Raw genomic sequence first — 228762 nt, 5'->3', positions numbered from 1 at the left:
ACGAAGCTCCAGGCGTTGACGATCGCCCAGAACAGCAGGGGTTGCCACCAGCGCACCCGGAAGGGGGCGGGCGGTGGCGCGGTGTAGGTGGCGTGGCTCATGCCTCGCGAGATAGCGCGCGGCTTTCAACGGTCAAGTCAGCGCCGTGCCCCGAGTGAAGCCAACTGGAACAACACGCGGGCGCACAGGGTCTCGTCCGGCATGTTGGTGCGCTTGCAGTCGGCCTCGGCATCGACCAGCCGCTCCAGCGCCTGACGGACATGGTTGGGCGACCAGTGGCGGGCATGTTTGACCAGCCGGGTCTTCAACTTGAAGAAGACCGGCGGACGCAGCGACTCGACGGCGGCCTCCGGCGACTTGCCGGCGGCGACCTGGGCGGTGAGCAGTTGCAGGCGCTGGAAATGGCGTTGGGCGCCACGCAGGATCGGCACCGGCGAGGTGCCTTCGGCGAACAGCCGCGCCAACGAACGGTCGAGCGTGGCGAAGTCGCCCTCCGCCGCCGCCCAGACCGGCTCGTCCATCGACAGGGCGGCGCTGTCGCCGATGCAGGCCTGGGCATCCTCCAGCCGCACACGCTTCTCGCCGCCCATATAGAGCGCCAGCTTCTCCGCCTCGCCGCGCGCCACCATGCGGTCGCCGACGAGGTTGGCGGCCAGGAAGCTCAGCACGTCGGGATCGGCGGTCAGCCCATGGCCTTGTAGGATATCAGCGATGACACGGCCGAGCGACGCCTCCTCCTCGACATAGCAGGGGACGGCTGCGGCGGCATCAGTCCCCTCAAACAGGAGCCGCAGCTTGGAGCGGGCCGACAGGTCGCCCGACTCGACGACCACGAGGCTGTCGCCCGGCGGCAGGTTCTCAAGAAATGCGGTGAAGGCGGCAGCGACATTGTCCTCCGCGTCGCGGACGCGGATCAGGCGCCGGCCGCCGGTGAAGGAGATCGCCGCCGCCTCGTCCGCCAGCCGCGCTGGATCGTCGACCAGGGAGCGCCCCAGGAACTCGGCGACGCGGAAGGGATCGGACAGATCCTGCACCACCGTCTTGCCCAGCGTCTGGGCACGGTCACGGACAAGGCCCGAGTCGGGGCCATAAAGCAGCACCGCCCGAACCTTGCGGTCCGGGCTGCGCAGAAAACCGTCGATCGCCTTGGGCTGGAGCTTCACCCGTGCATCCCCGGCCGGTCAGGACCCGCGGCCGAGAAACATGGCGACGCGAGTGGTGATGTCGTTGGAAATGTCCTCAAGCGCCCGGTCATAGGCGCTCTGCACCGTCACGATGGCGGCGTAATGCTGCTCCAGCGTGTTGTAGCTGACCATCGAGCGCGAGCTGGACTGGAACACCACCTGACCGGTCTGGGTGTCGGTCAGCCGGTAGGGGGCGTTGACCAGCAGCTGGGCCCGCACCGCGGTGGCGTCCTTCTGCAAGGCCAGCTTCTGCTCCGACGCCGACAGCGACACATCCAGCCGGTAGCGCGGATTGCTCGGCCGCTCCGACGGATAGAAATTGTCGATCAGCAAGTTGCGGAGCTTCTGCCCTTCCCGGTCGGGAATCGACGCGATGTCGACCTCCATCAGCCGGTCCGCCGCGGCGGCCCCGATGCCCTTGCCGCCATAGAGCGGCTGGAACCCGCAGCCCGACAGGGAAATGGCGGAAAGACCGAGCGCGAGGGCGAAGAGCCCCCGCGCCATGGTCTGACGGAGCGGGCTCCGGCGGAACGATCTGGGATCAGACGACGACATTGATCACCCGGTTCGGGACGACGATGACCTTGCGCGCCGGCTTGCCGTCCATGGCGCGCTGGACGTTGGCATCGGCAAGCGCCGCCTGCTCCGCCGCGTCCTTGTCCATATCACGCGGCAGCTCCAGCGTGGCGCGCAGCTTGCCGTTGACCTGGACCGCCACCTTGACGCTGTCCTCCACCACCAGGGCGGGGTCGGCTTCCGGCCAGGGTTGGTCGGCCAGCAGACTGGCGTGACCCAGCTGTGCCCATAGCTCCTCGCCCAGATGCGGCATCATCGGACCGACGAGGCGGACCAGCGACTCGAAGCCCTCGCGCAGGACCCAGGCCTCACCCTCGCCCTTGCCGTCCAGCTCGCCCAGCGCATTGGACAGCTCGCGGACACGGGCGACCGCCTTGTTGAAGCGGAACTTGTCGAGATCCTCTGACACGCCGGCGATGGTCTTGTGGACCAGACGGCGGGCGGCTTCGGCCTTCGGACCGAACGATTCCGGCTTCGGGATGCCGGCGGCCGGCAGCTCCACCGGCGCCTCGGTTACCATCCGCCACAGGCGGTTGATGTAGCGCCAGGCGCCGTCGATGCCAGCCTCGGTCCATTCCAGATCGCGTTCCGGCGGACTGTCGGACAGCATGAACAGGCGGGCGGCATCGGCGCCGTAGGTGCCGATGATGTGCGCCGGATCCACCACGTTCTTCTTGGACTTCGACATCTTCTCGACGCGGCCGACATTGACCGGTGCGCCGCTGTCGGCCCGGACCCACTCGCCCTTGTCGTTCTTCGTCAGGTCGGTCGGAGCCAGCCAGGCGCCGGTGCCGGCGTCCTTGTAGGTCTCGTGGTTGACCATGCCCTGGGTGAACAGGCCGGTGAACGGCTCATCCAGGTCCAGGTATCCGCAGGTCTTCAGCGCGCGCGTCCAGAAGCGGCTGTAGAGCAGGTGCAGAACCGCGTGCTCGATGCCCCCGATATACTGGTCGACGCCCAGCCAGTAATCGACCGCCTCGCGGGTGAAGGCCGCATCCTCGGACTTCGGTGAGCAGAAGCGGGCGAAATACCAGGACGACTCGATGAAGGTGTCGAAGGTGTCCGTCTCGCGCAGCGCCGGCTTGCCACAGGTCGGGCAGATGGTGTGCTTCCAGGTCGGGTGGTGGTCCAGCGGGTTGCCGGGCTTGTCAAAGGTCACGTCCTCCGGCAGCACGACCGGCAGCTGGTCGTCCGGAACCGGAACGATGCCACACGACTCGCAATGGATGACCGGGATCGGGCAGCCCCAATAGCGCTGGCGCGACACGCCCCAGTCGCGCAGGCGGTACTGGGTGGTGCGTTCGCCCTGACCCATCGCCTCCAACCGCTTGCCGGCCTCATCCTTTGCCGACTCGGTGTCGAGTCCGTCGAGGAAGGCGGAGTTCCGCAGCACGCCGGCGCCGGTGTAGGCCTCGGTCCCGACCTCGAAGGCCGCCGGATCGGCATCGGCGGGGATCACCACCGGACGGACCGGCAGGCCGTACTTGCGGGCGAAATCCAGGTCGCGCTGGTCATGGGCCGGGCAGGCGAAGATCGCGCCCGTACCATATTCCATCAGCACGAAATTGGCGACGTAGACCGGCAGCTCCCATGAGGGATCGAAGGGATGCACGACCTTCAGCCCGGTGTCGAAGCCACGCTTCTCCGCCGTCTCGATCGCTTCCTCGCTGGTGCCCAGCCGGTTGCACTCGGCGATAAACTCAGCCAGTTCCGGGCTGGACGCGGCCAGTTCGGCCGCCAGCGGGTGATGCGGAGAGATCGCGGCGAAGGAGGCGCCGAACAGCGTGTCCGGACGGGTGGTGAAGACCTCCAGCTCGTCGTTGCGCCCCTTGATCTGGAAGCGGAAGCGGACGCCGGTGGACTTGCCGATCCAGTTCTCCTGCATGATGCGGACACGCTCGGGCCAGCGGTCCAGCGTCTCCAGGCCCTTCAGCAGGTCTTCGGCATAGGCGGTGATCTTCAGGAACCACTGCGACAGCTTGCGCTTTTCCACCAGCGCGCCGGTGCGCCAGCCGCGACCGTCGATCACCTGCTCGTTGGCGAGAACGGTGTTGTCCACCGGATCCCAGTTCACCCAGGATTCCTTGCGGTAGGCCAAGCCCGCCTTCAGGAAATCCAGGAACATCTTCTGCTCGTGGCGATAATACTCCACGTCGCAGGTGGCGATCTCGCGGTCCCAATCGATGGACAGGCCCATCGTCTTCAGCTGCCCGCGCATGGTGGCGATGTTCTCGCGCGTCCAGGCTGCGGGATGGACCTTCTTCTCAAGCGCGGCGTTCTCGGCCGGCAGGCCGAAGGCGTCCCAGCCCATCGGGTGGAGGACGTTGAAGCCCTTGGCGCGCTTGAAGCGCGCGATCACGTCGCCGATGGTGTAGTTGCGGACATGGCCCATGTGGATGCGCCCCGACGGATAGGGGAACATCTCAAGCACATAGTATTTGGGCCGGGAGGCGTCCTCGCGCGCGGTGAAACAGCCCTTGCCGTCCCACACGCCCTGCCACTTCGCCTCGGTTTCCTTGACATTGTAACGCGACATGAGCGCGACGCCGTTTTCCGTTGTACCAGATGCTCGAAAGGCCGGGATACCAGCCCCGACCGGCCGCCGCGTTAGCGGGCGGCGGCGTTCTGCGCCACGCGAAGCTGGCGGGCGCGGGTCAGCACCGCATCCTCCAGCGTACCAGCGGTCTCCGGACCGACGGAGACATCGCGCCAGTCGTTGCCGGTCCGCTGCTGCTTGAACACCGACACACGGACGCCGTCGGCCCGCAGCTGGCGGTCCATGATGTAGAGGTTCACCTTGAACCGCTCGCTCGGCGAGTCGGGCGGAGTGTACCAGTCGGTCAGGATCACACCGCCGAACGGATCGGCCGAGGCGATCGGCATGAAGGACAGCGTGTCGAGCGAGGCGCGCCACAGGAAGCTGTTGACACCGATGCCGCCGGCCGCGTCCTGGTCGCCGCCGCGCTTGTTCTTGCCGAACAGGTTCAGGCCGCCGTCCGTGCCGAGCAGGCTGCCGAACTTGTAGTCCTTGTTCTTCATCTGCTCTTCGACGGTTTCGGTCTTGCCGCCCCAGCTTGCGCAGCCGGCGATCGAGACGGAAGCAGCGAGCAGTACAGGGACAAGGCGAAGGGCGGTCGAACGGCGCATGGTCGGGAACCCGAATCAGAAAAGGGGTTGCCGCGCGCGAGTCACGCGCGGAATGCCGGTGAACAGACCATAAGTGGACGGCACCACGCAACAGCGGAAGCATCTTTGCCCCGGCCCCGTTACGACGGGACGACGACAGGCGGGACCTTCCGGCTTCGACTGTGGCGGGCCTGCAAGCCGGCTCTTCTCAGTGTGCTCCGTGCGACACACTGTCCCCCCAATGCAGCAATTCCGGAGATTTGCCGCTTGCTGGCAGGGGCGGGGGTGCGTACGAAAGTCTCAGCCAGGACGTCAACCAGGCTGAAACATCTGCTGCCAGGATGGAGGCAACAATCATGAACCGTTATCTGCTGGCCGGCGCCGCCGCCGCCGCTCTCGCCCTCGGCGCTGGCGCTGCCAACGCCCAGGCCAAGTTCGAAGTCAAGATCGGCGGCGACGCCTACTTCGAAGCCGGCTACGTCGATCAGGATCTGGACTCCGGCCTGCGTTCGACCGAATTCCGCAACCGCATGCGCATCAACATCATCCCGTCCGCCAAGGCCGACAACGGTCTGGAGTACGGTGCGCGCATGCGTCTGCGTGCCAACGCTGGCACCAACAACGCCCGCAACACCGACGCCGACCGCGCCTACATCTTCGCGCAGGGCTCCTTCGGTCAGGTCCGCCTCGGTGTGACCAACTCGTTCAACGACGAGACCTACACCACTGCCCCGCTCGACTATCTGCCGCTGGGCATCTATGACGCCCTGCCGGCCTGGATTGGCACCACCGCCAACGGCATCTCCAGCGGCGCCGCCAACACCGTCACCAACGGCAACACGATCATCACCCAGTCGCTGGTGGCGGAAGCCAACTCGACCAAGATCGTGTACTTCTCGCCGCGCTTCGCCGGCCTGCAGGTTGGCGCCAGCTACACCCCGCGCAACGACAGCTCGGCCACCGACATCAACCGCGTCAAGCCGGTCGGCACGTTCGCTGGCACTGCCAACGGTACCTACACCGACATCGTCGAAGTCGGCGCCAACTACAACAACACCTTCGGCGGCGTGACGCTGAAGGCCAGCGCCGGCTACAACTGGGGCAAGTCGGTCGACGACGTCGCCGGTTCGAACTACAAGGACCTGAATGCCTGGCAGGTCGGCGCCTCGGTCGGCTACGCCGGCTTCAGCCTCGGCGGCGGCTACATCGACTACGGCAAGTCGGGCCAGAACAAGCGTCCGGGCGTCTTCACCGAGAATACCCGCAACTGGGTTGTCGGCGCTCAGTACACCACCGGCCCGATCGTGGTTGGTGCCAACTACAAGAACGGCAAGGACGCCGGTTCGCTCACCACCGTCGGTGACCGCGAGCTGCAGGTGTTCGAAATCGGTGTCGGCTACACCGTCGCTCCGGGCCTGACCGTGCAGGCTCAGTACGACTACTTCAAGGTCGACAACGACGCCTCGCTGCAGGACGACAAGGGCAACGTTGTGCTGGTCCGCTCGATCCTGGCGTTCTAATCGATCTTTCGATCGAACATCCGGAAACGGACGGAAAGGGCGGTGGCTTCGGCCACCGCCTTTTTTTGCGCCCGTCGTTTGGGCATTGCGCCCTGTTTGCAGGCGCGAAACAGGCCAGAAATGGGGCGCTCGCCTTTTTCTTTGCAATTTCAACGGCTTAACTGTGTGGTTTTGCTGCAACTATGTTGCGAATGCGTGAAGAGAACGCAGTTTGCCTCTTGTCCGGAGAAGCCGCGCGCGGTTAAGTCGTAACCATAAGACAACCGCGCGCTCCCAGTTAAACGGGGCGTACGCACAAGGATGGACAATCCATGAAGCGCTCTCTCGTCATCGGCTGCGCAGCCGTTGCCCTCGCCGCCGGCTGCGGCACCGCCTCGGCCCAGTCCAAGTCGAAGTTCGATATCCTGCTGGGCGGCGACGCCTTCTTCCAGGGTGCCTATGTCGACCAGGACAACGACAACGCCCTGCGCAAGACCGAGTTCGCCAACCGCTTCCGTCTGACCGTCACCCCGACGGCCAAGGCCGACAACGGCCTGGAATACGGCGCCCGCCTGCGCCTGCGCGCCTCCAACGGCGCCAGCAACGTCCGCACCACCGACGCCGATCGTGCCTACATCTTCGTGAACGGCTCCTTCGGCTCGGTTCAGGCCGGCGTCATCAACGGCCCGTCGGACGACTCGGGCGTCATCGGCCCGAACGTCGACGGCATCTCGGGCAGCCCGGACGGCTGGGTGTTTAACTATTACGGCGTGACCTCGCTGCCGTACGTCGTCGGCTCGCTGCGCACCCTCGAGTCGGGCGACGCCAGCACGAAGATCGTCTATTCGACCCCGAGCTTCGCCGGCTTCAAGCTGTCCGCCGCCTACACCCCGACCTACGGCAGCAGCAACACCAACATCGAGCGCCGCAAGAACGTCACCTATAACGACATGGGTGAAATCCAGGCCTACTATAAGGGCGCCTTCAGCGGCGTCGGCATTGAAGCCAGCGTTGCCTACCAGTTTGCCCAGGCCCCGACCGGCTTCGAAGACCTGTCGTCGGTGCACACCGGCGCCACCATCACCTACGGCGCCTTTGCCATCGGCGGCAGCTATGCCTTCAGCGGCGACAGCGGCTATGCCAAGGGCCATCGCGGCGTCGACGACAACCAGGTCTGGCTGGTCGGTGCCCAGTACACCATCGGCCCGGTCATCCTGGCCGCCACCTACACCGACGCCAAGGGCGCCAATGTCGGTACCGGTGCCGCCACCGCCGCCGATTACGCCCGTGCCCACGTCTACCAGGGCGGCGTGACCTATGCCGTGGCCCCGGGCCTGACCACGGGTCTGGAGTACAGCTACGTCGACAACAAGTCGGGCGGTCGCAACAACGACGCCAACATCGTTCTGTGGGACACCCGCTTCTCCTTCTAAGGGACGGGTTCCTGGCAGCAAACGTGAAGGCGGCGGAGAAATCCGCCGCCTCTTTTTTTGTCCATCTTCAGCTTGGAAATGCGGCGCTGCGTGGCGCACCGCCGCGCACTCCATTCCACTCCAAAAGGGTAGCTCTTTAGCGCAAAAATTGGGGCAACTGCGCACAAGCACCATCCAATAAAGCGCAAAGTATTTAATATATGAATTTACATCATCCGGGGCTCCGTGTTTTCCCCGCCACTGTTCTTGGAATGAGGTGACTTCCATTCTCGCGGCCACTTGTCCGCATACTGGGGGCGGGACTAAATCAGGGTGCACCAGACACCGCTCGCGCCCCGGCCTGACGGGACGCATGCACCGAGGATGACACCCATGAAGCGTTCTCTCGTCATCGGCTGCGCCGCTGTTGCCCTCGCCGCCGGCTGCGGCACCGCCTCGGCCCAGTCCAAGTTCGACATCCTGCTGGGCGGCGACGCCTATTTCCAGGGCGCCTATGTCGACCAGGACGATAACACCGGCCTGCGCAAGACTGAGTTCGCCAACCGCTTCCGCCTGACCGTCACCCCGACGGCCAAGGCCGACAACGGCCTGGAATATGGCGCCCGCCTGCGCCTGCGTGCCGCCGGCGGCACCAACAACAACCGCAGCACCGACAGCGACCGCGCGTTCATGTTCGTGAACGGCGGCTTCGGCACCATCCAGGCGGGCGTGATCAACGGCCTGTCGGATGAATATGGCATCATCGGCCCGAACGTCGAAGGCATCGAAGGCTCGCCGGATGCGCAGTTCCTGAACTACTACGCGAACGCCAACGGCGCCCCCTATGTGCTGGGCAGCCTGCGCACGCTGGAGTCGGGCGACGCCAGCAGCAAGATCATCTACCTGACGCCGAGCTTCGCCGGCTTCCAGGTCGGTGCCGCTTACACCCCGGTGTATGGCAGCAGCAACACCGACATCAATCGTCGCAAGAACAGCACCGTCTATCGCGACATGGGCGAGGTTCAGGCCACCTACAAGGGCGAGTTCGACGGCTTTGGTCTGGAGGCGAGCGCCGCCTACCAGTTCGCCAAGGCGGCCAGCGGGCTTGAGGATCTGTCCTCGGCCCATGTCGGCGCCAATGTGTCCTATGCCGGCTTCAAGGTCGGCGGCAGCTATGCCTTCAGCGGCGACAGCGGCTATGCCAAGGGAACCCGCGGCGTGGACGACCAGCAGATCTGGATTGTCGGCGCCAACTACACCCTCGATTCGGTGATCCTGGCTGCGACCTACACGGATGCCAAGGGCATCGACAGCAACTTCGCCGGCCTGAACTCCCGCGCCCATGTCTGGCAGGCCGGTGTGACCTACACCGTGGCTCCGGGCCTGACTACGGGTCTGGAATACAGCTATCTCGACAACAAGGTCGGCGGCGTGAACAACGACGCCAACATCGTCCTGTGGGATACCCGCTTCGCCTTCTAAGCGGCAGGCTTCCGGCAGCGGATACGAAAAGGGCGACGGAGAAATCCGTCGCCCTTCTTCGTTTTCCGGGACCGGCCTATTTCTTGGGAGCCGTTTTGGCGTCCTTGTTTGCCGTATCGCACATCATGAACAGCACCGACGACTCCAGCGGTGTCCAGACCAGCAGATAGCGTTCCTTATCGCGGTCGCCGAGGAAGGCGATGGTTTCCGGGTCGGTAACCGACTTGGGGTGGATCTCGCCCAGCAGATAGCCCATGCGGCCGTAGTTCGTCATGGTCCCCTGGAAGATGTAATCCAGCCGCTCCTGGTCGTCCTTCGCGACCTCCCAGCCGAATTGTTCCTGCCGCACGCAGCGGCGGCCATATTCCTCTAGGATCTTGTCCATGAAGCTCCGATAGGTGCCATCGTCGGTCAGCGGGTATGCCGGTTCGCTGAAGCGGACCTTGGTCATTGGCGACCCCAGCATGACCTTGGCCGCCTTCTGCTTGGCACCGGGCTTGGCCTGGGCGGCGGTCTTGGGCGCCTGCTTCGGAGGCTCCTCGGCATGGGCCGGGCCGACGGCGGCGCACCAGCCGGCGGCCAGCGCGGCGGCGAACAGGCCGGCGGGGATGGCCGGCGTCAGGGCGGAGAGCAGGGAACGAAACGGACTCCGCATGCGGAGGTCTCCTCGATATGCAAAACGATGACGATGCCCGCGCTGGGGATCCACCAGCGACTCCGCCAGCGACTTCAGGGACGGCGGGCGTGGTCGCTTGGGGCGCTTGCGTTTCCGCGGACCGTCCGCTAACACGCCGCGGAAGCGCTGTACACCCGCAGCGACCGGATTGGGGGCGGCCATGACGACGACGCAGGGCACTGGCAAAGATACGCAAACCGGGGCCGAACCAAGCGGTTCCGTGATCGCGGACAGCGTGACGGCACGGCTCGACTCGGTGCGGCGCGCCATTGCCGAAACGACGTCGGCCTGCGGACGCGGCGACGGCGCCGTGACTCTGGTCGCGGTGTCGAAGACCCATCCGGCCGAAGCGGTGGAGGAAGCGCTCGCCGCCGGCCAGCGCGTGTTCGGCGAGAACCGCGTGCAGGAAGCCAAGGCCAAGTTCCCGACGCTGAAGGAACGCTTCCCAGACCTGGAGCTGCATCTGATCGGTCCATTGCAGACCAACAAGGTCAAGGACGCTGTCGCCCTGTTCGACGTGATCCAGACCCTGGACCGCCCGAAGCTGGCCGAGGCGCTGGCGGAGGAGATGGCCAGGACCAGCCGCCGTCCACGCTGCCTGATCGAGGTGAACACGGGCGAGGAGCCGCAGAAGGCCGGCATCGCCCCGGCGGAGGTCGAGGCTTTCCTGGCCGACTGCCGCGACCGGCTTGGGCTGCCGGTCACCGGGCTAATGTGCATCCCGCCGGTGGACGACGAGCCGGCGATGCATTTCGCCCTGCTGGAAGGGATGGCGCGCCGGCTTGGGCTGCCGGAGATCAGCATGGGCATGAGCGGCGATTACGAGACCGCCGTACGCTTCGGCGCCACCCATGTGCGGGTCGGCACAGCCATCTTCGGCGCACGCCCCTACCCACCCCAATAACAGGCAGCATCAGGCGGCCGGCTCGGCGACGCTCAGCGTGCTGCCCGGCGCACAGTCCTTCAGCAGGCGCAGCATGTCGCCTAACGCCAGCGCGACGCAGCCGGCGGTCGGCGTCCGGTCGGGACGGACGAGGTGCAGGAACACCGCACTGCCCATCCCTGGGACCACCGGGTCGTCGTTGTGCCCCATCACCACCACGATGTCGTAGACATGGTCGTCCCGCCACATCTCCTCGTGGCTGGCGGGATAGGGGAGGGTGACCGGACGGTTGTAAGCGGAATCCTTCGGCGCATCGCACCAGCCGTCCTGCTCGGCGATCGGGTGGAGCGTCAGAGCGGTTTCCGGCGGCGGCAGCCGGTCGGCCCGCCACAGCACGCGGCGCAGTGGGAAGCGGCCGACGGGGGTGGCGCCGTCGCCCTCGCGCTTGTCGGCACGAACGCCGCCGCGGCCCAGAACGCAGGGGGCCTCCCCGCCTGGCCAGCGCAGACGGCCGGTAGTGACCGGTCCGACGACGCCGGGGCCGGGACGGTCCGCTGTCACGGTGATTTCGATGGTCATCCCGATACCCGCGTGGTGCTGGTGGCCGTCTGCGCCGCCTTGCGCGACTGCTCATACTTGGCAAGGTTGCGCATCATCGTCTCCGACAGCATATCCGGCGTTACCGGAGCCGGACCTGCGGCCGGAGCGGCATCGCCCGGCTGGGCGGCGACCGGCTGTCCTGTGCCGAGCTGTCCTGTGCCGGGCTGGGACTGGCCTCCGTTGGCCGCCGTGGCACCGGCAGAGCGGGCGGTGGCCGTCACTGCTCCCGGAGCCGGCGCCGCATAGCGCGGAGCGGCATGTTTCGCCAGGGCGGAGTTGGCCAGCGGGGTGTCGCGTGCCGGCATCCTGCTGGGGTGTGGGGTGGCGCCGGCCGCAAGCTGCGCAGTCAGGGCCGGCGACGCATCTGCGGATGAGGCGGTTGCTTTGGCAGCGGACGGCGAAGCGGGTGGTGACGCCGCCATAAGCCGGATCGGCTGCCCAGTTGCGGTGGCGGCTGTCGACGGTGCCGAGGCCAAGCCGGCCGGCTTGGCGGCAGCCAGCGCCGCGGCAAGTCCGCCGGTGGGCTGCTGCGGCTCCGCGGGGGAGCCGGACGCCCCCGCCCCCCCCGAGACGTCCGCGACGGCGGTGGTGGTGGCGGGATGGTCACCGCCCCCAAAGCCGAGCGAGGCCATGACCGTATCGCCGACGTCCTTGCCCGTCGCCTGTTCGACCACCGCGTTGGCGATGGAGGCCATGCCCCCGATCACGCCGCCATACAGCATGTCGCCCATGATCCGCATGGATGGCTGGATAGTGTCGCCGGTGATCTCGCGATAGATGGTGCTGACGATCGGGATGTGCTGCAGCGGGTTGATGATGTCCAGGAAGTCCCAGAAGGACATGTCGCCCTGGATTTCCACCGGGCCGCCATTGTGGCCATCGCTGACGACCGGCGACACCTTTTCGCGCGGCACCGGACGCTGAACGGTGCTGCTGTCGATGGTGGTGGCGTCGATGGCCATGGGCGGTCTCCCGGCTCGGTGGTCACCACAGCTATAGCAAGCGGCGTGCCAATCCCCCACGCCCGATCCGGAGCGGAATCCCCCGATTCGGGAGGCTCCTGACAGTCAGCACTCGGAATCCGATTCCCAGCCTGGCATGGCCGGCAAGAACTGCCGGGCCGGCATGGCGTTTCCTGCCCCGCCTGCTTCGGTGGTTCAAGCCGGCCGACGGTTCAGAACATGTGGCCGCTGCGTTCCGCCTTGGTGCGGAGATAGGCCTCGTTGTGGCCGTTGGCGGGGAAGATGTGGGCCACCCGCTCCACCACCGCGATGCCGCAGCGGGCGAGCTGGCGCAGCTTCTCCGGGTTGTTGGTCATCAGACGGACGGACTCGAAGCCGAGCTGCCGCAGCATCTCCGCCGCCGGCAGATAAACGCGCTCGTCAGCCTCGAAGCCGAGGATCTCGTTGGCGTCCACTGTGTCGAAGCCGCGGTCCTGGATGCGGTAGGCGCGCAGCTTGTTGACCAGCCCGATCCCACGTCCCTCCTGTGCCAGATACAGCAGCACACCGCTGCCCTGGCGGGCGATCTCGGCGATGGCGCCGCGCAACTGGTCGCCGCAGTCGCAGCGTAGCGACCCCAGCAGATCACCGGTAAAGCATTCCGAATGCAGGCGGGCCAGCACCGGCTGGGCCGGATCGGGATCGCCGATGACGATGGCCAGATGCTCAGGCCCGCCATCGGCCGGGCGGAAGGCATAGATGCGCGTGTTCTCGGACCCGACCAGCGGCACCCGCGCGTCGGCGACGCGGCGCAGGGTCCGCACCACATGCACACGGTAATCGGCGACATCCGACGCCCGCACCAGCAGCAGGTCATGCTCCGCCGCCCATGCCGCAGCCTTGACTGGGACGCCGCTCGGAACAGACGACGGCAGGTCGGCGGTGATGGCGGCGGGCAGCAGGCGAGCCAGCCGGGCGAGGTCCACCGCGGCGGCCTCGCGGCTGCCGGGGCAGGCCTCGCTGGCGGTCAGGCCGGCCGGCAGCGCATCCTGCGCCTGCGGGTGCTGTTCGGGATCGGCCAGCGCATGGGCCTGGTCGGCAGTCAACCCGCCGGGCCGGTCAAGCGTCATGGCACCGAACGCCTCCGTTGCAGCACCGGGCGCTTGGTCGTAGGCGATGTCGCTCACCGGCTGCGCTGCGTCGGTGGAGGCCAACCCCAGCACGACGGCGCGGCGGCGGGTGACCACCAGCCGCGGGGCGCCGCCGGTCAGCGCCTTCAGCCGCTCCACCGCGTCGAGCGCCACCGATTCCACCGACACCGCAGCGCCGACAGTGCCGTCGGCGGTCTCGATCGCCACCACCTCGCCCCGGCGCAGGGCGGCCAGCGCCCGGTCGACGGCGCGCACGGCGGCCTCGTCGATCGGAGCCGCGGCAGGAGCGGCTTTGGAAGCTGCCGCGGGGGGGGATAGTGTGACCGTAGTGGCAGCGGAGGGGCGTTCGGCTTGCATCGTCAGCGGCTTTGCGTAGCGGGTGCACCGAATCCGGCGCGAAAAACGGGACATGGTGCGTTCGGAGGGCGAAGCAAAGCGCAGGTGGCGCGCCCCTGTCCAGCAATTCCCGCGCGCCACACCGTTGCCGAAGGCGCAACGATCCCGCTAGCCTGTCCGGCCCAAGGACCAACCCGTGCCGCAGTCGGGCCATATCAGGCCAGATGCCAAGCTGGATATCCGGCCGGATTGGAGATGGAGTCGGCACCCCCAACGGGCCGCTCCGCCGCCAGGAGCATCGGCGCTAGGATGGGAACCGCAGCCCTTAAATCGGGAGCATTTTCCCTGTGATCACCCCTTCGACGTCCCCCTCGCCCGCTCAGGACTGGGATTTGCCCGACTCCCTTCACATGGTCATGCCGGCCGATCTGCCAGCCGACGCCTATAGCCGCCGCATGGTCGAAGCACTACGCGCCGCCGGAGCCGGCATCACGCTCCACGCCCTGCCCGGCCCGCATCCGCAGGTCGATCCCTCGGCGATCCTGGCGGCCGACGTAGCGCTGGCACGGTTACCGGACGGCGCCTCGGTCCTGCTGGACGGCAACGCCTTGGCCAATCTCGCCGCCAGCCTGCCGGCCGACAGCCTCCGTCTGCGCTTCACCGCGCTGGTCGAGCGCCTGCATTGGGCGGAGCCGGGACTGCCCGCCGAGGAAGCTGCGGTGCGCCGCAATCTGGAACAGAGGGCTCTGACTCTGGTGCGCCGCGTCGCGGTGCCGGACGACGCGATCGCCGACGCGGTGCGGGAACTGGGCGTCCTGCCCGACCGGATCATCCGTGCCGCCCCGGATACGGAGGGAGCAGTGGCGCTGCTGGCGGTTCTGTAAGGTCCCGGTCGCCACAAGCCATCACGACAATCCACCGGCGCCATGCTACTAAGGCGCGGCCCCGGCCCTGCCACCGGCGGCTTCCGCCTCCCGACTTCGTACCCCTTGCAGCCCATGACCATCGCAAAGCGCATCCTCCTGGTCGACGACGACACCGCCCTGCGCCAGTCGCTGGCGGAGCAGCTCCGGCTGCTGGAAGAGGTCGAGACGGAGGAGGCCGGCGACGGCGCCGGCGCGCTGAAGGCGGTCCGCGCGGCGGCCGAAGCTGGAGCCGGCTTCTCCGCCATCCTGCTCGACGTCGGGCTGCCGGACATGGACGGGCGCGACGTGTGCAAGCTGCTGCGGCGCGAGGGCGTGCGCTGTCCGATCATCATGCTGACCGCCTCGGCCAGCGACGCCGACACCATCCTGGGACTGGAATCCGGCGCCAGCGACTATGTGACCAAGCCCTTCCGCCTGGGGGTGCTGATCGCCCGCCTGCGCGCCCAACTGCGCCAGTTCGAGCAGACGGAGGATGCGGTCTTCGCCCTCGGCCCATACAGCTTCCGCCCCGGCGCCAAGCTGCTGCTGGACGAGGCGGCCAACCGCAGGATCCGTTTGACTGAGAAGGAAACCGCGATCCTGAAGTACCTGTACCGGGCCGGCGATCTGGTGGTCGGGCGCGAAACCCTGCTGGGGGAGGTCTGGGGCTACAACGCCGCGGTCACCACTCACACGCTGGAAACCCATGTCTACCGCTTGCGCCAGAAGATCGAGGCCGACCCGTCCAACGCCCGTATCCTGGTTACGGAGCCCGGCGGCTATCGTCTGGTGCCCTGAGGCCACCAGTCACCGCCCGACGGAGGCCAGTCCCCGCCGGCTTCCCCGCTCGGCAATGGTGACCTCGCCGGCGAAGCCCAGCCAGCGGTGGCGTTCGCGCTCCCTCGACTGGGGTTTGGGTGGATGCTTGCCCAGCCGGGCCGCGCCCAGTCCGCTGGCGGAAGGTCCGCCCCACAAACCGCGGCCACGCGGCACCACTGGCAGCAGCCGCAGCTTGCGCCCGACGATCGCCATCCGTCGGCGCCAATGGGCGACGTCATGCGGCGACACGCCGACGCGGCGCGCGATCTCGCGATCCGACAGCAAGGCGCTGCCGGGATCCTGCAACAGTTCCAGAACGGCACGCCGCTTATCAGTGTCGGCATGACGGGAATGCTTGCGCTCCAACGCCTTGCCCATGTCCCACAGCTTTTCCGCCGTTTCGCGCGCTAGGGTGCGCCAGCGGTCGGCCTCCTCGCGCTGGCGGTCGGCGTCTCCAGTCGCCTTGTCCAGCTGGCGGCGCAATGTGGCGAGTTCCAGCTCCAGATCCTTCACCTGTCGGCGCAGGCCGCGCACCAGCTCGTCCGGCGGCGGCGGCGGTGCCGGCGCAGAGGCGGATTCGGACGGCTGGACGGTGGGCGGCGGTTCGGGTGCAGGCGGCACTGGCGTGCGTGCGCGCTCCGCCAGATCGCGGAAGGACAGGCCGGCGCGGGACAACATGATGCGGGCGGCGCGCAGTGCGGACAGCGCCTCGCCCTGATGCTCCGACTCGGCCATGGCGAGGACTTTGGCGAGCTTGTCAGGATCCATCCGCGTCGGGTTCCGCCGGAGCCGGTCCCCACCCGCGCGGGGACCCTGGAAAGGTCATGCCACGCAATGCGCGACGTGCCCCAACCTACCACATCTTATGGGTTTGGACAGATGCCCTTCGTAAGGTGCCGACTCGCGACACGTCGCGCTCCAACACCTTACCCGATATCCAAGGGAGCCGCCCGAAAGGGAAACGGACGGGAGAGATTTACTAGACTTGGACAGGCTTGGCCGCCACGATAGCGTCGTCATGACTGTTTGTGCCGCCATCGATTCCGTGCGACCGCCCGCTCCTGAAAAGGCCGGGGGGACCCAATTCACCGTACGCTTCTGGGGCGTGCGCGGCAGCATCGCGTCGCCCGGCCCAGCGACCGTGCGCTATGGCGGCAACACTGCCTGCATCGAGGTGCGTTGCGGCGGGGCCCACATCGTCTTCGATTGTGGCACCGGCATCCGCTCGCTGGGCGAAGCGCTGGCGCGCGACGGCGGACCGGTGGACATCGACCTGCTGCTGACCCACAGCCACCTCGACCACATCAGCGGCCTGCCCTTTTTCGCGCCAGCCTTCGATCCGACCAGCCGGCTGCGGCTGTGGGCCGGGCATCTGCCGCCGGAGCGGCCCTTCCGCACCGTGCTGGCCGACATGATGACGGCGCCGCTGTTCCCGGTGCCGGTCGAGATCTTCCGCGCCGACTGCCAGTTCCGCGATTTCCAGGCCGGACAGACGCTGGAGCTGGCCCCTGGAGCGGCGGAGGGCGTAGCCGGGGGAGTTGTGGTGCGCACCTGCCGCCTGAACCATCCCGACGGCGCCACCGGTTATCGGGTGGAGCATGGCGGTCGCAGCCTGTGCATCCTGACCGACACCGAACATCCGGCCAAGGGACGCGACCCGGTGATCCTGGAGCTGCTGCGCGGCGCCGACGTAATGGTGTATGACAGCACCTACACCGACGCCGAATACCCGTCGCATGTCGGTTGGGGCCATTCGACCTGGCAGGAATGCCTGCGACTGGCCGAGGCCGCTGGAGTCGGTCGTGCGGTGATCTTCCACCACGACCCGGCCCGCACCGACGATGCGCTGGACACCATCGCGGCGGAGGCAGAGGCGATGCGCCCCGGCTCGCTGGTCGCCCGCGAAGGGATGGAGCTGTCGCTGTAGGATCGGCATGCTCCGCACCGGTTGAATCCAAAACAATCCGATCTACTGAGCAAAAGCGCTTGTGCGTGCTCAATGCGTCACAGGCTGCTTTGTCGCACTGGCCTCCTGTGACAATCTTGGTATTAGATCGGTGTGCAACCCCGCCACGATTGGGGCGGGCGGGGTCGCTGAAGCGTGCAAAGCTCGGGGGAAAGCGATGCGCATGACCGGTCGTGCCTTGGGGATGCTTGCCGTTCTGACCGTCGCGACGCAGCTTGGCGCCTGCGCCACCACGCCGCCGCTGGAAAGCGCGAAGCAGGACGACGGGCCGCGCAGCGTGGTCCTGCACCACCCCGCCAGCGGCGAGACCACGTCCGTCACCTACTGGCGCCCCGGCGACGGCTATGATCCGGCCGCGATGCGCGAGATCGCCGTCCTTTTCCGCGACCGCCGCAGCGACGAGGTAATCCCGGTCGACGCCGCCCTGGTCGATATGCTGGTGGAACTGCGCCAGCGCGTCGGTGCACCGCCTGAGTCACCGATCCGCATCACCTCGGGCTACCGGTCGAGCGCCACCAACGCCAGCCTTGCCCGGACGAATCCGAACGTCGCCGAGAACTCCTACCACATGCGCGGACAGGCGGCGGACTTCTCCATCGCCGGCATCCCGCCATCGCGTCTGGCGGAGGAAGCGGCGGCGATGCAGCGTGGCGGCTACGCGATGTACGCCCATACGGGCCATGTCCATGTCGACACCGGCCCCTTCCGCACCTGGACGCCGAAGAGCGGTGAGCCGCGCGCTCCGCAGATCCTGGAAGCGCAGGCCCGTGCCCGCGCCAGAGCCCAGGCTCTGGCCCAGAAGAGCGGCAGCGGCAAGGGCCGCGTCCAACTGGCCGATGCCGGCTCCAAAGATGCCGGCTCCAAGGCAGGCAAGTCGCCGGCTAAGCCGGCCAAGGCTCCAGGGAAATCCGCTGCCCTCATGCCGCCGGATCTGTCCCGCGTCCGCGTGGCCCTTGCCCAGGTGAAGGAAATGCCGGTGCAGAAGATGGCGAAGCGCTAAACTCCGGGCGCATCCCCGTCACCCGCGTCTTGGTACCGTCATGACCACCCTGCTGATCCTCCGCCACGGCCCGACCGCCTGGAACGCCGAAGGGCGGATCCAGGGCAGTATCGATGAGCCGCTGTCCGACGCCGGCCGGGCACGGGTCGCCCGCTATCGCCTGCCGCCCGAGTCGGCTGGTCTGCGCTGGGTCGCCAGCCCGAAGCGCCGGGCCTGGGAAACCGCCTTGCTGCTCGGCCTGGACCCCACGCCGGAGCCTCGGATCGTCGAAATGGATTGGGGCGAGTGGGAAGGCCAGCGCACCGAGGATCTGCGCGCCGATGGTCGCATGCCGGCCCGCCACGACCGGCTGGGATTGGATTTCAAGGCGCCCGGCGGCGAAAGTCCGCGCGAGGTGCAGGCCCGCCTGCGCTCCTGGCTTGCCGATCTGGCAGCGGACGGGCGCCCTACTGGCGCCGTCGCCCACAATGGCATCCTGCGTGCACTCTATTCACTCGCCACCGGCTGGAACATGCGCGACGACCCGGCGGAGGAACTGCGTAACGGCTGCGTCCACATCTTCCGCATCGCCAAGGACGGCACGCCGGGGGTGATGCGGATGAACATCGGTATGCTGGAGTAAGGGGGCGCAACGGCCCCCTCATCCCTTAGACATCCAGGTCGACGATCACCGGCACATGGTCCGACGGCTTGGGTTCCCAGCCGCGGGCATCGCGCAGCACCTTGATGCCCGTCAGCGCACCTTCCAACGGCGGCGTCACCCAGATGTGGTCCAGGCGTCGGCCGCGGTTGGAGGCGGCCCAGTCCTTCGCCCGGTAGCTCCACCAGGTGTAGAGCTTCTCCTCCGGCGGAACGAAGCGGCGCATGGCGTCGACCCAGCCGGCCGAGGCCTGCATCGCCGCCAGCTTTTCCACCTCGATGGGCGTGTGGGAGACCACCGACAGCAGTTCCTTGTGGCTCCAGACGTCCTGTTCCAGGGGCGCGATGTTCAGGTCGCCGACCAGCACCATCGGCCGGTCGGACGTCCGCTCCGCGCCCAGCCAGTGGGTCATCTCGTCGAGGAACTGGAGCTTGTGGGCGAACTTGTCGTTCACCGCCGGGTCGGGGATGTCGCCGCCCGCGGGGATGTAGACGCAGTGTAGCTCGATCCCGCCCGGCAGATGGGCGAGCGCGTGGCGGCAGTCCTGCTTGCCGCACCAGTGCTGGACGTCGTGCGAAGAGAAGGGCAGGCGCGACAGGATGGCGACGCCGTTGTAGCTCTTCATCCCGTGGATGTGGGCGTGGACATAGCCGCGCTCCGCCAGCGGGCCGAGCGGGAAGTCGGCGTCGACCACCTTGGTTTCCTGTAGGCAGATCACGTCCGGCTGCTCCTCCTCCATCAGGCGGAGGAGGAGGTCCAGACGCATGCGGACCGAATTGATGTTCCAGGTCGCGATGCGCATCGGCGGCGGCTCAGGCGATGGTCAGGGTCAGGGTGCCGACGCCTTCGACCGCGCCGGTCAACACGTCGCCGGCCACCACCGGGCCGACGCCCTCCGGCGTGCCGGTGTAGATCAGGTCGCCCGGTTGCAGCTCGACCAGCCCGGACAGGTAGGAGATCGTCTCCGCCACCGACCAGATCAGGTCGGACAGGTCGCCCTTCTGCCGCAGTTCGCCATTCACCTGCAGGGTGACGGCGCCCTTGTCCGGATGGCCGATGTCGGCGACGGTGCGGATCGCTGAACACGGAGCCGACTGGTCGAAGCCCTTGCCCATGTCCCAGGGCTTGCCTTCCTTCTTGGCGGCATTCTGCAAATCACGCCGGGTCATGTCGAGCCCGACGGCATAGCCGAACACATGGTCCAATGCCCGGTCGACCGGGATGTCGCGTCCGCCGGTCCCAATCGCCACCACCAGTTCGATCTCATGGTGCAGATTGGCGGTCTTGGGCGGATAGGGAATGGTGGCGCCATCGGCGACAATCGCATCGGCCGGCTTCATGAAGAAGAAGGGCGGCTCGCGGTCGGGATCGGCGCCCATCTCGCGGGCATGGGCGGCATAGTTGCGGCCCACGCAGTAGATACGGCGGACTGGGAATGGGTCGCCGCCCGCGACGGGGACGGCCGGCTGGGACCACAGGGGAATGGCGAAGGCCATGGCATCGGCTCTCAGATTGGGACACTGCCGAACAGCTAACCCGAAAGCCGGCAACGGACCAAGCGCCCAACCATCCGCCCTGCCCTGCAAAGCGGTCCAGCGTTCCGGCCGGCCTGCGGACAAAGAGGCGGGCAAAAAACGAAGACGCCCGGTCTGGGGGGGACCGGGCGTCGGAAGCTCCGATTCGGGAACCCGCGCGCGGCAGGGGAAACCGCAGGGCGGGCGATCGGCGTCGAATCGGCGTCGATCACTTCTTGACTCTTCAAGATGGAATTTGTATGCGCTCCCACCAATACGCATGACGCATATCTGATATGCATATCATGTCGTCCGTGCGGTTCTTGCTGACAAACGAAAGCCTTGCCCGCATTTTATCCGTTCATCCGACAATTCATCCAAAACATGGCATCGACGGTGACTGACAACGAGCGTTCCACCCCCGCCGACCGGCGGTCGCGTCTGCGGCCCGGCAAGAACGGCAAGCTCGCCCTTGGCCCCCTTCCCGACCTCGTGGGCTACAACCTGCGCAAGGCTCAGGTTGCGGTGTTCCAGAGCTTCCAGAACGCGGTCGCCCCGCACGACATCACGCCCGGCCAGTTCGGCGTGCTGATCATGATCCGCGAGAATGAAGGCCTGTCGCAGTCCGACCTGGGCACGGCGGTCGGCATCGACCGGTCGACCATGGTCGCGGTGATCGACCGGCTCGAGTCGCGCGGCCTCGTCGTCCGCGCTCCCTCGCCCAACGACCGCCGCTCCTACGCGCTGCGCCTGTCGCCGGAAGGCCAGACGCTGATGGACGACCTGATCCCGCGCGTCCAGGCTCACGACCAGGGCATGGTCAAGGACCTGTCCCCGGAAGAGCAGGTGCAGTTCATCGACTTCCTGCGCCGCGTGTCACGGTCGAAGTAAGGGTCACTCCCCTTCCGTTCCAGGCACCGGAAACGACTGACAGCCCGCCCCGCACCGGCATCTGCCGATGTAGGGCGGGCTTTTCTATTACGTCAGGGACGGACTCGGAAAGCGTGTCCGCCACGACGAACCGGTTGACCGGAGCAGCCGGGATCCTGCGGCAAGGCTTCGGTCCGCTTTATTGGCAGTCAGAAAGATTGCCTTCGACAGGGTAACAAGGAACTTCTGGTAATACCCCACAACAAAACAGTTATGGCTTCTTGCATTTCATGTGAAACGCAAGAAGCCATAGTCTTATGTCTGGCTATCGGATTCGCGTTTTAAATCGAGTCCGATTTTGCCCGATCCGATTAGTAGCGGTAGTGGTCCGGCTTGTACGGGCCGGCGGTCGGCACGCTGATGTAGGCAGCCTGCTTGTCGGTCAGGGTGGTCAGCTTGGCGCCGATCTTCTCCAGATGCAGGCGGGCCACCTTCTCGTCCAGATGCTTGGGCAGGACGTAGACCTTGTTCTCGTAGTTGGCGGCGTTGGTCCACAGCTCGATCTGGGCCAGCACCTGGTTGGTGAAGCTGGCGCTCATCACGAAGCTGGGGTGGCCGGTGGCGCAGCCCAGGTTGACCAGACGGCCCTGGGCCAGGACGATCAGGCGCTTGCCGTCGGGGAAAACGACCTCGTCGACCTGCGGCTTGACCTCTTCCCAGGTCAGGTTGCGCAGGGCATCGATCTGGATCTCGCTGTCGAAGTGGCCGATGTTGCAGACGATGGCGCGGTCCTTCATGGCCCGCATGTGCTCGATCGTGATGACGTCGACGTTGCCGGTGGCGGTGACGAAGATGTCGCCCTGCGGAGCGGCATCCTCCATGGTCACGACCTGATAGCCTTCCATGGCGGCCTGGAGTGCGTTGATCGGGTCGATCTCCGTCACCAGGACGCGGGCGCCCTGCGAGCGCAGGCTGGCGGCCGAGCCCTTGCCCACATCGCCATAGCCGGCGACCACGGCGACCTTGCCGGCGACCATCACGTCGGTGGCGCGCTTGATGCCGTCGACCAGCGACTCGCGGCAGCCATAGAGGTTGTCGAACTTCGACTTGGTGACGCTGTCATTCACGTTGATGGCCGGGACCTTCAGCGTGCCCTTCTTCATCATCTCATAGAGACGATGCACGCCGGTGGTGGTCTCCTCCGACAGGCCGCGGACGTCCTTCAGCATCTCCGGATACTTGTCGTGCATGATCTGGGTGACGTCGCCGCCATCGTCCAGGATCATGTTCGGGGTCCAGCCATCGGGGCCGCGCAGGGTCTGCTCGATGCACCACCAGAACTCCTCCTCCGTCTCGCCCTTCCAGGCGAAGACCGGGATGCCGGCGGCGGCGATGGCGGCGGCGGCCTGGTCCTGGGTCGAGAAGATGTTGCAGGACGACCAGCGCACGGTGGCGCCGAGCGCCGTCAGCGTCTCGATCAGCACGGCGGTCTGGATGGTCATGTGCAGGCAGCCGACGATGCGGGCGCCGGCCAGCGGCTTGCTGTCACCGAATTCCGACCGCAGGGCCATCAGGCCCGGCATCTCGGTCTCGGCGATGGTGATCTCCTTGCGGCCCCAGTTCGCGAGGCTGATGTCCTTGACCTTGTAGTCCGTGAATTCGGCGGCCATGAGGGATGACTCCTGGTGGGCGGTGACGGTCGGGCAGCGGAATTTCAGGCGCACCGGATCCCCGGCCCTGCCGCTGTGATTGGCCAAGGGTGTACCAGCGGCATCGGAACCATGCAAGCATAAAGATATCTTTATGTTTGCTCGGTAGCGGAAGCAATGACCCGGCCACACCCCGTTTGTTCACTTTACGTTCCCATCAGCCACGGCTAAGCTGCCGGCATGGACGAGATACGGCGATCCCCGATCAAGGGCCGCGGGGCGGTCAGCAACGCCACCGGGCGGTTCGAGCGCGAGACCCGCGTCCTGACCGACGATGGCTGGACGGGCTATGCGGAAAGCGGCAACGAAGCGCTGTCCGATCCGGTCCGCACCATCGTCTCGCCGGCCTCGGCCAAGTCGATCATCACCGGCAACCAGTCGCCCGACATCCCCTTCGACCGCTCGGTGAACCCGTACCAGGGCTGCGAGCATGCCTGCATCTACTGCTTCGCCCGGCCGACCCATGCCTATCTCGGCCTGTCGCCGGGGCTGGATTTCGAGACCAAGCTGTTCGCCAAGCGCAACGCGGCGGAGCTGCTGGCCAAGGAGCTGCGGGCGAAATCCTATGTCTGCCAGCCGCTGGCGCTGGGGGCCAACACCGATCCCTACCAGCCGGTCGAGCGGACGGAAGGCATCACCCGCCGGGTGCTGGAGGTCTGCCGCGACTTCAACCAGCCGGTGAGCATCATCACCAAATCGGCGCTGGTGCTGCGCGACCTCGACATCCTGGCGCCGATGGCGGCGCAGGGGCTGGCTTCGGTGGCGGTCTCCGTCACCACGCTGGACCGCGACCTCGCCCGGGTGATGGAGCCGCGGGCCAGCACGCCGCCGCGCCGGCTGGAGGCGATCCGCACCCTGTCGGAGGCCGGCGTGCCGGTGGCGGTCCTCGCCAGCCCGATGATCCCCGCCCTCAACGACCATGAGCTGGAGGCGATCCTGGCGGCCGCCGCCGGCGCCGGGGCAAGCGAGGCCAACTATATCCTGCTGCGCCTGCCGCTGGAGATCGCCACCCTGTTCGAGGAATGGCTGCGCGTCCATGCCCCCAACCGCGCCGACCGCGTGCTGAGCCTGATGCGGCAGAGCCGTGACGGCGCGCTCTACCGCTCCGGCTTCGGCACACGGATGAAGGGCAGCGGTCCCTATGCCGAACTGCTGCGCCACCGCTTCAAGCTGGCCTGCCGGAGGCACGGGCTGGGCGGCCGGAGCTGGCAGCTCGATTGCAGCCGCTTCCGGGCGCCGCCCGCGGCGGGGGACCAGCTGTCGCTTCTGTGAGCGGAAGGCCTGTCAGCGGGGAAAGATGGAACAGCGTGGAACAGGGGGCCGGGTGATGTTCCATTCTACGCCTATCGGCGCCAGGAGAAGGGACCGGCGGCGCGGCGGCTGACCGGGCCGGGGTTGAGGTTGGGATACTCCTCATACTGGTTGAGGGTGTAGGGGAAGACGCCCTTCGGCCCCTCCGCCTCCGGCTGGGCCAGGACGGCGGCGACCATGGCGGGGTTGGGCATCCTGCGTTCGCGAATGGCGCCGGGGATGTCGTCGTCGTCCAGTTCGGGGACGGTGACGGCGGGCGGGTCTTCCGGTTTCGGGGCCGGCCTGGCGGCCGACGGATCGTCGGGCTGCCGCTCGGGCTGGGAGGCGTCCCGCTTGCCCGCCGGCAGGTCGAGCCCGGCGAACAGGCCGAGCCGCTCGGCCAGCCAGCGCACGGTGGCGGGATCGCCGGAGGTGACCAGCCGCTCGATCTGCTCGGCGACCAGGATGCGCAGAGAGGACAGGCGCAGTTCGGCCTCGCGGTTCAGCGCCTGCCTCTCCCACCACACCCTGTGACGGAAATCCTGGGAGCCGTAATAGGCCCGCCACAGCGTGGTGCGGCTGCACCCCATGGCGCGGGAGACCTGAAGGAAGCTGTTGCCGCGGGCCAGCATGCCGGCGGCCATGATCCACTGTTCCTCATGGAACTGCGAACCGGGGACCAGCGAGCCTTCGGACGGGGTCGGCGGCTCTTCGGCCCAGCGGGGGAAGTTGTCGTTGTTGAAGCTGCGGGGGTCGAGGGGCATGGGGTGGCTCCGCGAATGGGTGGGCATTGCGGAGATGATATAAGAATAATTTCCTTTTTGACGGAGTTTTTGCAACGGTCCCCGGTGGCGAAGCGGTGGCATCCGTGTCGATCCTGCCCGCCCTCTCTACGGCTTCCCGCCCCGTCATTCCCGCAAAGGCGGGAATCCAGCCAATTCAGGCGCTCTGCACGGGAGTTTCCTGGATCCCCGCCTGCGCGGGGATGACGGCCTGCAATAGCCTCCAAAAACTCGTAGCCTCTGACGGACTCCCGTCAGGAGCGGCGGAACATCCTGTTCCACGGCGTCGGCACTTCAGAGAGCTTCGCCTGATCCGGCTTGGACAGGGCCGACAGCGGAAGGCGGCCGGTCGCCAGCATCGCCATCACCAGCGCCGGATGGGCCGCGTTGGACGTGTGCTGGCCGGCGTCGGTGTCGCTGGGCTGGTCGGCCTGACGATCCGTGCCGGGTTCCTCGTTCAGCGCTTCGTTGATGCGGGCGAAGGCTTCGATGTCTTTGATGTGCAGCATGGTCCGTACCCCTCGGCTTCGACATTTGTGCGTCGCAGCAAAAACGAAGGTAACAGCTCTGCCCTCGAATGGTCTCGTGTGCGGCGCTTTGACACAGGCCCTTTTCTAACGGGCCGGTTCGCGAACCGCCAGCATAAGCCCGAAGCCGATGGCGAAGAAAGCCAGAACCGTCGCCATACCGGCACGCTGGCTGGCGAAGGCCTGGGTCGCCAGACCGAACAGCAGCGGCCCGAAGAAGCCGACGAAGCGGCCGGTCAGGCCGTAGAGGCCGAACATCTCTCCCGCCATGCCCGGCGGGGCGAGCCGCGCCATCATCGACCGCCCGGCCGCCTGGGCCGGCCCGAAGAACAGCCCGAGCCCGAGCGCAAAGATCCAGAACCACAGCCGTTCCGTCGCCAGCAGAAGCGGCAGGCCGCAGGCGGTCATGCCGGCCAGCGCGATCAGGATCACCGGCTTGGCCCCCGCCCGGTCGTCCATCCAGGCGAAGCCGATGGCCCCCGCCCCCGCCACCACGTTGAGTGCGATGGCGAAGACCAGGATCTCCTCGAAGCTCATGCCGAAGGTCCCGGCGGCGAAGAGGCCGCCGAAGGCGGTGATGGTGTTGATGCCGTCGCGGTAGAAGGCGCTGGCGATCAGGAAGCGCCCGACCTCGCGGTAGCGCCGGGCCTGCCGCAGCGTGGCGATCAGCGTCGCCACCCCCTCGCGCGCCGCCCGCAGCAGGCCGTGGCCGGTGGCGGGCTCGTCCGGCACCCACAGGAAATAGGGCAGCGCGAACAGCCCGTACCAGACGGCGGCCAGCAGGGCGGTGGCGCGGACATTGGCCTGCGGACCCCAGTCCGCCCATTCCATGCCGAACAGGCCGAACAGCGGAGCCGGCGCCTTGACGAAGCCGACCAGCGCCAGGACGAGGCAGGCCAGCCCGCCGAAATAGCCGATCCCCCAGCCCCAGCCCGACACCCGGCCGAGCAGCCGTGCCGGCACCAGCCCCGGCAGGGTGGCGTTGTAGAAGACGTTGGCCAGTTCGAACGCCACGGTGGCGACCACGACGCAGGCGAGCGCGAAGACAGCATCGGCCGGATCGGGCCGGACCCACCACAGCGCCGCGGTGAAGGCGACGGTGACCAGGGTGAACAAAGCCATCCACGGCTTGCGCCGCCCGGCCCGGTCGGCGATGGCGCCCAGCACCGGGCTGAGCAGCGCGATGGCGACGCCGGCCACGGTCATGGCGGCGCTCCACCGCGCCGTGCCCTCGACCGGGTCGCCGACGACGCCGCGGGCGAAATAGACCGAGAAGACGAAGGTGGTGATGATGGTGTTGTATGCCGAATTCGCCCAGTCGTAGAGGCACCAGGAGGCGATGGCCCGCCGGGAAGGGAAGTCGCCGGAGGGGACGGCGCCGGAGGGGACGGCGCTGGAAGGGACGGCTTCGCTCACGCCCGCTTACCCCCGCCCGCCCCCCGTCAATCCGTCCACCCCGAAGGAAATCTGGTTGTTGTCGTAGCGGGCGACGATGCGCAGGCGGTCGCCGGCCAGCAGCTTGATCGGCTTTTCCAGGAAGGTCATCGCCTGCTTCCAGTGGTTGGTGCGGGCGCGGCTTTCCGATTTGTAGACCACCTCGTCGTCCATGAAGAGGTCGAACCAGAAGGCGACGCCGTGGCAGGTGCCGGCGGTGACGATGGTCACGTCGATCACCCGCTCGCCCTCCTCCGGCATGTTGCGGGTGAAGTCGAAATCGAGCGCAGTGAAGGGCTTCGACAGCGGGGTGTGGGCGTCGGCACCGAGGTCGATCTGCTGGTAGCCGGGCGAGCGGAAGACGTCGAAGCTGCCCATGTCGAAGCCGTCGATCATCTCCACCGGGTTGATCCGGGCCAGCTCCGGCGTCTCCACCAGCATGGCGTAGACGGTGGAGGCGCGCGGGATGATGGCGCCGCCCGGCTTCACCAGATGGGTGCGGGCATGTTGCAGCACCGACAGCATGCGCGGGGCCAGCATGCCGATGTTGATCAGTTCCGACACGAAGACGTCGGCCTTCTCCGGCAGGTCGCCGCCCTCGCCCACCGTCAGCTGGGTCGACAGGCGCGGCACCACGTCGATGCGGTCGGCATAGCCGTTGCGCGCCACCGTTTCCTTGGCGACGCGGGCGAGGATCGGGTTGACCTCGCAGGTCACCACCTTCTTCGCACCGGCGCGCGCCGCCATCATGGCGACGATGCCGGAACCGGTGCCGATCTCCAGCACCAGGGAGTCGGGCTTCACCGCCCGTTCCAGCGAGCGCTTGTAGGCTTCGTTGCGTTCGAAATCGTTGATCATCGGCAGGTGCCAGCCGGGCACCGCGTTCGAATAGATCAGCCGGCGGGTGAACTTCACCATCGGGTGGTCGGGCGCCTGCTCGCGCGCCGACTCGATCACCTCGATGGCCTCGCTGGCGCGGTCGAGGCTTTGCAGCACATGGGCGAGACCGACCTGGGCCGGGACGAAGCGCGGAGCGGCGGCCAGCACGATGCGGAATTCCGCCTCAGCCTCCTCCAGCCGGCCGCGGGTGGAGAGCAGCTCGGCCAGGCTGTAATGGACGTCGAGATAGTCGGGAGCCTGGGCCAGCGCGGTGCGGAAATGCTCCTCCGCCTCCTCCAGCTCGCCCAGCTCGCGCAGGCTGGCGGCGAGGAAATGGTGCATCTCCGGCGCTTGCGCCCGCAGGTCGAGCGCGGCGCGGAAACAGTCGGCCGCCTCCTCCACCCGGTTCTGCGCCTTCAGCGCGTTGCCGAGATTGCCGTGCAGTTCCGGCAGGCGCGGGTTGAGGACGAGGCCGGCGCGGAACGCCTCCTCCGCCTCCGCCGGGCGGCCCTGCTGGAAGAGCAGGCTGCCGCGGCTGTTGTGGAAGGACGGGTCGTTGCCATTCTCGGCGATGGCCTGGGCGAACAGGGACAGCGCGTTGTCCGGATGGCCGGTGTGGGCGGCGACCAGCCCCAACAGATGCAGGGCGCCGGCATTGTGCGGGTCGGTCGCCAGGATCGCCCGGCAGACCTGCTCCGCCCCCGCCAGATCGTTGCTGCGGAAACGCTTGGCGGCGTCGAGCAGGGTCGGGGCGGAGGTGTCGGTCATCGCGGCGGGCTCCAAAGACGGCGGATATGGCGGGAACACGAAAGGATCGCCGCACCATACCGGGAATTGCCGCCCCGCTACAGCCTTTCGATCCGTCGTTGCGCCTGCGCGATTATCAGCGCATTTGTACCCGCAAAAGGAGAAGAAGGAGTCGGGTGCATGAAGCGCGGACGAATGAAGAGCGGAGTCACGGGGGCATTGGCGGCGACGCTGCTGCTGGCCGGCTGCGCCACGGCGGAGATGGGGAGCGGCAGCGCCGGTATGGGTGGCGGCGAGGTTGTCGGGTCGGCGGCGGCGCGGCGGTTCGAGGCGGTGCGGACCAGCCCGCCGGAGCTGCGCGCCTTCCTCTACCGCATGCCCAAGGGTGCGGACCTGCACAACCACCTGACCGGCGCAGTCTATGCCGAGAATTACCTGCGGATGGCGTCCGCCGCCGGCCTCTGCTTCGACGTCAAGGCCCTGACGCTGGTGGCGCCGACGACGCAGGCGCCCTGCGGCGACGCCAAGTCGGCCCGGCCGAGCGCCACCGCGGTGATCGCCGACGGCACGCTTTACCCGATGGCGCTGGACGCGCTGTCGACGCGCGACGCGCTGCCGGTCTCCGGCTACAGCCTGCATGACCAGTTCTTCGCCACCTTCGGCCGCTTCCGCGCGGCGGCCAACTCCACCGGCGACCTGCTGGCCGAAGTGGTGGACCGCGCCGGCCGCCAGGGCGAGCGCCATGTCGAGCTGATGGTGTCCTTCGGCACCGGTCCGGCCGCCGCCATCGGCAAGGCCTTCGCCTGGACGCCGCAGGCGGCGGCCGACCTGCCGGGCACCGCCGACAGGCTGATCGCCGCCGGCCTGCCCGCCCTGGTCGCCCCGGCCCGGCAGGAGATCGACGCGGCGGAAGCCCGCATGCGCAGCATCCTTGGTTGCGGCACGCCGTCGGCACGGCCGGGCTGCGCGGTGTCGGTCCGCTACCTCCAGCAGGTGTCGCGCACGCAAAGCCCCGGCCCGGTCTATGCCACCACCCTGTTCAACGCCCTGCTGGAAGCGCAGGAGCCGCGGGTCGTCGGCCTGAACTTCGTGGCGCCGGAGGACAACCCGGTGGCGCTCGACGACTACGACCTGCACATGCGGATGGTGGCGGAGGCGAAGCGGCGCCAGCCCGGCACCAACGTGGCGCTGCATGCCGGCGAACTGACGCTGGGCCTCGTCCCGCCGGAACGGCTGCGCGACCACATCCGCAAGGCGGTGGAGATCGCCGGGGCCAAGCGCATCGGCCATGGCGTCGACGTGATGTATGAGGACGACCCCCGGGGCCTGCTGCGGCTGATGGCCGAGCGCAAGGTGGCGGTGGAGGTCAATCTGACCAGCAACGACAAGATCCTGGGCGTCAGCGGCAAGGCCCACCCCTTGCCGGTCTATCGCGCCGCCGGGGTGCCGGTGGTGCTGTCGACCGACGATGAAGGCGTCAGCCGGATCGACCTGACCAACGAGCTGCAACGCGCGGTGGAGGAGTTCGGCTTCGGCTATGCCGACCTCGTCGGGCTGGCCCGCGCCAGCCTGGAGCACAGCTTCCTGCCCGGCGACAGCCTGTGGTCCGCCCCCGGCTGCACCCCACCTGTTCGCAAGGAGTCCTGCCGCGCCGTGACCGCCCGCAGCGAGAAGGCGCGGGTCCAGTGGGGGCTGGAAGAGGCGCTGGCCCGCTTCGACCGCGAGATGGCGGGGACGCGGTAACGCTTGGCCTGAGAGTCCCGCCCGCCGCGATGGAGAGCGGCGGGCGCGGCTGGGGATGCCGGGGACAGTTGGAACGGCGTGGAAGCTTCAATGAGGCCGAGGCATTTCTGCTTCGGAAGACGGTGCCGGCTACTGACCGTAGGCAAGGCGCGGGCAGGGCTTCAATGAGGCCGAAGCATTTCTGCTTCGGAAGACTCGGCGACAAGGTGATGCAGACCGAGAACGACTATGAGCTTCAATGAGGCCGAAGCGTTTCTGCTTCGGAAGACGCAACCGAGACCCTGACGGGTAAGGTTTGGATCGACGGACTTCAATGAGGCCGAAGAATTTCTGCTTCGGAAAACCGCGCTCGCATCTGACATAGAAGTTTTTGCAGTCGACGCTTAAATGAGGCCCAGGGTTCTCTGCCTGGGATGATGCTCCGGCGGCAGGACGCGAACTTGCGACCCACGGATTCTTCAATGAGGCCGAAGCACTTCCGCTTCGGAAGACTGTGACGCGCGCGACACTTCGTGTCTCGCCGCACTATGTGCTTCAATGAGGTGAAGGATGGTCCAGGTTTTCTGATCCGCTCAGGTTCTGGACGATGTCAAAGATCCTAAGGAAAACAACGGCTCCGCTTTTGTAAGCGCTGGCCGGGTTTTCGCCTGTGCCGGACCGCTCGCGGCGGTGGGCGGCAGCGGGAACGATAGCATGGGGCGGAGGGCGATGCCACCGCACGGCACAGGCTTGGCCGCCCTTCCCTACCCCTCGTCTGCGTTCTCCCAGCCCCAGCGGGTCCAGGCGCCGTCGAGGAAGGCGGTCGGGCGGGGGGCGGCGGGCAGGCCGGGGCAGGACAGCAGGGACGGCGCGATGCGGCCGGCGCCACGGGTCCACCACAGGCTGGCATCGGCGCGCAAGGGGCCGGACAGGCGGTCGAGCAGGGCGCGGGTGGCGGGGCTGACGCGCTCCGGCTCCGGACGGCCGAGGATGGCGAGACGGGCCGGCAATCCCTCCACGTCGGCAGCGGCGCGGCAGGCGTCCGCCGCCAGCGACTCGGCACGGGACAGCCACGCGGCGCAGGCGGCGGGGGCGCCGGCAATGTCGAAGCCGGCGGGAAGGCCGGCGGCGATGGTGAAGGGATAGGGACGGCCGACGCGGTCGGCGCTGGGCATCCAGACGCCGACCAGCGGGGTGGCGCCGCACAGGCCGGCCGACAGGGCGAAACGCCAGACCGGCGCCTGGGCGAACAGGGTTTCCCACTCGGCCCCCAGCCGGCGGCCGGCTTCGCCCAGCGCCGCCGACAGCCAGCGGTCCCAGGGGCCGAGGACCGCGCCCGGCAGGCCGTGGCCGACGAAATCGCCGCGCGCCGGCACCTTGCCGTGGAAGCCCACCACCGGATCGGCGCCCATCCCGCCGGACCCAGAAGCCATGCCGCGCGGAGTGGCGAAATAGCCCATCATGGCGGAAGGGCCCGGCTTGGCTGCGGGGCGGATTGCGCCAGCACCTCCAACACGCGGGCGACCAGGACCTCGTCGGCCGGGACCGGGGCGAAGCCGACGGCGAACAGGGCGGCCAGATGGTCGCCGAGGGCGCGGCGCCGCGCCTCGTTGGCCGGGCCGGGCAGCGTGCGCTGCCAGTCGAGCGCCAGCCATTCCGCCAGCGCGCCGGCATCCATCGGCTCCGCGCTGCCGATCATGCGCCCGCTGATCATGCGGTAGACGCGCAGGGTCTGGCGCAGCTGGTCGGGCAAGGCCCAGTCGGCGCGCAGCCGCTCCTCCAGCCGCAGGGCGATGCGGGCCAGGAACTGGCTGCGCAGGGCACGGCGGTAGGCCTCCTGCGCCGGGGTGGCGATGCGGCCCCCCTGATACAGGCCGCCGGCCAGTGCCGGGTCGGCCCAGTTCGTCGTTTCGAAGGCCAGCGGCAGGGCGCGCAGGGCGTCCAGCGCCGGCAGGATCGCCGCCGGATCGGCGTCATCCACCCGCGCCAGGGCGCGCGGCGGGGTGTCGAGCGGGCGCAGTGCCGCCTCCACCGCCGCGGCGCCGGCATCGGCGCGCTCCAGCAGGGCGGCGTTGCCGCGGGCGCTGGCCAGCCACCAGCCGCCGACTGCCAGACCGAGCGTCAGGGCGGCGGTGGCGGACAGCAGGGCGCGGCGGCGGCGGGTGCGCTCCACCGCAAGGTCGACCCGGGCGAGGTTGGCCTCCGGAAACACCACGTCGGGCAGCAGCCGTTCGAGGAAATAGGTGGAGGCCGGACCGCCGTTGTCGGGATCGAGCAGAGCGAGCGAGGCGTCGGTCTGGGTGGCGCTGGTCAGGTAGAGGCCTCGCAGGCGCGGCGTCTCCTCGCCATGTTCGGAACCGAAGACGGTGTCGACGATGTCGGCCAGCGCCGGCTCCAGCTCCGCCACCCGCAGCGGCAGGGCGAAGGCGTCGCTGCGGCGGCGGATGTCCGGCTCCTGGTGCAGCCGGTCGAGCAGCCGCTCGTCCAGCCGCCGCACCAGACCGGCATAGAGGTCGCGGAAGGCCGGCAGCGGACCAGTTGCGGCCTCGCCGGCCGGCAGGGTCAGTCCCCAGATCTGGCTGCGCGCCTCGCGGTCCAGCGGGTCGAAGAAGGTGGCGAAGCCGTCGAGCAGGTCGGCCTTGGTCAGCAGCAGATAGACCGGCAGACGGACGCCGAGCTGCACCCGCAGCTCGTTCAGGCGCTGGCGGACCAGGATGGCGTGGTTGCGCCGGTCGGCATCGGTCCAGCCCGTCAGTTCGGGGATGCTGATGGTCAGCAGGACGCCGTTGGCGGGCTGGCGCGGGCGGTGCTCCTTCAGCAGGTCGAGCAGGCCGGACCACACCCGGCCGTCCACCGCGCGCCGGCTGTCCTGGGTGGTGTAGCGGCCGGCGGTGTCGATCAGCACGGCACGGTCGGTGAACCACCAGTCGCAGTTGCGGGTGCCGCCCAGCCCGGCCAGCGGTTCGGCAACCGTGCCGTCGGGCGTGCGGGCGGCGAGGCCGGTGTTGGCCAGCGCCGTGGTCTTGCCCGAACCGGGGGCGCCGATCACCAGATACCAGGGCAGCTGGTAAAGGTAGCGCCCACCCCGGCGCTTGCGCAGCTGGGCCAGCGCGGTGTCGAGCCGCTTGCGGACCGCGCCGATCTCCTCCAGCGAGGCCTTCAGCTCGGGATCGCGGCCGGCGGCGAGCGCCTCCAGCAGGCGGGCGTTGGCGGCGCGCTCGCGGGCGTCGATGCGGCGGTTGACGGCGACCCAGGCGGCCAGCGCCAGGACCAGCGGCAGCAGGCGGACGCTCCAGTCCGGCTGGACGGTCGGCAGCAGATGCGGCGCGAAGGACGCCGCCAGCCGCGGCAGCAGCAGCCAGCCGGCCAGCCCCAGCGCCAGCGCGCCCGGCAGCGACATCGCCCAGCGGCTGCGGGCGGAACGGTGCGGCGACGGTGCAGCGGCGGCTTTGCGGCGTCTGGCGGTCTTGTTCGCCGGTTTGGCGCCTGCCTTCTCGGGTCGGGGATCGGCCATGGCGGGCGCCCTAATGCGGGTAGAGGCGGATGTCGATCCGCCGGTTGGCGTCGCGCCCGGCCGGCGTGTCGTTCAACGCGACGGGTTCCTGGTCGCCATGGCCCTCGGCCGACAGGCGGGCCGGCGGCAGCGAGCGTTCCAGCAGCTTGCGCACCGCTTCGGCGCGGGCATCGGTCAGGGATTGGGCCGCGGGCAGGCGGCCATTGGCCGGGGTCTGGTCGTCGGTGTGGGCGACCACCAGGACGCTGCCGGGCTCCGCCGCCAGGGTCTGGCCGACCCGCTCGACGACGGCGCGGTGGCGGGCCTTCACGGCGTCGCTGCCGGTGGCGAACATCGCCGCCGCCGGGATGCGGATGACCAGGGCGCCATCCTCCCCGGCCAGCACCTCGACGGCGCCGGTGCGGATTTCCGGGGCGAGCTGGCCGGTGATGCGGGCGATCAGGGCCGGGCCGGCGGTGGGCGGCGGCGGCGGGACCAGCCGGGCGATCTCGATCGGGCGGTCGGGCAGCAGGGCGGCGATGCGGGCGACCACCGGTTCCGCCTGCCGGTCGAGGCTGCCGGCGAGATGGACGTAGAGGCCGGACAGGCCGAGCGCCACCGCCGCCCAGACGATCCAGCCCGCCCCATTGCCGGTCAGGGTGCCGCTCAACGAGGGGCCGAGCGGCCGGAACGGCTCCGCCACCCCCGCCCAGGCCGGCGACAGCTCCGCCGCCATGTCGCCGCGGGCGCGGCGCAGGATGCGGTACAGCTCGTCGCGCAGGCGGGCGAGGTCGTGGGCACCGCCGGGCTTGTCGCGGAAACGGCCTTCGAAGCCCAGCGACAGGCAGGCGTAGAACAGTTCCAGCGCATGACGGTGACGGCGCGGGTCGCCCAGCATGCCGTCGAGCAGGTCGAAGAAACGCACACCGGCCCCTGATTCGGCTACTGCCGCCCCGCCGTGGCCGGCGGCGCGGGCGACGTCGTCCAGCGTGGCGGAAAGCGCGATGCGGGCGGCGCGGATTTCGTCCGGGTCGAGGCTGGCCGCGGCGGCGGCGCGGTCGAACCGTTCCAGCGCGGCGGTGGCGGCGGCGCGGGGCGGATCGGTCAGGCTGCGGTCGCGCAGCGCGCCGGCCAGCGCCAGCACCGGGGCGGCGGCGCTGAGCAGCGGGTTGAGGGGCGGTGGCCCCGGGGCGTCCTGCCGGCGGAGGGCCGAAAGCGGAGCGGGAGCGTCGGGAGCGTCCGTCGCCAGGGCGGCAAGAATGGCGGCAAGCGGACGGTCGTCCGCCTCCGCCATGTCCGTTCCGTCCAATCGCTCATCCGCCTGCATCTGTCGTCCGCTGTGGGGAAATCCGGGGGAGGTATAGCAGGGTCGGGGTGGTAGGGGGAACCTGGGGGTGGCAGGCCGGGGGCTGAAGCCCCTACCGCACCCCGCTGTGGCTGTAGTCGGACTGCACCCGCGGTGCGGTGCCGGAACCGCCGGCGATCTTTTCGATCAGCGAACCGATCCCACCGCCCGACCGCGCATCGGCGGACGCCATCGGCACGCCGCCCGGCGGCATGGCGCCCGGCATCACGCTTCCCGGCGGCATGTTTCCAGGGGGCGGGGTCCAGGCGGGGGCGCCGTCCAGGCCGGGGAGCGGACGGGCGGGCTTGCCGGCATGGGCGTCGAGCATGAACTCGCGCCACAGCTTGGCCGGCAGGGTGCCGCCGGTGACCTTCTTCATCGCCTCGTTGTTGTCGTTGCCGAGCCAGACGCCGGCGACCAGATCGGCGGTGAAGCCGACGAACCAGGCGTCGTGATAGTCCTGGGTGGTGCCGGACTTGGCGGCCGCCGGACGGTTCAGCTTCGCGCTGCGGCCGGTGCCGTAATCCAGCACGCCGGTCATCATCTGCGACAGCTGCACCGCATGGGCGGGATCGACCACCGCAGCACCGCCGCCGCCCTGGCGCCGGTAAAGAACGGCGCCGTCGCGGCTCCTGATTTCGGTGATGGCATAGGCCCAGACGGGGACGCCGCGGTTGGCGATGCCGGCATAGGCGCGCACCAGCTCCAGCGGCGTCACCTCGCTGGTGCCCAACCCCAGCGACAGGTCGCGGGTCAGCGGCGAGGAGATGCCGAGGTTCGACGCAATGCGCCGCACCCGGTCGGTGCCGACCCGGTCGATCAGCCGCGCCGTCGCGGTGTTGGAGGAATGGGCGAGTGCGGCGGCCAGCGTGATGCTGCCGCGATACTTGCCGTCATAGTTGCCGGGGCTCCAGTTGCCGAGCTGGACCGGGGCGTCGTCGATCAGGCTGTCGGGGGTCCAGCCGGTCTCCAGCGCCGCCAGATAGACGAAGGGCTTGAAGGCCGATCCCGGCTGGCGCAGCGCCTGGGTGGCACGGTTGAACTCGCTGCTGTCGTAATCGCGGCCGCCGACCAGGGCACGCACCGCCCCGTCGGGGCTCATGGCGACCAGCGCTCCCTGGCGGACGTTGGCGGCGACGCCGGGGCCGGCGAGCAGAGCCTCCAGCCGCTGTTCGGCGGCGCGCTGCATCTTCAGGTCCAGCGTGGTGCGGACGATCACGTCGCCATGGTCGGGACCGGTGAAGCCCGGCACCAGATCGGTCACCCAGTCGGCGAAATAGCGGCCGTCACCGCCGGGCTTGCGCTTGGGCGACGGCTTGGCGGTGCGGGCGGCGTCATACTGCGCCTGGGTCAGATAGCCGGCGTCCAGCATCGCCGCCATCACCACCCGCGCCCGCTCCGCCGACTCGTCCGGGTTGGAACTGGGGGCGTAGCGCGACGGCGCCTTCAAGAGGCCGGCCAGCACCGCCGATTCGCGGACGTCGACCTCGGTCGCCGGCTTGCCGAAATAGGTGCGGGCGGCGGCGTCCACCCCGAAGGTGCCGGCGCCGAGATAGACGCGGTTCAGATAGGCGGTGAGGATCTGGTCCTTGGTGAAGCGGCTCTCCAGCCACAGCGCCAGCATCGCCTCCTGGATCTTGCGCTTCAGCGATTTCTCGGGCGTCAGGAACAGGTTCTTGGCGAGCTGCTGGGTGATGGTCGACCCGCCCTGCACCGCCCGGCCGGAGCGCCAGTTGACGTAGACCGCGCGGGCTAGGCCCAGCGGGTCGATGCCGAAATGGCTGTAGAAGCGGCGGTCCTCGATCGCCAGCACGGCGCCGACCAGATGCGGCGGCAGGTCGCGCACGCTGAGCGTCGTGCCGTGCAGGTCGCCGAAGCGGGCGAACTCGCTGCCGTCGGCGGCCAGCACGGTGATTGAGGCGCGGCGTTCGAACTGCGCCACCTTGGAGATGTCCGGCAGGTCGAGCGCGAACCAGGCCAGCACCGCGCCGAGGGCGATGCCGCACCAGATGGCGGCGACGAGGCCCCACTGCACCAGCCGCTTCACCCAGCCGCCACCCTTGCGGGGCGGTTGCGGCGCCCGGCCGGGGCGGGCGGGCGGCGGGGACGGCGGCTGCGGCGGCTGGCTGCCGCCGGACCGGCGGGCGGGCGGCTTCAGTTTCGGCAAGGAGACCCTTGAAAGGGAGATGGACGGCAGGGTGAAGGACGGCAGCGTGAAGGCAGGCAGGCCGCGGCGCGGGCGGCGGGGCTGCTTGAAGGGGGTGGGTGTCGGGGCGGCCGAGGGTGGCGGAGGCCTGCGGCGCGGCTTGCCCTTGCCGGCGGTCGCCAGCCGGTCGCGGGCAAACTCTATCGCCTTGGCGGCCAGCGCGCGGGCGGCGTCGCCCGCCGTCAGCCGGTCGAGCGGCGACGGGTCTTCGCGGGTGCGGATCGGACGGGGGCCGGCATAGAGCTGGCCCGCCCGGCGGTCCGTCTGGTGGTCCGGTCGGTCGGCGGTCACGGCGCGCTCGCTGGCCCTGTCAGGTCGGTGTGGTCAGGTCGGAGTGCGGGAAACGTTCCCGCTTCGATCCTCATACGCTCACAGCCGCTTCGCCGGAAGGCTGGTCGCGGGTCGGCGATTATTTGTCTCCCGACCGTGGCGAAAGGATGACTCTATCCGAAATCGCTGGGTGGGGATGCTCTCTCCCCTGCTTTATCCCCCCTCTCCCCCCCGGGGAGAGGGTCGGGGGGAGGGGGATGCAGAGCGAGGATTTGGTGGGGAGCGGGAAGTGCGCGATGCTCGGAAAGCCACGCCGTGCGGCCCCCTCACCCTAACCCTCTCCCCCGGGGGGAGAGGGGATCTTTGGCGGGGAGCCTACAGCGGCAGCGTCACCGTCGCGCGCAAACCGCCCCCGCCGCGGTTCGCCAGGGTCACGTCGCCGCCGTGGCCACGGATGATGCTGCGGGCGGTGGACAGGCCCAGCCCGACGCCGCCGGTGTCGCGGGAGCGGGAGCGCTCCAGCCGGTAGAAGGGGGCGAAGACCTTCTCGAACTCCGCCTCCGGGATGCCGGGGCCGTCGTCGTCGATGTGGATCAGGGCGTTGCGATGCTGGCTGGCGCCGTCGGCGCCGGTCTCCAGACGGACGGTGAAGCCACCGCCATATTTGATGGCGTTGTCCATCAGGTTGGCCAGCGCCCGGCGCAGCGCCACCGGACGGCCCTCCGCCACCACATGGGCGGGGCCGTCGTAGAGGGCGCGGTGGCCGGAATCGACGCGGTCGTCGCACAGGCTCTGCAACAGGTCGGCGAGGTCGAAGCGGCCGCGCGGCTCGCGCTGGGCGTCGTCGCGGGCGAAGGCCAGCGTGGCGGAGATCATCGCCTCCATCTCGTCCAGGTCGGCCAGCATCCGCCGCTGCATCTCCGGGTCGTCGACCAGCTCGGCCCGCAGGCGCAGCCGGGTGATCGGCGTGCGCAGGTCGTGGCCGATCGCCGCCAGCATCTGGGTGCGGTCGGTGACGAAGCGGGCGAGCCGCGCCTGCATCCGGTTGAAGGCACGGGTGGCGGCGCGCAGCTCGCGCGGGCCTTCCTCGGTCAGTGGATCGGCATGGCCGTCGATGCTGAGACGTTCGGCGGCGGCGGCAAAACCGGCCAGCGGCGCCGCCGCCCGGCGGGCGGCCAGCAGCGAAACCACCAGGATCACCGCCGCCACCCCCCCCATCCACAGCAGGAAGCGGACGATGCGGAACGGGCCGGGCAGCGGATCGCCACCGGTGAAGCTGAGCCAGGACCCGTCGCCGAGCCGGACCGACAGCCGGACATGGGGTCCCCAGCGCCGGATGTCGTCGGCGACGAAGGGCGGACGGGGAGGAGGGCGATCGCGCAGCTCGCTCTCGCTGGGAAGCCGCACCTCCACCAGGATGTTGCGGTCGGCGGTATCCAGCGATTCGCGCAGCCGGTGCCTCAGCGCCTCGAACCGGCCGCTGGGAAAGGCATCGGGTCCGAGAGGCGGCGGACGGTCGGGGTGCCATTCGACCCGCAGCACCGGATCGTCGATGGCCCGCACCACACGCTCGCGGCCGGGCGGCGGCGTGCTTTCCACCAGCTGGACGATGGCGGTGACGCGCTGGACCAGCACGTTGGGGCCGTGGATCGGCGGCCCCTCGCTGCGGTCGGTCAGATAGACCAGCGCGCTGATCGCCTGGGTCAGCAGCAGCGCCAGCACCAGCGTCATGGCGATGCGCGAGGCGATGCTGTTGGGGAGACCGAGGCGCGGACGGCGGAACAGGCGACGGCGGGCCGGTCTGGATTTGGCTGTTTCCGGCTGGGCCGTCATGGCGCGAGCCCGCCGCTTGAAAGAGACGGTCCGGCGACCGCCGGGGTGAACAGATAGCCGCCGCCGCGCACCGTCTTGATCAGGGTCGGGTCGGCCGGGTCGGGTTCGATCTTGCGGCGCAAGCGGCTGACCTGCACGTCGATGGAACGGTCGAAGGGAACCGCCGAGCGGCCGCGCGCCAGATCGAGAAGCTGGTCGCGGGTCAGCACCCGCTGCGGATGCTCGACGAAGGCGACCAGCAGGTCGTACTCGCCGGCCGACAGCTGGACCAGCACCCCGTCGGGCGAGCGCAGCTCGCGCTTGGTAAGGTCGAGCGACCAGCCTTCGAAGCGCAGAACCGTGCCGGCCGCCGCCGGGATGCCGGCCACCGGCGGGGCGGAGGCGCGGCGCAGCACCGCCTTGATGCGGGCCAGCAGCTCGCGCGGGCTGAAGGGCTTCGCCAGATAGTCGTCGGCCCCCATCTCCAGCCCGACGATGCGGTCGGTCTCCTCCCCCATCGCGGTCAGCATGATGACCGGGGTCTGCGCCGTCTGCGGTGTGGCGCGCAGCCGGCGGCAGAGCGACAGCCCGTCCTCCCCCGGCAGCATGAGGTCGAGAACGATCAGGTCGACGCGGGCGCCGTCGAGCGTGCGCATCATCTCCGACCCGTCCTTGACCCCGGTGACCCGGAAGCCGTGCTTGGTCAGGAACTGGGCGACGAGGGAGCGGATTTCGCGGTCGTCGTCGACGACGAGGAGGTGGGGCGTGCGGTCCATGGAACCCATGATCGGGCGCCGCGCCGCAGGCGTGAAGGGGAAATGTGTAACGCCCGGTTACGAGGGCCGGGGCGGTTACACTCTGTTACCAAATGACCGGTTTGCGGACATTCGACCGCAACGTTCGGCGCCCATTGTCTGGTCATCGGGACAACGACGGGGCGACGCTCCTTCGAACGTTCCAACGGAATAAGCCCCCTCCATCCGGGGTTTAGAGAGCAGCACTACACTGAGGAGTCGACACCATGAAACGCGCCCTTCTGACGTCCGCCCTGCTGGTCGCCGGTCTCGGCGTGGCCGTTCCGGTCTTCGCCCAGGGTGGCCCGCAGCCGGGTGGTCCCGGCGCCGGCATGGGTCCTGGGGGACCCGACCGCCACTTCGCCCGCATGTGCGAGGACCAGGAGGCCCGTCTGGCCGGCAAGCTGGCCTATGCGGAGAAGAAGCTGAACATCACCGAACAGCAGCGCGCCGCCTGGACCAAGTTCGCCGACGCCGCCCGGTCCAGCCTGAAGCCGACGCAGGACCTGTGCGTGAAGTTCAAGGACACCCCGCCGCCGGCAGCCCTGCCGCAGCGTCTTGAGCGGGTCGAGCAGATGATGCAGGCCCACCTGCAACAGGTCCAGTCCGTCCGCCCGGCCCTGACCGACCTCTACGCCCAGCTGACGCCCGACCAGCAGAAGCAGGCCGACCGCATGCTGAACCCGGGTCCGGGCGGCATGGGCGGCCATCATATGGGGCCGCACCACGGTGGCCCCGGCGGCTGGGACCATGACGGCCCGCGGCACGGCATGGGTCCGGGCAAGGGCCCCGGCCCGGGTCCGGCACCGCAGGAGCCGCCGAAGGGCTAACGTAACAGAGAGACTCCCGGCGGCGACCCCAAGCCCCCCAACGCAGCCGCCGTGAGGCCAAGGGCCGCCGAACCCCCATTCGGCGGCCCTTGCGGTCTTCCCCCTCGGCCTCCCCTGTCGGCCTCCCCCGTCGTCTTCCCCTCTCGTCCTCTTCGTCTCGCAATCCGGGATGACACCCATGAGCGCGCTCGATCTCTCCCCGCTGTTCTTCAGCCTTTCGGTCATCAAGCAGGATTACCTGCTGATCCTCGACATCGCCCGGAACGGGCTCCATTCGCTCAGGATCCGCCGCGCACGCTCCCTGCGGCACTAGCCGTCCGGCAGCGGCCGGCCGTCCAGGCCGGCGCAATCGCCATACATCGCCAAGCCGCCGCTTGCATTGCGGCCTCCCGCACCCCAAAGCTTACCCCTATGACGTCCACGTACGCTTCGGCGGGCGGCGGTCTCGGGCGGGGGGGCCGTGTGGTCGCCGTGCTCGGGCCGACCAACACCGGCAAGACCTATCTGGCGATCGAGCGCATGCTCGGTCACCGGTCCGGAATGATCGGCTTTCCCCTGCGCCTGCTGGCGCGGGAGAATTACGACCGCATCGTCTCGATCAAGGGCAGGAATGCCGTCGCACTGGTCACGGGGGAGGAGAAGATCCTGCCCCCCAACCCGTCCTACTGGGTCTGCACCGTCGAATCGATGCCGCTGGACCGCGCCGTCGATTTCCTGGCGGTGGACGAAATCCAGCTCTGCGCCGATCCCGAGCGCGGCCACATCTTCACCGACCGGCTGCTGAACGCCCGCGGCATGGTCGAGACGATGGTGCTGGGATCCGATTCGATGCAGCCGATGATCCGCCGGCTGGTGCCGAAGGCGGAGTTCGTCAGCCGGCCGCGCTTCTCCCAGCTGACCTATGCCGGCTACAGGAAGCTGACGCGCCTGCCGCCGCGCTCGGCCGTCGTCGCCTTCTCCGCCACCGACGTCTATTCCATCGCCGAGATGATCCGGCGCCAGCGCGGCGGCACCGCCGTGGTGCTGGGGGCGCTCAGCCCGCGCACGCGCAACGCCCAGGTCGGGCTCTATCAGGCGGGCGAGGTCGATTATCTGGTGGCGACCGACGCCATCGGCATGGGGCTGAACATGGACGTCGACCATGTCGCCTTCGCCCGCATCGTCAAGTTCGACGGCTTCGCCCCGCGCCGCCTGCGTCCCGCCGAGGTGGCGCAGATCGCCGGCCGCGCCGGCCGCCACATGCGCGACGGCACCTTCGGCACCACCGACGAGGTGGGGGAGCTGGACGCCGACCTCGTCACCCGCGTCGAGAACCACGAGTTCGAGACGGTCAAGGCGCTGTCCTGGCGCAACAGCGACCTGCGCTTCGACACGCCGGGCTTCCTGCTGAAGTCGCTGGAGGAACGGGCGCCGATTCCGGAACTGAGCCGCGTGCGCGAGGCCGACGATCATCTGGCGCTGCAAGCCCTGGTGCGCGATCCGGAGATCATGGACCTCGCCCGCGGCCGCGATGCCGTCAAGCTGCTGTGGGAGGTCTGTCAGGTCCCCGACTTCCGCAAGGTACTGTCGGATGCCCACACCAAGCTGCTGGCCCAGGTGTTCCGCAGCCTGCGCGCGCCCCTGCGCCGGCTGGACGACGACTGGGTGGCGAAGCAGATCGCCCGGCTCGACCGGACGGAGGGCGACATCGACGCGCTGGTCGCCCGCATCGCCCATATCCGCACCTGGACCTACATCTCCAACCGGCCGAACTGGCTGAAGGATCCGCTGCACTGGCAGGAACGCACCCGCTCCATCGAGGACCGGCTGTCCGACGCCCTGCACGAGCGGCTGACCCAGCGCTTCATCGACCGCCGCTCCGCCACGCTGGCGCGCACGCTGAAGGACGGGCGCTCGCTGCTGGGCGGCGTGCGGGCCGATGGCGAGGTGGTGGTGGAGGGGCATGTCGTCGGCCGGCTGGAGGGCTTCCGCTTCGTGCCCGACGCGCCCGACCGCTCCGACGAGGCGAAATCGCTGCTGACCGCGGCGAGGCGCGCATTGCGCGACGAACTCGCCAAACGGCTGCGCGCCTTCGAGGCCGAGCCGGACGATGCCTTCGCGCTGGGGCCTGACGGGGTGCTGAGCGCCGACAGCCTCCCGGTGGCACGGCTGGCGGCCGGGCCGTCGGTGCTGGCGCCGCTGGTGGTGCCGTTCGACGAGGGCATGCTGGATCAGGCCCAGCGCGAGCGGGTGCGGGCGCGGCTGGAGCGTTGGCTGAAGGACCATATCGTCGCCCGGCTGAAGCCGCTGTTCGCGCTGTCCGCGGCGGAAGGGCTGTCGGGGGCCGGGCGCGGACTGGCCTTCCAGCTGGTCGAGGGGCTGGGGGTGCTGCCGCGGCAGCCGGTCGCCGACATGGTCGAGCGGCTGGAGCGCGAGGACCGCAAGGCGCTGACGAAGCTGGGCGTCCGGCTGGGGGTGTCGCACCTCTATCTGACCGCGCTGGCCAAGCCGGCGGCGGTGACCTTGCGCGGGCTGCTGTGGGCGGTGGCGAAGGGCCATCCGCTGCCGGTGCCGATCCCGCCGCCCGGCCGCGTGTCGGTCGAGGCGCCATTGGGGAAAGAGGGGCCGGTGAAGGAGGGCGGCGCGCCGCCGGCTTTCTGGGAAGCCATCGGCTATCCGCTGGCCGGCGGGCGGGCGCTGCGCGTCGACATGCTCGACCGGCTGGAGACGGAGCTGCTGACCGCGTCCAAGGCGAATGCGCCGATCCGCGAGGTGGCGCTCGGCCAGCGCGTCGGGCTGTCGGCGGAGGAGCTGGGGGCGGTGCTGGCCGGGCTGGGTTATGTGCGGATGGTGGCCGAGGACGGGGCGGTGACCTGGAAGCGCAGGCGTCCGCAGGGGAACAGGCAGCGGCGCGAGAAGCCGACGAACGAGGACCATCCCTTCGCCAAGCTGCGGCAGCTGTCGGGGATGTGAGGGGACGTGAAGGAACGTGACACCCCTCGGATCATGAACGAGACCAACAGACGGAAGCGCCCATGAGCAACACCGACACCGAAGACTCCACCCCCGGCCGGTTGCGGATCGACAAGTGGCTTTGGTATGCGCGCTTCTTCAAGACGCGCAGCCTCGCCGCCAAGCTGTGCAACGACGGGGGCGTGCGGCTGTCGGGGGCGGTGGTGACCAAGGCGCATGCGGCGGTGAAGCCGGGCGACGTGCTGACCTTCGCCCAGGGGCGGCACATCCGCGTCATCAAGGTGGTGGCGCTGGGAACCCGCCGCGGACCGGCGCCGGAGGCTCAGGCGCTGTATGAGGACCTCGCCCCGCCGGTGGCGGAGGAGCGCTTGCAGGACCCCTACCGCGCGCCCTTCCAGCAGCCGGGCGCCGGGCGGCCAACCAAGCGTGACCGGCGGGCGATCGACGCGCTGCACGGCGGCGGAGACCTGCAAAATGAGACCGATTAGACAGCCGCGCTGATTGTTGCTCGAAAAAAGTGAGACCGCCTCTTAAACGGCGGCGGGACCACCCCCATCTGGGAAGGCTGGATAACCGACCAGATGCGACAAGCGAGCATAATCATGAGCGAGAAGACCCGACCTTCGAGCCTTTCCGCCACCTCCTCACCCAAGCGGGGTGCCCGTGCGGCCACCGCCGTGGCGGTTGCGCTGGTGATGGCGCTGGCCGCCGGCACCGCCGACGCCCGCGCCGGCAAGAGCACCTCCTCGGGCAGCCGCGGCAGCCGCACCACCGAGGCGCCGGCCGCCACCAGCACCGCACCCAATGCCGTGTCGCCGATGGAGCGCTCCACCGCTCCGGCGGCGTCGCCGGGCATGCAGCGCCCCGGCGCCGCGGCCACCGCCCCGGCGGCGGCGCCCTCGCGCGGCTTCTTCGGCGGCGGCTTCATGTCCGGCCTGATGGGCGGCCTGATCGGCGCCGGCATCGGCGCGATGCTGTTCGGCGGCGGCTTCTTCGAGGGCTTGGGCAGCTTCGCCGGCATCCTGGGCTTCCTGCTGCAGATCCTGCTGGTCGTCTTCCTGGTCCGGCTGGCCATGCGTTTCTTCCGCAACCGTTCGCAGACGGCGAACACCGCGGCCGGCGGCGGTCCGCTGGGCGGGAACCGCCCGGCTTATGCCGGCGGCCCGCTGGGTGGGCAAATGAACCGCGACACGGCCGATGTCGGCTACAATCCGGTTGGCGGAATGGGTGGCGGCAACGCCGGTCCGGCCCAGCGCCGTCAGGCAGCCGACGAGATCGGCATCCAGCCGGCCGACTTCGAGTCGTTCGAGCGGCTGCTCGTTACCGTCCAGACCGCCTACGGGCGTGAGGATGCCAACGCCCTGCGCGCCGCGACGACGCCGGAGATGTTCTCCTACTTCAGCGATGATCTGGCGGAGAACCGCAACCGCGGCGTCATCAACAAGGTCAGCGACGTCCGTCTGCTCCAGGGCGATCTGGCCGAGGGCTGGCGCGAGGGGGCGCAGGACTACGCCACCGTCGCCATGCGCTTCTCGCTGATCGACGTCACCGAGGACCGCACCAGCGGCCGGGTCATCGAGGGCAACGCCTCGCAGCCGACCGAGGCGACGGAGCTGTGGACCTTCGTCCGCCCGCGCGGCGGCCAGTGGCAGCTGTCGGCGATCCAGCAGGCGCACTGACGCCTGCAGGTTTGGAAATGCGAAACGCCCCGGCCGACTGGCCGGGGCGTTTCCGTTTGGGGGGTGCCCTCTCCCGCCCCGAAGATCCCCTCTCCCCCCCGGGGAGAGGGTTAGGGTGAGGGGGTCGCGCGGCAAGGATTTTCAAGGATTGCGTGATCCCCGCTCTCTTGTCGAAGCCACGCCATGCATCCCCCTCACCCCGACCCTCTCCCCGGGGGGAGAGGGGGATATGGGAGAGGGTTCAAGCCGTCGGCAGAACCACCGCATCGGCAGCGCGGAAGCCGAGGCGGGCGGTCTGGCCGGGAACGAAGGCCGGCTCCTGGCCAAGATGCGGCATCTGTACGGTCAGGCCGCCGTCGAGGAAGGCGTTGACGAAGGCGCCCTCGAAGTCGCTGTGGCTGACGCGGGCGGTCAGGCTGTTGTCGCTCTCGCCCGGCGCCAGACGTTCCGGCCGGACGAACAGGGTGGCCCGGTCGCCCGCCGCCAGCCCGCGCGGGTTGCGCCCGCGCAAAGGTCCGTAAGCGGTGTCGAGCACCGCCCAGCCATCCGCCGCCTGGGTCACCGGACCGGCGAAGCGGTTCGCCTCGCCGACGAAGGAGGCGACGAAGGCGGTCTCCGGGTGATCGTAGATGGTCTTGCCGTCACCCACCTGTTCCAGCACGCCGCGTGACATCACGCCGATGCGGTCGGACATGGTGAGCGCCTCGCCCTGGTCGTGGGTGATGTAGATGAAGGTGACGCCGGTGCGCTTCTGCAACTCGCGCAGTTCGGCGCGCATGTGCTGGCGCAGCTTGAGGTCGAGGGCCGACAGCGGTTCGTCGAGCAGCAGCACCGCCGGCTCCACCGCCAGCGCGCGGGCGATGGCGATGCGCTGGCGCTGGCCGCCCGACAGGTCGGTCACCCGCTTCTCCGCCGTGTCGGGCAGTGCCACCAGCTCCAGCAGTTCGCGCACCCGGCGCTTGCGGTCGGCCGCCGGCACGCCGCGCACCTCCAGTCCGAAGCCGATGTTGTCCGCCACCGTCATCAGCGGGAACAGGGCCAGGTTCTGGAAGATCAGCGCGGTCGGCCGCTTGTTCGGCCCGATCCCGCGCATGTCCCGGCCGCCGATGCGGACGGCGCCGTCGGTCGGCTCCATGAAGCCGGAGATCATGCGCAGGATGGTGGTCTTGCCGCAGCCCGAGGGGCCGAGGAAGCTGAAGAACTCCCCCGCCCCGATGGTCAGCGACACGTCGCGGACGGCGACGGTGTCGCCGAACCGCATGGTGACGTGGTCGAGTTGGACGTCTTGGCTCATGGTCCCTGCCGGATGCGGATCACGCCGCCAGGAAGCGATCCTGGTACTCGTTGCGGATCGAGACGTACCACGCCTCCTGGATCGGCCACCACCACAGCTTCTGCAGCGCGTCGCCCGGATAGGCGTCGGCGAAGAACTGCTTGTTGAGGTCGGTCAGATGCGCCTCGGCGCCGACCGCGGTGCTGGAGATGCCGGAATGGTTGGTGTAGAGCGCGCCGGCCTGGGGCGTGTAGAACCAGTTGATCCAGGCATAGGCGTTCTCCAGATTCTCCGCCTTCTTCGGGATGGCGAAGCCTTCCATCCAGGCGAGCGCGCCCTCTTTCGGCGCTACGAAGCGGATCGGCAGGCCTTCCTTGCGCAGAGCCACGGCGCTGCTGTCCCAGGTCTGGCCGATGACGCAGCCGTTGGTGCGGAAGGCGCCCTGGGCCTCGTTCTCGTTGGTCCAGAACTGGGCGACCGACTTCTTGTTGGCGGCGGCCACCTTCAGGATGGCGTCGAAGTTGGCGCGCGCCTTCGCTTCGTCCTTGAACTGGTCGCGGACGGGGTGCGGCAGCTTGCCCTGGCTTTCCAGCCACAGCGCGATGCCGATCAGCGAGGAATGGCCGCGCACCGTCACCTTGCCGGCATTGGCCGGCGCCCACAAATCGCCGTAGCTGGCGGTGCCGTAGGCGAGCGGCGCCTTCTTCATGTCATAGGCCAGCGCCTCGGTGCCCCAGTCGGCCGGGGCGAAGTAGCGCTTGCCACCGACGACGCCGCCCATCCCGGCGGAGCCCTCGACCGACGATTTCAGGCAGCCGTCCCACTTCACCTTCGACTCGTCGATCGGCTGCACCAGCTCGAACTCGACATAGTTCGGCACGCGGTCGACGGTGGGGTGGATGATGTCGAAGCCGGCGCCGCCGGTGGCCTTCAGCTGGTTCAGCAGCTCGTCGTTGGTGCCGTATTCGGTCAGGGTCGCCTTGACACCGGTCTTCTTCTCGAAGTCGGCCAGCATGTCCGGGCTGATGTAGCCGGCCCAGGAGAAGATCTTCACCGAACCCGACGCCGCACGGCCTTCGCGCAGGACGAAGGGACCGACCGAGGCGACACCGGCGGCAGCGGCAGCGCTTTGCAGCAGCAGGCGGCGGGTGAAGCTCTTGGCGGCGCGCTGGGTCTTGGCGCTGGACCGCTGCGACTCGGTCTGGGCGTGATCGAGCTTGGTGTTTTCGATCTTGGACATGACGTCCGGTCTCCCTGGCTCTTGGGTGGCTCTTGGATAGCGTTTGGACGGGCGGCGGCCCCGCTGAAGGCACAAAGTGTGCCTGAGACAAAAGCCCTCCGTCCATGGGGGAAGATGAAGCTCCGCCAAACTTCATAGAGCCGTCACATCAGGCGATCACATCACGTAGAAGCTCGCCTTCACCACCACGCCTTCGGCGCCGCGCAGGACGGTGCGGTTGCGGCCGCTGCGCTTGGCGAAATAGAGCGCCTCGTCAGCCCGGGCCAGCAGGTCGTTGACCGAGACGGTGTCCCGGTCCAGGCACAGGCCGATGCTGACGGTGAAGCCGAAGCCGGCGCCGGTGCCGGTCTCGACCGACAGGCCGGCAGTGGAGCGGCGGATCGCCTCCACCCGTGCCAGAGCCGATTCGAGGTCGCCGGCGGGAAGGCACAGGCAGAACTCCTCCCCGCCGAGCCGGCCGAGGAAGCCGCCGTCGGGCACCTGGGCGGCGCAGTTGTCGGCGAAGCGCTTCAGCGCGAGATCGCCGTTGCCGTGGCCATGGGTGTCGTTGATCGCCTTGAAATGGTCGATGTCGAACATGGCGACCGCCAGCGGCGAGCCGGTCTCCCTGGCGGCGCGATAAGCCTGCTCCAGCCGTTCCATGAAATGACGGCGGTTCGCCACCCCGGTCAGGTAATCGGTGTTCAGCATCTCCACCATCACCCGGTGCATGCGGGTGATGCGCTCGCCGGCCCGCACGCGGGCGCGCAGCATCGGCAGGTCGATGGGCTTGGCCAGGAACTCGTCGGCGCCGGATTCGAAGGCCTCGACCCGCCGGGCGGTCTCGCTGTCGCCGGTCATCAGGATGGTGAAGGTGCGGTGCTGGTCGTCCGCCGCCCGGACATGCCAGCACAGTTCCAGTCCGGTCATCACCGGCATTTCCAGATCGGTGATGAGGATGTGGATGTCGTGGCTGCGGTAGAGGGCGAGCGCCTGCCCGCCATCCTTGGCGAGCAGCACCCGGTAACCGCTGCTTTCCAGCTCTTCCCGGATCAGTTCGCGAAAGAAATTGGAATCGTCGGCGACAAGAACAGTCGTTTCCACCACTACACCCATGTCGTCGGCGAAGAGTCCGTGCACGCGGACCCTAGCAGACTTCACGACGCGATGGCATAGTGGCGTGGCAACACACCGTTACCGGTGGATCGAATGCTCTTCAGCTTTCCAGCATGCGCCGCAGCAGCTCGACGTCTTCGGCGAAGGACGGGTCGGTAGCGCGCAACTCGTCCACCTTCTTGACCGCATGCATCACGGTGGTGTGGTCGCGGCCACCGAACTTGCGGCCGATCTCCGGCAGGGAGCGGGCGGTCAGCTGCTTGGCCAGATACATGGCGATCTGGCGCGGGCGGGCCACCGCGCGGGCGCGGCGGGCGGAATGCATGTCGGCGACGCGGATGTTGTAATGCTCCGCCACCCGCTTCTGGATCTCGTCGATGGTGACGCGGCGGTCGTTGGCGCGCAGCAGGTCGTGCAGCACCTCCTGCGTCGTCTCCAGCGAGATGGAGCGGCCGACCAGCTCGGCATGGGCGACGATGCGGTTCAGTGCCCCTTCCAGCTCGCGCACGTTGGACGTGATCTTGTGGGCGAGGAACTCCAGCACCTTCATCGGGATGCTGGCCTGGAGGGCGTCGGCCTTGGCCTGGAGGATGCCGAGCCGCAGTTCGTAGGTGGTCGGGTGGATGTCGGCGACCAGCCCCCAGCCGAGGCGGGAGCGCAGACGCTCCTCCATGCCTTCCAGGTCGGACGGGCTCTTGTCGGCGGAGATGATGACCTGCCGGTTCTGGTCGACCAGCGCGTTGAAGGTGTGGAAGAACTCCTCCTGCGTCGAGTCCTTGCCGCTGATGAACTGGACGTCGTCGATCATCAGCACGTCGACCGAGCGGAACTGCTGCTTGAAGGCCATCGTGTCCTTGAAGCGCAACGCCCGGATGAACTGGTACATGAACTTCTCGGCCGACAGGTACAGCACCTTGCGGTTCGGGTCGTTCTTGCGGATCTGCCAGGCCAGCGCGTGCATCAGGTGGGTCTTGCCCAGCCCGACCCCGCCATAGAGGAACAGCGGGTTGAAGGTCACGGCGGTGGCGTCGGCGACACGGCGGGCGGCGGCATGGGCCAGCTCGTTCGGCTTGCCGACGACGAAATTCTCGAAGGTGAAGCGCGGATCGAGTGCGGCCGACAGGTCCGACCGGTCCTCCAGGATCGCCGGCACGGCGGTCGGCGATTCGTCCGACGCTCCGCCATAGGAGGCGGAGGTGTAGACGGTGGAGGGTGCGGCGTCGGCGGAGAAGCCGGACTCGGACGGGCGTAGCGGGGCACCCGGCGGCGGGGCCGGCCGGGGAGCCGGGCGAGACTCGGCAACGCGCTGGTCGAAGCCGCGCGTGTCGAAGGCACGCTGTTCGAAAGCTCGGGGCTGGGCGGCGCGGTCGTCGTCGATGTCGTCATTGTCGGCGACGAGGGCCGCCGGCGGGTTGGTGGAGGCGACGATGACGTCGATCGACTGGACTTCCGGATTCTCGCCGGACCACAGGGCGCGGATGCGGTCGGCATAGTGGGTCAGCACCCAGTCGCGCATGAAGCGCGTGGGCACGACGATGCACACCTCGCCGCCGATCAGGCTGGCGACGGACAGCGGCTGAAGCCAGCTCCGGTAGGCGATCTCGCCCACCTCTTCCTTCAGGCGTCCGCGAATGCGCGCCCACTGCTGATCCAACGACACGCCGACCGACATGCTCCCTTACCCCCGCTCCTTCCGCCGGCCAGCCCCCGAGAACCGGAACAGCCACCCGTCTGCCCCCGCCCGGAAGTATCCGGGCAAAGATAACCCCGAACGGAATACTATACCCAAAAAGCACGCACGAGAGTCGACGGGACTGTAAATCCCGCCCCAGGCGTGACAGCTTGTAAGTAAAAGAAGATCGTGCAGTCGACCGGGACTCAACAAGCCCTGATCCGGCGTAAGACCTTCAGTATTTCACTGCTGTGCTCAGACGGACACAGAGTGTTGCATCACCCCAATTCGTCCGACCGAATGGAACAAAAGTCTAACGAGACCGCGAAAATCTGGCAATGGGACAGATGGCGAACGGCCCAAAAAGTTAAAAACATGCGTATTCACCGCAAGACTCATCCGGAATCTCATATGCGGACCTAAGAACAATCTAAGACAATTGTCGGATATTCGTGCATTTACTTTAAACGCAAAAAGCCGCGCCCCGAGTCACGGGCGCGGCTTTTTGAAACGAATGGATGAAGACTCTATCAGAGAGCCTTGATCGCAGCCGACAGACGCGACAGCTTGCGCGACACGGTGTTCTTGTGCAGCACGCCCTTGGACACGCCGCGCATCAGCTCCGGCTGAGCGGACTTGAACGCCTCGGCGGCAGCGGACTTGTCGCCGCTCTCGATGGCACCCTCGACCTTCTTGACGAAGGAACGGATGCGGCTGATGCGGGCACGGTTGACTTCCGTGCGACGCTCGGTCTGACGAATGCGCTTTTCAGCGGACTTATGATTGGCCATGGAAACCCTACTCCGAACGACACGGCTGTCGTGATGCGAGCGCGCCTTATACGCGGCAGCGCACCCCGAGTCAAGGCGTGGACGCCCGATGATTTTGACTAATCGTACTTAAACGACATCTTGATGGGATCTGGTCCATCCCCCGCAAGATGCAGGGGACGGCCCAGGCGGCAGAGTCGAGGATGAGTCGACGACTCAGCGGTTCTTCCAGCCGGGCTGGCGCTTCTCGGCGAAGGCGGCCATGCCTTCCTTCTGGTCTTCGGTGGCGAAGGTCGAATGGAACAGGCGGCGTTCGAAGCGGACACCCTCGGCCAGCGTCGTCTCGTAGGCGGCGTTGACCGCCTCCTTGGCCATGGCGATGACCGGCTGCGACAGCGAGGCGATCTTGGTGGCGACCTTCACCGCCTCCTCGACCAGCTCGGCGGCCGGCACGACGCGGGAGACGAGGCCGCAGCGCTCGGCCTCGGCGGCGTCGATCATGCGGCCGGTCAGGACCATCTCCATCGCCTTGGACTTGCCGACGAAGCGGGTCAGGCGCTGGGTGCCGCCGGCGCCGGGGATGGTGCCGATGGTGACCTCGGGCTGACCGAACTTGGCGGTGTCGGCGGCCAGGATGAAGTCGGCCATCATGGCGAGCTCGCAGCCGCCGCCGAGCGCGAAGCCGGCGACCGCGGCGATGGTCGGCTTGCGGCACTTGGCCAGCCGTTCCCACTTCGCGGTGATGAAGTTGGAGTTGTAGACGTCCATGTAGGAGAAGCCGGCCATCTCCTTGATGTCGGCGCCGGCGGCGAAGGCGCGCTCCGACCCGGTGACGACGATGGCGCCGATGGCGGAATCGGCCTCGAAGGCGTCCAGCGCCTGGCCCAGCTCGGTCACCAGCTGGTCGCACAGGGCATTCAGCGCCTTCGGACGGTTCAGCGTGATCAGCCCGACCGGGCCGCGCGTCTCGACGAGGATGGTTTCATAGGACATGGTTGCAGCACTCTCCCGATGGGGCGAGCCCGGTTGCCTCCGGGACTCGTGGTTGTTTGGGTGTTGGGTTGCCCGCGAGTATGGCGGGTGTGCCCGCGATCAGCGCGGCGTCAAAGTGAAGCGGACGGCGGTTCCGGCGGCTTTGGTATTCTGGGCGGCCTTCTGGGCGGTCTGCTGGGCGGTCTGCTGGAATTCCAGCCGCAGCTCCTCGCCCTCGCGGACGAAGACGCGGTCGGCGGTGCGGCGCCAGCCCAGCTGCGGCAGCGTCTGGTCGTAGAAGGCCAGCACCGCCTGTCGCGGCACCTCGCCCGACAGCACGGCCTGGACGATCCGCCCGCCCGGCTTGTCGAAGACCAGCGGTTCCGATTCGGCGGACGCCAGCCCCGGCATCACCGGAACGTCGGTGGTGCCGGGGACGAAAGGCCCGGAATCGGCTGCGACAGCCTGAGGAATGGGAATGAGGAAGCTCCCCAGGCCCGCGACCGCGGGGCCGGCAAGGAGGAAAGCGGCGGACGCCGCCCGGAGCATGGCCGGTAGAGCCGTCATGCCCCAGCTATATCACCGTTGGCGCGCCGCACAAAAGAAAGTCGAGCGGCCGGACTGTACTATCCGCTGAACGCCCCCCGTCCGGGCGCGGTCGCAGTCGCAATCGGGGCAGCCCTCCCCCTCCCGGTCGTAGACGGCGAACTGGTGCTGGAAATAGCCGAGTTCCCCCGATGCCTGCCGGTAGTCGCGTAGCGAGGAGCCGCCGGCGGCGATCGCGCGCTCCAGCACCTCGCGCACCGCGACGGCAAGGCGGTCGACCTCTTCCGGCGTCAGGCTGGCGGCGGTCCGGGTCGGCAGGATGCCGGACTGGAACAGCGCCTCCGACACATAGATGTTGCCGAGGCCGGCGACGATGCTCTGGTCGAGCAGGGCGGCCTTGATCGGGGTGATCTTGCCGGCCAGACGACGGGCGAGGTCGGGACCGGAGAATTCGTTGCCCAGCGGCTCCGGCCCCAGGTTGCGCAGCATCGGGTGGTCGCCCAGCGCGTCGGCCACCGTCAGGTCCATCAGGCCGAAGCGGCGGGCGTCGTTGAAGGTGACGATCGTGCCGGCATCGGTCTCGAACACCACATGGTCGTGCTTGTCGAAGGCGTCCGGCCGTTCCGGCGCGATGATCATGCGGCCGGACATGCCGAGATGGGCGATCAGCACGCCGCCATCGTCCAGATGCATCAGGATGTATTTGGCGCGCCGCCGCACCGACTCGACCACACGCCCGGTCAGCCGCTCGCAGAAGCGCGGCGGAAAGGGGGTGCGCAGGTTCGGCCGCCGCTGCTCCACGCGGACCAGCCGCCGGCCTTCGAGATGCGGAGCGAGGCCCCGGCACACCGTTTCGACTTCGGGAAGTTCAGGCATCGCCAGAGTGTGGGGTGGGTGGGGGACGGGTGCAAGGGCGAGTATCAAAGCCCTCTCCCGGGACGGGAGAGGGAGGATCTCACCGATACTCCTTGAACCGCTCAGTCGCCTGGATGAGTGCGGCGCGGATGCCGGGTTCCATGGCGGAGTGGCCGGCGTCGGGAACGATGCGGTAGTCGGCCTCCGGCCAGGCGCGGTGCAGCGCGTCGGCGGAGATCACCGGGCAGACGATGTCGTAGCGGCCCTGGACGATCACCGCCGGCAGATGGCGGATGCGGTGGACGTCGCGCAGCAGCCTGTCCTCCGGCGTGAAGCGGTTGGAGCGGAAGTAATGCGCCTCGATCCGCGCCAGCCCCAGGGCGTGGCGGTCCTCGCCGCTCGCCGCGATCAGGTCGGGCGACGGCAGCAGGGAGGAACAGCTGCCCTCATAGATGCTCCACACCCGGGCGGCGGCCATGCGCACCGTCGGATCGGGCGAGTCGAGCCGCTTCCAATAGGCCTCCAGCAGGTCGCCGCGCTCCTCTTCCGGGATATGGCCGGCGAAGGCAACCCATGCCTCGGGGAAGAGGACGCGCATGGAATAGAGGAACCAGTCGATCTCGCTCTTCCGCATCAGGAAGATGCCGCGCAGGATCAGGCCGAGGCAGCGCTCCGGATGGGTTTCGGCATAGGCGAGCGCCAGCGTCGAGCCCCAGGAGCCGCCGAACAGGTGCCAGCGTTCGATGCCCAGATGCCGGCGCAGGGTCTCGATGTCCTCGACCAGCTTTTCGGTGGTGTTCTCGCGCGTTTCGCCCAGCGGCGTGGAACGGCCGGCCCCGCGCTGGTCCATCACGATGATGCGGTAATGGGCGGGATCGAAGAAGCGGCGGTGGGTGGGCGAGGCGCCGGCCCCCGGCCCGCCATGCAGGAACATCACCGGCACGCCGCGCGGGTTGCCCGCCTGCTCCCAATAGACCGTGTGGATCCCGTCGACGGCGATCGTGCCGGTCTGGAACGGGTCGATGGGCGGATAGAAGTCGCTGCGGGGCATGGCCATGCATCCAGTGGTGCGGGCCATGAGTGTAGAGGAGCCAGCGGGGCTTGCGCCAGCGCAACGAAGTTCTGAAGCGATGTTCCGAAACGACAAAGGCCGCCCGGAGGCGGCCTTGCATGTCGATCATGCCCTATGGCTGGGCATATATTCTGGAAGATGGCGCGCCCGAAGAGATTCGAACTCCTGACCCTCAGATTCGTAGTCTGATGCTCTATCCAGCTGAGCTACGGGCGCGCTGTGTATCTTTCCATCCCGGCGTCGGCGGCAGGCCGTCGGCGTCGAGGCGCGCAACATACTCAGAAGCCCCCTGCCCCGCAAGCGCTTTTCTTCAGAAAAATCGCACCCGCTGTCCATGCCGGCCGGCGGGCGGAGCCGGCACCGCCTGCGCTGCCGAATTGGCAACAACGCCTTCCAAACATGTCAATCGCGACACCGTCTTTTCCGCAATATCGTTCTATGAACAAGTCGTTACCAAGCTTCATCATGCAGACGCCTCAGGCACGGCGAAACACCGTCGGCGATAACAGGCGATTTGTTAATGTTTTTTTCAACGATTAACCGCATGAATGATGATGGATACCATCCATTCATTCAAAATACGGAAAACACGTCTGCCAGTCGAAAAAGCAGACTTCAACCTAAGATGCGGGTCCTGCTTCCAGCCAACCGTTATCTGCGTCAACATCGATGAAGTGTGATCCGCCTATGATTCAGCTTCGAAAGACCTCGCTCAGAGCGGTTCTCAGTGTGGTGATCGGTACGATCGGGATGCTCGCGGTCTTCACCAGCATCTCCGGCCTCGTCGATGCGGCGCGCAACGAGCGTGACGCGAGCCGCGTCGCCACGCTCGCCGCGACCAGCCAGCAGCTTTACGAGGCTCTGCGCTCGGTGCGGCTGGAGCGCGCCACCACCCAGGTCCCGCTGAGGGCGGAGGGCGTCGCCGACGAGGCCGCGGTGAAATCGGTGACCGACCTGCGGGCGAAGGCCGAGGCCGCCTTCGCCCCCGGCATGGCAGCGCTCGACCGGCTCGACCCGGCCAGATTTGGGACCTACGCGACGGGGATCCGGTCGAGCCACGACGCGCTGAACGCCCTGCGGGGACGGGTGGACACCGCGCTGCGCACGCCCAAGGCCACGCGCGACCGGACCACCGTCGAGTCCTGGCCGAAGACCGCCGACGCCTATCTGGCCGCGGTGCAGGCGGCGACCGACGCCGTCGACGCCGGCATCGCCCTGGTCGATCCGACCACCGACCAGCTTCTGGCGCTGAAACGCGCCGCCTGGGTCGTCCGGCTGCGCACCTCCACCGAAATCCTGTCGGCCAGCGCCGCCATCGGCGAGGGACGGCCCTGGACCCAGGCGGAAATCCTGACGGCGGCCGAGGAGCGCGGCCGGATCGATACCGCCTGGACCCTCATCACCGATGCGGCGAAGCGCCCCGACGCGTCGAAGCGGATCGTCGAGGCCGTCGAGGCCGCCCGAAGCAAGTTCTTCGAGACCGGTGGCGCCCGGCGCAAGATCGTCCTCGACGCACTGTCCACCGGCGGCAAGCCCGACATCACCGCGGAGGCCTGGGTGAAGCGCGAGGCGGCCGACCAGGCGCCGCTCAACGCGCTGGTCAACGCAGCACTGGAGGAGATGGTTGCCCATGCCGACTGGAAGGCCGACCAGGCCCAGCGCCAGCTGATGATCCAGTCCGCCGTCCTGGCGCTGGCGATCGGGCTGTCGGTCGCCGGTCTGCTGCTGGTGTGGCGCCGGGTGACCAAGCCGATCCATGTCCTGACCGTGGCCATCGACCGGCTGGCCCATCGCGATTATGACGTCGACCTGCCGAACGACGGGCGCGGCGACGAGATCGGCCGGATGCAGCAGGCGCTGCTGGTCCTGCGCGACAACGGCCGCCAGCATGCCGAGATGGTCCAGGCCCAGATCGCGGCGCAGGCCGCGGCGGCGGCACGCACCACCGCCGTCGACCGGCTGTGCGGCGATTTCAGCGGCCGGGTCGGCAGCAGCCTGGAGTCGGTCGAGACCGCGGCGGCCCACCTGATGGGCACCTCGGCGGCGGTGACGCGGATCTCGGAACAGTCGGCCGGCGACAGCGGCGCCGTCGCCGCCGCAGCCCACGAGGCTTCGGCCGGCGTCGAGACCGTGGCCGCGGCAGCCCAGGAGCTGTCGGCCTCTATCGGCGAGATCAGCCGGCGCATGGCGGAATCCGCCACCATTTCACAGGACGCCATCGAGCGGACCGAGCGGACCGACAGGATCATCGTCGAGCTGGCCGAAGCCAGCGAAGCCATCGGCGCCATCGTCACCCTGATCGGCGACATCGCCGGCCAGACCAACCTTCTGGCGCTGAACGCCACCATCGAGGCGGCGCGGGCGGGAGAGGCCGGCAAGGGCTTCGCCGTCGTCGCCAGCGAGGTCAAGGGGCTGGCCACCCAGACGGGACGGGCCACCCAGGACATCACCGACCGGATCGCCCGCATCCAGAGCATGACCCAGGACGCCGTCGAGGGCGTGCGGTCGGTGTCGACGGTGATCCGGCAGATGAACGGCGTCACCACCGGCATCGTCGCCGCGGTGGAGGAGCAGGGGGCGGCGACCAACGAGATCGCCCGCAACGTGCAGGAGGTGGCGACCGCCGCCGGCCGCATCTCCGCCAGCATCTCCGACCTCGCCCAGACGGTGGAGCAGTCGCGCACCGTCGCCGCCGACGTGCTGGAGGCGGCGGAGCTGATGAACCGGCAGGCGGAAGCGCTGAAGAACGATGTCGGCGGCTTCCTGACGGAAATCCGGCAGGCGTAAAGGCAGACATCCAGCGGCGAACATCTCAGGTAAGGGATGGGCGGGGCCACGGTCCCGCCCCGTTCCGCAGAGCCGCGCGTCCCGCAGGACGCGAAGACTTGGCCCGAGCCTGGGCCAGAAACACGAAAGGCGGCCAGAAGGCCGCCCGATCGTAAGCACCTGTCATTTTTGGAAGATGGCGCGCCCGAAGAGATTCGAACTCCTGACCCTCAGATTCGTAGTCTGGGGAAATGGGCTGCAGGGCTTTAGCAATCGCTGTACCATTATGCAGAAGCCATTGATGCATAACAGGTATTCATGCACCAACCTGGACCGGTGAGCATCAGTTTGCACGCATTGCGGGTCCTGGTGTGTACCTAAACCTCATTTGATTGTACCATCGCAGCCAACACGTTCTCTCCGGGGGCTATGATGGCTGTCATGAAACTCACTAAGCGTGCGGTCGAAACCGCAGCGGCTGGAACCTACTTCGATACCGATATCCCTGGCTTTGGATTGCGCGTTGATGCCACCGGAAATCGGACGTACTTCATCAAGCTGAAGGTGCGCGATGGCGCACAGCGAAAGCCAACCATTGGGCGCCACGGAATCATCACCTGCGACCAAGCAAGGGACAAAGCGCGCAGTCTCTACATCCGAGCGCGCGATGGCTTCGATCCCATGGCTGAACGGCAAGCGAACGTAGGGGCCGCGACCGTTTCGGAACTGTGTGACCGGTACCTCCTTGAACACTCGGAGGTAAAAAAGAAGCCCCGCAGCGCTCAAGGCGATCGCGATACCGTACGCACAAAGATTAAACCAGCCATTGGGAAAATGAAGGTCAAGGACGTCACTCGCGCCGACATCGCCAAGCTTCATCACAGTCTCAGCAAAACCCCCATCTGCGCTAACCGGACTATATCTCTGGTAAGTCATATGTTTACTATGGCAGAACTATGGGACCTACGCCAGCCGGGATCCAATCCATCTAAGGGAATTCAAAAATTCAGAGAGCATGCCAGAGAAAGATACCTAGATAAGGATGAGTTGGGGCGCTTAGCAGAATCATTGGACAAGTTTCAACAGCGTTATCCTTACGTATGCTGGCTTGTCCGCCTCCTCTTGCTAACTGGTGCGCGACGCAATGAGATTATGACTCTGAAATGGGAATATCTCGATGACTACGGCCGGGCACATCTGCCAGATAGCAAGACAGGTAAGAAACTTCTCATACTACCAACTCCTGCTATTAAGCTTCTTACCCAAATTCCCCGAGTCGATGGCAATCCGTACGTCATTCCGGGCCGAAAGGAGGGAACATGCATGAAGGAGCCGAAATACCAGTGGGCAGAGATTCGCAAGGATGCCGATCTTGATGGAGTGCGGCTTCACGACCTCCGACATACATTTGCGTCGACAGCGGTTTCAACCGGCGCTAGCCTACCGATCATTGGAAAGTTGCTCGGGCATCGACAGGCTGGGACGACTCAAAGGTACGCACACCTTGCGCACAATCCCCTGCAAGCCGAAGCTGATCGGGTAGCTGGCCTTCTGGACGCGCTGCTTCAGAAACCCGTGAGGAAACATGGCCGCTTTCGTATCGCTCTTCGAGGCGGTGGACCTGACCGTCGCGCGAATGGACTGGGAGATATGGGAAGCGAAGATGCAACTCTGCTCTGAATGCACGAAGCTGACCATCCGTGCGTTCGGCATTGTTGCGCCAGATGAAAACGAGAATACACCAAGGACGATCCCGCTCGACGGGACGTTCTGGACCATGGCCAAGATGGACCCGATTCGCGAGGCCTACGATTGGGGCGGCGAACTCGTTCAGCCGATGCTGTACGATCACGAATTCAGAAAGTGGCTGGCGGACCTGCAGCCGGCAGAAGGTGGCCGACTCGGCGGGCGCCCCAGACTATATGATTGGGACGCTTGGTGGGCTGAAGCTGTACGATGGCTTATCGACCCGGCAAACGGTGATCGCCGTACTCTTCGGACGTTGCGCAATCACCTGTATCAATGGACAACCGATACCATGGGAGACAACGCTCCCTCCGACGACGCCATGCGCAAAAAGCTGAATCTTGCTGCACCGCAAAGGATCAGGGAACGCTTGGCGAACGGCGGATAAACCCCTTTATCCGTTAATCCGGAAAATCGCTTCGGACAATGGGATGCTCCTCGAACCAAGCAACGGTACGAGGGCAACTCCATGATCGATGATATTTACTTCACCGATGAAGAAGCTGCCGAGCAGCTTCGCCTCTCCGCGTGGACTCTTCGCCAATGGCGATGCAAAGGAAGGGGTCCAAAGTTCATGAAGATTGGACGGCGCGTTCTCTATCGAAAGAAAGATATCCTGTCCTTTGTCACATCAAATACCTACAGCAGCACCAGTCAATACCTTGAAGACATTAACATCAATCTCAGGACCAGCACCCCGCCGCCCGATGAAGAGGAGAACGCTGTCTGACAAGCGCTTCGCGTTGCGTAGCGCCATAAATCAGTCACTTCTGGAAGGCAGTTCGTCTCCCTTCAAATGCCGCTCACCACCGCGCAGTGCAGGGACGAATGAGACGGGACTGGAGCCATAACAAAAACACGGGCGGGGTCACCCCCGCCCGTTTCAGTTCAATCGGCCACTTACAAGTAGAGCTTGGCGGTTCACCGCGCTGTCGGAACTCCTGGAGCGCCTTCCTGATCCTGATAGCCGAAGCTCACGCGATGAATGATCAGGGTTGCCTCAACGCTTACGAGCCGATCACCCGGCCGCCGAACGTGCTCCACCCCTCCATAACCCAGGTGGATGAGATCCGCGTCGGGCATTTCGATTTCCCCGTCCGATCCAAGGGTAGCTTCGATGGAAACACCAGAAATATACATTTGGGTTTTGTCTATCACCGCCGGAAAAGTCAGGGTAGTCGCAACCAGCGGAGCATCACTGAAAGAGCCATCTTGGCATTGCACCTTGGCGGTTGTATTCCACATCGCCTGCTCATGTTGCGGCACCAATTCGATACGCTCCAGCTCGATACTGCCATGTAGAATTGCTGGTACGGAGTCTTTACGCGGCTTATTAAGGTAGCCGTATGCTTCAACCAAGTAGTCGTCCACTTCAATCGCGCCATCCTCCGTAACTCGCAGGTTCAGAGAAATGGTTGGAAGTTCCGGCTCCCCTTCGTTGAGATAGCAAGGAATATCAAACCCACCACGGGGTCGCACAACAGTTCCTTGACCATCAATGCTCAGAACACCGCGTTCATCCTGATGATTACCAATACCGGTCATTTCGTCACCCTTATAATAGCTGCCACCAACCAAGCGTTGGCTCCCGATAATTCAGATAAAAACCGCTGAAGATCAAATTTTATCTATTTTGTATTCGATTGCATTGGCGAGTATTCGTAATATATGCGTTTTCATTACCAGTTATTCAATGCATCACTTTATATATGCACCCCGATTTTGCCTGATGCGATAAATATGCATGACTTTGACTTAGCCACTTAACTTCAATCCACACCTACTCTCCTAAAGATGTTTCGGATTTGCGAAGGCCACCACCTCCCACCGCGCGAAGATAGAATACCCCGCTCATTTAGAAATTCAGCAATCTCCCTCAAAGATGATTTTCCGGACCGTCTAGCTTCTTCAATGATTGGTAATAGACTACGTGCCATCTGATCCGCCTTTTCTTTTGACCTCTGTCCGCCGAGCGACGGAGCGCAATTTCGCAGGTTCGCCCCCTTGTTTGGCCCACCAAGCTTTACCCCCCTCTCCTTTGCCGCCCTCAAAGCGCTTCGCGTTCTCTCGCTAATCGCTTCCCGTTCGTACTCCGCCATGGCAGCGAGGATATGAACCGTCAGTTTGTTTGCGTATGGCATATCCGCAGCGACAAACTCGACGCTGCTCTCCATCAGATTGGCGATGAAAGCGACACTGCGCGCGAGCCGATCCAATTTGGCAATGAGCAATGTCGCGCCAGTAAGCTTGCAGAGGTGAAGTGCTGCCTGAAGCTGCGGGCGATCCGACCGGCGTCCTGACTCGATCTCGACAAAGGTCTCGATTATATGGCCGGCACTCCGGGATGCATGAGCGATCAGAGCCGACTGTTGCGCCTCAAGGCCGAGCCCCGACGTTCCCTGACGCTGCGTCGAAACCCGCAGGTAGCCTACGTATCGGACCATGCTCCCCTCCCCAACCACCGGCGGGATGGTAAGCGGATGTTCGCGATCTGTACATATCGCCGGAACACCCGTTCCAAGGATATGAACAGTTCGATCAAATAGGTGCAGCAACACCAACTGTTAGCCCGGATCATACATCAGTGTTTTCGAACAGCAGCTCGAAGGCGCTGATGGGTCGCGCCAACGGCGCGGCATGGTGGGGCTGGAGGGTTGCCGGGACAGGTTCGTTCGGAGGCACGTCGCCCCGACAGTCACGGCGGCAGCTTGACGGTGCGGGCGACCAGCATAGCGAGGCTTTCTGGTAGGGGAAGGGCCATGCCGGTCAGGTTGGTCACGATGAGCCTGGTGTCGGTGACATGGGTCGACGCTTCGACCCTGACGATGACCCGGCGCTCGACCTTCCAGGTGCGGGCGGCGTAGCGGAACTCGCCGAAGCGCCGAACCTTGTCCGCCTCGCCGGCAAGCCGGCCCATCGCCGCGTCTTCGGCCCGATCAGTGACGCGCCCAAGCAGGACGGTGTTGCCGCCCAAGCCGAAGACGTAGCCGACGCGATTTCGTTCGCACCAGCTCATGGCTTGTTGGCGGCCGTAATGGCTGTCGCCGCGCACCAGGATATCGACGCGCGGCCAGCGGGCGCGGAGGGCGTGTACGACGTGGCGCAGCACCAGCGCCACCTCGGCGCCATCCGGCGTCTTGCCGGGGCGCGGGATGACGGCGACCGGCTTCCCAGTGGTCGCCTCGTAGATGTGCATCGGCAGGAAGCAGCGCCCGTCATTGCGGGCGTGGAACAGCGAGAGCTGCTGGGTGCCGTAGATGCGATCCTCGGTGTCGTCGATGTCCAGCACGATGAGCTGCGGCACCGTGGCGAAGCTGTCTCAGAACACGTCCACCATGGCCACCAACCTGCGCTTGAGCGCCACCGGGCCGGGTAGGTTCTCCAGGCAACTGACGGTCGGCTGCGAGCAAAGGTCGCCTCCGCTCTCGAGAAGTCAACCCACCGCCATCTTGAAGGCGGGATCGCTGCGCAGGGCGTCGCAGTCATTGGCATCCGGGTAGCCGGCGGCGATCAGCAGGGCGTGGAAGCGAATCATCTCCGCCAGCGTGTGCTGGACGAGCTCGGGAGCGCGCGGGTCCTCGATGCTGCGCGCCAAACGCTCGCAGACACCCAGACGCCGATCAATCTCGGCCAACAGCAGGTCGCCGGTGTCAGAGGTGAGGCGGCCGCCATTGAAGGCGGCGTGAAACGGCATGCGGGCAACCGGTGACAAGCCGGGCAGAACCCCGGTACTCTCAGCCATGGCGGGCGTGAACTTCGTTGATCCATGGTGAGAATGTTTCAGCATAAGAATCATACACGAATTCAATTGATTAGCCTCGCGCCTACCGCCTCAGCTCCGGTTAATTATCCGGGTTAGAACCAATACCGTGCCGTTAAGCTGGTCACGTTGAGATCGTCGCCCATGATCCAGTATGAACTCCTAACTTTATGCACCGCATGTTGTGTCGGCGCACCTTAACGACACGGTATTGGGGTTAGAACCGCCCCCCTAAATTGACATGCGGCATGCTGATGAAACTGCAGTTCCATTAACTGCTTTATGTAGCTATGCTTCCTAACTCGCGTCTACGGGTTCTGCTATATTTCCCTTAGGTTAAGTCGTCACATTACATATCAGCTAAATTTGGATATCAGCAGGGGCTCATGCCGAAAACGGAAACTTCTCCTGGTGACGTAGGTTCTGCAACAAGCAGACGGTATGAATATCAATATGCTTATGGTGCTGCACTTATCATCTATGCGGTTCGTGGGGACTCAGACTATGTTGCTTTGCGATGTGAGGGAAGAAGTGACATTGAGGCTGTTTTGGCAGATAGAAGGTTCGATTTATATGAGATCAAGACTAAAGAATCAGACGATTACTGGAGAGTAAATGATGATCCCATTACTAACACGATGAGAAATTTTTGTCTATCGCATGAGGAGCTTTCAGGCGGAATTCGTTATTTCTATATTGTTTCAGATCTTCAATTTTCGTCAAAAAAGAAACGCTTAAAGGGCTCCACTCCGTCATGTAACGATTTTTTCCGTAGTTTTCATAATTGTGCTGCTCTGTCTGAACTTAGCGAGTACTTTCTACAGCAATTTACAATCATGGCTGAGAAATGTGGAGTTAGCAGGGATTTGCTTTTTAGAACGCTAGCTAAGACTCATTTAGTTAAAGGGCCTGACCAACGCGGGTATGTAGATGCACTTGTTTGCGAGTTGGCAACGCTCAAACCATTTGAATTTTTTTACCGAGCACAACTTGAACAGATTGCAAATGGACTCATCGCAAGAGTACGAGAAGCATCCATACGTGCAAGCAGCGCTGAACAACGTTTCTTTGCCGAAATTAATGGAAAGAGAAGCAAAGATGCTTGCTCTGAACTGCGTATTAATGAGACATTCTTAAATGAGATGCAGAGTGCATTAAATTCTTTCCCGCCTAAGAAAGGAATAAGCAAATCCGCTTTCTTGGCGAAGCGCTCTATGAAACTGCACCTAAAAGAAGCATTTGTTTCATTTTTTTTGCCACTTGGCTTTTTCTTTTTTTCCACAATAGTTTCTATAATTTTTCACTACTATGGTTGGACGATTGAAGAGTCCATGAGAGTAGGCACCTTCATATTTATATGTTTATTGCTCGGCGGATACGCGATTTTCAGGACCGTATGGTATTTCGTGAGCGGAATTGCCATGTCTATCATTGAATTTCTTCCATATACAAAAACACCTGGCGCGACGCATGTCAGTATCGGGACGGTGCACAACTCTCTGATGAACGCCACTCCTAACATAGTGGATAGTGCGAATGCAATTATCGCCATACATCTATCCTCTGCTGCTGAACACATTGACGGTGGATTCCACGATTTTGATCTTGCTGCTATCGTAGACTTCGGAGGCGCTTCTGATGCAGGAGGTGATAGCAGCGAGGGCTCAGGAGGCCATGGAGGCGACGGAGGCGGAGGCGGTGGTGACGGCAGCGGTTAGCATTACAGTTGCGATGGAACGGCCTCCCGCCTGTTGAAAGCTTGTTTGAGAGCGGCAGATTACCTGTTTTGCGTGTGGAAGCGTGAGACAGGCGATGTGGGTGAAGGCTCATTGAGCGAAGCAGGCGCGGCAGGAACGGCGGTCAAAGCGATATTCAGCGGACTTGGCAGGCACAGAGTGGATCCTGACCGAGCCGCTGCTGCCGCGCCTTGCCAAGCATGGTCGGCAGCGCAGCGTCGATCTGCGGGAGGTTCTGAACGCCATCCGCTACCCGGCGCGTACAGGCTGCGACCGGCGCATGCTACCCAAGGACTTCCCACCTTGGCAGACGATCTACTGGTGTTTCCGCCTTCTGGTTTGACGCCTGCTGTTCCGCACGATCCACGATCTCGCCCTGATGCCGACCGCGAGATCACAGGTCGGGCTGTCAGTCCGACCGCTGCGGTCCTTGGATAGCTGATCGGTGAAGGCGCAAAAGGCCGCAGAGCGCGTCTGCGATGCTGGTTAGCAGGCTGCTGGAAATTTAGGCAAAGTAGGTATAGACCCTTTATATTGTGGCCTTATTGCTAAGATAAACACCGCTTATCGTAGATTTCTGTACCGGACGAGGCCTTTCCGCATAATTTAAGGAGGCGTTCGCCAAGTTCTCCGTTGAAATACCGATGACTTAACTTCCATTTATGGAACATAGGCGGCCTAATCGCGTTGACGTCCACTCGCAAGAGCTTCGACTTGCCGGACAGCGATTTCAAGGTCATTATCTGTTAGTTTGTTTAATAGAACTTTCATGCGTGCTATCAGCTCTACTCTTCGACGAGAAGGTAGAACAGCACCTTCCTCATCAAATAATTGCGCGAAAGATACATGGAGGACGCTACAGATTTGTAGAAGAGTTTCAAGCCCAGGCCAAGCTTTACCACGTTCGAGGTTCGAGACCGTTTCAACTGTTCGGTTAATGTGCTCTGACAACTGTTCCTGAGTCATTCCGCGAGCCAAGCGCTCTGCGCGAATCTTCAACCCGACAATTCGTTTCAGGTCATCAGTCATGACCCGAACCATCCTTTCGGGAGCAAACGCTGACCATAGAGCGATTTTTCGTGTATTTCCGATTTAACGAAATATGGTTTTGGTATATGTCTTTTTGTCAGGGGGGCTGTCACCATCCGAGGATGGCAATGCCTAGGTTAAGCCATTGGGAGAAAGAAAAATGACATATATAAAGCCCATCCTGCTAATGGCAATTGTGTTTACATGCTTCTCATTCAATGCAAATAGCCAGGATATAACCAATGATTCACTGTTAAAGAGTGGATTATCGCCTTTGAATGGAGATAATCTTAAGGAAATTATTATTGGAAATACGTTGATCCACACATCTTCTTCTGGGCAAACCATACCGATGTATTATCGTCCTGATGGAAAAAGAGTGTTCACCATGGGTGCGCGTCGATTTGAAGGACCGTACGCGATCAAAGACAACCGTCGATGTGAGTCGTCGTCACAAGGTGGCGAGGTATGTATGACGATCTACAAGATAAAGCCGACCCAGTATGTGGTTTGTGACCCTCGGGACGGGGGGCGATGCATTTGGACTATGGAGATCGAACCAGGAAACAGCCGAGGCATCCAGTGAGCGAGGGAGACATGAAACGTTTATGGCTTCCCGTAATCCTGTCCATCGCGGTTTCGGCTTGTTCAGCAACGAACACCTACATAGCTGGTGTAGGAGCGGGTGTTACGCAGGTAGCGGCAGAGCACTCCCTCGGAGTTTCTGACATCCAAGGCACCAAAGCGCTTCGATTCGAAGTCAGGCCCGGCGATAGATGGAACGACGGGTTTAAGGATAGCAGTCGTTCGGAAATCAGCTTCAACCGGATGCCTGATATCGATGGTGTCGAATACAAATATAGATTTGATGTTCTGATTCCCTCGGAGGTCGATGGAAACCCGAACGGAGTCAAAGGCCAAGTCATTATTGCTCAGTGGCATCAGGGGAAAGGAGGGGATTCGAAATACACATTGGGATGGCCGACGGCAGCTCTGTATTTTTCAGAGGGAAAACTCTGGGTGTCCGTCATATTGGTTGAGAAAGATGCGGGTATGCCGAAGCAAGTTGCTCTTGGACATGTTGCAGACTTTCAGTTTGGTAAATGGAACTCCTTCGAATTTACAACAGTGTGGGGTCAAACTCAGAACGGGAGCGTGAAAGCGCGGCTGAATGGAAAGACATTCTTGGATTACAGCGGGCCAAATGGCTATCCGGGAACAGAGAATTGGTTCAAGTTTGGAATATACAGAATAAACGATGTTTACGCTCCGACCACCGTTGCGTTCTTCAAGGACCTGCATCGGGATTAAAGCACTTCGCAAGATCAAGCCCGCGCGATTATACCAATACTAAATGGCAAATTCGTTTACGCATCTGATCAGCGAACCGGAAAAATACAGTTCATACTACAGAAGCTACGGGCGGCAATCCCGATCTGACGGCTGTCTATTGTACGATGTTCGGCTATAATGAAGGGCACCGGTTGCAGCCGGCGGCGAGCGCCTCGCTTGCGGCGGAGACTTGGCAACCCTTCGAGATGTCCATGATTGATTTTCCCCCTGGTCCTTGACGGCGGTTCCACCAGTCTCTCCTCTGCATCGTTCGGCATCCCGCCGAAAGGCCTGCTGGACCGTGGGCATGGGGTGGGTGGCTTGCGTTTCTGACGGCGGGCGGAGAACGCGGATCCTCAACGGTGACCGATGATCGGCACGCGTGACGGTGGGCGGACCTCGGCCGCATGCATGCGGCCGATACGCTCTTCCGATAAACCACCAGCGATGCGCCCTCCGTTGGGCTGGCGGCCATCGGCGATACTGTGAATAGCGATCCTGGATGCTCCCAGCGGCAGGGCTATCCCGTTGGCCCTTGTCAGCCTCTCCGATCACCACACCTTGGCTTGCCGAAACGTGGCAGTTGAAGGCCGTGGGAGACGGCGACTGAGTCCGCTCGCGATGGAGCGTGATCAAGAGCGGCGACTTGCGGGCGGACGGCGGGAGCACCGGGACCACCTTGGCCGGCTGCGACTCGATGTCGAACTGGAAGAATGACTGCCCCCCAGCATCGCAGACCAGTGCCAGAGCTCGCACGACCTCGGCTGGATGGTATGATTGTTCGAAGCCTTGGCGACTGCGCAGACGGAATTTCATGCCGTAATCGACCATCCTCGGGACATCGTAGGCCACCGACACCGTGAGCGGCTGGACAAAGACTTGCTGTGGGCGGCAGAAGCGTTTTGCATCGCGTGATGCAACGCGTCTGCCGCCAGTGAGAACGCGCGCCAGCTCATCACCAGTCACGTAACGTCCATCTGGCCAGAGCGCGGCCATAACCAGATGGACATGCGGAACGATGACATATTCGGGGAGGGCGTCGGCGCTCTGACCGCGCAGGCAGTTGCGGACAAAGCGCGTGAACTTCTCCGGCCGACGGACCTCGTACTCAACGGCCCCATAGGCCCAATAGCCGAGCATGCCGGCCGATTGCAGCAGATCGCGAACCTTTCCGACGAGCAGGTCGCGCTTGCTAAGGGTGTTGGCGGGAGAGCCGTCCGGCCCGAGCAGGTCGATGACTGCATCGTCCAAGATGGTCAGCGCGAAGACAGCCGAGTCGGGATGAACCGCGAGCCGCGAAAGCACGTGTTGCTGGCGCGCAGCTATGGCCGTGTTGCCGCAGGTCGCGCAGAAGGGCAAGCCGCACCGGACCTGCGAGCCCTTACGGCGGCAGGCGATGTTGGCGTCCGCAATGCGGCGCTCGGCGGTTCCTTCTGGGAAGGACTTCAGAACATTGCGAGCATGGCTCTGCCCGTGGCGATCGACCGGCACTGAATGACCCAGGTTGGCGGTGAAGCCGGACCTGCGACGAGCATCAATAGGATGATGCCGGTTGCCCGAAGGTCCGGAGCGAGGTCGATGACCTCGGATGCCAGTGGGATGTGCCGGTGTTGGTGCCTGTGTTTAGCAGGGGCCTTACTGGTCGTGATCCGCGTAGCGGCATCAACGCAGCCAGATCGGCGCCTGCTCATCTGTATGTAGGGACATTGTGTGCTAACTGGAATAGGCATCGACGCGCTTTCGACGGGCAGGCGGCTAATCGTTGGTGAAGGTAGCTGGGTGGCCTTTGGATGCCGAAGGATTAGGGTCCGGACTCATAACCAATAGGCGACGGTTGCGGCGATGTGGATCGCTGCAATGAAGTTGGTGGCGGAGCGGTGACTGCGGGTGGCGATGCGTCGGACGTCCTTGAGGCGCCCGAACATGCGTTCGATGATATTACGGTTCCGGTAGAGGTAGGGAGAGAAGCAGTTTTTCCAGCGCTTGTTGGCGCGTGGCGGGGTGTTGGGCGCGGCTCGGGCCTCTTCCATCTCCTACTCTGACGGCGGCGCTATCGTAACCCTTGTCGCCTTACAGGAGATCGGTGGCGGGCATCCGGTCAAGCAGACGGTCGGCGGCGGTGCAGTCGGCAACCTGACCGCCGGTCAGCAGGAAGGCGAGCGGTTGACCGAGCAGATCGCCCAGAGCGTGGATTTCGGTGGTTCGTCCATCACGGGACCGTCCGATGACTTGGGCGCGTCCCCCCCTTTGCCGCCGCTTGCCGAACGATGGGCGCGCACCGCCGTGGAGCGATCATCACCTGGACCGGTGGGCCACCCGCTGCGACCCAAGCATGGAGGATGTCTTGATGTCACCCGTGATGCGAGACAATATAGCCTTCCAAAATTACTCCCGGATAGTTCAGGAGCAACACATATGTCAGAAATCGGAATCCGCACAAGTGGTTTATCACCGTATGTCGCGCTACCAGCAGAGCTAGAGTCCTTAGAGAACCTCGGAATATCAGAGTATCAGCGTGCTGCCAAAATCACGGACAGAATGCGTCCTGGGATCGACATACCTATTCTAGGACTTTTTGGTGAAGTCGGCAGCCTGCTCGCCGCATTGAAGAAGCAAACTCGTGACCATCCCGATAGGGAGAAGTATGCCGCCTCCATCAAGGAAGAACTTGGAGATACACTCTGGTATTTGGCGAATATCGCATCCCGTACGGACCAAGATTTGGACGTGCTAGCCCAACGTACAGTTCGAAGCATCTCAGATTGGGATGAAGTTCAACCGAATTTTGGAACATTTGATGATATCCAGAGCAACATAAAAGAACTCACACAGTCAGAATTTGAAGCCATTTTGATCACACTAGCTGGGAGAGTGGGCGATCTAGTCAAGGATCTTGGATCCGGCGCGTTGACCAATAACAGAGATCGTCTATCTGGGCACTTAGTAGATATTTTCGGCAATTTGCTCACCGCTGCGGACGCGGCTAGAATTAGCCTGGGCGAGGCCGCCACGGCCAACCTACTCAAGGTATTCAGTCGTTGGCCCCTCACTGAAGAGTATCCGCCGCTGATTGATGACGGCATGCCAGATAACGAACAAATACCACGCAAGTTCGAGATATTAATAGAGGAAAGAAAGATCAATGGTAAAATATATGTTCAACAAAAACTGAACGGTGTCATTATTGGTGACAGGCTTACCGATAACAAGCGCGAGAAGGACGACTTCCGTTTTCATGACGTTTTCCATATGTCTTATGCAGTTTTTCTTGGATGGTCTCCGGTTCTCCGAAATCTTTTGCATTTGAAGCGGAAGAGCGACCCAATTATCGATGAGAATGAAGATGGTGCTCGCGCCCTATTGATAGAAGAGGGCGTTTCCACATTCATATTTCAAAGAGCTATCGATCGAGACTTCTTCAAGGGGCAGACACAGGTCGACTACGACCTTCTTAAATCTATTCGAGATTTCACACGTGGCTTTGAGGTCGACCGGTGCGCCTTGTGGCAATGGGAGAAGGCGATTCTGGAGGCGTGCCGCATTTTTTCCGAGCTCAAGCGCTACCGTAAAGGGTATATAGCCGCCGACCTAATTTCGCATACATTAGAGTTTAGACGTGTCCCGGAGGACAGACGTGAAGATTGAACGTTTCGTAGACGATCTAGCAGGCATGCGGCTACCGGCGGTTTTTAACCCGTATCATGACCGCTGCCTTACGTCCGATAGAGAAGATGCCCCAAAGATACGCCGCAACAACCTAGTGGAGTATATGCGAGCTGCTGAAGGGCGTGTAAGTTCGGTGTGGTTTGGCCGGGATCTGGGATATCGTGGAGGTCGCCGGACTGGGCTTGCATTGACCGATGAACAGCATTTAACTGCCTTCAGTGAACGGTACGGGGGCATCTCTGTCGTCAAAGCTACGTGCGGCCCAATTGTAGGAGAGCGGACGGCGACGGTGGTTTGGGGAGTGATCCGCCAGATGCCAACGCCTCCATTCTTATGGAACGTCTTTCCGTTCCACCCTCACACTCCAGGCGACCCCATGTCCAACCGGTGTCATACTCCTTCAGAGCGAAGAAGCTGCGCGACACTGCTGAGCTCCCTGATTGACTGGTTGCAGCCTGAACGAATAGTTGCAATCGGTAACGATGCCTATAAGGGGCTGACCGATATGGGGTACTCTGCGACGTGTGTTCGGCACCCCAGCTACGGTGGTCAAACAGACTTCATTCGCGGAATTAGGGAAATTTACGGACTTTCAAGCACAGATAGTCTGCCTCATCAACAAAGTTTGTTTTAATTCTCCGCCGTCGAGGCCACAGTCAGCGGGACTGCGGCCCGACAGTCTGCGAGTAAACGCTCAATGTCCCGCTTGCCCCACCTTGCAGGCTTCTGCCCATGGTCAAGGCGCGCCACGTTTGAAACACACATTAGCGTGCCAACATTCATTCCCGCTTCCCGTGCGACAAAATGGAGTAGGTGCCCGAGTCCTATCAAGTTGCCTAAAGCCCGCTGCACATAATAATGGTGTCTGTATAGCGCAGTAAGGTCAAGCGTGTCTCTATCGGAGCGACTGAAACTTAGGTGACTAAGACACGGCCCCCCAAGAGGAAAGTGTTTATCTTTCTCTGCATTGTAAATCGGGATAGAAACGGAGTCATCAATATCCATCTCGTAGGCAGCAGGGTTAGCCAAACGGTGGCCAAGTTTCTTCACGAGGTACTCAAGAGGATTTATCGGCGTTCCATCACGATCAATTATTTCTTTTCCGTTCTGATCTAGCCGTCGGATCATTCTATGGAAATACACACCCCAGTTTCTATAATCTGGATGCTTTTTTATTTCAGGATATACTTCCAGATAAGCATCGTATATTCCTGATCGTCCATGACGGGCATACATTTTTGCAGGAAATATTGTATTCGCCACAGTATTTACCGGCATGCCGCCACGATCTACCAAAAAAGAGTCTAATGTATCAAAAACTGTACGATCCGATTTACTTAATGCAATAGGCTTCGATACTTCAAGCACGACACGCGAGCTACGCAAGTCAGGCTGCGTGAGCAGGAACTCCGCTGCTTCTAACCAAGCACCAGTCGGCGTCTCAGCGTAGATTGGCTTCATAGCATTCCCCTTCAGGCAACCATGATTGCAGCGGCGTGGATTCGCGGGTCTATGTACGTCTCCGACACCCAAGCGTGACCATCTTTCCCCCAATCAGCACTCCAACTATTACGTAGCAGCAAGTAACGTCGATTCTTATAATTTCCACACCCCACCACAACCACAGCGTGGTGACCGGCAGGCGCATCGTTGTCGGGAGCTTCGACAACTCCGTCTTCGTTAGGGTTGTAAAAAGCATCACTCATTGCAAAAGCGATCACAACAGGCTTGCCAGCCGCCAAATATTGGCAAATGAGCGCCGTAGCGCCATTTAGAGGAAGGCTCCGACAGGTCAAAACTGGGGTTGCAGAAGGTGGCGGTTGCCATTCAGACAATTCTGCGGGCAGCTGCGGGAGATAACGCCATTGATCTTCAAGAGCTTGCCCATCTTCCTTCAACGACATCCTGACGGTGGGCATATTTGTACCTTCATCCGGGTTAGCATTCGGCGTCCGCTTCATGCAATGCCAGTAAAGATGCTCAACTGACAAGGGTACGAACGCTCCACGGAAGGCTGCATGAGCATCGCTCATGGCGAACGCAAGACACGTCATGCGCTCGCCTTGCTCTCGCACCAATCCAAACTTACCACGGAGGTCATGAATAATTTTGATCAACATTTAAGCCGCCGTAAGTTGGCGGCGCACCGCACGCGGCATTCCAATTTCCTTGCCGAGTAGATCGTATTTAAGTTGAAATTTGGAAAGCGGCGCTCCGGTCTTGAGCCATGGCCGGCGCTGCTCAACTGACAACTCACCCAAATCGGGCTCGTCGCGCCGCAGCGTCAACAGCCTGGAGACTACACCACCAATCGCTGTTTCCGGTGAGGGAATGTCACGAGTATCGCGCAAAATTGCAAAGCCTGCCTCCTGGAGACTCTTAAAATTCCATACGTACCCCGCTGAACTTCTCTCCCGCAAGCGTAAGACAAAGCAGTCTTCGGGTTGTCCTTCAATTACAGTGCCTTCGTCTCGTTCGGTTAGAAGCCATACGTCGCGATGCCAATTTTCAACCGCGACATCTCCAAGAAGGCTCTTCTTAATCCTCTTGCGTTCAACTCTGAGAAGCTTCTCCCGAGTGCTTCCATCTATGATACTGTGGCGGTTGAGGGCACGACATGTGGCATCGTAGCTGGCGCCGATGCGCAAGGCCATCTGATACACCACACACGGGTCTTCCATGCTCTCCTTGTTCCAGCCTTGTCGCCTTGCATGAGCCTGGAAAACCCATTTGGGCATTAAAAATTCAGCAGCAAAAGCGTCGGCTTCAATCTCTTGAAGATCATATCCCCCCTGGCTTGGAGCGCGTGCCAGGATCTCCTCCCCATCAATTTTCAGCTCATGACGCATCACGACATGACCAAGTTCATGGGCTCCCGTAAAGCGCTGAATTCGAAGTGCCCGCTGGGTTGAAATCATTACTCCTGGATTTTGTCCAGGTATACAAGCCCCAAGCAATCCTTCTAGTGGGCGGAAGATGAGCACCGCACCAAGATTAATAGTCGCACCAAACACATCGACGCCGCCGCCCAACGCCTTCACGGCGTCTGCATGGTGAAACTCGCGATGCAGCTTCGCTGCCGCTTTAGTTCCAGACAATATGGCGTCACGAAAGTTGGTCATCATTCCGTCCGCAATTGGCCTTTAATCTGTAAGAACTGGGCGAAACGCAGCAGCTCTTCTCGATCACGATCCGACAATTTCGAAGCAGTGCGTGCTAAATGTTTAATTGATACAGACTCAACACCTGATTCCGATTCGTCTCCGGTAAGTTTACTTATTGGAATTTGATATATTTCCGAAAGTTTTTTCAACTCAAATGCATCAATCTTTCTTTGTCCGGCCTCTATCAGAGATATGGCGGATCTTGGCAAGTGTAGCAATTTTGCTACTTCATCCTGTGAAAGGGCCAAATATTCTCTTGCATCCTTTAGCTTCTGACCGAGTCTCTGGCGCTCAACCTCTCTGTCTTGAGTCATTGGATTTCCTCCGGTTACTCCCAACTTCATGCCCCGACCTTCCTCCTCATTTGGTCAACTTGCAACGCGCGGATTTTAGGAAGAAGGTGATCGACCATCTCTTCAAAACTGTGGTAGCCACCGCGCCGAATAATACACGGTGGAATGTCGAAGCCAACACGCCGCTCAATGGTAAGAAGAATTCTAACAACGCCCAAAGAATCAACGACTGGCTGGACCTCATATGTCGTGCCTTCCAAAGGCTCAATCTCAGTTTCTGCAAAGGGATCTTCTTCATCTCCGCCGATTTGTTCTTCCCATTCAGCGCGTAAATCGTCAATCAACTCTTCATCGTTAAAACCCCTTAAGCAGTCGGGCATTGCGCACCTGTCAGCCTTGCGTGTCGGATTTCCTAATAATTTAGCGTAGGCATGTTCGAATTTCAAACACTTTCGTTCGCCTCATGTTCCTTACGGCGACACCACCCCGTGCTATGTCGCAATGTCCTTGGTGTCAGGCGACACCTGGAACTGCCCCCCTGGCGACATGAAGGCTGCCCCCCGGTTGCCCCGGTGGGCCCACAGGCTTGATCCTCCTCGGGCTGGAAAATTGCCCGCCGGATCAAGCCTATGGACTACCGGGACAACCTGAAGCCCACGCTGCGGTAACGATGTCAGAGGGGGCAGCGCTCGTGTCGCCAAGGGGGCAAATTGGGATGTCGCCTGACACTTGGAACGAGGCGTTCGAGGATCCCCTAAGATTTTGAGATGCATCCAGGTTTTCAACATGACGAGACAAACCGACTAGGCCGTGTTGGCAAAAGGGTAGCAGGTTGAGGGAACGGTCCCCACTTGTTCTGAAAGGGACGTTGCGATCTGACTGATGCACAATGGGAGCGGCCGAAGCCGTACCTTCCTCCCGAAAAACCTCGCACTGGCCTGCCGAATCACTCTCACCGGCAGATGATCAATGGCATGCTGTGGATCGCCAGCAGCGAAGCGCCGTGACGGGTTTCGCCAGAGCTTTATGGGGCGTTCGGCCGGTGTCAGACTGGTTCTACCGCTGGCGCCGCGCCGGCATCTTGCAGCGCATCCTGTAAGCCTTGCAGGCCAGTGCCGACCGCCAGGGTCGGGTGGACTGGAGCCTGCACTACGTGGACGGCACCGTGCTCCGCGCTCATCTCGACCAAGATCCATGTCCGCGCTGAGGGCCAAGGCTTGCCGGTCACATTCACTTTGACCGGTGGCCAAGTCCCGACAGCAAGGCGTTCGCCATAGTGATGGGCACCGGCTGGATCAGGCGGTTGGGCCGCGGGCGACCGCGCCTCAAGCCCGACCGGCTGGCCGCCGACAAGGCTTACAGCAGCGGCGTCATCCGCTCCGCCCTGCGACGGCGGAGCATCACGCCGGTGATCCCGACCAAGAGCAACGAACGGCCCGACCCGGCTTTCGACCACGATGCCTATCGAGAATGCAATCGCGTCGAGCGGCTGATTAACAGGTGGAAGCATTTCCGGCGAATCGCAACACGGTATGAGAAGCGCGCCACCAACTATCTCGCCATGATCACCGTCGCAGCGATTCTTCTATGGCTCTGAACTTGGCCAACACGACCAAAGGCAAGGCCGGCAGAGACAGGAGGGGTTTCAACCCAATGATGAGGCCCCAAATCCTCCCTTGCAGCGGAGGATGAACTTGCACCAACCTGTACCTCTGCATGTACCTCTGGTGTACCTGACAAAACACGAAAGGCGCCTGATCCTGTGATCGGCGCCTATCAAGCTATTGATTTCATTTAGAAAAGATGGCGCGCCCGAAGAGATTCGAACTCCTGACCCTCAGATTCGTAGTCTGATGCTCTATCCAGCTGAGCTACGGGCGCGCTGTGTATCTTCATCCCGGCGTCGGCGGCAGGCCGTCGGCGTCGAGGCGCGCAACATACTCAGAAGCCCCCTGCCCCGCAAGCGCTTTTTTGACGAATTTTCGATGGCACTGAGGCGGCCCCCGCGACGGCAGGTCCCGGCCACCCGAATCGCCCGCAATTGCCGGGCGGCGGCGGCTGGGTTATACAGGCCACTTGCTGTTTTTGGAGAGTCAGTCCCGTGGCCGAAGCCCCCTTCAACAAGCATTTCCCGGTGTCCTGGGAAGAGCTCCACCGCAATGCCAAGGCGCTGGCCTGGCGCCTGATCGACCGCGGCCCGTGGAAGGGCATCATCGCGATCACGCGCGGCGGCATGGTTCCCGCGGCGATCATCGCGCGCGAGCTTGAGATCCGCATGATCGACACCGTCTGCGTCTCCAGCTACGACCACCAGCAGCAGCGCAACGCGACGATCCTGAAGGGCGTCGAAGGCGCCAATGCCGGCGACGGCGAGGGCTGGCTGATCATCGACGATCTGGTGGACACCGGCAAGACGGCGGAGATCGTGCGCAAGATGCTGCCGAAGGCGCATTTCGCCACCGTCTACGCCAAGCCGGCCGGCCGCCCGCTGGTCGACACCTTCATCACCGAAGTCAGCCAGGACACCTGGATCCACTTCCCCTGGGACATCGAGCTGCAGTTCTCGCAGCCGATCGCCAAGCAGCGGAACGGCTGAGCGGCCAGCCCGAGGCGCGGCCTGTCCCACCCGGTCCCGTCCGGTGGGGACGGCCGCCCCCGGTTCATTACATAAAAATTTACCGTTTGCGTCCTAAATGACGCGCGGCGGAGCGTCTGCGTCCGCCGACGCCTTCCACCCCGACGCCTTCCAACATCGCGTGGCGGCCCGCGCATGACCGATGATTCGACCGGCGACCTCCGTCCGGATGAGCTGCCCCAGGACGAGCTGCGGCAGAAGATCGACGCCTTGGTGACACGGCTGCCGGCCAGCCTCGTCTACAGCCTGCTGAGCGAGATCGAGGGGATGGACAGCGAGCCGACCGACCGGGTCCAGCTCGTCCGCCAATATGTCATCGAGTATCTGAACCGCCAGCGCACCAACCGCGCCCGGCGCCTGTTCACCAACCTGTTCGAAGCCTTCCTGATCGACGACGACGTGCTGTACCACGGCGGCGTCGCCATCCCCGGCATGCTGCAACGGGTCGACGTCGGCGCCCTGTGGGAGGCGCTGAGCCGCGACGCCTTCCCGCTGCTGGCGGTGGAGGCGCAGGAGACGCTGGACGAGATGGCGCGCGGCGACGTGATCGACCGCATCCTGCGCTCCCCCGTCGCCCTGGTGATGAGGGAACGGATGCGCGTCGCCTCGGTGAAGCATCTCGACGCCGTGCTGGCGAACAAGAAGGCGGTGGACGAGCTGCTGGCCGGCATGTCGCGCAACCGGCAGCGCCGCACCCGCCTGATGTCGGGCTTCCTGGAAAAGACGCCGCACATCGACGTCGGCACGCTGCGGCTGATGCATCTGGTCCTGACCAACGCCGAAGGCCCGGTGAAGCCGGTCGCCGACCGGCTGGAGGATTTCCCCGCCGCTTGCAGCAGCGAGGCGGAGGCGAACCGGCTGGCCGACCTGCTGCTGGACGCCACCGAATCGCTGCGCGAGCGCTGCGGCGACGATCTGGCCGCCATGCTGCCGCTGTCGGTCCTGTCGGTGAAGCGCAACTATCCGGTCGCCGCCCTCTATATCCGGCAGAGCGGCGTCGATCCCGGCCGCGGCGACGCCATGACCGCGGCGCTGACCGGCCATTTCATCGGGGTCACGCGGGCGCTGACCGCGGCGCTGACCGTCATCCTGAAGCTGAACGACCGGGTTCCCGGCTCCGCCATCCGGCCCAGCGCCAAGGAGAAGGCGCGGCTGGAGGCGCTGGTGCAGCGGCTCGACCAGCTGGTCCATGCCGCCACCTCGGCGGGGCTGATGGAGGACCGGCGCAGCGAACCGGCCTTCCGCAACGCCTGGACCCAGGCGGCAAAGATCATCGGCTCGCGCGTCGCCGCGGTGGCGATGGAACGCTCCGCCCAGGCCGCCGCCGCCCGGCGCCAATCGGTGATCGACCATGCCGACGTCGTCTGGCTCGACCGGCTGCTGTGGCACTGGCAGGCGATGTCGCGCGACTTCGGATTCGAGACCTACGATCTGGTGAAGTGGCGCGAAACCCTGCTGGAGGAACTGCGCGCCAACGTCGAGAAGGCGATGAAGTTCGAGGAGACCGATCCGCTCGACGAGCGGATGGAGCATCTCCTGCGCATCAACGCCATCGCCGGCGTGTTCGGCCAGCGCGTCAGCGCCTGGATCCCCACCTTCAGCCACAACATGACCCGCCTGCTGTCGCACCGCATGGAGCGCGGCGGCCAGCTTGGCGCCGACGAACAGGCGATCATCGACGACCTCGTCGCCACGGCCCGCACCGAAGTCGGCAAGTCGCGCTATTGGAAGAGCAACGAGCTGATGGACCTGATCGAACTGTCGGAGCGGACGCGGCAGGTGGGGTGAGTGCTTACATCACCCCCGACGAGCGGTGCCGCGGGTCGAGCCAGTCGCGCAGGCCATCGCCCAGCATCGTCAGCCCCATGACGCTCAGCGCGATCGCGACGCCGGGGAACACCGCCTGCAAGGGGGCGGTGAACAGGTAGGTCTGGGCGTCACCCAGCATCTTGCCCCAGCTGGGGCTGGGCGGCTGGATGCCGAGGCCGAGATAGCTCAGCGCCGCCTCGTTGACGATGGCGACGGCGAACAGGACGGTGGCCTGGACCACGACGATGCCGGCGATATTGGGCAGCACATGCACCAGCGTCGCCGACAGCGGTCCCCGCCCCAGCGCCAGCGCCGCCCCGACGAAGGGCCGCCGCCACACCGCCAGCGCCGCACCGCGGGTGACGCGGGCCAGAACGGCGGCGTTGAACAGCGCCAGCGCCACGACGACGTTGACGGCGCCCGCCCCCAGCGCCGCGGTCAGCAGGATCGCCGTCAGCACGGCGGGAAAGGCGAAGACCAGATCGCCCAGCCGCGCCACCACCTCGTCCCCCCAGCGCCCGAGCCCGGCGGCCAGCAGCCCCAGCGGCACCCCGCCCAGCAGCCCCAGCCCGACAGCCGCCGCCCCGACGGCCAGCGAGTTGCGGGCGCCGACCATGATCATCGACAGCACGTCGCGCCCGAAATGGTCGGTGCCGAGCCAATGGGCGGCACTCGGCGGCTTCAGCCGGGCGATCACCCGCACCTGCTCCGCCGGGTAGGGCGTCCACAGCAGTGACAACAGCGCCACGGCGACCAGCAGCAGGGTCAGCGCGGCACCGAGATGGAGGGAGAGGGGGAGCTTCCGCCTCACGATTCCCCTCCTTTTCCTGCGGCTGGCGGGCGCGGGTCGGCCAGCGCGCAGGCAATGTCGACCAGGGCGTTCACCAGCACGACGAACAGCGCCAGCAGCACGACGACTCCCTGCACCACGATCAGGTCGCGCTGGCCGATGGCCTGATAGAGCAGCCGCCCCAGCCCCGGCAGGGTGAAGACATTCTCCACCACCACCGCGCCCGCCACCAGGAAGGAGATTTGCAACCCCAGCACCGTCGCCACCGGGATCAGGGCGTTGGGCAGGGCGTGGCGCAGCAGGACGGCGACGCGGCCCACGCCCTTGGCGCGGGCGGTGCGGATATGGTCCTCGGCCAGCGTGTCGAGCACGGCGGTGCGGGTGACGCGGGCGAGGATGGCGGCCTCCGGCACCGCCAGCGCCAGGGCCGGCAGCAGCAGCGCGTGCAGGGCGGGGCCGATGCCGCCGCTCCAACCGGGAAAGCCGCCGGCCGGAAACCAGTGCAGGGTCAGCGAGAACAGCAGGATCAGCAGGATGGCGATCCAGAAGCTGGGCATCGACACGCCGAGCTGCGAGAAGCCCAGCACCGCCCAATCCCCGCCCCGCCCCCGCCGCGCCGCCGCCAGCAGGCCGAGCGGCAGGGCCAGAACCGTGCTGATGACCAGCGACAGCAGGGACAGCGGCAGGGTCACCGCCAGCCGCTCCGCCACCAGATCCGCCACCGGGCGGGCGTAGGTCAGGCTGACGCCGAAATCGCCGCGGGCCAGCCCGCCGGCCCAATGCAGGTAGCGGGTAAGGATGGGCTGGTCGAGACCCATCTGGCTGCGCAATGCCGCCAGCGTGTCGGGCTGCGCGTTGACGCCCAGCATCAGCAGCGCCGGGTCGCCGGGAACCAGTTGCAGCACCGCGAAAACCACGATGCTGGCCAGCCAGACGGTGACGATCAGGCTGACCAGCCGTCGCAGCAGGAACGCAAGCACGCCGGGGCTATCCTTACTTGGTCAACTCAATTCGGCTCGGCGTCATTTCCAGGAAACGCCGGTGACGTCGTTGGCCTGGACCGGGCGGTTCACCCACAGGCCGGTCAGGCCGGCCTTCTGCACCGTCACCGACGGCAGCATGAACAGGAAGCCGTTGACCGCATCCTCGGCCAGCAGCTTCTGCTCCTCGCCGTAGAGGGCATTGCGTTTGGCGGGGTCCTGGGTGCGGTTCAGCGCGTCGTTCAGGGCATTGAAGCGCTCGCTCTTGTAATTGAAGTAGTAGTCGGGGCGGGCATAGATGTCGATGTCCAGCGGCTCGGTATGGGCGATCATGGTCAGGTCGTAATCCTTGCCCTTGAACGTCTTTTCCAGCCAGGCCGCCCATTCCACCGGCTCGATCTTCGCGCGGATGCCGACCTCCGCCAGCATGGCGGCGACCAGTTCGCCGCCACGCCGCGCGTAGGGCGGCGGCGGCAGGCGCAGCGTGGTGTCGAAACCGTTGGGATAGCCCGCCTCGGCCAGCAGCGCCTTCGCCCTGGCCGGGTCGTAGGGGTACAGGCCGGTCAGATCGACATAGCCCTCGCGGTGCGGCGGGAAATGGCTGCCGATGGCCACACCGTTGCCGTAGAGCACGCCGTCGATCAGCGTCTTGCGGTCGATGGCGTGGGCCATGGCGCGGCGGACGCGGACATCGTCGAAGGGCTTGCGGGCGTTGTTGGTCGACAGGAGCGTCTCGCCCTCCGTCGAGCCGACCGTCACCACGAATTTCGGGTCGTTGCGGAATTCCGGCAGCGCTTCGTAGGTGCTGAACAGGGTGAAGGCGTCGATGTCGCCGGCCTTCAGCGCCGCCACCTGGGCGGCCGGGTCGCTGACGAAGCGGAAGGTGACGCGGTCGAGCTTGGGCTTGGCGCCGTCATAGTCGGGGTTGCGGACCAGCACCACCCGGTCGCCGGCGACCCAGCGGTCGAACCTGAAGGGGCCGGTGCCGACGGGCTTCTGCTTGTTGGTCGCCGCCGATTCCGGGGCGACGATGGCGGCGTCGCCGCTCGCCATGTGGAACAGGAACAGGCCGTCGGGGCGCGACAGGGTGACGACCACCGTCTGCGGGTCCGGCGTCTCGACCTGGGCGATCGGGGCGAAATAGGCCTTCTGCGCGTTGACCGAATCGGCGGCGCGGGCGCGGTCCAGCGTGAATTTCACGTCGGCCGAATCGGCGCCGGTGCCGTCATGGAACTTCGCGTTCGGACGCAGGGTGAAGCGGTAGGTCAGCCCGTCTTCCGACACGCTCCAGCGCTCCGCCAGCCCGGGCACCAGCTTGCCGTCGGCATCGACGCGCAGCAGCGGTTCGAACAGGTTGGCGTAGGTGACTTCCTTGATGGCGCCGGCCGCACCGGCGGTGGGGTCGAGATGCGGCGGCTCCAGCGCCATGCCGACGACGAGGTCGGTGCGCGGCTGGGCCGTTGCCGTCTGGGTTGTGGCGGCAAGCGCAAGGGCCGCGAAGGCGAAGGCGGCAAGGGTGAAGCGCTGCTTGGCGGTCGGCATGGTTGGCAAACTCCCCCGTCTCGTCGTTGTCGACGTTCTCTTTGCCGCGATGATGCGGTGCGGCGCGGGAGAGCGCAAGCAGAGCCGCCAGCCGCCTCCATTGTCCCGTGAGCTATTCCACCCACCAGCTTTCCAGCATCGGGCCATAGAGCGGGGTGACGGCGGAGCGGTGCAGACCCGACCAGCGGGCGATGCGGTCGACCGGGCTGTGGTAGAGCGGGACCATGTAATGCCCCCACAGCAGAACCCGGTCCAATGCCCGCACCCGGCCGACCAGGGCAGCCCGCGTGGTCGCCGCGGCGATGGAGCGGGCGAGCGCGTCGACCACCGGATCGCGGATGCCGGCAAGGTTGCGGCTACCCTCCTGCCCGGCCGCATCGGATCCGTAATAATAGAGCTGCTCGTTGCCCGGCGACAGGGTGGACGCCCACCAGCGCATGGTCATATCGAAATCAAAACGTTCGAGCCGGGCCTGGAACTGGGCACTGTCCACCGTACGGACGCGGGCTTCGATCCCCAACGGCTCCAGCGAGCGGGCGAACTCCAGCGCCACCCGCTCCTCCGATGGGTCGGACAACAGGATTTCGAAGGCGAAACGGTTTCCCGAGCCATCGGTCAGCCGGCCGTCGCGCACCCGCCAGCCGGCCTGTTCCAGCAGCCGCAGTGCTTCGCGGCGGTTGGCGCGCAGACCGCCATTGCCGCTGTCCGGCAGGGTGAAAGGCTTGGCGAACAGGTCGGGCGGCAGACGGTCGCGGAAGGGCTCCAGCGCCTGCAACTCCTCCCCCTCCGGCAGGCCGCGGGCGGCGAGGTCGGAGTTGGGGTAGTAGCTGGCGGTGCGGGTCAGCAGGCCGTGGAACAGGCTGCGGCCGATCCAGTCGAAATCCGGCGCCATCCCCAGCGCCCGGCGCACCCGGACATCGGCGAACAGCGTCCGGCGGGTGTTGAAGATCAGGCCGCGGGCCGGTTCGGGCCGGTGGTTCGGCACTTCCTCCCGGACGATGCGGCCGTCGCGCAGGGCGGGGCCATCGTAGCCGGTGGCCCATTTGGCCGGATCGCTTTCGTAACGAACGTCGCCCTGCCCGGCCTTGAAGGCTTCCAGCGCCACCGAATCGTCGCGGTAATAATCGAACTCCAGCCGGTCGGCATTGTACTGCCCGACCCGGACCGGCAGGTCGCGCCCCCAATAGTCGCGCACCCGCTCATAGACGATGCGGCGGCCGGGATCGACCGCGGCGACACGGTAGGGGCCGCTGCCCAGGATCGGCTCCAGCGTCGTGCGGCTGAAATCGCGGCCGGACCAGAAGGCCTTGGAATGGATCGGCATCAGCCCCATCAGCAGCGGCATCTCGCGGTCGATGCTGCCGTCCGGATTGGGAGAGAAGGCGAAGCGGACGGTCTGTGGATCGGGCGCCTCGGCCGCCGTGACCTTGGCGTAGAACAGGCGGCGGTTGGGGGTGCCGTCCCGTCGCTGCACCTCCAGCGAGAACAGCACGTCGGCGGCGGTCAGCGGCGCGCCGTCATGCCAGCGCGCCTTCGGGTTGATGTGGAAGGTGACGGCGGAGCGGTCGTCGGCCACCTCCACCCGGTCGGCCAGCAGGCCGTACAACGAGAAGGGCTCGTCCCACGACCGCGTCAGCAGCGTTTCGAAGACATAGCCCATCCCCAGCGCCGGCGCGCCCTTGACGATGTGCGGATGCAGGCTGTCGAAACTGCCGGTCACCGCCTGCCGGATGGTGCCGCCCTTGGGTGCCGCCGGATTGACGTACGGGAGAGCCTTGAAGTCCGGCGGCAAGGCCAGATCGCCATGCATGGCGATGCCGTGTTGGGGTGAGTCTGCCCGCCCCGGAAGGGGTGCCAGCAGGACCAGAAGGGTGAGGAGAAGGGCGATCGGATGGGGCATGACCGGCAGGGTTGCCGCTTTGCCGCACCTGCGCAAGAGCCAGCGCAAGTTCCTTGGACTCAGGGTGCGTTCCGCCTAAACTCCCGCCCCGCGTGGCGCCGGACCGGGCATCGGCGCCAAAACAAGAACGTGCCCTGAATACGCCAGTCGAAGGAACGCGATACATGGATCTGAGCAAGCTCGCCGCGGGCAAGAATGTCCCCTGGGATGTGAACGTCGTCATCGAGATCCCGATCGGCGGCCAGCCGGTGAAGTACGAGGTCGACAAGGACTCGGGCGCGGTGTTCGTCGACCGTTTCCTGCACACCGCGATGTTCTATCCCTGCAACTACGGCTTCATCCCGCACACCCTGTCGGGTGACGGCGATCCGGTGGACGTCTGCGTCGTCGGCCAGCACGGCGTCGTCCCGGGTGCGGTCCTGCGCTCGCGCCCCATCGGCGTCCTGTACATGGAGGACGAGGCCGGCGAGGATGAGAAGCTGCTGGCCGTTCCGGTCGACAAGCTGCACCCGTTCTACACCGACGTGAAGAACTACACCGACCTGCCGGCCATCGTCACCGAGCAGATCGCCCACTTCTTCGAGCACTACAAGGATCTCGAAAAGAACAAGTGGGTGAAGGTCCGCGGCTGGGGCAACGCCGAAGAGGCCGCCAAGAAGATCGAGGAAGGCCTCGCCCGCGCCCTGGAAGCCAACAAGGGCACGCCGGGTCCGGTGGTCTGAGGGTAACTCGCTCCGGGCAAGCCGGCGTCTGAGAAGGCGCCGGCTCCGCTTCTTAATATTGGTCGATCTGCCATAACGGCCAATCCGGCCGTCGATGATGAAAACCAGCTACGATCCCGGCACCGACAGTCTTTATATCGAGGTTCGTCCGCTGCCCTCGAAACGGACGGTCGAGATCGAACCCGATGTGATGGTCGATTACGGTGCCGATGGCGAACCGGTCGGCTACGATATCCAGCACGCCTCAGCCAAAACCGACCTGATCGGACGGCTGATCCTGATGCCGATGGCTGCCGAATAGAATCCGATTGGGTTCGGAGCCATCCGCCGGCTGCCCGGGGAGATGCCCCAATCCGGCAAGCGACCGACGCACGGCCAAGTCCAGCGGCGTGTGCGGTTCCTCGCCCAGGAAGGCCAGCAGGCGGCGGTTGTCCAGCCGCACCGGGCGTTGCCACAGATAGCGCATCTCGCTGAGTTCGCGGAGCAGCGGCACCGCCAGACCGCCCAGCCGCAGCAGCCACCACGGCATCCGCCGCACCGGCAGGCCGGGTTCGCCGAGCGCGCGGGCGATGGCCGCGACCATTCCGCCGCCGTCGGCATCCCAATGGCCGTCCATATGGAACATCGCGTCGTCGCCCAGTTCCGCCTCGCGGTCGAGCAGGCGCATTGCCGTTTCCGCCACATCGGGCAGATAGGCCCATTGATGGCCGACCCCCGGCCGGCCGGGCTGGTTGATGCGGGTCGGCGGCTTGCCGGGCGTCAGCAGGCCCTGGCTGAACCAGTTGTTGCCGGCCCGCGGACCGAAGAAGTCGCCGCAGCGTAGAATCAACAGCTTCGCCCCCTGCCCCACCGCGCGGTGCAGGCGGCGTTCCATCTCCACCCGGATGGCGCCCTTGCGGGTCAGCGGGTTCTGCGCCGCCGTTTCCGGGATCAGCGGGAAGACGTCGGGGCCGTAATTGTAGACGGTGCCGGGCAGCAGGATGCGGGCATGGTTGGCGCAGGCTGCGGCAATACCGTTGTCGAGCATGGGGAGAACCAACCGGTCCCAATCCCGGTAGCCGGGCGGGTTCACCGCATGGACGATCAGCGCCGCCCCTTCGGCCGCCGTCCTCACATCGGCGGCGTTCATCGCGTCACCGACGATCCAGTCGATGCCGTCCGCCCCCTTCCCCGACCGCGGCGCCTCCGCCAGCTTGCGGCGCAGGCCGCGCACCGTCCAGCCACGCGCCGCCAGCGCCCGCGCCATCTCGCCGCCGATCCCGCCGGTCGCCCCCAGAACCAAGGCGGTCCTGCCTGCGCCGGTCGCCTGTATACCGGTCGCCTGTCCTGCCATCGCTGCCTCCATCGCCTTTCGCTTCGTGATGAGAAAGGATGGACCGGGAGATGGCTGAACAGAATTGTCGAACTTCGGCTAATCGCTATACTGAAATCAATGAGCCAGCCACCGCCCAGTTGGGACCTTTACCGCAGTTTCCTGGCGGTGATCCGCGAAGGATCGCTGTCGGCGGCGGCGCGCGCCCTGGGGTTGACGCAACCGACGCTGGCCCGCCATGTCGCGGCGCTGGAGGAGGCGGTCGGCGGCTCCCTGTTCCTGCGCTCGCCGCGCGGACTGGACCCCACCGATGCGGCGCTGGCGCTGAAGCCGCAGGTGGAGGCGTTGGACGCGGCGGCGGCCAGCCTGTGGCGAACGGCGTCGGGCTATGGAGGGAAAGGTTGCGGGGCGGAGGTGCGCGGCACCGTACGGATCACCGCCAGCGAGGTGGTGGGCGCCCGCATCCTGCCGGCAATCCTGGCCGGCTTGCGAACCCGCCATCCCGACCTGGAGATCGAACTGGTGCTGTCGAACGCCGTCGACGACCTGCTGCAACGGAATGCCGATGTGGCGGTGCGGATGGTGGAGCCGGACCAGCAGGCGCTGCTCGTCCGGCGGATCGGCGTCATAACACTCGGCATGCACGCCCATCGCAGCTACCTGGATCGCCACGGCATTCCGCGGTGTATGGGGGATCTCGACCGCCACAGCCTGATCGGCTTCGACCGCGAGACGCCGGACATCCGCGCCATGCTGCGGCGGGCGCCGGGCCTCACCCTGCCCCGCTTCGCCCTGCGGTCCGACAGCCATCTGGCCCAGTTGGCGGCGATCGAGGCCGGCTTCGGCATCGGCATCTGTCAGGTTCCGATGGCACGGCGGAACCCCGATCTGGTCCGGCTGCTGGCCGACGCCTTCGACATGCCGATGGGCATGTGGGTCGCCATGCACGAGGATCTGCGCTCCACCCCGCGCTGCCGCGCCGTCTTCGACGGGCTGGCGGCGGGACTGAGGGATCACGTGTCAGCGGAGCATGCCGGGTAGCGTCAACTGGTCCAGCCCATCCGGCGCTCCACCCCGTCGGCGGCCTCCTTCAGGATTTCGGCGCTGCGGCGCAGGGCGGTTTCCTCCTCCGCCGACAGGTTGGGCAGGACGGTGTCGATGACGCCGCCGGCGCCGATGACGCGCGGCAGCGACAACACCACCTGCGGCACGCCGCAGACATCGTCGGTCAGCAGGGCGCAGGTCGCCACCAGCCGCTCGTCGGCGCCGATGGCCGACACCAGCCGGGCCAACCCGCCGCCGATGCCGAAGGCGGTGTGGCCCTTGCCGTTGATGATGCGGTAGGCGGCACGGCGCACCCCCTCGTCGATGGCGGCGCGGTCCTCCGCCGTCAGGCTGCGGCGGAGCTGGGCGGCCGCCTGCTCGACGGACAAGCCGGCGACGGTGGCGCTCGACCACAGCAGAACCTCCGAATCGCCATGCTCGCCCACCACATGGGCGTGGACGGAGCGCGGCGTCACCGCCAGCTGTTCGGCCAGCAGGGCGCGGAACCGCGCGGTGTCGAGCACTGTGCCGGAGCCGATGACCCGGTTGCGCGGCAGACCGCTGATGCGGGTGGCGATCTGCGTCATCACATCGACCGGGTTGCTGGCGACCAGCAGAACGGCGTCGGGGGCAGCCTTCAGAACTTCCGGGATGATGGCACCGAACACCTTGGCGTTGCGTTCCAGCAGTTCCAGCCGGGTTTCGCCCGGCTTCTGGGCGACGCCGGCCGACAGCACGACCACCCCCGCCCCCTCCAGCGCGGCGTAGGAACCGGCGCGGACGGTGACGGCATGGGTGAAGGGCACGGCATGGGCGATGTCCTGGGCCTGGGCCTGGGCCAGCGCCTCGTTCATGTCGACCAGCACCACCTCGCTCGCCGCACCGGTGGTGACCATGGCGAAGGCGGCGGTGCTGCCGACGAATCCCGCCCCGACGATTCCGACCTTCATGCAGTCCTCCCCGAACCCGTTTCGCGGTGAATTGTGCTGGATCAATGATGGAAATAAAAGAACTCAAATAATGGCCGGGTGTACCGCGAAGTCGCCCCACGCTTGCCTGTCAGCCGGCATTCTCATTCAGCGCTTTTTCAGCCAAACAGGCAAAATTCACTAGAATTTTAAGGATTGACCGATCATGTCCACTGGAATCGCAAACAGGACTGGGTCCCACGTAACGGGTGGCACATCGCCGCTCGCCGCACTGATCGGCCCGGCGATCCTGCCCGACCGCTTCTCCCCGGCGCTGCCGATGAACATGGTGCGCATTCTGCTGGGCCTGTTCTATGCCCCGCATGTCTACCAGAAGCTGGCCGGCATCGACACCTCCCTGGGCTTCTTCGCCAAGGCCGGGCTGGAGCCGGCGCCGTTCTTCCTCGGCCTCGCCATCCTGTGCGAATCCCTGGCCCTCGTGATGCTCGTCTGCGGCTTCTTCACCCGCTGGGCGGCTTTGCTGTCGGCCGGCTGCATGGTGGTGGCCGCCTATGCCATCTTCGCCACCAAGGGGGTCAACTGGTACTGGGCCAAGGGCGGGGTGGAGTATCTGGTGCTGTGGGGGCTGCTGTCCCTGGCGGTGTCGGCCGACGCCTGGCGCCGGTCGCCCCGGTAAGCGGAACCGGAACCGCCCGACCGGATCCGGCGCGACGAAACGCCTCTTGCCCAATGGTCATACCAGCCCTTAATGTTGCGTCGCAGCAAATGGCGGGGATGAAAGTCCGGGCCTGTGCTGTTCGTCATCAAAACCGTCGGCGTCCCGTGGCAGACTGGGACCGGCGCCTGTCCCAGCCCCGGATCCGGTCATGACCGTTCGCAACCTCGACAAGCTGTTCAAGCCCGCCTCGATCGCCCTGATCGGCGCCAGCCGCAAGCCGGGCACGGTGGGGGCGGTGGTTGCCCGCAACCTGTTCCAGGCCGGCTTCGACGGGCCGGTGATGCCGGTCAACCCGACCGAGCGCGCGGTGGAAGGGGTGCTGACCTACAAGACGGTGGACAGCCTGCCGATCACGCCGGACCTGGGCGTCATCTGCACCGCGCCCGACACGGTGGCGGCGACCATCGACGCGCTGGGCAAGCGCGGGACCAAGGCCGCCATCGTCATGACCAAGGGCATGTCGGCCGACCAGATCCAGACGATGCTGGACGCGGCCAAGCCCTATCTGATGCGGGTGCTGGGGCCGAACAGCCTGGGCGCCATGGTGCCGGGCCGCGGCATGAACGCCAGCTTCGCGCCGGTGGCGCCGCGCAAGGGCGACGTGGCGCTGGTGGCGCAAAGCTCGATGGTGCTGACCTCGATCGCCGACTGGGCGACCTCGCGCGGCATCGGCTTCTCGCATCTGGTATCGCTGGGCGAGCGCGGCGACGTCGATTTCGGCGACCTGCTGGACTATCTCGCCAGCGACGTCACGGTGCGCGCCATCCTGCTCTATATCGAGAGCATCACGCATGCCCGCAAATTCATGTCGGCCGCCCGCTCCGCCTCGCGCCAGAAGCCGGTGATCGTCATCAAGGCCGGCCGCTCCGACGAGGCGCAGGAGGCCGCGGCGTCGCACACCGGCGCCCTGGCGGTGTCGGATGCCGTCTATGACGCGGTGTTCCGCCGGGCCGGCGTGCTGCGGGTGAATGATCTGGCCGAGCTGTTCGACGCCGCCGGCACGCTGGGCACCGGGGTGCCGATCACCGGCGACCGGCTGGCGATCCTGACCAACGGCGGCGGCATGGGGGTGATGGCCACCGACAAGCTGATCCAGGCCGGCGGCCGGCTCGCCGCCCTGGCCCATGAGACGCAGGAGGCGCTGACCAAGGCGCTGGGTCAGCCGCCTGTGGGCGTGCCCTTCCGCAACCCGTTGCGCATCGGCGCCGACGCCACGCCCAAACGCTATGCCGAGGCGTTGAACGCGCTGATGCAGGACACCGGCAACGACGCGGTGCTGGTCCTGCACTGCCCGTCCGCCCTGACCGACAGCGAGGCGATCGCCCAGGCGGTGGCGGAGACGGTGCAGGCCAACAAGGCGCGCCGCCACCCGGTGCTGACCAGCTGGATCGGCGACCAGTCTGCGGTGGAGGCGCGCAAGCTGTTCGCCGAAGCCCGCATTCCGACCTACAGCGGTCCGTCCGACGCGGTGCGCGCCTTCATGCATCTGGTGCGCTACCGCCGCAGCCAGCAATTGCTGATGGAAACCCCGCCGTCGGTGGCGGAGGATTTCCAGCCCGACGAGATCACCGTCAAGAAGGTGATTTCCCGCGCCATCGCCGAGAAGCGCGAGTGGCTGAGCGAGTATGAGGCCAAGCGCGTGCTGGCCGCCTACGGCATCCCGGTGGTCGACACCCGCGTCGCCCAGACGCCGGAGGAGGCGGCGAACGCCGCCCGCGTCATCGGCGGGCCGATCGCACTGAAGATCCTGTCGCACGACATCACCCACAAGTCCGACGTCGGCGGCGTCGCTCTGGGCCTGACCAGCCCGGACGACGTGAAGGCGGAAGCCGAGGCGATGCTGGCCCGTGTCGCCGAACTGGCGCCCGAGGCGAAGATCGAAGGCTTCACCGTGCAGGAGATGGCCGTCCGCCCCGACGCCTATGAGCTGATCGTCGGCATGACCGAGAACGAGATGTTCGGCCCGGTCCTGCTGTTCGGCGAGGGCGGCATCGGCGTCGAGGTGGTGGAGGATTACGCACTGGCCCTGCCGCCGCTGAACATGAAGCTGGCGGCCGAACAGATGAGCCGCACCCGCATCCACCGGCAGCTTCAGGGCTACCGCTCGCGCGCGGCGGTCGATCTCGACGCGGTGGCGCTGACGCTGAACAAGGTCAGCCAGCTGGTGGTCGATTTCCCCGAGATCGCGGAGATGGACATCAACCCGCTGCTGGCCGACTCCGAAGGCGTGACGGCGCTGGACGCCCGCATCAAGGTCGGCGTGCCGGCCCTGGCGGGGGCTGCGAGGCTGGCGATCCGTCCCTATCCGAAGTCGCTGGAGGACCGCATCACCATCAAGGACGGCCGCCAGTTCCTGGTCCGCCCGATCCTGCCGGAGGACGAGCCGCTGGTGCATCATCTGGTGGAGAACCAGACGGCCGAGGATCTGCGCCTGCGCTTCTTCGCGCCGCTGAAGCGGCTGTCGCATCAGGCGGCGGCGCGCCTGACCCAGATCGACTACGACCGCGAAATGGGGCTGATCGCCGTCGGTCCCGACCCGCAGACCGGCGACACCATCATGTATGGCGTGGTGCGAATCACCGCCGACCCCGACAACCGCCGCGCCGAATATGCGGTGATGGTGCGGTCCGACATGAAGGGCCAGGGGCTGGGCTATATCCTGATGAACAAGATCCTGGATTACGCCCGCTCGCGCGGCATCAAGGAGGTCTATGGCGAGGTTCTGCGCGAGAACACCAACATGCTGAACATGTGCCGTGCCCTGGGCTTCGTCCGCAAGGAGAACCTGGATGAGCCCGGCGTGGTGGAGGTCCGCATCGAGCTGGGTGGCGGGCTGGCGGCGTAAGACTCTTATACCGGCGGTTGACTGCGGGGATGGCGGCCAGTCCGCCATCCCGTCCGCGCCGCCCCTGTGGCGCACGCATAGGTATTTCGGAAGCGCTTTCACTCGCAAAATCAGGAATTTGAGGGGCTGCGGCGCGACGTTGCGAACGTCAGCGTTACGCCGGCCCCAGCACCACCTTCACGTCGGCAGGCTGGCCGAAGAAGGGGGCCGAGGTGATCAGCAGGTGGCAGCCGGCCGCGGCATAGGCAGCGGCGTTCGCCTCGGTCACGCCACCGGCCGGGGCCACCACCGGCGGCGGGGTCAGGTCGCGCGTCGCCTCGATCACCGCGCGGGCGGCGTCGGGCGGCAGCTTTTCCAACTGGATCACATCGGCACCGGCGCGGGCGAAGGCCACCGCCTCCTCCACCGATCCGACCTCCACCACGATCTTCTTTTCCGGGGCCTTGCGCCGGAGGGCTGCGATCCAGACCTCCGGAGAATCGCCCAGGAAAGCGCGGTGTTCGGGGAAGACCAGCAGCGTTTCCGACAGGCCCAGCCGGTGCATCACCGCCCCGCCGGCCTGCACCGCCTTGACGCTGAGATCCTTGGATCCTGGGAAATTCTTGCGGGTGCAGGCGACGGTGACGCCGGGAGCGGCCTCGACGATGCGGCGGGCGCGGGTGGCGATGCCCGAGGCGTATTCGACCAGCGTCTGCGCCACCTTCCAGGCGCGGTGCAGCGATCCAGCCGGGCCGTCGGCTTCAAGGAAGACCACACCCGGATCAACGGCCGTGCCGCTGGGCTGGACGCGCAGGACACGGCCGCCGGCCTTTTCCACCAGCCGCGCCGCCGCCTCCGTCCCCGCCAGCACCATGGCGCCGCGGGCGGCGAAGCTCATCCGCGCCGGACGGCCGGCGATTCCAAGCGAGTCGGTGGTCAGGTCGCCGTAGGGAACATCCTGCGCCAGAAGCGCGTCGAGGGCGGCGTCGGGCAGGATGGTCGTCATCGGCGGATATTCCTTGCTTCAGAGCCAGCCGCGCCGGCGGAAATACCAGAGGGGAACCACCGCCGACAGCACCATCAGCAGGATGGCCATGGGATAGCCGAATTCCCAGTCCAGTTCCGGCATGTGCTTGAAATTCATGCCATAGGCCGACGCGATCAGCGTCGGCGGCATCAGCGCCACCGAGACGACCGAGAAGATCTTGATGATGGCGTTCTGTTCGATGTTGATCAGGCCCAGCGTGGCGTCGAGCAGGAAGTTCGCCTCGTGCGCCAGGAAGCCGGCATGTTCGGTCAGGGACCGCAAGTCGCGCGTCATCGTCTTCAGCGCGGTCTTCTGTTCCTTGTTCAGCCGGCCGCCGCTGACCGAGGTCATGAACACCACCAGCCGGTCGAGGCCGGCCAGGCTGTCGCGCACCTTGTGGGTCAGGTCGCCGGCCCGGCCGATGCCGCGCAGCACGTCCTGCAACTCGTCCGGCTTCTTGGCCGCCTTGCCGAAGCCGCCGCCGTCCAGCGAATCGTCGAAGACGCGGGCCGACAGTTCGTCGATGCGGCCGCCCACCAGTTCCAGCACGTCGGCGACCCGGTCGATCACCGCATCCAGCAGGCCGAACAGCGCGCTCTCTCCCGTCGCCAGCAGTTCCGGCTGGCGGACGCAGCGGGCGGCGAAGGTGATGACCGGCAACGGTTCGGTGTAGCGCAGCGTGATGAGGTGGCGCGGGGTCAGCACGAAGGTCAGCTCGCCCTGCTCCGGATGCGGCGAGGTGGCGCGCGAGATGATGGGAGAGGTCATGTAGATCCCCTCCCCCTCGACATAGAGCTGGCTGGAGGCCTCGATCTCCTTCATCTCCTCGCGCGTCGGCAGGTCGCAGCCGGTCAGCGCGCCGACATGGGCGCGCTCCGCTTCCGTCGGGCGCAGAAGATCGATCCAGACCGCACCGCCCGGCAACTCCTCGCCGAGGTCCAGCGGCTGGCGCACCACCCGACCGTCTTCGGCACGGGCGTGGACGGTGATCAAAGGGCAGCCTCTTCAGGCACCGGCGCGCCGGCGGCGCGGCAGGCGGCGGCCAGCGTGTTCAGCATCAGGCAGGCGATGGTCATCGGGCCGACGCCACCGGGAACCGGCGTGATGGCGCCGGCAACCTTCACCGCCTCGTCGAAGGCGACGTCGCCGACCAGACGGGTCTTGCCCGGTTCCGCCGCCGCGACGCGGTTGATGCCGACGTCGATCACCGTGGCGCCCGGCTTGATCCAGTCGCCGCGCACCATCTCCGGCCGGCCGACCGCCGCGACCAGGATGTCGGCACGGCGGCATTCCTCCGGCAGATCCACGGTGCGGGAATGGGCCATCGTCACCGTGCAGTCGGCTTGCAGCAGAAGCTGGGCCATCGGCTTGCCGACGATGTTGGAGCGGCCGAGCACCAGGGCGCGCTTGCCCTTCAGGTCGCGGCCCAGCGTGTCGCGGATCAGCAGCAGGCTGCCCAGCGGGGTGCAGGGCACGATGGCGCCCGGCTGGCCGGTGGCGAGCAGGCCGGCATTGACGACGTGGAAGCCGTCGGCGTCCTTTTCCGGGACGATGCGGGCCAGCACCTTCTGAGTGTCGATGTGCCTGGGCAGCGGCAGCTGGACCAGGATGCCGTGCACGGCCGGATCGGCATTCAACCGGTCGATCAGCGCCAGCAGGTCGGTCTCGGCCATGTCGGCCGGCTCGTGATGGTCGAAGCTGTTCATGCCCAGTTCGACCAGCGCCCGCTCCTTGGAACGGACATAGACCTGGCTGGCCGGATCCTCGCCCACCAGCACGACGGCCAGACCGGGGGTGACGCCATGGCTGGCCTTCAGCGCCGCCACACCGTCCGCCACCCGCGCACGCAGGCCGGCCGCAAAGGCCTTGCCGTCGATGATCTTCGCGTCCGCCATGCTACTCTCCACCCTCGCTGCCCACATCGTCGATCAGGGGCGACAGCCGGGCCAGCAATGCCGCCGGGTCGCCCGCCACATGCAAAATCTTGTTCCGGTCGGTGGCGCCGGCCACCACGGTCAGGCTGGTCTTGGGCAGTTTCCATGCCTTCGACAACAGTTTTATGACGGCCTCGTTGGCCTTGCCGTTTTCCGGCACCGCCGTGACCGCCAGCTTCAGGACCCTCCCCCCTGCGGCCGTCTCGGCCGTGCCGGTCACCGCGTTGCGTGACGCCTTGGGCGTCACCCTGAGTGAAACGCGCAGGCCGTCGGCCACCGCCTCGAAGGGGGAGGGGGACGCCACGGTCAGAAGCGCGGCCAGTATTGCGCCATCAGGTTCTGGATGAAGGAGATCGCCAGCAGCACGACGATCGGCGACAGGTCCAGCCCGCCCATGTTGGGCAGGACGCGGCGGATCGGGCGCAGCACCGGTTCGGTGATGCGGTACAGGAAATCGCCGATCAGATAGACCGCGCGGTTGCGCGTGTTCACCACGTTGAAGGCCACCAGCCAGCTGAGAATCGCCGACAGGATCAGGACCCAGAAGAACAGGTCCAGGATGGTGTTGATGAGCAGATACAACGCGATCATGCCGGGCCAGCTCCAGTGCGGTTTTTGCGACGGCCGCGCGCAGAGCGTTGCGCAACGGGCGCCAGCCTTTTCCGGGCACCCTAAGCATAAGCGGCAAGACCTGTCCAGTACGGCGGCCCGCCGATCGACCGGGCGGCCTGCGGCGGATCGGCCGTCCTATGCCCCCGTCCTACGTCATTGCACGCACACTTCATTTTTTCTGAATCAAGCGCTTGACAGTCCCCCCCGCGATGGACAATATCCGCGCCACGCCGGGGCGACGAAGACGCAACGGTGTCAGTGTGGGGCCGTAGCTCAGCTGGGAGAGCGACGCGTTCGCAATGCGTAGGTCGGGAGTTCGATCCTCCTCGGCTCCACCATTTTCCCCTTCCCTGGAAGGGTTGAGACAAGTTGCTAGACGGTTAGCGGGCGTTGCCGGGAACGGCATCTGGCCCGCTTTTTTCGTTTTGGCCTATGGGTCGGAGCGTGTTGCCTGTAAAATCAGAATTTGAAGGCAACCGAAACGGAGACGCCGGTGCAGGAACTCGGGCTGGCCATACAGACCATGTTCGCCGACCTGGAACAGCGGTGTCTGGACGCCGAGTTCGACGCCACATTTCCGGCAACCGGCAGCTTCTCGAAAAAGGAAAGGAAGGGTCGGGGCTACTGGTACTTCCAGGGCTATGAGGACGGCCACCGCTATAGCCGATACGTCGGACCCGCCGACGACCCGGAGATAGCCGCCCGCGTCGAACGCTTCCGCGACCTCAAGGCGGACTTCACCGAACGGCGGCGGATGGTATCCGCCCTGAAGGCAGCCGGGCTGCCGTCGCCGGACGCCTTCACCGGCGACCTTGCCGAGGCTCTGTGGCAGGCCGGCGTGTTCCGTCTGCGTGGCGTGCTGGTCGGCACGCTGGCGTTCCAGTGCTATGCCGGGCTGCTGGGGGTTCGGCTGCCCGCCGCCCATCTCCGCACCGGGGACATGGACATCGCCCAGTTCCACTCGGTGTCGATTTCTGTCGAGGACAGCCTGCCGCCCGTTCTCGACGTGCTCCGGCAGGTGGACGCCAGCTTCCAGGAGGTGCCGCATCAGGCAGATGCCCGGCAAGCCACGGCGTTCCGGAACCGCAAAGGCTTCCTGGTGGAATTCCTGGTGCCCAACACCGGCAAGGACGAGTATCAGGGAAAGCCCACCGCCATGCCGGCCCTAGGCGGAGCCGCCGCCCAGCCCCTGCGGTTCCTCGACTTTCTGATCCACAACCCGGTCCGGTCGGTTCTGCTTCACGCTGGCGGTGTACCGGTCCGGGTGCCGGCACCGGAACGCTATGCCGTTCACAAGCTGATCGTCGCGTCACGGCGTCGGGGCGACCCGAATGGCCGGTTGAAAGCCGACAAGGACGTGGCCCAAGCCGGGCTTCTGATCGAAGCCCTGGCCTCCAGGCACCATTATGATCTTGCCGATGCCTGGATCGAAGCGTGGTCGAGAGGGCCGAAGTGGCGGGAAGCCTTGGCCGATGGCTTGTCCAGGCTGCCCGACACCCAATGGGAACTGCTGGCCGACGCCATTCGACGAGCCGGTGGAAGCCAGAAGCAGAAAGCCGAAGATTTTGGCTTCCCAAAAAGCGGTTCCGCCGGAGCAACAGAAGATCGCAACGACTTTTAGCCGCCTGGGAGCGTCAGCCGTTCTCCGCCAGCACCGACCCGGCAAGGTAGAGCGAGCCGCAGATCAGCACGCGCGCCGGAGTCCGCCGGGCGGCCACCAGATCGGCCAGGGCGGCGTCCACCCCGTCGGCAGCGGCGTGGTCGCGGATGCCGCAGAGATTGGCGGTCTCGCAGGATTCCTCGGCGGTGAAGCTGGCTTCCTCGCCGGGGATCGCCACCGCGCGCAGGGAATGGGTGAAAGGAGCCAGCGGGCCGAGGAACTCGAACGGATCCTTGCTGGACAGCATGCCGTAGATCAGCAGCAGCGGCAGGGCGGGGCTACCGTCAGGCTGGGCGCATGACCAGTCGACCGCCTGACGGGCCAGGACCTCGCCCGCCGAATCATTGTGTCCGCCGTCCAGCCACAGTTCCCAGCCGGGCGGCAGGCTCTCGGCCAGCGGACCGCGGGTCAGGCGTTGCAGGCGGGCCGGCCATTCGACGCTGGCGAGGCCGCGACGCACCGCGTCGTCGTCCACCGCCAGCGGCAGATGGTCGAGACAGGCAATGGCGACGCCGGCATTGGTGATCTGGTGGGCACCGGCCAGTCCGGGCATCGGCAGGTCGAGCCGGCGCTTGGCGCTCTCGAAGCGGAAGCCATCAGGACGCTCCTCCACCGACCAGCCGTGGATCGGCGCGGCGATGGCGTTGGCGCGGAGATTGAGCGCCTTCAGTGCATCGGCCTCCGGCTGTGGCGCCAATACCACCGGCACGCCGGGCTTGAAAATGCCGGCCTTCTCGCTGGCGATCTCCAGCAGCGAGTCGCCCAGGAACTGGCGGTGGTCGTAGGAGATGCGGGTGATCGCCGTCACCGCCGGCCGGTCCACCACATTGGTGGCGTCCAGCCGGCCACCCAGACCGGTTTCCAGCAGGACCACGTCGGCCGGCTCCCGGGAGAAGGCGAGGAAGGCGGCGACCGTCGTCACCTCGAAGAAAGTGATCGGGTTGCCGGCGTTGGCGACCTCGCACTCCTCCAGCAGGGCGGCCAGATGATCGTCGTCGATCAGCCGCCCCCCCTGTCGCCCGCCCAGCCGGATGCGCTCGTGGAAGCGGACGAGATGCGGCGAGGTGTAGACATGGACGCGGTAGCCGGCCGCCTCCAGCATGGCGCGCAGGAAGGCGACCGTCGATCCCTTGCCGTTGGTGCCGGCGACATGGACCACCGGCGGCAACTTCCGCTCCGGATGGTCCAGCGCCGCCAGCAGGCGGTGCATCCGGTCCAGGGAGAGGTCGATGACCTTGGGGTGAAGCCCCTTCAACCGATCCAGCACCGGGTCGGAACGGGTCGCTGCCAGCCTTGTGGGTGGGGTGGCCAGCGGGGTGGGGGCGTCGATCATGATCGTCTCTGGTCGGGTGGTCGCGGAGGTGCTGCCGGTCAGTCGTCGCCGGCCTGGGCCGGTTCCGCCTGCTGCGTCGAGACCGGCTGGGCCGCGGTCGCCTGCGTGGCGGGCGGCGTGGCCGGCTGCGGCAGTTGGGCCGGCTCGCCGCCAACACCCTGGGAGGCCGCCTGGGCGGCGGTCAGGTCGAGATCCTCGACCACCGCGTCGATCCGCGGGGTCATCAGCAGGCCGATGGTGCGGACCAGCGTCGGGCGCAGGTCGCGGCGGTGGACGACCATGTCGACCATGCCGTGCTCCAGCAGATATTCGGAGCGCTGGAAGCCTTCCGGCAGGGTCTCGCGGATCGTGCTCTCGATCACGCGGGCGCCGGCGAAGCCGATCTGCGCGCCCTTCTCGGCGATGTGGATGTCGCCCAGCATGGCGAAGCTGGCGGTGACACCGCCGGTGGTCGGGTCGGTCAGCACCACGATGTAGGGCAGGCCGGCTTCCTTGACCATCTCCACCGCGATGGTGGTGCGCGGCATCTGCATCAGCGACAGGATGCCTTCCTGCATGCGGGCCCCGCCCGAGGCTGGAACGACGATCAGCGGCGCATGCTTGGCCACGGCCAGACGGGCGGCGGTCAGCAGCCCTTCGCCGACGGCGATGCCCATCGACCCGCCCATGAAGCCGAAATCGAAGGCGGCGACCACGGCGGCATGGCCGCCGATGCGGCCCTCGCCCACGACGATGGCGTCGGTGCGGCCGGTCTTGGTCTGGGCTTCCTTCAGGCGGTCGGTGTAGCGCTTCTGATCGCGGAACTTCAGCGGGTCGGCGACCGACTTCGGCAGCTCGACGCTCTCATAGGCGCCGTCGTCGAACATCGACTCCAGCCGCTTGACCGGATCGAGCCGCATGTGGAAGCCGCAGTGCTGGCAGACGTGCAGGTTGTCTTCCAGCTCGCGGTGGAACAGCATCGACTCGCAGCTCGGGCATTTATGCCAGAGGTTGTCGGGCACTTCCTTGCGGGCGTAGAGCGCGCGGATCTTCGGACGGACGTAGTTGGTAAGCCAGTTCATGGAACGCCTTTCAACGACATGGCGGTACGCCGAAGCCCGGCGGCGGCTGGACATCGGGTCCGTGCCGCACCGGGCTCTTCAGCCGTTCGTCGCCATGAGCGATCGTGTTGCAGGTGTCGTAAAGCGGTTTGCCGTCGTTGTAAACCGTCCGTCCCTCAGCCCCGCGCCGCGCGCACCCCGGCGGCCAGTTCGCCGACGAAGCCCAGAACGTCCTCGACCGTTCCCGGCCTGACCGTACCCGCCGCGTCGATCCCATCGGCAAGACGGGTGACGATGGCGGAGCCGACCACGGCCGCATCGGCGACGCGGGCGACCTCGGCGGCCTGGTCCGGCGTCTTGATGCCGAAGCCGACGGCGACCGGCAGGTCGGTGTGGCGCTTCAGCCGGGCGACCGCCGCATCGATGGCGGTGTTCGACGCGCTGGCGGTGCCGGTGATGCCGGCGATCGAGACGTAATAGACGAAGCCCGAGGTGTTGCGCATCACCGCCGGCATGCGCGCCTCGTCGGTGGTCGGCGTCGTCAGGCGGACGAAGCTGACGCCGGCCTTCAGCGCCGGGATGCACAGCTCCTCGTCCTCTTCCGGCGGCAGGTCGACGATGATCAGGCCGTCCACCCCGGCCTCGCGCGCGGCGGCCAGGAAGGGCTCCACCCCATAGGCGTGGATCGGGTTGTAATAGCCCATCAGGATGATCGGCGTGTCGGCATCCAGCTTGCGGAAGCCGCGGACCATCTCCAGCGTCTTGCGCACCGTCATCCCGGCCTTCAGCGCGCGCAGCGAGGAGGCCTGGATCGCCGGGCCGTCGGCCATCGGGTCGGTGAAGGGCATGCCCAGCTCGATCAGGTCGGCGCCGGCGGCCGGCAGGCCGTTCAGCACCGCCTGCGAGGCGGCGGGATCGGGGTCGCCGGCGGTGATGAAGGTGACCAGACCGGCGCGTCCCTCCGCCTTCAGCGCTTTGAACCGGCGGGCGATGCGGCCATCGGCCAAAATGTCGGCACTCACAGTTCCACTCCCAGATGCTTGGCGACGGAGAAGATGTCCTTGTCGCCGCGGCCCGACAGGCACAGCACCATCAGGTGGTCCTTGGGCAGTTTCGGTGCGCGCTTGATCACCTCGGCAAGGCCGTGGGCGGATTCCAGCGCCGGGATGATGCCCTCGGTACGGGCGCAGAGCTGGAAGGCGTCCAGCGCCTCCTGGTCGGTGGCATAGGCGTATTCGACACGGCCGACGTCATGGAGCCAGCTGTGCTCCGGCCCGATGCCGGGATAGTCGAGGCCGGCGGAGATCGAGTGGCCTTCGAGGATCTGGCCGTCCTCGTCCTGCAGCAGATAGGTGCGGTTGCCGTGCAGCACGCCGGGACGCCCGCCGTTGATCGAGGCGGCATGGTCGAGCGGCCCCTTCTCGATGCCACGGCCGGCGGCCTCGACGCCGACCATCTGCACCGACGGATCGTCGAGGAAGGGGTGGAACAGGCCGATGGCGTTCGACCCGCCGCCGACGCAGGCGACGAGACTGTCGGGCAGGCGGCCTTCCAGCTCCTGCATCTGGCTGCGCACCTCGTCGCCGATCACCGACTGGAAGTCGCGGACCATGGCGGGATAGGGGTGCGGGCCGGCGGCGGTGCCGATGATGTAGAAGGTGTCGGCGACGTTGGTGACCCAGTCGCGCAGCGCCTCGTTCATCGCGTCCTTCAGCGTGCCGCTGCCCGACGTCACCGGGCGGACCTCCGCCCCCAGCAGCTTCATGCGGAAGACGTTGGGCTGCTGGCGGGCGATGTCGGTCTCGCCCATGTAGATGACGCAGGGCATGTTGTAGAGCGCGCAGACCGTCGCGGTCGCCACGCCATGCTGGCCGGCACCCGTCTCGGCGATGATGCGGGTCTTGCCCATGCGCCGGGCCAGCAGGATCTGGCCGATGCAGTTGTTGATCTTGTGCGCGCCGGTGTGGTTCAGCTCCTCGCGCTTGAAGTAGATCTTGGCGCCGCCCAGATGCCCGGTCAGCCGCTCCGCGTAATAGAGCGGATTGGGGCGGCCGACATACTGCTTCAGCTGCTGGCGCATCTCCCCTTCGAAGGCTGGATCGGCGCGTGCGTCGCGATAGGCCTTCTCGACCTCCAGGATCAGGGGCATCAGCGTCTCGGCGACGAAGCGGCCGCCAAAGATTCCGAAATGCCCGCGCTCGTCGGGACCGGAGCGGTAGGTGTTCAGTTTGGTCATCGTCTGCGGCACTGCCTGAAGTCGAAGGGAAGCTGTTTGTCAGGTGGGCGGCATCGGGTCCGGACACCGGCCAAGCGCGACACCATACCGGCGGGACGCGCCGATTTGAAGCGCCGGGCCGCGGAAATCCGTGAATACCACCCGTCCGCATAGATGGAGCGGGGCTTTGCAGCGGCAAGGCCACGCCTTTACACTGGCATCTTCTTCATTGCGGAGCATGTTTGCGATGACCGAGCGGACACCGCCGTCGCTTCTCCCCACGGACCTCCTGCCGGTTCCCCGCCGGATTCTGGTGGTGGAGGACAGCCCGCTGAACCAGATGCTGGTCACCGCCATCCTGGCCCAGGCCGGCCACCGCGCCGACACCGCCGGCAACGGGCTGGAGGCGGTGATGGCGGCGCAGGCCGGCGGCTATGACCTGATCCTGATGGACCTGTCGATGCCGGAGATGGACGGGCTGACCGCCACCCGGCTGCTGCGCGAGCTGCCGGGGCCGGCTGGCCGGGTGCCGGTGGTGGCCATGACCGCCGACACCGACGAGGCCGACCGCGTCCGCTGCCAGAATGCCGGCATGAACGATCATGTCGCCAAGCCGGTGGACCGGGTGCTGCTGCTGGAAACGGTGGAGAAATGGCTGCGCGCCGCCGCGTCGCCGAGACCGGGGTCATCGGCCGGCTTCGGCCCCTGCGCCCCGACATGCCCGACGGCGGCGGGCGCGGTTCTGGACCGCGAGGTTCTGGCCCAGCTGGCGCAGGATCTGGATGCGGAGCTGCTGGCCGACGTGCTGCGGCAGTTCGTGGAAGAGACACGGGAACGGGTGGCGCGCATCGCGGCGGAGACCGACCGCGCCGTTCTGACGCGCGAGGCGCATACGCTGAAAAGCACCGCCGGGACCTTCGGCGCCCGCGCCCTGTGCAGCGCCGCCCGCGCGCTGGAGATGGCGTGCCGGGCATCCCTTGTGGAGCGGGATGGGGCGGAGGGAGATGGATCTGAAATGGAGGGAGACGGGGCGGCGGACACGGTTGAGGGGCTGCGCGGCGAGATTCCCCGGCTGGCCGGGGACGCCATCGCGGCCTACCGCGCCGCCGGGTATCCGGTCTGATTCAGTCCGGGCCCGTCACTCGACGACGCTGATGTTCACCGCCGAGTCCTTGCCGTTGTTGCCCCGCTCCACCTCGAACTGGACGCGCTGACCTTCCGACAGGGCATGCAGGCCCGAGCGCTGGACCGCGGTGATGTGCACGAACACGTCCTTGGAGCCGGCTTCCGGCGCGATGAAGCCGTAACCTTTGGTAGTATTGAACCATTTTACGGTGCCGTTGTTCATGGGCCTCCCCCCTTAGTCACTGCGAGACTGGTCTTTAGCCAAACGGATAGGTCCGGGATCGCCGACATCGGCCGCGCCGTAAGGTCTGCCGGGCAAGCGGAACCAAGACATTGTGCGGGGAGGCTAGCCGCATGCTGTGGTTGCGGGCAATTCCATCTCACGGCATAGGACTAACGACGGCCAAGTTCGGAGTGGAGTTACGACCAAGGCGACGGTACCTTGTCGAAGGGGATTAGCCCGTTTCTTGGCGGATTCCCGGCATGAACAGGATCTTCTTGCCGAAATAAAGGGTTAGACCGGGTCGCGTAAGACCGGAATCGATCTGAAGCGTGACTCCGATCGCCGGAAAGCTACAGCTTCCCTTCGGCCTGCCAGGCGAGGCGTTTGCGATAGATGGTGGAGGCGCTGATCTGCAGCAGGGCGGCGGCGCGCGGAATATTGCCGTCGCAGGCGGTGATGGCGTCCTCGATGGCGTCCTTCTCCACCTCCCACAGCGGCTTGATCGACTCCGGCGTGAGCGGAACAGGCGGGCGCGGGGCCGCAAGGGTGCCGGCCGGCGCGGCGGTGGCCGCGGCGGAAACCGGCACCGGCTGCGGCGTGCCGAGCGGCGGCGGCAGCATCTCCGGCATCACCGTGTCGCCGTCATGCAGGACCGCGACGATGCGCACGACATTCTGCAACTGGCGGACGTTGCCCGGCCAGTGATAGTGGCGCAACGCATGTTCGGCGTCGGGGGAGAAGCGGGTGAAGCCCTTCTTCTCCTCCTTGGCGAATTCCGCCATGTAATGGCGGGCGATCTCCAGCACGTCGTCCTCGCGCTCGCGCAGCGGCGGCAGATGGATGGGGATGACGTGCAGGCGGTAATAGAGATCCTCGCGGAACCTCCCCTCCTCCACCTCGCGCAGCGGGTCGCGGTTGGTGGCGCAGACGATGCGCAGGTCGACCTTCTCCAGCTTCGACCCGCCGACGGGCGTGAAGGTGCCGGTCTGGATGAAGCGCAGCAGCTTGGTCTGGAGGTCGGGCGCCAGTTCGCAGATCTCGTCCAGGAACAGGGTGCCGCCGTCGGCGCGCGCCGCAGCACCCTCGCGGTCGGAGACAGCGCCGGTGAAGCTGCCCTTCATGTGGCCGAAGATCTCGCTTTCCATGAGATCCTTCGGGATGGCGCCGCAGTTGATGGCGATGAAGGGCCTTGCCGCCCGCTGGCTCTGGCGGTGGATCGCCTCGGCGCAGACCTCCTTGCCGGTGCCGGATTCGCCGGTGATGAAGACGGTGGCGCGCGAGGAGGCGGCGCTGTCGACGATGCGGTAGACCGCCTGCATCGCCAGCGACGAGCCGATGAAGCCATGGTAGCGGGCGCGGTTCAGGTCCTTCTCGAAGGTGTCGACCAGCTGGGCCAGCCGCAGCCGCTCCATCGCGTTGCGGACCGTCACCACCAGCCGGTCGGCCGAGAAGGGCTTCACCAGGAAATCATAGGCGCCGTAGCGCATCGCCTCCACCGCCGCCTTCACCGATCCGTGGGCGGTGATGACGATGACTGCGCAGGGCAACGCCTGGGCGTCGATGCGTTTCAGCACCTCCATCCCGTTCATGTCCGGCAGTTGCAGATCGAGCAGCACCACCATCGGTGCACCGTCGTTCAGCTGAGCCAGCGCGTCGGCCCCGGTCTCCACCGAGATGACGGTATGGGATTCCTTTTTCAGGTATTCCGCATAGACACGGGCCAGCGACGGCGTGTCTTCGATCAGCAGGACGGGGATGGAACCTGGCGGCATGCTGTGGGTGACACGCGAACGGTGGGGACGGAACAGCTCCTATTGTCTAACAGATAATTCCGAAAATCCCACCTTTACGCGCATGCGCGCGGCCACGAACACACCGAAATCGGCGCCGGACCAAATCCGCCACCGCCCCGCCGCTTGCCGGGGACGGCGCGATGAACTATCAGCAGCGGACATCAGGGCGTCCGCAAGCGGCGTCTGGAAGAGGGGGTTCGCATGGCCGATCACGCCATTCTGGCCGGCAAGCGCGTTCTGCTGGTCATCGCCGGCGGCATCGCCGCCTACAAGAGCCTGGAGCTGATCCGACGCCTGCGCGAGCGCGGCGTGACGGTGCGGGCGGTGCTGACCGAGGCGGGCGCCCGCTTCGTCACCCCTTTGTCGGTACAGGCGCTGACCGAGGATACCGTCTACCAGGACCTGTGGTCGCTGACCGACGAGTCGGAGATGGGCCACATCCGCCTGTCGCGCGAGGCCGACCTGCTGGTGGTGGCGCCGGCGACCGCCAATTTGCTGGCGCGCATGGCCGCCGGCATGGCCGACGATCTGGCCGCCACCGTGCTGCTGGCCACCGACAAGCCGGTGCTGGTCGCCCCGGCGATGAATGTGCGCATGTGGCAGAACGCCGCGACCCGGGCCAACATGGCGCTGCTGGAAAGCCGCGGGTTGCTGCGCATCGGCCCCAATGACGGGGTGATGGCCTGCAACGAGTACGGCCCCGGCCGCATGGCCGAGCCGATGGAGATCGTCGACGCCATCGCCGGCTTCTTCGCGGAGGCCGCATATCGGCCGCTGGCCGGGCGGCGGGCGATCGTCACCAGCGGTCCGACGCACGAGCCGATCGACCCGGTGCGCTACATCGCCAACCGTTCGTCGGGCAAGCAGGGGCACGCCATCGCCGTGGCCCTGGCGAAGCTTGGGGCCGCGGTGACGCTGGTCAGCGGCCCGACCCGCCTGCCCGACCCGGCCGGCTGCACCGTCGCTCATATCGAGACGGCGCGGGAGATGCTGGCCGCCTGCGAGGCGGCGCTGCCCGCCGACATCGCCGTCTGCGCCGCTGCGGTGGCGGACTGGCGCGTCGAGGGGGCCGGCGACCGCAAGCTGAAGAAGGACGGCGGCGGCCCGCCGGCCCTGACGCTGACCGAGAACCCCGACATCCTCGCCACCCTGTCCCGCCCCGGCGAGCGCCGCCCGGCGCTGGTGGTCGGCTTCGCGGCGGAGACCGGCGACGTGCTGGCCTATGCCACCGCCAAGCGCGCCCGCAAGGGCTGCGACTGGATCGTCGCCAACGACGTCTCGCCCGGCACTGGCACCTTCGGCGGCAGCGACAACACCGTCCACCTGATCCGCGCCGACGGCGTGGAGTCCTGGCCGACCATGGCCAAGGACGCCGTCGCCGCCCGGCTGGCCGAAGCGGTGGCGGAGCATTTCAACGCGAATTTGAAGGCGAAGTAGCGTCTACCCGCCCTCCTGCTTCAGCCATTCGAACACAGGAACCGCTCATGTCCCCCACCGTCGCCTTCCTCCGCCTGCCCGGCAACGACGACCTGCCCCTGCCCGCCTACGCCACCAGCGGCGCCGCCGGGTTCGACCTGCGCGCGGCAGTGCCGGCGGATGCCCCCGTCATGCTGGATCCCGGCAAGCGGGTGCTGGTCCCGACCGGCTTCGCCGTCGGGTTGCCGGTGGGGTGGGAGATGCAGATCCGGCCGCGCTCCGGGCTGGCGGTGAAGAACGGCGTCACCGTGCTGAACACGCCGGGCACGATCGATTGCGATTACCGCGGGCCGGTCGGCGTCTGCCTGATCAATCTGGGCGAGGAGCCCTTCACCATCGCCCGCGGCGACCGCATCGCCCAGGCGGTGATCGTCGAGGCGCCGCAGGCGGCGCTGGTCGAGGTCGCCTCGCTGGACGAGACCGCACGCGGCTCCGGCGGCTTCGGCTCCACCGGCCTGGCCTGAAAAAACGGGGCTCGACTTCGCCCCACCCCTGCCCCGCTTTCTATGGCATGATCGCCACGCCGATAGGAGTGGGAACGGCAGCGGTTAGGGGGTGGGCATGCGGAGTCCCCGGCTGATCCTGGGGCGGACCTTGGGGCGGCCCCTGGGGCGGAGCGTGGCGTTCCGCATCCTGGCGGGGTTGACGGTGATCGGCGGGCTGGCCGCGGCGACCAGCGTCGTCGCCGTCTCGCTGTTCTCCCGCTTCCACGAGGGTTACGAACAGATCGCCACCGCCAAGGTGCCGGGATTGGTGGCCGCCGCCCAGCTGGTGCAGCAGAGCGGCGCCGTCGCCGCCATCGCCCCCGCCCTGGTCGCCGCCCAGGACCAGACCGCGCGCGAAGCGGTGATGGCGCGGATGGGCGACCAGATCGTCCGGCTGGAACAGCTGATGGCCCGGCTGATCGCCCATGGCGGCGGCGTGCGCTTTGCCGATCAGGCCGGCGGCAGGGGAGACAGCAGCCGTGCCGAAAGCAGCCGTGCCGACTTGGGCGAGCTGGACCGCCGCAAGAACGAGCTGGTCGGCACGCTGCTGACCCTGAACGCGCAGGTTCGCCAGCAGCTGGCCCTGACGGCCGAGACCAGTGCCCGCGCCCAGGCTCTGGCCACCCTGACCGGACGGCTGGGAGCCGCCGGGTCGCAGGAGGCCGAAGGCCCCTGGCACATGGAACTGCGGGCCGGCCTGCCTGACGCCGAGGCGTCGGAGCGCAGCCGCGAGGCGCTGGAGCGCTGGCGCCGCGAGCTGACCGGGGCGGCGACCACGCTGCTGGCAGCACTGCGGGCCGACCGCGACAGCCAGCTGGACCGCTTCCAGGCCGACACCCGCACCGCGCTGGACAATGCCGCGGAGGCGCTGGCCCTGCTGCCGGCCGAACAGGCCGCCCGGCTGGAGCCGTTGCAGCGCGAGCTGGTGGAGCAGGCGTTCGGCCGCTCCCCCCTGTTCGCCCTGCGCGAGGCGGAGCTGTCGCTGCAACGGGCGATCAAGCGGTCGGCCGCACGCAACCAGGCGGTCTCGGACCAGCTGGTCGGCATCGTCTCCGACTATTTCCTGGCGGTGGAACAGGACGTCGCCCAGCGGTCCGGCGAGTTCGAGCGGGTGATCCGCGACGGCGAACGGGCCGTGATCGCCATGGCCGTGCTGTCGATCCTGGGGGCCGCAGCCATCTTCATCTACATCCACCGCAACGTGGTGGCGCGGCTGCGCCGGCTGCGCAGCGCCATGCAGGCGGTGCAGACGGCCGAGGCGGCAGGAATGGCAGGCCCGATGCCCGATCTGGACCTGCCCGCCACCAGTTCGGCCGGCAGCCGGGACGAGATCGGCGAGATGGCGCGGGCGCTGTCCTATTTCGTCACCACCATCCGGGCCCGCGAAAGCGCGCTGGCCGACGGCGAGCGGCGGCTGCGCACCATCCTGGAACAGAGCCCGGTCGGCGTCTCGATCGGCCGTGCCGACGGCACCGTCGCCTTCGCCAACGCCCGCGCCGCCGAGCTGGCCGGCCGGCCGCTGGACGATTTCGTCGGCAGCCGCCATGCGTTGGCCCTGCCCGGCGCCAGCATCAGCCGGGGCGGAGCCGGCCAGAACTGGGATACGGAGAGCGGCGGCGTGCTGGTGCGCGACGCCGAGGTGGCGGTCGACCGTCCCGACGGCAGCCGGGTCTGGGCCTTGCAGACCCTTCAGCGCACCAGCTTCGAGGGCGAGCCGGCGGTGCTGGCCTGGAGCACCGACATCACCGCGCGCAAGCAGGCGGAGGAGGCACTGCGCAACGCCAAGGAGCAGGCGGAGATCGCCGCCCGGTCGAAGGCGGAATTCCTGGCGACGATGAGCCACGAGATCCGCACGCCGATGAACGGCGTGCTGGGCATGCTGGAACTGATGGCGCTGACCCCGCTGGACGAGGAGCAGCGCACGCTGGTCTCCACCATGCGCGACAGCGGGGCCGCCCTGTTGCGGATCATCGACGACATCCTGGATCTGTCGAAGATCGAGGCGGGAAAGCTGGATCTGGAGGATCTCGACCTGCGCCCGGCCGATCTGGTGGAGGGGGTGGCCGACCTGCTGGCGCCCCGGGCGCACCAGAAGGGTCTGGCGCTGATCTGCGCCATCGACCGGTCGGTGCCGGAGCGGCTGCGCGGCGACTCCGGCCGGCTGCGCCAGATCCTGTTCAACCTGACCGGCAACGCCATCAAATTCACCGACCACGGCCGGGTGGTGCTGCGCGTCGGCACCGCCGAGCCCACCAAATCCAACCCGGTTCGGCCGGACCATGTCCGCCTGCATGTGGCGGTGGAGGACAGCGGCATCGGCATCGGGCCGGAGGGACAGGCCCGGCTGTTCCAGCCCTTCAGCCAGGCCGACAGCTCCACCACCCGCCGCTTCGGCGGCACCGGGCTGGGGCTGGCGATCTGCACCCGGCTGATCGAGCGGATGGGCGGGCGGATCGGCGTCGACTCGGTGCCCGGCCAGGGATCGACCTTCTGGTTCACGGTGGAGCTGCCGCGCGCGGCCGGGTCCCTGCCCTTGAACTTGCCCCTGAACTTGCCCCTGAACTTGCCGGTGAGCATCCCGGCCGACCCGGCGCCGCTGGCCGGCCTGTCCGTGCTGGTCACCGACGAGGACGAGGTGCAGCGCGCCGTGCTGGCCTGCTACCTGGAGCAGGGCGGAGCAACCGTGACGACCTCCTCAACCGTGGCCGATGCGGCGTCCAAGCTGGAACGCGGCGGCTTCGGGCTGCTGGTGACCACCACGACGCTGACCGGCCGGCTGGAACCGCTGGCCTGCGCCTGCGCACCCGGCCTGCCGCAGCTTCTGCTGAGCGACGGACGTGCGACGGGCGCCATGGGCGGGACGGCGGTCGCCTCTCCCCACACCATCTCGGGGGTAATGGGGGGGGCGGTGGCGGGGCTGGTGCAGCCGGTCCACCGCGCCGCCCTGATCCGCGCCGCCGCCATTTTGACCGGCCGCACCGCACCGGATGCCGCCATTGCGGAACCAGCCTGCCCGCCGTCACCCCGGCCCAGTGCCGATGCTGTCGCGGACGGGCCGGCGGTTTCCGCGGACCATGGCCCCATCCTGGTGGCGGAGGACCATCCGACCAACCAGCAGGTCGTGCTGCGCCAGCTGCGCCGGCTGGGCTATGCGGCGGAACTGGCGGCCGATGGCGAGCAGGCACTGGCGGCATGGCGCGGCAGCCGGCACCGGCTGATCATCACCGACTGCCACATGCCGGTGATGGATGGCTATGAACTGGCCCGCCGCATCCGGACGGAAGAACGGGAGGGCCAGCGGCGCACCCCCATCGTCGCGATGACCGCCAACGCCCTGTCCGGCGAGATGGAGCGCTGTCTGGCCGCCGGCATGGACGATTACCTCGCCAAGCCGGTGACGCTGGCTCAGCTTTCCCAGGTGCTGGCCCGCTGGCTGGAGGCCCGTCCCCAGCCGGAGGCGCCCGGACCCGAGCCGGAGGCGCCCGGACCCGCCCCGGCCGTGGCGGGGGAGGCGCTTCCGGTTCTCGACCTCGGGCATGTGCGCGAGACCTTTGGCGGCATGGAGGGGGCCGGCCTGGACGACGGGACACTCGACATGCTGGACTTCTTCATCGAGACGACGCGTCCGACACTGGAGCGGGTGCGGCAGGCGCTCGATGACGGCGACCGGGAGGAGGCGCGGGCCGCCGCCCATTCGGCCGCCGGGGCGGCGCGGACGGCGGGGGCGAAGGCGCTGGCCGCCACCTGTACCGCGCTGGAACGCGCCATCGTCGAGGGGCGCGACGCGGACATCTCCCGCCATGCCCAAGCGATGGCCGCGGCCTTCCCGGAGGTCGAAAAGGCGATTTACGCCCAGCGTCACACGAAAGAGACGGTGCCCAGCCCGGAAGAGACCATGGCGTAACCGGACGTGTCGGAGCGAAATCTACCTGGACGCGAACGGCAACCCGAAAAGGCGCAAGGCGGACGGGTGTTCGCTTGTCGGTGGGAAAGGGCTGAACTACTCTGCGCATCTTGTTTCATTTCGACAGATTCAGCCGGGCAGTCACCAAGCGCCGGCAGTCCCGGGGGTGAAGAGCGTGGTCGGTCTCGCTGGCTTCTTTTGGAACAAGGAACCCCGGCGCCAAGCCGATCACGCCGCAGACCGTGACCGTTGGCGGGCGATGCTGGCCGCAGCCCCCCAGCCCTGGTGCGCCTGGACCGACCAGGGCGAGGGCATTCTGTCGGACGAGGCGGCGGCCCTGCTGGGCGTCGCCGCCGCCGATGCCATGGCCGATACCTTGACGGCACCCGACCTCCGCCCTGCCCTGACCCGCCTGCGCCGCGACGGCGAGTCCTTCCGCTGCGAGGCGGTGGCGCCCGACGGGCGACGGCTGGTTCTGACCGGCCGGCGCGGACGGGCGGGCGACACCCGGTGCGACGTGGTATGGATCGAGGATGTGACCGCCGCCAGCGACGCAGCACAGGACGCCAGCCGGCGCCAGGAGCAGGCGGCCGGAGCCACGCGCTCCCGCCTTGCCGAGTTGCAGGCGATGGCCGACGCGCTGCCGGTGCCGGTGTGGATGCGCGACCGCTCGTTACGGCTGTCCTGGTGCAACCGCGCCTATGCCCGCGCGGTCGACGGCGATCCCGACACGGTGGTGGCCGAGGGGCGGGAACTGACCGCCACCGGCCGGGCGCTGGCCGAACGGGCGCGCGCCGGCGGTTTCGCCCAGTCCGACCGCGCCCCCGTGGTGATCGGCACCGAACGCCGCCTGCTGGAGGTGACGGAGGCGCCGCTGCCGCTGACCGATGGCGGCGGCACGCTGGTGGTCGGCTACGCGCTCGACCTCACCCCGCTGGAGGAGCTGCGCGGCGAGTTGGACCGCCACCTGACCGCCCATGCGGAGGTGCTGGAACGGCTGGGCACCGCCATCGCCATCTTCGGCCCCGACACCCGCCTGACCTTCTTCAACCAGGCCTATGCCCGGCTGTGGGACCTGGACGAGGCGTGGCTGCGCAGCGGACCGACCAACGCCGAACTGCTGGAGGAGCTGCGCGCACGCCGCCGTCTGCCGGAATATGCCGACTACCAGACCTTCAAGCGCGAGCGGCTGACCCGCTACACCCATCTGGTCGAGCCGGTGGAGGAGATGCTGCATCTGCCGGACGGCACCGCGCTGCGCCATCTGGCGGCCCCGCATCCGCAGGGCGGGCTGATCACCATCCTGGAGGATGTGACCAACACGCTGGCGCTGGAATCCTCCTACAACACCTTGATGGCGGTGCAGCAGGAAACGCTGGACAATCTGGCGGAGGGCATCGCCGTGTTCGGCGGCGACGGCCGGCTGAAGCTGTCCAACCCGGCCTTCGCCCGCATCTGGGATCTGGAGGACTGCGACCTGCATGGCGAACCGCACATCGCCGACGTCATCGAACGCATGCGCCCGCTGCTGGAGATGGCGTCCACCGACAAGGCGGCGCCGGGCGAGGCCGCCACCTGGGAGGCGCTGAAGGAGGAGCTGATCGGCGCCACGCTGGAACGCAGCGTCCGCTCCGGCCGGGTGGAGCGCAGCGACGGGTCGGTGGTGGAATTCTCCACCCTGCCGCTGCCGGACGGGGCGGTGCTGAACAGCTATCTCGACGTCACCGACGGCGCCCGGCTGGAGACGGCGCTGCGCGCCTCCAACGCGGCGCTGGAGGCTGCCGACCAGCTGAAGAGCGAGTTCATCGCCAATGTCTCGCACCATCTGCGGACACCGCTGAACGGCATCATCGGCTTCGCCGAGATGCTGGCGAACCAGTATTTCGGCGAACTGAACCCCCGGCAGATGGAGTATGTGCGCAGCATGCTGTCGGCCGGCCAGCGCCTGCTGGAACTGATCGACGACGTGGTCGACCTGACCAGCCTGGGGGCCGGCGTCACCACGCTGGACCGCGGCGCGATCAGCCTGCCCGACCTGCTCGACTCGGTGGCGGGCCTGACCCGCGACTGGGCACGACGCGAGGGTCTGCGGCTGGAGGTGGTGGCGCCGGAAGCGCTGGGCGAGATGGAGGGCGACGGCAAGCGGCTGAAGCAGGCGCTGTTCACCCTGGTGGTGGGCGCCATCCGCAACCCGCCGCCCGACCGCCGCATCCGTCTGGCCGGCGAGCGGCTGAACGGCAGCATCACCCTGTCGGTCAGCGGCGCCGCCCCGCCCGACGCCGACCCGCAGGGGGCGGCGGCGCTGGGCGTCTCGCTGGCCCGCAACGTGGTGGAACTGCATGGCGGCCGTCTGGAGCTGGACGAAACCGGCGGCGGCGGCGTGTACCGCAGCGCCCATGTCCGCTGCATCATGCCGGTTCGCGCGCCGGTGAACGGGGTAAGGGCGGGGTGAAATTACCTCCCTCTCCCGGGACTCTCGGCGGATCTTCGATCCGCCTGACGCCGTCAGCACAAACTTCGTTTGTGCGAGAGGCGGGAGAGGGCAATCATTCACGCCGCGCCGGGCACGCCCTTGGACGTGGAATATTCGAAATGCAGCGCCTCGCCGGGATAGACCAGCGGGCGGATGGCGTGGGCGGCCTGCGCTGCTTCGGCGAAGCCGCAGAGGATCAGCTTCAGCTTGCCGGGATATGTGGCAATGTCGCCGATGGCGAAGACGCCCGGCACGTTGGTGGCGCAGCCGGGCTGGGCGACGGCGATGTGGCTGCGCTCCAGATCCAGGCCCCAGTCGGCGATGGGACCGAGATTCATCGACAGGCCGAAGAAGGCCAGCAGCGCGTCAGCCGGCAGCGCCTTTTCCTCGCCGTCCAGCGTGGCGACGCGCACGGCGCTCAGCCGGCCGTTCTCGCCGTCCAGGCCGGAGAGCTGATAGGGCACCACCATCTCGATCCGGCCCTCGCGCACCAGGGCTTCCATGCGGGCGACGCTTTCGGGGGCCGCGCGGAACTTCGGACGGCGGTGGACGACATAGACTCGCTCCGCCACGTCGGCCAGGGAGATGGCCCAGTCGACCGCGCTGTCGCCGCCACCGGCGATCACCACCTTCTTGCCGGCGAAGTCCTGGCGGCGGCGCACCATGTAGAAGACGGACTTGCCCTCATAGGCCTCCAGCCCGTCGAGCGGCGGGCGGTTGGGACCGAAGGCGCCGCTGCCGGCGGCGATGACGACCGCCTGGGTGTCGATCTTCGTGCCGATGCTGGTCTCCACCAGCCAGCGCCCGCTGTCCTGGCGGGTCAGCTTTTCCACCTGCTGGCCAAGATGGTAGGTGGGCGAGAAGGGGGCCGCCTGCTCCGCCAGCCGGTCGATCAGGTCGGCCGCCTCGATCGAGGGGTGGGCGGGAATGTCGTAGATCGGCTTTTCCGGGTAGAGCGCCGTGCACTGGCCGCCGACCATGTCCAGCGCGTCCACCACATGGCAGCGCATCTTCAGCATGCCGCATTCGAACACGGCGAACAGCCCGACGGGGCCGGCGCCGACGATGACGACATCGGTGGTGAGGACATCGTTGCTGGAGGCGGTCTGCGACATGGAAGCCATTTCCTTGAGACGGGGTGCCGGATGGAGGAGGATGAAAGCCCGGCGAACGGTCCTTCCATTGTCCGCATTTCCCGGCCGGGTCAACCCCCAGCAAGGGCAAGGCGGTGCTGTGTCGCGCAAGAGCGCACGTGGCACGGGGCTCCAATGACGAGACAATTTTGCTTAAATTCGCTTAAATTTGTTGATTGCGCTCGGCGGTGGCGGGGCCGAGAGTACAGGCTTGCGGCGGATATCCGGGCTACCCAGTTCAGAGATCTGCCCGCATGCTAGTTTGGCCCACATGCCAGCTTGGGTGGAGGCCTGGGATGAAGGAACTTCGCTGTCTGGTCTTCACCGACCAGGAGGTCGTGCGGGCCGTGCTGGACCGCCGGCGCCGGGTGAAGGACACGCTGCCGGTCGGCACCGTGTCCAAGGTCGTCTATCACCGCCATGAGGGGCCGGAGCAGGAAGGCATCGAAACCCGCCTGACCATCACCGACGACAACGGCGTGGTGACCGAGCTGGGCCTTCCCGAAACCGAAGTGACGGCGGCGCTGGTCGGCTATTGCATGGGCCGGCGCATCCCCCTGCCAGTGGCATCCGACAAGATGCTGCACCTGATCAACGGCGCGCTGACGCTGATGATCACCATGAACTTCAACAAGGCGCCAAGGCTGGTGGTGGCCGGCGGCGCGGAAGGCGCCGGATCGGCGGCGGCAGACCGGCTGTCGCCCAAGCGGCGGGTCGGGCGGTAACTCCTCCTCTTCTTTCCAGCTTGCGGGCGGACAGCGGCTTCGCACAGTATCCGCGCCATGTCGGACACTCCCCTCCATACCGTCGCCGTCCCACTGCCGGACGAGGCCGCCACTGCGGCGCTGGGCCGGCGGCTGGGCGCCATCCTGCGGCCGGGCGACCTCGTGGCCCTGCGCGGCGACCTCGGCGCCGGCAAGTCGGCGCTGTCACGCGCGCTGATCCGCAGCGTCACCCATGAGGACGCCGAGGTGCCGTCCCCCACCTTCACCCTGGTGCAGACCTACGACACCGCCATCGGCCCGGTCTGGCATTTCGACCTCTACCGCCTGTCGGGGCCGGACGAGGTGTACGAACTGGGCTGGGACGATGCGCGGGCCGAGGCGGTGGCGCTGGTCGAATGGCCGGACCGGCTGGGCCCGCTGCTGCCGCCCGACCGGGTGGAGGTAACGATGCGGCATGACGGGCCGGATGCCCGCCGCGCGACGCTGACCGGCCATGGCGCGCTGGCGGCACGGGTCGCCGCCGCCGACTGGACGCTGTGATGGCCCCCGTGATAGCTGCCGTCTCTTCCGCGCGGGAAGCCGAGATCGCCGCCTTCCTGGCCGCCAACGGGCTGTCCGACGCGGCGCGGGAACCGCTGGCCGGCGATGCCTCCGCCCGGCGGTACGAGCGGCTGCGCAAGGCGGATGGCGGCACGCTGATCCTGGTCGACACGCCGGCCCCGGCCGAAGACCTCGTCCCCTTCATCGCCATCGGCGCCGAACTGAGCGCCATCGGGCTGTCGGTTCCCGGCGTGATCGCATCCGATGTAAAACGCGGTCTGGCGATACAGGATGATTTCGGAAACGAAACATTCACTCGCCTGCTCGCCGCTGGCGCCGATCCGCAGCCGCTCTACGAGATGGCGACCGACGCGCTGATCACCATCCACCGCGGCTGGCCGGAGGGGGCGGCGCAACGCCTCGCCCTGCCCGTCTACGACCCGAACCTGTTCATCGCCCAGACCCGGCTGTTCATCGACGCCTATGTGCCGGTGGTCCTGGGACAGCCGTTGAGCGAAAAGGATCGTTCCGATTTCGATACTGCCTGGCGGACGGTGCTGGAGCCGGTCTGCGCCGGGGCGCCGTCGCTCCTGCTGCGCGACTATCATGTCGACAATCTGCTGCGGCTGCCGCGGCCCGGCGTGAAGGCCGCCGGGCTGATCGACTTCCAGGGCGCCGGCTGGGGGCCGCGGGCCTACGACCTCGTCTCCCTGCTGGAGGATGCGCGGCGCGACGTGGCGCCCGATCTGGCGGACGCGATGGTCGCGCGCTATCTCGCCGCCTTCCCCGAGACCGATGCCGCTGCCTTCCGCCGCGCCATGGCGGTGCTGGGCGCCGTGCGCCACGCGCGGATCGTCGCCATCTTCGTCCGTCTGGCGCTGAGCCAGGGGCGGCGGTCCTACCTCGTCCATCTGCCGCGGGTCTGGCGCCTGCTGGAGGCCCAGCTGGCGAAACCGGCGCTGGCCCCGGTCGCCGGCTGGTTCGACCGCCATCTGCCGCCAGCCGCCCGTGCCGCCTTCGTCGTTCCGGAGATGATCTGAGATGACTGCGACCATTCCAGAAACCGCGCCCCAGACAGCCATGGTGCTGGCCGCCGGCCAGGGCCTGCGCATGCGGCCGCTGACCAACCACAGGCCGAAGCCGTTGATCCCGGTGCTGGGCAAGCCGATGCTGGACCATGCGCTCGACCGGCTGGCCGAGGCCGGCGTCGGCCGGGCGGTGGTCAACAGCCACTATCTCGGCGCCATGATCGGCGAGCATCTGAAGGACCGCACCGCCCCCGCCATCACCTTGTCGCCGGAGGAGACCCTGCTGGAGACCGGCGGCGGGGTGAAGAAGGCGCTGCCCCATCTCGGCACGGCGCCGGTCTATACGGTGAACGCCGACATCTTCTGGCTGGACGGGCCGATCCCGGCGCTGCGCCGCCTGGCAGCGCACTGGAACCCGGCGGAGATGGACGCGCTGCTCCTGCTGATGGCGACCACCAGGTCGGTCGGCTATGACGGGCTCGGCGACTATCACATGGACCCGCTGGGCGGGCTGACCCGCCGCGGCGAGCGCGAGTTGGCGCCTTTCGTCTATGCCGGGGTGCAGATCGTCAAGCCGGAGCTGTTCGCCGCCGACACCCCCGACGGCGCCTTCTCCACCAACCTGATCTGGGACCGCGCCCAGGCGGCGGGACGGCTGTTCGGCCTCGCGCATGACGGGCTGTGGTTCCACATCGGCACGCCCGCCGGGCTCCGGGAAGCCGAGGATCTGCTGGCCATCGGCGGCGTGCGGGCGGTGGCGCATTGAGGGCGGCCTTCCCTTATACTCACCGGCAAGCAGTTCATCCCTGGATCTGATCGCAGGCTCATGACCGACCCCAAAGTCTACAGCATCCCCGCGGGTGCGCCCTTCGTCGACATGCTGGCGGCGGGGATCATGGAACGGGTCGGTGGCGATCCGATGGCGCTGGCCGGCGTCACCGTGCTGCTGCCGACGCGGCGCGCCTGCCGGTCGTTGCAGGCCGCCTTCCTGCGGCGGTCCGGCGGGCAGCCGACACTGCTGCCACGGATGGCGCCGCTGGGCGAGCTGGATGCCGGCGACCTCAGCCTGACCGAAGAGGAGTTGCCCGACGTCCCGCTCGACCTGCCGGAAGCCATCTCGCCGCTGAACCGGCAGATGACGCTGGCCCGGCTGATCCTGGGGGCCGAGGGGCTGTCGGCGACCACGGCGCAGGCGGTGCGGCTGGGCGCCGACCTCGGCCGGCTGATCGACGCGGTGTGGACCGAGCGCGCCGCCTTCGACAAGCTCGAGTCGCTGGTGCCGGAGGATTACGCCGAGCACTGGCAGGTCACGCTGAAATTCCTGCGCATCATCACCGAGGTGTGGCCCGCCATTCTCGAGTCGAGCGGCGAGACCGACCCGGCCAAGCGCCGCAATCTGGCGCTGGAGACGCAGGCCGCCCTGTGGCAGGCCGCTCCGCCGCCGGGCATGGTGATCGCCGCCGGCTCCACCGGCTCCATCGTCGCCGCGTCCGACCTGCTATCGGTCATCGCCCGGCTGCCGCAGGGGGCGGTGGTGCTGCCCGGCCTCGACACCGGCGCCGACGACGTGATCTGGGACGCCATCGCCGACGACGAGTCCCACCCGCAGCATGGACTGTCACAGCTGATCCGCCTGCTGGGGGTTACCCGCGACGAGGTACAGCCCTGGACCGACGCGCCGGAGCCGCGCGGCGCCCGCGCCCGCCTGATCGCCGAGGCGATGCGGCCGGCGGCGACCACCGAGGGCTGGCGCGAGCTGTCCGGGGTGGAGGCTTCGGCGCTTGACGGGCTGACCCGCATCGACGCCGCGACATCGGAGGAAGAGGCGCAGGTCATCGCGCTGCTGATGCGCCATGCGCTGGAAACGCCGACGAAGACCGCCGCCCTCATCACCCCCGACCGCAACCTGGGGCGCCGGGTCGCCATGGCGCTGGCACGATGGGGCATCCTGGTCAACGACTCCGGCGGCCAGCCGCTGGCCCACACCGCCGTCGGCACCTATCTGCGGCTGACGGCGGAGCTGGCGGCGAGCCGGGTGCACCCGCTGGCGCTGCTGGCGCTCGCCAAGCACCCGATGGCGGCGGGCGGCCGCGACTCGGCGGATTTCCGCGCCGCCGCCCGCGCGCTGGAGCGCATCGTGCTGCGCGGTCCCCGCCCGGCGGAGGGCTTCGACGGCGTGCTGGCGGCGCTGGAGCAGGCCGACCATTTCGACCATGAGGAGCAGCAGGAGTTCCTGCGCACATGGCTGGTTGACATCGGCCAGCGCGCCACCCCCTTCCTGGAGGCGCTGAACAGCGAGACTCCGCTGGCCGACCTGCTGCGCGCCCACGTCGCCTTCTGCGAATCACTCGCCGCCGACGACGAACAGGAGGGGAAGGAGCGGCTGTGGCGGCAGGACGACGGCGAGGAGGCGTCGCGCTTCCTGGAAGATCTGCTGGATGCGACCGAGGGCTTCCCGGCGATACCGGCCAAGGATTACCCGGCGCTGCTCGATGCGCTGATGAGCGCGCGGGCGGTGCGCCCCCGCTACGGCCTGCACCCGCGCCTGTTCATCCTGGGTCCGATGGAGGCGCGCCTCCAGCATCTCGACCTGACCATCCTGGGCGGGCTGAACGAGGGGACCTGGCCGCCGGCGGCCTCCGCCGATCCGTGGATGTCGCGGCCGATGCGGCGCGATTTCGGCCTGCCCAGCCCGGAACGGCTGGTCGGCATGTCGGCCCACGACTTCGCCCATGCCTGCGGCGCGCCGGAGGTGGTGCTGACCCGCGCGGCGCGGGTGGAGGGCACGCCGACCGTGCCGTCGCGCTGGCTCTTGCGGCTGGAAACCGTGCTGCGGGCGCTGGATCTCGATGGTGTGATCGAAGAGCGCGGGGCCTGCTGGCTCGGCTGGGCGCGCGGGCTGGACGAGCCGGAGCGGGTGCAGCCGGTGTCCGCCCCCGAACCGCGCCCGCCGCTGACCGCCCGGCCGCGCAAGCTGTCGGTGACGGAGATCGAGACCTGGATGCGCGATCCCTACGCCATCTATGCCCGCCATGCCCTGCGGCTGCGGGCGCTCGACCCCATCGCCGCCGATCCGGGGGCGTCCGACCGCGGCCAGATCATCCACGACACGCTCGATGCCTTCGTCCGCGAGCATCCGGGGCCGCTGCCGCATGACGCGCTCGACCGGCTGATCGCGCTGGGGCGCGAGCGGTTCGGCCCGCTGCTGCGCAGCCATCCCGACGTCTGGGCCTTCTGGTGGCCGCGTTTCGAGCGGGTGGCCGGCTGGTTCGTCGATCTGGAGCGCGAGCGCCGCCCCCGCATCCGTCCGCTGGGAACGGAAGTGCCCGGCCGGCTGGAGCTGTCCGGTCCCGGCGGCCCCTTCGCCCTGACCGCCAAGGCCGACCGCATCGACCGCGGCCCCGACGGGCTGGTGGTGATCGACTACAAGACCGGCACCCCGCCGAGCGCGCGCGAGATCGAGCTTGGCTTCGCCCCGCAGCTGCCGCTGGAGGCCGCGATTGCCGCCGCCGGCGGGTTCAGCGGGGTGGACAAGGGCGCGGTGGCGGAGCTGACCTTCTGGCGCCTGTCCGGCGGCGACCCGGCCGGCGAGGAGAAGCCGGTGAAGGGCGACCCGGCGGCACTGGGCGATCAGGCACGGGCAGGTCTGGAGGCGCTGATCGCGCAGTTCGACGATCCGGAGACCCCCTACCGCTCCCGTCCTCGGCCGGCGATGGCGCCGCGGTATACGGACTATGCGCATCTGGCCCGCGTCCAGGAATGGTCCTCGGGCGGCGGGGAGGGCGAGTGATGGGGAGTGGTGTCGGCGGAATTCTCCCTCTCCCCCCTGGGGAGAGGGTCGGGGTGAGGGGGAAGCATTGCGTGCCTGCCCCGAAAATCCTGCTACGCATCCCCCTCACCCTAACCCTCTCCCCGGGGGGGAGAGGGGATAAACGCCTGCTCCGGCACCGGAAGCATCGCCCATGACCATGACCGACCAGCCCTCCCGAACCTTGCCGCTCGATCCCAACGTGGCGCAGCGGCGGGCATCCGATCCGACGGCGTCGGTGTGGGTCGGCGCCTCGGCCGGGTCGGGGAAGACCAAGGTGCTGACCGACCGGGTGCTGCGGCTGATGCTGTCCGGCACGCCGCCGGCGCGCATCCTGTGCCTGACCTTCACCAAGGCCGCCGCGGCGGAAATGGCGATCCGCATCAACCGGACGCTCGGCCTGTGGGCCACCCTGCCCGACGAGGCGCTGGAGGACCGGCTGGCCGACCTGTGCGGCGAGCGGCCGACCATGGAGGCGCGGCTGAACGCGCGCCGCCTGTTCGCCCAGGTGGTGGACTGCCCCGGCGGCATGAAGATCCAGACCATCCACGCCTTCTGCCAGTCGCTGCTGCGCCGCTTCCCGCTGGAAGCCGAACTGGCGCCGCATTTCGACGTGATGGATGACCGCACCGCCGACGGGCTGCTGACCGAGGCGCGCGACGCCGTGCTGCATGCCGGCCGGACCGAGCCGGACAGCCCGCTCGGCCGCGCCATGGGCCGGCTGACCGGCGAGCTGAATGCCGAGGATTTCGCCGGGCTGCTGGCGGAGCTGGCCGGCCAGCGCGGGCAGGTGGAAAGGCTGCTCAAGGACTTCCATGGGCTGGACGGGCTGATCGACGCCATCCACGACACGCTGAAGGTGCCGCCGGGCGTGACCGAGGAGTCGATCCTCACCCACGCCTGCCACGACGACCAGTGCGAGCCGCCGGCCCTGCGCGAGGCCTGCCGGGCGCTGTCGGGCGGCAGTGCCAGCGACCAGGAACGCGGCATCGCCATCCAGCACTGGCTGGACGCCGCCGACCGCCGGGTACGCGCCTTCGAAGCCTACAGGCGGCTGTTCCTGACCGCCGAGGGCAGTCCGCGCAAGACGCTGATGACCAAGAAGCCGGCCACCGCCTACCCGCAGGCGCTCTTGTCCCTGCAGAAGGAGGCCGAGCGGCTGGTGGAGATCTCGGAGCGGGTGAAGGCCGCCGGGGTCGCCGCCTCGACCACCGCCCTGCTGACGCTGGCGCAGGCGATGCTGGACGCCTACCGCGACCGCAAGGCGGCCCGCGCCCTGCTGGATTACGACGATTTGATCCTGGCGGCCAACCGGCTGCTGAGCGGCGGCGACGGCAAGGCGCCACGGGTGCCCTGGGTGCTGTACAAGCTGGACGGCGGTCTCGACCACATACTGATCGACGAGGCGCAGGACACCAATCCCGACCAGTGGGCCATCGTCGCGGCGCTGGCCGGCGAGTTCTTCGCCGAACTGGAGGCCGCTGCGCCGGACGGCAAGATCCGCACCGTCTTCGCGGTGGGCGACGAGAAACAGTCGATCTTCAGCTTCCAGCGCGCCGATCCAGCGGAATTCGCCCGCATGCGCCGCCATTTCCAGGAGAAGGCGGAGTCGGCCGAGCGGCTGTGGGCGGGGGTCGACCTCGACATCTCCTTCCGCTCGACCTCCGCCGTGCTGGAGACGGTGGATGCCGTCTTCGCGCTCGACCGCGCCCGCGACGGCGTGGCGTCCGACGCCAGCCCCACCATCCGCCACCGCGCCTTCCGCCGCGGACAGGCCGGGTTGGTCGAGCTTTGGCCGCCGGTGAAACCGGCCGAGGCCATCGAGATGCCGGCCTGGGCGCCGCCGGTGGCGCGCGAGTCCGCCGATTCGCCGTCCGCCCGCCTCGCCTCGGTCATCGCGGCGACGGTGCATCGCTGGATCGACAGCGGCGAGAAGCTGGAGGCCAAGGGCCGGCCGGTGCAGCCCGGCGACGTCATGGTGCTGGTCCGCCGCCGCACCGCCTTCGTCACCGAACTGGTGCGGGCGCTGAAGGACCGCGGCGTGCCGGTGGCCGGCGTCGACCGCATGGTGCTGACCGAACAGCTCGCCGTCATGGATCTGGTGGCGCTGTCCGATTTCCTGCTGCTGCCCGACGACGACCTGACGCTCGCCACAGTGTTGAAGGGGCCGCTGGTGGGCTTGAGCGAAGAGGCGCTGTTCCGCATCGCCCATGGCCGGCGCGGCACGCTGTGGCGCTCGCTGGTCGCGCTGGCGGAGATCGAGCCGGAGTTCCGCCCGGCCCGTCGCTATCTGGGCGACCTGCTGGCGCGCACCGACTTCTCCGCCCCCTATGAGCTGTTCGCCGGACTCTTGAACCGGCCCTGCCCGGCCGATGAGCGGTCGGGGCGCCGCGCGATCCTGAAGCGGCTCGGCCCCGATGCCCAGGACCCGCTGGAGGAGTTCCTGGCCGTCTGCCTCGCCTTCGAGAAGACCGAACCACCGTCGTTGCAGAATTTCCTGGCCTGGCTGGCGGCCAGCGACGCCGAGATCAAGCGCGAGCTGGAACAGGGCGGCGGCACCGTGCGGATCATGACCGTCCACGGATCCAAGGGGTTGCAGGCACCGATCGTCTTCCTGCCCGACACGCTGGGCAGCCCGACCCAGAGCCCGCCGATCCTATGGCCGGACGACGATTGCCCGGTGCCGCTGTTCGCCGCCCGGCGCAGCCAGGAGGACGGGCTGTGCGCCGAGGCACGGGCGCGGGCCAACCGGCGGCGCGACCAGGAATACCGCCGGCTGCTCTATGTCGCGCTGACGCGGGCGGAGGACCGCCTCTACATCTGCGGCCATCAGGGCAAGCGCGAGCCGTCCGACGATTGCTGGTACCGGCTGGTCGAGGAGGCGATGCGCGACAACGGCGTGCCGCACCCCTTCGACTTCACCGGCCTCTGCCCCGACGGCTGGGCGGGAGAGGGCTGGCGGCTGGTCGGCGCCCAGACCGCCGTGGTGCCGCGCCATGTCGAGATCGAGGACAGCGTGGCGGCCGAACCGCCGCCGCCCTGGATCGGCGAACCGGCGCCGGGCGAGCCGGAGCCGTCGCGCCCGCTCACCCCGTCGCGGCCGGACGGCGAGGAGCCGGCGGTGCGCTCGCCGCTCGGCAACGACGACGGCCAGCGCTTCCGCCGCGGCCTGCTGGTGCACCGGCTGTTGCAGACGCTGCCCAATCTGGCCGAAGAGGCGCGGGACGCCGCCTGCCGCCGCTTCCTGGCCCGGCCGGCGCACAAGCTGACGCCGGAACAGCAGGACGCCATCGCGCGGGAGACGCTGGCGGTGCTGAGCCATGCGGAGTTCGCGCATCTGTTCGGCCCCGGCTCGCGGGCGGAGGTGCCGCTGATCGGCGTGGTGGCGCTGGGCGACGGCAGCCGGGCGCTAGCCGGACGCATCGACCGGCTGGCGCTGACCGGCGATACGGTGTGGATCGTCGACTACAAGACCAACCGGCCGCCGCCGCGGGATCTGGAAGACGTACCAATGGTTTACCGGCGCCAGATGGCGGCCTACCGCGAGGCGTTGCGGGCGGTCTATCCGGGGCGGCGGGTGCGCTGTGTCCTGCTGTGGACCGACGGTCCCTACACCATGGAGCTGCCGCCGTCGGTGCTGGACGCGGCGGCAGCGGGGCTGGCGCCGCGGGCGGGGTGAGGGCCGGCCGGTGGGTCACCCAAAAGATGGGGTGACTTGACCGGCCGGGCGCCTCCGCCCTACATTTTGCTCAATTCCACTGACGGGGCGATGCCCGCCGGCCTTTCACAACCGGTCCGCGGCGCTTCCGACTCAAGGCAAGAGGTCACATGAGCACCACCATCAAGGTTACCGACGACAGCTTCGAGCAGGACGTCCTGAAGGCCAGCGGCCCGGTCCTGGTCGATTTCTGGGCGGAATGGTGCGGCCCCTGCAAGATGATCGCCCCGGCGCTCGACGAGCTGGCCGGCGAGTATGAGGGCAAGGTCACGGTCGCCAAGCTGAACATCGACGAGAACCCGGGCACCCCGGGCAAGTACGGCGTGCGCGGCATCCCGACCCTGATGCTGTTCAAGGACGGCAGCGTCGCCGCCACCAAGATCGGCGCCCTGCCCAAGGGTGCGCTGTTCCAGTGGGTCGACTCGGCGCTGTAAGCCGGCATCTGGACAGAGTTCAGGTAAGGAAAAGCCCCGCCCGCGGCCACCGCGGCGGGGCTTTTCCGTTGGGCCGTTTTATCCGGCCGACGGAGTGCCGAGGAAATCCAGAAGCTTCCGAGCCAGTTCGTCGGGCAGCTCCTCCGCCATGTGGTGGCCGCAATCCAGGCCGCGCCCACGCAGGTCCGGCGCCCAGGGTCGCCAGACTGCCAGAACGTCACCGTAGAGTTCCTCCAGATCGTCCCGCAACGACCACAGGGCCAGCACCGGACAAGCCAGCCGCCGTCCGGCCGCGCGGTCGGCCGCATCGTGGTCGCGGTCGATGCCCAGCCCGGCGCGGTAATCCTCCAGCATGCCGTGCACGGTGGCAGGATCATGGATGGCCGCGCGGAAATCCCGGTAGGCCTCCTGCCCCATCGCGTCTGCCGAGCCGCCATACCAGGCATCGGGATCGGCCAGGATGGCGCGCTCCGGCTTGTCCGGCTGGGCGTAGAAGAACCAGTGCCACCAGGCGCGGGCAAAGCGGGCATCGCACCGCTCCAGGGCCTCCCAGATCGGTACGCCGTCGAGCAGCGCGAGGCGGGTGACGGCGGCGGGATGGTCCATCGCCAGACGGAACGCCGTATAGGACCCGCGGTCGTGGCCGACGACGGCGAAGCGCTCGAAGCCGAGGTGCCGCATCAGGGCGAGGCAATCCAGCGCCTTGGCCCGTTTGGAGGAATTGGCGTGATCCGGCCGGTCCGCCGGCTTCGACGACTGGCCGAACCCCCGCAGGTCCGGGCAGACCACGCTGTGGGAGGCCGCCAGCAGCGGCGCCACCCGATGCCAGGTCGCATGGGTGCGCGGATGGCCGTGGAGCAGCAGGACCGGACTGCCCTGCCCGCCATGCCGGACCCGCAGGGTCGCGTCCGGCAGTTCGACGGTCTCCAGCGCGAATCCTTCGAACATCGTACCCTCCCCGCTTTCCCTTTCCAGCATTGAACAGGAACCAGCATTGAACAGGAAAATGGCGGCACGGGCGGCGAAGTTCCTCCACCGATCTGGTAAGGACGGCGGTGAGGGCGGACGGCAAAACGGACCGCAGAGGAACGTCGGCGGCCCGTACCTGTATCGGGGAAAGTCTTGAGGTCAGGCGTTTTTACCCCAGACACCAACGGGTATCAGGGAGACTTCGGCTTTGCCGTATCCTTACCTGCCGCCCCCGCCACCTCCGCGGTGCGGGCAAGATTGTCGGCGGCGGCGCGGCCCCATTCGCTGTCGGGGGCGACGCGACGGGCCAGCGACCAGTCGTCGCGCGCTGCCCCCAGGTTGCCACCCAGCGCCTTGACGTTGCCGCGCAGCAGGATCGCCTCCGGGTCGCCAGGCTTCAGTTCCAGCGCCTGATCGATGTCGGCCAGCGCCTGCCGGTAGTTGGACAGCGCCTTGTGGGCACTCGCCCGGTAGAGATAGGCGTCGGCCCGCTTCGGGTCGCGCGACAGTGCCGCGTCCAGGTCGGTGATGGCGTCCCAGAAGCGTTCGCCCTCGGCACGGGCGAAGGCGCGGTCGATCAGCAGGTCGATGTCGTCCGGCGTCTTGTCGAGGGCGGCGCTGTAGAGCCGCTCCGCCCGCCCCTGGTCGCCGGCCCGCAGCCACGCCCAGCCGGCCCGGCCGAGCAGCGAGGCAGCGGCCCTGGGATCGTCCTTGCCCAGCGTCGGCACCAGCGCCTCCATCTGGGTACCGGCCGCCTTGAAGTCGCCGGCGTGGAACAGCGCCAGCGCCCCGCAGAGCTTGGCGGAATCGCCGCCGCCCTGCTCCTGCCAGCGTCTGGCGTCGGCCAGGGCGCCGTCGGGATTGGCCTCCGCCTTGGCGGCGCAGGCCTGCAGCTCCCGGTTGCGGTCGAGAGCGGAGGAGGCGCCGGCGGCGGGAGCGGCGGCAGCCGGGGCGGGGGCCTGGGCCGCCGTCAGCGGAGCCGGGAGGATTGCGAAAAGCCCCATCGCAAGGGCGGCGGAAAGGTAGGGATTGCGTCGGGTCATGGTGCCTTTACACTCCGCCATCGCCGGGCGGGGCGCAAGTCCCCCACACCAAACCGGTGGCCCGTCCCCGGCTGTACATAGTCCACCGCCCCTCCCCAACCGGAACCGCCCGTGATGACCGATCCCCGCCTGTTCGTGTTCGGCCCCGGCTACAGCGCCCGCGTCTTCGCCGATCGGCTGCGCGCCGAGGGATGGCGCATCGCCGCCACCTGCCGCAGCGAGGAGAAGAAGGCGGAGTTGGAAGCCCAGGGCATCGAAGCCTTCCTGTTCGACCGCGGCCGGCCGCTGGCGGATGCCAAGGCGGCGCTGGCCGGCACCACCCATCTGCTGGTCAGCATCCCGCCCGACGGCAAGGGCGACCCGGTGCTGGACCAGCATGCCCGCGATCTGGCCGACCTGCGCACCCTGGACTGGGCCGGCTATCTGTCCACCACCGGCGTCTATGGCGACACCGGCGGCGAGTGGGTGAGCGAGGCGTCCTGGCTGAAGCCGACCGGCGAGCGGCAGAAGCGGCGGGTGGAGGCCGAACGCGGCTGGCTGAACCTGTACCGCCAGTATGGCGTGCCGATGCATCTGTTCCGGCTGGCCGGAATCTACGGCCCCGGCCGCAGCGCCATCGATTCGGTGCGCGACGGCATCGCCAAGCGGGTCGACAAGCCGGGTCAGGTCTTCTGCCGCATCCATGTCGACGACATCGCCGGCACGCTGCGCGCGTCGATGGCGCGGCCGACGCTGGGCGCCATCTACAACGTCGCCGACGACCTGCCGAGCCCGTCGCACGAGGTGGTGGAGTATGCCTGCCGCCTGCTGGGGGTGGAGCCGCCGCCGCTGGTGCCCTTCGATCAGGCGGAGATGTCGCCGATGGCCGCCAGCTTCTACACCGACTGCCGCCGGGTGAAGAACGACCGCATCAAGCGCCAGCTCGGCGTCACCCTGTCCTATCCCGACTATCGCGCCGGGCTGGAGGCCCAGCTGGCGGCTGGGCTGTAACCAAGAGCAGGGGCAAAAGGTAAAGCTAAGGTTACAAAACAATTCCCCGACATATGCCAGTAATCATAACACTCGATCGAAGACACGCGTGGCATTAGCAAAAGATATTTAATAATCTCGCGGGATCATAAGCGCCCAGCCGACGACCATCCCGCGAGGTGTTGTGCGCATGAACAGCACGCCGACGGCCACCCTCTCCAGTCCACCCGCCAGCCCTTCGCCGGGCGGGGACGGCGTGGATACCGCCGCCTTCCGACGCCAGATGGACGAGGTCGTCGCCCGCATCCCCATGCACGCCATCCGGTCGGTGCTGGACGCGGTCGAAGGAGCAGCCAGTCCGAATGCCGAGCGGGCGCGACATCTGCGCGATGCGCTGGTCGACCATTTCAACCGCCTGCGGCCGATGAAGGCGCGGCGGCTGTTCACCAGCCTGTTCGAACCCTTCCTGGTCGACGATCCCATCCTCTACCGCTCGCCTGAGTCGGTGCCGGCGCTGGTCCAGCGGGTGGACATGGGCGGCATCTGGGCGGCACTGGCCCGCCATGCCTTTCCGGGACTGGCGGCGGAGGTGCAGAGCCGGCTCGACACCATGGCACGCGAGGCGATGCTGGACGCCGTGCTGGCCAGCCCCGACGCGATGGTGATGCGCGAGCTGATGCGGAAGGAGGCGCTGGACTTCCTCTATGCCATGGCCGGCGACCGCAAGCTGACCGACCGGTTCCTGGCGCTGGCCAATGACGAGGCGCTGCACGACGCCCGGCTGCGCACCCAATATCTCGGCCGCAAGGCGCCGATCGACGGCGACCTGCTGGGCTTCGTCCGCGCGCTGCTGGAGCACAACGCGGTGCTGGTGCCGCTGACCGAGCGGATGCGCCGCGACATCGAAGAACTGCGGATGGGGGAGATGCAAGGCGCCTCCGATCCCCGGTCGGCCGAGGTCGATTGCCAGTCGGCGCTGATGGTCGGCTTCGTCCGCCGGGTGCGCGACCTCGGCCTCCCCTTCCGCGACCAGTCGCAGCTGCTGGCCTGGTTCGCCCCGCTCTACGGCCTGAACGTCAAGCGGCGGTATGATGTGTTCCTGCGCCATGTCCGCGAGCATGGCGGACCGGCAGTGCGCGAGTCGCATCCGCTGCTGCGCGCCCTGCTCTGCCATTTCCACGCCGCCTGCACCACCATCCGCGAGGTGGTGGACGGCATGTTCGGCGACATGGACATCCAGGATGGCGGCGTGCTGTCGGCACCTGTCCCGACCCGCGCCCTGCTGCACGAGGCGGTGGAGCGGTTCGACCGGGCGCTGACCGCGCTGGCCGGCACCGGCTTCCTCGCCAGCCGCTCCACCGGCCCGGCCTTGCGGGCGGAACTGGCGGCGGTCAGCCGGGAGTTGACCGGCACGGTGATGCCGGCGCTGGCCGCCCGGCTGCAGGCGGCGATGAACGCCCGCCACGCCCCGGTTCCCGACCACGAGGACATCGTCTGGCTGCTGGAGCTGGTCTGGCGCTGGGGCCGCTATCTTGGCGCCGCAGGCTATGCCAACCCGGAACTGAAGTCGCTGCGCCTCTATGCGGTGGAGACCGGACGCCTCGCCTTCCTCCACGCGATGAAGGCCGAACCGCAGGAGAAGCCGGCCCACCGCATGGCGCATATGCTGCGCATCCGCCGGCTGATGGTGGCGATGGGCGAGACGGTGGATGGCTGGATCAGCCCGGTCAGCCAGGGCCTGCATCGGGTCGTCCACAGCTATCTGGAGGCGGATGGAGAGATCGCGGCCGACGAATGGGCGGTGATCGACGCCTTCGTCGCCAGCGTCCGCCGCGAGCTGAGCCGGTCGCGCAACTGGCAAAGCGCCGACTTCGTCGACATTCTGCGGCTACATGAAGGGAGGCGGCGGGCGGAGGCGTGAATCCCCTTCGGCCGAAGGCCTTAGCCGCAACAATTTGGTTCGACGCAACCGTCGATGTGGTATGATGCGCGCCCGCTCGGGGCGGGACGGCTGGGAAAAACAGCCCGAAACCCCGGTGGTTCCGCTTTCCGGTCACTCCTCCCGTCGAGACGACACCAGCATGAACATCACCATCGAACGCGCCGCCCTTCTCCGTTCCCTGGGTCACGTGCAGAGTGTGGTCGAGCGGCGGAACACCATTCCGATCCTGTCCAACGTCCTGCTGCGCGCCGGCGACGGCGAACTGTCGCTGGCCGCCACCGACATGGACCTGGAGATCGTGGAGACCGTCCCGGCGACGGTCGGGCGTCCCGGCGGCACCACCGCTCCCGCCCACACCCTGTTCGACATCGTCCGCAAGCTGCCCGACGGCAGCCAGGTGGAGCTGGACATCGGCGGCGACGGCACCGTCCTGACGCTGCGCGCCGGCCGCTCGCAGTTCAAGCTGTCCTGCCTGCCGGTGGAGGATTTCCCGCAGCTGTCCAGCGGCGACCTGAAGCATAATTTCTCGGTCGCCGCCGCCGACCTGCGCGGGCTGATCGACCGCACCCGCTTCGCCATCTCCACCGAGGAGACGCGCTACTACCTGAACGGCATCTACCTGCACGCCGCCAAGAGCAAGATGGGCAGCCTGGAGACGCCGGTGCTGCGCGCCGTCGCCACCGACGGCCACCGGCTGGCGCGGGTCGAGATGCCGCTACCGGACGGCGCCGAGGGCATTCCCGGCGTCATCATCCCGCGCAAGACCGTCACCGAGATCCGCAAGCTGGTGGACGAGGCCGCCGACCGCATCGAGCTGTCGCTGTCCGACAACAAGATCCGCTTCGGCTTCGACAGCGTCGTCGTCACCTCTAAGCTGATCGACGGCACCTTCCCCGACTATGAGCGGGTGATCCCGGTCGGCAACGACAAGGTGATGGAGGTGGACGCCAAGCTGTTCGCCGCCGCCGTCGACCGCGTCGCCACCATCTCCACCGAGAAGAGCCGGGCGGTGAAGCTGTCGCTGGTCCGCGGTGCGCTGACCCTGTCGGCCACCAGCCCGGAATCGGGCAGCGCCACCGAGGAGCTGGAGGTCAATTACCAGGAGTCCCCCCTGGAAATCGGCTTCAACTCTCGCTATCTGCTGGACATCACGCAGCAGATCGAGGGCGAGGGCGCCCAGTTCACGCTGGCCGACGCCGCGTCGCCGACCATCATCCGCGACGTCGCCGACTCCACCGCGCTCTACGTCCTGATGCCGATGCGCGTGTGATGGGACTGCGGGGATCCTCCCCGCCCCAGGCGGAACGGACCAGTTGCAGCACACGGCAGTCTCGATGAGCGGCGGCACCCCGGTGTCCGCCGCAACTCCGGCTTTGACTCCGGCCCAGGCCCCGGCGTTGTCCGTCCGGCGGATGACGCTGACGCGCTTCCGCGGTTATGCCTCGGCACGGCTGGAACCCGACCACCGTCCCGTCGCGCTGATCGGCCCGAACGGCGCCGGCAAGACCAATCTGCTGGAAGCCGTCAGCTTCCTCGCCCCCGGCCGGGGCATCCGCGGCGCCCGGCTGGCCGAGGTGGAGCGGCTGGGCTCGCCCCCCGGCGCCGGCTGGGCGGTGGCGGCGACGCTTGACACCCCGCTGGGTCCGGTGGAGATCGGCACCGGCCGCGAACCCCATGACGGCAACCGGAACTCGGACCGCGACCGCCGGCTGGTCCGCATCGACGGCCATCCGGCCAAGGGCCAGACGGCGCTGGCCGAACATGTCGCCATGGTCTGGCTGACGCCGCAGATGGACCGCCTGTTCCTCGAAGGCTCGAGCGGACGGCGCCGCTTCCTCGACCGGCTGGTCTTCGGCTTCGACCCCGCCCATGCCGGGCGGCTGTCGCGCTACGAGCATGCGCTGCGCGAACGCGCCCGGCTGCTGCGCGACGGCCGCTTCGACGAGGGCTGGCTCGGCGCGCTGGAGGACCAGATGGCGACCACCGGCATCGCCGTCGCCGCGGCGAGGCGCGAGGTGGTGCAGCGGCTGCGCGCCGCCTGCGCCCGCTCGGTCGGCCCCTTCCCCGGCGCCGACCTCGCCGTCGCCGGCACGGTGGAACGCTGGCTGGACGAAGGTCCGGCGCTGGCGGCGGAGGATGCGCTGCGCGACAGCTTGCGCGCCGGACGCCGCGCCGATTCAGACGGCGGCGGCGCCACGGTGGGACCGCACAAGAGCGACCTCGCCGTCCGCCATGCGCCCAAGGACATGCCGGCGGCGCTGTGCTCCACCGGCGAGCAGAAGGCCCTGCTGATCGCCATTGTTCTGGCCAACGCCCGGCTGCTGGCGGCCGAACGCGGAGCGGCGCCGATCCTGCTGCTGGACGAGGTGGCGGCCCATCTCGACCCCGACCGGCGTGCCGCGCTGTTCGGCGAAATCCTGGCCTTGGGCGCCCAGGCCTGGATGACCGGCACCGACGAGGGGGTTTTCGACCCCCTTGGCGACGCTGCGCGGCGCTTCCGCATCGAAGACGCCCACATCCGCCCCGGATAGGGGTGGAAATCCTGGCGAAGGCCCGGAAAAAAAGCATGCTGACGCACGCTAAACCGCCGAATCCGCAACCGAATCTGTTATAGTCGACGCATGGCACAGGAAGCACTGAAGAACGACCTCCCGCAGTCGGAGCCCCAGCAGGCGGACTACGGGGCGGAGTCGATCACCGTTCTGCGCGGGCTCGATGCCGTGCGCAAACGCCCCGGCATGTACATCGGCGACACCGACGACGGGTCCGGCCTGCACCACATGGTGTACGAGGTGGTCGACAACGCCATCGACGAGGCACTGGCCGGCTATTGCGACAAGGTCGAGGTTCTGCTGAACGCCGATGGATCGGTCACGGTCCGCGACAACGGCCGCGGCATCCCGACCGACATCCATCCGGAGGAAGGCGTCTCGGCGGCCGAGGTCGTGATGACCCAGCTCCATGCCGGCGGCAAGTTCAACCAGAACAGCTACAAGGTCTCCGGCGGCCTGCACGGCGTCGGCGTCTCGGTGGTGAACGCGCTGTCGGAAACGCTGGATCTCCGCATCTGGCGCGGCGGCCGCACCTGGAGCATGCGCTTCCGCCATGGCAATGCCGAGGCGCCGCTGGCCGACGTCGGCGAGGCGCCGATGGTGCCGGAGAAGGGCAAGCAGCTGTCGGGCACCGAAGTCACCTTCATGCCCTCGGCCGAGACCTTCACCAACATCGAGTTCGATTTCGCCACGCTGGAACACCGGCTGCGCGAGTTGGCCTTCCTCAACTCCGGCGTCCGTCTGGTGCTGACCGACGCGCGCGGGGTGGAGCCGAAGGTGCAGGACCTGCATTACGAAGGCGGCCTGGAAGCCTTCGTGGGCTGGCTCGACCGTTCCAAGACGGCGCTGCATAAGCCGGCGATCACGCTGAAAAGCGAGCGCCCGACCGAGCATGGCGGCGTGGTGACGGTGGAATGCGCGTTGCAGTGGAACGACAGCTACCACGAGACGACGCTCTGCTTCACCAACAACATCCCGCAGAAGGACGGCGGCACCCATCTCGCCGGCTTCCGCGCGGCGCTGACGCGCGCCATCAACAACTACGCGGCCGAATCCGGCATCGCCAAGAAGGAGAAGGTCAACCTGTCGGGCGACGACGCCCGTGAAGGCCTGACCTGCGTCCTGTCGGTGAAGGTTCCGGATCCGAAATTCTCCAGCCAGACCAAGGACAAGCTGGTCTCGTCGGAAGTCCGCCCCGTCGTCGAGGCGGTGGTGGGCGAGGCTCTGGCCCAGTATTTCGAGGAGCATCCGGCCGACGCCCGCCGCGTCGTCCAGAAGGTGGTGGAGGCCGCCGCCGCCCGCGAGGCCGCCCGCAAGGCGCGCGAGATGACGCGGAAAAGCTCGCTCAGCATGTCGTCGCTGCCGGGCAAGCTGGCCGACTGCCAGGAACGCGACCCGGCGCTGTCGGAGCTGTTCATCGTCGAGGGCGATTCGGCCGGCGGCTCGGCCAAGCAGGGCCGCTCGCGCCAGTCCCAGGCCATCCTGCCGCTGCGCGGCAAGATCCTGAACGTGGAGCGGGCGCGGCTGGACAAGATGCTGGGTTCGGCGGAGATCGGCACGCTGATCGCGGCGCTGGGCACCGGCATCAGCGACGAGTTCAACGCCGACAAGGCGCGCTACCACAAGATCATCATCATGACCGACGCGGACGTGGACGGCAGCCACATCCGCACCCTGCTGCTGACCTTCTTCTTCCGGCAGATGCCCGACCTGATCGAGCGCGGCTATCTCTACATCGCCCAGCCGCCGCTCTACCGCATCAAGCGCGGCAATGCCAAGGAGCGCTACCTGAAGGACGACCGGGCGCTGGAGGAATATCTGGTCGAAGCGGCGCTGGGTGACCTGTCGGTCCGGCTGTCGGACGGCACGCTGCTGATCGGCGAGCAGCTGGCCGGTCTGGTCGAACAGGCCCGTACCGCGCGGCCGGCGATCGACACGCTGTCGCGCAAGGTCGGCAACGCCATGGTGGTGGAACAGGCGGCGGTCGCCGGCACCCTGTCCGCCACGCTTGCCGACGACAAGGCGGCGGCGGAAGCGGCTGCCAAGGCGGTGGCGGAGCGGATGAACGCGCTGGACGCCGAAGGCGGCTGGCGCGGCGAAGCCCTGCCCCAGGGCGGCTATGCCGTGATCCGCGCCCGGCGCGGCGTCACCCACCGCCACCTGTTCGACACCGACCTGCTGAAGAGCGGCGAGGCCCGCCGTCTCGACGGTCTGGCCGCCGACCTGAAGCGGGTGTTCGGCACCGCCGGCAAGGCGTTCGAGAAGCAGAAGGAGACCCGCGCGCTGACCGGCCCCGTCGCCCTGTTCGACACGGTGATGGAACTGGGCCGCCGCGGCGTCACCATTCAGCGCTACAAGGGCCTTGGCGAGATGAACCCGGACCAGCTGTGGGAAACCACGCTGGACCCGGCCAAGCGCTCGCTGCTGCAGGTTCGCGTCAGCCACGCCGACCAGGCGGAGGAGGTCTTCTCCACCCTGATGGGCGACATCGTCGAACCGCGCCGCGAGTTCATCCAGGACAACGCGCTGAAGGTGGCGAACCTGGACGTGTGATCGGTGTGGTTGGTCAGTTAAGCAAAAGATGAGAGCAGGGGGCGGAGTCGCCAAGGCTCCGCCCATTCTGTTTGCACCCGCGGATTCGGCCCCCCTCGGAGGAAGCCCGCGTGTTCCTACAGGCTCGTCATGCGCAAACGCAGCGCGTTGCCGATGACCGACACCGAACTCAGCGCCATGGCGGCGGCCGCGATGATCGGGCTCAGCGTCCAGCCGAACAGGGGATAGAAGACTCCGGCCGCCACCGGCACCCCGAGCGCGTTGTAGACAAAGGCCAGGAAGAGGTTCTGGCGGATGTTGCCCATGGTGGCACGGCTCAGCACCCGGGCCCGGGCGATGCCGGCGAGGTCGCCCTTCACCAGCGTCACGCCGGCGCTCTGGATTGCCACCTCCGTCCCGGTGCCCATGGCGACCCCGACGTCCGCTTCGGCGAGTGCGGGGGCATCGTTGACGCCGTCGCCGGCCATGGCGACCACGCGGCCTTCCGCCTTCAACTTCCGCACGATCTGATGCTTCTGGTCGGGCAGGACCTCGGCCTCGACCTCGTCGATGCCGAGGCGCCGCGCCACCGCCTCCGCGGTGGTCCGGTTGTCGCCGGTCAGCATGACGATGCGCACGCCATCGGCGCGCAACGTTTCCAGGGCGTGCGGCGTGCTCGCCTTGATCGGATCGGCCACCGCGATCACGCCGCCGGGGCAGCCGTCCACCGCGGCGAACAGAGCCGTCGCCCCCTCCCGCCGCAGCTCGTCGGCGCGTGCATCCAGGTCGCCCGCATCCAATTCGCCCAGGACCACGCCCCGGTCCCGCATCATCGCCGCATTGCCGAGCAGGACCTCGCGGCCGCCAACCCTCCCGACCACGCCCTTGCCGGTCACCGAGCCGAAGTCGGTGACCTCCTGCAACGGCAGCCCCCGCTCCCTGGCGGACGCGACGATGGCAGTTGCCAGGGGATGTTCGCTCGACCGCTCCAGACTGGCTGCCAGGGACAGCAGTTCCGCCTCGTCGATGCCGGCCGCCGGGACGACCGCGGTCACCCGCGGCTTTCCCTCGGTCAGCGTGCCGGTCTTGTCCACCACCAGCGTGTCGATTTTCTCGAACCGCTCCAGGCTCGCGGCGTCCTTGATCAGCACGCCCGCCGTCGCTCCTTTTCCCACCCCGACCATGATCGACATCGGCGTCGCCAGCCCCAGGGCACAGGGGCACGCGATGATGAGCACCGAGACCGCCGCGATCAGCGCGTAGGCGAAGGCGGGGTCCGGCCCCCAGACCATCCAGCCGGCAAAGGCGAGGAGGGCGGCCAGGATGACCGCCGGGACGAAGTAACCGGACACCACATCGGCCATCCGCTGGATGGGAGCGCGAGAGCGCTGCGCCTCGGCCACTATGGTCACGATGCGCGACAGCATGGTGTCGGAGCCGACCTTCTCGGCCCGCATCACCAAGGCGCCGGTCTGGTTCACGGTGCCGCCGATCACCTTGGCGCCGGGCTCCTTCTCCACCGGCATGCTCTCGCCGGTGACCATCGACTCGTCCACGGCGCTGCGGCCCTCGAGGACCTCGCCGTCCACCGGCACCCCGTCGCCGGGACGGACGCGCAGCCGGTCGCCGACCCGGATTTGGTCGAGGGGAACCTCCTCATCCTCACCGCTCTCCTTGATGCGGCGGGCCGTCTTGGGCGCCAGGTTCAGCAGCGCCCGGATGGCGCCGCCGGTCTGTTCGCGGGCGCGCAGTTCCAGCACCTGACCGAGCAGCACCAGCACGGTGATGACAGCGGCGGCCTCGTAGTAGACGGCCACCACCCCGTCCATGCCCCGGAAGCTCGCCGGGAAGAGACCGGGCAGGAAGGTCGCGGCCAAGCTGAAGAGGTAGGCAACGCCTATCCCGAGCGCGATCAGGCTGAACATGTTCAGGCTGCGCCGCCGGAACGATTGCCAACCGCGCTCCAGCAGCGGCCAGCCGGCCCACAGCACGACCGGCGTCGCCAGGAGAAACTGAATCCAAATCGAGATGCGCGGCGGCACCAGGTCATGCAGGCCAAGGGCCGGAATGTGGCTGCCCATCTCCAGGACCAGTAGCGGCACGCTGAGCACCAGGCCGATCCAGAAGCGCCGGGTCATGTCGACGAGTTCCGGGTTCGGCCCCTCTTCGAGGCTGGCACCCACCGGTTCCAGGGCCATGCCGCAGATCGGGCAGTTGCCCGGCCCCTCCTGACGGATTTCCGGATGCATCGGGCAGGTGTAGAGCACGCCCTTTTGAGGCGAGGCCTGCCCGGCCCGCTCCGGCGCCGCGGGCTTGGCCTCCGGCTTCAGATAGTGCTCCGGGGCGACGACGAACCTGTCGTGGCAGCGCGCAGAGCAGAAGTGGAAGCTGCGCCCATCATGCTCCGCGTGGTGCGCGGTCCGCTCCGGGTCGACCATCATGCCGCAGACAGGGTCTTTGACCATCCTATGGTCGTCGAGTCCTGCATGATGATGGTGACCATGATGGTCATGTCCGTGCTGATGACCATGGCCATGGTGCAGGTCGTTCATGTTCGCATCTCCCTTCGCAGGCCCGGCGTCGGCACCCTCCGGTGTTGCGCAGCGCCACATGGGTTTGGGGTATGGCGGCGACCTTGGAACCCATGCTCCGCCTTCCAGTGACTGGAAGGTCAATCCCGATGTGCAGGCTGAGGTTTCCCTCTCCTCAGTTCTTCGACCGCTCGCTCATGGCGATCAGCGAGGCCGCAGCCAACGTGGCGGGTTTCTTCCTGGCGCCCATCGCGCGCCTCCTGGTTCGGGGTAGCATGAGGCGGTGATCCTCATGCCACCTCTGGGGTCTCAGTGGCCGGCGTGGCCCATTTCAAAACGGGCCTGAACCGGCTTCTGGCCGGGCATGGTCAGGGCGGTGACCACCTTCACGCTGTCGTGGGACTCGCCCAGGTTGGCCTTTCCCTTGAGCGCATTGGCGCCTGCCGGTTCCAGCGCGACCTTCTGGGTCTGCTTGTTGGCCAGGATGGTGGCCTCGGCCTTGGCGCCGGCCACGTCGACCGGCTTGTCCGACCCATCGGTCACGTACAGGACGACGTCGTTGCCCTGGAGGACAAGCTCGGTGTGGTACGTCCCGGCGTCGGTCACCGGGCCGCCGTGCGGGCCGACGCTCGGACCATGCGCGAAGGCCGTGGCCGGGGCGGCGAACAGGGTGACGGCGACGAGGAGGGTCGAGAACTTCACGATAGGCTTTCCTTCTGAGTTGAACATGGTGGAGGGGTGGATCAGTAGGCTTCGGCCGGACGCAGCGACCCGGCTTGGGCGTCGACCAGATGCCTGAGCGGCTTTTCGCCGAGCCTGAGGAAGAGTACGGGGGTCAGGACCGTGTCGAGCAGGGTGGCGCTGACCAGGCCGCCGAAGATGGTGACGGCGACCGGGTGCAGGATCTCCTTGCCCGGCGCGTCGGCACCGATCATCAGCGGCACCAGGGCGACGCCGGCCGACAATGCTGTCATGAGCACCGGGGTCAGCCGCTCCTGGCTGCCGCGGATCACCATGGCCTTGCCGAAGCTTTCGCCCTCGTGCAGGACCAGGTTTATGTAATGGCTGACCTTCAGGATGCCGTTGCGGGTGCTGATGCCGGTCAGGGTGATGAAGCCGATCATCGAGGCGACCGACAGCGGCTGTCCGGCGATCCAGAGGGCTGCAACGCTGCCGATCAGGGCCAGCGGGACGTTGCCCATGATGATCAGCGTCAGCACCGCGGAGCGGTAGCGGCTGTAGAGCACCAGGAAGATCATCGCCAGCGACACCATCGACAGCACCGCGATGGTCTTGGACGCCTCCTCCTGCGCCTGAAAGGCGCCCTCCAGGCTGGTGAAGTAGCCGGGCGGCAGCGACGAGCGGCCGACCACGTCACGGATGCCCGCGACGATCTGCGCCATGTCCGTCTTGCCGTCGCTGTTGCCGAGGATGACGATGCGGCGCTTGCCGTTCTCCCGCAGGATCTGGTTCGGACCGTCGGTCTCCTCGACACTGGCAAACAGGCTGAGCGGCACCCGCCCCGCCGGGGTCTCGACCAGCAGGTTGGCCAGGCCGCTGGTGGTGCGGTCCTCGTCGGACAGCCGCAGCACCACGTCGAAGCGCCGGGTGCCGTCGACGATCTCCGACACCACCCGCCCGTTGGACAGGCTCTCCAGCGCGTCCGTCGCCATGGCCGGGGTGACGCCGTAGAGGGAAGCCCGCTCATAGTCGATCACGACCTGTACCTGCGGGATGCGGACCTGCTTCTCGATCTGCAGGTCGACCAGCCCGGGGATCGAGGTCAGCTTCTGCTGAAGCTGCCCGGCGAGGCTGCGCAGGGTGTCCAGATCCTCGCCATAGACCTTCAGGGCGATCTGGGCGCGGACGCCCGACAGCATGTGGTCGAGCCGGTGCGAGATCGGCTGGCCGATGTTGACCGACACCGGCAGCGCCGCCAGCCGCGCCCGCACATCGGCCAGCACCGCGGAACGGCTGCGCGCGGACGGCACCAGATCGACGTCGATCTCGCTGGAATGGACACCTTCGGCGTGCTCGTCGAGTTCGGCGCGGCCGGTGCGGCGGCCGACCGACGCCACCTCCGGCACCTGCATGATCAGCTTCTCGGCGGCAACGCCAACCCGGTTGGACTCGGCCAGGGAGATGCCGGGGTTCAGCACCATGGAGATGGTCAGCGTGCCCTCGTTGAAGGGCGGCAGGAAGGCGCGTGGCAGGCTCGGCACCGTGGCCGCGGCGATCACCACGGCGGAGCCTACGACGGCGAAGAGGGTGCCGGGGTTGGCGAGAGCCCACCCCAGCAGCCGGGCGTTGCCGGCTTTCAGCCGCCGGACCAGCCAGCTGTCATGCTCATCGAGCCGCTTCAGCTTGGGCAGCAGGTAGTAGGACAGCACCGGCGTGACGGTGATGGCGGTGACCAGGCTGGCGAGGATGGAGACGATGTAGGCCACGCCCAGGGGCGCGAACAGCCGCCCCTCGATGCCGGACAGGGCGAACAGCGGCACGAACACCAGGATGATGATGATCGTGGCGTAGACGATGCCGGAGCGCACCTCCTGCGAGGCCGCCGCCACCACCTCCAGGATCGAGCGCGGGTTGCCGGCCCGGCGGTTCTCGCCGAGGCGACGGTAGATGTTCTCCACATCGACGACGGCATCGTCGACCAGCTCGCCGATGGCGATGGCGAGGCCGCCCAGCGTCATGGTGTTGATCGACATGCCGAACGCCTTGAACACCAGCACGGTGATCAGGATCGAGATCGGAATGGCGGTCAGCGAGATCAACGTCGTGCGGACGTTGAGCAGGAACAGGAACAGGATGACGGCGACCACCACCACCGCCTCCTGCAGCACCTTCATGACGTTGTGGATCGAGGTGTCGATGAAGTTGGCCTGCTTGAACAGGATCTCGTTCGCCTTCACCCCTTTCGGCAGGAACTGCGCCAGATCGGCCAGGGCCTTCTCGACCTCGGCCGTCAGCGTCGTCGTATCGCTGCCCGGCTGCTTCTGCACCGACAGGATGACGGCCGGCTTGCCGTCCACCCCGGCGTCACCGCGCTTCACGCGGGCGGCGAAGTCGACATCGGCCACTTGGCGCAGATGGATGGGCTGCCCGGCCTTGTAGGCGACCACCAGGGTGCGCAGGTCCTCCAGCCGGGTCGTCCGGCCGATGTTGCGGATCAGATATTCTTCGCTGTGCTGGTCGATGAACCCGCCGCCGGTGTTCGCCGAGAACTGTTGAAGCGCTTTCACCAGCTCGTCGGTGGTGATCTCCAGGTCGTGCAGGCGTGCCGGGTCGGGAGCGACGTGGTACTGACGGATCTCCCCGCCGATCGGAATGACCTGACTGACGCCGGGGATGGCGAGCAGGCGGGGCCGAACCACCCAATCGGCGAGTTCGCGGACCTCCATCGGTCCGACACCGGTTCCCGGCTCGGCAGACATGGCGAGCAGCATGATCTCGCCCATGATGGAGGAGATCGGCCCCATCTGCGGCCGGACGTTCGGCGGCAACTGGCCCTGGACGATGGCCAGACGCTCGGCGACCTGCTGTCGGTTGCGGTAGATGTCGGTGCCCCAGTCGAACTCGACGAAGACAATGGACAGGCCGACACCGGAGACCGAGCGCACGCGGGTGATGCCCGGCATGCCGTTCATCGACGTCTCGAGCGGGAAGGTGACCAGCTGCTCGACCTCCTCGGGCGCCAGACCCTCGGCCTCGGTCATCAGCGTGACCGTGGGCTTGTTGAGATCGGGGAAGACGTCGACCGGCAGTCCCTTGAGGACGAAGGAGCCGTAGACGACCAGCAGCACGGCGGCGGCCAGCACGAACAGGCGGTTGCGCAGGCTGGTGTTGACGAGGACGTTGAACATGGCCGCCTCACCGGACCTGGTTCAGCAGGCCGGCGCCATCGGTGACGATGCGCGCCTCGGGCTCGATGCCGGCCAGGACCAGCACCGTGCCGCCATCGACCGGCTGCGTGCGCACGGGCCGGGCGACGAAGCGCTGCGGCGACTCGTGCTGCCAGACGATCGGCTGACCGCCGGCGCTGCGCACCACGCTGTGGCGCGGCAGCACGATGCCCGACGCGGTGCCCTGCACCTGGGCGACAAGCCGGACCGGTTGGCCGACGCCGAGCCCCGCCGGCGGATTGGCGATCCGGAAGAGCAGCGGGATCGCCTGCTGGCGCAGCGCCAGGCTGGAGCCGAGCAGTTCCAGGGACAGGCCGGTGCCGTCGGCCGTCGTCGCCGTGGCCGCTTTGATGGCGTTCGCCACCCGCGGGTCGAAGGCGACCGCCTCCACCATCAGCCGTGACGGGTCGACGATCTCGAACAGGACTTGGTCGCGGCCCTCGATGACCTGACCGGCCTTGACGTTGTTGGCGGTGACGACCCCGGCGATGGGAGCACGCAAGGCTTCCTTGGTGGTCAGGGTCGGCGACAGCGCCGCCCGGCGCTTGCGCAGGCCATTGAGGTTGGCTTCCGCCTCCTCGATGTCGCGCTGCGGCACGCTGCCTTCCAGCTTCCGCAGGCGCTGCACCCGCGACTCGGCGATGACGAGCTCCTGCTCGACCGTGGCGATCTGCTGCTGGATGCCGCTGCGGTCGACCACGTTCACGGCCGGCGTGATGGTGGCCAGGACCTGCCCGGCCTCGACCCGCTGGCCGACATAGGGCAGCCCCTTCTCGCCCGGCTCGATGCGGCCGCTCTGGGTCGCCTGGACATGACCGCCACCGTTCGGATCGGCGATGATCTGGCCGATCAGCTGGACCGTCTGCGCCGCCTGCTGCGTCTTGGCGACCGTGGTGCGCACTGACAACAGGCGCTGTGACGTCTTGGGCACGTACAGGCTGCCATCCGGCAGCCGGCGCGGGCTCTCCGCCGCGCCGGTCACTGCCATCGGCGTGGCCGCTGCTCCTGGAGTCTTGTCCTTCGCCTCATCGCCATGGCTGTGATCCTCGCCGCCATGGGCGAAAGCGGCGCCGCTGGCCAGCAGCAGGCCGAAGCCGATCAGGGCCGCTCCGGCAACCGTGCGCGCCCGGCCTCGCTGGGTCAGCGCCACCGTGGTCAGCACACCGAGCAGGAAGACCATGACGGCTCCCGACATCAGGCCCGGGTCATGCCGCACTTGGCCGAGCATGGCCGACACGCCGCCCCTGCCACCGGACCCGGCGGGCTGGGCGGTTGCCGGGATCTCCAGCGTGCCGATCAGCAGGTCGGCGGCATCGGCCGCCGTCACCGACACGGTCAACTCGTGCGGACCCGGCTTCGACACCCAGGCGGCGTCGAGGCTGTAGACGCCCTCCTCCCCGGAAACGGGGGAGGCGGTCACGGCTTCCCCGTCGGCGGTGACCTCGACGGTCGCACCGGTCACCGGTTCGTTGGTGACGAAGCGGTCCAGGTAGACCAGCAGGCCTTTGCCATGGACGACCGCCACCAGTTCGAAGTCCGACGAGGACGTCTCCATGGTCGGGGTGGCGGTGGCGACGACCGGCTTGGGAGCGTCGCCGTGCTCATGGCCTTCATGAGCCAGCGTCGGAAGGGCGACCGGCGCGGCAAGGCTCGCGGCGATCGAGGCCGCGGCGAGAAGGCGTCGGTGGATCATGGAAGAACTCCGAGAGACTGGTTCAAACGGGCGCGCGCGGCGCCGACCTGGATTTCGGCGGTGGCACGCGCGAGCTCGGCCTCGAAAGCCGCCTCCTGGGCCCGCACGAACTCGACGAGGCTGATCTCGCCCCCTTTTCTCGCCCGCTCGACGATGGACAGACGCCCCTTGAGCGCTGCGGCGCGGTCGCGGACGATGGAAAGGCGTTCGGTGGCGGCCTGGTGGGCCAGGCGTGCCTGGCGGATTTCGGTCTCGATGGTGCGCTCCGCGTTCGCCTGCTCGGCTTCGCTGCGGACCACTTCGGTGGCGGCCTCGGCGCGCTTGAGGGCATTGACCGCGTCCACCGAGAACGGGATGCGCATCGACAGGCCGACGATGGTGTCGAAGCGCTCCCCACGGACATCCCGCTCCTTGCGGGCCAGAACGCCGACTTCCGGGCTATCGCGGGTGGTGAGGTCGACCAGTTGCCTCTGGGCCTGGGCCGAGCGGACGCCCAGGCGAGCCGCCTGGAGCGCCGGGTGCCGGTCGAGCGGCTGCTCGCCGATCAGCGGCTCGGGCGTGGCCTTCGGGACCGTGGCGCCGGTCAGGGTGCGGAACGCCTGCCGGGCCTCCTCCAGGCTCAACTCCTCGTCGCGGACCTCCGCAGCCACGGCGAGGGCCTCCCCACGTGCCAGCTGGTGGTCGGCCTCGGAGGTTTCCCCGGCTTTGGAACTGCGCTTCGTGTCGGCCTCAAGACGGCGCGCCACCGCGAGGCGCTGACGGGCGAGCTCGACGCGCCGCTCAAGGAGCGCGATCTGCCACAGGGCCGTCCGGACCTCTCCAGCGATGGCCAGCTGGCGCGCCGCGATCTCCGCGTCGGTGCGCGCCAGCAGCGCGTCGGCGGCGCGGACGGTCGCCGTGCCCTGGCCGGGCAGCCAGAGCGGAACGCCGACTTCGGCCTCATACTCGCGCCGCCCGACATTGCGGCCCACCATATCGGTGATGTGCCGCAGGGTGACGGCCGGAGCGGCCGGAACCAGCGACTCTCCGGCGCCGCGCTGGGCCACCGCCTGCCCCCGCCTCGCCTCCAGCGACCGGATCTCCGGATTGAGCCGCCACGCCCCCTCCACGGCATCGCGCAGGGTCTGTGCCCCGGCTGGAAAAGCCAGCAGGCAGACGGCAACTGCGGCTGCCGCCGCCTGCTTCATACGCTTGGACCCGAACTCACGCACCAAACGACCCTCCCACCTTGGGGCGGTTCGGCCCATGTCCGGCAAGGTGCGGGACCCATCCCGGCGTGACCGCGGCATAGCGCTCGTAGGCGGTGCCGAAGACGTGGAGGGCGGCACCCTCCTCGGAGTGCGCCAGTCGGACATACATCCAGACGAGCAGCGGGAACATCACCAGCGTCAGGATGGTCGGCCACTGGAGCAGGAAGCCGAACAGGATGACGATGAAGGCGACATACTGCGGGTGCCGGATGTAGGCGTAGGCTCCCGTGGTGGCGAGCCGCTGCTCGCGCTGGGCGGCGTGAAGCACCTTCCAGGCCGCCGAGAGCAGGACGAAGCCGCCCAGGATCAGCAGGTTGCTGAGGATGTGCAGTACGCTGAAGTGTGGGTTGCCCGACAGGCCGAGGACGGTCGACCACAGATGCCCGGCTTCGTGCGACATCAGGTCGAGGCCGGGGTAGCGGGTCTGAAGCCACCCCGACAGCAGGTAGATGGTCAGCGGAACACCGTACATCTCGGTGAACAACGCCACGATGAAGGCGCTGAACGCCCCGAAGGAGCGCCAGTCCCGCGGCGACTGCGGCTTGCCGAAGCTGTAAGCGAAGATGATGAAGATCGCCGAGTTGAGGATGACCAGCATCCACAGTCCGTAGTCCGAGGCCTCGTGCGTCATGGCGAGCCTCCCTTGGTCGGACGATCGGCGTCATCGCCACCGCCGCCGTGGCCGCCGTGGCCGTGTCCGCCGTGCATGAAGACGTGCATCAGCGGGCAGAGCAGCAGGAGCACGAGCGGCAGCGCGTCGAGCACATGGGTGACGTGATAGAGCGACAGGTACACCGCCCCGACGGCGACGGCGCCGAGGCAGGCCAGTCCTGTCCAGGTCCGGTACCAGGGCAGGCGTGCCTGCGGTTCCGGCCTGTGGGTCTCGGGGGTGTGGTGGGTGTGTTCGTGCGTCATGGCCGCCTCCTCACATCATGCCCATCGGGCTGGCGAACAGCTGGTCGGCTACCTTCTTCTGCTCGTCGCTCAGCGCGGCGTAGAGCGGCTTGGCGGCGGCCTCGAGCGCTTTGGCGGCGTCGAGCCGGGTCGCCAGGGCTTTCTGCTGAGCGGCCAGCCGGTCCGGCCACGCGGACGGCATTCCGCCCTTGGTCATCTGCTCGTGCATGGCCTGATGGGCCTTGGCGTTCGACCGCAGGGTGTCGGCGAAGGCATTCCACTGCGGCGCCTGGGCATCGGTGATCCTGAGCTCCGCCTTCAGGAAGGCGATGCGGCCCTCGACGTGCTCGAACGGCAGGCCCATGGCGCCCATGCCACCCTGCTGGCCCATCATCATCTGGCGCATCATGGGCATCATCTGCTCCATCATGCCCGGGCCCATCATGCTGGATTGGCCACTCTGCTGCCCCATCATGCCACCCATCATCATGCCGGGCCGAGCACCCTGGGGCGGCTGAGTGGGCGTCGGGGCCGCAGTTGGCTGGTCCTGGGTGGTGGTGGCGCCGCCCGGGTGGTGGGCCTGGTGGTCCTGACCTTGGTCCGGAGTGGTGGCGGTCTGGGCCTGCGCAGCCGACATCATGGCGACGAGCGCAAAGGCCGGGAGCAGTGTGCGGGTGAAAGACGACATGGCGTCCTCCGTCTGATCATCTGGTTCGAGCCGTCCCGGTCGGACTCCATGCAGGAGCGCCGGCGACACAAAGGCCGAGCGCACGACATCCGGCGACGTCCTTCGCTGAGCCGAAGCTCAAGCTGGGCGCGGACAGACTCGTGGCGTCAGAGGATCAGAGAGGCGGACGGAGTGCGGGGTCGCTGTCGATGCCTTCGGGCGTGGCCAGGGCAAGCAGAGGATCCGCCCGGTCGAGGATCGGAATGAAGGCCGCAATGGCATCGGCGGGGAGGCCGCCATGCATGGTCGCGCACTGGGCGACGCTGCAGCAGGCATCGTCGCCAAGCACACCAAGGTCCTTGCAGGGGTCCTGCTTGTGCTCATGGTCTGCCACGCCAGCGACATCATCGCCATGCGTATCGACCAGGGCGTGCTCATGAGGCGCCGGCGAATGCTGGTGAGGCAGCAGACTGGCGTGGCTCGGCACGGCATAGACGAGCAGCGTGGCCAGCATCAGCAGGCTCACCACCACCCTCCTCACCGTCGGCCACGTCCCACGCCGCATGGCGATCGCCTTCCTTTTCCGAGGTCGGACGGCACCTTGCGTGCCCACCGGCCCCTCTGCCAAAGGTAGTACCATTCCCTGGTCCCCGCAACAGCACGATCGTCTCGACGACCGCCCCTGTCAGGGTCCCGGAAGAGTGCGGCGGACTGTCACTCCGCTTCCATCACCAATCCAGGTCAGTAAGGCAAGCATCGACCCTCCAGCGGTGGGAGGGTCAATAGGAAAAGCGCGCGACGTCAATGGCACTCGATGGACGATGCCGGTTGACGGACATCAATGTCCGCACTCATGCCGGGGACTATGGTTGTGCTCCCCTGGATGGACCGGAGGCGTTCGAAGCGACGGCTGGCATGAAGCGATTGGGCCACATCTTCGCCATTCTGGCGTTCACCTTTGCGCTCCTGATGGGGGCGGCGGGCGGAGCCATGGCGAATGTAGGGGCGCATGTGGACATTCCGGCCGGCTCGATGGGCCATCACGGCTCCCATCACGCCCCACCGTCCTCTGCACCATCCCAGAGCGATCACCACAAAGCCGCCCTCGCCGTCGCGGCGACCTGCTGCCCGGCGGCCGAGGCTCCGGCGCGGCACACCGTCAGCATCCCGGTGACCATGGTCGAAGCGTCCTGGTACCCGCCGGCCGGCTTCGTCCCGAATGCCCGGGACATCACGCCGGACACGCCGCCTCCGAAGACCAGCCTCTGATCGGCCGCGCGCTCTGACGCCTGCGTCGGACGCCCGGCCATGCGCCGCCTGAACCGCGGCGTGCGCGAGCGATTCCGACCACGCGATCAGAGGACTCTCATCATGTCCGAGAGGCATTTCACGACCCGTCGCGGCTTCATCGCCGCGTTGGGCTTCAGCGCCGTTTCCCTGTACGGCGCCTGGGCAGCCTATGGCGCTGCCCCGCTTCCCTTCGGCGGCCGCAAGGATGTGGCCCCAGAACCCGACGCACACGGCAGCCACGATGGGCATGGCGCGGCGGAGATTCCCGCCGAAACAGGGGGCCATGGCGGCCACGGCGCGGCCGCGGGCATGGCGCCCGAGGAGTTCCGCTTCGAGCACGACTTCTTCGTCCAGAAGTACGCGCAGAAGGACGGCAGCGTGAATCCACACGCCGATGCGGATGCCCATGGCGGCGTCGCACATGGCGGCCATGGTCATGCCGATGCCGGCCACGACCACGGTTCGGAGTTGACGTCCGTCGCGCCGATCAACGTCTACCTGATGGCGCAGAAATTCTCCTACAGCCCGGACGTCCTCCAGCTCAAGGCAGGTGTGCCGTACCGGTTCCGCATGATGGCGGACGACATCACGCATGGCGCGTCGATCCAACTTGGGTCCGCCAGCCGCATCATCCGCCTGCGGCCGAACGTCGTGACCGAGCAGACGATCACCTTCACCAAGCCGGGCGAGTACCTCCTGTACTGCACCGTCTATTGCGGCCAGGCGCATGACGCCATGCAAGGCCGCCTCATCGTCGGCTGAGCCCGGGGAGACTCCACCATGGACAGCATTTCGACCTCCTTCGTTCCGGTGGGCTTCCGCTCGCGCCTCACGGCTCGGGTCGCCGCCCTGCCAGGCGCCGACAAGGCCCTTCTCACGCTGCTGTTCGGCGCCGCTCTGCTGGCGCTCGTTCTGGGTCTGGTTGGCGGCTTGGGGACCGCGCTCGCCCGCGCCGGGGCGCTCGCCTTCTTTCCGGATGACGCCTACCGCCTCCTGACCCTGCACGGCGTGTCCGTGTTCTTCTACTGGCTCTACCTGATCCAGGCGGCGCTGCTGCTGGTGCTGGCGGCGGCCGAGAACGGGCAAGGCCTCGCCCTGCGCCCCCTTGCCCGGCTCGGTGCCGCCCTGATGCTGGCGGGCTTTGGCGTCAGCGAGTGGATCTCAGCCACCGGGACGCCGCTGCTCTATGACGGCAGCCCCGAGCTTGCCGCCGACGACCCGCGCTCCGTCGGCGTCTTCGCCCTCGGCTACCTGCTGCTTTCGGCAGGCTTGGTGGCGTCCGCCATCAGCGGCATCGCCACCGTGCTCCAGCCCCGGTTGCGCGGTGAGGCGGATGAGTTCACGTCGATCGGGTTCGCGCTGTTTGCCTGGGCCGGCTTTCTGGTGGTCAGCGCCATCGCAGCCACCAACGCCTTCCTGCCCGGCCTGCTCTGGTCGCTCGGCACGGGACCGTTCCCGGCCGACCACGGCACCGAATGGCACATCCTGTTCCACAACCTGCATTACCTGCCCCTGATGGCCACCGTGCTGGTGTGGTACGTGCTGAGCGAACACCTGACCGGGGTCAAATCCATCCACGGCGCCCGCCTGTCGAAGATCGTCTTCGCCGCCTATCTGGTCTTCGTTCCGCCGACCAGCCTCTACCACATGTTCCTGGAGCCGAACCTGTCGGAGAGCGTCCGGGTCGTCGGTTCGCTGCTGTCGTTGTTCGTCTCGGTCCCGACCCTGGCGGCCTTCGCGATCATCGTCTCCTCGCTGGAGGCGAGCGCCCGGGCGCGCGGCGCCACCGGCTTCTTCGGCTGGATGAAGGGGCTGCCCTGGCGCAACCCGGCGATGGCGAACATGGGCTGGGCGGTGGTGAACATGATGCTCGGCATCACCTTCGCCTTCGTCCTGATCCAGGAGAAGCTGGCGCCGATGTTGTCGGACACCTTCTTCGTGCCCGGCTATTTCCACTTCTTCGCGGTCGGCGTGCTGACCCAGACCTTCCTGGCGGCACTGATGGTCATCCTGCCGGCCCTGGGTGGAGGCACCCTGTGGCGCCCGGAGCTGCTGCGGCGCATGCCGGCCATCGTGACCATCGGCCTGCTGATCTTCGGCGCGGCGGGCATCGCCGCCGGGGTCATGGGCGTGCCGCGCCGAGTCTTCGACGTCAGTTATGGCGGCATGGCCCCTGCGGCATGGCCGATGCTGATGGCCCTGGTCGGCCTTGGCGCCACCGTCTTCGCCATCGCCCTCTCGATCAGCGTCTACGGCGTTGTCCGGACCCTGCTGTCGCTGCGCCCGTCCCGCGAGCAGGCGCCGGTGGTCGACTGGCAGACCGGGTCGCGCGGCGTCGGCGCGGCCCCGGCGTGGACGGGGCCGCTGTCGGTGGCGGCGCTGGTCGCCGCCATGTATGTCTTCACCATCGTTGCGTTCCAGCTGATCCAGTCGCTGCCGATCATCGCCATCGGCGGCGGGCACGGCCACTGAGCGCAGGGGAATCGCCATGAAAATGAACGAAGAACTCTGGCTCGTCGTCGTCATCGCCGCCGTATGGGCGGTGCTCGCCGCCGTCTACGCCCTGGTCCCCAGTCTCGGGATGCCCGGCTACGTCCGGGTCTGGGGCGGCGGCGCAGTGCTGTTCCTGATACTCGCCGGGGTGCTGGTCGCCGTCAGTCGGAAGGCGCCCAGGGGCTGAACCGCTGCGCGACTGCGCCACGAGGGGGCGCCACGGGGGCATGAGCATCGCTCCGCCCCCATGGCACCCTATGTCACTTCTTGATGCCGAGGATGGTTTCGGCCTGGGCGAGCGTCGCCTCCGACCCGGCATGCTTGCCCTGCTTATACGCGGTCAGAAAAGTTCTGACCGCTGCGTTCATACGCTAGGCAGGCTTCGCGCCTACCGGCGCGCGCCCGCAGTCGCGGGCTATACCGGGTTCGAAGAGTCAGAACTTTCCGAACCCGGTATTGTCGGCTCCGGTGGGCGATTGGGCAACGGTATGACGGCATGTGTCCGAGATGCCGCTGAAAGCAGCACTTGCGCAAGGTGCTTCAAGAAGACCGCCTATAGGAGGCGGCACCGCAAGTGATTGGATTGTCTGCGATGCGGGGACACGGCGAACACAGGCTCACCCATGGCAGCCGGACTCGTGAGTTCGACGCATTCAAGCGCTGGGCACCCGAATGCTAAGCCCTTCCCCGTCGCGGCACAACGATCGACAGCCCGACCAGTGCGATCAGTGAGAAGCCGGCTCCTGCCAGGAAAGTCGCGCCGGGGCCCAGGACGGTCCAGAGCAATCCGGCCAAACCACTGGCCGCCAACAGGGCAATCCCAGTCAAGAGGTTGAAGAGACCGAACCCTGTTCCCCGCAGGTCCGTGGGCGTGGCATCGGCGACGAAGACCGCGAGCAGTCCTTGGGTTGCGCCCATATGGAGCCCCCATACCGCCGCTCCGATCAGGACTGCCGATGCGGAGCCGGCCGCCGCGAGCACCAGATCGGCCAACACCAGCAGGCCCACCCCAAAAGCCAGCAGGGTGCGCCGGTCCAGCCGGTCAGCCAAACGCCCAAGGGGATAGGCGGAGGCTGCGTAGACGATGTTCATGACGATCAGGACCAGCGGCGCGTAGGCGTCCTCCACGCCGACGCTCTGGGCACGCAGCAGCAGGAAGGCTTCGCTGAAGCGCGCCAGCGTCAGCACCGACGCCAACACCACCACGCCCCAGAAGGTCGCGCTCAGCCGTCGCAGCTGACCGCGCCGGATCGGAAAGCGGCGCGGTTCGCCGGCTGGTTCCGTGTTGGGCTCGCGCACGCCGAACAGGATTACCGTGACGGCGATGAAGGCCGGGATGACGGCAATCCAGAACACAAGACGGAAGTCGTCGCCGCTCAGGACCATCAGCAGCATGGCAAGCGCTGGTCCGGCGAACGCCCCAACGGTGTCCATCGACTGCCGCAGGCCGAAGGCGGCGCCGCGCAGTTCGGGCGGCGTCACCTCGGCAACCAGCGCGTCGCGCGGCGCCCCGCGCACCCCCTTGCCAATACGGTCGAGAAAGCGGGCCAGCAGAACGGAAGCCAGCGTGTCGGCGAGCGGGAAGACCGGCTTGGTCAGCGCCGCCATGCCGTAACCCAGCAGCAACAGCGGTTTGCGTCGCCCCATCCAGTCGCTGACCGCGCCGGAGAAGATTTTGGTGATGGCGGCGGTCGCCTCGGCGATGCCCTCGATGAAGCCCACCGACAGCGCACTGGCGCCCAGAACCGAAACCAGAAACACCGGCAGCAGGCTGTGGATCATCTCCGAGGAGACATCCATGAACAGACTGACGAACCCCAGAGCGACGACGCTGCTGGGGATGGAGCGGAGCGACATGGTTGACTTCCCAACACCCGTTAATAGATCTCCGACGGCCACACGATCTATCATCGTGGGGCGCACGCTCACCAGATCGATGGTGTGAACGGCTGGACGGTCAAGGCCGAGCCGGTCGCGACCGGCGTCGTGCTGACCGTCACCGCCCTGGCCCCAAGCAGACGGCCCATATCCGGCGGCTCGGGTTCATCGGCATCATGCCCCAGGGCGGCCACCATCAGAAACACCACCTCGCCATGGCGAGAGGTGAAGTCAGCCACTGATGGCAGAACCGCAATCCGCTCAGACCAGGGTCCGGGCGATGGCGTTGATGGCCTTCATGCCGGAGCCGAAGCGGGCGATGGACTCCCGGTGGCTCTCGAGTTCGCCGTACGGCAGGTAGCGCACCTGGAGGTCGGCGACGCGGCTGAAGGCCGGTCGGGTCAACTGGGCACGGACCTCGTCCTCGCGGCCGTTCGGCGCCACCAGGAACATCCCTTCCAGGGCATGTGCCTCGGTGCCGAGCGCCAGATCGAGCATGCGGACGACGCCCGAGTAGATCGAGGTCGAGTGCTCGACTTCGAAGGCGGCGGCAACATGCGCCTTGCCCCGGTCGAGCCACAGGACGTCGATGAGCCGGATGGCGTCGGCGCCAGGCGCTTTCTCGATCGCTTCCGGCAGCCGCTCAAGGCAGCCCTCGCCGAGCTTGCCGCCGTCGTAGGCCCGGCTGCGGTCATTGGCGGCGATCCACACGTCATAGCCCAGCGCCCTGCCCAGATCACGCAGCCAGCCCTGGATCTCGGTGTGCGTGCGGTCGCCCTCGCGCTCGGCGGCCGCAGCCTTGGAAGCCTTGGCGCTCTCCTCACGCACCTTGGCAAGGTCGGCTTCCCACGCGGCGCGGGCGGCGGCATCGTTGGTGCGCGGCGGCGCGGCGTAGCGTCCGGAGCCGACGTCGAACAGCAATCCGCCGATGGCTCCGAGATCGTTGGACAGCAGGTCGCGGTATTCGGCGTTGAGCGCCAGGATGCCCTGACGCATCGCCAGGAACTCGTCCCACCGGCCAAGCTTCACCTTGGCGCCGGTCAGCGCGTTGTAGCCGTTGACGATGGCCGTGTTGAAGGGCGGCACCAGGGTCGGATGCAGGAAGTACAGCAGGTTCGCCACCGCCGGCCCAAGCCCCTTGATCTGCTTGGCGTCGATCTGCCGGATGGCGGCGAGGATTTGCGGTTCGGCGTTGCAGCAGACGCAGGCGTCGAGCAGACGACCGAAGGCGCGCTGGTTGTCCGGGTTCTCATAGATGTCCGGGATGCGCAGCTTGGGCTTCCACAGGAAAGCGTGGTCGGCCCCCTTGAAGATCTGGCGCTGCTCGGCGATCGAGTGCACCACCGTCTCCAGCGACGAACCGCGATAGGCGTTGCCGAAGGTGCTGCCCTCGATGTCGGTCACGACCTGTTGGATGCCGCGGCGAATTGACCGGAAGTTCTTCACCCGCTCGTCCCACAGGAACCAGGTCCGGTACGTCGCGCCGGCATCCTCACGCCAGCGTTGGATCAACGCGCGCATCGGGTCGGACAAGGAAGGCTCCTTCGCTCAAGGGATTGAACCCAGAGTAAAGCAGCGCCCCCTCCATCGCAACCCGGGGGAGGCCTCACGACGGGAACTGAACCGATTGCTGATCGGGCGGGAACGCCGAGGCATCGGCCCCGGTTGCTCGTGGGGTACTGCCACGCATCCCCACTTGCCTCCGGGAGACCTCTCATGCCACAGCGCTCGAAGACGTCCGCCATTCTTCCGACGATTGCCGTGCTGACCGCGGCCCTGACCTCCGCCTGCGCGCCGACACAGCAGACCACGGGTCAACCGACGACCACCGGCATGACCGCCCAGCAGGGCATGGCCATGCAGCAGGGGACGCAGGCACATCAGGGCATGATGCAGGGGGGCTCGATGTCCAACTCCCCGGGCTCACAGGCGATGATGGGGTCGATGCAGAAGATGCAGCAGTCCATGATGGCGCAGCCGATGACCGGCGATACCGATCGCGACTTCGCCTCCATGATGCGGGAGCATCACCGGGGGGCTGTCGATATGGCGCGGGTCGAACTCCAGAGCGGGCGCGATCCTGAGCTTCAGAAGATGGCCAGGAAGATCATCACCGACCAGGAAAAGGAAATCCGGCAACTCGACCGCTGGCTCGCCCGCCATCCGGCCAAGCCGCCCCAGAGCTGATGGCGGCGACCTTGGATTGTTGTCGCGGAGACCGCTGTCTCCGGTGTCGGCCGAGGTAGGCGGTTCAAAACTTGGAGCCAACATGTCTGTCGCCATTTCGAATGGCATGCAGAAAGAACTGCGTTGCTCGATACCCTCAAAAACGAAAGACCGGACTTGAGATCGAAGTCGCTAGAAACTGATCTTGGCTCATTCCAGTGCCCAGCCATTCCACCGCCCCGGCGGTGAACTTGGCAACAGATCCAAGCGGAGGATCCAGGAGCGATGCAGCGGAGGGCTCGTCCACCGCATCGCCCCGGTCTCCATCGCATGAGTGCGATGAATCACGCGCCGAGCTTCGGCACCGTGTGGGTGTCGAGCGCCACGCAGATGTTCTTCGTTTCCATGTAGAAATCGAAGCTGTAGTCGCCACCGTCACGGCCGATGCCGCTCGCCTTCATGCCGCCGAAGGGGGTTGGCAGGTGACGGTTGTTCTCGGAGTTGATCCACACCATGCCGGCGTCCAGCTTCAGCGCCACGCGGTTGGCACGGCCGACGTCGCGGGTCCAGACATAACCGGTCAGCCCATAGGCGACGTCGTTGGCCACCCTGATCGCCTCCGGCTCATCCAGGAAGGGGATGGCGGTCAGGACAGGCCCGAAGATTTCCTCCTGGGCGATGCGCATGCGGTTGTGCGCGCCGGTGAACAGCGTCGGACGGACATAGTTGCCGCCGGCGCCGGCCTCCTCGGCGCGGACGCCGCCGACCTTCACCGTCGCGCCGTCCTCCCGCGCGATGGCGCAATAGCCCAGAACCTTGTTCAGATGGCGCTCGTGCACCAGCGGGCCGACCTCGGTGGCGGGATCCAGCGGGTGGCCGACGCGGATGCGGGCGACGCGCTCCGCCAGCCTTTCGACGAAGGCGTCATGGATGCCGCTCTGCACCAGCAGGCGCGAGGACGAGGTGCAGCGCTGGCCGTTCAGGCTGTAGATCATGAACACCACCGCGTCCAGAGCACGGTCCAGATCGGCATCGTCGAACACGATGACCGGGTTCTTGCCGCCCAGTTCGAAATGCACGCGCTTCAACGTCGGGGCGCCCTGGGCCATGATGTGGCTGCCGGTGGTCGATTCGCCGACGAAGGCCACCGCCTTGATCGCCGGATGCTCGGTCAGCAGCTTGCCGGCCTCCTCGCCCAACCCGTTGACCAGGTTGGCGACGCCGGCCGGCACACCGGCTTCGGCCATGATCTCGGCCAGCAGCATGGCGGTCAGCGGGCTCCACTCCGCCGGCTTGTGGACCACCGTGCAGCCGGCGGCAAGCGCCGGGGCGATCTTCCAGGTCGACAGCATGAAGGGCGTGTTCCAGGGCGTGATGACCGCCACCGGTCCCAGCGCCTGCCGGACGGTGAAGTTCAGATGGTCCCTGGCCGGCAGCGACAGGCCGTTGGCGGCATCCGGCGCCCGGTCGGCGAAGAAACGGAAATTCTCCGCCGCGCGTTCGGCGGCCTTGCTCATGAAGCGGATCGGCTGGCCGCTGTCCAGGCTTTCCAGGACGGCGATTTCCTCCGCCCGCGCCAGGATGCCGTCGGCGACCCGATGCAGGATGCGCTTGCGCTCGGTGCCCGGCAGGGCGGCCCAGGCGGGGAAGGCGCGCAGCGCCGCCGTCGCGGCGGCATCGACGTCGGCGGCGTTGCCGGCATGGACCCGGTTGATGATCCCGCCGTCGATGGGGGACAGGTTGTCGAACAGCCGCTCCGACTGGCCGGGAACCTCCCGCCCGTCGATGAAATGGCCGAGCGGACGATCCCGGAACCGGGTCAGGAGCCGTTCCGCGGTTGCGAGATTCGTTTCGAAAACGGATGCCATGGCGTTTCACTCCAGGGTTTGGTTGGCGCTTGTTGGGCAGAGCTTTGGTGGGCAGGGGTGTGGCAGGCCGGGCTGCCGCGGGCGGCGTGCCGCGCCATAGAACTTGATTTGTTAATATTTAACATGTTATATAAATCGGGCTGCGGTGCTGTCAAGCGCTTTCCCTGCGCAGGGCCGCCGCGCTATGGTGCGGGAAACCTCCAGACATGCGTCGACTCTTTCCAGATGAGGCCGGAGCCTTGGGCAGACCTTCCAGAAAAGCCGCGGCGGCAGAACCCATTGGGGTGGCCGGGCACCCCGGCGGCGAGATGCGGGCCTTCCGCCGGTCCCTGCCGATGGCGCTGCTGAAGGCGCGCGAGGCGGTGATGGCGCGCTTCCGTCCGCTGCTGCACGAACACGACCTGACCGAACAGCAGTGGCGGGTGCTGCGCGCCCTGACCACGGCGGACGAGTTCCGCGCCGGCGAACTGGCACGGGTCAGCAGCATCAGCATGCCCAGCCTGTCGCGCATCCTGCGCACGCTGGAAAAGCGCGAGCTGATCCAGCGCGGGATCGAGGACAAGGACCTGCGGGCGGCCCAGATCTCGATCACGCCGTCCGGCCGCGACATGATCGCGCTGATCGCCCCCCACAGCGAACGGCGCTATGCCGAAATTACCGCGGCTTTCGGAGCCGACCGGCTGGCGACGCTGTACGGGCTGCTCGACGAACTCGCCGATTGCCTGGGCGATCCGGACGGCAGCGACGGCGACGAGGAATAAGGAGTTGGTGCGGGGGCCGACGGCCCCCTCATGTGTGCGTCGCTACAGTCCCCCCATGCACAGGTATTTGATCTCCACGTAATCCTCGATGCCGTAGCGGGAGCCTTCGCGGCCGAAGCCGGATTGCTTCACCCCGCCGAACGGCGCCACCGCGGTGGAGATCAGGCCGGTGTTGATGCCGACCATCCCGTATTCCAGCGCTTCGCCGACGCGCCAGACGCGGGCGTGGTCGCGGGTGAAGAGATAGGCGGCGAGGCCGTAGTCGCTGTCGTTGGCAAGGCGCACGGCCTCGGCTTCGTCGGTGAAGCGGATCAGCGGGGCAACCGGGCCGAAGATCTCCTCCACCGCCACCCGCATCGACGCGGTGACGCCGGTCAGCACCGTCGGCTCGAACCATGTGCCGCCCAGCGCATGGCGCCGGCCTCCCACCGCCACGGTGGCGCCGGACCGGGTGGCATCGGCCACCAGATCCTCCACCTTCGCCAGGGCGGCGGCATCGATCAGCGGCCCCTGCTGCACGCCGTCCTCAAGCCCGTTGCCGACCGTCATCGCCGCCACCGCCTCCGACAGCCGGGCGGCGAAGCGGTCATAGATGCCGTCCTGCACCAGGAAGCGGTTGGAACAGACGCAGGTCTGGCCGGCGTTCCGGTATTTGGAGGCCAGGGCGCCGGCGACCGCCGCGTCGAGATCGGCGTCGTCGAAGACGATGAAGGGGGCGTTGCCGCCGAGTTCCATCGACAGCCGCTTGACCGTGCCGGCGCATTGCCCGATCAGCAGCCGGCCGACCTCGGTGGAGCCGGTGAAGGTCAGCTTGCGCACCGCCGTGCTGGCGGTCAGCACCGCGCCGATCTGCCGGGCCGACCCGGTCACCACCGAAAAGACGCCGGGCGGGATGCCGGCACGTTCGGCCAGTGCCGCCAGCGCCAGCGCCGACAGCGGCGTCTGTTCGGCCGGCTTGACGATCATCGTGCAGCCGGCCGCCAGAGCCGGTGCCGCCTTGCGGGTGATCATCGCCGCCGGAAAATTCCACGGCGTGATGGCGGCGCAGACACCCACCGGCTCCTTCACCACGACGATGCGGCGGTCGGGCAGCGGCGACGGGATGACGTCGCCATAGAGGCGCTTCGCCTCCTCCGCGAACCATTCGACGTAGGAGGCGGCGTAATCGATCTCGCCGCGCGCCTCGGCCAGCGGCTTGCCCTGCTCCAGCGTCATCAGCAGGGCCAGATCCTCGCGGTTCTCCAGGATCAGCTCGAACCAGCGGCGCAGCAGGGCGGCGCGGCGGCCGGCGGTTTCCGCCCGCCAGCCGGGGAAGGCGGCTTCGGCGGCGGCGATGGCGCGTGCGGTCTCCTCGGCGCCGCAGCGGGGGACATGGGTGATGGTGGCGCCGGTCGCCGGGTTGGTGACGGGGCTGCGTCCGCCATCGTCGGCGTCGATCCAGGCGCCGGCCACGAAGCAGCGCTCGCGCAGCAGGGTGCTGTCGGTCAAATCGGTCATGGATGGTATCCTGCGAGGCGGCGGGGCGGTCAGTAGCCGCCGGGCGTCGGAGCGGCCGTCGTCGGAGAGGTCGTCGGTTCGGGAGACGGCCGGCGGAAACGGGCGGCAAGGTCGGCGGCGGCGCGGGCGAACAAGGTGGTATCCACCCCGACCCCGACGAACAGGGCGCCGGCCGCCAGATAGGCGCGGGCCAGCGTCTCGTCGGTCGCCAGCACGCCGGCGGCCTTGCCCGCCTTGCGGGTCCGTGCGATGCCGTCCTCGATGGCGGCGCGCACGGTCGGATGTCCCGGCTGGCCGCGCAGGCCCAGCGACGCCGACAGGTCGGCCGGGCCGAAGAAGACGCCGTCCACACCCTCCACCGCGGCGATGGCGTCGAGGTTTTCAAGCCCGCGGGCGGACTCCACCTGCACCAGCAGGCAGATCTCGCCGTCGGCCTCGTCCAGATAGCCGCCGATGCGGTTCCAGCGCGAGGCGCGGGCGAGCGCACTGCCCACCCCGCGGATGCCGCCGGGCGGATAGCGGGTGGCGGCGACCAGGGCCGCCGCCTGCTCCGCCGTCTCCACCATCGGCACCAGCAGGGTCTGGGCGCCGAGGTCGAGCATCTGCTTGATGATCGCCGTGTCGCCGACCACCGGGCGGACGATGGGATGGCTGGGATAGGCGGCGATGGCCTGGAGTTGGGCCAGGATGCCGCGCAGGTCGTTCGGGGCATGCTCGCCGTCGATCAGCAGCCAGTCGAAGCCGGCCCCGGCCGCGATCTCCGCGCAATAGGCGTCGGCCAGCCCGAGCCACAGGCCGAACTGCGGCCGGCCCGCCGCCAGCGCCCGTTTGAAGGCGTTGTCCGGATTCCTCATCGATGTCCTCCTTGAAGCCCTACACGAAGCGCAGCGCGATGGAGCCGAAGGGGCCGTAATCGGCATGGACCGTGTCGCCGGCCTTGACCGGCACCGGGCGGGTGAAGGATCCGGCGAGCACGACCTGCCCCGGTTCCAGCGCCACGCCATGCGGCGCGAAGCGGCGGGCGAGCCAGCAGATGCCGTTGGCCGGATGGTTCAGCACGCCGGCCGCCACGCCGGTCTCCTCGATCACGCCATTGCGGTAGAGCAGGGCGGCGGCCCAGCGCAGGTCGGTGTCCAGCGGCCGCATCGGCCGGCCGCCCATGACGATGCCGGCATTCGCCGCATTGTCGGAGATGGTGTCCATCACCTTGCGCGGGCGCTTGCTGTCGGGATCGACGCGGTGGCAGCGGGCGTCGATGATCTCCAGCGCCGGCACGACATAGTCGGTGGCCGACAGCACGTCGAACAGGGTGACGTTCGGCCCCTCCAGCCGCGATTTCAGGATGAAGGCCAGCTCGACCTCCACCATCGGGGCGATGAAGCGGTCGATGGCGATGTCGCCGCCGTCGGGGAACAGCATGTCGTCCAGCAGGGTGCCGTAATCCGGCTCGTCGATCTGCGAGGACTGCTGCATCGCCCGGCTGGTCAGGCCGATCTTGTGGCCGATGACCTTGCGCCCCCCGGCGATCTTCGCCTCCACCCAGCAGCGCTGGATGGCATAGGCGTCCTCGATGGTGATGTCGGGGTGGTCGAGGGAGATCTGGCGGGTCTGGACGCGGGTCTTCTCCGCTTCGTGCAGGCGCGCGGCGGCGGCCCGGACGGCATCGGAACTAAGCATGGGGAAAGCCTCGTCTCAAGCGGCCTTGTAGCGACCGTGGATGTTGTTGTGCTTCCAGGTGCCGGCCTCGCTGAATTCCTGGATTTCCAGCGACAGGGCGAGGAAGCGGCTGGCGAAGAGCGCGGCGAAATGGTCCCGGACCATGGCGAACAGTTCGTCGCCGGTCTTCTTCTGCTGCTCGGCGCTGCGGCCGGCGCCGATCTTCAGCGTCAGATGGACGAAAGCGTCGTCGGCCGTGCCGTCCGCCACGCAGAAATCGTCCAGCCGGATGGCGCGGGAGCGGATGCCGCCGGTGGGAAAGACGCCGCCCTGGGCGATCAGCACGGCGTTGGCCTTGCGCAGCAGCGCCGGAATGTCGGCTTGTACGCCGAGGTTGCCGGTATATTCGACGGTCAGATGCGGCATGGTCCGTCCCCCCGCCTCAGACCGAGAAGACGGCGTTGATCTGGCCGGTGCCGGAGGAGGCGAAATAGGGCGTGACGATGTCCACGCTGCCCTCGTAGCGGTCCCAGCCCAGCGCGCCGAACAGCATGGCGGTGTCGTGCATGTAGCCCTCGCCCCAGCATTTCTCGGCATACATCGGCAGCATGGCGGTGAAGGTCGCCCAGTCGCCGCGCTGCCACAGATCGACCACGCGCAGGTCGACCTGCTCCAGGAAGGGGTCCCACATCTTGTGCAGATATTGCTCCGACACGCCGTTCTGGGCGAAGCGGTGGGACAGCGAGCCGCTGGCGAGGATGGCGACGGTGCCGTCATACTCCTCCTCGATGGCGCGGCGGACGGCGCGGCCCAGCGTGGCGCTGTCCTTCAGGTCGTGGACGGTGCAGAGCGAGGAGACCGAAACCACCTTGAAGCGGCGGTCCTCGTTCATGTAGCGCATCGGCACCAGCGTGCCGTATTCCAGCGTCAGCGAGGTTTCCGAATGCGCCCGGGTGTTCACCCCGGCCGCCGTCGCGGTGCGGGCGAGCAGATGGCCGAGCGTCGGGTTGCCGTCATAGGCGTAGGGCAGGTTCTTGATGAAGTGCGGCAGCTCGTTGCTGGTGTAGACGCCTTCGAAATGCGCGGCACAATTGACGTGGTAGCCGGAATTGACCAGCCAGTGGGTGTCGAACACCACGATGGTGTCGACGCCGAGGTCGCGGCAACGCCGGCCGATCTCCTTGTGGCCGGCGATGGCGGCGTCGCGGCACCCCTTGTGCGGGCCGTCCAGTTCCGACAGGTACATGGACGGGACGTGGGTGATCTTGGCGGCGAGTGCGAGTTTGCCCATGCTTTCCTCCGGAATGCGGCCGGTTCGGCCCGGCTTGGCGATGGACCCCTGACAGAGTGTCAGCGGTTGGCGGTGATGCTGTCGGGGACGATGTGGTTGACGAGGCTGCCGATGCCCTCGATCTCAGTGGTGACGGTGTCGCCCGGCACGACGTCCGCCAGCCCTTCCGGGGTTCCGGTCAGGATGACATCGCCCGGCGACAGGGTCATGATCGACGACAGGTAGGCGATCAGGTGCGGCACGTCGAAGATCATGTCGCGCGTGCTGCCCTCCTGCGTCACCCGGCCGTTGACCAGGGTGCGCAGCGAAAGGTTCATCGGATCGGGCACGTCCGCCGCGTCCACCAGCCAGGGGCCGAGCGGCGTGCAGCCATCGCGGTTCTTCACCCGCAGGTTCGGGCGGTAGTAGTTTTCCAGATAATCGCGGATGGCGTAGTCGTTGGCGACGCTGTAGCCGGCGACCACCTCATAGGCGCGGTCGCGCGGCACGTCGCGGGCGGTGCGGCCGATCACCACCGCCAGTTCGCATTCGTAATGCATGAAGGTGGCGTCGGCCGGGCGCCGGGTGCTGGCCTGATGGCCGGTGATGGTGTTCGGCCCCTTCAGGAAGACCAGCGGCGTTTCCGGCGCCTTGAAGGCTAGCTCCTTCGCGTGGTCGGCATAGTTGAGGCCGAGCGCGAAGATGGTGCGCGGTTCCACCGGCGGCAGCCAGGTGACCGTTTCGGGGCCATCTCCATCCAGGGCGACCAGCCGGCCGTCGGACAACCGCAGCCGCCCCTCTTCCTCCACGGCCGCATGGACCGTGCCGTCCAGCAGGATGCGGGCGCGCTTCATGGCGTTTCTCCTTCCGCCGCGGCGTCTTCGATGGCGATGTCCAGCGGGGCGAAGCCGTCGATCTCCAGCCGGACGCGGTCGCCGGCCCCGGCCTGCGGCCCGTTCAGCGCGATCCCCAGATGCAGGATATCGCCGGCCCGCAGGGTCATGAAGCCGGTCACCTCGGCCAGCAGCCGGGCCGGCGGGCGGACCAGATCGGACAGGCTGCGCTCCGCCGCCAAGGTGCCGTTGACGAGCGTGCGCAGGGTCAGCGCCTCCGGCCCCGCCACCGCCGCGTAGGGCAGCGTCCCGCCCATCGGGCAGGAGCCGTCGAAGCAGCGTTCGCGCACCGGCGGCCGGTAGACCGACGGGTTGGGCAGGCTGACGTCCAGGATCGGGCGCAGCCCGGCAACCGCGTCGGTCGCCGTGGCCTCGTCCAGGGCGGTGGCGTCGCGGCCGATGACGAGGCCCAGCGTCGCCGCCACCTCCACCCGCTCCGCCCCGCGCGGCAGCCGCACAGTGGCGCCGTTGCCGACATGGGTGTTGTAGGGCTTGATGTAGAGGATCGGCGCCTTCGGCGGCGCGCCGTAGGGCGGCTGCGACAGGGCGGGGCCAAGGCGGTCCAGAGTGGGGCGGTCGTTCAGGATCACCCCGTAGACCATTCCCTGGGCCATTCCCTGGGCCATTCCCTGGGCCATTCCCTGAGGGGAAGTGGTTTGCATGGTGTCAGCCTCCGAAGGCATGGACGAGCCACAGGCAGATGCCCGGCACGAAGACGATCAGCAGGATGCGCAGCAGGTCGGATGCCAGGAAGGGCATGACGCCCCAGGCGGTTTCGCGCATCGGTACGCCACGCGCCAGCCGGTTGATGACATAGAGGTTCATGCCGACCGGCGGATGGACGAGGCCGATCTCCACCACCATCAGCGCCAGGATGCCGAACCAGATCGATTTGTCGCTGGCGTCCATGCCGAAGAAGTCGAGGCCCATCACCACCGGGTAGAAGATCGGGATGGTCAGCAGGATCATCGCCAGCGAATCCATCACGCATCCCAGCAGGATGTAGATGCCGATGATGCTGAACAGGACCAGCAGCGGCGGCATGCCGCTGTCGCGCACCCAGGCGGCCAGCTCCACCGGCATCTGCGACACCGCCAGCGCGGAGTTCAGCAGGTCGGCGCCGATCAGCACGACGAAGATCATCGCGGTCGCCTGGGCGGTGCCGTAGATGCTGGCGACCAGCTGCGGCCAGCGCATGCCACCGGAGGCGACGGCGATGATGCCGCAGGCGGCGGCACCGATGGAGGCGGCCTCCGTCGGGTTGGCCCAGCCGTCATAGATGCCGACGATCACCACCAGGAAGACCAGCAGCACCGGCAGCACGCCGAGCTGGGCGCGCAACCGCTCCGACCAGGGCAGCGGGGCGCTGGCCGGGCCGGCGGCCGGGTTGCGCCGCACGATCAGCGCGATCACCGCGAGATAGCCGAGTGCGGCGATGATTCCGGGAACCACCGCGGCGACGAACAGCTTGCCGATGGATTCCTGCGTCAGCACCGCATAGACGACCAGTGGCACCGAGGGCGGGATCAGGATGCCCAGCGTCCCGCTGGCCGCCAGCGTTCCGGTCGCCAGCCGCCCGGAATAGCCGCGCGCCTGCAATTCCGGCAGCGCCACCTGACCCATGGTGGCCGCGGTTGCCAGCGACGATCCGCAGATGGCGCCGAAGGCGGCGCAGGCGGCGGTGGAGGCCATCGCCAGACCGCCGCGCCAATGGCCGATCAGGGCGCCGGCGGCGCGGAACAGCGCCTTCGACAGCCCGCCATGGGTGGCGAACTGGCCCATCAGCAGGAACAGCGGGATGACCGACAGGTCGTAGTTCGACAGCCGGGCGAAGGCGAGGTTGTTGAGGGTGAACAGCAGGGCGGCGGTCTGGCCGTCGTTGATGGTCAGGTAGATGGCGGCGCCGGCGATGAACATCGCCACGCCGATATGGACGCGCAGCGCCAGCATGCCCATCAGCCCGGCGAAGCCGGCAAGTCCGATTGCGGTTCCGCTCATCGTGCCACCTCCGCCGTGCCGGCCGTCTGTCGTTCGTTGGATGTCAGGTCGCGCCAGCCGCGGCTCAGCGCGCACAGCGCCGTCAGGACGAGGCTGGGCAGCATGGCGAGCATCGGTATCCAGACCGGCAGGCCCAGAAGCGGCGTCACCTCTCCCGCCTCGCGGATGTCGATCACCTGGAGGCCGGTGCGCCAGACCAGCAGCAGGGCCAGCGCGCCGAGCAGCAGGTCGGCCACGGCGTCGAGCAGCCGGCGCATCCAGGCCGGGGCGGTTTCGGTGAAGAAATCGACGCGCAGATTCTCACCCAGGATGGTGCAGAGCGGCAGGAAGGCGCAGGCGGCCACGGCAGTGCCGACCTGCATCAGCTCCACGTCGCCGGTGATCGGCAGGTTGGCCAGCTTGCGCCCGAAGATGGACAGCAGCGACATGCCGATCAGCGCCATGAAGATGCCGCCGCCGGCCAGGGCGAAGCCTTTCGCCGCAAGCAGCAGGGTGCGCTCGCCCGCGGCCCTTGGCCGGAAGTCCGGGCTTCCGATGGGTTCATGCATGATGAAGGGTCTCCGCGAAGGGGATCAGCGGGCGGCGAGCGCGCGGGCGTCGGCAACCAGGGCGGCGCCGTCGATGCCCCGCTTGGCGATGTCCTGGCGCCATTCGGCTTCGACCGGCGCCGCGGCGGCGCGCATCGCCTCGTAATCCGCGGGATCCTGGTTCTGGATGGTGCCGCCGTCCCTGGCGACCAGGGCCCGGGTGTCGGCGGTCACACGGTCCCAGACCTGGCCGAAGCTTTCGACCAGCGCCGGGCCGCTGTTGCGGTCGATCACCGCCTTCAGGTCGGCCGGCAGCGACTGGTAGCGCTCCTTGTTCATCAGCAGCGTCAGGACCGTGGTGGAGTAGTAGGGCTGGCCGGCCGGCGGCTGGGTATGGAACCTGGTCACTTCCTGCAGCTTGGTCGGCGTCACCACCTCCCAGGCCCCCATGGCGCCGTCGACGATCCCCTTGGAGATCGCTTCGGTCACCTGGGCGGGCGGCATGTTGACGGGGGTGGCGCCCAGCGCGGTCAGCAGCTTGGACACCATGCGCGTCGAGGCGCGCAGCTTCTGCCCCTTCAGGCTGTCCACCGCGGCGATCGGCTTGCCGGCGGTGTGGAAGGCGACGCCGCCGTCGACATGGACCGCCAGCACCTTGTAGGCGGCGAACTCCTCCACCGCGTGGTGCTGGTAGAAGTCCCAGGCCGCCCGGCTGCCCGACAGCCCGTTGCGCACGACGAAGGGCAGTTCCATCGTCTCGATGACCGGGAAGCGGCCGGCCGAATAGCCGGGAGCGGTCCAGACGATGTCGGCGACGCCGTTCTTCGCCAGATCGACCAGCTGCGCCGGCGTGCCGCCGAGCTGCATCGCCGGATAGAACTGGCAGGTGATGCGTCCGCCCGACTGCTCGCCCAGGGTCTTGCACCAGGGCTCCAGCACCTGTTTCTGCGCCGGCGCACCCGGCGGCAGGAAATGCGTGATCTTCAGCGAGACGCCATCGGCGGCGGCTACGGAGGTGGCGGCAATGGTTAAGGCGGCAAGCGGCAGCAGCGTGGCCAGGGCGAGCGCCGCCGGCCGGATCGTTTTCAGCATGGGGTTTCCTCCACCGATGCGCGGGGGATCGGGCAGACCGAAGGGTCCGCCCGTCTTCTTGTCGGCGCGTTGTTCATTGATGGTGCGTGATGCTATTAACGAGTTAAACATTAACATGTTAAACAGTCAAGGGCGATATGTGCGCCTTGGCGCGCCGGCCGCTTCAGAAGGTCAGTCCATTGCCGGGTAGAGACCGCGGGTGCCCGCCATCAGCCGCGTCAGGCCGAGAAGGGCGTCGAGGTTGGGGGTCGCCTGCCCCAGGCGACCGGCGATCTCCTTCACCGCCCCCAGCAGCGCGTCGATTTCCAGCGGCTTGCCGGCCTCGGTATCCTGGAGCATCGACGTCTTGAAGGCTCCAAGCCGGCGGGTCACCGCGTTGCGGTCCTGGCCGCTCTGTTCGATCGGGCAACCGATGAGGCGCCCCAGTTCGGCCGCCTCCGCCATCACCGACAGGCAGAAGCCGCTGACCAGCGGATCGTCGAGAATCCGGTCACAGGTGGCGCCGGTCAGCGCCGACACCGGATTCATCGTCATGTTGCCCCACAGCTTGTACCAGATGTCTGCCTGGATCCGCGTGGAGGACTGGACCTCGAATCCGGCTGCGGTCAGGCAGTCCGCCAGCCTGCCGAGGCGGGCCGACAGGCTGCTGTCCAACTCGCCCACGATCAGCCGCTTGCCGAAGCCGTGGCGCACCAGACCGGGTTCGGCAACCGAGCATGTGGCATGGACGACGCAGCCGACGACTGCATCATCCGGGATGGCGTCGGCGATCCGCCGGCCGGGATCGACGCTGTCGAGCGGCATCCCGGCGAGCGGCCCGCCGAAGCGGTGGAAGAACCACCAGGGCACGCCGTTCATCGCCGGCAGAACCATGGTCTCCGTCCCGATCAGAGGGGTCAGCGACTGGGCGAGGCCGGGCAGCGACTGCCCCTTCACGGCGATGACGACGAGATCCTGCGGTCCCAGCGCCGTCAGGTCATCGGCCACCCGGACGGACCCCATGATCTGCCCGTCCGCGGTGGCGAGCCTCCAGGGACCGGCGCGCAGGGCGTCGGCGGTGGCGCCGCGCGCCAGGACCGACACGTCGCAGCCGGCCTGGGCCAGACGGATGCCGATGAGGCCGCCGATGGCGCCGGCCCCGATGATGCAGGTCTTCATCGACGTCTTGTCTCCGCGGTTCAGAGGGGATGATCAGCGCCGCCGCAGCGTTTCCGACGGCGTCTCGCCATAGCGGCGGCGGTAGTCGCCGGCGAAGCGTCCGAAATTGCCGAAGCCCCAGCGCAGGGCGATGTCGGCCACGCTTCCGGCTCCCGTGCCCCCGGCTCTTGGGCCTTGCAGCAGATCGTCCCGCGCGGCGGCCATGCGGATGTCCCGCAACTGCTGCATGGGGGACTGGTCGCGGAAATTGCGGAAGCCGGCGGTCAGGGTCCGGATGCTGACGCCGGCCGCCTCGGCGATCTCCGCCAGGGTCAGCGGCTCCCCGGCGTTGGCGCGCATGAACTCCTCGGCCGCCCGGACATGACGCGGGGCAGGAGCGGCAGGCGTGCCCGCCATCTGCTCCGCCCCGCTATGCTCATGTCCGGTCAGCAGCATCAGCATCGCGGTCTCCTCCAACTGTCTCCGCAGAAGGTCGGGCAGAGCCGGGGCCGGGCCCAGGGCGGGGTCATGTCCGGCGGAGGGGGCGGTACAGGACAGCACCATCCGGACCACCGCCTGCCAGCGGGTGTGCATGGCGGTTCCCGGCCGGATGCAGGGTGCGAATTCGAGTGGCCGGGCGGGGGCCTTGCCGGTCAGCCGCTCGTACAGGCCGTCCAGCGCCGCGATCCCGAGCCGGAGATGCAGCCGCTCGCTGTCGGCGCTGAAGCGCTTCCTCACCGGCGACCTCGCGGAATCGACGACCATCAATCCCGGTCCGCCGCTGAAGCTTTGCGCCTGCGTGTCGATCTCGGACCAGCCGCTGACCTGCGTCGTCACCAGGATGAAGCGGCCGGTCGGCACCTGCGACAATTCCACCCCGGTGTTGAAACGCAGCAGGGCCATGCTCCCCGACCAGCCGACCCGCAGCCGCATGCGGAAATCGCGCGGCGGCCCGATCACCCGCATCCGGTGCGGGGTGTAGTTGCGGAACAGACGCTCAGAGGCGCAGTCGGGGTCGCTGGTGATCCAGTCCCCCGTCTGGTCGCCGGCCTGGGAGGCCAGGACCCGTCCCGCCTCCAACCCCAGCAGCCGGGCTTCGGTGGCCGACCGGCTCGTTTCGTCCCGACCGCATCCGTTCATTGTTCGCCAGCCCTCTTGTGGAGTATGCGAACAATAAAACGATTAACATGTTAATCAGTCAAGGCCCCTTTGGAACGGGATTTTGGAACGGGGCGCTGGACTTTGTCCGTCACGACCGATAGGTCGGGTCGATGCGGTCGATGATGCGGGTGAGCGCTGCGAAGGCGTCTTCGCCGGCCCCGTATTTCGGATCGAAATTCAGGCTGTCGGCGACGCATTTCTCCAGCACCGCTACCGGGATTGGCCGCGCCCGGCCCATCGAATGAGTGGCCATCTGGATCTCGCAGGCGCGGTTGACCAGCCACATCAGTGAGAAGGCCTGGGCCAGTGTGGCGCCGACCACCACCGGGCCATGGTTGCGCAGCAGCAGGACCGGCTTGTCGCCGGCACTGGCCAGGATGCGCCGCCCTTCGTCGAGATGGACGGTGATCCCCTCGAAATCATGGTAGGCGACCTTGCCGTAGAGCTGGGCGGCGTAGAAGTTGGTGAAGGCCAGCCCGTCCTCCAGGCAGCAGACAGCCTGCGTCTCCGTGGTATGGACATGCATCACGCAATGGGCGTCCGGCAGGGTCGCATGGATGGCGCCGTGGAAGGTGAAGCCGGCCGGATTGATCGGCCAGTCCGAATGGCCGACGATGTTTCCCTCCACATCGACCTTCACGAGGTTGGAGGCGCGGACCTCCGAATAATGCAGGCCGAACGGGTTGATGAGGAAGTGGCCGGGTTCGTCCGGAACCCTGAGCGAGATGTGGTTGTAGATCAGCTCCGACCAGCCGAGATGGTCGAAGATACGGTAGGCCGCGGCCAGCTTGACGCGGGCCTGCCATTCGGCCGGGCTGAAACGGGCGGGCTGTTCGAAATAGCGGGGAGCCGTGCTCATGTCCGGTCTCGTTGTTCCTGGTTGGTGGGACGCCGAAATTGGCGGGGCCGTCAGCGGGGCCGTCAGTGGGGTCGGGGGGCCAGTTGCCGGGCCGCGGCGGCGAGAGGGGCCGCGTCGATGCCCTTGGCCGACGCCTGGGCGATCCATTCGGTGGTGACCGGCTCCAGCTTCTTCAGCACCTCGTCATAGGCGCTGCCCGACAGCACGGTGACCGATTGCCCCTCTGCCTTCACCTTGTCGCGCGTCGCGGCGATGGTGGCGTCCCAGGCCCGTCCGAAGCGCTCGACGAGGACCATGCCGCTGTTCTTCTCAAGGATCGCCTTCAGGTCCGCGGGCATGGCGTCGAAGCTCTTCCTGTTCATCAGCAGGGCCAGAACGGTGGCGCCCAGGGCAGGCTCGTCAGGTGAGGTTTCCAGATGGAAGCGGGTGACTTCGTCCAGCTTGGTCGGGCCGATGACCTCCCAGACCGCGGATGCACCGTCCACCACACCCTTGGAGATCGCCTCGGTCATCTGGGCGGGCGGCATCGCGACGGGGGTGGCGCCAAGCTCCGTCAGGGTGCGGGCAATGGTGCGGTTCGGCGCGCGCAGCTTCAACCCGGCGAAATCCGCCGCCTTGGCAACCGGCCTGTTCGCGGTGTGGACGGTCATGCCGCCGTCGCCATGCAGGGCCAGCACCTTGTAGGCGGCGTATTCATCCTGGAGATGCGCCTGGTAGAAGGTCCAGATCGCGCGTCCGCCCGCGAGGCCGCCGACCGGCAGCATGCCCGGAAGCTCCAGTACCTCGGTCTTGGGGAAGCGGCCGGCGGAATAGCCGGGGGCCGTCCAGACGATATCGGCCACGCCGTTGCGCGCGAGATCGACCAGTTGGGCCGCCGTGCCGCCCAGTTGCAGCGCAGGATAGAACTGGCAGCGGATGCGGCCGCCGGATTCCCGGCCGAGATCGTCGCACCACGGCTCCAGAACCTGCCTTTGCACCTGCGCCACGCCGGGCAGGAAATGCGCGATCTTGAGCGTCACGGTTTCGGCCGCTTGGGCGGTGGCCGACGCCATCAGTCCTGTGGCAAGTACGATTGCGGACGTAAGCGTGCGCAGACTGCTCATCCCTTGAACCTCCCTTTGGCTTGGCTTTTCTGTCCGCCGGTGGTGTTCACGACGGTATTCGCCGAGGGTAGGCGGGGCTGGCGTCTTGCTCTATCCGCGACGGGCAGGCGCTGTCCGGAACAGGCGGAAATTTTGCGATAGATTTTTGCTCTGTCGAAAGTGAAAGCTTGTTCGTGACGGACTCGTCCTGACCGATGCTGCGCGAGATGCGGCTTTAAGTTGAACGTGGGTGTTGCAGGCGTTGTCACGAGAACGGTGGCGGCCCGTCGGCAATGAGGTTACCGTTCTCGGATGACGCGGATCTCGTACGCCCGCCATCAATTCCCACCAGCCGTGATCCAGCAAGCCGTCCGGCTTTATCTTCGGTTCACGTTGAGCTACCGGGATATCGAGGAGTTGCTGGCCGAACGCGGCGTGGACGTATCCTACGAGACCGTACGCCGTTGGGTTCTGAAGTTCGGCCCGCTCATTGCGCGCAATCTCCGAAGCCTGCGGCCAAAGCCCAGTTCACGCTGGCATTTGGATGAGATGGTGGTGCGCGTCGACGGGAAATATGTGTATCTGTGGCGAGCCGTCGATGACGAGGGCGAGGTGCTGGAGGTTCTTATCCAGCGCCGGCGGAACAAGACGTCAGCCTGCAAGCTGCTCAAGAAGCACGGCTTCGTGCCCACTCTGGTCACCACGGACAAGCTCCGGTCCTGCGCGGCCGCCTTCCAAGAGATCGGCCTGACGACGCGCCATGAGCAGGGTCGGCGCACGAACAACCGGGCCGAAGTCTCGCACCAACCGATCCGGCGACGCGAACACAAGATGCAGCGTTTCAAATCACCGGGCTTTGCCCAGCGCTTTGTTTCTCTGCATGCCGCCGTCTACAACACCTTCGACCTTCCAGCGCCATTTGGTCTCCCGCCGCACCTTGCGCATCTTCCGGGCGCAGGCAATGGCCGAGTGGCTGGCCGCGACCGCGGCGGCGTGACGCAGTCGGAAGATGCCAGGCTCTTTTGCAGGCCGGTTCAGTTCGTGTGACAATTCCCCGTCAACAGCAGCGTCAATCCACCACAAAGTGTGGGGCAGACTGTAGGAGATACATGCTCCGGAGACGAAAAAGCCCAAGCAAACCAGTTGCTTGGGCTAAATCCGTGGCGGAGGGAGAGGGATTCGAACCCTCGATACCCTTTTGGGGTATACACACTTTCCAGGCGTGCGCCTTCGACCACTCGGCCACCCCTCCGCAGAGGCCCGCGTTATAGCCAGAGGTTCGCGGCGATGCAAGCCTCCGTTTCACGCGGGCGACGTTTTTTTGGCGGCGCGTCAAACCACCCCGATTTCATCCACAAGGGCACCGACGGTGCGGCACAGCAGGTCAAGGTCCTGGGGACGGGACAGGCGGTGGTCGCCGTCCTTCACCAGCGTGACCCGGACATCGTCGCCGGTCAGCGCCTCGGCGATGCGCAGGCTGAGCTGCCAGGGAACGTCGGGGTCGCACTGGCCGTGCAGCAGGCGGACGGGGCCGCCGAAGGCGATGGGGCCGCGCAGCAGCAGATGGTTGCGGCCGTCCTCGATCAGGGCGCGGGTGATCGGCTGGGGTTCCGGGCCATACTCCGACGGGCGGTTCCAGACACCCTCCTCCATGATCCGCCGCCGGATGCCGGGTTCGAAGATGTCCCACATCAGGTCTTCGGTGAAGTCGGGAGCCGGCGCGATGCCGACCAGCCCGGCGACCCGCTCCGGCCGGCGCAGGGCGGTCAGCAGCATCATCCAGCCGCCCATGGAGGAACCGACCAGGATCTGCGGCCCCGCCGTCACCTGGTCCAGCACCGCCAGCGCGTCGTCGGCCCACAGGCCGATGGTGCCGTCGGCGAACCGGCCGCTGGAGGCGCCGTGGCCCTGATAATCGAAGCGGGTGAAGGACAGGCCGCGCTCCACCGCCCAGGCCTCCAGCGCCGTCGCCTTGCCGCCGGTCATGTCGGACATGAAGCCACCCAGGAACATCACGCCCGGCTTGCCCTGCCCGGACGGGCCGGCAGGGGTGTGGTGATAGGCTATGGTCGCGGCACCGCGCGTTAGGCTATGGTGCGCGCCGCCCGGATGGGCTGCGGTTTCGGTCATACGGTCACCTTCGACAACGGACACCGGCACGCGGTCGGGCACCGGGCTCGATGGCGGTCCGGCATGCCGGGGCCCGCGGCCGGTCCCGGGCCGCCCCTTGCGAGCAGCCGGCATCATGGATTTCGACCCCCACCTTACCACCGACCATTCCCCGCGCAACGCGGACGCCCATCAGGACACCCCTGCCCCCGACTGGCCCGGGCACTGGCCGGGTGGCCGGGCGCCGACGGTGCTCCAGGTGGTGCCGACACTGGTCACCGGCGGGGCGGAGCGCGGCTGCGTCGACATGGCGCTGGCCTTGCAGGCCGCCGGCGGCACGCCGCTGGTGGCGTCGCAGGGCGGGCCGATGGTGCGCGAACTGGACCGCGCCCGCATCCCCCATCTGACCCTGCCGCTGGCCTCCAAGAACCCGCTGACCATCCGCCGCAACGCCCGCCGGCTGGCCGCCATCATCCGCGAACACAAGGTGGACATCGTCCACGCCCGCTCCCGCGCGCCGGCCTGGAGCGCGTGGCTGGCCTGCCGGGAGACCGGCGCCCGCTACATGACCACCTTCCACGCCCCCTACAATTTCGGATCGGGGCCGGTCGGCGGGCGGTTGAAGCGCTGGTACAATTCGGTGATGGCGCGGGGCGAGCGGGTGATCGCCATCTCCGGCTTCATCCGCGACCATGTGCTGGGCAACTACCCGGTCGACCCGCAACGGGTGCGCGTCATCCACCGCGGCATCGACCGCGGTGTCTTCGCCCCCGACCGGGTCAGCCCGGCGCGGCTGGTGACGCTCGCCAAGCAATGGAACCTGCCGGACGACCGGCCGGTGATCCTGCTGCCCGGCCGGCTGACCCGCTGGAAGGGTCAGATCGTCCTGATCGATGCGCTGGCCAGGCTGGGGCGCAAGGACGTATTGGCGCTGCTGGTCGGTTCCGACCAGGGCCGCACCGGCTACCGGGAAGAGCTGGAGAACCGCATCGCCGGCGCCGGCCTGCGCGGCGTGGTGCGGATGACCGACCATTGCAGCGACATGGCGGCGGCCTACCTGTTGTCGACGGTGGTCGTCTCCGCCTCGCGCGAGCCGGAAGCCTTCGGGCGGGTCATCGTGGAGGCGCAGGCGATGGGCAAGCCGGTGATCGTCTCGGCCATCGGCGCCTATCAGGAGACCGTCGTCCCCGGCGAGACCGCCTGGGTGGTGCCGCCGGACGATCCCGACGCGCTGGCCCGGGCGCTGGACGAGGCCTTGTCGCTGACGCCGGAACAGAGGGAAGCCATCGGCACCCGCGCCATGGCCTTCGTCGCCGACCGCTATACCAAGGACCGCATGTGCGCCGACACGCTGGCGGTCTATGCGGAGTTGCTGCAACCACGCTGAGATCGGCCTGTCGACGCAATCCGATCGATGCAATCCGATCCTTATCCTTCCATCAAACCGACCGGACACCATGGCCGACATCCGACAGATTTCCGGCATTGCCGAGGTCATCGACCGTTATGACGGGTTCATCCTGGACCTGTGGGGCGTCCTGCATGACGGCGAACAGCCCTATCCCGGCGTGCCCGACTGCCTGGACCGCATGCGCGCCGCCGGCAAGACGCTGTGCCTGCTGTCCAACGCGCCGCGCCGCACCACCGGCGTGATCGAGAGGCTGGACGGCATGGGGCTGGGGCGCGAACGCTACCACCATGTCATGACCTCCGGCGAGGCGACCTACGAGGCGCTGCGCGATCGCAAGGATCCCTGGCACGCCGCACTCGGCCGGCGCCTCTACCACATCGGACCGGAGCGCGACACCGACGTCTATGCCGGCCTCGGCTATCAGGTTGCCGCTACGCCGTCGGAGGCCGATTTCGTCGTCAACACCGGCATCGTCACCTTCGGCGAGACGGTGGCGGACTATCAGCCGCAGCTGGACGCCTGTCTGGCCGCCGGGCTGCCGATGATCTGCGCCAACCCCGATCTGGTGGTGATGGTCGGGCCGATGCTGGTGATCTGCGCCGGCACGCTGGCTGCGCGCTACGAGGCGATGGGCGGCGACGTGCGCCAGCACGGCAAACCCCATGCCCCCGTCTACGAGCGCTGCTTCGAGCTGCTGGGCATCGCCGACAAGAGCCGCATCCTGGCGGTGGGGGACAGCTTGCGCACCGACGTCGCCGGCGCGAACGCTGCCGGGATCGATGTGGCGCTGGTCACCGCCGGCATTCATCAGGAGGAGCTGGGGGGTGCGGCCTGGGGGGCTGCGGTCGATCCGGTCAACCTGCGCGCCCTGGCCGACGCGTCGGGCCACATGCCGACCTATGCGGTGCCGAGCCTGCGCTGGTAAAATCCGGTGGACGGGAGTGAGCCCCTGCTCCCCTCGGGCCCGCTTCCGTCAGTCCAGCGGGACGGCGTCGTCCATCGCCTTGCGCAGCAGGGGCGACTGGCCATCTTCGGAAAAACCGCGTTGGCCGATGGCGGTGCGGTAATAGCTGACGATGAAGACGCGGATGGAGGCGGTCAGGTTCGCCTCCCCACGCCGCTGGTCGATCTGTGTGCAGATTTCGTTGAGGGTCAGCCGTTCACGCTCGCAGATTTCCTTCAGCGAGTCCCAGATATACGGCTCCATTCTCAGGCTGGTCCGGCGGCCGCTCACCTTGACGTTGCGGCAGAGCAGCCCCGGTCCGTCCTTACCTCCGCCCGTGCCCCCCATCGGAAACCCCGTTCCCCAGCCGTTGCGCGTCCCGCTCTTTCGATGCGGGGCCAATACATCCATTTGTGTGACCATATTGCAAGTAGCGTGTGGCGTCCAAGTCCAATTCGACCCATGGGTGCGGATCGACGTGACAATCCGGCGCAGGCGGGTATTGTGCCCAACCACAGATCGGCAGGTTGCCGGGAAAAGCCGCTTCCCTTGGCCGGCACCTTCGCTATACCAGTGCCGGACGGTGCACAGGGGGAAGGATCGGCGATGAAGCGACCGGGGAACGGACGATTCGCGGCCCGCAACACGGCGGGTCTCCTGACCGCCCTCTTGGCCGCCCCGGTGGCTATCGGGATCACAGCCGGCGCACCGACGGCAGGCGCCCGGGCCGCGGAGGCCGCCGCTGTCGAGACGATCCCGGACCCGATCCTGCGCCCCCGGATCGAAGCGCAGCTGCCGGCCCCCTGGCGCATCGAGGCGCTGACCGTCGAACCGCTGCCGGCCCCGCCGTCGCCGGAACCGCAGATGGCGGCGCGGGTGACCGCCAGGCTGGTGCTGGGCGGACCGACCTATCTCGTGGACAGCCGCGAAGGGCCGGTGACCTTCCTACGCCCGGCGGCGGAGGCCGGGCTGGTCAAGAGTTGGGTGGCGACCGCGCTCGCCACCCGTGGAACCGCCGGCTGGACGGTGGCACTGACGCCGCAGACCCCCGCCCTGCTCGACGGGCTGGGCAAGCCGGCCGCCGAACTGCCCGGCCGCACGGTCGTGCTGGGCACGCCGGAAGCCAAGAGCCTGCGCGAGCAATTGGACCGCGACGCCGCGCAGCGGCTGGCCGAAGACACCGAGCGCCGCCGGCGCGAGGAGGAGCGGCTGGCCCAGCAGACCGCCGCCGCCAAGGCCGAAGCGGCCCGCGCCGAGACGGAGCGCCGGGCGGTCGAGGCGCGCATCGCCCAGGTCGCCGACCTGCGCGGCAAGCTGGCCGGCACCGACCGGGCGGCGCGGCTGGCCGCCTTCGAGGCGGCATTGGGCGGCAACGACCCGGCACTGCGCCAGACGGCGATGGAGGCGGCGCTGCAAAGCCGTGACCCGGTGGTCGCCAATCTGGCGCTGAAGGACTGGATCGCCCGCCACCGTGCCGTCCCGGTCCAGCTCTATGCGACCAAGGAGGATCCCAGCTCCGAGGTGGTGGTGCAGAATCTGGGGCCGATGACGCTGGAGATCGACGGCTTCAGCCCGGTCAACGGTGCGCTGGCCGGCAAGCTGGGGGCGCCCGGCTACAGCATCGCGCGGCCGTCCAGCATCGTCGGCACGCTGGCGCAGACCGAACTGGCGGTGAACTCCTTCGGTTGTGCGCTGACCCTGCGGCTGGCCGAGCACCGGACGCTGGACGGGCTGCTGCGCTGCCAGACGCTGCCGACGCTGATCGCCCGCATCACGCTCGATTGAGGAGGGGGGGATGGCTGGAGCGCGGCTGATCGCCGGCCTGCGGATCGCGGCACCGGCGCTGGTGCTGGGCGGGCTGTTCGGCGACCCGGCCGGCGTGCTGGCGGAAACCACGACCGAACGGCTGACCCCGCTCGCCCCCCCCATCGTCGCCCTTCCCCGCCTGACGCCGACACGGTCTCCGTCGCCGCCGCTGACCCCCGGCGTGGTCTGGGAGCATCCGCCGGAGGCGATCGCCCCGCTGTCGGCGCCCGGCCTGCAACCCGCTCCGGCCCGGCCCGCCGCCGACCCGACATCGGCACCGCCTGCGGCGACGAAGCCGCCGGCCCCCGGGACGGCGGAGGCACCGTCAGCCGTCAAGGCTCCGCCGCTGCCGCCGCTGAAGCCGCAGAGCGGGGCAGCGATCCAGCCCGCACCCCAGGCGGTTGCAACGGAGCCGCCCCCCAGGGAGCCGGCCGCCAAGCAACCCCCGACCATTCCCGCACAGCGGACGATGACCGCCACCGCCGGCATCTATCTGCGGGCGACGCCGGACGCCGGGGGCCGGGTCCTGGACACCGTGGAGAAGGGCGAGCAGGTGACGGCCTTCGGTGCGCCGGCCAATGGCTGGCAGCGGGTCGGCCGCGCCGGCAAGCCGCAGGGCTACGTCACCGGCGCCTATCTGGCGGAGGCCGCGCCGAACCGCGCCGTCACCGCCGAACCCGCAACGCCCCCCAAGCCCGGCCGCTACGCCAAGGCCGACCGGGAGGACCGCGGCTGCGCCCTGCCCGGCGACCTGCCCGGCGACCTGCCCGGACGGGTGCAGCGCCCGCAGTTGCCGGGCGGGACCGTCGCCCGGCTGCGCGCCGCCGGCAATCTGCGGGTCGCCCCGGTCTGCGACGCCAAGGTGCTGGATGTGCTGGAGGCCGGCGAGCGCGTCACCGTGCTGGAGGCCGTCGGCGGCTGGTACAAGGTCGGGCAGAAGGGCAAGACGCTTGGCTATGTCGGCGCCGCGCTGCTCACGCCCGCCGCGCGCTGAACCGCTCCCCTGCGGAACGGGCCCCCCTGTGAAGCCTGGACGCGGAAGCCGGTGCGCGGAGGCTGGTACGAGGCTACCCGGAAGGACGCGCCCCGGCTCCCCGTGAAGGGGCTTGTTCGGCCCTGAAAAAGGATTCTACAACAAGGGGGAGGCCGAACTTTCGCGGACGAACGGAGCCCCCGACGTGCCCGCCCCGTCCGACGGTTCGACCACCCCCGCCGGCCATGCGGCGCCGGTCCGGCCGGGCGGGGACGCGAAGCACGACCGGAACGAGGATTCACACGATGTCGACCCAACACAAACAAGCCATGGACGCGGTCCTTCAGGCCGCCGCGCACGACATCGTCGCCACCCTTCAGGAGCGGGACGTCGCCGACCGCCACAGCGAGGAAGGAGACCTCGTCGTCCTCGACGTCGCCATCCTGCACGCCTACCGCATCTTCATGCGCATCTGCGAGGAGAACGGCCTGGACGTCGATGCCGGCTATTTCGCCGACCTCGCCGCCGACCTGGCCGAGGAAGTGGCCCAGGACCAGGATTACGAGGACTGATTTCAAAGGAACGAGGCCGAGACCCGGATGCCCCCGCCCGTCCCGGCACCGCCATGGGACGGGCGGGGGCACTTCCTTTTGTGAAGGCGTTTCCAAGTGCCCCATACCATCCCTGACGCGGCCCCGGAAATGGCTCCGGATCTGGCGATCGTCGGCGCCGGCCCCGCCGGGTTGATGGCGGCGGAGATCGCTGCGGCCGCCGGCCTGCGGGTCGCCGTGTTCGACCACACGCCCACCCCGGCGCGCAAGCTGCTGCTGGCCGGGCGCGGCGGACTCAACCTGACCCACTCGGAGCCGCTCGACCGTTTCCTGCCGCGCTATGGCGCCGCCGAGCCGCTGTTCCGCCGCCTGCTGGCCGGCTTCTCGCCCGACGACCTGCGCGGCTGGGCCGCCGGGCTGGGCATCGAGACCTTCGTCGGCAGCAGCGGCCGCGTCTTCCCGGTGCAGATGAAGGCCTCCACCCTGGTCCGCGCGTGGCTGCGGCGGTTGGACGGGCTGGGCGTCACCCTGCACAGCCGCCATCGCTGGACCGGCTGGGACGAGACCGGCGCCCTGACCTTCCAAGGAACCTTCCATACCGGGGAGAAGAGCGTCACGGTCACCCCACGCGCCACCCTGCTGGCGCTGGGCGGGGCGAGCTGGCCGCGCACGGGGTCCGACGGCGGCTGGGTCCCGCTGCTGGAAGGACTGGGGGTGGAGGTCGCACCGCTGGTGCCGTCCAACATGGGCTTCGAGGTGCCCTGGTCCGATCACCTGCGCGACCGCTTCGCCGGCCAGCCGGTGAAGAGCGTCGGACTGTGCGCTGCCGGCCGACGGCTGAAGGGCGAGTTCGTCATCACCGAGACCGGTATCGAAGGCGGTGCGGTCTACGCGCTGAGCGCGCCGCTCCGCGATGCCATCGCGGCGGAGGGCTGGACGACCCTGACGCTGGATCTGCTGCCGGACATGGCGGAGGCCGAACTGGTCAAGCGCCTGCGCCGCCGCGGTGCCGAGTCGCTGTCCACTTTCCTGAAGAAGTCGCTGTCCCTGACCGGCCCGCGCGCCGCCCTGCTGCGCGAGTTCGCCCCGGCCGCCGACCTGACCGATCCGGTCGCGCTGGCCCGCCGAATCAAGGGGCTGCCGATGGTGCTGACCGGCGTCCGGCCCATCGGGCGGGCGATCTCCTCGGCCGGCGGCGTCCGCCTGCCGGAACTGGACGAGCGACTGATGCTGAGCCGCCGCCCCGGCCTGTTCCTGGCCGGCGAAATGCTGGACTGGGAGGCGCCGACCGGCGGCTATCTGTTGCAGGGCTGCTTCGCCATGGGCGCGGCGGCCGGCAAGGGGATGGTGGAGTGGCTGAAGCGGCAGTGAAAGACCGCAATCCTGGAGGGGTCGGACCGCCGGCCTCTTTCCACCGGCCTTGAGCGTGCCATGGCGACTGGTCTCCTATCCAGCCAGACGTTTGCACCACATCCCCACGACAATGGGAATTCCCATCCGATCCGGATCAATCGGACAGACTCTCCTGCTGCGCTTCGCGCGCCTTTCGGGCCATTTCGTTGAGCGTCGTCACCGCCTCGTCAAAGCGACGTTCCGCCTCGGCCTGACGCTGGAAGGCGACGCGCTGCACCAGGATCTCGCACGGGGTCGGCGACTGCTGGAACAACGCCATCACTTCGTCGATGAAGTCGACCAGCGGCAGATAGCCCGGACGGGTGGCTTGCCCAGGGGTGAGGTCTGTCTGAACCGCCGGCGGAACCAGCTCGATGACCTCAATCCTGCCTTTGAGCGCTTCGCGCAAGGCAACCGTGTAGCTGTGCATGGCCGCCTTGGTCGCCGAGTAGGTCGGGGCCGAAGTCAGCGGCACAAATGCCAGGCCGGAGGTGACGTTGATCAAGGCTGCATCGGGCTGGCCGACCAGATGTTCGACGAGGGCATCGGTCAGGCGAATGGGGCCGAGCAGGTTGGTGGCGATCGTCGCCTCCGCATCCGCGAGGTCGCGGTGCCGATCCAGCGCCTCGAAGCGCATGATTCCGGCATTGTTGATCAGCACGTTGAGAGCCGGATGCTCCGTCGTCACCCGTCGTGCGAAGTCGGCCACACCCGCAGCGCTGTCGGCATCGAAGGTCATGGCGTACATGTTCGGACGACCGGAAATCGCCTCTTGCAGCACGTCCTTTCGACGGCCAGCCACAATTACGGTATTGCCGAGATCATGAAAACGGTGAGCCAGAGCTTTACCAATACCTGAGCCGCCACCGGTGATCAGGATGGTGTTACCTTCGGTCTTCATGAGAGTGGCTTTCTCTGTTGTCCGCTTTGAAGATATCTTCCATACTCTCCAGATAAAAGTAGGCACCGAAAAGATTTATACGCACCAAAAGGAGAGTGTAGGATGCGCAAGGCTTTGCCCGACCCGCAGATCGAGGCACGGCGCAGGCAGCCGGTTCCCGAGACGGTCGATCCGGCCATCGAAGCCCTGGTTCACGACATCATCGGCAAGGTGGCCGACAAATGGACCATGCTGATCCTCGAAGCCCTGCATGAGCATGGAACCTTGCGCTTTACGCAACTCGGCAAGGTCGTGGGCCGGATCAGCCAGAAGATGCTGACCCAGACCGTGCGCCAGATGGAGAAGGACGGCCTGGTGCGGCGGACGGTGCACCCGGTCATCCCGCCCCATGTGGATTACACGCTCACGCCGCTCGGCGAGAGTTTGGGAGCGGCGTTCTGCGGTGTGTGGATCTGGGCGGAGACGCACCACGCCGAGATCGAGCAGGCACGGGCCTCCTTCGCCGAGCGCGAGGCGGCGACATCCAGCATCACGGCGGGCGATTGATTTTCCGACGTTCCGACCAGTTAAGCAAAAGACGAATTGCCGGGAAAATCGCTTGAGCGTGCGCCGGATTTCGAATCCAACGATATTTTCCACGAGAAACAAGATGCTGAATTCATGGAACAATCCGGATGAAAATCCCGATCATATCGATCTTATAAATCTCCCTAAGATAAATTATTCGCAATACACATTGTAAATCTTCGATCAAACCTCCATTTAGACTACATCGAAGGCCACCCCAGGCTCGCTCGTGCTCTGACCTCGTTTGTGTTCTGACAAGGCTCTCTCATCCGAGGCTCTTCCTGGCGTGACTCGATCCGGACGGTATCGCCATCGCCTGCGGCGACACCGGTCACCGCCGAAGAATACCCACGGAGAACAGCCATGAATGCCGGGACAAGCACTGCCTCCCTCATTCCCAACCGTCAAGACGACTGGATCGTCCGGACGAACGGGGACGCCTCTCCGCCCTGCTCCGGTCCCTGCGCCGGTCGAACCGGTACGGTTCCGGCACAGACGGACATCCTGCTCTCACTGTCCTGATCGGAGGGGCCCGCCATGACATCGCTGTTCCAGTCCATAACGGGGCAACGCCCCCTTGGCGCCGACGTGTTGCGCGAACAGCTGCGCTGGACGAATGCCGAGCGCCGCTGGCATCCGGCCCCGCACGCCGCGCCGGCCGACCGGCCTCCCCACGACTTTCCGCCGCCGGGCAACACCAGCCTGCCGCAGGGCGCCCTGTTGACCCGTCTCACCGTGGCCGGCGCAGCCGCCACCAGAGCGTGATCGGTTCGGACGCACCCGTCCAAGCCGGGGATCGCGTGAAAAATCCAGAGACCGGACTCCATCGGATGCTTCAACTGGCCTCCGATGGACTTCGAAGAGGAGTGGCATCATGAGCCTTGCAGCCCATTACATCGTGTCGTGCCGAACGGACGGCTGGTTCGTCGGGCTGGAGGGAGAACTCTACGGCCCCTTCCCCAACGGCAAGACCGGGGCGCTGATCGCCGCGGTGCAGACCGCCAACCATGCCGGAAAGGACGGTCATGACGCACGCGTGCTGCTCCGCTCGGCGGACGGCGGCGTCACCACCGTCTGGGTCTTCGGCACCGACAGCTATCCGTCGCCCTGGGTGGAGGATTTGCACCGCATCGCGCAGCAACCCCGCCGCCAACGCACCCGCGCCTCCGCCGTTCCCGACCTTGCCGCTGCCCCTGTCCCGCAGCCCTCCCTGGCGCTGTGAAGACCCTGGCGCCGGACACCGGGCGGGGTCCTCACCCCGGCCCGGCTTGACCGAAGGGACAGGCGTGGATTACGCGCCCACCTCGTCCGTCCAGACCCGGAACTCCGTCAGCGTGTTGGGGCCGAAGGTGTGGGTGAGCGGCACGTCGGCCGCATCGCGCCCCTGCGCGATCAGGATGCGTCCGATCCGGGGCGCATTGTTGCGCGGATCGAAGACATGCCAGCGGCCGCCCAGATAGACCTCCATCCATGCCGCGAAATCCATCGGCCCATAGGGGGGCGGCAGCCCGATGTCGCTGATGTATCCGGTGCAGTAGCGCGCCGGAATGTTCATCGCGCGGCAGAAGGCGATGGCGAGATGGGCGAAATCACGGCAGACCCCGCGTTTCTCGGCATAGGTCTGGGCGGCGGTCCGCGTCGGGCGCGAATGTTCATAGCCGAATGTCACGTGGCCATGGACGAAGTCGCAGATCGCCTGCACCCGGGCCCAGCCCGGCGCGGTGCCCGCAAACAGCCGCCACGCCTCGTCCGACAGGACGTCGGTCTCGCAATAGCGGCTTCCCAGCAGGAACAGCAGCGTGTCGGCCGGCAATTCGTCGACGCGGTGCTGGACGGCGCCGGGATCGACCGGGTCGAACGCCCCGCTGTCCCGGATGACGCTGTCGGCGCTGATGGTCACGGCACCGGCGGGCGCGACCAGCCGGCTGCACCAGTTGCCGAAGCTGTCGCGATAGCCCTGGATCGGCGCCGGAACGCTGGTGACGATATGGTCCGGCCGCTCCAGGTCGCCGACGCGGGAGTAATGCACGTTCAGCATCACGATCATGGGGGTCGGGGCGGGAAAGCTGAAATTCAGCTGGTAGCCCAGGCGTATGCGCATGAATGCCCTCCGATGAAAAAGCGTGCTGGCGCTGGCGGATACAGGGGTCGTCCCCGAGGCTGAAGAAGATCGAGGGAAAAGGATACATATTTTATGGTATCGGCCGGCCAGCCCAGCGGGAACGACAAATAAAAAAGGGCGGCCACACCGGCTCCGCCCATTCTTCTCGTGACCTGCCTGAAAAAAGAGCAAAATCCCCGCACCGGCGGCACTGCGTACCGCCGGCCGGCATCAGAAGATCACGCCGTGATCCTTGCCGAAGGTCTTCAGCTTGTCGCGCAGGCTGTGGTCGGCACCGGTGTAGAGCCCGCTCATATATTGCCGCAGTGCGGCGACGTCGAGCGAGCGCAGCATGGTCTTCACCGGACCGACGGACGGCGGCGACATCGACAGGGTGCGGAAGCCGACGCCGATCAGCGCCATGGCGTCCAGCGGCCGGCCGGCCATCTCACCGCAGATGCTGAGCGACACCCTGTGGCGGGTGCATTCGTCGACCAGACGGCGCAGCACGCACAGCATCGACGGCGACAGCGGATCGTAGCGGGTCGAGGTGCGCGGGTTGCCGCGGTCGGCGGCGAACAGATACTGGGTCAGGTCGTTGGAGCCGACCGACAGGAAATCCAGCTTGGGCAGCAGGGCCGGAAGTTGCCACAACAGCGACGGCACCTCCAGCATGGTGCCGACGCGCAGGTTGCTGGGCGGCTCAACCCCCTGGGCGGCCAGGCGCTTCAGCTCCAGTTCCAGCAGGCGGCGGGCGCCGTCGAACTCGGCGACCTCGGCGATCATCGGGAACATCACCGACAGCGGCCGGCCGGCGGCGGCCAGCAGCAAGGCCCGCAGCTGCTGCCGCAGCAGCGACGGGTGGTCCAGCCCGATGCGCACGGCACGCCAGCCCAGCGCCGGGTTCTCCTCCTCGCCGCCGGTCATGTAGGGCAGCATCTTGTCGCCGCCGACATCCAGCGTGCGGAAGACGATCGGCTTGTGGCCGACCTCGTCCATGATGCGGGAATAGAGGGTCGTCTGTGCCGTCACGTCGGGATATGAGGCCCGTACCATGAAGGGGATTTCGGTGCGGTAGAGCCCAACCCCCTCCGCCCCGCTGGCGGTCAGGTGCGGCAGGTCGATCAGCAGGCCGCAGTTCAGCTGGATGGAGATCGGCACGCCGTCGCGCGTCACCGAGGGCAGGTTGCGGATCTCCGCATACATCTGCTCCTTGCGGTGCTGCAACGCCACCGCCTCGCCGAAGGCCATCTGGATGTCTTCGGCCGGGCGGATGAAGACCTGCCCATGGTCGCCGTCGACGATCAGCTGGTCCAGCGGCTCGATCCGGTTCAGCGCGTCGGCCGCCTGCACCACCGGGATGTTGAGCGCGCGGGCGACGATGCAGACATGGCTGGCAGGCGACCCCTCCTCCAGCAGCAGGCCGCGCAGGCGGGTGCGGTCGTAATCCAGCAGTTCCGCCGGTCCCATCGAGCGGGCGACCAGGATCATATCGTCCGGCAGGGTGGCGCCGTCGGTGCTGCTGGTCTTTCCGGCCAGATGTTGCAGCAACCTGTTGGTCAGATCCTCGAAATCCATCAACCGCTCCCGGATATAGGGATCGGTCAGATGGCTCATGCGGGCGCGGGTATCGTTCTGCACCTGCTGCACCGCCGCTTCCGCCGTCAGGCCGACGCGGATCGCCTCGCGGATGCGCGACAGCCAGCCACGGTCCTCGGCGAACATCCGGTAGGTCTCCAGGATGTCGCGCGGCTCGCTGAGGCCCGCCAGCGATGCCGCTTCCAGTAGGTCGTCGATGGCGCTGTGCATGGTCTGGAGTGCGGTGTTGAAGCGCTCCAGCTCGGCATCGGCATCCTCCGCCACCATCTGGCGGACGGTCAGCTGCGGCCGGTGGATGACGGCGAGGCCCATGGCCAGCCCGGCGCTCATCGCCGTGCCCGACAGGCGGGCCGGCAGCAGCACGGGGTCGCCGGTGGTGGTGACCTCCACCGGGTTGACCAGCTCGCTCTGGGCCACCAGCTCGGCGACGACCATGGCGATGGTCTGGAGGGTTTCCACCTCCTCCTCGACATAGCGGCGGCGGTCCTTGTGCTGGATCACCAGCACGCCGCGCACCTTGCTGCCGCGCAGGATCGGCACGCCGGCCAGCGACTGGAACGGGTCCTCGCCGGTTTCCGGACGGTAGGCGAAGCTGGGGTGGGACGGCGCATTGTCCAGCGCCACCGGGCGGGCGTGGCCGGCGATGTAGCCGACGATGCCCTCGCCCACGCGCAGGCGGGTGTTGTGGACGGCGGTCTTGTTCAGGCCCTCGGTGGAGAACAGCTCCAGCACCTCGCCGGCGCGCATGACGTAGCAGGAGCAGACGTCCGCTTTCATCTCCGCCGCGATCAGCGTGACGATCTTGTCCAGCCGGTCCTGCCCCGACCCCGACCCGGCCATGATGTCGCGCAGCCGGGCAAGCAGCCGGCGCGACGAGGTGCCGTCGAAGCGGGGATGCATCCCCCCGCCCATACCGCCGTCACCAGCTGCCGTGTCGAGGGTGTCGGTCATCGCTACAGCGCTCCCACCGTCGGCTCCGCCATCAGGCTTAACGATGCCTCATCCATCGCCCGCCGTGCCAGCGCCGATTCGGCCTGGGCGATCAGTTCGGCCAGGATCTCGGCCACCGGCTGTTCGCGGGTGACCAGCCCGACGCTCTGCCCGGCCATCAGCGAACCGCTCTCCACATCGCCCTCGATCACCGCGCGGCGGAGCGCGCCGGCCCAGAAATGCTCGATCTCCAGCATGCCTTCGTCGCGGCTCATGGCACCGGCATCGACCTTGGCGATCACCTCGCGCTGGAACTCCATGAAGCGCTTGGATCCCTCGTTCGCCAGCGCGCGCACCGGGATCACCGGGAAACGCGGGTCGATCTGCACCGACGGCTGGGCATCGCGGGCGGACGCCCGAATGAAGGCCTGCTTGAAATTGGGATGGGCCACGCATTCGGTGGCACAGACGAAGCGGGTGCCGACCTGCACGCCGGCCGCCCCCAGCTCCAGATAGGAGAGGATCGCCTCCCCCCGGCCGATGCCGCCGGCGACGAACACCGGCACCTCGCGCAGGTCGGGCAGGATCTCCTGGGCCAGCACGGTGGTGGAGACCGGGCCGATATGGCCGCCGGCTTCCGTGCCCTCGATCACCAGCGCATCGGCGCCCAGCTTCACCAGCCGGCGGCCGGCCCCCAGCGTGGGGGCGAACGCCATCGCCCTGGCGCCGCCATCCTTGATGCGGCGCAGGGTGGCGCCGGACGGCAGACCGCCGGCTATGACCACATGGCCGACGCGCTGCTCGCGGCAGACGTCGATCAACTGGTCCAGCGCCGGGTGCATGTTGATGACGTTGACGCCGAACGGCTTGCCGGTCAGCGCCCGGGTACCGGCGATCTCCACCGCCAGCTGGTCCGGAGCCATCGAGCCGCAGGCCAGCACGCCGAAGCCTCCGGCGTTGGAGATGGCGGAGACCAGATGCCGTTCCGACACCCAGCTCATGGCGCCGCCCATCACGGCGGTGCGGGTGCCGAGGAAATCCCGGCCCCGCTGCCAGAGTCGGTCGAGCCGGGCCGATGCTTCCGCCGCGTGCGATGTGGCGTCGGTCATGGCCGGCCCTCTCCTGCTGTTGCGGTCCCCGGCACCCGGGCTCCCACCTGCGATCAGGCGGCGTCCAGGCCGTAGGCGGTGTGCAGGGCGCGCAGCGCCAGCTCCGCATACTCTTCGGCGATCAGGACCGAGATCTTGATCTCCGAGGTCGAGATGACCTGGATGTTGATGCCCTTGTCGGCCAGCGCCTTGAACATGCGCTGGGCGACGCCGGCATGGCTGCGCATGCCGACGCCGATGACCGACACCTTCACCACGTTGGCATCGGAAATGATGCGCTTGTAGTTCAGGGTGGACTGCGCGTCCTCCAGCACCTTCACGGCGCGGGCGATGTCCGCCTTGCCGACGGTGAAGGTCATGTCGGTCGACTTGCCGTCTTCCGACACGTTCTGGACGATCATGTCGACGTTGACGGCGTTGTCGGTCAGCGGACCGAAGATGGCGGCGGCGACGCCCGGCTGGTCGGCGACGCCCACCAGGGTGATCTTCGCCTCGTCGCGGCTGTAGGCGATGCCGCTCACAACTTCCTTTTCCACGATCTCGTCCTCGTCAACAACCAGGGTTCCGGGAAGCGAACTGCCCGCAGCGGCTTCGAAGCTCGACAGCACCTGCACGCGCACGCGGTGGTTCATCGCCATCTCGACCGAGCGGGTCTGAAGCACCTTGGCCCCCTGCGAGGCCATCTCCAGCATTTCCTCGTAGGTGATCTTGTCGAGCTTGCGCGCCTTGGTGACGATGCGCGGGTCGGTGGTGTAGACGCCGTCGACATCGGTGTAGATGTCGCAGCGGTCGGCCTTCACCGCCGCCGCCAGCGCCACCGCCGAGGTGTCCGAGCCGCCGCGGCCCAGCGTGGTGATGCGGCCCTGCTCCGACACGCCCTGGAAGCCCGCGACCACGGCGACTTCGCCGGTCTGCAGGGATTTTTCCATCTCGGTGGTGTCGATGGAGACGATGCGCGCCTTGCCGTGCGTGTCGTCGGTGCGGATCGGAATCTGCCAGCCGGCCCAGGAGCGGGCGGGAATGCCGAGCGACTGCAGGGCGACGGCCAGGAGACCGGAGGTCACCTGTTCGCCCGATGCGACGACCGCGTCATATTCGCGCGCGTCGTGCAGCTTGTCGATGTCGTTGCAGTATTTGACGAGCTGGTTGGTCACGCCGGACATCGCCGACACGACGACGGCGACCTGATGCCCCGCCTTCACCTCTTGCTCGACCTTCCGGGCCACGTTCTTGATGCGGTCGATGTCGCCGACCGACGTGCCTCCGAACTTCAGGACGATCCGCGCCATACCTCACACCATGTCTGGCCGCCCGGTCACGCCATCTGGATCATGCCATCTGGATCATGCGGGTCGGCTGAGCGCACCCCCGCTCCACCGTTGCCGGCGCGGGGCGGCGTATCCATACTCCGTCGCTGGAAGCGAGGCAAGTTGCCCGCACCCGTCCCGCCTCACAGTTTACGGATTTTCACCATGACCGCCTCATCCTCCGCCTTCCCGCACGCGTCCGCAACCGCTCCCATCGGCGGAGTGGGCGGCGGAACCGTGGACCCGGAGGATGTCGCCCGCTTCTCCGCCATCGCCGCCGAATGGTGGGATCCGACCGGCAAGTTCAAGCCGCTGCACCGGCTGAACCCGCTGCGCCTGACCTACATCCGTGACGCGGTGTGCAATCGGCTGGGCCGCGACCCACTGGCGCCGAACCCGCTGGCGGGGCTGCGCGTGGTGGACATCGGCTGCGGCGGCGGCCTGCTGGCCGAACCGATCGCGCGGATGGGCGCCGAGGTGGTCGGGGTGGATGCGTCGGAGAACAACATCAAGACCGCCGCCACCCACGCCGCCGAGACCGGCACGCCCGTCGACTACCGCGCCACCACCGCCGAGGCCCTGGCCGCCAGCGGCGAGAAATTCGACGTGGTGCTGGCGATGGAGGTGATCGAGCATGTCGCCGACGTGAATCTGTTCGTCAAGTCGCTGTCGGATCTGCTGGCGCCGAGCGGTGTGCTGTTCCTGGCGACGCTGAACCGCACGCCGAAGTCCTTCGCGCTCGCCATCGTCGGAGCGGAGTACATCCTGCGCTGGCTGCCGCGCGGCACCCACAACTGGCGCCAGTTCCTGCGCCCGTCCGAACTGAACGCCGCCGTACGCCCGTATGGGCTGAGCGTACGCGACCTGACCGGCATCACGTACAACCCGCTGAGCGACGAATTCCGACTGAACGCACGGGATCTGGACGTGAACTACATGGGTTGGGCGGAGCGGGGGTGAGGGGGCTTTATAAGGTTAGCGGACGCCTTTCAAGCCCTCTCCCCCCTGGGGAGAGGGTTGGGTGAGGGGGCAGCGGCGACCGTCGGTCGCCGCCAGGGGATTGCCAAGGGGCAGCATGCCCCTTGGCGGCGCGCGACCCGCGCGCCGGCTCCCTCACCCTCCCCACGCCTGCGGCGCGGGTCCCCTCCCTCTCCCCAGAGGAGAGAGGGCCATCCCCGGTGCCGAACCTTGACCGCCGCCACCCGCTGGGGTCATATTTTCCTTCAAAATTTACTCTTATCTGAGCATTTTGGTTCGGAAGACGCTCGCCTCTGGCAATTTTGCGGGCACTGAAGGATTTCCAATGACTGCCACAGTGCGCGTCACCTCTGAGGATGAGCTACACGATTGGTTAAGCGACAAACCCGAATCGTGGGCGCAGGTAATCGCCAGCCGCGTAGCACTGCGTGTACTGCCGCTCATCGGATCAGTCACTGAGGCAAAATTCAGCGGAAAAATGGCTCCAGAACGCCGTGTCATTTCCGTTGCACGCGCAAACTTTATGTCTTTCGTAGCATGTGCTCAGCGAAGCCATAAATCAATTAACGCTGCCGCTGGCTTCATCGATAGCGCTGATGCAAGCGACGCATACGCTGCCTTCATCGCCGCTTACACTGCCTACGCGGCCTACGCTTCCGGCGACTTCGCCGCCGCCGACCTCGCCGCCAATACCGCTGCCGTCGCCGCCAGGATCAATCCAGACGTTATTTGGCGTTCCGTATCCGATGATGCGACTTGGCTGAAAACGACCGATGAGTCTCCTCCTCCGGAGCGTGGCGCTCTGTTGCTCCGGCAACCGCTTTGGCAGGGCAGCGTCCCGGATTGGCTTCGCGCCGCCTGGAGCCAATTCGCCAACAGTTCCTTGGCCATCGAGCATGGCTTCCAACCTTGGATCCGGTGGTATGAGGCGCTGGCCTCGCTGGATGATGGTCGGTCGCTGCGGCCGGTGTTCAGCGACGCCTTGGCCCTGCGCATCGCCATCCAGCCCGACGAATGGTGGGACCGCCCGGCAAAAGAGGTCAACGCCGACATCGCCAACTGGCTACGCGAGGAAACCGCGTCCGGCGACCGCCCCGACCCGCAGCAGGACATCGCCGAGGCACTGGACACCCTCCCCCCACAACAACCCGCGCCCTATCTGTTCGACTGGCGCGACGGGCGCATGGAGGTTCTTCCGCCCGACGCCCTGCCTGAGGATGGCGGGATTGCCCAGGATTATCTCGACGAGACGCGCGAGAAGGCCGACGACCTGCTCGAAGCCCTGGCCCGCAGCAACACCGATCCCACCATCGCCCGCAAGGTCGGCAGACTGAGGGAGGTTCTGACCGAACGCGCCGCCGATCTGCGCCCGGCACTGGTGGACTCACGCAGCATTTCCGTCGAACGCCTCGCCAAGGCACTGGACAACCCGCAGGACGCGGCGGAAATGCCGGCCCGCATCCTGGCGGATTTGGGCGACCTTGCCGACACCGCGCGCCGCCTGTGCAACTGCCTGCCCGCCCTGTGGCAGCGGGATGCCGAACGGTTGGCGAACAGCCTGACACCGGACAGCGCATCCGCCCTGCTCCATCACCTCGACGCGCTGCGCGACGGGATCAAGGACGCGGACATCATCGGGCCGGATGTGCAGGCGGCCTTCGACACCCTGTCGGAAGACAGCGCCGAACCGGACGCCGACGATGTGCGGCGGCGGCGCATCGCGATGTTCGGCCTTACGGCACGCAATCTGCTGACCGCGCTGCTTCGTGCTGGCAAGGACAAGCTTGTTGAGTACGTACGGAATGCCGGCAAAGAGTTTTACCCTGAATTTGTCAAAGCACCGGCGAAGCTGACGGTTGGCATAGGGGTGAACGTCGCAGCCGCATGCTTGGTTATCGCGCTTCTTGGAACAACCAGCGGCATCACCAAGTTCTTCCCCGAGATCGAAAGAGTCGTCCGGATCCTCGAAGCCCTGAAGGCCGGAGAAGGCAAGCCCCCCGCGCCACCGGCAAGCACCGAACCGCCGCTCAATCCTCGTACACCGCGTCCAACGGCAGAGAAAGATCCAACGCGGCCAGCATAACTGGCCCCTCGCGCACGACATCGACCGTCCAGCCGCTGCCATCTCGGCGGTAGACCTCCACCAGACGCTCACTCTGCGAGACCAGCACGATCTCGTGCAGGGATGGGATTTTCTGGTAGTTGGTCCGCTTCTCGCGGCGGTCGATGGCCTCGGTGCTGTCGGACAGCACCTCGACGACCAGGACCGGGTCCTTGACCACATAGGGGTCGTCGTCGCCACCGGCGCAGGTCGCCACGAGGTCGGGATAGTAGAAGGCGTTCGCCACTTCGACACGGACCTTCACGTCATTCGCATAAGCTTGGCCTCCCTGGGCGCGGGCGGCCTGCCGCAGGGCAACGAACAGGTTGCCGACGATGGTCGCGTGACGGCGGCTCGCCCCGACCATGGCGAAGATCTCGCCATCGAGATATTCGTGGCGCACCTCGGCCGTCCGTTCGGCGGCAAGATAGTCCTGCGGCGTGATCCAAGGCTTGCGCGAGACGCCTGCCATGGCCTTGCCCCCGTCGGTCATGTCGGCTCGGCCCAGTGTAGCAGCCCCCCCGGCCCCTCACCAATCGGTGCAGCAGCCGCCAAAGAAAAAGGGCCGCGCACAGCCCGTGCGGCGGCCCTTCGGCATTCTGCCCCTAACGGCGGGGAGCCCGTCAGTTGGACGGGCTCGGCTCGTGCTGGGTCAGGAGCGCGTACATCGCGTCGCCCGACTGGGCTCCGCGCAGCTTCTCGCACATGGACTGGTCCCGCAGAAGGCGCGAGACGCGGGCAAGGGCCTTCAGATGGTCGGCTCCCGCCTGTTCCGGGGCGAGAAGGAGGAAGATCAGGTCGACCGGCTGCTCATCGATCGCATCGAAATCGATGGGCCGCTCCACGCGGGCGAAGACGCCATGGACGCGGTCCAGGCTGGACAGCTTGCCGTGCGGGATGGCGATGCCATGGCCCACGCCGGTCGTGCCCAGCCTTTCGCGCTCCAGAAGCACGTCGAAGATCGCCCGCTCGTGCTGACCGGTCAGCTCGGACGCTTTGCGCGCCATCTCCTGCAGGGCCTGCTTCTTGTTGCCGGCCTTCAGGTTCGGGAGGATGGCGTGCGGAGAAATGAGGTCGAGCATGACGCTTCTTGACCAGAGGGACGGGTCGGCGCCGTCAGGCGCCGGCCTTCTCCGCCGGGTCGACCCAGCCGATGTTCCCGTCGGCACGGCGGTAGACCATGTTCAGGCGGCCATGCGCACCGTTGTGGAACATCAACGCCGGAGCCTGCGCCAGCTCCAGGCGCATCACCGCCTCGCTGACCGACAGGGTGGCGATGCTCGTCTCCATCTCGGCGACGACCATCGGCTGATGGGCGCCGTCGGTGGCCGTCTCGACCTCGTCGTGATGCTCGTCGGCCTCGGCCTCCAGCACGCGATAGCTCGCCGGGAGGGCGGCGCCGTTCTCGGCGGCGTGGTGGTCGCGCAGCCGGCGCTTGTAGCGGCGCAGGCGCTTGGCCAGCTTCTCGCAGGCGATGTCGAAGGCCGGGTAGGGTTCGGTGGCGTCGCCGGCACTCTGCAGGACGATCCCGCGGCCCACATGGACCTGGATGTCGGCCTTGTAGAGGTGCGCGTCCTTGGTCAGGACGACGTTCGCCTCGATCGGCTTGTCGAAGTACTTGCCGACCACGGCGTTCAGGCTATCGGCCACATGGGTGCGCAGAGCATCACCCACATCGAGCTGCTTGCCTTTGACGGAGAGTTGCATGGTGGAACGTTTCCAATATTGGTCCGCTGGGGACGGTGTAGACACGACGTTCGAAGATGCCGGGTTCGTGGATGCTGATCCGCCGCTTGCGGGCCGGGACGATAGGCAAGGGTCACCGGACTGTCAATCGAGCCCTCCCCCATCCACCCCGCTTACATGCGTGACATCTTGGCACGGCGTCGCTGCACCGATGACGGTATTTTCATCGCTTCACGATACTTCGCGACCGTCCTTCGCGCAATGTCGATCCCTTCCGCCCGGAGAATCTCCACCAGTTTGTCGTCGGACAGCACGTCGTCCGGCTTCTCCGCATCGATCATGGTCTTGATGCGGTGCCGAACCGCTTCCGCGGAATGGGATGCCTGGCCGTCGGCACCCTGGATGGCGGAGGTGAAGAAGTATTTCAGCTCGAAGACGCCGCGCGGGGTCGCCATGAACTTGTTGGTGGTGACGCGGCTGACGGTGCTCTCATGCATGCCGATCGCCTCCGCGATGTCGCGCAGGATCAGCGGTCGCAGGTGCGAGACGCCATGGATAAAGAACGCATCCTGCTGGCGGATGATCTCGCTCGCCACCTTCAAAATGGTGGTGGCGCGCTGGTGCAGCGACTTCACCAGCCAGTTCGCCGATTGGAACCGTTCGGAGATGTATTCCTTGTCGGCCTTGTTGCGGGCGGTGTCGGAAATGCGGGCGAAATAGCGGTGGTTGACCAGCACGCGCGGCAGCGTGTCCGGGTTCAGGTCGATCAGCCAGCCGCCGCCGGGGTTGGCACGCATCAGGATGTCGGGGGTGACCAGCTGGGCCGGGGTATGGTCGAAGGCCAGCGCCGGCTTCGGGTTCAGCTTGCGGATGTCGGCGACCATGTCGGCGACGTCCTCGGCATCGACGCCGCAGACCTTCATGATGGCCGGCAGGTTGCGCGCGGCCAGAAGCTCCAGATTGTCGAGCAGCGCCGCCATCGCCGGATCGAGCCGGTTCTTCTCGCGCAGCTGGATGGCGAGGCATTCCTTCAGCGAACGGGCGAAGATGCCCGGCGGGTCGAAGCGCTGGCAGGCGGCCAGCACCCGTTCCACCCGCTCCACGCCACAGCCAAGCTGCTCGGCCAGCGCCTGGGCGTCGAAGCCGACCAGCCAGCCGGCCTCGTCCAGCATGTCGATCAGGGCCAGCCCGATCAGTTGGTCGCCCAGGTCGGGAAGGTCGATCTTCAGCTGTTCGGTCAGGTGGTCGCGGAGGTTCTTTTCACTGGTCAGCGTCGCTTCGAGGTTGCTGTCGTCATCCTCGAAACCGCTGCGGCCGCCGCGCTCGCCGTAGGAGCCGTAGACCTCGCTGCCGCCGTCCGAGCCGTCGGAAAAGCGGTCGTCGCTGTAGACATTCTCGAAATCGGTGTCGAGCGGCGCCTCCGACGAGGTGGCCAGCGTGTCCGATGAGGTCATCTCCACCGTGTCGCGGGTGCGCCCGTCGCTCATCGGCAGGGCCGGCCCGTCGTCGCGGCCGTTCAGGCCGTCGATGCTGAGGCCGTTCGCCTCCATGCCGCCGGGGCCGTCTAGCCCGCCCGGCGCCTCGCTGCCGGCACCGTCGCCCACGACGGGGTCGCTGCCACCGTCGGCCGGGCCGCCGTCACGCTCCAGCAGCGGGTTCTGCTCGATCTCGCGATCGACGAAGTCCGACAGTTCGATGTTCGACAGCTGCAGCAGCTTGATGGCCTGCTGCAACTGCGGCGTCATCACCAGGGTCTGGGCTTGTCGAAGGTCGAGACGTTGAGCAAGCGCCATGGCTGTGGAACCGGGACCAGTGGGAACGGAGGGCTACAGACTGAACCGGTCGCCGAGATAGACCCGACGCACGCCCTCGTGCGCCACGATCTCGTCCGGCCGTCCCTCCATTAGTACCACACCATCGTGCAAAATGTATGCCCGATCGACGAGGTCGAGCGTTTCACGCACATTGTGGTCGGTGATCAGCACGCCGATGCCACGGTCGCGCAGGTGGCCGACCAGCTCGCGGATGTCGTTCACCGCGATGGGGTCGATGCCGGCCAGCGGCTCGTCCAGCAGGATGAAGTGCGGCTGGCCGGCGAGCGCGCGGGCGATCTCCACGCGCCGCCGTTCGCCGCCGGACAGCGCCAGGGCGGGGGAGCGGCGCAGATGCGTGACAGAGAATTCGGCCAGCAGCTCGTCCAGCATCGCCTCGCGCGCGTCGCGGTCGCTCTCGACCACCTCCAGCACGGAGCGGATGTTGTTCTCCACCGTCATGCCACGGAAGATCGAGGCCTCCTGCGGCAGATAGCCGATGCCGAGCCGGGCGCGGCGGTACATCGGCAGCGCGGTGATGTCCTGGCCGTCCAGCGTGATCGTGCCGGAATCGGCGGCGATCAGGCCGGTGATCATGTAGAAGCAGGTGGTCTTGCCGGCGCCGTTGGGGCCGAGCAGCCCGACCGCCTCGCCGCGCTGGACGCTGATGGAGACGTCGCGCACCACCGGCCGCTTCTTGAACGACTTGCCGAGATGCTGGGCCACCAGCCCCTCGGTCGGGACGGATGCGGCGGCGATGCTGCCGGCGGGAGCGGCGCCGGGGCCGTTGGCGGTCAGCACGGTCACGGCTTCTTGCCTGCGGCGCCGCCGGGGCCGTTCTTTTCGCCGGGGATCAGCAGGCCGCTGACCCGGCCACCGGCGTCGCGGCCGGCGATGACGCGGTTGATCTTGGTGTTCATGTTCATCTCGGCGGCTTCGCCGTTCAGCTGGTTGTCGCCGCGGGTGATCCGGACATTGCCGATCAGCACCGCGACATTGTCGGCGACCGAATAGACCAGCTTGTCGGACAGCGCCACGTCGGTGGGCGTGGTCACGATGATGTTGCCGGACCCGTCGATCCGCTCCATCTGGGTGGTGCCGTCCGGCATCTTCTTCAGCCGGCCGATCAGCACGTCGGCGCGCAGCCGGTCGTTGCCGCGCACCGCGACCGCGTCGCCACGCGCCACGGTCAGGTCCTGCGCCTCGTAATATTCCAGGCTGTCGCGGGCGGTGACCACGTCCTTGGTGGTGACCAGCTTCAGGTCCTTGCCGGTGACGACGGCCACCTGCTTGTCGACGTTATAGACGCCATGGTCGCCGAACACCTGCTGGGTCGGGCTGACGACGCGGACATTGCCGTCGGCGACCAGCTGGAACACCTCGTTCCCCTTGCCGGGAACCTCGCGGTAATAGGCGGTCAGCACGTCGGCGAAGACGGTCGAGTCGTTGCGCTTGGCCGACGCATTGCCGCGCGCCACATAGGCGCGGACGTCCTGGTGCCATTCGATCGCCTGATCGGCGTTGATCTCCACCGGCTGCTTGCCGCCCATGCCGGGCAGGCCCTGGGCGAAGGCCGGCCCCGGAATCAGGGATGCGAAAGAGAAAAACCCGCCGGCCAGGATGGCCGACAGGGTCAGGGCAATACGAAATGGGGCGGTATGGAATGGCGACCGTTTGGACGTCACGGCTTCTTGCTCCCGGGGCGTTCGGCGGCCTGGACCTCGGCCTTCGACTGGTTGAGGAAGACGACATTCTTGCCGCGGTCCGTCATGCGGAAGCCCTTGGCGTTGATCTCGCCCTGCGGGCCCTGGCCGGTCACCGCCTGCTCGCCCCAGGCGTTGCCCTTGCGGATGTCGGCCTCGGCCTCGCTGGTGGTGAACTCGTTGCCGTCGTCGCGCAGGACATGGACGTTGCCGCGCATCAGCAGGATGCCGGTGGCCTGGTTGTACCAGCCCTTGTCGGACCGCATGGTCACCCAGGTGCCGGTGGTCTCCGTCATCTCCGCCTGCGGGTCGTCCAGCAGGACGATGTCGGGCTGATCGGCCGACTTGTCGGCCTTGGCCGCCACCAGCGAGAAGGGCTGGTTGTGCTCGTCCAGGCTGAAATAGCGCGGCTTCAGCATCTCGCTCTGCCCGGCGTCTGCCGTGACGCGGGCGCTCTGCGGGCTGTTCAGCGACGGCCAGGCGGCCAGCAGGGCCACCATCGCCAGCGCCGCCGCCGGCAGCACGAACTTCATTGCGGAAACGAAACGGCTGTAGACCCGGCTGACCGGACGGGTGTCCCGCCGCCGGTGCGCCCGCAGCGCCGCCGGCGGTTCCGGGGCGGCGGACGCGCGGCGGGTACCACCGGCGGATGCCTCCCCGGCGGTCAAAACGGGTGCGGTGCGGCCGGCTGCCGTGCGGTCGGGGCTACGCAGGTCGTCCAGGCTCAACTCTTCGTCCCTCCGGCTCGGCGCTTGGCTTCCATCATGGACAGGACAATCGTCAGGCCGCACCGGCGCGCAGGACATCGTGGATGTGCACGATGCCGAGCGGCCGGTCGGCCTCGATCACGAACAGGGTGGTGATCTTCTTGTCGTTCATCTCGCGCAGCGCCTCGACGATCAGCGCCTTGGGGCGGATGGTCTTGGGCCGCGGCGACATGATGCTGTCCGCGCGTTCCGCCAGAAGCTCCGGCGTCAGATGACGGCGCAGGTCGCCGTCGGTGATGATCCCGACCAGCGCCCCGGCATCGTCGGTCACCCCGACGCAGCCCAGCCGCTTGGCCGTCATCTCGAAGATGACGTCGGACAGCGGCGAGTCAAGACGGCACAGGGGCAAATCCTCGCCCTTGTGCATGATGTCGGTGACCTTCAGCAAGGCGCGGCCCAACTGGCCGCCGGGGTGGAACTCGCGGAAATCGGCAGCGGAGAAGCCGCGCCGCTCCAGCAGAGCCACCGCCAGCGCATCGCCCAGCGCCAGCATCATGGTGGTGGAGGTGGTGGGCGCCAGCCCCAGCGGGCAGGCTTCCGGCTCCGGCGGGATGACCAGCGCCACGTCCGACTGCTCGGCCAGCGCGGAGGCGGCGCGCCGCGTCATGCCGATCAGCGGAATGCCGAAGCGGCGGGTGTAGGCGATGATGTCCGCCAGCTCGTGCGTCTCGCCGGAGTTGGACAGGGCCACCACCGCATCGATCTTGGCGATCATGCCGAGATCGCCGTGGCTCGCCTCGCCCGGATGGACGAAGAAGGCCGGCGTGCCGGTGGAGGCCATGGTGGCGGCGATCTTGCGGGCGACATGGCCCGACTTGCCCATGCCGGTGACGACCACGCGGCCTTCGATGCCCTGCAGGATGTCGAGCGCCCGCAGGAACTCGCCGTCGAGGCTGCCGGCCAGTGCCAACAGCGCATCGGCCTCGGTCCGCAGGACGCGGGTGGCGCAGGCGAGATCGCGGTTCTCCACCAAGCTCGACCCGGTCGAGATGGCGGCGCTGTCGGTCAGGTTGGACGTGATAACACTGGTCAAGGCTGTCATGCCTTCCATCCGCAAGGCCCGGCGACGGGCCGTTCACAAACGCGGCGCCTGCCCGGACGGCTCCCGGCAGGCGCGTCGTGCAGTATGCCCACCGGCGGACGCCGGGTCAAATCAACGACCGGTGGGCTCCCTCTCCCCCGCTTTCGCGCAAACGAAGTTTGCGCTGTCGCGACAGGCGGACCTTTGGTCCGCTGAGAGCGGGGAGAGGGGTTTCACCCCGTCAATAAGCGCCCCGGAGGCGTCCGCTGTCAGTGCGCCAAAATGTCCGGGGTTTCCCAGCCGCCGAGATCCAGCTCGCCGCGGGCGGGCAGGAAGTCGAAGCAGGCCTGGGCCAGATGGGTGCGGCCCTCGCGCGCCAGCATGACGTCCAGCTTCGCCTTCAGGTCATGCAGATGCAGCACGTCGGACGCGGCGTACTTCATCTGGTCGGTGGACAGTTCAGGCGCGCCCCAGTCGGAGGATTGCTGCTGCTTGGAGATCTCGACGCCCAGCAGGTCCTTGCACAGATCCTTCAGGCCATGGCGGTCGGTGAAGGTGCGGACCAGCTTGGAGGCCACCTTGGTGCAATAGACCGGCTGGCAGCTGACGCCCAGATAGGCCTTCATCACGGCCACGTCGAAGCGGGCGAAATGGAACAGCTTGGTCACGCCGGGATCGGTCAGCAGACGCTTCAGGTTCGGCGCCTCGTACTGGCCGGGGCGGAACTGCACCAGATGGATCGCACCGTCGCCGGCCGACAGCTGCACCAGGCAGAGGCGGTCGCGGTGGGGGTTCAGCCCCATGGTCTCGGTGTCGATGGCGACGCAGTTGTCGCGGGCGCCGGCGGCGAGATCGAGGCCGTCGGGGAGGTCGCCGTCATGAAGGTCGATGGGCATGGTCGCTTCCCGGGTGGTCAGGCCCCCGGCCATGGACCCTAGAAACGACGAACGCCGCTCTGCACGATCCCCTTCCTAATCGAAGGAGCTGTGCATGCGGCGCAGCCGGGTAGAAAGAAATGGTGCCCAGGAGAAGACTCGAACTTCCACGACATTTCTGCCACAGGTACCTGAAACCTGCGCGTCTACCAATTCCGCCACCTGGGCTCGGTGCTCGGTGTGTGGGCGGTTGTTTAATGATCCGGCCGAGGGGCGTCAACAGCTTTTTTCCGACCCCTTCATTTTTTTGTCGCATCGCGGGTTTTCGCCCCACCGCCAGCAGGCGCGGCAATGCAGTCCCTAGCTTGGCGGCGGTCCATTCGCTATAAGCATGCCCGCAGTTCCAGCAGTCATCCAGGCGACACACAGTCGGACGACGCGCGGGGGCGCGCAGAAGCGCGAAGACCCCAGTTCCGGCGCGCAACGACACGGGAGACGGTCGATGTCCTATCGCACTCAGGTTATCACGGTGTTCGGCGGTTCGGGCTTCATCGGCCGCCACCTGATCCGGCGCCTCGCCAAGTCGGGCGCCCTCATCCGCATCGCCACCCGCAACCCGGGCAAGGCCGGTTTCCTGAAGACGGCCGGCGCCGTCGGCCAGATCGTGCCGTTCGCCACCGACTGCACCAACGACCTGTCGGTCGGCCGTGCGCTCCAGGGGGCGGACATCGCCATCAACCTGCTGGGCGTGCTGTACGAACGCGGGAGCCAGAGCTTCCAGGGCGTGCATGTCGATGCCGCCTCCCGCATCGCCCGGCTGGCCGCCGCCAACGGCGTCAACCGGCTGGTCCATGTCTCCGCCATCGGCGCCGACGCCTCCTCGCCGTCGGTCTATGCCCGCTCCAAGGCGGCCGGTGAGCAGGCGGTGCTGTCGGCCTTCCCGGCGGCGACGATCCTGCGCCCCAGCATCGTCTTCGGGCCGGAGGACAATTTCTTCAACAAGTTCGCCGCGATGGCGCAGAAGGCTCCGGTCCTGCCGCTGATCGGCGGCGGCAAGACCCTGTTCCAGCCGGTCTATGTCGGCGATCTGGCCGACGCCGTCGTGGCGGCGCTGGACAGTGACGCCAGCCGCGGCAAGACCTATGAGCTGGGCGGCCCGCGCGTCTACACCTTCCGCGAACTGCTGGACCTGACCCAGAAGGACATCCAGCGTCACCGTCCGCTGGTGACCATCCCCTGGAACGCCGCCGAGTCGCTGGCCGGCATCCTGGAGAAGGTGCCGGTGCTGGCCCCGGCGCTGACCCGCGATCAGGTGGCCCTGCTGAAGCAGGACAACGTGGTTTCCCCGACCGCGCTGGGCTTCAAGGATCTGGGCATCACCGAGCTGGCGACCTGCGAGGTGATCCTGCCGACCTACCTGTCGCGCTTCATCGTCGGCGGCAAGTACAGCGGCCTGACCAACAACGCCCACTGAGCGGGCGGAACAGGTCCGATGACTCCCGAAAGCCCCGGCCCCCGCGCCGGGGCTTCTGTTTTGTCCAAACTGTGGGCGCTCGCCGCCTTCGCCTGCGGCGCCGTCATCGGCACGCTGGGCGGGCTGATCGGGTTGGGCGGCGCCGAGTTCCGCTTGCCGCTGCTGATCGGCGCCTTCCGCTTCGGCGCGCTCGACGCCGTCATTCTGAACAAGGCGATGAGCCTCGTGGTCGTTGCCGCCGCCCTGCCGTTGCGCGCCGGTTCGGTGCCGCTCGGCCTTGTCGCCGCCAATGGCGGGGTGATCGCCAACCTGCTGGCCGGCAGCCTGCTGGGCGCCTGGATCGGCGCCGGCTGGGCGATGCGGATGGACGCCGCCCGCCTGCAACGGGTCATGGCCGTGCTGCTGGTGCTGATCGCCGCCGTGCTGATGTTTGGACATGGCATAGCCGGAGGAGCGGGGCCGCTGCTGGACGGGCCGGCGCTGGTCGTCGCCGGCTGTGTCGCCGGCTTCGCCATCGGAGCCGTCGCCTCGCTGCTGGGGGTGGCCGGCGGCGAGCTGCTGATCCCCACGCTGGTTCTGCTGTTCGGGGTCGATGTCAAGCTGGCGGGCAGCCTGTCGCTGGCGATCAGCCTGCCGACCATGATTGCCGGCTTTTCCCGCTACGCCCGCGACCGCAGTCTGGCGCTGCTGTTGCGGCAGCGCGGTTTCGTCCTGCTGATGGCGGCTGGGTCGCTGGCCGGCGCCCTCATTGGCGGGCTGCTGCTGGGCATGGTGCCGGACCGGGTGCTGCTGCCGGTGCTGGCGGCGATCCTGCTGCTGTCGGCCGTCCGGATGTGGCGGCATTGAGAAGTTCCCTGCCTCGACGGGCATTAAAAAGTTCCCGGCTCCGCCGGACATGGCACGCCTGCCCCGTCGCCGCTTGAATTCCGCCGCTGCCGCCGTCATGTGGGCGGTTCAACCATGGCGGGAACGGTGATGACGGGAGCAGAGGATATCCGGGGAATGCCGGACCGGGTGGTGGAGCAGGCATCGGCCGCGCGCTGGGCCACCGTCGCCGCCTTCTTCCTGAACGGCACCGTCTTCGGCGTGTGGGCGACGCAGATTCCGCTGCTGAAGAACCGGCTCGACCTCAGCCCGGCGGTGCTGGGGGCGGCTCTGCTCTGCCTTGCCGTCGGCGCCCTGACGGCGATGATCGCCAGCGGGCCGCTGCTGGGACGGCTGGGCAGCGCCCCGGTGATCCGGGTGACCGCCCTGCTGTTCGCCGGCCTGCTGCCGCTGCCGGCGCTGGTGCCGGACGTGGTGACGCTGTGCATCGTGCTGGCGCTGTTCGGCGCGTCGGGCGGCACCATGGACGTCGCGATGAACGCCCAGGGCGCCCTGGTGGAGCGGCGGATCGGCCGGCCGATCATGTCGTCGCTGCACGGGATGTGGAGCCTCGGCGGGCTGGCCGGGGCAGGCCTGGGCGGGCTTCTGCTGCCGCTGATGCCGGCGGCGGCGCAGGCCGGGCTGGTGTCGGCGGGGCTGCTGGTGCTGTTCCTGGTCATGCAGGGACGCCTCCTGCCCGACCGCAACGCCGGTGGCGGCGGGCTGGTGCTGCCCGACCGCAAGACCCTGCTGCTCGGCCTGCTCGCCGCCATGGCCTTCATGGGCGAGGGCGCCATCCTGGACTGGAGCGCCATCCATCTGCGCGACGACCTGGGCGCGCCAGCTTCCATCGCTGGCATGGGCTTCGGCGTGTTCAGCGCCGCCATGGCGATCGGGCGGTTCAGCGGCGACCGGCTGCGCCACCGCTTCGGCGGGGCGACGCTGATGCGCGCCGGCGGGCTGCTGGCCACGGCCGGGCTGGGATTGGTGTTGGCCGGGGGAATCGTCGCGGGAGGAGTGCCGGTGCTGGCGATGGTCGGATTCGGGCTGACCGGGATCGGCCTGTCGAACATCGTCCCGGTGCTGTTCAGCACGGCGGGGGCGGTGGACAGCGGCCATCCCGACCATGCGGTCGCCGCGGTGTCCACCATGGGCTATGCCGGCGTGCTGGCCGGTCCGCCGCTGGTCGGCTTCATCGCCGAAGCCACCAGCCTCGCCACCGCCTTCGCGATGATCGCGTTGCTGGCGCTGGGCATGGCCGCCGCCGCGGCCCGTGCGGTGCCGCGGCAGGCGGTTTGAGGGTTAGAGATAGAGGAACGCCAGCATGCCGGTGCCGACGGCGATGCGGTACCATCCGAAGGGGGTGAAGCCGTAGCGGCCGACGAAGTCGACCAGCGTCTTCACCACCAGGGCGGCGGCGATGAAGGCGGTGACGAAGCCGACCAGGATCAGCAGGCCGCTGTCCAGGCTCATCACCGACCAGTTCTTGTAGAGGTCGTAGGCGGTGGCGCCGGCCATGGTCGGCACCGCCAGGAAGAAGGAGAATTCGGCCGCCGCCTTGCGGTCGACGCCCATCAGCAGCGCGCCCAGGATGCTGGCGCCCGACCGCGACACGCCGGGAACCAGGGCCAGGCACTGGCAGAAGCCGATCTTCAGCGCCAGAGGGGCGGAGAAATTCTCGATCTTGTGATAGCGGGCGACCGGGATCAGCCGTTCCACCAGCAAGATGGCGACGCCGCCCAGGATCAGCGCGATGCTGACGACGGTCGGGTTGAACAGCACCGACTTGATGATGCCGTGCAGGCCGGCGCCCAGCACCATCGCCGGCAGGAAGGCGATCAGCACCGCCATCACGAAGCGCCGGGCGCCGGGATCGTCCTTCAGTCCCGTGGCGACGTGCCACAGCCGCTGGAAATAGACGACGCAGATCGCCAGGATGGCGCCAAGCTGGATCACCACCTCGAACACCTTGCCGGGCGGACCCTCGAAGCCGAGCAGCTCGTCCAGCATGATCAGGTGGCCGGTGGAGGAGACCGGCAGGAACTCGGTCAGCCCCTCAATCAACCCCAGGAGGGTAGCGTCCAGATATTGATCGATCATCATCGCGGCACGCAGCCTTCGGCACGGTTGGATGTTGCAGCGCTTATAACAGGATGGGACCATGCTTGGCGATGGCGTGGGGTCGGTACCCCTATTCGGGCGATAGTCCCGATATGGGACTAATTTTCTGTCGTGTTTTTGCGATACCCTGCCGTCACGCTCACGCATTTCAGCCTTGCGGGGGAAAAGGTCAACAAACAGGACCTATCGGTGCTTTTGTGCTTCCGCGGAGTGTGCGCATGCGTTATATGACGAGCGTCCGCCACTTCGCGGACGTTCGATTTCAACCCAGCCGGTCGGTGTAGGCCAGAGCCGCAGCCGCCGGTCAGGCGACGTCCCCCGGGTAGACGGTGGGGCCGCGAAGCGAAGGAGCAGAGGTCATGGCGAACCAGAAAATGTTGGGCTTCGTGCACACCGCGCAGAAGATGCCCGACAAGCGGTCTGCCGCCGACCGCCGCCAGGACTTCGCGGAAATCTACGCCCGCTTCAGCGACGAGCGCGCCGGCGAGCAGGCCAACCGCTGCTCGCAGTGCGGCGTTCCCTTCTGCCAGGTGCACTGCCCGGTCTCCAACAACATCCCGGACTGGCTGAAGCTGACCGCCGAGGGGCGTCTGGAGGAGGCTTACGAGGTCTCCCAGGCCACCAACAACTTCCCGGAAATCTGCGGCCGCATCTGCCCGCAGGACCGGCTGTGCGAGGGCAACTGCGTCATCGAGCAGTCGACCCACGGCGCCGTCACCATCGGCTCGGTCGAGAAGTACATCAACGACACCGCCTGGGAAAACGGCTGGGTCAAGCCGCGCAAGCCGGCCCGCGAGCTGGGCCTGTCGGCCGGCGTGATCGGCGCCGGCCCGGCTGGCCTCGCCGCCGCCGAGGAGCTGCGCGCCAAGGGCTACGAGGTCCATGTCTATGACCGCTACGACCGCATGGGCGGCCTGCTGGTCTACGGCATCCCCGGCTTCAAGCTGGAGAAGGACGTCGTCGCCCGCCGCGTCCAGCGTCTGGCCGATGCCGGCGTCATCTTCCATTCCAATTTCGAGGTCGGCCGCGACGCCACCCTGGCCGAGCTGCGCGAGCGCCACGTCACCATCCTGATCGCCACCGGCGTCTACAAGGCCCGCGACATCAAGGCCCCCGGCTCGGGGCTGAAGAACATCGTCCCGGCGCTGGAATACCTGACCACCTCCAACAAGGTCGGGCTGGGCGATCAGGTCGAGGCCTATGACGACGGCTCGCTGAACGCCGCCGGCAAGAAGGTGGTGGTGCTCGGCGGCGGCGATACCGCGATGGACTGCGTGCGCACGGCGATCCGCCAGGGTGCTACCTCGGTCAAGTGCCTGTACCGCCGCGACCGCAAGAACATGCCGGGCTCGCAGCGCGAAGTGGCGCATGCCGAGGAGGAGGGCGTCGAGTTCGTCTGGCAGGCCGCTCCGGAAGCCTTCACCGGCGACGACGTGGTGACCGGCGTGCGCGCCGTGCGCATCCATCTGGGTGTCGCCGACGCCACCGGCCGCCAGACCCCGCAGGTGATCGAGGGCTCCGACTTCACCGAGCCGGCCGACCTCGTCATCAAGGCTCTCGGCTTCGAGCCGGAGGATCTGCCGGGCATGTTCGGCTCGCCCGACCTGACCGTCACTCGCTGGGGCACGCTGCTGGTCGACCACCGCACCAAGATGACCAGCCTGGACGGCGTCTTCGCCGCCGGCGACATCGTCCGCGGCGCCTCGCTGGTGGTGTGGGCCATCCGCGACGGCCGGGACGCCGCAGAGGCGATGCACGCCTACGCCCAGACCGTCGGGGCCAAGCTGGCGGTCGCCGCCGAGTAAGGCGCTCCTTCCTTTCCGCTATCAAAACACCGTCTACCCCAGGGGGCCTTCCCTTCGGCCCCCCAGGTCAACGTCCAGACTGTGAAAGGGTCGTTCCATGACCACCGAATTGAACCAGGGTGAGCAGTTCGTCGCCGATTTCCGCGCCAACGCCGCGGCGCTGACCACTGCCCACGCCTACAATCCGGCCGACGAGCACGACGCCTGCGGCGTCGGCTTCATCGCCGCGATCGACGGCAAGCCCCGCCGCTCGGTGGTCGAAAAAGGCATCGAAGCCCTGAAGGCGGTCTGGCACCGTGGCGCGGTCGACGCCGACGGCAAAACCGGCGACGGCGCCGGCATCCATGTCCAGGTGCCGCAGAAGTTCTTCAAGGACCACGTCAAGATCATCGGCCACCTGCCGCCGGAGAACAATCTGGCGGTCGGTCAGGTCTTCCTGCCGCGCATCAGCCTGGACGCCCAGGAAGCCTGCCGCTGCATCGTCGAAACCGAGATCCTGGCCTTCGGCTACTACATCTATGGCTGGCGCCAGGTGCCGATCAACGTCGACATCATCGGCGAGAAGGCCAACGCCACCCGGCCCGAGATCGAACAGATCATCATCGGCAATTCCAAGGGCGTGTCGGACGAGCAGTTCGAACTCGACCTCTACATCATCCGCCGCCGGATCGAGAAGGCGGTGCAGAACGAGCGCATCAACGACTTCTACATCTGCTCGCTGTCGGCGCGCTCGATCATCTACAAGGGCATGTTCCTCGCCGAACAGCTGTCCACCTTCTATCCGGACCTGACCGACGACCGCTTCGAGTCGTCCTTCGCCATCTACCACCAGCGCTATTCGACCAACACCTTCCCGACCTGGCCGCTGGCCCAGCCCTTCCGCATGCTCGCCCACAACGGCGAGATCAACACGCTGAAGGGCAACGTCAACTGGATGAAGGCGCACGAGACGCGGATGGAGCATCCGGTGTTCGGCGCCAACATGGGCGACCTGAAGCCGGTGATCGGCGTCGGCCTGTCGGACTCGGGCGCGCTCGACAGCGTGTTCGAGGTGATGGTCCGCGCCGGCCGCAGTGCGCCGATGGTCAAGATGATGCTGGTGCCGCAGGCGCTGACCAGCTCGCAGACCACGCCGGACAACCACAAGGCGCTGATCGCCTACTGCAACTCCGTCATGGAGCCGTGGGACGGCCCGGCCGCGCTCGCCATGACCGATGGCCGCTGGGTCGTCGGCGGCATGGACCGCAACGGCCTGCGCCCGATGCGCTACACCATCACCACCGACGGCCTGATCATCGGCGGCTCCGAGACCGGCATGGTCAAGATCGAGGAGAACCAGGTGGTCGAGAAGGGCCGCCTCGGCCCGGGCGAGATGATCGCCGTCGATCTCCAGGCCGGCAAGCTGTTCAACGACCGTGAGCTGAAGGACCATCTGGCCGCCCAGAAGCCCTGGGGCCAGTGGGTCAGGAACACCACGCATCTGGACGAGCTGGTCAAGTCCGCCTCGCTGAAGGGCGAGCCGTCGGAGATGGAGAAGGAGGAGCTGCGCCGTCGCCAGATGGCCTTCGGCCTCGCCATGGAAGACATGGAGCTGATCCTCCACCCGATGGCGGAGGACGGCAAGGAGGCCGTCGGCTCGATGGGCGACGACAGCCCGATCGCCGTGCTGTCGGACAAGTACCGCGGCCTGCACCATTTCTTCCGCCAGAACTTCTCCCAGGTCACCAATCCGCCCATCGACAGCTTGCGCGAGCGCCGGGTGATGAGCCTGAAGACGCGGCTGGGCAACCTCGGCAACATCCTGGACGAGGATGAGAGCCAGACCCGGTTGCTGCAACTCGACAGCCCGGTGCTGACCACCGCCGAATTCCGCGCCATGCGCGCCTATATGGGCGAGACGGCGGCGGAGATCGACGCGACCTTCCCGGTGGAGGGCGGCCCCGACGCGCTCCGCGACGCCCTGCGCCGCATCCGCCAGGAGGCGGAGGACGCCGTGCGCGGCGGTGCCAACCACGTCATCCTGACCGACGAGGCGATGGGTCCGGACCGCGCCGCCATCCCGGCCATCCTGGCGACCGGTGCGGTCCACACCCACCTGATCCGTTCCAACCTGCGCACCTTCACTTCGCTGAACCTGCGCACGGCGGAGTGCCTGGACACCCATTACTTCGCAGTGCTGATCGGCGTCGGCGCCACCACCGTCAACGCCTATCTGGCGCAGGAAGCGGTGGCCGAGCGCCAGCGCCGCGGTCTGCTCGGCTCGCTGTCGCTGGAAAAGGCGATGACGAACTACAAGAAGGCCATCGACGACGGCCTGCTGAAGATCATGTCCAAGATGGGCATCTCGGTCATCAGCAGCTACCGCGGCGGCGGCAACTTCGAGGCCATCGGCCTGAGCCGCGCCCTGGTCGCCGAGCATTTCCCGGCGATGGTCAGCCGCATCTCCGGCATCGGCCTGAACGGCATCCAGAAGAAGGTTCTGGAGCAGCATGCGCTGGCCTATGCCGGCGAGGCGCTGCCGCTGCCGGTCGGCGGCTTCTACCGCTTCCGCAAATCGGGCGACCGCCATGGCTGGGAGGGTGGGATCATCCACACCCTGCAGCAGGCCGTCACCAACGACAGCTACACCACCTTCAAGAAATATTCGGAGCAGGTGAACAAGCGGCCGCCGATGCAGCTGCGCGACCTGCTGGAGTTCCGCACCACCAAGGCCGCCGTCCCGGTGGACGAGGTCGAGAGCATCACCTCCATCCGCAAGCGCTTCATCACGCCGGGCATGTCGATGGGCGCGCTGTCGCCCGAGGCGCACGGCACGCTGAACGTCGCGATGAACCGCATCGGCGCCAAGTCCGACTCGGGCGAGGGCGGCGAGGATCCGGCGCGCTTCCGTCCCGACAAGAACGGCGACAACTGGAACTCCGCCATCAAGCAGGTGGCGTCGGGCCGCTTCGGCGTCACTGCCGAGTACCTGAACCAGTGCCGCGAGCTGGAGATCAAGGTCGCCCAGGGCGCCAAGCCCGGCGAGGGCGGCCAGCTGCCCGGCTTCAAGGTGACGGAGATGATCGCGCGGCTGCGTCACTCGACGCCGGGCGTGATGCTGATCAGCCCGCCGCCGCACCACGACATCTACTCGATCGAGGATCTGGCGCAGCTCATCTATGACCTGAAGCAGATCAACCCGGACGCCAAGGTCACGGTGAAGCTGGTCAGCCGGTCGGGCATCGGCACCATCGCCGCCGGTGTCGCCAAGGCCAACGCCGATATCATCCTGATCTCCGGCAACTCCGGCGGTACCGGCGCCAGCCCTCAGACCTCGATCAAGTTCGCCGGCCTGCCCTGGGAAATGGGCCTGTCGGAGGTGCATCAGGTCCTGACGCTGAACAAGCTGCGCCACCGCGTGCGGCTGCGCACCGACGGCGGCCTGAAGACCGGCCGCGACATCGTCATCGCCGCCATGCTGGGTGCCGAGGAGTACGGCATCGGCACCGCCAGCCTGATCGCCATGGGCTGCATCATGGTCCGGCAGTGCCATTCCAACACCTGCCCGGTCGGCGTCTGCGTCCAGGACGAGAAGCTGCGCGAGAAGTTTGTCGGCTCGCCGGAGAAGGTCGTCAACCTCTTCACCTTCCTGGCCGAAGAGGTGCGCGAGATCCTCGCCAAGCTGGGCTTCCGCTCGCTGAACGAGGTGATCGGCCGCACCGACCTGCTGCATCAGGTCAGCCGCGGCGGCGCCCATCTCGACGACCTCGACCTCAACCCGCTGCTGGCCCAGGTCGATCCCGGCGAGAATGCGCGCTATTGCACGCTCCAGGGCCGCAACGAGGTGCCGGACACGCTGGACGCCCGCATCGTCGCCGACGCCCGCCCGCTGTTCGAGGAAGGCGAGAAGATGCAACTCGCCTACAACGCCCGCAACACGCAGCGCGCCATAGGCACGCGGCTGTCCTCGATGGTGACGCGGAAGTTCGGGATGTTCGGGCTCCAGCCCGGCCACATCACCGTCCGCCTGCGCGGCACCGCCGGCCAGTCGCTGGGCGCCTTCGCGGTCCAGGGCATCAAGCTGGAGGTGATGGGCGACGCCAACGACTATGTCGGCAAGGGCCTGTCGGGCGGCACCATCGTCGTCCGTCCGGCGACCAGCAGCCCGCTGGAGTCGAACCGGAACACCATCATCGGCAACACGGTGCTGTACGGCGCCACCGCCGGCAAGCTGTTCGCCGCCGGCCAGGCCGGCGAGCGGTTCGCGGTGCGCAACTCCGGCGCCACCGTGGTGGTGGAAGGCTGCGGCTCCAACGGCTGCGAGTACATGACGGGCGGCACCGCGGTCATCCTGGGCAAGGTCGGCGACAACTTCGCCGCCGGCATGACCGGGGGCATGGCCTATCTGTACGATCCGGAGGACTCGCTGCCGCTCTTCATCAACGAGGAGAGCGTCATCTACCAGCGGATCGAGGTGTCCCATTATGAGGCCCAGCTCCGCGCCCTGATCGAGGAACACGTCGCCGAGACGCAGAGCCGTTTCGCCGCCGAGATCCTCAACGACTGGGAGCGTGAACTCGGCCACTTCTGGCAGGTGGTGCCGAAGGAGATGCTGCACCGTCTGGCCGTGCCGGTGACCCTGCCGCGCGCCATCCCGGCGGAGTAAGGACTGCCCTCTCCCGCCCCGCTCCACGGCGGGGCGGACAGCTCGCACGAAAACGGCGCGCCATCCGGCAGGACGGCGCGCCGTTTCCCGTTTCAATGGGCCGGAACGATGATGCGTGACCGGCTCAGCCGGCCATGACGCTGTGGACAGCCTCCAGGATGACCGCCGCCACAGCGTCGGGCTGCGACAGCAGGGAGAGGTGGCTTGCCTTCAGCTCCGTGGTCCTGGCGTTCATCCGCCGGGCGAACTCCCGTTCGAGCTCGACGCTGACGATACGGTCGTCGGCCGAGACGATGTACCAGTTGGGGCGGCTCTCCCAGGCGGCCTGGGTGACTTTCTCGCCGAAGGTGCTGGCGGGCAGCGGCGGCTGGAGCACCGCGAGCACGCGGGCCTCGGCCTCGGGAAGGTCGGAAGCGACGTCCTCGATCCAGCCTTCGACGCTGAGCTTGAGGTTGCCGGCCCCGTCGTCCTGGATCTTGCCCAGGCCCGGAGGCGGCGGATACGCCCCCACCAGTTCGCCGAGCGTCTCGCCGGCCTTGGGCGCGAAGGCCGCCACATAGACCAGCGCCTTGACCTTGGGATCGTTGCCGGCTTCGGTGATGACCGCCCCGCCCCAGCTGTGCCCCACCAGCACGACGGGTCCCTGGATGGAAGCCAGCGCCTGTCTGGTGGCCTTCACGTCGTCGACGAGCGAACTCGTCGGGTTCTGCACCGCGACGACGGGAATGTTCTTTTCGAGCAGGAGCGGGATGACCCGCTGCCAGCTTGAACCATCGGCCCAGGCACCGTGAACGAGGATGATTGTGGGCATTGGAATCGGCGGATTGCTCATGCACAGGCTCCTCTGTGAAGTCCATGCATCGGAGCTTAGGAGCGGCTCCCTTGGCGGAGCTTGTAGAATTCAGGCATTCCTGGTCGGTTCTGCCGCAGATCGCACGCTACAGGCTCCGCTCCATCACGATGCTGTCGAACCGGTTGCCGGGCGGAAACTCCATTGAATTGCGACCGATCGCCACGAAGCCGGCCGAGGCATAGAACTCCTCCGCCACTAGGCTGGCGTAGCACAGCATCCGCGATGCGCCCGCCGCCTCGGCATCGGCGAAGCAGCGGTCGAGCAATGCCCGCCCGACGCCGCGGCGCAGCCAGCCGGGATGGGTGGCAAAGTGCCGGATATGGGCCAGCCCGGGCTGCGGCGGACGCGTCGGCTCGCCCGGCCAGTCGAAGCTCCAGCCGCCGGAGCCCACCGGCGTACCATCCACGGCCTCCGCCAGATAATAGGTGCCGGCATCCAGCAGCGCCGGATTCGACCGGGTGATGATGGGCAGCACCCGCTCCATCACCGCCGGCGGATAGCCGGCCGGCATCAGGGCCGGATAGGAGGCCGACAGCACCGAGTCCACCGCCCCGGCATCCCCCGGCCCCGCCGTGCGGATGGTGAAACCGGGCTCGCTCACGGTTCGAATTCCCAGGGTTCCGCCTTCGCGGCAACGATCCATTCCCGCATCGCCGGCAGGGCCAGCACGGCGTCCATATAGGCGCGCGATTCTGGCGACACCGGAGCGCCATAGGTTTCCAGCCGCGTCACCACCGGAGCGAACATGGCGTCGGCGATGGTGAAGGCACCGAACAGGAAGGGACCGCCCGCCGGGATGCCAAAGCGGGTGCGGGCGTCGGCCCACAGCGCCTCGATCCGGGTGATGTCGGCGGCGGTCGTTTCGGTCAAGCCCTGACCCTTGCGGTCGCTCTTGAGGTTCATCGGCATGGTGGTGCGCAGGGAGACGAAGCCGGAATGCATCTCCGCCGAGACCGCCCGCGCCACCGCCCGCGCCGCCCGGTCCGCCGGCCACAGACCGGCGTCGGGCGCCAGTTCCGCCACATACTCGCAGATCGCCAGCGAATCCCAGACGGTCAGCCCGCCATGGATCAGGGAGGGGACGCGGCCGGACGGCGAATGTTCGGCGATGCGCGCGGCAGTATCCGGCTGCCGCAGGGGAATGACGGTTTCGGCGAAGGCCAGCCCGGCCTGCTTCAGCGCCAGCCACGGACGCAGCGACCAGGACGAATAAGCCTTGTTCCCCATCACCAGGGTCAGATCGGACATCGTAGAGAAATCCTTTTGGGCGTAAAATGCGGAGAACGAGGATGCTGCTCCGTCCGCCCGGACACAAGCGTGGGTTTCCTTCCGGGCGCGAACATCGCCGTGCGTTTCATGGCAAATGCACAAAGCCCCAACTCCGCAAGCGCGATCAAGCGGCTGCCGGCTAGCATCGGCGGGACTGGAGGACGTCACGCCATGACCAACGACAGCATCTCCGCCGGCCTATCGGCTGCTTGGCCCGTGCCATGCTCGGCGGTTGCGGCCAAGCCCGGCACGCGGCTCGATTACGGCGACCGGATCGAACGGGTGGTGACGTTCATCGCCGCCCATCTGGACGAGCCGCTCGACCTCGACCGGCTGGCGGAGGTCGCCTGCTTCTCGCCCTACCATTTCCACCGCGTCTACCGGGCAATCACCGGCGAGACGGCGGCGGAGACCCTGCGTCGGCTGCGCCTGCACCGGGCGGCGGGCGATCTGGTGCGCGACGGCATCGCCATTCCGACCGTCGCCCGGCGGGCGGGCTATGGCAGCGTCGAAGCCTTCACCCGCGCCTTCGGGCAGAGCTATGGCGTGACGCCCGCCGCCTACCGCAAGAGCGGGCGGCTCAATCCTCCGGTCCCGACCAACCATCGAATGGAGGATAGTATGCACGAGGTCGAAATCCGCGATCTTCCCGCCCACCGCATCGTCGGGCTGCCGCACACCGGCCCCTACATGACCATCGGCACCAGCTTCGACCGGCTCTATGCCTGGGCGTCCAAGCAGGGGCTGACCGGCCCGGGTACCCGCAGCTTCGCCATCTATTACGACGATCCCGAATCGGTGAAGCCGGAGGAGTTGCGCTCCTTCGCCGGGCTGATGCTGGACCTGGGTGTCGTGGAGGACGGCGCGGTCCGTGTCGTCGACATTCCCGGTGGGCGTCATGCCGTGGTCCGGCACCAGGGTCCCTATGCCGAACTGGGAGCGGTCTACCGCTGGCTCTACGGCGAGTGGCTGCCCAACAGCGGCCACGCGCCGGGAGACGCCCCCTGCTACGAGGAATATCTCAACAACCCGCGGGCATTGCCGCCGGCCGAATGGCTGACCGAAATCTGCGTTCCGCTCGCCGGCTGAACCAGCCGGAGCCGGCGATAAGGCCATCACCGGACGGGTGCGGCGCCATGGTCGCCGCCCCGTTCCCGTCCCGCCAGGTGACCGGAACCAGAGGATTTCCGCTGGAACTCCCTGCATTGGCGGAAAATGAAGCTTTCCGTTCGGGGCCGCGCGATCGTCTGCGCCCATCGCGGGCACATTCACACGGGACGGCGTTCGGGGTATAAACGCGAAGCCATTCCTCCACTTTCCGGACTTATGATCGCCCTCGATATCCCTACCGTCCTGCTTCTCTACCAGTCCTCTCTCCTGGTCGGGGCAGCGGTGTTCCTGCATGCACGGCGGCAGCGGAAGACGGCTCTGGGCTTCGGCACCCTGGCGTCCGCCTTCGCCCTGCTGGGAAGCGGAAGCGTTCTGGCGGGACTGGGCGAATACGCATTGCTGCCGAAGGCCGTCTGGACGCTGGTCACCTTGACCTGCGGCCTGTACGGACACGGCCTGCTGGTGGCCGGGATCGAGCGGTTGCGGACCGGGCGTCCACCGCGCCACTGGCGCTGGCTGGCCGTCTATCCCGTCCCGTTCTGGATCACGGCCTGGATCACCGGGTTCCATGAGGACAACCAGCTTCGCGCCATCGTCTTCCATCTGAATGCGGCACTCTGCCTGATCTGGGCCGCCCGGATCATCGACCGGCTCCGGCGGATGGAGGGGTTGCCGTCCTGCCTGCCGCTGGAAGCGGTTCTGGCGTGCAGCGGCCTGTCCTTCGCCGTCGGCGCCGGCACCATCCTTCTCGTTCCGGATTTCGTTCCCTGGCTGGCGGTCGAGTTCTTCGTGCAGATCCTGGGCAATTTCGCCATCACGATCCTGATCTACAGCGTCGCGATCGACCGGGCGGAGCGCAAGCTGAACCTGATGGCCGATCTGGACAGCCTGACCGGGATCGGGAACCGCCGCTTTCTGGAAAAGACGGTGCCGAAGCGCCTGTATCCCGGGGATACCGTCCTCTACATCGACCTCGACCACTTCAAGCAGCTCAACGACCGGTTCGGTCATGCCACCGGGGATGCCGTGCTGGTCGCCGTGGCCGCAACGCTGAGGGACGGAAAGCGCCCCGACGATCTGCTCGCGCGGCTGGGAGGGGAGGAATTCCTGCTTTTCCTGCCGGAGCTGAAGACGTCCGAGGCCCTGTCCATCGCGGAGCGGCTTCGACAAGCCATACAGGACATCCAGCTTCACCATCAGGGAGCCGACATCCCGGTCAGCGCCAGCATCGGCGTCGCTCGGGTCAAACGGCCGGACGAGGCGTGGCTGGACCTCGTCCATGCCGCCGACACGGCGCTCTACGCCGCCAAACGCGCCGGCCGGAACCGGGTCGTGCTGGCGTCGTCCCCCTCGCAGGAACCCGTGCCGGCCTGACGGCCGGTTGCAGCGGCCACTCGTTGGCCACTCGCCGGCCATCGCATGGGTGCAGTCGGGACGGGTGCGGTGCTATGGTCGCCGCGCCCGTTCCTTATGAGCATCGCCGCCCCATGAGCATCGACGACCTGCGCGCCCAGTACGAAGCCTATCCCTACCCGGCGCGCAATCCGGCCGACGAGGCCGGGCGGCTGGTCACCGGCTCGCCCAGCCATCTGGACGAGCTGGTCCAGCATGTCTTCGGCGGCCGGATCGACCATTCCAAACCGCTGCGGGTACTGGTAGCCGGCGGCGGCACGGGGGACGGCACCATCATGCTGGCGCAGCAGATGGCCGACGCCGGCAATCCCGGTCGCATCACCTACATCGACCTGTCCGACGCCAGCCGCGCCATCGCCGAGGCACGGGCCAAGGCGCGCGGCCTGACCAACATCGACTTCCGCCGCGGCTCGCTGCTGGAACTGGACGGGCTGGTGTCGGAGGCCGGGCCGTTCGACTACATCGACTGTTGCGGCGTGCTGCACCATCTGGACGATCCGTCGGCCGGTCTGCGCTCGCTGGCCGGCGCGCTGGCGCCCGGCGGCGGCATCGGCATCATGGTCTACGCCCCCTACGGCCGCACCGGCGTCTATCCGATGCAGGAGACCCTGCGCGGCATGACCGAGGGGCTGCCGCCGGCCGAGAAGGTGGCGCTGGCCCGTCGGCTGATCCAGGCCCTGCCGCCCACCAACTGGCTGCTGAACAACCCGCACATCAGCGACCACCGGCTGGCCGACGCCAACCTCTACGATCTGCTGCTGCACAGCTGCGACCGTCCCTACAGTGTGCCGCAACTGGCGGAGCTGGCGGACAGCGCCGGCCTCGCCATCGCGACGTTGATCGATCCGCTGCGCTACGAACCGTCGCTCTGGGTCAAGGACGCCCGCGTCCTGAAGCAGCTGGCCGGGCTCGGCATGCTGGAGCGCGCCGCCTGGACCGAGCGCATCACCGGCGCCTTCACCAAGCACATCGCCTATCTGCTGCGCCCCGCCGACCTGGAGGCCGCCCGCATCAGGCCGGACGGGCCCGAAATGGTCCCGGTCCTGCGCGACATCGACGGCAGGACCGTGGCCAAGGCCGTGCCGCCTGGCGGCAGTCTGGAGTTCGACCTGATGGGCAGCGTGGTGTCGCTTCCCCTGCCCCGGCTGGCCGGCCCGATCCTGTCGCGGGTCGACGGCAAGACCAGCCTGGGCGCCCTGCACGCCGCCATCGAGCCGACGACGAAGGCGACCTGGGACCAGTTCCTCACCCAGTTCCGCCAGCTGTTCGACGCGCTGGGCGGCCTGGGCAAGATGCATCTGCGGCGGGGATAGGGCGCAAAGCCCCATCCCCTGCCATCCCTTACCCCCGCAGGACCGGCACTGCGGAATAGAGCGCCTTGGTCAGGCGGTCGAAGACCTCGTGGATTTCCGCCTCGGAGATCACCAGCGGCGGGCACAGCGCGATGGAATCGCCCATGGCGCGGACGATCAGGCCGTTGTCCTGGACCAGACCGTTGAGCAGGGCACCGGCGCGGCCGGGCGGGTCGAAGGGCGTCCTGGTCGCCTTGTCGGCCACCAGTTCCAGCGCGCCGATCAGGCCGATGCCGCGGGCCTCGCCGACCAGCGGATGCTCGGCCAGCGCCTTCAGGCGGCCCTGGAAGGCCGGGGCGACCGAGCGGACATGGCCGACGATGTCGCGCTCCTCGTAGATCTTCAGCGTTTCCAGCGCCACCGCCGCCGCCACCGGATGGGCCGAGTAGGTGTAGCCATGGCCGAAGGTGCCGATCTTCCGGCTTTCCTCGACGCAGGCGCGGTAGATCGCGTCGGTCACCATGACGGCGGAGATCGGCAGATAGCCGGACGACAGCTGCTTGGCGCAGGTCAGGATGTCCGGCTGCATGCCCATGGTCTGGCTGCCCCAGAAATTGCCGGTGCGGCCGAAGCCGCAGATCACCTCGTCGGCGACCAGCAGGATGTCGTATTTCTTCAACACCGCCTGGATCTTGGCGAAGTAGGTCGCGGGCGGCACCACGACGCCGCCGGCGCCCATGACCGGTTCGGCGAACATGGCGGCGATGGTGTCCGGCCCCTCGGCCAGGATCAGCGCCTCCAGCTGCTCGGCCAGGCGGGTGGCGAAGGCCTCCTCGCTCTCGCCCTCAAGCCCATTGCGGTAATGGTGCGGGCAGTCGCCGTGGAGGATGCGGGCGATCGGCAGGTCGAAGTCGCGGTGGTTGTTGGGCAGCCCGGTCAGGCTGGCGGTCGCCACCGTCACGCCGTGATAGGCGCGCTGGCGCGACAGGATCTTCTTCTTCTCCGGCCGGCCGAGCGCGTTGTTGTAGTACCAGATCAGCTTGATCGCGGTGTCGTTGGCTTCCGAACCGGAATTGGCGAAGAAGACCTTCGACATCGGCACCGGCGCCAGCCCGATCAGCTTTTCGGCCAGATCGATGCCGGGCTCGTGCGACTTGTGGCCGAAGATGTGATAGGTGGACAGCTGCCGCATCTGCCTGGTCGCCGCCTGGACCAGCCGCTCCTCGCCCCAGCCGAGCGAGACGCACCACAGGCTGGCCATGCCCTCGATGTAATCCTTGCCGCCGTCGTCGAAGACGCGGATGCCTTCGCCGCGTTCGATGATCATCGGACCCTGCGTCTCGTGGACGTCCAGGTTGGTATAGGGATGGAGGACGAAGGCCTTGTCGCGGCTGGCGGCGGAGTTGCCGGCGGTGCTGCCCGGAGCGGTCATGGAAAGGGTCTTCCTGTTCGGTCTTGTCGGGTACGTTCCCCTCCGGGCGGCCGTGATGGCCCGCGGGGGGTGTTCGATTTGTTAAACAGTACCGCCGATCATACGCATAGTTCGGTCACTCGACAAACCCGCTTCACCGTCATCCGTGCCATGCAAGCAAGACGCTGGCGGGATGCCGGAGCCGATGGGACAGCTTGACCAGAACGACGGGAGGGGAGGAACCGCTTTGACCAAGCTCTATGGCATGCCCAGCACTGCCGCGATGGCCCCGCACATCCTGCTGCGCGAGATCGGCCGACCGTTCGAGCTGGTGCTGCTCGACCGCGAGAAGGGAGAGCACAAGAGTGCGGCCTATCTGGCACTGAACCCGCACGGCCGGGTGCCGACGCTGGTGGATGGCGATCTGGTGCTGTATGAGGCCGCCGCCATCTGCCTGCATCTGGCCGACAGCCATCCTGAGGCGAAGCTGGCCCCGGCGGTCGGCACGCCCGAGCGGGCGGCATTCTACAAGTGGCTGGTCTATCTGACCAACAGCGTCCAGGCCGAGATGCTGCTGTACTTTTACCCCGAGCGCTACGTCGAGGGCGCCGATGCACAGGCTGCGTTCAAGGCGGCGACCGAGGCCCGGTTGAACGGCCATTTCGACGGGCTGGACCGGGCGCTGACGGGGCGTACATGGCTGTTGGGCGACACGTACAGCGCGGTCGACCCGTACCTGTTCATGCTGTGCCGCTGGACCCGCTTCATGGGCCGCCCGGCACGTACGCTGGGCAACCTGGGGCCGTACCTCGCCCGCGTGCTGGAACGCCCGGCGGTGAAGGCGGCCTTCGAAGCGGAGGGGCTGGCGGCGCCGTACTACTGAGGAGAAATCCCTCTCCCGGGCGGGAGAGGGAGCTTCAAAGCATCGACCTTACCCCTTGCGAACCAGACCGCTCACCGGCTGGCCGTCGATGGTCAGCGAACCGCCCTCGGCCCCAACCGCCACGGTCTGGCCGTCCTTGATGCGGCCTTCGAGGATCAGGGTCGCCATCGGGTTCTGCAATTCGCGCTGGATCACCCGCTTCAGCGGACGGGCGCCGTACACCGGATCGTAGCCAGCCTCGGCCAGCCATTCGGTCGCGGCCTCGTCCACCGTCAGCGTGATCTCGCGGTCGGCGAGCATCTTCGTCAGGCGGCCGAGCTGGATCTTGACGATGCCGCCCATATGCCGGCGGTCGAGCCGGTGGAACAGCAGGATCTCGTCCAGGCGGTTCAGGAATTCCGGCCTGAAATGGGCACGGACCGCCTCCATCACCTCGTCACGGACGGCGGCGCTGTCCTCGCCCTCCGCCTGCTCGGCCAGCGCCTGCGAGCCGAGGTTGGAGGTCATGATGATGACGACGTTGCGGAAATCGACGGTGCGGCCCTGCCCGTCGGTCAGACGGCCGTCGTCCAGCACCTGGAGCAGCACGTTGAAGACGTCGGGGTGGGCCTTCTCCACCTCGTCGAACAGCACGACCTGATAGGGCCGGCGGCGCACCGCCTCGGTCAGCGCCCCACCCTCCTCATAACCGACATAGCCCGGAGGCGCGCCGATCATGCGGGCGACAGAGTGCTTTTCCATATATTCCGACATGTCGAGCCGGACCATCGCCGTCTCGTCGTCGAACAGGAATTCGGCCAGCGCCTTGGTCAACTCGGTCTTGCCGACACCGGTCGGACCGAGGAACAGGAAGGAGCCGATGGGACGGTTGGGGTCCTGCAACCCGGCCCGCGCCCGGCGCACGGCGTTGGACACGGCGACGATCGCCTCGTCCTGGCCGATCACCCGGCTGCGCAGCTTCTCCTCCATCGCCAGCAGCTTCTCGCGCTCGCCGGCCAGCATCTTGTCGACCGGCACGCCGGTCCAGCGGCTGACCACCGCGGCGATGTCACCGTCGCGCACCTCCTCGTTCAGCATGCGGCTGCTGGCATGCTCCTCGGCCTCCTTCAAGGCCCTCTCCAGGCCTGGAATCACGCCGTAGGCCAGTTCGCCGGCGCGACCCCAATTGCCGTCGCGCTGCGCCGTCTCCAGTTCGGTACGCGCCTTTTCCAGATCCTCCTTGATCTTCTGCGCGCCTTGCAGCTGGTCCTTCTCGGCCTGCCACTTGGCGGTCAGTTCGGCCGAGTCCTGCTCCAGATCGGACAGCTCGCGTTCCAGATTGACCAAGCGGTCGCGCGACGCGGCATCCTGCTCGCGCTTCAGCGCCTCGCGTTCGATCTTCAGCTGGATGATGCGGCGGTCGAGTTCGTCGATGGCCTCCGGCTTGCTGTCCACCGCCATGCGCAGGCGGCTCGCCGCCTCGTCGATCAGGTCGATGGCCTTGTCGGGCAGGAAACGGTCGGTGATGTAGCGGTTGGACAGGGTCGCCGCCGAGACGATGGCGCTGTCGGTGATGCGCACGCCATGGTGGACCTCGTAGCGCTCCTTCAGGCCGCGCAGGATGGAGATGGTGTCCTCCACCGTCGGCTCCGACACGAAGACCGGCTGGAAGCGCCGGGCCAGCGCCGCATCCTTCTCGATGTATTTGCGGAACTCGTCCAGCGTGGTGGCGCCGACGCAATGCAGCTCGCCGCGCGCCAGCGCCGGCTTCAGCATGTTGGAGGCGTCCATCGCGCCGTCCGACTTGCCGGCGCCGACCAGCGTGTGCAGCTCGTCGATGAAGACGACGATCTCACCTGCCGCCGCCTGGATTTCCGACAGCACGGCCTTCAGCCGCTCCTCGAACTCGCCGCGGTATTTGGCGCCGGCCACCAGCGCACCGAGGTCGAGCGACAGCAGCTGCTTGTTCTTCAGGCCTTCCGGCACGTCACCTTTGACGATGCGCTGGGCCAGCCCCTCGACGATGGCGGTCTTGCCGACGCCGGGCTCGCCGATCAGGACGGGATTGTTCTTGGTGCGCCGCGCCAGCACCTGGATGGTGCGGCGGATTTCCTCGTCGCGGCCGATCACCGGGTCGAGCTTGCCGTCGCGCGCCGCGGCGGTCAGGTCGCGGGCATACTTCTTCAGCGCGTCATAGCCCTGCTCGGCGCTGGCGCTGTCGGCGGTGCGGCCCTTGCGGATGTCGTTGATGGCGGTGTTCAGCGCCTGTGGCGTCAAGCCGGCGGACTTCAGGGCCTTGCCCGACGGGGTACCGTCGGCCATGGCCAGCGCCAGCAGGATGCGTTCGGCGGTGACGAAGCTGTCGCCGGCCTTCTCGGCGACCTTCTCCGCCTGTTCGAAGACACGGGAGAGTTCGGGCGTCAGGTAGAGCTGGCCGGCGCCGCTGCCCTCGACCTTCGGCAGCTTGTCCAGTTCGGCATCGACCGCCGACAGGGCCGCCTTGGGGTCACCGCCCGCCGCACGGATCAGGTTGGCGGCAAGGCCCTCCTTGTCGTCCAGCAGGGTTTTCAGCAGATGTTCCGGGGTCAGGCGCTGGTGCCCACGGCGCACGGCCAGGGTCTGGGCGGCCTGGATGAACCCGCGGCTGCGCTCGGTATATTGCTCGAAATCCATGATGCTCCCCTTCTCCTGTCGACCGTCCGCGAGGCAGCCCGGTCAACGTGATCCACGCAACTGTGCGATCCGCAAGGATGCTGCCGAAGATGTAGGCAAGGCGGCAGGCCATGCAAGACCATCGGCACAGAAAGGTTATCGGTGGAGGAACGCGGCCACAGCCCTCTCGACCAGAGCGCCTAGGACCGGGAAAAAGGGGTAGAGCATGACCCGCCGATTGCCCCGCTACACCATCCCCACCGCCCGCGGCTAGACTGCGCCCACCCCGCCCTCAGACGGTTCCCCGTTCCGGATTTCATCATGACCGATCTGGCCGCCTCCGGTTCCCGCACCAGCACGAAGCCAGCCCCCGCCGACCAGCCGACGCCTCGGACCATGACTGGCCGCCTCCTGCGTCTCGCCTGGAGCCTGCGCGGGGCCTGGCACCGGATCGCCCGGCCGCTGACCATGGGGGTGCGGGCAATCATCGTCGACGAGTCGGACCCGACATCCCCCAGCGTCCTGCTGATCCGCCACAGCTATGTCGACGGCTGGCACCTGCCGGGCGGCGGCGTCGACCGAGGAGAGACTCTGGTCGATGCCATGCGGCGGGAGGTGCGGGAGGAGGTCGGGCTGATCGCCGACCGTCCCGCTCAGCCTTTCGGCATCTATGCCCGGTTCCGCAACGGGGCGAGCGACCATGTGGCGGTCTATGTCGTGCGCGGCTGGAGCGGCGTCCCGAAGGCCGACGGGGTGGAGATCGTGGAGACCCGCTTCTTCCCGCTCGACCGGCTGCCGGCCGGGCTGTCGCCCGCCACCAGGCGGCGGCTGGAGGAATTTCTGGGGCACCGGCCCGTCGCCGAACGCTGGTAGCGGCACCAGATTAGGGGGTGGAGCGGGCGGTTCGGACGATCCGCCCTGCCATGCCCCAGCCGCAGCGTGAGAAACAGGCACCGCATCGGTTGACAGGGACGCTCCCGCCCTTTCATTGTGCAGTGCAATGAACGCCACACTGACCGCCATCCGCCGCTATCCCGTCAAGGGCATGAGCGGCCAGGACCTTCCCGCCGCCGACCTGACCGCCGGTCAGGCGATCCCGCTCGACCGCCGGTACGGGCTGCTGCACGGCCCGGCCGCGCTGGACACCGAAACGCAGGGATGGCGGCTGCCGTCCGACTTCTTCACGCTGGACCGCACGGAAAAGCTGGCGGCCCTGCAGACCGAGTTCGACGAGGCGACGCAGGCGCTGATCATCCGCCGCGGCGGCCGGCAGGTATCGCGCGGACGGCTGGACCAGCCGATGGGCCGCACACTGCTGGAACAGTTCTTCGCCGCCTATCTGGCCGGGATCGTCCCCGGCATGCCCCGCCTGATCGAGGCACAGCACGGCGCCTTCGGCGACAGCGAGGAACCGTCGGTCACGCTGCTGAACCTCGCCAGCCTGCGCGACCTGGAAGAGCGGATCGCCAAGCAGCCGGTCGATCCCCGCCGCCTGCGCGCCAACCTGCTGGTGGACGGCATCGATCCCTGGACCGAGCGCGGCTGGATCGGCCGGACCCTGACCATCGGTGCCGCGACGCTGGAGGTGGTGGAGACGCTGGACTGCACGCCCGGCAACGATGTGAACCCGGACACCGGCGTCGCCGACCTCAGCCTGCCCAACATCATGGAGCGCGGCTATGGCCACAGCCAGATCCTGCTGCGCGCCCGGGTGACCGGTGGCGGCCGGATCGCGGTGGGCGACCCGGTCACGCCGGCCGAATAAGCGTCACGTCCGGTAAGCGTCGCGTCTCAGGCGTTGACGGCCGCCCGTTCCTCGCCGTCGGTCTCGTCCTCGGCGCCCAAATCGTCCTCGTCGCCATGCGAGGAGATCTGCGGCTGATGGCCATGGCCGTTGCCGGGCTGGCCGCCACGCTGGCGGTTTTCCGATTCCTGGATCTGGTTGATGATGCGGAGGTAATGCTCCGCATGCTGCAGGTAGTTTTCCGCCTGCACGCGGTCGCCGGACGACATCGCATCGCGGGCCAGCGCCTGGTATTTTTCCTGCACCTGCCACGCATTGCCGCGGATGCGGACGTCGGGGCCGTTGCTGTCGAAGGTCTGATGACGCAGCGGAACGTTCTGGCGCCGGCCGGCACCGCCGCCCCCGCCACCACCGCCGCCGCTGCCCCCGCCGCCGCTGTTGCCACGACCACGCGAACGCCTGGAGTTCGGTCCCTGTCTCATTCGGCTCTTAAGGCCCCATGCAAGAGAAGCGCAGTCCCCGGAACGCTCCGGCGGCCATCCGGCCTTGCGGCCCGGCCACCGGGCCCGCCATGGACGATTTCCATGGGTCGCTCACGGGGTTCAAACGACGCGTCCGCATCGCGTGCGGCAGGCCATGGCGGTCAGCGCTCGGCAGAAAACCATCCGAGATTCTTGCTCCGCAGGCCATAAGTTCGCGGTCGTGTACCGCACACTACCCGTCAAAGCCCGCCGATCCAACCGTTTTTTTGGATAAGTGACCGTCTTACGGTCCCTTCCGTGCCCTGACGCAGCGCTTTACCCCACCGAGGTCACACAGGATCGCGGTGTCTCCCAACCCTTGGGCCTCGACCAGTGCCGCCACGTCCTCCGCTTGGCCCTGTCCGACCTCGAAGGCGGCCAGCCCGCCCGGGACCAGCAGCCGCGGCAGTTCGGCGGCGAGGATGCGGTAGGGCGCCAGCCCGTCCGGCCCGCCGTCCAGCGCCCGGAGCGGGTCATGCTCCCGCACCTCCGGTTCCAGCGTGGCGATCTCGGCGCTGGGGATATAGGGCGGGTTGGAAACCACGATGTCGAAACGATCCTCGATCCCTTTGGCCCAATCGCCGACTTGGAAACGGGCGCGGTCCGCCAGCCCGTTGCGTTCGGCGTTCCCGGCCGCCCCCTCCACCGCCAGCGGGCTGAGATCCACTCCGACACCGGTGGCATTCGGCAGCTCCGACAGTAGCGCCAGCAGGATACAGCCCGTTCCGGTTCCGAAATCGATCAGGCGCAGTCGAGCCTTACGGTCAGGAACGGCCGCCAGCACCGCCTCCACGACTGTCTCGGTATCCGGCCGTGGCTCCAATGTGTCGGCGTTGAGGGCGAGGTCGATGGTCCAGAACTCCCGATGCCCCAGGATGCGCCCCACCGGCTCCCGCGCCACGCGACGCTCGACCAGCGTCAGGGCACGGGCGGCATCGGCGTCCGGGATGGTCTGTTCCGCCTTCGTAATGAAGTCGGTGCGGGTGAGGGTCAGCGCATGTTCCAGCAGATAGCGGACGTCGAGTTCCGGCGTATCGACACCGGCCTCGCGCAGGCGCGCCTCGGCCTGGGCCCGCAGGGTGTGGAGGTTCATGGATGCGACCATTCTACACCTGAAACCTCACCCCAGCTCCGCCAGCCGGGCAGCCTCGTCCTCGGACACCAATGCATCGACCAGTTCGTCCAGCGCCTCGCCGGCCATCACCTTTTCAATCTTATAGAGCGTCAGATTGATGCGGTGGTCGGTCACCCGCCCCTGGGGGAAGTTGTAGGTGCGGATGCGCTCCGAGCGGTCGCCGCTGCCGACCTGATTCTTGCGGTCGGCAGCACGGGCGGCGTCTTTCTCCGCCCGCTCTCGGTCGTACAGGCGGGCGCGCAGCACCTTCAGCGCCTTGGCCTTGTTCTTGTGCTGCGACTTCTCGTCCTGCTGGCTCACCACCAGCCCGGTTGGCAGGTGGGTGATGCGCACCGCGCTGTCGGTGGTGTTGACGGACTGGCCACCGGGACCGGAGGAGCGGAAGACGTCGATCCGCAGATCCTTCTCGTCGATGTGGATGTCCACCTCCTCCGCCTCGGGCAGCACGGCGACGGTGGCGGCGGAGGTGTGGATGCGCCCCTGCGCCTCGGTCGCCGGCACGCGCTGGACACGGTGGACGCCGGACTCGAACTTCAGCCGGGCGAACACGCCGCGGCCGGTGATGTTGGCAGTGGCTTCCTTGTAGCCGCCGATGCCGGTCTCGCTGACGTCCATCGCCTCGAACCGCCAGCCATGCAGGCCGGCATAACGGCGATACATCTCGAACAGCTCGGCAGCGAACAGGGCCGCCTCGTCGCCGCCCGTGCCGGCGCGCACCTCCAGGATGGCGTTCTTCTCGTCCGCCTCGTCCTTGGGCAGAAGCGAGATCTGCACCTTGCGTTCCAGTTCCGGGATGCGCTTTGTCAGGAGATGGAATTCCTCCTCCGCCATCGACCTCATTTCAGGGTCGGCGGCGGGATCCGCAATCATCTCAGCGAGATCCGCGGCCTCGGCGCGCCCCTTCTTCAGCTCCGCGATGGCCTCGGCGATCGGAGTGAGGTCGGCATATTCCTTGGACAGCCGGGCAAAGTCGCCGGACTCGGTCAGGCCGGCCGCAAGCGTGTCACGCAGCTCGTCGTACCGGGCCATCACCTTATCGAACTTCTCGTCCAGGCTCACGTCGCTCGTCCTTATCCCGTTCGTTCTCTTCCAACGCCGCGCCAGTCAGCCTGTCCAGCCCGAAGAGCCGGTACATCAGCCGTTCGGCCGCGGCCCGTTCCGCCAGCCCTTCGCCGCTGCCGTCGGCGGCCAATGCCCGCAGCGCCTCCGACGGGGCGTGCAGCAGCCGGTTGACCAGCAGCCGAGTCGCCGACGCCGCGTCCAGATCGGCGTTCCCGGTCAGCAGGCGGCGCCGCTCCGCCTCGAAATGGCTGCGCAGAGCCGCCACGGCGGGCACCGCGGCGCGTTCCGCACGGTCGCGGGCGAAGGCGGCCACCGCCTCGTCCACGATCATCCAGGCCGCCTGGGTCGCCGCCTCGCGCCCGACGCGGCCCTGCAACGCCACCCGCTCCAGATCGGCGAGATCATAGACGAAGGCGCCGTCCATGCCGGCCACCGCCGGATCGACATCCGCCGGAATGGCGGCATCGACCACGAAGACCGGCCGGCGGCGGCGGCGCTTCAGCACCGCCTCCATCATCGGGGCGGTCAGGATATAGCGCCCAAGACCGGCCGCGGTCACCAGGATATCGGCGCCGGTCATCGCCGCCTCCAGATCGGCCCAGGGGGCGAAATGCCCGTCGAGCCGCCGCGCCGCCGCTTCCGCACGCCGGTCCGCCGGCGCCGCGATGGTCAGCCGCGGCAGGCCGGCCTCGCGCAGCCCCTCCAGCACCAGGGCGCCCATGTCGCCTAAACCCACCAGCAGGGCACCGCAACGCCTGATGTCGCCATGCAGGTCACGCGCCACCTGGATGGCCGCGGCGGCCAGCGAGGTGGCGCCCTCCGCAATCGGCGTCTCGCTGCGCACCCGCTTGGCGGCGGCATAGGCGGCCTGCAATACCGCCTCCAACTCCGGACCGGTCAGCCCGGCGCCGGAGGCACTGCGGTGGGCGGCCTTCAGCTGACCCAGGATATGCGGTTCGCCGACGATCTGGCTGTCGAGCGAGCAGGCCACCGCGAACAGGTGGCGCACCGAGTCGATGCCGGTGCGGGTGTAGAGCTGCGGCGCCAGATCGGCGGTGGACAGTCCGGCGCGGTCGGCCATCACCTCGGCAATCGCCAGGGCCGCCTCACTCGGGCGTTCATGGACCGCCTGCACCTCCACCCGGTCGCAGGTGCTGAGCCACAGCGCCTGTCCCACCCCTGCGGCGCGCAGCCGGCCCAGCATGCCCGCCACTTCCGCTTCGTCGGTGGACAGGCGGTCGTGGACGACGCCGGAACAGGTCCGGTGGCTGGCGCCGATGACGAGGTACGAGGTGGTGGTCACGCCTAGGGTCGCTGTCCCTGCCCGAATTCCGGGCAGCTTACTCCGCGGCAGGGGCCACGTCTCGTGTGGTTTCCGCCTGCGCTTCGGCCGCGGCCTTCGCCGCCTCGATCTCGGCGGCCTTCTCCTCGACCAGCCCGACCAGATGCTGGACGATATCCTGGTCCTTCAGCCGGTGGTCGGTGACGCCGGACAGATAGACCTGGTGGGTGTTGTTGCCGCCGCCGGTCAGGCCGATGTCGGTTTCCCGTGCCTCGCCCGGGCCGTTCACGACGCAGCCGATCACCGAAAGGGTCAGCGGCGTGGTGATGTGGGCCAGCTTCTGTTCCAGTAATTCCACCGTCTTGATGACGTTGAAATTCTGCCGGGCGCAGCTGGGGCAGGAGATGACGGTGACACCGCGTCGGCGCAGGCCCAGCGACTTCAGAATGTCGTAGCCGACCAGAACCTCTTCCGCTGGATCGGCCGACAGCGAGACGCGCAGCGTGTCACCGATGCCCGACCACAGCAGCATGCCGAGCCCGATCGACGACTTCACCGTCCCGGCGCGCAGGCCGCCCGCCTCGGTAATGCCGATGTGCAGCGGGTAGTCGCAGGCCTCGGCCAAGCCCTGGTAGGCGGCGACGGCCAGGAAGGCATCCGACGCCTTCACCGAGATCTTGAACTCGCGGAAATCGTTGTCTTCGAGGATCTTCGCGTGATTCAGCGCGCTTTCGACCATCGCCTCCGGACAAGGCTCGCCGTATTTCTCCAGCAGATCCTGCTCCAGCGAGCCGGCATTCACGCCGATACGCATCGAACAGCCATAATCCTTGGCCGCCTTCACCACCTCGCGCACCCGCTCGGCCGAGCCGATGTTGCCGGGATTGATGCGCAGGCAGGCCGCACCGCTCTCCGCCGCCTCGATGGCGCGCTTGTAGTGGAAATGGATGTCGGCGACGATCGGTACCTTCACCTGCCGCACGATGTCCTTCAGCGCCAGAGCCGAGTCGCGGTCGGGGCAGGAGACGCGGACGATGTCCGCCCCCACCCGCTCCGCTGCCTGGATCTGCTCCACCGTCGCTTTCACGTCGGTGGTCGGCGTGTTGGTCATGGTCTGGACCGAGATCGGCGCATCGCCGCCGACAAGTACGTTGCCGACGCGAATCTGGCGCGATTTGCGGCGAAGGATCTGGCGGTAGGCGCGCACGGTCATCTCAGGTCAGCCTCTGGACAGCGAAACGGTACCGGGTGCCGCATCCTAGCGCAGCCGGCGTCAGGCCAGAAGTGCGCTCCGGCGCCCGGGATTCAAGGGAGAGGGGTGGTGGGGCGCCATCGACGCATAGCTGGCGCATGGGGCGCCCCATCATCCGGTTTCAGCGCCGCACCACCCCATGGCCGTCGATGGCAACGTCGCGCAGCACCTGCCCGACGGAACCCAGCGGCGGGCTTTCGCCACCGTCGGCCATCACCACCAGACCGCCGGCGTTGCCGGTGCGGATCTTGACAGTCGGCTTGTCGGGAACGCGGAAGGTGTCGCCCGGCTTCAACACGCGGGTGAAGACGATCTCGCTGCCATCGCGCACCTGCAGCCAGCTTTCCTGCGTCGCCTTCAGGATCAGCTTCGCATTGGTGTTCAGCGTGCCATAGACCTTGCCGTTGGCCGGCACCGACGCAGTCGGCGCGGCAGGACTGGCGGGAGCGGCGGCTGCGGCGTTCAGCGGAGTCGGATCCTGCGGCGACGCCTCGTCGTCATCCTCGGCCGGCGGCGCCGGGACATTGACGATGCCCTGCCCGCCTGTCTGGTTGGCGGAGGGCGCGTTGGCGGAAGGCAGCGGCGACTGGGCCGGCGGGGGCACAGCGGGAGCGGTCGCGGTGACCTGCGGCCTGGCGGCACTGCCCGGTGGAGTTGCCGGCGCGGGTGTGGTGGTCTGCGGCGGCTTGGCCGCGGCGGAGGGCGTTGCAACGGGCGGCGAGGCGGTAGCCGGAGCCGGAGCTGCGGAACCGGCCTGAGTCGGGCTGACCGGAACCGGGTTCGCCGAAGTCGGGTTGGAAGGCTGTGCGGGCGTGGCGATCACCGGAGCCGGCACTGCCGGTTCAGCCGCAGGCTGGCTGGACGCGGCGGACTGGTCCGCAACCTGCTCCGCCGGTTTGGCCGGCACACCGTCCAGCAAGGAGACCAGCCGATCCGGCAGGGTCGGGACGAGGTCCGCCACCGAACGGTCGGTCGCCGACAGATAGTACCAGCCACCATAGACGATGCCGGCCAGCACCAGCGTGCCGAGCAGCAGCGTCCCGCCCGATGCGCGCCCTTCGGCCGCCGGTGTCGGCAGATACAGTTCCTGGCGGCGGACGCTGCCGGCCGCCTCCTCCTTGTATCGGGTGACGACCGTGTCAGGGTCCAGCCCCAGGCATTCGGCATAGGAACGCAGGAAGCCGATGGCATAGGTGCTGCCCGGCAGTTCCTGATAGCGCCCCTCCTCAATTGCCAGAAGGTAAGGATAGCGGATGCGCAGCATCGTCGCGACGTCGCGCAGGTCATAGCCATGCGCCATCCGCGTCGCGCGCAGAGTCTCGGAGACGGAGGGACCGGGCGGGGCCGGATCGAAATCGTCGAAAACCTTGCGCTTGGCCATGGGCTCGCCATCTGCTCGCAGCTTGCGCGCACACCGGAAAAGCATGCGCGGCGGGGGCATCCGCGTGGATGCAACTTGCGAAATGGGTACGACATGCCGCCCCTGGGGCGCAACCGCAATGACCACGGGTCAGGGAACGCGGGTCGTGACAAGTGGGTGCGGGCGCACTTAACTTCGAACAGCAAAAAGCCCGCGCTCCTTGTGGAGGCGGGCTTTTTGTTGACTTGGTTGCGGGGGCAGGATTTGAACCTGCGGCCTTCAGGTTATGAGCCTGACGAGCTACCGGGCTGCTCCACCCCGCGGATGTATCAGTGTCGGGTACTGGACGGTGCAGATGCAAGCTTATGCTTTGTTTTGAGCGTCTCTTGAGACTGAGTGACCTGGCGGCGACCTACTCTCCCACGTCTTAAGACGCAGTACCATTGGCGCGGAGGCTTTTCACGGCCGAGTTCGGGATGGGATCGGG

Annotated in this window: 195 protein-coding genes, 7 tRNA genes, 1 rRNA gene and 4 pseudogenes (1 of these 207 only partly in view); 83 read left to right on the top strand and 124 right to left on the bottom strand. The window is 67.4% G+C overall.

Annotated features, from left to right (window positions below):
• The 5 genes from J2848_RS19310 to J2848_RS19290 form a co-directional block, all read right to left on the bottom strand.
• On the bottom strand, positions 1 to 101 hold the 5' end (the start) of the coding sequence (locus J2848_RS19310; protein WP_149235396.1) for a tryptophan-rich sensory protein. 430 nt of this gene lie to the left of the window's left edge; only the first 101 of its 531 coding nucleotides appear in the window; its start codon is at positions 99 to 101; the stop codon falls past the left edge of the window.
• Positions 102 to 137: 36 nt separating this feature from the next.
• Complete coding sequence (gene holA, locus J2848_RS19305) at positions 138 to 1163, bottom strand: DNA polymerase III subunit delta (protein WP_149235397.1); 1026 nt, start codon at positions 1161 to 1163, stop codon at positions 138 to 140.
• An 18-nt stretch (positions 1164 to 1181) separates the two neighbouring features.
• Positions 1182 to 1688 (bottom strand): LPS assembly lipoprotein LptE, encoded by a 507-nt coding sequence (lptE, locus tag J2848_RS19300; protein WP_246194481.1) that lies wholly within the window; start codon positions 1686 to 1688, stop codon positions 1182 to 1184.
• Positions 1689 to 1725: 37 nt separating this feature from the next.
• On the bottom strand, positions 1726 to 4296 hold the full coding sequence (gene leuS / locus J2848_RS19295; RefSeq protein ID WP_149235399.1) for a leucine--tRNA ligase: 2571 nt from the start codon (positions 4294 to 4296) through the stop codon (positions 1726 to 1728).
• A gap of 71 nt (positions 4297 to 4367) precedes the next feature.
• Positions 4368 to 4907, bottom strand: coding sequence for a DUF3576 domain-containing protein (locus J2848_RS19290; protein ID WP_149235400.1), 540 nt, complete (start codon positions 4905 to 4907; stop codon positions 4368 to 4370).
• 335 nt (positions 4908 to 5242) lie between these two features.
• Between J2848_RS19290 and J2848_RS19285 the strand changes: the two genes are divergently transcribed.
• From J2848_RS19285 to J2848_RS19275, 3 genes are all read left to right on the top strand, one after another.
• Complete coding sequence (locus J2848_RS19285) at positions 5243 to 6406, top strand: porin (RefSeq protein WP_149235401.1); 1164 nt, start codon at positions 5243 to 5245, stop codon at positions 6404 to 6406.
• A gap of 311 nt (positions 6407 to 6717) precedes the next feature.
• The gene (locus J2848_RS19280; protein ID WP_149235402.1) at positions 6718 to 7818 is read left to right on the top strand and encodes a porin; all 1101 of its coding nucleotides are present in this window, start codon (positions 6718 to 6720) and stop codon (positions 7816 to 7818) included.
• Positions 7819 to 8190: 372 nt separating this feature from the next.
• Positions 8191 to 9279: a porin gene (locus tag J2848_RS19275; protein ID WP_149235403.1), complete on the top strand. Its 1089-nt coding sequence runs from the start codon at positions 8191 to 8193 to the stop codon at positions 9277 to 9279.
• A 76-nt stretch (positions 9280 to 9355) separates the two neighbouring features.
• On the opposite strand, the gene J2848_RS19270 is transcribed toward J2848_RS19275, so the two are convergent.
• Positions 9356 to 9934 carry a hypothetical protein gene (locus tag J2848_RS19270; protein WP_149235404.1) on the bottom strand — a complete coding sequence of 193 codons (579 nt, stop codon included), beginning with the start codon at positions 9932 to 9934 and terminating at the stop codon, positions 9356 to 9358.
• A gap of 181 nt (positions 9935 to 10115) precedes the next feature.
• Between J2848_RS19270 and J2848_RS19265 the strand changes: the two genes are divergently transcribed.
• A complete protein-coding gene (locus tag J2848_RS19265; RefSeq protein WP_301311680.1) occupies positions 10116 to 10859 on the top strand; it encodes a YggS family pyridoxal phosphate-dependent enzyme in 744 nt (247 codons plus the stop codon).
• A 9-nt stretch (positions 10860 to 10868) separates the two neighbouring features.
• Here the strand turns inward: J2848_RS19265 and J2848_RS19260 are convergent, their stop codons facing one another.
• The 3 genes from J2848_RS19260 to ribA all read right to left on the bottom strand — a co-directional run bounded on the left by J2848_RS19260 (position 10869) and on the right by ribA (position 13887).
• Complete coding sequence (locus tag J2848_RS19260) at positions 10869 to 11417, bottom strand: L,D-transpeptidase family protein (protein WP_149235405.1); 549 nt, start codon at positions 11415 to 11417, stop codon at positions 10869 to 10871.
• Positions 11414 to 12400, bottom strand: a complete 987-nt coding sequence (locus J2848_RS19255; RefSeq protein WP_149235406.1) for a hypothetical protein — start codon at positions 12398 to 12400, stop codon at positions 11414 to 11416. The genes J2848_RS19260 and J2848_RS19255 overlap by 4 nt, the downstream gene beginning before the upstream one ends.
• 212 nt (positions 12401 to 12612) lie before the next feature.
• The gene (gene ribA / locus J2848_RS19250; RefSeq protein ID WP_246194482.1) at positions 12613 to 13887 is read right to left on the bottom strand and encodes a GTP cyclohydrolase II; all 1275 of its coding nucleotides are present in this window, start codon (positions 13885 to 13887) and stop codon (positions 12613 to 12615) included.
• Between the two features lie 371 nt (positions 13888 to 14258).
• On the opposite strand from ribA, the gene J2848_RS19245 reads away from it, so the two are divergent.
• Positions 14259 to 14750: a glycosyl transferase gene (locus tag J2848_RS19245; RefSeq protein WP_246194483.1), complete on the top strand. Its 492-nt coding sequence runs from the start codon at positions 14259 to 14261 to the stop codon at positions 14748 to 14750.
• Between the two features lie 114 nt (positions 14751 to 14864).
• Complete coding sequence (locus J2848_RS19240; protein WP_149235407.1) at positions 14865 to 15569, top strand: response regulator transcription factor; 705 nt, start codon at positions 14865 to 14867, stop codon at positions 15567 to 15569.
• A gap of 9 nt (positions 15570 to 15578) precedes the next feature.
• Here the strand turns inward: J2848_RS19240 and J2848_RS19235 are convergent, their stop codons facing one another.
• A complete protein-coding gene (locus J2848_RS19235; protein ID WP_149235408.1) occupies positions 15579 to 16358 on the bottom strand; it encodes a hypothetical protein in 780 nt (259 codons plus the stop codon).
• A gap of 250 nt (positions 16359 to 16608) precedes the next feature.
• Between J2848_RS19235 and J2848_RS19230 the strand changes: the two genes are divergently transcribed.
• The 3 genes from J2848_RS19230 to J2848_RS19220 all read left to right on the top strand — a co-directional run bounded on the left by J2848_RS19230 (position 16609) and on the right by J2848_RS19220 (position 19178).
• Complete coding sequence (locus J2848_RS19230) at positions 16609 to 17517, top strand: MBL fold metallo-hydrolase (protein ID WP_149235409.1); 909 nt, start codon at positions 16609 to 16611, stop codon at positions 17515 to 17517.
• 202 nt (positions 17518 to 17719) lie between these two features.
• The gene (locus J2848_RS19225) at positions 17720 to 18556 is read left to right on the top strand and encodes a YcbK family protein (protein ID WP_246194485.1); all 837 of its coding nucleotides are present in this window, start codon (positions 17720 to 17722) and stop codon (positions 18554 to 18556) included.
• 40 nt (positions 18557 to 18596) lie between these two features.
• On the top strand, positions 18597 to 19178 hold the full coding sequence (locus tag J2848_RS19220; protein WP_149235411.1) for a histidine phosphatase family protein: 582 nt from the start codon (positions 18597 to 18599) through the stop codon (positions 19176 to 19178).
• Positions 19179 to 19203: 25 nt separating this feature from the next.
• On the opposite strand, the gene xth is transcribed toward J2848_RS19220, so the two are convergent.
• Positions 19204 to 19998 (bottom strand): exodeoxyribonuclease III, encoded by a 795-nt coding sequence (xth, locus tag J2848_RS19215; protein ID WP_149235412.1) that lies wholly within the window; start codon positions 19996 to 19998, stop codon positions 19204 to 19206.
• 10 nt (positions 19999 to 20008) lie between these two features.
• Entirely contained in the window at positions 20009 to 20692 is a 684-nt protein-coding gene (locus J2848_RS19210; protein WP_149235413.1) for a fumarylacetoacetate hydrolase family protein, read from the bottom strand.
• Between the two features lie 414 nt (positions 20693 to 21106).
• Between J2848_RS19210 and J2848_RS19205 the strand changes: the two genes are divergently transcribed.
• Positions 21107 to 21601: a MarR family winged helix-turn-helix transcriptional regulator gene (locus J2848_RS19205; protein ID WP_246194486.1), complete on the top strand. Its 495-nt coding sequence runs from the start codon at positions 21107 to 21109 to the stop codon at positions 21599 to 21601.
• Between the two features lie 350 nt (positions 21602 to 21951).
• Here the strand turns inward: J2848_RS19205 and ahcY are convergent, their stop codons facing one another.
• Complete coding sequence (gene ahcY, locus J2848_RS19200) at positions 21952 to 23250, bottom strand: adenosylhomocysteinase (protein ID WP_149235415.1); 1299 nt, start codon at positions 23248 to 23250, stop codon at positions 21952 to 21954.
• A gap of 219 nt (positions 23251 to 23469) precedes the next feature.
• Here ahcY and J2848_RS19195 point away from each other — a divergent pair, with 219 nt between their 5' ends.
• Entirely contained in the window at positions 23470 to 24561 is a 1092-nt protein-coding gene (locus J2848_RS19195; protein WP_149235416.1) for a PA0069 family radical SAM protein, read from the top strand.
• 71 nt (positions 24562 to 24632) lie between these two features.
• On the opposite strand, the gene J2848_RS19190 is transcribed toward J2848_RS19195, so the two are convergent.
• From J2848_RS19190 to J2848_RS19175, 4 genes are all read right to left on the bottom strand, one after another.
• Positions 24633 to 25343 (bottom strand): hypothetical protein, encoded by a 711-nt coding sequence (locus tag J2848_RS19190; protein WP_149235417.1) that lies wholly within the window; start codon positions 25341 to 25343, stop codon positions 24633 to 24635.
• 272 nt (positions 25344 to 25615) lie between these two features.
• Entirely contained in the window at positions 25616 to 25870 is a 255-nt protein-coding gene (locus J2848_RS19185) for a hypothetical protein (protein ID WP_149235418.1), read from the bottom strand.
• A gap of 105 nt (positions 25871 to 25975) precedes the next feature.
• A complete protein-coding gene (locus tag J2848_RS19180) occupies positions 25976 to 27304 on the bottom strand; it encodes an MFS transporter (RefSeq protein WP_149235419.1) in 1329 nt (442 codons plus the stop codon).
• 6 nt (positions 27305 to 27310) lie between these two features.
• Positions 27311 to 28969, bottom strand: coding sequence for a tetratricopeptide repeat protein (locus J2848_RS19175; protein ID WP_149235420.1), 1659 nt, complete (start codon positions 28967 to 28969; stop codon positions 27311 to 27313).
• Between the two features lie 159 nt (positions 28970 to 29128).
• Between J2848_RS19175 and J2848_RS19170 the strand changes: the two genes are divergently transcribed.
• On the top strand, positions 29129 to 30691 hold the full coding sequence (locus J2848_RS19170; RefSeq protein ID WP_149235421.1) for an adenosine deaminase family protein: 1563 nt from the start codon (positions 29129 to 29131) through the stop codon (positions 30689 to 30691).
• A 743-nt stretch (positions 30692 to 31434) separates the two neighbouring features.
• Here the strand turns inward: J2848_RS19170 and tagF are convergent.
• From tagF to J2848_RS19140, 6 genes are all read right to left on the bottom strand, one after another.
• The gene (gene tagF / locus J2848_RS19165; protein WP_246194488.1) at positions 31435 to 32133 is read right to left on the bottom strand and encodes a type VI secretion system-associated protein TagF; all 699 of its coding nucleotides are present in this window, start codon (positions 32131 to 32133) and stop codon (positions 31435 to 31437) included.
• Positions 32130 to 34184, bottom strand: a complete 2055-nt coding sequence (gene tssM / locus J2848_RS19160; RefSeq protein ID WP_149235422.1) for a type VI secretion system membrane subunit TssM — start codon at positions 34182 to 34184, stop codon at positions 32130 to 32132. The genes tagF and tssM overlap by 4 nt, the downstream gene beginning before the upstream one ends.
• 10 nt (positions 34185 to 34194) lie before the next feature.
• Positions 34195 to 35472 carry a type IVB secretion system protein IcmH/DotU gene (icmH, locus tag J2848_RS19155; protein WP_246194490.1) on the bottom strand — a complete coding sequence of 426 codons (1278 nt, stop codon included), beginning with the start codon at positions 35470 to 35472 and terminating at the stop codon, positions 34195 to 34197.
• Between the two features lie 109 nt (positions 35473 to 35581).
• Entirely contained in the window at positions 35582 to 38005 is a 2424-nt protein-coding gene (locus J2848_RS19150; RefSeq protein ID WP_149235424.1) for a transglycosylase domain-containing protein, read from the bottom strand.
• Between the two features lie 354 nt (positions 38006 to 38359).
• Positions 38360 to 39817: an ATP-binding protein gene (locus J2848_RS19145; RefSeq protein WP_149235425.1), complete on the bottom strand. Its 1458-nt coding sequence runs from the start codon at positions 39815 to 39817 to the stop codon at positions 38360 to 38362.
• Positions 39814 to 40572, bottom strand: a complete 759-nt coding sequence (locus J2848_RS19140) for a response regulator (protein WP_149235442.1) — start codon at positions 40570 to 40572, stop codon at positions 39814 to 39816. Before J2848_RS19140 ends, J2848_RS19145 begins: the two co-directional genes overlap by 4 nt.
• 245 nt (positions 40573 to 40817) lie before the next feature.
• Between J2848_RS19140 and J2848_RS19135 the strand changes: the two genes are divergently transcribed.
• The 5 genes from J2848_RS19135 (at position 40818) to J2848_RS19120 (ending at position 46051) form a co-directional block, all read left to right on the top strand.
• Positions 40818 to 41420 carry a Spy/CpxP family protein refolding chaperone gene (locus J2848_RS19135; protein WP_149235426.1) on the top strand — a complete coding sequence of 201 codons (603 nt, stop codon included), beginning with the start codon at positions 40818 to 40820 and terminating at the stop codon, positions 41418 to 41420.
• A gap of 178 nt (positions 41421 to 41598) precedes the next feature.
• Complete coding sequence (locus J2848_RS35955) at positions 41599 to 41733, top strand: hypothetical protein (protein ID WP_281288684.1); 135 nt, start codon at positions 41599 to 41601, stop codon at positions 41731 to 41733.
• 98 nt (positions 41734 to 41831) lie between these two features.
• Positions 41832 to 44372 carry a helicase-related protein gene (locus J2848_RS19130; protein WP_149235427.1) on the top strand — a complete coding sequence of 847 codons (2541 nt, stop codon included), beginning with the start codon at positions 41832 to 41834 and terminating at the stop codon, positions 44370 to 44372.
• A gap of 62 nt (positions 44373 to 44434) precedes the next feature.
• Positions 44435 to 44860, top strand: a complete 426-nt coding sequence (locus tag J2848_RS19125; protein ID WP_149235428.1) for an RNA-binding S4 domain-containing protein — start codon at positions 44435 to 44437, stop codon at positions 44858 to 44860.
• Positions 44861 to 44974: 114 nt separating this feature from the next.
• Positions 44975 to 46051 (top strand): Tim44 domain-containing protein, encoded by a 1077-nt coding sequence (locus J2848_RS19120; protein WP_149235429.1) that lies wholly within the window; start codon positions 44975 to 44977, stop codon positions 46049 to 46051.
• A 241-nt stretch (positions 46052 to 46292) separates the two neighbouring features.
• Here J2848_RS19120 and J2848_RS19115 read toward each other — a convergent pair whose 3' ends face one another.
• The 10 genes from J2848_RS19115 to J2848_RS19070 form a co-directional block, all read right to left on the bottom strand.
• The gene (locus tag J2848_RS19115; protein WP_149235430.1) at positions 46293 to 47345 is read right to left on the bottom strand and encodes an ABC transporter ATP-binding protein; all 1053 of its coding nucleotides are present in this window, start codon (positions 47343 to 47345) and stop codon (positions 46293 to 46295) included.
• 19 nt (positions 47346 to 47364) lie between these two features.
• Positions 47365 to 48564, bottom strand: coding sequence for an extracellular solute-binding protein (locus J2848_RS19110; protein WP_211103361.1), 1200 nt, complete (start codon positions 48562 to 48564; stop codon positions 47365 to 47367).
• A 156-nt stretch (positions 48565 to 48720) separates the two neighbouring features.
• Positions 48721 to 49683: a GGDEF domain-containing protein gene (locus tag J2848_RS19105; RefSeq protein ID WP_149235431.1), complete on the bottom strand. Its 963-nt coding sequence runs from the start codon at positions 49681 to 49683 to the stop codon at positions 48721 to 48723.
• Positions 49684 to 49759: 76 nt separating this feature from the next.
• Entirely contained in the window at positions 49760 to 51331 is a 1572-nt protein-coding gene (dnaA, locus tag J2848_RS19100; protein WP_149235432.1) for a chromosomal replication initiator protein DnaA, read from the bottom strand.
• 530 nt (positions 51332 to 51861) lie between these two features.
• On the bottom strand, positions 51862 to 52122 hold the full coding sequence (rpsT, locus tag J2848_RS19095; protein WP_042693916.1) for a 30S ribosomal protein S20: 261 nt from the start codon (positions 52120 to 52122) through the stop codon (positions 51862 to 51864).
• A gap of 195 nt (positions 52123 to 52317) precedes the next feature.
• Entirely contained in the window at positions 52318 to 53094 is a 777-nt protein-coding gene (locus J2848_RS19090; RefSeq protein ID WP_109151287.1) for an enoyl-CoA hydratase, read from the bottom strand.
• 99 nt (positions 53095 to 53193) lie between these two features.
• Positions 53194 to 53640, bottom strand: coding sequence for a hypothetical protein (locus J2848_RS19085; RefSeq protein WP_149235433.1), 447 nt, complete (start codon positions 53638 to 53640; stop codon positions 53194 to 53196).
• Positions 53641 to 53652: 12 nt separating this feature from the next.
• A complete protein-coding gene (gene mutM, locus J2848_RS19080; RefSeq protein WP_149235434.1) occupies positions 53653 to 54495 on the bottom strand; it encodes a bifunctional DNA-formamidopyrimidine glycosylase/DNA-(apurinic or apyrimidinic site) lyase in 843 nt (280 codons plus the stop codon).
• 79 nt (positions 54496 to 54574) lie between these two features.
• A complete protein-coding gene (gene pip / locus J2848_RS19075) occupies positions 54575 to 55525 on the bottom strand; it encodes a prolyl aminopeptidase (protein WP_149235435.1) in 951 nt (316 codons plus the stop codon).
• Positions 55526 to 55685: 160 nt separating this feature from the next.
• Positions 55686 to 55762, bottom strand: a tRNA-Arg gene (locus J2848_RS19070).
• A 471-nt stretch (positions 55763 to 56233) separates the two neighbouring features.
• On the opposite strand from J2848_RS19070, the gene J2848_RS19065 reads away from it, so the two are divergent.
• Complete coding sequence (locus J2848_RS19065; protein ID WP_170307240.1) at positions 56234 to 58333, top strand: methyl-accepting chemotaxis protein; 2100 nt, start codon at positions 56234 to 56236, stop codon at positions 58331 to 58333.
• Between the two features lie 176 nt (positions 58334 to 58509).
• Here the strand turns inward: J2848_RS19065 and J2848_RS19060 are convergent.
• Positions 58510 to 58589, bottom strand: a tRNA-Ser gene (locus tag J2848_RS19060).
• A 152-nt stretch (positions 58590 to 58741) separates the two neighbouring features.
• Here J2848_RS19060 and J2848_RS36155 point away from each other — a divergent pair.
• From J2848_RS36155 to J2848_RS19045, 3 genes are all read left to right on the top strand, one after another.
• Complete coding sequence (locus J2848_RS36155; protein WP_149234570.1) at positions 58742 to 59992, top strand: tyrosine-type recombinase/integrase; 1251 nt, start codon at positions 58742 to 58744, stop codon at positions 59990 to 59992.
• Positions 59898 to 60446 carry a hypothetical protein gene (locus J2848_RS19050; protein ID WP_170307239.1) on the top strand — a complete coding sequence of 183 codons (549 nt, stop codon included), beginning with the start codon at positions 59898 to 59900 and terminating at the stop codon, positions 60444 to 60446. Before J2848_RS36155 ends, J2848_RS19050 begins: the two co-directional genes overlap by 95 nt.
• A gap of 81 nt (positions 60447 to 60527) precedes the next feature.
• Positions 60528 to 60788, top strand: coding sequence for a helix-turn-helix domain-containing protein (locus tag J2848_RS19045; RefSeq protein WP_149234572.1), 261 nt, complete (start codon positions 60528 to 60530; stop codon positions 60786 to 60788).
• Positions 60789 to 60979: 191 nt separating this feature from the next.
• On the opposite strand, the gene J2848_RS19040 is transcribed toward J2848_RS19045, so the two are convergent.
• The 3 genes and pseudogenes from J2848_RS19040 to J2848_RS19030 form a co-directional block, all read right to left on the bottom strand.
• A complete protein-coding gene (locus J2848_RS19040; protein ID WP_149234573.1) occupies positions 60980 to 61636 on the bottom strand; it encodes a hypothetical protein in 657 nt (218 codons plus the stop codon).
• Positions 61637 to 61827: 191 nt separating this feature from the next.
• A complete protein-coding gene (locus J2848_RS19035; protein ID WP_149234574.1) occupies positions 61828 to 62502 on the bottom strand; it encodes a recombinase family protein in 675 nt (224 codons plus the stop codon).
• A 251-nt stretch (positions 62503 to 62753) separates the two neighbouring features.
• Positions 62754 to 63752: pseudogene (locus J2848_RS19030) on the bottom strand (IS1380 family transposase).
• 452 nt (positions 63753 to 64204) lie between these two features.
• On the opposite strand from J2848_RS19030, the gene J2848_RS19025 reads away from it, so the two are divergent.
• Complete coding sequence (locus J2848_RS19025; RefSeq protein ID WP_149234577.1) at positions 64205 to 65536, top strand: dsDNA nuclease domain-containing protein; 1332 nt, start codon at positions 64205 to 64207, stop codon at positions 65534 to 65536.
• A gap of 163 nt (positions 65537 to 65699) precedes the next feature.
• Positions 65700 to 65897 carry a transposase gene (locus tag J2848_RS19020; RefSeq protein ID WP_149234578.1) on the top strand — a complete coding sequence of 66 codons (198 nt, stop codon included), beginning with the start codon at positions 65700 to 65702 and terminating at the stop codon, positions 65895 to 65897.
• A 335-nt stretch (positions 65898 to 66232) separates the two neighbouring features.
• On the opposite strand, the gene J2848_RS19015 is transcribed toward J2848_RS19020, so the two are convergent.
• Positions 66233 to 66583 (bottom strand): helix-turn-helix domain-containing protein, encoded by a 351-nt coding sequence (locus J2848_RS19015; RefSeq protein ID WP_170307243.1) that lies wholly within the window; start codon positions 66581 to 66583, stop codon positions 66233 to 66235.
• Positions 66584 to 67180: 597 nt separating this feature from the next.
• Here J2848_RS19015 and J2848_RS19010 point away from each other — a divergent pair.
• Both J2848_RS19010 and J2848_RS19005 read left to right on the top strand, forming a co-directional pair.
• The gene (locus J2848_RS19010; RefSeq protein WP_170307244.1) at positions 67181 to 67894 is read left to right on the top strand and encodes a heparin lyase I family protein; all 714 of its coding nucleotides are present in this window, start codon (positions 67181 to 67183) and stop codon (positions 67892 to 67894) included.
• A gap of 1023 nt (positions 67895 to 68917) precedes the next feature.
• Positions 68918 to 69409: a hypothetical protein gene (locus J2848_RS19005; RefSeq protein ID WP_149234581.1), complete on the top strand. Its 492-nt coding sequence runs from the start codon at positions 68918 to 68920 to the stop codon at positions 69407 to 69409.
• Between the two features lie 320 nt (positions 69410 to 69729).
• On the opposite strand, the pseudogene J2848_RS19000 reads toward J2848_RS19005, so the two are convergent.
• A pseudogene (locus J2848_RS19000) lies at positions 69730 to 70262 on the bottom strand (IS5 family transposase); the annotation flags it as partial.
• Positions 70263 to 70330: 68 nt separating this feature from the next.
• On the opposite strand from J2848_RS19000, the gene J2848_RS18995 reads away from it, so the two are divergent.
• Together J2848_RS18995 and J2848_RS36150 are read left to right on the top strand one after the other, a co-directional pair.
• The gene (locus J2848_RS18995; RefSeq protein ID WP_149234582.1) at positions 70331 to 71560 is read left to right on the top strand and encodes a nucleoside triphosphate pyrophosphohydrolase family protein; all 1230 of its coding nucleotides are present in this window, start codon (positions 70331 to 70333) and stop codon (positions 71558 to 71560) included.
• A 25-nt stretch (positions 71561 to 71585) separates the two neighbouring features.
• Positions 71586 to 72215: a uracil-DNA glycosylase gene (locus tag J2848_RS36150; RefSeq protein WP_149234668.1), complete on the top strand. Its 630-nt coding sequence runs from the start codon at positions 71586 to 71588 to the stop codon at positions 72213 to 72215.
• Here the strand turns inward: J2848_RS36150 and J2848_RS18990 are convergent.
• The 5 genes from J2848_RS18990 to J2848_RS18970 are packed head-to-tail and all read right to left on the bottom strand — an operon-like array spanning position 72212 to position 75484.
• On the bottom strand, positions 72212 to 73042 hold the full coding sequence (locus tag J2848_RS18990; protein ID WP_149234583.1) for a thymidylate synthase family protein: 831 nt from the start codon (positions 73040 to 73042) through the stop codon (positions 72212 to 72214). The two genes, J2848_RS36150 and J2848_RS18990, sit on opposite strands and share 4 nt — an antisense overlap.
• An 11-nt stretch (positions 73043 to 73053) precedes the next feature.
• Positions 73054 to 73701: a C1 family peptidase gene (locus J2848_RS18985; RefSeq protein ID WP_149234584.1), complete on the bottom strand. Its 648-nt coding sequence runs from the start codon at positions 73699 to 73701 to the stop codon at positions 73054 to 73056.
• Positions 73702 to 74703: an ImmA/IrrE family metallo-endopeptidase gene (locus J2848_RS18980; protein ID WP_170307245.1), complete on the bottom strand. Its 1002-nt coding sequence runs from the start codon at positions 74701 to 74703 to the stop codon at positions 73702 to 73704. It abuts the gene before it with no gap.
• Positions 74703 to 75089, bottom strand: a complete 387-nt coding sequence (locus J2848_RS18975) for a helix-turn-helix domain-containing protein (protein ID WP_211103309.1) — start codon at positions 75087 to 75089, stop codon at positions 74703 to 74705. Before J2848_RS18975 ends, J2848_RS18980 begins: the two co-directional genes overlap by 1 nt.
• Positions 75086 to 75484, bottom strand: a complete 399-nt coding sequence (locus J2848_RS18970) for a hypothetical protein (RefSeq protein WP_149234586.1) — start codon at positions 75482 to 75484, stop codon at positions 75086 to 75088. Before J2848_RS18970 ends, J2848_RS18975 begins: the two co-directional genes overlap by 4 nt.
• Positions 75485 to 75913: 429 nt before the next feature.
• Here J2848_RS18970 and J2848_RS18965 point away from each other — a divergent pair.
• Positions 75914 to 76635 (top strand): annotated as a pseudogene (locus J2848_RS18965) (IS5 family transposase).
• 207 nt (positions 76636 to 76842) lie between these two features.
• Here the strand turns inward: J2848_RS18965 and J2848_RS18960 are convergent.
• A tRNA-Arg gene (locus tag J2848_RS18960) sits at positions 76843 to 76919 on the bottom strand.
• 220 nt (positions 76920 to 77139) lie between these two features.
• Between J2848_RS18960 and gpt the strand changes: the two genes are divergently transcribed.
• Positions 77140 to 77634 (top strand): xanthine phosphoribosyltransferase, encoded by a 495-nt coding sequence (gene gpt, locus J2848_RS18955; RefSeq protein WP_042693907.1) that lies wholly within the window; start codon positions 77140 to 77142, stop codon positions 77632 to 77634.
• A gap of 174 nt (positions 77635 to 77808) precedes the next feature.
• Positions 77809 to 79461 carry a hypothetical protein gene (locus J2848_RS18950; RefSeq protein ID WP_149234587.1) on the top strand — a complete coding sequence of 551 codons (1653 nt, stop codon included), beginning with the start codon at positions 77809 to 77811 and terminating at the stop codon, positions 79459 to 79461.
• Positions 79462 to 79465: 4 nt separating this feature from the next.
• On the opposite strand, the gene J2848_RS18945 is transcribed toward J2848_RS18950, so the two are convergent.
• The 4 genes from J2848_RS18945 to J2848_RS18930 all read right to left on the bottom strand — a co-directional run bounded on the left by J2848_RS18945 (position 79466) and on the right by J2848_RS18930 (position 84694).
• Positions 79466 to 80293, bottom strand: coding sequence for an ABC transporter permease (locus tag J2848_RS18945; RefSeq protein ID WP_149234588.1), 828 nt, complete (start codon positions 80291 to 80293; stop codon positions 79466 to 79468).
• Complete coding sequence (locus tag J2848_RS18940) at positions 80290 to 81252, bottom strand: ABC transporter permease (protein WP_149234589.1); 963 nt, start codon at positions 81250 to 81252, stop codon at positions 80290 to 80292. Before J2848_RS18940 ends, J2848_RS18945 begins: the two co-directional genes overlap by 4 nt.
• A 42-nt stretch (positions 81253 to 81294) precedes the next feature.
• On the bottom strand, positions 81295 to 82794 hold the full coding sequence (locus J2848_RS18935) for an ABC transporter substrate-binding protein (protein ID WP_149234590.1): 1500 nt from the start codon (positions 82792 to 82794) through the stop codon (positions 81295 to 81297).
• A 112-nt stretch (positions 82795 to 82906) separates the two neighbouring features.
• Positions 82907 to 84694, bottom strand: a complete 1788-nt coding sequence (locus tag J2848_RS18930) for an extracellular solute-binding protein (protein WP_149234591.1) — start codon at positions 84692 to 84694, stop codon at positions 82907 to 82909.
• A gap of 164 nt (positions 84695 to 84858) precedes the next feature.
• Between J2848_RS18930 and ppa the strand changes: the two genes are divergently transcribed.
• The gene (ppa, locus tag J2848_RS18925; RefSeq protein WP_109076049.1) at positions 84859 to 85416 is read left to right on the top strand and encodes an inorganic diphosphatase; all 558 of its coding nucleotides are present in this window, start codon (positions 84859 to 84861) and stop codon (positions 85414 to 85416) included.
• Between the two features lie 94 nt (positions 85417 to 85510).
• The gene (locus tag J2848_RS18920) at positions 85511 to 85717 is read left to right on the top strand and encodes a DUF2283 domain-containing protein (RefSeq protein WP_149234592.1); all 207 of its coding nucleotides are present in this window, start codon (positions 85511 to 85513) and stop codon (positions 85715 to 85717) included.
• Here the strand turns inward: J2848_RS18920 and J2848_RS18915 are convergent.
• A complete protein-coding gene (locus J2848_RS18915; RefSeq protein WP_149234593.1) occupies positions 85661 to 86749 on the bottom strand; it encodes an NAD(P)H-binding protein in 1089 nt (362 codons plus the stop codon). The genes J2848_RS18920 and J2848_RS18915 overlap by 57 nt on opposite strands.
• A gap of 99 nt (positions 86750 to 86848) precedes the next feature.
• On the opposite strand from J2848_RS18915, the gene J2848_RS18910 reads away from it, so the two are divergent.
• The gene (locus J2848_RS18910; RefSeq protein WP_149234594.1) at positions 86849 to 87769 is read left to right on the top strand and encodes a LysR family transcriptional regulator; all 921 of its coding nucleotides are present in this window, start codon (positions 86849 to 86851) and stop codon (positions 87767 to 87769) included.
• 2 nt (positions 87770 to 87771) lie between these two features.
• On the opposite strand, the gene J2848_RS18905 is transcribed toward J2848_RS18910, so the two are convergent.
• Positions 87772 to 88722 carry an L-lactate dehydrogenase gene (locus tag J2848_RS18905; protein WP_149234595.1) on the bottom strand — a complete coding sequence of 317 codons (951 nt, stop codon included), beginning with the start codon at positions 88720 to 88722 and terminating at the stop codon, positions 87772 to 87774.
• 184 nt (positions 88723 to 88906) lie between these two features.
• On the opposite strand from J2848_RS18905, the gene J2848_RS18900 reads away from it, so the two are divergent.
• Together J2848_RS18900 and J2848_RS18895 are read left to right on the top strand one after the other, a co-directional pair.
• A complete protein-coding gene (locus J2848_RS18900; RefSeq protein WP_149234596.1) occupies positions 88907 to 89377 on the top strand; it encodes a DoxX family protein in 471 nt (156 codons plus the stop codon).
• 190 nt (positions 89378 to 89567) lie between these two features.
• A complete protein-coding gene (locus J2848_RS18895; protein WP_149234597.1) occupies positions 89568 to 92264 on the top strand; it encodes a bifunctional acetate--CoA ligase family protein/GNAT family N-acetyltransferase in 2697 nt (898 codons plus the stop codon).
• Between the two features lie 154 nt (positions 92265 to 92418).
• Here the strand turns inward: J2848_RS18895 and modD are convergent, their stop codons facing one another.
• From modD to J2848_RS18870, 5 genes are read right to left on the bottom strand one after another with little or no spacing between them, the layout of a single operon-like run.
• Positions 92419 to 93249 carry a ModD protein gene (gene modD, locus J2848_RS18890; protein WP_149234598.1) on the bottom strand — a complete coding sequence of 277 codons (831 nt, stop codon included), beginning with the start codon at positions 93247 to 93249 and terminating at the stop codon, positions 92419 to 92421.
• Positions 93250 to 93267: 18 nt separating this feature from the next.
• The gene (locus J2848_RS18885) at positions 93268 to 94263 is read right to left on the bottom strand and encodes a magnesium transporter CorA family protein (RefSeq protein WP_149234599.1); all 996 of its coding nucleotides are present in this window, start codon (positions 94261 to 94263) and stop codon (positions 93268 to 93270) included.
• Positions 94260 to 95165, bottom strand: coding sequence for a bifunctional methylenetetrahydrofolate dehydrogenase/methenyltetrahydrofolate cyclohydrolase FolD (gene folD, locus J2848_RS18880; protein ID WP_149234600.1), 906 nt, complete (start codon positions 95163 to 95165; stop codon positions 94260 to 94262). The genes J2848_RS18885 and folD overlap by 4 nt, the downstream gene beginning before the upstream one ends.
• 1 nt (position 95166) lies before the next feature.
• The gene (locus J2848_RS18875; RefSeq protein ID WP_149234601.1) at positions 95167 to 95508 is read right to left on the bottom strand and encodes a DUF167 domain-containing protein; all 342 of its coding nucleotides are present in this window, start codon (positions 95506 to 95508) and stop codon (positions 95167 to 95169) included.
• 2 nt (positions 95509 to 95510) lie between these two features.
• Positions 95511 to 95795 (bottom strand): YggT family protein, encoded by a 285-nt coding sequence (locus J2848_RS18870; protein ID WP_085087243.1) that lies wholly within the window; start codon positions 95793 to 95795, stop codon positions 95511 to 95513.
• A gap of 283 nt (positions 95796 to 96078) precedes the next feature.
• Between J2848_RS18870 and J2848_RS18865 the strand changes: the two genes are divergently transcribed.
• Positions 96079 to 96154 (top strand) — tRNA-Ala (locus J2848_RS18865).
• A gap of 128 nt (positions 96155 to 96282) precedes the next feature.
• Positions 96283 to 97437 carry a nucleotidyltransferase family protein gene (locus J2848_RS18860; protein WP_211103310.1) on the top strand — a complete coding sequence of 385 codons (1155 nt, stop codon included), beginning with the start codon at positions 96283 to 96285 and terminating at the stop codon, positions 97435 to 97437.
• A gap of 13 nt (positions 97438 to 97450) precedes the next feature.
• Here J2848_RS18860 and J2848_RS18855 read toward each other — a convergent pair whose 3' ends face one another.
• From J2848_RS18855 to trpB, 4 genes are all read right to left on the bottom strand, one after another.
• A complete protein-coding gene (locus J2848_RS18855) occupies positions 97451 to 98809 on the bottom strand; it encodes a bifunctional folylpolyglutamate synthase/dihydrofolate synthase (protein ID WP_149234602.1) in 1359 nt (452 codons plus the stop codon).
• Between the two features lie 38 nt (positions 98810 to 98847).
• Positions 98848 to 99870, bottom strand: coding sequence for an acetyl-CoA carboxylase, carboxyltransferase subunit beta (accD, locus tag J2848_RS18850; RefSeq protein WP_149234603.1), 1023 nt, complete (start codon positions 99868 to 99870; stop codon positions 98848 to 98850).
• 155 nt (positions 99871 to 100025) lie between these two features.
• On the bottom strand, positions 100026 to 100871 hold the full coding sequence (gene trpA, locus J2848_RS18845) for a tryptophan synthase subunit alpha (RefSeq protein ID WP_149234604.1): 846 nt from the start codon (positions 100869 to 100871) through the stop codon (positions 100026 to 100028).
• Positions 100868 to 102085 carry a tryptophan synthase subunit beta gene (gene trpB, locus J2848_RS18840; protein ID WP_149234605.1) on the bottom strand — a complete coding sequence of 406 codons (1218 nt, stop codon included), beginning with the start codon at positions 102083 to 102085 and terminating at the stop codon, positions 100868 to 100870. Before trpB ends, trpA begins: the two co-directional genes overlap by 4 nt.
• A gap of 226 nt (positions 102086 to 102311) precedes the next feature.
• Here trpB and J2848_RS18835 point away from each other — a divergent pair, with 226 nt between their 5' ends.
• Complete coding sequence (locus tag J2848_RS18835; RefSeq protein ID WP_149234606.1) at positions 102312 to 103187, top strand: response regulator; 876 nt, start codon at positions 102312 to 102314, stop codon at positions 103185 to 103187.
• Positions 103188 to 103202: 15 nt separating this feature from the next.
• Here J2848_RS18835 and J2848_RS18830 read toward each other — a convergent pair whose 3' ends face one another.
• Complete coding sequence (locus J2848_RS18830) at positions 103203 to 103412, bottom strand: cold-shock protein (RefSeq protein WP_149234607.1); 210 nt, start codon at positions 103410 to 103412, stop codon at positions 103203 to 103205.
• 350 nt (positions 103413 to 103762) lie between these two features.
• Complete coding sequence (locus J2848_RS18825; RefSeq protein WP_149234608.1) at positions 103763 to 105184, bottom strand: sigma-54-dependent transcriptional regulator; 1422 nt, start codon at positions 105182 to 105184, stop codon at positions 103763 to 103765.
• Positions 105185 to 105406: 222 nt separating this feature from the next.
• Between J2848_RS18825 and coaBC the strand changes: the two genes are divergently transcribed.
• From coaBC to J2848_RS18795, 4 genes are all read left to right on the top strand, one after another.
• Positions 105407 to 106642 carry a bifunctional phosphopantothenoylcysteine decarboxylase/phosphopantothenate--cysteine ligase CoaBC gene (gene coaBC, locus J2848_RS18820; RefSeq protein WP_149234609.1) on the top strand — a complete coding sequence of 412 codons (1236 nt, stop codon included), beginning with the start codon at positions 105407 to 105409 and terminating at the stop codon, positions 106640 to 106642.
• 47 nt (positions 106643 to 106689) lie between these two features.
• Positions 106690 to 107145 (top strand): dUTP diphosphatase, encoded by a 456-nt coding sequence (dut, locus tag J2848_RS18815; protein WP_149234610.1) that lies wholly within the window; start codon positions 106690 to 106692, stop codon positions 107143 to 107145.
• A gap of 97 nt (positions 107146 to 107242) precedes the next feature.
• Positions 107243 to 111070, top strand: coding sequence for a hybrid sensor histidine kinase/response regulator (locus J2848_RS35950; protein WP_149234611.1), 3828 nt, complete (start codon positions 107243 to 107245; stop codon positions 111068 to 111070).
• A gap of 259 nt (positions 111071 to 111329) precedes the next feature.
• Positions 111330 to 113522, top strand: a complete 2193-nt coding sequence (locus tag J2848_RS18795) for a PAS domain-containing sensor histidine kinase (protein ID WP_246194327.1) — start codon at positions 111330 to 111332, stop codon at positions 113520 to 113522.
• Between the two features lie 98 nt (positions 113523 to 113620).
• Here the strand turns inward: J2848_RS18795 and J2848_RS18790 are convergent, their stop codons facing one another.
• Positions 113621 to 114658 (bottom strand): NAD(P)/FAD-dependent oxidoreductase, encoded by a 1038-nt coding sequence (locus tag J2848_RS18790; protein WP_149234613.1) that lies wholly within the window; start codon positions 114656 to 114658, stop codon positions 113621 to 113623.
• Between the two features lie 314 nt (positions 114659 to 114972).
• Here J2848_RS18790 and J2848_RS18785 point away from each other — a divergent pair, with 314 nt between their 5' ends.
• The 7 genes from J2848_RS18785 to trxA all read left to right on the top strand — a co-directional run bounded on the left by J2848_RS18785 (position 114973) and on the right by trxA (position 124929).
• Positions 114973 to 115401 carry a hypothetical protein gene (locus J2848_RS18785; RefSeq protein WP_149234614.1) on the top strand — a complete coding sequence of 143 codons (429 nt, stop codon included), beginning with the start codon at positions 114973 to 114975 and terminating at the stop codon, positions 115399 to 115401.
• A gap of 57 nt (positions 115402 to 115458) precedes the next feature.
• On the top strand, positions 115459 to 115941 hold the full coding sequence (gene tsaE, locus J2848_RS18780) for a tRNA (adenosine(37)-N6)-threonylcarbamoyltransferase complex ATPase subunit type 1 TsaE (protein ID WP_211103311.1): 483 nt from the start codon (positions 115459 to 115461) through the stop codon (positions 115939 to 115941).
• Entirely contained in the window at positions 115941 to 116981 is a 1041-nt protein-coding gene (locus tag J2848_RS18775) for an aminoglycoside phosphotransferase family protein (RefSeq protein ID WP_246194329.1), read from the top strand. The genes tsaE and J2848_RS18775 overlap by 1 nt, the downstream gene beginning before the upstream one ends.
• A 1-nt stretch (position 116982) precedes the next feature.
• Positions 116983 to 117735: a nucleotidyltransferase family protein gene (locus tag J2848_RS18770; RefSeq protein WP_149234615.1), complete on the top strand. Its 753-nt coding sequence runs from the start codon at positions 116983 to 116985 to the stop codon at positions 117733 to 117735.
• Positions 117736 to 117795: 60 nt separating this feature from the next.
• Positions 117796 to 120759, top strand: coding sequence for a double-strand break repair protein AddB (addB, locus tag J2848_RS18765; protein WP_149234616.1), 2964 nt, complete (start codon positions 117796 to 117798; stop codon positions 120757 to 120759).
• Between the two features lie 172 nt (positions 120760 to 120931).
• Positions 120932 to 124456: a double-strand break repair helicase AddA gene (gene addA, locus J2848_RS18760; protein WP_149234617.1), complete on the top strand. Its 3525-nt coding sequence runs from the start codon at positions 120932 to 120934 to the stop codon at positions 124454 to 124456.
• Positions 124457 to 124605: 149 nt separating this feature from the next.
• A complete protein-coding gene (trxA, locus tag J2848_RS18755; RefSeq protein WP_149234618.1) occupies positions 124606 to 124929 on the top strand; it encodes a thioredoxin TrxA in 324 nt (107 codons plus the stop codon).
• A 78-nt stretch (positions 124930 to 125007) separates the two neighbouring features.
• On the opposite strand, the gene J2848_RS18750 is transcribed toward trxA, so the two are convergent.
• Positions 125008 to 125877 (bottom strand): alpha/beta fold hydrolase, encoded by an 870-nt coding sequence (locus tag J2848_RS18750; RefSeq protein ID WP_149234619.1) that lies wholly within the window; start codon positions 125875 to 125877, stop codon positions 125008 to 125010.
• Between the two features lie 212 nt (positions 125878 to 126089).
• Positions 126090 to 126941, bottom strand: coding sequence for a tetratricopeptide repeat protein (locus tag J2848_RS18745; protein WP_149234620.1), 852 nt, complete (start codon positions 126939 to 126941; stop codon positions 126090 to 126092).
• Positions 126942 to 127055: 114 nt separating this feature from the next.
• Between J2848_RS18745 and J2848_RS18740 the strand changes: the two genes are divergently transcribed.
• The 5 genes from J2848_RS18740 to gyrB all read left to right on the top strand — a co-directional run bounded on the left by J2848_RS18740 (position 127056) and on the right by gyrB (position 134957).
• Positions 127056 to 127931, top strand: coding sequence for an SDR family oxidoreductase (locus tag J2848_RS18740; protein ID WP_149234621.1), 876 nt, complete (start codon positions 127056 to 127058; stop codon positions 127929 to 127931).
• Positions 127932 to 128100: 169 nt separating this feature from the next.
• The gene (locus tag J2848_RS18735; protein WP_149234622.1) at positions 128101 to 129831 is read left to right on the top strand and encodes a hypothetical protein; all 1731 of its coding nucleotides are present in this window, start codon (positions 128101 to 128103) and stop codon (positions 129829 to 129831) included.
• A 160-nt stretch (positions 129832 to 129991) separates the two neighbouring features.
• Positions 129992 to 131122: a DNA polymerase III subunit beta gene (dnaN, locus tag J2848_RS18730; RefSeq protein WP_149234623.1), complete on the top strand. Its 1131-nt coding sequence runs from the start codon at positions 129992 to 129994 to the stop codon at positions 131120 to 131122.
• A gap of 64 nt (positions 131123 to 131186) precedes the next feature.
• Positions 131187 to 132383 (top strand): DNA replication/repair protein RecF, encoded by a 1197-nt coding sequence (gene recF / locus J2848_RS18725; RefSeq protein ID WP_149234673.1) that lies wholly within the window; start codon positions 131187 to 131189, stop codon positions 132381 to 132383.
• A gap of 90 nt (positions 132384 to 132473) precedes the next feature.
• The gene (gene gyrB, locus J2848_RS18720; RefSeq protein ID WP_149234624.1) at positions 132474 to 134957 is read left to right on the top strand and encodes a DNA topoisomerase (ATP-hydrolyzing) subunit B; all 2484 of its coding nucleotides are present in this window, start codon (positions 132474 to 132476) and stop codon (positions 134955 to 134957) included.
• Between the two features lie 116 nt (positions 134958 to 135073).
• Here the strand turns inward: gyrB and J2848_RS18715 are convergent, their stop codons facing one another.
• The 9 genes from J2848_RS18715 to J2848_RS18675 form a co-directional block, all read right to left on the bottom strand.
• Entirely contained in the window at positions 135074 to 137401 is a 2328-nt protein-coding gene (locus tag J2848_RS18715) for a heavy metal translocating P-type ATPase (protein ID WP_246194331.1), read from the bottom strand.
• Positions 137402 to 137776: 375 nt separating this feature from the next.
• A complete protein-coding gene (locus tag J2848_RS18710; protein WP_149234626.1) occupies positions 137777 to 138169 on the bottom strand; it encodes a hypothetical protein in 393 nt (130 codons plus the stop codon).
• A gap of 41 nt (positions 138170 to 138210) precedes the next feature.
• Entirely contained in the window at positions 138211 to 141336 is a 3126-nt protein-coding gene (locus J2848_RS18705) for an efflux RND transporter permease subunit (protein WP_149234627.1), read from the bottom strand.
• A 7-nt stretch (positions 141337 to 141343) separates the two neighbouring features.
• Positions 141344 to 143068 (bottom strand): efflux RND transporter periplasmic adaptor subunit, encoded by a 1725-nt coding sequence (locus J2848_RS18700; RefSeq protein WP_149234628.1) that lies wholly within the window; start codon positions 143066 to 143068, stop codon positions 141344 to 141346.
• On the bottom strand, positions 143065 to 144279 hold the full coding sequence (locus J2848_RS18695; protein ID WP_246194343.1) for a TolC family protein: 1215 nt from the start codon (positions 144277 to 144279) through the stop codon (positions 143065 to 143067). The genes J2848_RS18700 and J2848_RS18695 overlap by 4 nt, the downstream gene beginning before the upstream one ends.
• Entirely contained in the window at positions 144272 to 144949 is a 678-nt protein-coding gene (locus J2848_RS18690) for a methyltransferase family protein (RefSeq protein WP_149234630.1), read from the bottom strand. Before J2848_RS18690 ends, J2848_RS18695 begins: the two co-directional genes overlap by 8 nt.
• Positions 144946 to 145233 (bottom strand): DUF2933 domain-containing protein, encoded by a 288-nt coding sequence (locus J2848_RS18685; RefSeq protein WP_149234631.1) that lies wholly within the window; start codon positions 145231 to 145233, stop codon positions 144946 to 144948. The genes J2848_RS18690 and J2848_RS18685 overlap by 4 nt, the downstream gene beginning before the upstream one ends.
• 10 nt (positions 145234 to 145243) lie before the next feature.
• The gene (locus J2848_RS18680) at positions 145244 to 145900 is read right to left on the bottom strand and encodes a Spy/CpxP family protein refolding chaperone (RefSeq protein ID WP_149234632.1); all 657 of its coding nucleotides are present in this window, start codon (positions 145898 to 145900) and stop codon (positions 145244 to 145246) included.
• Between the two features lie 154 nt (positions 145901 to 146054).
• Positions 146055 to 146405, bottom strand: a complete 351-nt coding sequence (locus tag J2848_RS18675; RefSeq protein WP_149234633.1) for a hypothetical protein — start codon at positions 146403 to 146405, stop codon at positions 146055 to 146057.
• Positions 146406 to 146794: 389 nt separating this feature from the next.
• On the opposite strand from J2848_RS18675, the gene J2848_RS18670 reads away from it, so the two are divergent.
• From J2848_RS18670 to J2848_RS18655, 4 genes are read left to right on the top strand one after another with little or no spacing between them, the layout of a single operon-like run.
• Positions 146795 to 147148: a hypothetical protein gene (locus J2848_RS18670; RefSeq protein WP_149234634.1), complete on the top strand. Its 354-nt coding sequence runs from the start codon at positions 146795 to 146797 to the stop codon at positions 147146 to 147148.
• A gap of 39 nt (positions 147149 to 147187) precedes the next feature.
• A complete protein-coding gene (locus tag J2848_RS18665; RefSeq protein WP_149234635.1) occupies positions 147188 to 147931 on the top strand; it encodes a cupredoxin domain-containing protein in 744 nt (247 codons plus the stop codon).
• 18 nt (positions 147932 to 147949) lie between these two features.
• Positions 147950 to 149641 (top strand): cbb3-type cytochrome c oxidase subunit I, encoded by a 1692-nt coding sequence (locus J2848_RS18660; protein WP_149234636.1) that lies wholly within the window; start codon positions 147950 to 147952, stop codon positions 149639 to 149641.
• Between the two features lie 16 nt (positions 149642 to 149657).
• A complete protein-coding gene (locus J2848_RS18655) occupies positions 149658 to 149849 on the top strand; it encodes a hypothetical protein (protein ID WP_149234637.1) in 192 nt (63 codons plus the stop codon).
• 488 nt (positions 149850 to 150337) lie between these two features.
• Here the strand turns inward: J2848_RS18655 and J2848_RS18650 are convergent, their stop codons facing one another.
• The 3 genes from J2848_RS18650 to J2848_RS18640 all read right to left on the bottom strand — a co-directional run bounded on the left by J2848_RS18650 (position 150338) and on the right by J2848_RS18640 (position 153073).
• The gene (locus J2848_RS18650; protein WP_149234638.1) at positions 150338 to 151519 is read right to left on the bottom strand and encodes an MFS transporter; all 1182 of its coding nucleotides are present in this window, start codon (positions 151517 to 151519) and stop codon (positions 150338 to 150340) included.
• A gap of 68 nt (positions 151520 to 151587) precedes the next feature.
• Positions 151588 to 151779, bottom strand: coding sequence for a hypothetical protein (locus J2848_RS18645; RefSeq protein WP_149234639.1), 192 nt, complete (start codon positions 151777 to 151779; stop codon positions 151588 to 151590).
• A gap of 22 nt (positions 151780 to 151801) precedes the next feature.
• On the bottom strand, positions 151802 to 153073 hold the full coding sequence (locus tag J2848_RS18640; RefSeq protein WP_211103312.1) for a type II restriction enzyme NmeDI-related protein: 1272 nt from the start codon (positions 153071 to 153073) through the stop codon (positions 151802 to 151804).
• Between the two features lie 183 nt (positions 153074 to 153256).
• On the opposite strand from J2848_RS18640, the gene copM reads away from it, so the two are divergent.
• Complete coding sequence (gene copM, locus J2848_RS18635; protein ID WP_149234640.1) at positions 153257 to 153727, top strand: CopM family metallochaperone; 471 nt, start codon at positions 153257 to 153259, stop codon at positions 153725 to 153727.
• A gap of 323 nt (positions 153728 to 154050) precedes the next feature.
• Here the strand turns inward: copM and hpaE are convergent, their stop codons facing one another.
• Positions 154051 to 155574 carry a 5-carboxymethyl-2-hydroxymuconate semialdehyde dehydrogenase gene (hpaE, locus tag J2848_RS18630; RefSeq protein ID WP_149234641.1) on the bottom strand — a complete coding sequence of 508 codons (1524 nt, stop codon included), beginning with the start codon at positions 155572 to 155574 and terminating at the stop codon, positions 154051 to 154053.
• Positions 155575 to 155858: 284 nt separating this feature from the next.
• On the opposite strand from hpaE, the gene hpaR reads away from it, so the two are divergent.
• Positions 155859 to 156335: a homoprotocatechuate degradation operon regulator HpaR gene (hpaR, locus tag J2848_RS18625; protein WP_246194334.1), complete on the top strand. Its 477-nt coding sequence runs from the start codon at positions 155859 to 155861 to the stop codon at positions 156333 to 156335.
• A gap of 42 nt (positions 156336 to 156377) precedes the next feature.
• Here the strand turns inward: hpaR and J2848_RS18620 are convergent, their stop codons facing one another.
• From J2848_RS18620 to J2848_RS18555, 14 genes are all read right to left on the bottom strand, one after another.
• A complete protein-coding gene (locus J2848_RS18620) occupies positions 156378 to 157832 on the bottom strand; it encodes an NAD-dependent succinate-semialdehyde dehydrogenase (protein ID WP_149234642.1) in 1455 nt (484 codons plus the stop codon).
• A 29-nt stretch (positions 157833 to 157861) separates the two neighbouring features.
• A complete protein-coding gene (gene hpaI, locus J2848_RS18615) occupies positions 157862 to 158686 on the bottom strand; it encodes a 4-hydroxy-2-oxoheptanedioate aldolase (RefSeq protein WP_149234643.1) in 825 nt (274 codons plus the stop codon).
• A 19-nt stretch (positions 158687 to 158705) separates the two neighbouring features.
• A complete protein-coding gene (gene hpaH, locus J2848_RS18610) occupies positions 158706 to 159509 on the bottom strand; it encodes a 2-oxo-hept-4-ene-1,7-dioate hydratase (RefSeq protein WP_149234644.1) in 804 nt (267 codons plus the stop codon).
• A 15-nt stretch (positions 159510 to 159524) separates the two neighbouring features.
• Positions 159525 to 159914, bottom strand: coding sequence for a 5-carboxymethyl-2-hydroxymuconate Delta-isomerase (locus tag J2848_RS18605; RefSeq protein WP_149234645.1), 390 nt, complete (start codon positions 159912 to 159914; stop codon positions 159525 to 159527).
• Between the two features lie 16 nt (positions 159915 to 159930).
• Entirely contained in the window at positions 159931 to 160779 is an 849-nt protein-coding gene (hpaD, locus tag J2848_RS18600) for a 3,4-dihydroxyphenylacetate 2,3-dioxygenase (protein WP_149234646.1), read from the bottom strand.
• A 59-nt stretch (positions 160780 to 160838) separates the two neighbouring features.
• Positions 160839 to 161612 carry a fumarylacetoacetate hydrolase family protein gene (locus J2848_RS18595; RefSeq protein ID WP_149234647.1) on the bottom strand — a complete coding sequence of 258 codons (774 nt, stop codon included), beginning with the start codon at positions 161610 to 161612 and terminating at the stop codon, positions 160839 to 160841.
• A complete protein-coding gene (locus J2848_RS18590; RefSeq protein ID WP_170307248.1) occupies positions 161609 to 162313 on the bottom strand; it encodes a fumarylacetoacetate hydrolase family protein in 705 nt (234 codons plus the stop codon). Before J2848_RS18590 ends, J2848_RS18595 begins: the two co-directional genes overlap by 4 nt.
• A gap of 4 nt (positions 162314 to 162317) precedes the next feature.
• Positions 162318 to 163649, bottom strand: coding sequence for a TRAP transporter large permease (locus J2848_RS18585; protein WP_149234649.1), 1332 nt, complete (start codon positions 163647 to 163649; stop codon positions 162318 to 162320).
• Positions 163646 to 164197, bottom strand: a complete 552-nt coding sequence (locus J2848_RS18580) for a TRAP transporter small permease (RefSeq protein WP_149234650.1) — start codon at positions 164195 to 164197, stop codon at positions 163646 to 163648. The genes J2848_RS18585 and J2848_RS18580 overlap by 4 nt, the downstream gene beginning before the upstream one ends.
• Before the next feature lie 24 nt (positions 164198 to 164221).
• A complete protein-coding gene (locus J2848_RS18575; protein ID WP_149234651.1) occupies positions 164222 to 165268 on the bottom strand; it encodes a TRAP transporter substrate-binding protein in 1047 nt (348 codons plus the stop codon).
• 171 nt (positions 165269 to 165439) lie between these two features.
• Positions 165440 to 166426: a 2-dehydropantoate 2-reductase gene (locus J2848_RS18570; RefSeq protein WP_149234652.1), complete on the bottom strand. Its 987-nt coding sequence runs from the start codon at positions 166424 to 166426 to the stop codon at positions 165440 to 165442.
• Between the two features lie 33 nt (positions 166427 to 166459).
• Positions 166460 to 167545, bottom strand: coding sequence for a helix-turn-helix transcriptional regulator (locus J2848_RS18565; protein WP_149234653.1), 1086 nt, complete (start codon positions 167543 to 167545; stop codon positions 166460 to 166462).
• Between the two features lie 109 nt (positions 167546 to 167654).
• Positions 167655 to 168425, bottom strand: coding sequence for a class II aldolase/adducin family protein (locus J2848_RS18560; protein WP_149234654.1), 771 nt, complete (start codon positions 168423 to 168425; stop codon positions 167655 to 167657).
• Between the two features lie 62 nt (positions 168426 to 168487).
• Positions 168488 to 169528: a TRAP transporter substrate-binding protein gene (locus J2848_RS18555; RefSeq protein WP_170307249.1), complete on the bottom strand. Its 1041-nt coding sequence runs from the start codon at positions 169526 to 169528 to the stop codon at positions 168488 to 168490.
• Positions 169529 to 169819: 291 nt separating this feature from the next.
• On the opposite strand from J2848_RS18555, the pseudogene J2848_RS18550 reads away from it, so the two are divergent.
• Positions 169820 to 170504, top strand: a pseudogene (locus J2848_RS18550) (IS6 family transposase).
• Between the two features lie 164 nt (positions 170505 to 170668).
• Here the strand turns inward: J2848_RS18550 and J2848_RS18545 are convergent.
• Positions 170669 to 170759 (bottom strand) — tRNA-Ser (locus tag J2848_RS18545).
• 80 nt (positions 170760 to 170839) lie between these two features.
• Positions 170840 to 171637, bottom strand: a complete 798-nt coding sequence (locus tag J2848_RS18540; RefSeq protein WP_149234655.1) for an alpha/beta hydrolase — start codon at positions 171635 to 171637, stop codon at positions 170840 to 170842.
• Positions 171638 to 171752: 115 nt separating this feature from the next.
• Here J2848_RS18540 and J2848_RS18535 point away from each other — a divergent pair, with 115 nt between their 5' ends.
• Both J2848_RS18535 and J2848_RS18530 read left to right on the top strand, forming a co-directional pair.
• Positions 171753 to 173003 (top strand): glycosyltransferase family 4 protein, encoded by a 1251-nt coding sequence (locus tag J2848_RS18535; protein ID WP_149234656.1) that lies wholly within the window; start codon positions 171753 to 171755, stop codon positions 173001 to 173003.
• A 70-nt stretch (positions 173004 to 173073) separates the two neighbouring features.
• Entirely contained in the window at positions 173074 to 173952 is an 879-nt protein-coding gene (locus tag J2848_RS18530; RefSeq protein WP_149234657.1) for a TIGR01459 family HAD-type hydrolase, read from the top strand.
• A gap of 48 nt (positions 173953 to 174000) precedes the next feature.
• Here J2848_RS18530 and J2848_RS18525 read toward each other — a convergent pair whose 3' ends face one another.
• Entirely contained in the window at positions 174001 to 174318 is a 318-nt protein-coding gene (locus J2848_RS18525) for a ribbon-helix-helix domain-containing protein (RefSeq protein WP_149234658.1), read from the bottom strand.
• 258 nt (positions 174319 to 174576) lie between these two features.
• On the opposite strand from J2848_RS18525, the gene J2848_RS18520 reads away from it, so the two are divergent.
• From J2848_RS18520 to J2848_RS18505, 4 genes are all read left to right on the top strand, one after another.
• On the top strand, positions 174577 to 175755 hold the full coding sequence (locus J2848_RS18520) for a hypothetical protein (protein WP_149234659.1): 1179 nt from the start codon (positions 174577 to 174579) through the stop codon (positions 175753 to 175755).
• Between the two features lie 10 nt (positions 175756 to 175765).
• The gene (locus J2848_RS18515; protein WP_149234660.1) at positions 175766 to 176770 is read left to right on the top strand and encodes an SH3 domain-containing protein; all 1005 of its coding nucleotides are present in this window, start codon (positions 175766 to 175768) and stop codon (positions 176768 to 176770) included.
• Between the two features lie 284 nt (positions 176771 to 177054).
• On the top strand, positions 177055 to 177321 hold the full coding sequence (locus tag J2848_RS18510; protein ID WP_042443213.1) for a hypothetical protein: 267 nt from the start codon (positions 177055 to 177057) through the stop codon (positions 177319 to 177321).
• Positions 177322 to 177450: 129 nt separating this feature from the next.
• Positions 177451 to 178671 (top strand): BaiN/RdsA family NAD(P)/FAD-dependent oxidoreductase, encoded by a 1221-nt coding sequence (locus J2848_RS18505; protein WP_149234677.1) that lies wholly within the window; start codon positions 177451 to 177453, stop codon positions 178669 to 178671.
• A 136-nt stretch (positions 178672 to 178807) separates the two neighbouring features.
• Here the strand turns inward: J2848_RS18505 and J2848_RS18500 are convergent, their stop codons facing one another.
• Positions 178808 to 179593 (bottom strand): SDR family oxidoreductase, encoded by a 786-nt coding sequence (locus tag J2848_RS18500; RefSeq protein ID WP_149234661.1) that lies wholly within the window; start codon positions 179591 to 179593, stop codon positions 178808 to 178810.
• Between the two features lie 102 nt (positions 179594 to 179695).
• On the opposite strand from J2848_RS18500, the gene J2848_RS18495 reads away from it, so the two are divergent.
• From J2848_RS18495 to J2848_RS18485, 3 genes are all read left to right on the top strand, one after another.
• Positions 179696 to 180139: a winged helix-turn-helix transcriptional regulator gene (locus J2848_RS18495; protein WP_149234662.1), complete on the top strand. Its 444-nt coding sequence runs from the start codon at positions 179696 to 179698 to the stop codon at positions 180137 to 180139.
• 558 nt (positions 180140 to 180697) lie between these two features.
• Positions 180698 to 180925 (top strand): hypothetical protein, encoded by a 228-nt coding sequence (locus tag J2848_RS18490; protein ID WP_149234663.1) that lies wholly within the window; start codon positions 180698 to 180700, stop codon positions 180923 to 180925.
• Between the two features lie 109 nt (positions 180926 to 181034).
• Positions 181035 to 181382: a hypothetical protein gene (locus J2848_RS18485; RefSeq protein WP_149234664.1), complete on the top strand. Its 348-nt coding sequence runs from the start codon at positions 181035 to 181037 to the stop codon at positions 181380 to 181382.
• 69 nt (positions 181383 to 181451) lie between these two features.
• On the opposite strand, the gene J2848_RS18480 is transcribed toward J2848_RS18485, so the two are convergent.
• The 4 genes from J2848_RS18480 to J2848_RS18465 all read right to left on the bottom strand — a co-directional run bounded on the left by J2848_RS18480 (position 181452) and on the right by J2848_RS18465 (position 187188).
• Entirely contained in the window at positions 181452 to 182261 is an 810-nt protein-coding gene (locus tag J2848_RS18480) for a transglutaminase-like domain-containing protein (RefSeq protein WP_149234665.1), read from the bottom strand.
• A 231-nt stretch (positions 182262 to 182492) separates the two neighbouring features.
• Positions 182493 to 184811, bottom strand: coding sequence for a phosphoenolpyruvate--protein phosphotransferase (gene ptsP / locus J2848_RS18475; RefSeq protein WP_376992758.1), 2319 nt, complete (start codon positions 184809 to 184811; stop codon positions 182493 to 182495).
• Positions 184812 to 184813: 2 nt separating this feature from the next.
• Positions 184814 to 185899: an NAD(P)H-dependent flavin oxidoreductase gene (locus J2848_RS18470; protein ID WP_149234666.1), complete on the bottom strand. Its 1086-nt coding sequence runs from the start codon at positions 185897 to 185899 to the stop codon at positions 184814 to 184816.
• Positions 185900 to 185952: 53 nt separating this feature from the next.
• A complete protein-coding gene (locus J2848_RS18465) occupies positions 185953 to 187188 on the bottom strand; it encodes an aspartate kinase (protein ID WP_149234667.1) in 1236 nt (411 codons plus the stop codon).
• Positions 187189 to 187419: 231 nt separating this feature from the next.
• Between J2848_RS18465 and ubiG the strand changes: the two genes are divergently transcribed.
• Entirely contained in the window at positions 187420 to 188166 is a 747-nt protein-coding gene (ubiG, locus tag J2848_RS18460; protein WP_170307250.1) for a bifunctional 2-polyprenyl-6-hydroxyphenol methylase/3-demethylubiquinol 3-O-methyltransferase UbiG, read from the top strand.
• 343 nt (positions 188167 to 188509) lie between these two features.
• A complete protein-coding gene (locus tag J2848_RS18455; protein ID WP_149235558.1) occupies positions 188510 to 190267 on the top strand; it encodes a hypothetical protein in 1758 nt (585 codons plus the stop codon).
• Here J2848_RS18455 and J2848_RS18450 read toward each other — a convergent pair.
• From J2848_RS18450 to J2848_RS18405, 10 genes are all read right to left on the bottom strand, one after another.
• Positions 190212 to 190778, bottom strand: coding sequence for a Uma2 family endonuclease (locus J2848_RS18450; protein ID WP_246194519.1), 567 nt, complete (start codon positions 190776 to 190778; stop codon positions 190212 to 190214). The two genes, J2848_RS18455 and J2848_RS18450, sit on opposite strands and share 56 nt — an antisense overlap.
• A gap of 130 nt (positions 190779 to 190908) precedes the next feature.
• Positions 190909 to 191367, bottom strand: a complete 459-nt coding sequence (ptsN, locus tag J2848_RS18445) for a PTS IIA-like nitrogen regulatory protein PtsN (RefSeq protein WP_109095955.1) — start codon at positions 191365 to 191367, stop codon at positions 190909 to 190911.
• Between the two features lie 34 nt (positions 191368 to 191401).
• Positions 191402 to 191992 (bottom strand): ribosome hibernation-promoting factor, HPF/YfiA family, encoded by a 591-nt coding sequence (gene hpf / locus J2848_RS18440; RefSeq protein ID WP_149235559.1) that lies wholly within the window; start codon positions 191990 to 191992, stop codon positions 191402 to 191404.
• Between the two features lie 152 nt (positions 191993 to 192144).
• Positions 192145 to 193764, bottom strand: a complete 1620-nt coding sequence (rpoN, locus tag J2848_RS18435; protein WP_149235560.1) for an RNA polymerase factor sigma-54 — start codon at positions 193762 to 193764, stop codon at positions 192145 to 192147.
• Between the two features lie 33 nt (positions 193765 to 193797).
• On the bottom strand, positions 193798 to 194589 hold the full coding sequence (gene lptB / locus J2848_RS18430) for an LPS export ABC transporter ATP-binding protein (RefSeq protein WP_098740802.1): 792 nt from the start codon (positions 194587 to 194589) through the stop codon (positions 193798 to 193800).
• On the bottom strand, positions 194586 to 195467 hold the full coding sequence (locus J2848_RS18425) for an LptA/OstA family protein (protein WP_149235561.1): 882 nt from the start codon (positions 195465 to 195467) through the stop codon (positions 194586 to 194588). The genes lptB and J2848_RS18425 overlap by 4 nt, the downstream gene beginning before the upstream one ends.
• The gene (gene lptC / locus J2848_RS18420) at positions 195464 to 196213 is read right to left on the bottom strand and encodes an LPS export ABC transporter periplasmic protein LptC (protein WP_246194520.1); all 750 of its coding nucleotides are present in this window, start codon (positions 196211 to 196213) and stop codon (positions 195464 to 195466) included. Before lptC ends, J2848_RS18425 begins: the two co-directional genes overlap by 4 nt.
• A gap of 52 nt (positions 196214 to 196265) precedes the next feature.
• Positions 196266 to 197303, bottom strand: coding sequence for a KpsF/GutQ family sugar-phosphate isomerase (locus J2848_RS18415; RefSeq protein WP_246194522.1), 1038 nt, complete (start codon positions 197301 to 197303; stop codon positions 196266 to 196268).
• 239 nt (positions 197304 to 197542) lie between these two features.
• Entirely contained in the window at positions 197543 to 198169 is a 627-nt protein-coding gene (locus tag J2848_RS18410; RefSeq protein WP_149235563.1) for a ribonuclease D, read from the bottom strand.
• 120 nt (positions 198170 to 198289) lie between these two features.
• Positions 198290 to 198376, bottom strand: a tRNA-Leu gene (locus J2848_RS18405).
• A 274-nt stretch (positions 198377 to 198650) separates the two neighbouring features.
• Between J2848_RS18405 and J2848_RS18400 the strand changes: the two genes are divergently transcribed.
• From J2848_RS18400 to J2848_RS18390, 3 genes are all read left to right on the top strand, one after another.
• Positions 198651 to 199622, top strand: a complete 972-nt coding sequence (locus tag J2848_RS18400) for a complex I NDUFA9 subunit family protein (protein WP_149235564.1) — start codon at positions 198651 to 198653, stop codon at positions 199620 to 199622.
• Positions 199623 to 199640: 18 nt separating this feature from the next.
• The gene (locus tag J2848_RS18395) at positions 199641 to 200468 is read left to right on the top strand and encodes a sulfite exporter TauE/SafE family protein (protein WP_149235565.1); all 828 of its coding nucleotides are present in this window, start codon (positions 199641 to 199643) and stop codon (positions 200466 to 200468) included.
• A 156-nt stretch (positions 200469 to 200624) separates the two neighbouring features.
• The gene (locus J2848_RS18390; protein WP_253568691.1) at positions 200625 to 201785 is read left to right on the top strand and encodes an MFS transporter; all 1161 of its coding nucleotides are present in this window, start codon (positions 200625 to 200627) and stop codon (positions 201783 to 201785) included.
• Between the two features lie 3 nt (positions 201786 to 201788).
• Here the strand turns inward: J2848_RS18390 and J2848_RS18385 are convergent, their stop codons facing one another.
• Positions 201789 to 202589, bottom strand: coding sequence for an undecaprenyl-diphosphate phosphatase (locus J2848_RS18385; protein WP_149235567.1), 801 nt, complete (start codon positions 202587 to 202589; stop codon positions 201789 to 201791).
• Positions 202590 to 202966: 377 nt separating this feature from the next.
• On the opposite strand from J2848_RS18385, the gene J2848_RS18380 reads away from it, so the two are divergent.
• Complete coding sequence (locus J2848_RS18380) at positions 202967 to 204412, top strand: NAD(P)-dependent oxidoreductase (protein ID WP_149235568.1); 1446 nt, start codon at positions 202967 to 202969, stop codon at positions 204410 to 204412.
• Positions 204413 to 204509: 97 nt separating this feature from the next.
• On the top strand, positions 204510 to 209057 hold the full coding sequence (gene gltB / locus J2848_RS18375) for a glutamate synthase large subunit (RefSeq protein WP_149235569.1): 4548 nt from the start codon (positions 204510 to 204512) through the stop codon (positions 209055 to 209057).
• Positions 209058 to 209181: 124 nt separating this feature from the next.
• Here gltB and J2848_RS18370 read toward each other — a convergent pair whose 3' ends face one another.
• From J2848_RS18370 to J2848_RS18360, 3 genes are all read right to left on the bottom strand, one after another.
• Positions 209182 to 209889 (bottom strand): alpha/beta fold hydrolase, encoded by a 708-nt coding sequence (locus tag J2848_RS18370; RefSeq protein WP_149235570.1) that lies wholly within the window; start codon positions 209887 to 209889, stop codon positions 209182 to 209184.
• A gap of 106 nt (positions 209890 to 209995) precedes the next feature.
• The gene (locus J2848_RS18365; protein WP_246194524.1) at positions 209996 to 210511 is read right to left on the bottom strand and encodes a GNAT family N-acetyltransferase; all 516 of its coding nucleotides are present in this window, start codon (positions 210509 to 210511) and stop codon (positions 209996 to 209998) included.
• Positions 210508 to 211158 carry a glutathione S-transferase family protein gene (locus tag J2848_RS18360; RefSeq protein ID WP_149235572.1) on the bottom strand — a complete coding sequence of 217 codons (651 nt, stop codon included), beginning with the start codon at positions 211156 to 211158 and terminating at the stop codon, positions 210508 to 210510. The genes J2848_RS18365 and J2848_RS18360 overlap by 4 nt, the downstream gene beginning before the upstream one ends.
• Before the next feature lie 192 nt (positions 211159 to 211350).
• Here J2848_RS18360 and J2848_RS18355 point away from each other — a divergent pair, with 192 nt between their 5' ends.
• The 3 genes from J2848_RS18355 (at position 211351) to J2848_RS18345 (ending at position 215015) form a co-directional block, all read left to right on the top strand.
• Complete coding sequence (locus tag J2848_RS18355) at positions 211351 to 212268, top strand: AraC family transcriptional regulator (RefSeq protein WP_149235573.1); 918 nt, start codon at positions 211351 to 211353, stop codon at positions 212266 to 212268.
• A gap of 237 nt (positions 212269 to 212505) precedes the next feature.
• Positions 212506 to 213663, top strand: coding sequence for a GGDEF domain-containing protein (locus J2848_RS18350; RefSeq protein WP_170307315.1), 1158 nt, complete (start codon positions 212506 to 212508; stop codon positions 213661 to 213663).
• A 113-nt stretch (positions 213664 to 213776) separates the two neighbouring features.
• On the top strand, positions 213777 to 215015 hold the full coding sequence (locus tag J2848_RS18345; RefSeq protein ID WP_149235575.1) for a class I SAM-dependent methyltransferase: 1239 nt from the start codon (positions 213777 to 213779) through the stop codon (positions 215013 to 215015).
• Between the two features lie 28 nt (positions 215016 to 215043).
• On the opposite strand, the gene J2848_RS18340 is transcribed toward J2848_RS18345, so the two are convergent.
• Positions 215044 to 216426, bottom strand: coding sequence for an aspartate aminotransferase family protein (locus tag J2848_RS18340; RefSeq protein ID WP_149235576.1), 1383 nt, complete (start codon positions 216424 to 216426; stop codon positions 215044 to 215046).
• Between the two features lie 184 nt (positions 216427 to 216610).
• Here J2848_RS18340 and J2848_RS18335 point away from each other — a divergent pair, with 184 nt between their 5' ends.
• The gene (locus J2848_RS18335; RefSeq protein ID WP_246194525.1) at positions 216611 to 217288 is read left to right on the top strand and encodes a glutathione S-transferase family protein; all 678 of its coding nucleotides are present in this window, start codon (positions 216611 to 216613) and stop codon (positions 217286 to 217288) included.
• 48 nt (positions 217289 to 217336) lie between these two features.
• On the opposite strand, the gene clpB is transcribed toward J2848_RS18335, so the two are convergent.
• Positions 217337 to 219940: an ATP-dependent chaperone ClpB gene (clpB, locus tag J2848_RS18330; RefSeq protein WP_149235577.1), complete on the bottom strand. Its 2604-nt coding sequence runs from the start codon at positions 219938 to 219940 to the stop codon at positions 217337 to 217339.
• Between the two features lie 300 nt (positions 219941 to 220240).
• On the opposite strand from clpB, the gene J2848_RS18325 reads away from it, so the two are divergent.
• Together J2848_RS18325 and J2848_RS18320 are read left to right on the top strand one after the other, a co-directional pair.
• The gene (locus J2848_RS18325) at positions 220241 to 220792 is read left to right on the top strand and encodes an NUDIX domain-containing protein (protein WP_149235578.1); all 552 of its coding nucleotides are present in this window, start codon (positions 220241 to 220243) and stop codon (positions 220790 to 220792) included.
• 127 nt (positions 220793 to 220919) lie between these two features.
• On the top strand, positions 220920 to 221684 hold the full coding sequence (locus tag J2848_RS18320; RefSeq protein WP_149235579.1) for an MOSC domain-containing protein: 765 nt from the start codon (positions 220920 to 220922) through the stop codon (positions 221682 to 221684).
• A 26-nt stretch (positions 221685 to 221710) separates the two neighbouring features.
• On the opposite strand, the gene J2848_RS18315 is transcribed toward J2848_RS18320, so the two are convergent.
• The 8 genes from J2848_RS18315 to rrf all read right to left on the bottom strand — a co-directional run.
• Positions 221711 to 222145: a DUF4167 domain-containing protein gene (locus J2848_RS18315; protein ID WP_149235580.1), complete on the bottom strand. Its 435-nt coding sequence runs from the start codon at positions 222143 to 222145 to the stop codon at positions 221711 to 221713.
• A gap of 283 nt (positions 222146 to 222428) precedes the next feature.
• Positions 222429 to 223277 carry a peptide chain release factor N(5)-glutamine methyltransferase gene (gene prmC / locus J2848_RS18310; RefSeq protein ID WP_149235581.1) on the bottom strand — a complete coding sequence of 283 codons (849 nt, stop codon included), beginning with the start codon at positions 223275 to 223277 and terminating at the stop codon, positions 222429 to 222431.
• Positions 223278 to 223304: 27 nt separating this feature from the next.
• Positions 223305 to 224378: a peptide chain release factor 1 gene (gene prfA / locus J2848_RS18305; protein ID WP_149235582.1), complete on the bottom strand. Its 1074-nt coding sequence runs from the start codon at positions 224376 to 224378 to the stop codon at positions 223305 to 223307.
• Positions 224353 to 225684 (bottom strand): glutamyl-tRNA reductase, encoded by a 1332-nt coding sequence (gene hemA, locus J2848_RS18300; protein ID WP_149235583.1) that lies wholly within the window; start codon positions 225682 to 225684, stop codon positions 224353 to 224355. Before hemA ends, prfA begins: the two co-directional genes overlap by 26 nt.
• A 37-nt stretch (positions 225685 to 225721) precedes the next feature.
• Positions 225722 to 226876, bottom strand: coding sequence for a flavodoxin-dependent (E)-4-hydroxy-3-methylbut-2-enyl-diphosphate synthase (ispG, locus tag J2848_RS18295; protein ID WP_149235584.1), 1155 nt, complete (start codon positions 226874 to 226876; stop codon positions 225722 to 225724).
• Between the two features lie 160 nt (positions 226877 to 227036).
• Positions 227037 to 228296, bottom strand: a complete 1260-nt coding sequence (locus tag J2848_RS18290) for a helix-turn-helix domain-containing protein (RefSeq protein ID WP_149235585.1) — start codon at positions 228294 to 228296, stop codon at positions 227037 to 227039.
• Positions 228297 to 228521: 225 nt separating this feature from the next.
• Positions 228522 to 228598 (bottom strand) — tRNA-Met (locus tag J2848_RS18285).
• Positions 228599 to 228674: 76 nt separating this feature from the next.
• A 5S ribosomal RNA gene (gene rrf, locus J2848_RS18280) occupies positions 228675 to 228762 on the bottom strand; the annotation flags it as partial.

It is taken from the genome of Azospirillum lipoferum (assembly GCF_024170005.1).
Lineage (GTDB): Bacteria > Pseudomonadota > Alphaproteobacteria > Azospirillales > Azospirillaceae > Azospirillum > Azospirillum lipoferum.
Note: the sequence above shows the minus strand (reverse complement) of the source record. Positions and strands in the feature narration are given on the sequence as shown.

Bases quoted from the DNA above. Each gene is read 5' to 3' on its own strand.
- lptE (WP_246194481.1), bottom strand. From the start codon at position 1,688: ATGGCGCGGGGGCTCTTCGCCCTCGCGCTCGGTCTTTCCGCCATTTCC.
- leuS (WP_149235399.1), bottom strand. From the start codon at position 4,296: ATGTCGCGTTACAATGTCAAGGAAACCGAGGCGAAGTGGCAGGGCGTG.
- J2848_RS19290 (WP_149235400.1), bottom strand. From the start codon at position 4,907: ATGCGCCGTTCGACCGCCCTTCGCCTTGTCCCTGTACTGCTCGCTGCT.
- J2848_RS19285 (WP_149235401.1), top strand. From the start codon at position 5,243: ATGAACCGTTATCTGCTGGCCGGCGCCGCCGCCGCCGCTCTCGCCCTC.
- J2848_RS19280 (WP_149235402.1), top strand. From the start codon at position 6,718: ATGAAGCGCTCTCTCGTCATCGGCTGCGCAGCCGTTGCCCTCGCCGCC.
- J2848_RS19275 (WP_149235403.1), top strand. From the start codon at position 8,191: ATGAAGCGTTCTCTCGTCATCGGCTGCGCCGCTGTTGCCCTCGCCGCC.
- J2848_RS19270 (WP_149235404.1), bottom strand. From the start codon at position 9,934: ATGCGGAGTCCGTTTCGTTCCCTGCTCTCCGCCCTGACGCCGGCCATC.
- J2848_RS19265 (WP_301311680.1), top strand. From the start codon at position 10,116: ATGACGACGACGCAGGGCACTGGCAAAGATACGCAAACCGGGGCCGAA.
- J2848_RS19260 (WP_149235405.1), bottom strand. From the start codon at position 11,417: ATGACCATCGAAATCACCGTGACAGCGGACCGTCCCGGCCCCGGCGTC.
- J2848_RS19255 (WP_149235406.1), bottom strand. From the start codon at position 12,400: ATGGCCATCGACGCCACCACCATCGACAGCAGCACCGTTCAGCGTCCG.
- ribA (WP_246194482.1), bottom strand. From the start codon at position 13,887: ATGCAAGCCGAACGCCCCTCCGCTGCCACTACGGTCACACTATCCCCC.
- J2848_RS19240 (WP_149235407.1), top strand. From the start codon at position 14,865: ATGACCATCGCAAAGCGCATCCTCCTGGTCGACGACGACACCGCCCTG.
- J2848_RS19235 (WP_149235408.1), bottom strand. From the start codon at position 16,358: ATGGATCCTGACAAGCTCGCCAAAGTCCTCGCCATGGCCGAGTCGGAG.
- J2848_RS19230 (WP_149235409.1), top strand. From the start codon at position 16,609: ATGACTGTTTGTGCCGCCATCGATTCCGTGCGACCGCCCGCTCCTGAA.
- J2848_RS19225 (WP_246194485.1), top strand. From the start codon at position 17,720: ATGACCGGTCGTGCCTTGGGGATGCTTGCCGTTCTGACCGTCGCGACG.
- J2848_RS19220 (WP_149235411.1), top strand. From the start codon at position 18,597: ATGACCACCCTGCTGATCCTCCGCCACGGCCCGACCGCCTGGAACGCC.
- xth (WP_149235412.1), bottom strand. From the start codon at position 19,998: ATGCGCATCGCGACCTGGAACATCAATTCGGTCCGCATGCGTCTGGAC.
- J2848_RS19210 (WP_149235413.1), bottom strand. From the start codon at position 20,692: ATGGCCTTCGCCATTCCCCTGTGGTCCCAGCCGGCCGTCCCCGTCGCG.
- ahcY (WP_149235415.1), bottom strand. From the start codon at position 23,250: ATGGCCGCCGAATTCACGGACTACAAGGTCAAGGACATCAGCCTCGCG.
- J2848_RS19195 (WP_149235416.1), top strand. From the start codon at position 23,470: ATGGACGAGATACGGCGATCCCCGATCAAGGGCCGCGGGGCGGTCAGC.
- J2848_RS19190 (WP_149235417.1), bottom strand. From the start codon at position 25,343: ATGCCCCTCGACCCCCGCAGCTTCAACAACGACAACTTCCCCCGCTGG.
- J2848_RS19185 (WP_149235418.1), bottom strand. From the start codon at position 25,870: ATGCTGCACATCAAAGACATCGAAGCCTTCGCCCGCATCAACGAAGCG.
- J2848_RS19175 (WP_149235420.1), bottom strand. From the start codon at position 28,969: ATGACCGACACCTCCGCCCCGACCCTGCTCGACGCCGCCAAGCGTTTC.
- J2848_RS19170 (WP_149235421.1), top strand. From the start codon at position 29,129: ATGAAGCGCGGACGAATGAAGAGCGGAGTCACGGGGGCATTGGCGGCG.
- tagF (WP_246194488.1), bottom strand. From the start codon at position 32,133: ATGATGGGCTATTTCGCCACTCCGCGCGGCATGGCTTCTGGGTCCGGC.
- tssM (WP_149235422.1), bottom strand. From the start codon at position 34,184: ATGGCCGATCCCCGACCCGAGAAGGCAGGCGCCAAACCGGCGAACAAG.
- J2848_RS19145 (WP_149235425.1), bottom strand. From the start codon at position 39,817: ATGACGGCCCAGCCGGAAACAGCCAAATCCAGACCGGCCCGCCGTCGC.
- J2848_RS19140 (WP_149235442.1), bottom strand. From the start codon at position 40,572: ATGGACCGCACGCCCCACCTCCTCGTCGTCGACGACGACCGCGAAATC.
- J2848_RS19135 (WP_149235426.1), top strand. From the start codon at position 40,818: ATGAAACGCGCCCTTCTGACGTCCGCCCTGCTGGTCGCCGGTCTCGGC.
- J2848_RS35955 (WP_281288684.1), top strand. From the start codon at position 41,599: ATGAGCGCGCTCGATCTCTCCCCGCTGTTCTTCAGCCTTTCGGTCATC.
- J2848_RS19130 (WP_149235427.1), top strand. From the start codon at position 41,832: ATGACGTCCACGTACGCTTCGGCGGGCGGCGGTCTCGGGCGGGGGGGC.
- J2848_RS19125 (WP_149235428.1), top strand. From the start codon at position 44,435: ATGAGCAACACCGACACCGAAGACTCCACCCCCGGCCGGTTGCGGATC.
- J2848_RS19120 (WP_149235429.1), top strand. From the start codon at position 44,975: ATGAGCGAGAAGACCCGACCTTCGAGCCTTTCCGCCACCTCCTCACCC.
- J2848_RS19115 (WP_149235430.1), bottom strand. From the start codon at position 47,345: ATGAGCCAAGACGTCCAACTCGACCACGTCACCATGCGGTTCGGCGAC.
- J2848_RS19110 (WP_211103361.1), bottom strand. From the start codon at position 48,564: ATGTCCAAGATCGAAAACACCAAGCTCGATCACGCCCAGACCGAGTCG.
- dnaA (WP_149235432.1), bottom strand. From the start codon at position 51,331: ATGTCGGTCGGCGTGTCGTTGGATCAGCAGTGGGCGCGCATTCGCGGA.
- rpsT (WP_042693916.1), bottom strand. From the start codon at position 52,122: ATGGCCAATCATAAGTCCGCTGAAAAGCGCATTCGTCAGACCGAGCGT.
- J2848_RS19090 (WP_109151287.1), bottom strand. From the start codon at position 53,094: ATGTCCTATGAAACCATCCTCGTCGAGACGCGCGGCCCGGTCGGGCTG.
- J2848_RS19085 (WP_149235433.1), bottom strand. From the start codon at position 53,640: ATGACGGCTCTACCGGCCATGCTCCGGGCGGCGTCCGCCGCTTTCCTC.
- mutM (WP_149235434.1), bottom strand. From the start codon at position 54,495: ATGCCTGAACTTCCCGAAGTCGAAACGGTGTGCCGGGGCCTCGCTCCG.
- pip (WP_149235435.1), bottom strand. From the start codon at position 55,525: ATGCCCCGCAGCGACTTCTATCCGCCCATCGACCCGTTCCAGACCGGC.
- J2848_RS19065 (WP_170307240.1), top strand. From the start codon at position 56,234: ATGATTCAGCTTCGAAAGACCTCGCTCAGAGCGGTTCTCAGTGTGGTG.
- J2848_RS36155 (WP_149234570.1), top strand. From the start codon at position 58,742: ATGATGGCTGTCATGAAACTCACTAAGCGTGCGGTCGAAACCGCAGCG.
- J2848_RS19050 (WP_170307239.1), top strand. From the start codon at position 59,898: ATGGCCGCTTTCGTATCGCTCTTCGAGGCGGTGGACCTGACCGTCGCG.
- J2848_RS19045 (WP_149234572.1), top strand. From the start codon at position 60,528: ATGATCGATGATATTTACTTCACCGATGAAGAAGCTGCCGAGCAGCTT.
- J2848_RS19035 (WP_149234574.1), bottom strand. From the start codon at position 62,502: ATGGTCCGATACGTAGGCTACCTGCGGGTTTCGACGCAGCGTCAGGGA.
- J2848_RS19025 (WP_149234577.1), top strand. From the start codon at position 64,205: ATGCCGAAAACGGAAACTTCTCCTGGTGACGTAGGTTCTGCAACAAGC.
- J2848_RS19015 (WP_170307243.1), bottom strand. From the start codon at position 66,583: ATGACTGATGACCTGAAACGAATTGTCGGGTTGAAGATTCGCGCAGAG.
- J2848_RS19010 (WP_170307244.1), top strand. From the start codon at position 67,181: ATGAAACGTTTATGGCTTCCCGTAATCCTGTCCATCGCGGTTTCGGCT.
- J2848_RS19005 (WP_149234581.1), top strand. From the start codon at position 68,918: ATGGACATGCGGAACGATGACATATTCGGGGAGGGCGTCGGCGCTCTG.
- J2848_RS18995 (WP_149234582.1), top strand. From the start codon at position 70,331: ATGTCAGAAATCGGAATCCGCACAAGTGGTTTATCACCGTATGTCGCG.
- J2848_RS36150 (WP_149234668.1), top strand. From the start codon at position 71,586: ATGCGGCTACCGGCGGTTTTTAACCCGTATCATGACCGCTGCCTTACG.
- J2848_RS18990 (WP_149234583.1), bottom strand. From the start codon at position 73,042: ATGAAGCCAATCTACGCTGAGACGCCGACTGGTGCTTGGTTAGAAGCA.
- J2848_RS18985 (WP_149234584.1), bottom strand. From the start codon at position 73,701: ATGTTGATCAAAATTATTCATGACCTCCGTGGTAAGTTTGGATTGGTG.
- J2848_RS18980 (WP_170307245.1), bottom strand. From the start codon at position 74,703: ATGACCAACTTTCGTGACGCCATATTGTCTGGAACTAAAGCGGCAGCG.
- J2848_RS18975 (WP_211103309.1), bottom strand. From the start codon at position 75,089: ATGAAGTTGGGAGTAACCGGAGGAAATCCAATGACTCAAGACAGAGAG.
- J2848_RS18950 (WP_149234587.1), top strand. From the start codon at position 77,809: ATGACCGATGATTCGACCGGCGACCTCCGTCCGGATGAGCTGCCCCAG.
- J2848_RS18935 (WP_149234590.1), bottom strand. From the start codon at position 82,794: ATGCCGACCGCCAAGCAGCGCTTCACCCTTGCCGCCTTCGCCTTCGCG.
- J2848_RS18930 (WP_149234591.1), bottom strand. From the start codon at position 84,694: ATGCCCCATCCGATCGCCCTTCTCCTCACCCTTCTGGTCCTGCTGGCA.
- ppa (WP_109076049.1), top strand. From the start codon at position 84,859: ATGGATCTGAGCAAGCTCGCCGCGGGCAAGAATGTCCCCTGGGATGTG.
- J2848_RS18920 (WP_149234592.1), top strand. From the start codon at position 85,511: ATGATGAAAACCAGCTACGATCCCGGCACCGACAGTCTTTATATCGAG.
- J2848_RS18915 (WP_149234593.1), bottom strand. From the start codon at position 86,749: ATGGCAGGACAGGCGACCGGTATACAGGCGACCGGCGCAGGCAGGACC.
- J2848_RS18910 (WP_149234594.1), top strand. From the start codon at position 86,849: ATGAGCCAGCCACCGCCCAGTTGGGACCTTTACCGCAGTTTCCTGGCG.
- J2848_RS18905 (WP_149234595.1), bottom strand. From the start codon at position 88,722: ATGAAGGTCGGAATCGTCGGGGCGGGATTCGTCGGCAGCACCGCCGCC.
- J2848_RS18900 (WP_149234596.1), top strand. From the start codon at position 88,907: ATGTCCACTGGAATCGCAAACAGGACTGGGTCCCACGTAACGGGTGGC.
- J2848_RS18895 (WP_149234597.1), top strand. From the start codon at position 89,568: ATGACCGTTCGCAACCTCGACAAGCTGTTCAAGCCCGCCTCGATCGCC.
- modD (WP_149234598.1), bottom strand. From the start codon at position 93,249: ATGACGACCATCCTGCCCGACGCCGCCCTCGACGCGCTTCTGGCGCAG.
- folD (WP_149234600.1), bottom strand. From the start codon at position 95,165: ATGGCGGACGCGAAGATCATCGACGGCAAGGCCTTTGCGGCCGGCCTG.
- J2848_RS18870 (WP_085087243.1), bottom strand. From the start codon at position 95,795: ATGATCGCGTTGTATCTGCTCATCAACACCATCCTGGACCTGTTCTTC.
- J2848_RS18855 (WP_149234602.1), bottom strand. From the start codon at position 98,809: ATGATCGACGCCCCCACCCCGCTGGCCACCCCACCCACAAGGCTGGCA.
- accD (WP_149234603.1), bottom strand. From the start codon at position 99,870: ATGAACTGGCTTACCAACTACGTCCGTCCGAAGATCCGCGCGCTCTAC.
- trpB (WP_149234605.1), bottom strand. From the start codon at position 102,085: ATGACCAAACTGAACACCTACCGCTCCGGTCCCGACGAGCGCGGGCAT.
- J2848_RS18835 (WP_149234606.1), top strand. From the start codon at position 102,312: ATGACCGAGCGGACACCGCCGTCGCTTCTCCCCACGGACCTCCTGCCG.
- J2848_RS18830 (WP_149234607.1), bottom strand. From the start codon at position 103,412: ATGAACAACGGCACCGTAAAATGGTTCAATACTACCAAAGGTTACGGC.
- J2848_RS18825 (WP_149234608.1), bottom strand. From the start codon at position 105,184: ATGCCGCCAGGTTCCATCCCCGTCCTGCTGATCGAAGACACGCCGTCG.
- coaBC (WP_149234609.1), top strand. From the start codon at position 105,407: ATGGCCGATCACGCCATTCTGGCCGGCAAGCGCGTTCTGCTGGTCATC.
- dut (WP_149234610.1), top strand. From the start codon at position 106,690: ATGTCCCCCACCGTCGCCTTCCTCCGCCTGCCCGGCAACGACGACCTG.
- J2848_RS35950 (WP_149234611.1), top strand. From the start codon at position 107,243: ATGCGGAGTCCCCGGCTGATCCTGGGGCGGACCTTGGGGCGGCCCCTG.
- J2848_RS18795 (WP_246194327.1), top strand. From the start codon at position 111,330: ATGCTGGCCGCAGCCCCCCAGCCCTGGTGCGCCTGGACCGACCAGGGC.
- J2848_RS18790 (WP_149234613.1), bottom strand. From the start codon at position 114,658: ATGTCGCAGACCGCCTCCAGCAACGATGTCCTCACCACCGATGTCGTC.
- J2848_RS18785 (WP_149234614.1), top strand. From the start codon at position 114,973: ATGAAGGAACTTCGCTGTCTGGTCTTCACCGACCAGGAGGTCGTGCGG.
- tsaE (WP_211103311.1), top strand. From the start codon at position 115,459: ATGTCGGACACTCCCCTCCATACCGTCGCCGTCCCACTGCCGGACGAG.
- J2848_RS18775 (WP_246194329.1), top strand. From the start codon at position 115,941: ATGGCCCCCGTGATAGCTGCCGTCTCTTCCGCGCGGGAAGCCGAGATC.
- J2848_RS18770 (WP_149234615.1), top strand. From the start codon at position 116,983: ATGACTGCGACCATTCCAGAAACCGCGCCCCAGACAGCCATGGTGCTG.
- addB (WP_149234616.1), top strand. From the start codon at position 117,796: ATGACCGACCCCAAAGTCTACAGCATCCCCGCGGGTGCGCCCTTCGTC.
- addA (WP_149234617.1), top strand. From the start codon at position 120,932: ATGACCATGACCGACCAGCCCTCCCGAACCTTGCCGCTCGATCCCAAC.
- trxA (WP_149234618.1), top strand. From the start codon at position 124,606: ATGAGCACCACCATCAAGGTTACCGACGACAGCTTCGAGCAGGACGTC.
- J2848_RS18750 (WP_149234619.1), bottom strand. From the start codon at position 125,877: ATGTTCGAAGGATTCGCGCTGGAGACCGTCGAACTGCCGGACGCGACC.
- J2848_RS18745 (WP_149234620.1), bottom strand. From the start codon at position 126,941: ATGACCCGACGCAATCCCTACCTTTCCGCCGCCCTTGCGATGGGGCTT.
- J2848_RS18740 (WP_149234621.1), top strand. From the start codon at position 127,056: ATGACCGATCCCCGCCTGTTCGTGTTCGGCCCCGGCTACAGCGCCCGC.
- J2848_RS18735 (WP_149234622.1), top strand. From the start codon at position 128,101: ATGAACAGCACGCCGACGGCCACCCTCTCCAGTCCACCCGCCAGCCCT.
- dnaN (WP_149234623.1), top strand. From the start codon at position 129,992: ATGAACATCACCATCGAACGCGCCGCCCTTCTCCGTTCCCTGGGTCAC.
- recF (WP_149234673.1), top strand. From the start codon at position 131,187: ATGAGCGGCGGCACCCCGGTGTCCGCCGCAACTCCGGCTTTGACTCCG.
- gyrB (WP_149234624.1), top strand. From the start codon at position 132,474: ATGGCACAGGAAGCACTGAAGAACGACCTCCCGCAGTCGGAGCCCCAG.
- J2848_RS18715 (WP_246194331.1), bottom strand. From the start codon at position 137,401: ATGGTCAAAGACCCTGTCTGCGGCATGATGGTCGACCCGGAGCGGACC.
- J2848_RS18705 (WP_149234627.1), bottom strand. From the start codon at position 141,336: ATGTTCAACGTCCTCGTCAACACCAGCCTGCGCAACCGCCTGTTCGTG.
- J2848_RS18700 (WP_149234628.1), bottom strand. From the start codon at position 143,068: ATGATCCACCGACGCCTTCTCGCCGCGGCCTCGATCGCCGCGAGCCTT.
- J2848_RS18690 (WP_149234630.1), bottom strand. From the start codon at position 144,949: ATGACGCACGAGGCCTCGGACTACGGACTGTGGATGCTGGTCATCCTC.
- J2848_RS18685 (WP_149234631.1), bottom strand. From the start codon at position 145,233: ATGACGCACGAACACACCCACCACACCCCCGAGACCCACAGGCCGGAA.
- J2848_RS18680 (WP_149234632.1), bottom strand. From the start codon at position 145,900: ATGTCGTCTTTCACCCGCACACTGCTCCCGGCCTTTGCGCTCGTCGCC.
- J2848_RS18670 (WP_149234634.1), top strand. From the start codon at position 146,795: ATGAAGCGATTGGGCCACATCTTCGCCATTCTGGCGTTCACCTTTGCG.
- J2848_RS18665 (WP_149234635.1), top strand. From the start codon at position 147,188: ATGCGCCGCCTGAACCGCGGCGTGCGCGAGCGATTCCGACCACGCGAT.
- J2848_RS18660 (WP_149234636.1), top strand. From the start codon at position 147,950: ATGGACAGCATTTCGACCTCCTTCGTTCCGGTGGGCTTCCGCTCGCGC.
- J2848_RS18655 (WP_149234637.1), top strand. From the start codon at position 149,658: ATGAAAATGAACGAAGAACTCTGGCTCGTCGTCGTCATCGCCGCCGTA.
- J2848_RS18650 (WP_149234638.1), bottom strand. From the start codon at position 151,519: ATGTCGCTCCGCTCCATCCCCAGCAGCGTCGTCGCTCTGGGGTTCGTC.
- copM (WP_149234640.1), top strand. From the start codon at position 153,257: ATGCCACAGCGCTCGAAGACGTCCGCCATTCTTCCGACGATTGCCGTG.
- hpaE (WP_149234641.1), bottom strand. From the start codon at position 155,574: ATGGCATCCGTTTTCGAAACGAATCTCGCAACCGCGGAACGGCTCCTG.
- J2848_RS18620 (WP_149234642.1), bottom strand. From the start codon at position 157,832: ATGACCGATTTGACCGACAGCACCCTGCTGCGCGAGCGCTGCTTCGTG.
- hpaI (WP_149234643.1), bottom strand. From the start codon at position 158,686: ATGAGGAATCCGGACAACGCCTTCAAACGGGCGCTGGCGGCGGGCCGG.
- hpaH (WP_149234644.1), bottom strand. From the start codon at position 159,509: ATGCTTAGTTCCGATGCCGTCCGGGCCGCCGCCGCGCGCCTGCACGAA.
- J2848_RS18605 (WP_149234645.1), bottom strand. From the start codon at position 159,914: ATGCCGCATCTGACCGTCGAATATACCGGCAACCTCGGCGTACAAGCC.
- hpaD (WP_149234646.1), bottom strand. From the start codon at position 160,779: ATGGGCAAACTCGCACTCGCCGCCAAGATCACCCACGTCCCGTCCATG.
- J2848_RS18595 (WP_149234647.1), bottom strand. From the start codon at position 161,612: ATGAAGCGCGCCCGCATCCTGCTGGACGGCACGGTCCATGCGGCCGTG.
- J2848_RS18590 (WP_170307248.1), bottom strand. From the start codon at position 162,313: ATGCAAACCACTTCCCCTCAGGGAATGGCCCAGGGAATGGCCCAGGGA.
- J2848_RS18585 (WP_149234649.1), bottom strand. From the start codon at position 163,649: ATGAGCGGAACCGCAATCGGACTTGCCGGCTTCGCCGGGCTGATGGGC.
- J2848_RS18580 (WP_149234650.1), bottom strand. From the start codon at position 164,197: ATGCATGAACCCATCGGAAGCCCGGACTTCCGGCCAAGGGCCGCGGGC.
- J2848_RS18575 (WP_149234651.1), bottom strand. From the start codon at position 165,268: ATGCTGAAAACGATCCGGCCGGCGGCGCTCGCCCTGGCCACGCTGCTG.
- J2848_RS18570 (WP_149234652.1), bottom strand. From the start codon at position 166,426: ATGAAGACCTGCATCATCGGGGCCGGCGCCATCGGCGGCCTCATCGGC.
- J2848_RS18565 (WP_149234653.1), bottom strand. From the start codon at position 167,545: ATGAACGGATGCGGTCGGGACGAAACGAGCCGGTCGGCCACCGAAGCC.
- J2848_RS18560 (WP_149234654.1), bottom strand. From the start codon at position 168,425: ATGAGCACGGCTCCCCGCTATTTCGAACAGCCCGCCCGTTTCAGCCCG.
- J2848_RS18555 (WP_170307249.1), bottom strand. From the start codon at position 169,528: ATGAGCAGTCTGCGCACGCTTACGTCCGCAATCGTACTTGCCACAGGA.
- J2848_RS18540 (WP_149234655.1), bottom strand. From the start codon at position 171,637: ATGACCGAAACCGCAGCCCATCCGGGCGGCGCGCACCATAGCCTAACG.
- J2848_RS18535 (WP_149234656.1), top strand. From the start codon at position 171,753: ATGGATTTCGACCCCCACCTTACCACCGACCATTCCCCGCGCAACGCG.
- J2848_RS18530 (WP_149234657.1), top strand. From the start codon at position 173,074: ATGGCCGACATCCGACAGATTTCCGGCATTGCCGAGGTCATCGACCGT.
- J2848_RS18525 (WP_149234658.1), bottom strand. From the start codon at position 174,318: ATGGGGGGCACGGGCGGAGGTAAGGACGGACCGGGGCTGCTCTGCCGC.
- J2848_RS18520 (WP_149234659.1), top strand. From the start codon at position 174,577: ATGAAGCGACCGGGGAACGGACGATTCGCGGCCCGCAACACGGCGGGT.
- J2848_RS18515 (WP_149234660.1), top strand. From the start codon at position 175,766: ATGGCTGGAGCGCGGCTGATCGCCGGCCTGCGGATCGCGGCACCGGCG.
- J2848_RS18510 (WP_042443213.1), top strand. From the start codon at position 177,055: ATGTCGACCCAACACAAACAAGCCATGGACGCGGTCCTTCAGGCCGCC.
- J2848_RS18505 (WP_149234677.1), top strand. From the start codon at position 177,451: ATGGCTCCGGATCTGGCGATCGTCGGCGCCGGCCCCGCCGGGTTGATG.
- J2848_RS18500 (WP_149234661.1), bottom strand. From the start codon at position 179,593: ATGAAGACCGAAGGTAACACCATCCTGATCACCGGTGGCGGCTCAGGT.
- J2848_RS18495 (WP_149234662.1), top strand. From the start codon at position 179,696: ATGCGCAAGGCTTTGCCCGACCCGCAGATCGAGGCACGGCGCAGGCAG.
- J2848_RS18490 (WP_149234663.1), top strand. From the start codon at position 180,698: ATGACATCGCTGTTCCAGTCCATAACGGGGCAACGCCCCCTTGGCGCC.
- J2848_RS18485 (WP_149234664.1), top strand. From the start codon at position 181,035: ATGAGCCTTGCAGCCCATTACATCGTGTCGTGCCGAACGGACGGCTGG.
- J2848_RS18480 (WP_149234665.1), bottom strand. From the start codon at position 182,261: ATGCGCATACGCCTGGGCTACCAGCTGAATTTCAGCTTTCCCGCCCCG.
- ptsP (WP_376992758.1), bottom strand. From the start codon at position 184,811: ATGACCGACACCCTCGACACGGCAGCTGGTGACGGCGGTATGGGCGGG.
- J2848_RS18470 (WP_149234666.1), bottom strand. From the start codon at position 185,899: ATGACCGACGCCACATCGCACGCGGCGGAAGCATCGGCCCGGCTCGAC.
- J2848_RS18465 (WP_149234667.1), bottom strand. From the start codon at position 187,188: ATGGCGCGGATCGTCCTGAAGTTCGGAGGCACGTCGGTCGGCGACATC.
- J2848_RS18455 (WP_149235558.1), top strand. From the start codon at position 188,510: ATGACTGCCACAGTGCGCGTCACCTCTGAGGATGAGCTACACGATTGG.
- J2848_RS18450 (WP_246194519.1), bottom strand. From the start codon at position 190,778: ATGACCGACGGGGGCAAGGCCATGGCAGGCGTCTCGCGCAAGCCTTGG.
- ptsN (WP_109095955.1), bottom strand. From the start codon at position 191,367: ATGCTCGACCTCATTTCTCCGCACGCCATCCTCCCGAACCTGAAGGCC.
- hpf (WP_149235559.1), bottom strand. From the start codon at position 191,992: ATGCAACTCTCCGTCAAAGGCAAGCAGCTCGATGTGGGTGATGCTCTG.
- rpoN (WP_149235560.1), bottom strand. From the start codon at position 193,764: ATGGCGCTTGCTCAACGTCTCGACCTTCGACAAGCCCAGACCCTGGTG.
- J2848_RS18415 (WP_246194522.1), bottom strand. From the start codon at position 197,303: ATGGAAGGCATGACAGCCTTGACCAGTGTTATCACGTCCAACCTGACC.
- J2848_RS18410 (WP_149235563.1), bottom strand. From the start codon at position 198,169: ATGCCCATCGACCTTCATGACGGCGACCTCCCCGACGGCCTCGATCTC.
- J2848_RS18400 (WP_149235564.1), top strand. From the start codon at position 198,651: ATGTCCTATCGCACTCAGGTTATCACGGTGTTCGGCGGTTCGGGCTTC.
- J2848_RS18395 (WP_149235565.1), top strand. From the start codon at position 199,641: ATGACTCCCGAAAGCCCCGGCCCCCGCGCCGGGGCTTCTGTTTTGTCC.
- J2848_RS18390 (WP_253568691.1), top strand. From the start codon at position 200,625: ATGCCGGACCGGGTGGTGGAGCAGGCATCGGCCGCGCGCTGGGCCACC.
- J2848_RS18385 (WP_149235567.1), bottom strand. From the start codon at position 202,589: ATGATGATCGATCAATATCTGGACGCTACCCTCCTGGGGTTGATTGAG.
- J2848_RS18380 (WP_149235568.1), top strand. From the start codon at position 202,967: ATGGCGAACCAGAAAATGTTGGGCTTCGTGCACACCGCGCAGAAGATG.
- gltB (WP_149235569.1), top strand. From the start codon at position 204,510: ATGACCACCGAATTGAACCAGGGTGAGCAGTTCGTCGCCGATTTCCGC.
- J2848_RS18370 (WP_149235570.1), bottom strand. From the start codon at position 209,889: ATGAGCAATCCGCCGATTCCAATGCCCACAATCATCCTCGTTCACGGT.
- J2848_RS18360 (WP_149235572.1), bottom strand. From the start codon at position 211,158: ATGTCCGATCTGACCCTGGTGATGGGGAACAAGGCTTATTCGTCCTGG.
- J2848_RS18355 (WP_149235573.1), top strand. From the start codon at position 211,351: ATGACCAACGACAGCATCTCCGCCGGCCTATCGGCTGCTTGGCCCGTG.
- J2848_RS18350 (WP_170307315.1), top strand. From the start codon at position 212,506: ATGATCGCCCTCGATATCCCTACCGTCCTGCTTCTCTACCAGTCCTCT.
- J2848_RS18345 (WP_149235575.1), top strand. From the start codon at position 213,777: ATGAGCATCGACGACCTGCGCGCCCAGTACGAAGCCTATCCCTACCCG.
- J2848_RS18340 (WP_149235576.1), bottom strand. From the start codon at position 216,426: ATGACCGCTCCGGGCAGCACCGCCGGCAACTCCGCCGCCAGCCGCGAC.
- J2848_RS18335 (WP_246194525.1), top strand. From the start codon at position 216,611: ATGGGACAGCTTGACCAGAACGACGGGAGGGGAGGAACCGCTTTGACC.
- clpB (WP_149235577.1), bottom strand. From the start codon at position 219,940: ATGGATTTCGAGCAATATACCGAGCGCAGCCGCGGGTTCATCCAGGCC.
- J2848_RS18325 (WP_149235578.1), top strand. From the start codon at position 220,241: ATGACCGATCTGGCCGCCTCCGGTTCCCGCACCAGCACGAAGCCAGCC.
- J2848_RS18320 (WP_149235579.1), top strand. From the start codon at position 220,920: ATGAACGCCACACTGACCGCCATCCGCCGCTATCCCGTCAAGGGCATG.
- J2848_RS18315 (WP_149235580.1), bottom strand. From the start codon at position 222,145: ATGAGACAGGGACCGAACTCCAGGCGTTCGCGTGGTCGTGGCAACAGC.
- prmC (WP_149235581.1), bottom strand. From the start codon at position 223,277: ATGAACCTCCACACCCTGCGGGCCCAGGCCGAGGCGCGCCTGCGCGAG.
- ispG (WP_149235584.1), bottom strand. From the start codon at position 226,876: ATGACCGTGCGCGCCTACCGCCAGATCCTTCGCCGCAAATCGCGCCAG.
- J2848_RS18290 (WP_149235585.1), bottom strand. From the start codon at position 228,296: ATGGCCAAGCGCAAGGTTTTCGACGATTTCGATCCGGCCCCGCCCGGT.